Source organism: Tamaricihabitans halophyticus (genome assembly GCF_004340875.1).
Classification (GTDB): Bacteria; Actinomycetota; Actinomycetes; order Mycobacteriales; family Pseudonocardiaceae; genus Tamaricihabitans; species Tamaricihabitans halophyticus.
Genome location: NZ_SLXQ01000001.1, coordinates 1,371,622 through 1,539,093 on the forward strand (window position 1 = coordinate 1,371,622; position 167,472 = coordinate 1,539,093).

Here is a 167,472-nt window from a genome sequence, read left to right on the forward strand (position 1 = left end):
AAATGCCCAGTACCACAGTGAATTCGAGGTCACATCGGCTTCGCGGGCAAACTGGAACACGAACGACGCCCGCCAGCCGGCAAATCCGGCCAGCGCGAACGGCAGGTTCACCAGCACCACGGTGCCGACCGCGGCACCGACTACGCGCAGCGCGGGCCGCAGCCGGTTCCCGCGCGCCAGCTCGGCGCCGGCCCGCCCCCCGGTGAGCACGTACAGCGCCAGCGGTAACACGCCGAGCAGCGGGTACACCTTCACCGCGAACCCGAGCCCGAGCAATACCGCCGCCCAGCTGGCACGTTGCTCGAGTGGCCGCGGCAACCGGTAAAGCAGAAAGACCGCACCGACGACACAGGCGACCGCGGGCAGATCCCAGTTGTGGAAGGCGTAGAGCACCAGCGGCGGACCGAGCGCCCACACCAGCGCTCGCCAGCGGGACAGCTTGCCGAGTAGCCAGGCAACCAGCAGACCGAACGGAGCGAGCAGCAACGTGGAGCCGAGTAGGAAGCCCGCATCGGTTTGCGCGAAGGTGGCGCCGAGCCAGATCAGCATGCCGGTGAGCACCGGGTACTCCACGGCACCGCCGGTCAGCTCACCGTCGGCGGTGATATCGCCATGCACGTAAGGGAAGACGTGCTCGTTCACTTCCCTGCCAAGCCATAGGTACTGGATGTCCGAATAACAGACCTGCGCCCAGCTGCGCAGCTGATAGTCCGGCTGGGAGCGCCCCTGATCGTCGAACCACGGGCCGGTGCACCGGTTCTTGTTCAGGAAACCGGCGGCCAGTGTGAGGCCGCAGAGCAGCACGACTACCGCAAGAACCCAGCGGCCAAGGCGTGCCCGACCGGGGCTCGCGGCGGTACCGACCGGGCCTGCGGTCAACCCGCCACTGCCTCGCGAAGAAAGGCGATATCGGCTGCCTGGCCATCCGGCGGAGTTTCCACCACGGCCGGCGCGTTTGCCTTGCGGAGTACCTCGGCCAACAGCTGCGGATCGATCGTCGCGGCCGAACTGCCAACCACGTTCGCATGCCGGTCGCGCCCTGAGCCGAACTCATCGCGGGAGTTGTTCAGATGCACCAGGTCGATCCGTCCGGTGATCGCCCGAACCCGGTCGACCACATCGATCAGCTGCTCGCCCGCGGCGAAAGCGTGGCAGGTGTCCAGGCAGAATCCGGCGCCGAACTCGCCGACCGCGTCCCATAACCTGTCCAGCTGATCGACGAACCTGGCCATCGCGAAATCCCCGCCAGCGGTGTTTTCGATCAGAATGGGCACCGCGAATCCGCCCTCGGCATGCTGGCGCTCGAAAAGTTTCCGCCAGTTCGTCACGCCGGCTTCGGGGTCCTCGCCCTGGCGCACATGCCCGCCGTGCACCACCAGACCACGCGCGCCAACCGTCGCCGCGCCTTCCGCGTGCTGAATCACCAGCTTTCGGCTGGGAATGCGAATCCGATTGTTCAGCGAGGCAACGTTGATCATGTACGGCGAATGGATGAACACCGCGAGATCACCCGCAAGCAGCTCCTCGGCCTGCGGATGCGGTTTCGGTGCCTGCCAGCTCTGCGGATCGGCGAGAAAGAACTGCACCGCATCCGCCGCTCGTTCGCGCGCGGCGCCGACCGGATCACCATCTTTGACATGCGCACCGATCTGCATAACAGCTAAGCGTAATAGGTATCTAACCCGAATCGGATGCGCTCGGTATTCTGCGTCACTACACTTCAGTAGGCTCGTTATACCTGTCAGTCACGGGTAGCTGGATCTGCCATGGATAACTGGACTGGCTGACCGCAGGTCGAGGGGAATTAGGTATGCGCAGAGCACGTAGGGCCATCGCCGCGGGCGCGGTCGGGTTCCTTGCCGCAGGCATCCCGGTGCTGGTGACCTCGGGCGGAACAGCCATGGCCGCGCCGGCGCCGATCATCGTCGGCGAATGCGGTGCCACGGTGCAGGGCAAGCCCGGTCAGCCGATTGCGCTGGACGTCGGCGCCGCGATGGGCAAGGAGCCCGGTTCGCTCGGCACCGTCGCGCTCGGCACCGTCCAGGACGGCAACCGCACCATTGGCCTGCCGGTGGCCGAGATCGTTGACGGGCTCGGCGGCCTGACCTCGCCGATTCCGATCGTCGGCGATCTGGTCAACGGGCTGCGCGGCCTGGTTGGCGGCGTCTGCAACGTCACCACGGACGTGGTGAACACCGCGGCCAAGCCGGTGCAGAGCGCCGCAAGTCCAGTAACCAAGCCCCTCGGCGATGTGGCCGAGCAGGGGCTGAACGCGATCGACCCACCGCAGGAAAGTGGACCCGGCCCGAACCAGCCGGCGCCGGAGAACCCGGGGCCAAACCAGCCTGGCCCGAACCAGCCACCCGGCCAGGACTCGCTGCGGCCGGTGCTGCCCACGCCGGACGGCGGGCTCAGCGAGGGCCTGGACGCGCAGGGCCTGCAGGACTTCACCGCGAGCTTCGGTTACTCACCGATGACCGACTACAGCTCGCTGCCGTTCGACAGCGCCGGTCTGTACGCGCCCTCGCCTGGCGTCCGCTACGGCGGGCAGGTGCCCGGTTTCGCGCCCGAGTTCGGCATCCTCGGCGAGGAGGGCAACGGCAACGGGCAGGACAAGGAAAGCGTGCGTAACGCGGGACAGGCGCAGGCGGTCCAGGCACCGACCGAGAACAACGTGACGCTTCCAGTGCTACTCGGCGCACTGCTGCTGACCGGCGTACTCGCCGGCCTGGTCCGAACCTGGGTACTGCGCCGCACCGCCGGCTGAACAACACAATCCGGGGCGGCGCGCTGAGACGCCAGCCACGGTTGGTAGCCTTGACCGGTTGACCCTCCTGTCGCGGATGGACCGCGGCCGTACAGCCCATAGGAGGTGAGTGGTCTTCATGCGTCATTACGAGGTAATGGTCATCCTCGAGCCCAGCCTGGACGAGCGCAACGTCGCACCGTCGCTGGAGAAGCACCTGAACGTGATCCGCCAGGAAGGCGGCGACGTGGAAAAGGTGGACGTCTGGGGCAGGCGCCGGCTTTCCTACGAGATCAACAAGCACGCCGAAGGCATCTACGCCGTCGTCGACTTGAACTCGGAGCCGGCCACGGTCAAGGAGCTTGACCGGCAGCTTTCGCTGAACGAGACCGTGCTGCGCACCAAGGTGGTACGGCGTGACCCGAAGCGCGCGGGCGCGCGTCGCTGAGGCCTAACTGATGGCAGGCGAAACGATCATCACCGTGGTCGGCAACCTCACCGCCGACCCCGAGCTGCGATTCACTCCGTCTGGTGCGGCGGTCGCGAACTTCACGGTCGCGTCCACGCCGCGCACCTTCGACCGCCAGTCCGGCGAGTGGAAGGACGGCGAGGCACTGTTCCTGCGCTGCAATATCTGGCGGCAGGCGGCCGAGAACGTCGCCGAATCCCTGACCAGGGGAACCCGCGTCGTCGTACAGGGCAGGCTGCGCCAGCGCTCCTTCGAAACCAAGGAAGGCGAGAAGCGCACCGTTGTCGAACTCGAGGTTGACGAGATCGGCCCGAGCTTGCGCTACGCCACAGCCAAGGTGAACAAGGTCAGCCGTGGCGGCGGTAGCGGCGGCTTCGGCGGTGGAGGTGGCGGTGGCGCCGCCCCTGCCGACGACCCGTGGAGCTCGGCCCCGCCAGCCGGCGGTGGCGGGGGCTTCAACGACGAGCCGCCGTTCTGATCGCGCCCTAACCCCAGACCACAACACACGTTCCACAGGAGTTAAACAGTGGCCAAGCCACCGATTCGCAAGCCGAAGAAGAAGGTTTGCGCATTCTGCAAGGACATCAGCGCGGATATCGACTACAAGGACACCACGCTGCTGCGCAAGTACATCTCGGACCGCGGCAAGATCCGCGCTCGCCGGGTGACCGGTAACTGCAGCCAGCACCAGCGGGATGTCGCGGTCGCGGTGAAGAACGCGCGCGAGATGGCGCTCCTTCCGTACACCTCCACCGCTCGCTGAGCCGACGTTTCGGGCTGATCGGAGAACACGATATGAAGCTCATCCTCACTACCGATGTGAGCGGCCTCGGCGGTCCCGGAGACATTGTCGAGGTCAAGGACGGCTACGGCCGTAACTACCTACTGCCCCGTGGGTTCGCCATCGTGGCGACCAAGGGGGCAGAGCGTCAGGTCGCCACGATCCGCAGGGCGCAGGAAACGCGGCGGATCCGCGATCTCGACCACGCCAGGGAAGTCAAGGCCCAGCTGGAAGGCCTCGGCGGTGTTCCGCTGAGCAAGAAGGCGGCCAGCAACAGCGGCAAGCTGTTCGGCTCGGTGACCACCAACGACGTGGCGAGCGCGATCAAGGCCGCGGGCGGTCCGCTGCTGGACAAGCGCAGCATTGACATCCCGGGGCACATCAAAACGGTGGGCAAGCACAAGTTCGCCGCACGGCTACACCCAGAGGTGACCGTGAACCTGGAACTTCAGGTCACCGCACTGCCGCAGTAGTAGCAGCACCCTTCAGGGCGCCGTTCGCCAAGCTTGGCGGGCGGCGCCCTGTTGTGTTCCACCGTTATGTGCCACTTGCTCGGCGACTCGACGCATAGTCGAGCCACCGGTCCATTCGGTCGATGCACATGTGGTCGACGAAACTCCGCATATCGCCCCGGTCGGCTTACTTCGAACGATGCCTTGACTACTCGATCGGGCAGCGTTGATCGCTTGGGGACAACTCTGGGTAGACACACTTTCGACACGCCCAGCCGGTCGAGTTTGGCCGACACGCCGGCGCGGCCAGAAGTATTTTCTTCCACAGCCTATACACAGAGCCTGAACTGCGATTTTACTGTCGGCATATCGCTCCATCCCCAAGTTGTCCCCAGCTTCAGAAGCGCTTGTGGTTAGTTGCCCCAAGCCATCAACAAGTTATCCACAAGACCGTCCCCAGTCCCATTTGCGCTGCTCCGGACGAGCGATCTAACGTCCCGTCGGCGAGACCGGCACGGGCCGATCGGCATGTGACGAAATTGCTCGCCGACACCTTGGAAACACCCGCCGGAAATGCCCGCGGGAGCCAGCGACAACTGATAAGATCGAACAGGCGTTCGAACATGGGGAGGAGGTCCGGCGCGGTGGCGGTGACGGACGATCGGAGTTTCGCTCGACCCGCGGAGGCGAACGGCGATCGGCAGGGCGGCGGTTTCGACCGGCAGCCACCTCAGGACCTCACCGCCGAGCAGTCCGTGCTCGGCGGGATGATGCTCTCCAAGGACGCGATCGCCGACGTCGTGGAAGTCCTCCGGCCAGGTGACTTCTACCGCCCAGCACACCAGGCCGTCTACGACGTCGTGCTCGACCTTTATGGTCGCGGTGAACCTGCCGACCCGGTTACCGTTTCCGCTGAGCTAGAGCGGCGCGGCGAACTTGGCCGGGTCGGCGGTGCACCGTATCTGCATACCCTGATCGCCACCGTGCCCACGGCCGCGAATGCCGGCTACTACGCGGAGATCGTCGCGGAGAAGGCGGTGCTGCGGCGGTTGGTCGAGGCCGGCACGAAGATCGTGCAGTCCGGCTACGCCGCGGGTGACGGCAGCGATATCAACGAGGTAGTGGACCGGGCGCAGGCGGCCATCTACGAGGTTACCGAGCGGCGCACCAGCGAGGACTACCTCGCGCTCGAAGAGCTGCTGCAGCCCACGATGGACGAGATCGACGCGATTGCCTCGCGGGGCGGGCAGTCGCAGGGCGTGCCGACCGGGTTCATGGATCTGGATGGCGTCACCAACGGCCTGCACGCCGGCCAGATGATCATCATCGCCGCCCGGCCGGGTATCGGTAAGTCGACCCTTGGGCTGGACTTCGCTCGGTCGTGTTCGATCACGCACGGCATGAGCAGCGTGATCTTCTCGCTGGAGATGAGTCGCACGGAGATCGTGATGCGCATGCTCTCCGCGGAGGCGAAGATCCGCTTGCAGGACATGCGCGGTGGCCGGATGTCCGATGATGACTGGACCAGGTTGGCCAGGCGGATGAGCGAGATCAGCGAGGCACCGCTGTTCGTCGATGACTCACCGAATATGACGATGATGGAGATCCGCGCCAAGGCCCGGCGGCTCAAGCAGCGGCACGATCTACAGCTGATCGTGGTGGACTATATGCAGCTGATGACCTCGGGTAAGCGGGTGGAGTCAAGGCAGCAGGAAGTTTCCGAGTTCTCCAGGCAGCTGAAGCTACTCGCCAAGGAACTCGAAGTCCCGGTGATCGCGATCAGCCAGCTGAACCGAGGGCCGGAACAGCGCACCGACAAACGACCGATGCTCGCCGACCTGCGTGAATCGGGTTCGCTTGAGCAGGACGCCGATATCGTGCTGCTGGTACACCGGCCGGACGCCTTCGAACTGGACGATCCACGCTCCGGCGAGGCCGATCTGATCCTTGCCAAGCATCGTGCCGGGCCGACCAGCACGGTGACCGTCGCCCATCAGCTGCACTACAGCCGCTTCGCCGACCTCGCGCAGGGGTAGCGGATCCCACGGGCTGGCCGTCGAAGATCGACATGCCGCTGCCGGTCCGGGTCCGTCCAGGCGCTAGGCTCGTACTGCGCTGTTCGGGCGGTTTGCGCCCGCCGCATTCCGTTTCGTCGGGTTACCGTCGAAGATCAGCTCATGTCCCGAAGGTCTGCCGATGCCTGAATCCCGCAGCCGGTTGGCCAGTTTTTCGCTCACCAAGAGCGGGCTGATCGCCGTTGCGGTACTGCTGGTTTTCGTGGCCGGTTTCGCCGGTGCCGGCCAGCACGACGCGGACCGCGCGGGTACGTCGGCGAGTAATTCGGTGATGGGCACCGCGTACACCACCTTGAGCCCGCAGCTGCGCGGCCGGGTGACCAAGAGCCAGGACGCCGCGCAGGACGGCCGGCAATACCAGGCCTGGCAACAGATCGGGATGCGGCTGATCAGTTCGCGCACCGAACGCGCTGGTTCCTGCACGGCGAACTCCTACGGGCGGCTGCAACGGTTCTTTCAGCGGACTCCCTGCCAGGATCTGGACCGGATGGTGCTGCGGCTGCGCGATCCGCGCGGTAGCCAACTCAACGTTGCGGTCTCCTGGATCCGCATGCCGAATCCAGCGCTGGCGCGCGAACTGCGGGCGCTCGCCGATGCCGAGGACGCCGGCAATGTGGCACCGATCGGCAGCACCGGGCCGTATATCAGCGGCGCGCAGGCGATCGGCGTGCACCACCAGTCGTTGCGCAATGGCACCCACGTGGTGCTCGCCGAAGCGGCACCGGGGGATGCGCTTGGCGACGCCGAACGGATGCGCGCGGCCACCAAGGTGGCGGTAACCCTGCCCGAACCGTAACCGGGCGTTACGGGACTACTGCGCCATTCGCGGGTTACCCGGGCAAAACGGCCCGCCGGCCGGCTAGGGCTCGGACGATGGGCGGATGCCCGAGTTTCGCAGCCGCCCTGATGGTTCGAAGTACCCGATTACCCCTCGCAAAGGCGGCACGATCGTCGCGGCGGCGGCACTTGGCGGAGTTGTCGCGGTCAGCAGTGGGGTCGGCGGCTTTGGTACCGGAGCGGCCGGCGGCAATGCGACCGGCGCAGCCGAGTCGGTACTCAGTCCCGCGCTTCGCGCGAAAACCACGAAGGCAAGCGATTTCACCAAGCGCAACCAGCCGAAGCGCGCCTGGCGACAGCTTGGCCTGCGTACCTTGCGCGACCAGCTGCACGAGGCCGCGTCCTGCGTTGCGTATTCCTATGGCCAGGTCCAGAACTTCTTGCAACGGACGCCATGCCGAGAACTCGACCGCATGCTGCTGCCATTGGTCGACGCGGATGGCAACCGGCTGAACGTTGCCGTCGCCTGGGTACGGATGCCGACAAGGGGGAGTGCTCGCGAGCTTCGCGCACTGACCGATACCGACGGCACCGGCAACATCGCCCCGATCGGCAGTACCGGACCATCGCTTGCCGGCACCGAACTGACCGGCGAGCATTACGCGTCCCGCCGGTCCGGATCGCGCACCGTGATAGCCGAGGCAGCAAGTAGCGACCCAGCGGTCAGCTCCGCGATCCTGCAGGCCACTACCGAAGTCGCGGTGTACCTGCCGCCGCCATGACAACCGCCACGGAATATTTCCCGCTCGCCGAGCGTCAACCATACTAGTTGAATCTTCAACATATGGAGCTGCTATGCCCGACCAGCTGGATCGCATGCCGGTGCTTTACCTCAGCCACGGCGCTCCACCGCTTGCCGACGACCCCACCTGGACCCGCCAGCTGGCCGACTGGTCAGCTGCACTGCCCCGGCCGAAAGCCATCCTGATGGTCTCCGCGCATTGGGAAGCCGCGCCGCTCGCCATCGGTGCGACCAGCACGGTGCCGTTGGTCTATGACTTCTGGGGATTCCCGGAGCGCTATTTCCAGGTGCGCTATCCGGCCCCCGGCGCACCCGAACTCGCCGCCCAGGTACGCGGACTGCTTGCGGATTACCAACCGAGCGAGCACCCGGACCGCGGACTCGACCACGGCGCCTATGTGCCACTGGTCGAAATGTATCCAACGGCCGATATACCGGTACTACAAATTTCCATGCCCACCCTTGATCCCGCGCAGCTCATGGACGTCGGCCGGAAACTCGCCCCACTGCGCGGCGCCGGCGTGCTCATCGTGGGCAGCGGGTTTTTCACCCATAACCTGAGCGCGATCGATATGACCGGCACGGCGGAAACCACGCCGCCGAGCTGGTCCGCCGAATTCGATGACTGGGGAGAGCAGGCACTACGTGCGGCGGATATCGACACGTTGCTCGACTTCCGGCATACCGCGCCCGCGGGGCGGCTTGCCCACCCGCGCACCGAGCATTTCGCGCCATTGTTCGTATCGCTCGGCGCCAGCCTGGACCGACCGCAACCGCAGGCGGTGATCGACGGGTTCTGGTACGGCCTGGCGAAACGCTCAGTGCAATTCAACTAGCGCAAACAAAAGAGAACGGCACGTTTGCGCAACAGGAGCGCGCAAACGTGCCGTTCATACCCACCCCCGCCGGATTACTCGGGAAGGGAGAGTTTCCTGGGGTGGGCGATCAGCTGGGCCGAACTCACTGGATGTGGAACGGCTTGCCCTGCAGTTCGGCGAACCGGTGCTGGAGGTCGAACAGCCCACCGCTACCGACCTGGCTCATCGCCGGGCCGCTCGCCGGCAGCGCGGACCGCTCAGCCGGACGGTGCGCGGGCAGCGTCACCGGACGCTGTGCCGGCAGCGTCTGCGGCGCGCCGGCCGCCGGCAGGGTCACCGCGTCCTGCGCGGGCAGGGTCTGCGGCGCCTCGGCGGGCAGGGTCACCGGCTGCTCGGCTGGCAGTGCGGGCAGTGCGTCCACCGGCAGCTCCGACCGGTCGAAGGCCATCTCCAGCTGTGGCGCGGAGTTGCCAACCGAGGTCTCGCTGTCGTTCGTCGAGGCGGCAAGCGCCTGCGCCAGAATCGACACCGGGACCTGGTGAATCTGGCCAACCACGCCAACCGGCAGCTGTCCGGCGAATCCACCCTCGCTGACGGCCTCGCCGCCCACCGTGTTCACCGCGGTGTTGTCGCCAACGCCAAGCGCATCCCCGCCGAGCGCGGCGATCGCGTCCCCGAAGACGTCCACTACCGCGGCAGCCGGCACGTCCAGGATGTTGCCGGAAAGCGAACCAGCTTCACCCGAGGTCGTCACGTCGCCGCCGGTCGTGTTCACCACGTCGTTGGTGGCGACCGCGTTGCTCAGCCCGGCAACGTCCACCGCGTCACCGAACACCTGCGCCGCCGGCAGCACCTGCGGGGTAACCGCGTTGCCGGCGACGAAGCCGTCGTCGCCCGCGGTCTCTACCGCGCCACCGGTGGTGACATCGCTGAGGTTGTCCGCGGTGGCGTTACCCACGCCCAGCGCGGACACCTGGTCACCGAACACGTGCGCGAGGGCACCAACCGGCGCGGAGACCACGTTGCCGGAGATGTTGCCCTCGGTGCCATCGGTGCCGGCGTCGCCACCGGAGGTCATGATGGTGTCGTTCACCGCGCCGGCGTTGGTCAGGCTGAGCGCCGAAGCACCAATGCCGAACACCTGCGCGGGCACCGAAGCCGGCGCCTGCACGATGTTGCCCGAGCCGGTGCCGCCTACGCCGTTGGCCGCGCTGTTGCCACCCGCGCTGATCTCGTTCGTCGCGTCACCGAAGGCGTTGGTCTCGGCCAGACCGCCAACCGTGGCACCGAACAGCTGTGCCGCGCCGGCAACCGGAACCTGTACGGCGTTCGCGGAAAGCACCGCGTCGTCGTCCACCGTGCTGGTGTCGCCACCGGCCTCGGAGACCTTGTGCTCGGTTACCGCCGCGTCCGAGGTGCCAAGCACACCGACCGAGTCGGCGAAACCCTCCACCGGCAGTGCGACCGGCACGGTGGCGGCGTTACCCGAACCGAGCGCGTCGTTGGCGATCGTGCCGGTGTAACCACCGGCGATGGCCTCGGCCTCGTTGTTCATCCCGGCGCCGTCCTCGCGGTCGGCAGCACCCGTGGTGTCGGCCGCGCCGAGCACCGCAACCGAGTTGCCGAGCAGATCGGCGGGGCCGGCGATCGGGGTCGCCAGGCTGGTGCCGGAAAGCGCGGACTCGTTGCCGTTGGTGAACGAGCCGTCGCCGGCAACGGCGCTGACCTCGTTGTCGTGCAGCGCCTCGGCCGCACCGCCGACCGCGACCGCGTGCGTGATGGCCTCCACGGGCACGGCAACCGGGGCGTTCGCGATGGTGCCCGAGCCGAGCCCGCCCACGCCGGAGCTGGAGTCGAACCCACCGGCGAGCACGTCGTTGCTGGTGCTGCCGGTCGCCTCGCCCTCGCCAAGCACACCGGCCGCGGTGCCGGCGACGACCACCGGGGTGGCCAGCGGCGCCTGCGCGACGGTGCCCGCGAGCAGGCCGTCGTCGCCGGTCGTCTGGATGTAGCTGGGCACGTCGTTCACACCGGGCTTGGTGCCGCCCGCGGTGGCGTTCGCCGAGCTGTCCGAGTGTGCCTCGGCCTCGCCGAGCACGCCGAGCGCGCTGCCGTTCAGCTCAACTGGGGCGGCAACCGGAAGCGCCCCGACCGTGCCGGAAAGGGCGCCACCCTCCCCACTGCCCACGATCGAGCCACCGGCGTTGGCCTCGGAGGTCGCCGTGGAGTTGGTCTCCGCGTCCCCGCCACCGGCGATCGCGTTGCCGGTCAGCTGCACCGGCGTGGCCAGCTGGCCAGCCACGGTGTTGCCGGCGAGCAGGCCACCCTCGCCATTGGTGTCGATATCGCCAGCCGCTTGCGCGCTCTGCGTGGAGTTGTTCGTGGACTCCGCATCGCCGAGCACGCTGACCGCGTTCCCGGTGATCGCGACCGGCGCGGCCCAGTCCAGGTCCACCGCGTTGCCACCGAGGGTGGTGTTCGAACCGTCGGTCCGCACCGGCGCTTCGGTCGCGGCCTCCTGCTTGGACTCGTTGTCCACCGCCACGTCGCCGCCAAGCGCGAGCGCGTTGCCGGAAACGTCGACGGGTGCCACGACATCGCCGGTGACCTGGTTGCTCGCCGGAGCGGGCGTCGTGGCCTCGCTCGTCGGGGCGGCCTGCTCGGCGGCCGTGTTGACCTGCTCGGCGGCCTGGCCCGCGGCATCCTGAACCGGGGCGGGCAGCTTGTCAGTGACCGGGCTGACGTCGAGGTTGATCTCGGTCTTCACCTCGGGCAGGTCGACCTGACCGCCCGGTGTACCGATTGCGTTGTTCTCGACGTTGATCGGCACGCTCACCTTGCCGTCGAGCGGCGAGGCGGGACGATCGGGGTTGACCTGTTCATCGGCAGATGCGATGCCGGTGCCCAGCATCAGCAGACCACCCGTGACCAGCGCGGTCTGAATCCCGCGCTTTGCCCAGGTTTGCATTGGTGGATCTCCTTCTAATTGATTCCCACTTGGGGTCCCACTTGGGGAGTTCATTGCCGGACGCCGCGTGAAAACGCGTGGAATGCTCCGTTGCCGGCGAATTTGGGGGGCTGGCGAGCACGACCTACTCACCACGAATTAGCGGCGCGCCGGCATTCCTCGGGTCGAATCGAGGGAATATCCAGCTTGAGCTGAGTCAGTACGGAAGCTGCTGACTAGCCGGATACCCACCGCGCCGCGGGCAACCTCAGTCAGGAGTGGTGCCCGGCTGCGAACCCGCGTTGTGCAGGTCGCAGTGCGAACCGGTGTACGGCGCGAGAGCAATCAGCGTGCCCTGCCTTGCCGTACCCGGCTGCAGACTTCCCGGCTTCATATCGCCGTGCTGCCCGGAGCTGACGCTTGCCGGGCCGTTCAGTGCGATCGGGCTGGAGTTGGGGTCATAGGGCTTGCCCGGCTTCTTGTCGCCATTGGACTGCCCGTGCTCGGCATCCTGCCCGGTAACGGTGTGCAGGGCGGCGAATGCCGCATCGGTACGCGAGTGCTCGTCGAGCGCGCTGGCCGCATCGTTTGCGGCGCGCTGCTTCTTGACCTTATCCGCGTGTTCGGTTGACTTCGCGGTGTCGGGGAGGGCGGGGTGCGCGATCGGGTTCAGCGCATCGGATTCGGCAGGGACGGTCTCGTCGATCCAGTCCACCGCGTCCGGATCCGGCATGGTTGCTTGCTGGCCGAACCAGTCCTGCATGGCTTCTTTGAGCTCGCCGCCGTAGTCCACCGGTTCGGGGTTTGGTTGCGCGCTTTCCCTGATGATCTCCGGCGCCTTGTCCGGCTGGTACAGGAAGCGCTCCACTGTGGACACCGTGCGGCCGAGCGGCTGCTGTACAACGTCAGCGGTGCCGGTGACGGCATCGCGCACCTGGCCGCCAGGCGCGGTTGTCGGCTCGCTCGGGGTTCCTTCGGCCGCCGGTTCCCCCGTTGACTCCTCGGGTGAGGCTGCTTCGGCGGGCTGTCCGGGGGCCAGCTTGCCAAGCTGCCGGTGCGCCTCGCGGGCGGTGTGGCCAGCGATCTCGCCAACCGCATCGGTGGCGATATCCACCGAACCCACGGTGAGCGTGGTGATCGGGGTTGGGGTACGGCCGCTTGTCGCGCTATCCGCGTTGGCCGTCAACTCATTCGCTGAGCTGGTGACTTCGGCACTGGCTACTTGCGGTACGGCGTCCGGCACCTGGGGCTGTTCCTCGGCGGCGGCGGAACCGGCAGAAATGGCCCATGCGGCGAAAGTGCCAGCGATGGCACCGCCGAGGACCGCGCAGGTGCGCGCACAAAACCTGCGCACACGACGCGTTCCCGCCATGTCTCGATCCTGCCGATGCACTGCCTAGGTTCGCCCCTCGCCAATCAACACTGCTCAACACCGCGCGGGTTCGCGCCGTACTAAACAACTCGTGAGTAGCTTTTCGTACGAAAGTCCGCACGTTCTGTGGCTACAACGGCGAGAGTGCCAAAGCCGGATGCGAAAAAGCATCTTGCAACGCACTACTGACCCTGATCGAGTGACGAACACAGGGTGTTTCCACAGGTTACCGATCGGAATCGGCGCAGTCTGCAAGTTGCGCGAATCCAGTTGTCCACAGACGTGCTGCCGAACAACTAATTCGCGGAATAGCGAGCTGCGTCACGCGCTTCTCGTGGGGACAAAACGGCGATTCCGTTAGACCAAACGGATCAACGACGGCCGCGGTCCGTCCCTAACCAGTCGCCCACGAGAAGCGCGGCGCAAGAACTACGCAAACGATCAATTCACGTAGTTGTGTCACCTGACGTCGATCGAGGAGACACCAAATCGGGGATTACCCAAGCCGCACCGGGTTCACTGAACTGGGTTCACTGAACTGGGGCGACATCCGCGGTCGCGCCGACGGCCTCGTGGCCGAGCCAGATCGCGCTCAGCGGCACACCCAGCCAGGCCGAGCTCACCATCTGTGCGGCCCCGCCGCCGACCATGGCGCCACCCTGGTCCCAGCTGTTCTTCAGCTCACCGATGGACGGGTTGTCCGAAACCGGCTCGGCGCTAGCGGTGCCCGCGCCGAATCCGATGATGCCGGCGGTGATGGCGATGGCGGCAACCGCACGAGAGGCAAACTTACGCATGATGAAAACAACTCCTCTTGATAGACAATTGGTTCGCGATTCACGCTTGCCGAAACACCCGGGCATTCCGGCTTACGTGCCCACCCCTCACCGGAGTCCGATCAATGGTGTTGATCAGTCGGTGTTGGCGACAGTGCTCGACGAGAACGCGTGCCTGGCCTCAGCCAGCTGCCGGGCCTGCGCAGTAATACCCGGCCACACGCTGTGCGTCAGTTGCCGCACGCCAGCTTCCAGCTGGCTGCTGCCCTGCTCGTCCACTACCGCGGGGTACTGGACGGGGCCCACTGCCGCGGCCGTTGCAGGAGTGCCGATTGCACCCAGCGCAAGCCCCCCTGCTGCGATGAGCGCGGCACTGGCCGCGGCTCGCGCGATCTTGTTGACCACGGAAAGGTCCTCCTCGGCTCCCTACGCGTGTTATTCGCCTGCCGATTACGCGAATAAACGCTCCGATTCGACAATTCGAGACACAGCACGGAATTCAGGTCCGCACTGGCAGTGGACTCCCGTCCAGACAAGTTAAACTCTAAACGATCAAAACCCGATCGCCAAGCCTCGTAATGCTATCGAGTGATCGACTTTTATTGCATTCTATAAATTCCCAGCTCAACCCGTATGCGCAGGTCAACGATCTGAGTAAACGATTACTAAAATAGCCGAGAAAAACGGTTGAACTCTCCTGGTTAACCGGAAATGAATTTGGAACACCCCTTGGGTGGATGCCGCCACGGGCACCCACCCAAGGGATTTAACAATTCACCAAGCGCTACGGACAGCGTCCGCCGATTACTTGTTGATCGAGCCGAAGAACCAGTCGCTCAGGGCCAGGTGCTCCTGGGTGTCCTCCACGGCCGGCAGGTCAGCCTGCACCGGCGCGGACAGGCCATCCACCTTCGGCAGCAGACCGGTGAACGAACCGGTCGGCAGGTCAGCCGAACGCTGCTGAGCCAGCTCACCAACCGGCAGCTCCCCGGTGGCGCTCTCGAAGGTCGAGCTCACCTGGTCGGTCGGCAGGTCAGCGGAACGCTGCTGCGGCAGGGCGGTGTTCGGCACCACGGCCGTGTTGCCCGGCGCGGTGGGCAGCTGCGCTTCGTCCAGCAGTTCCACGTCGGCGATCTCCGAGCCGGGCAGCTCCGCGCTGCGCTCCATCGGCATCGCCGGCTTCGGCAGGTCGAACGCGTTGCCCAGCTCGGGCAGCTCGGTCGCACCGAGTGCGCCACCCAGGTCGCGGTCGATCTGCGGCGCCTGCTCGCCAACGGTCACATCGCTGTTGTCGCTGGACGCCGCGATGGCGTTGGCCAGCACCTCGATCGGGATGCCGTGCACCGGCACGACCGCGCCGACCGGCAGCTGCCCGTCGATCCCGGTCAGGCTGCCAGGCGCGCCAGCCGTCTCGGTGGCACCACCGGCGGAGCCGGTCGTGACGTTGTCGCCAATCGCGGTAGCCACGCCACCGACGCTCGCCGCGTCGCCGAAGACCTGCGGCACGGCGCCAGCCGGAACGTCCAGGATGTTGCCGGAGATGGCACCTTCCACCCCGGAGGTCTCGACATCGCCACCCGAAGTGGCATCGGTGGTGTTGCTCCCGACACCGTGCGTCACGCCGACGAGGCTAGCGGCATCCCCGAACGCCTGAGCGACCGGGAGTGCGTGCGCGCTCACCACGTTGCCAGCCGCGGCACCCGCGTCACCGGCGGTCTGCGCGTCGCCACCCGCGGTGGAGACCACGTCGTTGATCCCGTTACCACCGGTGACTCCCGCACCCGCGGCGCCGAGGCCGAACACCGAGCCAGCACCGCCGACCGGCGCCTGCACGATGTTGCCCGCGATCGAACCGGAGGTGCCGTCCGCGGTGGAGGTGCCACCTGCCGTGGAGTCGGTCAGGTTGTCGCTGGTGCCGGTCGCGTTCCCGACCGCACCGGCGCCCAGGCCGTGCACCTGCGCTGGCAGCGAACCGGGCACCTGCACGATGTTGCCCGCGGCGGTGCCGAGCACGCCGGTGGCCGTGTAGTCGCCACCCGCGGTCGAGGTGGTGTCCGTGCTGGCGATCCCGTGACCCTGGCCGACGGCGGTGCCACCGATGCCGAACACCTGTGCCGGCACGGAAAGCGGTGTCGCGACGGCGTTCGAGCTACCGAAGCCGAAGTCGTCGTCGGTGTTCCCGTCGCCGCCCGCGCTGACCACCTTGGTCTCGTGCGCTTCACCGACGGCCTGACCGGCTGCGCCGGCACCCGCGCCGAACACCTCGGCCGGCACCGCGGCCGGCACCTGCACGACGTTGCCGCCGACGGTGGACTCGTCGCCGATCGTGCCGTTGTAGCCGCCGGACTCGACGTTCTTGTCCTCGCTCGCGGTACCGGAAACGTTGCCCACCAGGGAACCGGCAACGCCGAACACCTCAGCGGTGCCCGCGGCCGGCACGTGTGCACTGTTCCCGCCGGCGAAGGAGCCCTGCCCGTTGGTGAAGGTGCCATCCCCGGCGACCGCGTCCGTCGCGCTGTCGTGCGCGGCGTGCGCGTTGCCGATCCAGGCGGCGCCGACCCCGAAGACCTCGGCGGGCAGGGCCACCGGCACATCGGCAAGGTTGCCGGATACGGCGGAGTCCTTACCGCTGGTGCTGGAGAAGCCGCCGGCCTCGGTGTTGCTCGTCGAGCTGCCGGTGGCGCTGGCGTCGCGGTCCGCACCGCCGAGCGCGTTGCCCGTGGTGGAGTTGCCCACCCAGGCGACCGCGTCGCCGGTCACCGAGGCGATCCCGGCGGCCTGCGGCTGCGCGATGTTCCCGGAGAGGAACGACTCGTCGCCGGTCGTCTGGATGAAGCTGTCGATGTCGTTCAGACCGGTCTTCTTGCCGCCGGCGGTGGCGTTGGCCTCCGTGTTGCTGGTGGAGTGCGCGTTGCCACCCCAGGACACGGCGTTGCCCGCGACCCGCACCGGCAGACCGACGGGCGCCCCGGCGACGTTGCCCGAGCCCGCGCTCTGCGCACCGCTGGTCTCGATCGGGCCACCGGAAGTGGCCTCACTGGTCGAGTCGAAGTCGCTGTTCGCGTTGCCCGCGATCCAGCCGATTGCGTTGCCCGAAGCCTGCACCGGGGTGGCGAACTGCGGGCTGACCACGTTGCCGCCGAGCGCCGAGTTGTCCCCACCGGTGGTGATCTCGCCGGTGGTGGTGCCGCTCTGGGTGGCGTCGCCGGTGGTCTTGCCGCTGCCGGCTACACCACCCGCGTTGCCGGCCACCTGCACCGGCAGCGCCCAGTCCGCGACGACCGCGTTGCCTGCCGCGCCGGAGTCCGAGCCGTCCGTCGAGACATCGGTGGTGTGCTCGTAGGACTGGGTGTTGCTGGAATCCACTTCGGCGTCGCCGAGCGCACCGACCGCGTTGCCGGTGGCCTGCACGGGAACGGCGACATTGCCGACGACCTTGTTGGCCTTCAACGGGCCCTGCTCGGTTCCGGAGAGCGGGGTTTCCTTCGGGGCAGCTTCGCCCGCCGCTTCGGTAACCGGGGCAGCGGCCTGGTTGGCGGCGTCGGTGACCGCCTTGGTGCTGATCTCGCCTTCGCCCTCGGGCAGGTCGACCTGCCCGCCGGGAGCGCCGATGGCGTTGTCCTTGACCTGGTAAGGAACGGAAACGGTCAGGTCAATCGGTCCGGCCGGGGTGTCCGGATTTACGTTCTCGTCCGCTGAGGCGATACCGGTGCCCAGCAGCAGAAGGCCACCCGTGACCAGCGCGGTCTGAATACCACGCTTTGTCCAGGTTTGCATTGGAGAGTTCTCCTTGTCGTTGATTCCTAGCATTTCTAGCTTTTCTTGATGGTCCACAGTGGACCTGGGATGACGCCTGCGTTACCGAGCTGGCCGACCGGAACGTCGTGGCGTCGGATTAGCGGGGAGCGCGGGATCGCCAATGGGCTGATCCGGCGCATACATCGCGCGGGTGCTAGGCAGTAACGTGCCGAACTGGGGGCCGCGAAAGGGGCGAGTTCGGCGGTCAGCAGCCGCGCGAAACTCGAGTGTCAGTCAGGCGAGTTGCCTGGCCGCATGGCCGGCATTACCGGCGCGGTGGTGAAACGCTGGGCGGCATTGGCCACGCAGCTGTCGAAAAGATGTGCGGCACCGATCGGCAGCAGGCCGAACTGGGCGTCCTGGTGCGAACCGGTGATGCTGGCGTGCCCGTTCGAGGCGCCGCCGGGGAGGGAGAATGGGTGCTCCGGCGCGGCATGCGGTGCGCCGTCCTCGGCACCGAGTGCCTGCGGCAGCTTGGCATCGTCGGCCGAGCGATCAGCGTGCTTCGCTCCGAACGCGGCGCCCGGAACCTTGCCGGGCTCGCCGCGCGCTGCGGAGCTTTCCGCCCGCGGTGCCGTCGCGCAGTTCGTCGTGGCGTTGTCCGGCGACGGCGCGCGGGTCGCGGGGAACAGCGAACCATCCAGCGTTTGGCCCGCGGTGCTCAGCGCCTGAAACGCATCGGGCACGCCACCGGCGAGCCGCAACACCTGGTCCACCGGGCCCTGCAGGGCACCGTGTACCAGGCCAACGGTCGAGTCCAGCTTGACCTCGCGCAGCATCCCGGTCGCGCGATCCGCGGTGTCGACGAGATCGGCCGCACCGGCCGCACTCGGCGCAGCCGGACGCTCGACGGGGGCTTTCGACGCACCAAGCAGCGTCCGAGTCCGCTCGGCCACCTGCCGCGTACCATCCGAAATGGACTTTTCGGTACGCGAGACCGCCTGGTGCGCGGCACCGGCGACCTTGGTTACCTTCTCGCTGACCTTGCCCTCGACGCCGTCAACGTGGTCCGCGAACTCGCCGGGGATGGATTCGCCGACCTCGACGGTGGACTGATCGCCACCGGCGGCAACGGCGGTGGCTCCGCCAGCAAGCAACCATGCGAAAACACTGCCAAGCAAAGCACCGCCGGCCACGACGAGCAGCCGTAGACACCACAACCTGGTGCTACGCGCATTCGTTCGTGATCCGAGCACTACTCGCCTTACTTGAGTCTGTTCGAGGGCAGCTGTTCGAGGGCTTCGAGGGCGGGCACAACACTTTTCCGGACCGCCGCCGTGGCGGCATGCATACTTTGTGTTGCGTGGGTTAGCCCGACTTTCGCAGATCTACCTACCCGAATGCACCAGCGAACCCCAGCTACCGCCCGATCGTGCGACACCGCGCGTGTCGTTCGTTGATCTACGGCTCGGTAGGTGCAATGGAGCTAAGCCCGGGTTGGTATGCGCCACCTACTGGCTTCCCGATAGTTTGACCAGGTGAGCAACAAGAATTCGGCCTCGAGTCGGGACGTCTCAGACATTCAAGGCGCGGTGCCAACCGGACTTCGGGTCAGCGCGGCATGGTCCTGGCGGCTACTTGTCGTGGCGGCCGGGCTGTATCTCCTTGTCTGGATGCTTGGCTATTTCGCCGCCGTGGTTATCCCGCTGGCGATTGCCTTGCTACTTGCCGCACTGCTCGCCCCCGCGGTGAGTCAGCTCACCAGGCTGCGAGTCCCACGTGGACTCGCCACCGGCATCGTGCTTGTCGGCGGATTGGCGTTGCTCGGCGGAGTTCTGACTTTCGTCGTTTCCGAATTCACCCAAGGACTGCCGGAACTGCAACGCCAGGTCACGGTCAGCTTGGTGCAGATCAGGGACTGGCTGGTGGAAGGTCCGCTCGGACTCGGCCAGGAACAGATCCAGGACGCGATCGACAGCGCGCTGCTGACGTTGCAGGAAAGCCAATCCGCTATCGCGACCGGCGCGCTGAGCACGGCAGCCGGGATCGGCGAGGGCATCACCGGTTTCCTGCTGGCCCTGTTCATCCTGATTTTCTTCCTCGCCTCCGGTGACAAGGTCTGGGCCTTCCTGGTGCGCGGGTTTCCCGGCAAGGTCCGCAACAAAGTGGACAAAGCGGGACAGCGTGGCTTTCAGTCCCTTGTGGACTATGTAAGGGCGACGGCACTGGTCGCGGTGGTTGACGCGATCGGGATCGGCGTCGGCCTTGCCATCGTCGGCGTCCCGCTGGTGATTCCGCTTGCCACGCTGACCTTCCTGGCCGCGTTCATCCCGATCGTCGGTGCCATCGTCGCCGGCGCGGTCGCGGTACTCATCGCCTTGGTCAGCCAGGGCTTCGTGGCCGCGCTGATCGTGCTCGGCATCGTGCTCGCGGTGCAGCAGCTCGAGGGCAATGTGCTGCAACCGTTGCTACTCGGCAGGGCGGTGAAACTGCACCCGCTCGCCGTGGTGCTCGCGATCAGCGCTGGCCTGGTTGCGGCCGGCATCGTCGGTGCACTGCTTTCCGTCCCGCTGCTTGCCGTGATCAGCGCCGGGGTGCGCTCGCTGCTCGAGGACAACCGAAAGGAAGCCGCGGCTAAGGCCGAGCTCGAATCGGATACCGAACCGGATACTGGGTCAGACTCGGATACCGAGCCAGACACGACACCAGATACCGACGAGAAGGCACCTGACCCGGAAGCCCGATGACCAGTAAGCAGTCGCGTGACCGCATCCTGCGCGGCGACCCGAACACCCCGCTGTGGGTTGGCATGGTCGCGCTGCGGTTGGTCACCTACTGCTTCGCGGTGGTAGCCACGATCACCCATCAGCCCGACTACCAGCGCCCGTGGCTTTCCTGGGTGATGCTCGGCGGGATCACCGCGTGGACCGCCTATACGGTGCCCGCATACCTGCGCGGGTACGGCCGCAAGCCGGCGATCGTGTACACCGATGTGCTGCTCACCTGCGCGATGCTGCTCACCTCGCTGTGGATTCTCGCGCCGGAGCACTACATCCTCACGCCGCTGATCACCACAGTTTGGGCGAGCTCGGCTCCGGTCGCGCTGGCCGTACTCCGCGGCTGGCCGCACGGGTTCGCCGCCGGTTTGCTCGTCGCGATCTGCACCGCGGTTGCCCGCGGGGTGATCAATCTGGATGTGACAAGGGACGCGGTGCTGCTGTGCGGAGCGGGTTTGGTTATCGGGATGTCCTCGGCGCAAGCCAGGGCCTCGGCCGAGCAGTTGCGCAGGGCGTTGCGCACCGAGGCGGCTACGGCTGAACGGGAACGGCTGGCCCGTTCGATCCACGACAGCGTGTTGCAGGTGCTCGCGCGGGTACGCCGACGCGGGAATGAGCTCGGCGGCGACGCGGTCGAGCTGGCCACCCTTGCCGGCGAGCAGGAGATCGCGCTGCGCAAGCTGGTGTCCTCCGGACCGCAGGAATCCGGCCCTGCTGGCGAAACCGATCTCGGTGGCCGGCTGCAGATGCTGCGCAGCCCGCGGGTGCAGGTCGCGGTCCCCGGCGCCGAGGTGCTGGTTGCCGAGGAGGTGGCCAGCGAACTACTCGCGGCCGTGGGGGAGGCGCTGACGAATGTGGCCAATCACGCGGGGCCGGATGCACACGCCTGGGTGTTGCTGGAGGAACTGCCGAATGAGCTGGTGATCAGCGTGCGGGACGATGGGCCAGGCATCCCGGAGGGCCGGCTGCAAGCGGCGGAAGCCGAAGGCAGGCTCGGTATCGCCCGGTCGATGTGTGGCCGAATGTCCGATCTTGGTGGCAGCGTAGAGCTGGAGACCACGCCGGGGGAGGGCACCGAATGGGAGCTGCGGTTGCCTCGCCCGGCTGGACAACGGCGGGCTGATGGGAAGGGTGCGAAGCGATGACCGAAACGCCGATCTCGGTGATGGTGGTCGATGACCACCCCTTGTGGCGCGACGGCGTTGCTCGCGATCTGAGCGAACGGGGTTTCGAGGTGCGGGCCACCGCGGGCGATGTGGCCTCCGCCGTCCGGATCGCCTCCGCCGCCCGGCCCGATGTGGTGTTGATGGACCTGAACCTGGGCACCGCTTCCGGGGTGGAAGCGATCCTGGCGATCGCCAAGGATCTCCCGGACACCAGGGTGCTGGTGCTTTCCGCGAGTGGCGAGCATGCCGATGTGCTCGAAGCGGTGAAGGCCGGCGCTTCGGGGTATCTGGTGAAATCGGCCTCGGCCGAGGAACTGGTTGACGCGGTGCAGCGGACCGCCGAAGGGGATCCGGTGTTCACCGCGGGCCTCGCCGGTTTGGTGCTCGGCGAGTACCGGCGGATGGCCGCCTCGCCGGAATCCGGCGACGAGGCGCCGCGCCTGACCGAGCGGGAAACCGAGGTCATGCGGTTGGTGGCAAAGGGCCTGACCGCGAAACAAATTGCCACCCGGCTGAAGATCTCGCATCGCACGGTGGAAAACCACGTTCGCTCCACGCTGCGCAAACTCCAGCTGCACAGCCGGATCGATCTGGTGCGCTACGCGATTGAGCACGGCCTCGACGAGTAGCCACTCCCCGTGACCGCGTTCTTTGGCGTTAGCGGGGTCGGACGTAGCCGTGCTCGTAGGCGAAAACCACCGCCTGTACCCGGTCCCGGCAGCCCAGTTTCAGCAGCAGGCTGCCAACATGCGTTTTCACCGTTGCCGGGCTGACCGTGAGCGCGGTGGCGATCTCCTGGTTGGACATGCCCTTCGCGATCAGCAGCAGGGTCTCCCGCTCCCGCTCGGTGAGCTCCGGCAGCGGACCGGTCACCGGTGGTGGCGTGCTCCGCGCGAACTCCGCGATCAGCCGCTTGGTCACCCCCGGCGCCACCAGACCATCGCCGGCGGCCACCACCCGGATGGCAGCCACCAGCTCGGTCGGCTCGATGTCCTTGAGCAGGAACCCGTTCGCCCCACCTCGCAACGCCGCGAATACGTACTCGTCCAGGTCGAACGTGGTAATCATCAGCACCGCGGTGTTGATGCCCGCCGCACGCAGCTGCTCGACCGCGGCGATCCCGTCCATCCGGGGCATCCGCACGTCCAGCAGCAACAGGTCGGGGGACTGCTCGATCGCCAGGTGCACCGCCTGGTGCCCGTCCTCGGCCTCGCCGACCACGCTGATATCCGGCTCGGACTCCAGGATGGTGCGAAAACCCGCCCGGACCACAGCCTGGTCATCGGCGAGTACCACTCGAATGCTCATCAGCTGTCCCGGCCGAACCTAGCGTGCACCGACCAGCCACCATCCCGCGTCGGCCCGACGGTCAGGTTGCCGCCGGCATGCTGCACCCGCTCGCGCATACCGACCAGGCCATACCCAGCGGCATCGGTGGGCTCCTGCGCGGGGACCGCCCCAGGACCATTGCGCACCGCCACGTCGAGTTCGCCTTCCGCGTAGTCGAGCCGGATATCCACCTCGGCCTCGGGTGCATGCCGCCGCGCGTTGGTCAACGCCTCCTGCACCAACCGGTACACCGCCAGCTCGACCGAGGCGGCTGGTTGCGCCGCCGCGACCTGCTCGCCGATGACCAGCCGCACGATCATGCCGGATTCCCGCGCGCCGCGCACCAAGCCGTCCAGTTCACCCAGCCCCGGTGTCGGCGCCCGCGCCGCGTCCTCGGTGTCCCCAGCCCGCATGATGCCGACCAGTTCGCGCAGTGCGCCAAGGGTGCGCCGCCCCTGCGCGCGGATCTCCCGCAGCGTGTTCCTGGTGCCTTCCGGATCTCCGTCCAGCTGCCGTTCCGCCGCGCCGGCCTGCACCACGATCGCGGAGAGGTCGTGCGCGGCCACATCATGCAGCTCACGGGCGATCCGGCCGCGCTCCGCGCGCACCGCGGCGGCCGCGCGTTCCGCCCGATCCGCGTGCAGCAGCGCGATTCGCGCAGTGAGTTCGGCGAGATACGCCCGCCTCGTTCGGATGTAGCCGCCGAGCAACCCGGCGAGCGCGTGGCTGGCCAGCCCGGCGAGCACCAGGTTCCACGTGCTGCTGCCGTCGTTACCCCAGAAAACCGGTAGCCCGGCCACTGAGCCACCGAGGGCAACGGCGAGCACGCCACCGCCGATCGTGACGAGCGCGCTGGCCCCGATCGCGGGCATCGCCGAACGCGCGGGCAGCAGCACGGCAACCGTATAGCCGCAGACCAGCACGCCGATGCCAGCGCCGGCGTAGCTGTGCGGGAGCGTGGTGGCGACCAGCAGCATGCCAACCGCGGCGGCCAGCGCCAGCCTTGGCGCTTTCCTGCGCAGCGCGATCGTGCCCAGATCAGCGGTGACCACCAGGTTCAGCCAGACAAAAACCGGCAGCGATACCGGTAGCTGGCCATCGTGTACCGCCAGGGTCACCGAGATGTGCGCCAGCAACAGCAGCACGGCCAGTGCGAGCGCCACCGCGGTATCCCGACCGGTCGGGGTACGCGCCCCGAACTTGGCGAGCACGCTGCGCCAATGCAGCCAGAACTCCCGCACTCAGCTCCTTTCTGCCCGGACGTGCGGCGCCTGAGCCAGCGGTTTGTCGCTGGCCGGCCGGATAGGCAGCAGCCGCCAGTAGGTGACACATCGCCACGCCCATTCGACCGGACCGTAGCCGAACCCACGCAACCAGGCGTGGCTCCACACCAGTTGGACCAGCAGAATCCCGGTCGCCAGCAGCGCCGCCGTCCCCCAGCGGGCCGAACCGACCAGCCCCAGCGCATGCCCAAGCGGCACGAAAAGCAGCGTCGCGGTGAGGTAGTTGGTCAGCGCCAGCCGACCGAGCGGCGCGAGCAGCTTGCCCAGCACGTCACCGACCAGCGGCAGCCGCAGCAACAACAGGAACGCGGCGACGTAGCCCATCGCCATCGCCAGCGAGAACAGCAGGCCAGCGGCGCGGTCGAGCATCCCGGTGAACATCCCCGCGGTGACGGCGAGGTAGGCGAGCGCCGCGACGCCCGCACTACCGAACAGTCCGATGAGCAGCGCGCGCCTGGCCGCCACCAGCCAACCGGGTACGCCAAGCTGGGCGAGCGCGAACCCGACCAGGAAGATCCCCGGCAACAGCGCCAAACCAAGGCCAGTGGCCAGCCCCGCCACCGTGCACACGCAACCGACCAGTGCGTTCACCTTCCCGGTGGCATAGCTGAACGGCAGCAACACCAGTAGCCCGGTGAGCCCGTACCAGAGCAGCACTTCGCCCGGCTGCAGCAGATGATGCAGGCCGCCGAGCGCGGTGAGCATGAGCAACCGCCGCACCAACAAGGCGCGCGGGTTCGCGGTGCGCCGCATCGCCGAGGCGAGAAAGATCCCGAAGCCGATCCCGAAGAGCAGGCAGAAGATGGGGTAGAAGCGTCCGCTGACGAACAGCCGCAGGCCATCCGGCGCATTCGCGGCAACCGCGAGCATATCCATGGTCTGCGGGATGTTGATGAAGATGATGCCGCACAGCGCGAAGCCCCGGAGTGCGTCCAGCGCGATGATCCGGTTGGCCGGGCGCGCGGCAGTCGATAGTGGAGTCGGCTCGGACATGGGGCCTATCGTCACGCGCGCCGCACCCGGACCGCTTCGGCCACGCGACCGGACTCCGCCTAGTTCTCAGGTATGACTCCACTGAGTGAAGCCAGTGAGCTGGACTCTCCAGTAGGTGGAGACTTTACCGTCCGAGTATGCCGACAACCGCACGCTACGCCGAGCCCTGCACGATCATCAATGCCCGGCTGTTCGACGGCGCGCAAACGCTTGCGGCCGGCTGTCTGCGGATCGCCGGCGACCGGATCACCGCACTCGGCGCGGCATCGATTCGCGAACCGGGGGACACGGTGCTGGACGCCCAGGGCGGCACGCTGCTGCCCGGCCTTATCGACGCACATGTACACCTACTGCCCGGCTGCACGCAGCTTGCCGCGAACTTCGGTGTCACCACGCTGGTTGACCAGTTCAGCAAGCCCGAGGTGATCGAGCCGGAGCTAGCCGCCGCGCGAAGAGCAGCCGAAGGGCACGGTCCGGCAAGGGCGGACCTGCGCACCTCGAGCATCGGCGCGACCGCGCCGAATGGCCATCCCACCCTTGCCTACGCGCCGTTCCCGTACGTGACCAGGCCAGCCGACGCGGAGCCCTTCGTACACGCCCGGATCGCCGAAGGCGCCACCCATCTGAAGGTGATCTACGACGACGGTTCCGGGTTGGCGCTGGACATCCCCGCGCTCGAGGTAGCCACCATCGAAGCGCTGGTGTCCGCCGCGCACCGGGCGGAGCTGCCGGTGGTGGCGCATGTGTCCACCGCGGCGGGGGCGGTACTCGTCGCCAGGTGTGGCGTGGACGTGCTCGCCCATGTGCCGTTCGATCCGATGTCCGATGCGCAGGTACACGAGGTGGCGCAAGCCGGGCTCGCGCTGATCGCGACGCTGTCCGTCACCGACGGGTTTCCCTCGCCCGGCGGCGAGCTACCGCTGGCCACCGAACCGGCACTGGCTCCGCTACTGCCGCCAGCCTGGCGTCAACTGCTCGCCGAGCAGGCACAACGCTGGATGCCGCCGACACCACCGGATGCGGCGAGCGCGCTGGCCAACACACGAGCACTGGCTGAGGCCGGCGTGCGAGTACTGGCCGGCACCGATGCACCCAACCCCGGCCTGGTGCCCGGCGCGAGCCTGCATCGCGAGTTGGCCAAGCTGGTGCGGGCCGGGCTAGCGCCAGCCGAGGCACTCGCCGCCGCGACATCCCGGCCAGCCGAGGTGTTCGGTCTCGCCGATCGCGGCCGGCTGCAGGTCGGTGCGCGCGCTGATCTGCTGCTCGTCGACGGCGACCCCAGCACGAATATCGCGGACAGCCAGCGACTGCGTTCGATGTGGGTGGCTGGTCGCGCCGCGCAACCGGAGGCCTACCCGGGCAGCGCCGCCGAGGAAGCCGGTCTTGCCTGGTTACGCGCCTGCAACGCGCAGATCCTGCGCGGCATCCGGGAGCTGTGGCCGGAGCTGCCAGAACCCGAGTAGCCGAAGCTCTTTACCGTCAGTAGCGCGGTGTCCATCAACCGCGCTACTGAGGTGCTACCGGCGTTACCTACTTTAGTATTGCGGGGCGCAAGACCGACTCTCTCCGTAATATGCGCCCCCACCACGCCAACGCGGGAGGGTCGGGAATGGGGTAACGATGATCGAGAACACCACCGAGGCCCAGCCGGAACGCGAGCTACCACCGCGCAAGAGCTGGTCCTGGATGTAGCTGGGGGATCCGGATCACCGCACATCACGCGCGGCTATCTCGGGACGAGCGGCATCGAGATGCCAGCTGACCACCCGCGTCGGGTGTATCCGGATCACTTCACGGCTAAAGAAGTCAGGCGCCATCGGAGGTTCGTGGTCGTCGAGCAACTCGACCCGGCCACGGATCTCCACTCCGCGCCCCCAACCCGGCGCCACCTCGCCAGGCTCATCCGGGGTCATATCGTCCACGATGAACGAGACGAGCGGGTTGTGCTGGAGATTCCGCCACCGCTTGGTGGAACTGAGGCCAGGTCCACCGGTGTCGATCGTCCCGGTTTCCGGGTCGAACGTGAAACCGATGGCCTTGACTTCCGGCGCGCCATCCCGGCTCACCGTCGCCATCCGGCCCAGCTGCTGGGTTTTCAGGTAATTGCGTTCCGCTTCACTGAAGATCATGCATACGACGTTAGAACCTCAACCAACCTAGAGGTCAAGGCGCGGACTTGTGCAGCGCCTCGATGCCGAGCGCCGCGCGCACCGCGGCCACACTCGCCTGCAGTGCCTCGCTGTCCTCGCCGATGTTCGCGAGTAGCGGCTGCACCTCGGCCAGCCCGGCCCTGTCGATCAGCCGTTTCTCGCCGAGCACCCACTCCCGCTGCGCGGCCAGCCGGGCATGCCCGACACACAACACCGCCTGCGCCAGGGCTCCCGCGCAGCAGGTGACATCGCCGATCCCGGCATAGCCGTCCGCGAACATCAGGCCCACGCTGGCCTGGCCAAACCACCGTGCCGGCGCCGATTCGGCAAGCGCTGCGGGGAACTCCGGCCGGTCGATCGTGCCGTGGATCGGCAGGCAACTGGCCAGCTCGCCAATCGGCAGGTACGTCGGTGCGCCAACCAGGTGACCCGCCTGGGTCAGTACCTCGAATTCGCCGCGCTCGGCGTCCTGCCGCCAGGCGTCCAGCTGGTCCAGATCCCGGAACAGCACGTCGACCTGGATGCCGTCGACCTTGAGCCAGGCTCCGCCGTGCACGATCGGCCCCCATTCGCCGAGCGCCGACACGTAGCCGGGATAGCCGAGCGCGCGGACGTCGGCCGGATCAATCACCCGCTGCCCCGCGCGGTAGTAAACGCCGAGATCCCAGTCGCTGTCCTCTTTCGCGACACCGGTCGCCCGTGACCCGCCGAGGACGACGGCGAGCACCCCGGGGATTTCGGCGAGTTGGCTGGCCACCCGCGCTACCGGCGTGGGCAAGACTGCTGTGGCGGACATGCCGGCACTGTATGACCCGGTGTGCCCGGACCCGGGGACGGGTTCGGGGTTTTCCCTGATTCGCCCGGCCCGGATTGCTCTTAGGCTGGTCACATGATCGAGGTGAACCCCCGCGAGTTTCGGGTATCCGATGCCGAACGCGAGCATGTGGTCGAACTGCTGCAGAAGGCGATCGGGCGCGGGTTGATCGACCTGGACGAGTTCACCACCCGCACGGATACCGCACTGGCCGCGACGACCCGGCAAGAGCTGAACGTGGTGCTGATCGATCTTTCCGGCATCGTGCACCGGGACTCGGCGCCACCGCAGCCGGCCGCGCCGATCGGGCCGAGCACCGTACCGCTCGGGGATGGCACCGAACGGCAGGTGCTGACCGCGAAGTACTCCTCGCTACGCCGGGGTGGGCAGTGGACCGCGCCGCGCGAGCTGATCATCCGGAACAAGTACGGCGCCACCAAGCTTGACTTCTCCGAAGCGCGGTTGACCAGCAACGTCGTGCACGTGGTGCTGGAGTCGAAGTGGTCGTCCACCGAGATCGTGGTGCCGACCTCGGCCACCGTGTCCACCGATTCGATCGGCGAGATCAAATACGGTTCGGTGGACAACAAGACGGACGCCTCCGGCCGCGCGGGCAATCCACACATAGTGGTCACCGGCAATGTGCACGGGGGAGCGCTGAAGATTCGCTACCGCAAGCGCGGCCTGTTCAGTAGCTGAGCGCCTGCTCGACGAACTTGGTCAGCGGGCAGGGCCAGCTGGCCAAGCCCTGCCGATCGCGCATGAGCAGGGCCGCCGCGTATAGCTGCACATCCCGCTCCGTTTCCCGCACCGCGCGAGCTGCCGCAACGACCGGCTGCACTTCCTCGGTCCACCAGGCACGCGCCAGATCCGCCCGTTCCGGGAATCGCCTGCCCGCCATCAGCTGGGCATAACCCCAGGACTCGGCCGCATCGCCGAGCCGTGCCCAGCCGTCCGGTCGCACCAGCCAGAGCCGCTTGCGCACCTCGTCGGGCAATGGGACGCGCTCGAGAAAGACCCGCTCGGCGGCTTTGCTTGGCAGATGGGCAAGCCGCAGGCAGGCCTCGCCGAACGCGATCGTGCAGCTGCGCCGCACCCAGGCGGTGATACTGGGCCAGCCGAGTGATCTGGCCACCGAAACACGGTGATGACCGTCGCGCACGAAGTACATCTCGCCCAACTGCACCAGCTCGACCGGCGGCAGCTGCTTACCGGCAAGCACCGCCGCGGCAAGCTGCTGTTGCCGGTCTCGCACCGCGCGGTGTAGCGGGCGGAACTCGATATCGAAATCGGCGGAGCGGGCCGCGGTGCCGACGATCCCGCGCAACGGCACTTCGCGGTAGCCGGATTCGACGTATCCGTCGTCGCCCAGTGCCGCTAACGCATCGTCCAGCGCGATGATCGATCGATCCTCGCTACGCCCGACCGCTCGCACCCGCGCCAACACGCCCATAGCGGTCGAAACAGCGCGCTAGGTACCGGCATTCCCCAACTCGCTGGCCAGGGGATAGGACGGTTGGGCACCAGGTTTGGTCACCGAGATCGCCGCGACCCTGCTCGCCTGCCGCGCTGCCTCGGCCAATCCGGCACCCCCGGCGAGCGCGGCGGCCAGTGCGCCGGCAAACGCGTCACCAGCGCCGGTGGTGTCCACGGCCCGCACGCTCGGTGCGGGTACCTCGATCGTGCCCTGGTCGTCGGCGACCACCGCCCCGCGCGCGCCGAGGGTGATCAGCACCGAACGCGGGCCAAGCGTGCGCAGCTCCGTGGCCAGCTCGGTGGCCGCGCCGGTTCGCCCGCCGAGTAACCAGCTGGCCTCGTGTTCGTTCACTACCAGCGGATCGAGTACCGCGAGTGTGGCTGCGGAGACCTCGGTGGCTGGGGACAGGTTCAGCACCGGCCGCGCGCCATGCGCAGCCGCGGCCGCCATGGCGTGTTCCACCACCGGTAGCGGGATCTCCAGCGAGCCGACCACCACCGCGGCCGTATCCAGCATGGTCGGCTCGATGTCCGCGACCGCGGAGTTCGCGCCGGGGGAGACGATGATCGAGTTCTCCCCGTCCGGGGTGACGGTGATGTAGGCGATGCCGGTCGGCCGATCCACCGTGCGCACCAGCGCTGTGTCCACGCCCGCGTTGCGCAGCGAATCCAGCAGCAGCTGGCCATGCGCGTCGGTGCCCACCGCACCGAACAACGCCACCCGAGCGCCCAGTTTGCCGGCGGCCACCGCCGTGTTCGCGCCTTTCCCGCCAGGTAGCACGACCGTATCCGCACCAAGGACCGTTTCACCCGCGCCGGGGCGGCGGTCCACGGCGACCACCAGGTCCGCGTTGGCCGATCCCACGACGATCACCCGATTACGCACGAGCTCACTTTGCCACGATCCTTCGGGAACCGATTGGTGCCGTGCTACGTCTAAGGGGAGATTCATTCGTGTTTTCGCATGAGCACATGGATCGTCACTCTGTGCGGTGTCACAATAGGAAGTAACTCTTAACGGGTACCGCCAGCCGAGGGACGGCCGACTCGTGCGGTCACGGATCTCCGCGGCCACCCGCTGCGGAGCGAGGTGTCCGGCCAACTTCCAGGCCGGGCTGTTGCCGGCGTCGATCGCCTAGCCCCCCGAGCGATCGACGCTGGCAACGCAAAACCTCGCTTAGCCGTCACACCTGCCGGCCGCCGGATCTGGTGAGCCGCTCGTAGCTGTAGATCCCTGGGCGGAATGCGTCCGTGGCCGCCTGGATCTGCTGAACGTCCGCGTCGGTGATCTTCATGAGGACCCGGTAGAAGTCATAGCCGTAGAAGACCTGGTGCCGCGCGGCAAGGGGCGGATGCTGCTCGGCGAACTGCGGGTTTGCCGGGAACAGATCCAGCGTATGCACGGTTCGTCTGCCGCCATTCTGATTGCGCTCGACGGTCGCGCCGATGCGCAACCGGGTGAGCTCGTCCCAGCGCACCGCCCAGGCCTTATCAGTCGGTTCCTCCCAGCGCAGCCCTTGTGGTTCCACGTGGAACAACTGCCACGCGGGACGACGCTTCTCCCCCAAGTAAATGGACAGGGCTATCAGGAAAAACACGGCCGCGAACACAGCGCCGCCAAATCGCCCAGCTGTGGACAGAGTGGGCCAACCGATGGCGGCCAGGGAAAGAACTCCAAGCACCAGGACGAAAGTGATACTTCCCTTGTAGTGCTTACCAGCTCGCGCGCCCACGTCGATGGTGAACCCGTTCGGCTGCGCCGGTTGGCCGTACATCGCCGCACCTACCCCGACTTCTCGCTGGCCTGCTGTTCTTCGTCCGGGTTGTACGTGTCATCGATCCCTTGCGCGGTCTGCTTCTGCGCCTCACCAACCGCGGTGTTCCCGGCAAGTGCCCTGGGGTCAACACTGCCTTGCCACTTACCAGTATCCGACATGCCGGGCCGCTTGATCGTAATGTCGTCCCCGAACGGCTTAGTAACCTTCTGTATTCCCTGAGCGAAGTCGTCCAGTTTTGTCTTCACCTTTTCGACGCCTTCGAGAAGCCTGGCCATCAAGCCGTCGGCTTGCTTGAACGCCTTGGTAATCCTTTCAACCCACTCAGAAATGTCGTCTGCCCATTTCAGGGCGATCCTTACCAGATCACCGATCATCCCCGGTGTGGCTAGCCCGAGGGTCAGTCCCATGGCGGCGGCCCATCTGAGCGCGGCCTCGATCAGCTCCGCGACGGCCTGGCCAATCAGGTCGATCACAATCTGCCGCACCACACCGAGCACGACGCCGCACATGCTGACCATCTGCGCGGCACCGTCCGCCGCGGTGGATACGCCGCCAATATGGTTTGCCTGGTCCTCCGCGAACGGCCGGTAAGCCTCCGCAGCCTGGCCCACGAATCGCGCGGTATCCGTGGACACCGCGGTACGCAGGTCTTCGGCCGCCCCCTGCACCTCGGTGCTGACATTGGTCCAGGTCTCGCTCATCGCGGCGATCGCTTCCTGATCCCCGACCAGCGCATCCATCGGTTCCTTCAGGAACTCGACGTGCTCGATCAACCAGCCAACACCCGCCTTGGCTAGCTCACCAAGGGGATCGGCCATCATGCCGGCCGCGCCGACCACAGCACCCGCCCCGCCGAGCAGTCCTTCGGCCCAGTTACCGTTCGAGATCGAGTCGACCGTGCTGGCCACGCTGTCCACCACACCGGCGCCCTTGGTGGCACTAGGCGCCTTCTCCTCCGCGATCAGTGGGTTCTCGGACATCAGTACCCCTTCTCGAACGGTTTGGCGTTGGACTCCTCGGTCTGGTCATAGTCCTCGGCCGCGCCTTTGACCGATTCGGCCAGGTTCTCCGCCGAAGTCTTCGCCGCACCGATCGCCAGGGTCGCCGCACCGCTGACCGCGAGCACACCCGGCACCAGGAACTGCCCAATCAGCCCGAACGCCTCGGTGTTCAGCGTGGTTTGCTTCGCAGCGGATGCCGCGGTGCCCAATCGCTCACCGACACCCGTGACCTTGCCCGCATGGGTGCGCATTTCCTCGGTGGAAACATCGAAGTTTCCACCGCCAGCCGCACTCGACATCTCTTCGTCCCCTCGTCTTTCGGCACCAACGCTCAGCGCAGGATCGACCCGCCGCCAAAGTCGTCGTCCTCGTCGTCGGTTGGACGAGACGGCCGCTGCGGCGGTTGCTGCGCCGGTCCGGAAGATTGCGGAGGCGAATCCTGGCCACCCTCGTCGTTTTCCCAGGTAGTGCGTAGGAAGGAAGCGGCATCGGGGGCACCACCCCCGCCAGGGGTGAACCCTTGCGGTTCCGGCGGAGCCTGCGCGGCACTCAGATGATCGACCACGTAGTCCATCGCCGCGGTGCCACCGAGATACGGCTCCATGCCCTGCCGCACCGCGTCCGCCACCTTGGCCTGCGCCGCGCTCACCAGACGCAGCACCTCGCCGGCGACCTCGCTGCCTTCCCGCTGCCGTAACGCATTGCCCAGCTGCAGGTCGGCGAGCGCACCCTGGTTGTTCACCGTCACGCTGATCTGGCCGTCCTTGCTTCGCTCGGTGGCCTGAACCTGTTCCAGTTCCTCGATCATCCGCTCGTTGCGTTCGGCGATATTCGCCAGCTTGGCTTCGTAATTACGCTGCCAAGCATCTGGATCATTGGGTTCTGTCATTACCGTTTCCCGCAGTGTGCTGTCCCGAACTCTGCGCAGTCTCGCAGTTACCCGGACGCCGCGCAGGCGTTGTCCGAAAAGTCCACCCAGCCAGCGCATACCGGCTGACCAGGCGACCAGCCGGCACGTTGCGTTACGGTCGACCGACAACGCCCTCGGCCAATGTCGAAGACCGAACGAGCACCACGCCGGAGACCCGCAATGCCGCAGCCCGCCCGCAGGCCACGCAGCCGCGTGGATACCGAACGCGATATCCGGCAACATGCCCGCGAACTCCTCGTCGAGCAGGGCCATGAAGCCGTGACGCTGCGCGCCATCGCGCGTGGCCTCGGCATCACCGCCCCGGCGCTGTACCGCTATTACTCGTCGCGCGCCGCACTGCTCGATCAGCTACGCGTGGACATCTGCGTGGATCTGGCCGAGCAGATGGTCACGGAACTCGCCAAGGCGCCCGAGGACGACGCGGTGGAACAGGTGCGCGCCGCCTGCCGGGGTTTCCGTGGCTGGTCGGTCGCGCATCCACGGGAGTTCGTGCTGTCTTTCGCTTCGCTGATGCAGGAGGAAGAAACGCCGCCGAAGCTGGCACCCGCTCAGTGGCCACAGGATGGCTTCGGCAAGGTGTTCCTCTCCGTGGCCGGACAGGTGCTCGCCACCCACGAGCTCGCCCCGCAGCCAGTGGAGGCGATCCCAGACGAGCTGGTCGCCGACCTGGCCACGTTCCGGGACAACCTGCTCGGCACGATCGCCGAACGCGGCGTGGTACTCACCGAAGCGCGGTTGAGTATTGGTGCCACCTACCAGATCCTGCAGTTCTGGGTACGGCTCTACGGGCATGTAGCGCTCGAGGTGTTCGGCAGGTTCCCCGGCCCGTTGAGCAACCCGGACGCACTGTTCGAGGCGAACCTGACCAGCCTGATCCGCGATATCGGCCTGACCCCGTAACGGCCCGGATCAGCCGTCGGTTCGCGCGGCGCGCGCGGCCTTGGCGGTACCGAACTCGCTGAAATCGGCCTCACCTGGCGCGCCCCAGACAACCACCATTTTCAGTGGTTCGCTGCCGGTATTGCGCACATCGTGGTCCACGCCGACCGGGGCAAGCACCGAATCGCCCGGCCCCAGCTCGTAGGTCTGCTCGGCCACGCGCATCGTGGCCTCGCCGGCGACTACCAGGTACAGCTCCTCGAGCGGCTCATCCTCGTCGTGCGCGTGCATGCCTTCGGCGCCACCCGGCGGGATCTCCCAGCTCTGCACCGCAACCGGCAACCGGTTGCGCTCGAAGAAATGCCACTGGATGCGCGTGTTCGACCCCTCGTGCAGTTCAAAATCGAAGGCACCCGCCCCCGAGCGCTCCAACATCGAACCCACTCCTAAGCCACGACGTTCACCAGCCGACCGGGAACCACGATAACCTTGCGCGGCTGCTCGCCAGCCAGGATTTCCACGATCTTCTCGTCAGCCAACGCCGCCGCGCGCACCTCGTCCTGCCCGGCCTCGCTCGGCACGGTCACCCGCGCGCGCACCTTGCCGTTCACCTGGATCGGATACTCCACGGTTTCGTCCACCAGGTACCGCTCATCGGCCTCCGGGAACGGCCCGTGCACCAGCGATTCGGTGTGCCCCAACCGCTGCCACAGTTCCTCGGCGATATGCGGGCACTGCGGTGCCAGCATCAACACCAGGGGTTCCACCAGGGCCCTCGGCGTCGCGTCGGCGCCGGCGTAGACCTTCGTCAGATGGTTGTTGAACTCGATCAGCTTCGCCCCGCCGGTGTTGAACCGTAGCTCGCTGAACTCCTCGCGCACCCCGGCGATCGCCTTGTGCAGCGCGCGCAGGTCGTTCTCGGTCGGGTCTACATCGGATACTCGCGGCTCGCCGGTCTGCTCATCGACCACGTTGCGCCACAGTCGTTGCAGGAACCGTTGCGCGCCAACCACATCCTTGGTTGCCCACGGGCGGGAGACTTCCAGCGGCCCCATCGCCATCTCGTAGAACCGGAAGGTGTCCGCCCCGTACTGCTCGCACATCTCGTCCGGGGTGACGACATTGCGCAGGCTCTTGCCCATCTTCCCGTACTCGCGCCGGACCTGCTCGCCCTGGTAGAAGAACTTTCCGTCCTGTTCGGACACATCTTCGGCCGGAACGTAGCTGCCCCTGGCACCGGTGTACGCGTAGGCCTGGATGTAGCCCTGGTTCACCAACCGGCGATACGGCTCCTCGGAGGACACGTGCCCCAGGTCGAACAGCACCTTGTGCCAGAACCGGGCGTACAGCAAGTGCAGCACGGCGTGCTCGACGCCACCGATGTACAGGTCCACCCCGCCGGGGTCGTTCGCGCCGTGCTCGGCCGGCCGCTTGCCGACCCAGTACTGCTCGTTCTGCGCGGCCACGAAGGCTTCGTCGTTGCTTGGATCGATGTAACGCAGCTGGTACCAGCAGGAGCCGGCCCACTGCGGCATCACATTGGTGTCCCTGCGGTACTTCTTCGGCCCGTCACCCAGATCCAGCTCGACCTCGACCCAGTCGGTTGCCTTCGCCAGCGGTGGGTTCGGCTCGGTATCCGCATCGTCCGGGTCATAGCTGGTTGGCGCGTAGTCCGGCACATCAGGCAGCTCCACCGGCAGCTGGTCGGCCGGCAACGGATGCGGCATCCCGTGCTCGTCATAGACGATCGGGAACGGCTCGCCCCAGTACCGCTGCCGCGCGAACAACCAGTCCCGCAGCTTGTACTCGGTGGTGCCCACCCCGAAGCCGCGCTCGGCCAGCCAGTCGACGATCGCCTGCTTCGCCTCCTCGACGTCCATCCCGTCCAGGAAGCCGGAATTGATCGCCGGGCCGGCGCCGGTGAACGCCTTGCCGTCGAACCCTTCCGCCGGCTGCACGGTGCGGACGATCTCCAGGCCGAACTCTTCGGCGAAATCCCAGTCGCGCTGGTCATGGCCAGGCACCGCCATGATCGCGCCGGTGCCGTAGCCCATCAGCACGTAGTCCGCGATGAAAACCGGGATTTCCTTACCGTTCACCGGGTTTGTCGCGTACGCGCCGGTGAACACACCGGTCTTGTCCTTGTTCTCCTGGCGGTCCAGCTCGGACTTCAGTGATACCGCGCGCCGGTAGTCGGCAACCGCGGCCGCCGGGTCCGCCGCACCACCGGTCCACCGAGCGTCCACATTGGCCGGCCAGACCGCGCCGGTGATCTGCTCAACCAGCGGGTGTTCCGGAGCCAGCACCAGGTAGGTCGCCCCGAACAGGGTGTCCGGACGGGTGGTGAACACCTCGATGCGGTGCTCGCCGACCGGGAAGTACACGTTCGCGCCAACGGAGCGACCGATCCAGTTGCGCTGCATCGTTTTGACCTTGTCCGGCCAGTCCAGCCGGTCCAGGTCATCCACCAGCCGATCCGCATACGCGGTGATCCGCATCATCCACTGGCGCAGGTTCTTCCGGAACACCGGGAAGTTGCCTCGATCGCTGCGGCCATCCGGGGTGACCTCCTCGTTGGCCACCACCGTGCCCAGCCCGGGGCACCAGTTGACCGGCGCCTCGGACTGGTAGACCAACCGATGCGAGTCGATGACCTTGCGCTGCTCCACGGTGCTCAGCTCGGCCCAGCCACGCCCGTCCGGGGTCGGCCGGGTGCCCTGCGCGTACTCGGCGATCAGCTCGTCGATCGGGCGCGCCTTCTGCTGCTGGTCGTCGTACCAGGCGTTGTAGATCTGCAGGAAGATCCACTGCGTCCAGCGGTAGTAGGACACATCGGTGGTGGCGAACCGCCTGCGCTCGTCATGCCCGAAGCCCAGCTGGCGGATCTGTGCAAGGAACCGCTCGATATTCGCCTCGGTGGTGCTCCGCGGATGGGTACCGGTCTGCACCGCGTACTGCTCGGCTGGCAGCCCGAAGGCGTCGAAGCCCATGGTGTGCAGCACGTTCCGGCCGTTCATCCGGTTGTACCTGGCGTAAACGTCGGTGGCGATATAGCTCAGCGGATGGCCCACGTGCAGCCCCGACCCGGACGGGTAGGGGAACATGTCCTGCAGGAACAGCTTGTCCTCGGGCACCGAACGCGCGGGGTCGGCAAGCGGGCCAACCGGGTTCGGCGCGTAGAAGCTGCCGTTTTCGGCCCAGTACTTTTGCCAGCGGCGTTCGATGTCGCCAGCCATGACCGCGTCGTAGCGGTAGGCGGGCGTCTGCTCGGTGCTGCCGGTCGCGCCGTCGCTCATTGCCGTGTGTCCTCCTTGCGTCCTGCCCCGAAATACAACAAAACCCCCCAACCCGGCTTTGGGCATGAGGGGCTGCCGCGTCGGCGAGTGTGTCAGCCGGCGCGGCTAACTAAGGAGCAGGCGAGTCATGCTCATACCAGCATGATAGCTGGCGTGTCGACCGGAAAACCTGGGGCACCACCGTGCGCTTAAGCTGGTCTCGTGTTGCTCGCTCTTACTACCGCCCAGCAGGCCGCCGACCCGGCCCCGCTCGGCGTCCGCATTCTGCTTGCGGTCTCGCTGTGCCTCGGCGCGGTCGCACTTGGTTGCGCCGGCTGGCTCGGCATCCGCGAGCGGCTGCCTCGGAACCGCTTCATCGGCGTACGCACCTCGGCGAGCATGCGCGGCGATGAGACGTTTCGGGTGGCCAACCGGATCGCCGGCCCTGCCACGCTGTGCGGCGCACTGGTCGGCTTGGTCACCGCACTGATCCCGCTGACCATGTCCAACGCCGCCATGCAGCTGACCATCTGGATCCTCGGCATGCTCGGCATGGTCGGTCTCGCCCTCGCGGGCGGGATACTCGGCCACCGTGCCGCCCAGCTGGTCGCCGACAACCCGCCGAAGCCGGCCGGCTGCTCGAGCTGCACCGGGTGCGCCGGTGCCGGCTGCGCTGCCCTAACAAACTAGTGCTGGCCTGACAAACTAGTTACGCCGTAGATCGCCCGGATGGGTCGCGAGTAGCGCCACCGGCAGGCCCTGCCTGCGCAGCACCGCGCCCCAGAGGTCGAAGTCCGGGATGGCAAGCACATCGCCTGGCAGTGCGGGCACCACCAGCCAGTCGCCGCGATCCAGTTCCCTGGCGAGCTGCCCGGTGTCCCAGCCGGCGTAGCCAGCGAACACCCGGATCCCGCGCACCCGGCTCGCCAGCAGATCCGGATCGGCGTCCAGATCGATCAGCGCCACCGGCCCGTGCACGCTGATCACGCCCTGCATGCTGCGCGCATCCTCACCGGTACGCAGCGCGGCAAGGCAGAGCGCGGTCTTCTGCTCGACTGGCCCGCCGACGAAAACCGCCTGCGGTTCACTGACATGCCGCGCCCACACCGGAAGCACGTCGTCCACTGGCACCTGGCTCGGGCGGTTCAGTACGACGCCGAGGGTGCCCTCATCCCGGTGATCAATGATGTACACGACCGTGCGGCGAAAATTCGAGTCGCCCATAGTGGGTGCCGCCACCAGGAGTACCCCCGGCTCGACCTCAGCATCCGCTTCCTCCACACGGTCAATCATGTCACTCGACCGGTGTGCGTCGTCGCGCGTGTTCGGTTTGTAACCACCGGGTCCGAAGCACGCTCACTCCGGCGGTGTGACGCCCTGCTCCCGAGCCCAATTCAGCAGCTCCGCGACGGCCTCATCGTGCGGTATCGGACCACGTTCCAGGCGTAGTTCCTTGAGGTACTGCCACGCCTTGCCGACCATCGGGCCCGGCTGGATGCCAAGCAGCCGCATGATCTCGTTGCCGTCCAGATCCGGACGCACCCGCGCGAGATCCTCCTCGGCCTGGATCCGCGCGATGCGCTCCTCGAGATCGTCGTAGGACCGGCGCAACGCCGCCGCCTTGCGCTTGTTGCGGGTCGTGCAGTCCGCGCGCACCAGCTTGTGCAGCCGGGAAAGCAGGTGCCCGGCATCGGTCACGTACCTGCGCACCGCGGAATCGGTCCATTCGCCCTTGCCGTAGCCGTGGAAGCGCAGGTGCAGGAACACCAGCTGGGCGACGTCCTCGATCACGTCCTTCGAGTACCGCAGGGCACGCAATCGCTTGCGCGCCATCTTCGCGCCCACCACTTCGTGGTGATGGAAGCTGACCCCGCCACCGTCTTCGAACCGGCGCGTCGCGGGTTTGCCGATATCGTGCAGCAGCGCGGCCAGCCGCAGCACCAGATCCGGCGCGGCATCCGGGTCGTCCCGCTTCTCCAGGTCGATCGCCTGGTCCAGCACGGTCAGCGAATGCTCGTAGACGTCCTTGTGCTGGTGGTGCTCATCGATCGCGAGCGACATACCCGGCACCTCGGGCAGTACCTGCTCGGCAAGCCCGGTCCGCACCAGCAGCTCGATACCCAGCCGGGGCCGACTGCCGGTGATCAGCTTGGTCAGCTCGGCCTGCACCCGCTCCGGAGTGATCCTGGCCAGCTCGCCCGCCATCTCGGTCATCGCCCGCACCACCCGCGGCGCCGGCCGGAAACCCAGCTGGGCGACGAATCGCGCGGCCCGCAGCATCCGCAATGGATCGTCCGCGAAGGACTCCTCCGGGGTGCTCGGGGTATCCAGGATTCGCTCGCGCACCGCCGCCATCCCATCGAACGGATCGACAAGCTTCTTTGTCGACATATCGATGGCCATCGCGTTCGCGGTGAAATCTCTGCGCTTGAGGTCGTCGGTGAGCGAGTCGCCGAACCGGACCTCCGGATTCCGGCTCACTCGATCGTATGAATCCGCACGGAAGGTGGTGATCTCCACCTGTACCCCGTGCCGGACCGCGCCAACCGTGCCGAACGCGATCCCGGTATCCCATACCGCCTCCGCCCAGCCATCCAGCAGCTCGAGCACCCGTGCGGGGCGGGCATCGGTGGTGAAGTCGAGATCGCCGCCGGGTTGGCCCAACACCGCGTCCCGCACGCTCCCGCCAACCAGATAGAGCGCGTGCCCCGCGGCGCTGAACCGCTCGGCGAGGTCATCCACGAGGGGCGAGATCCGGAGCAACTCCACGACCACATTCTGCTTGGCAACGAGGGTGGACACGGCCGGTCAGCGTATCCGGCACCGCCAACGGCGCGCCGGCCGGAGTCGATCGCACCGATCCAGCGGCAACGTAAAGAGCCGCCGCCTGATCCGCGATCCGCATTACGATCGCGGATGGACCAGCGGCGGGCGAAGGCACAAGGACGGGTGGATGCGGCAAGAACAGGACGGGACCACCCGACAGGGAAGTAGCGACCGCTGATGGCACGGTCCGGCGACAGATCCGAGGGCGGTAAACCCGCCAGAAGGGGCGGCAGGGCGCGCCGGCGCAGACGCGCGCGCGGAATGAAAACCGTCGCCGAAACCTCGGCCGGCGGGCTGATGCTGGACGACGGCGGGCACCACGTGGTGCTGATCGGCCGCTTGGACCGCAAAGGCCGGCTGCTCTGGTCGCTACCGAAGGGACATATCGAACAGGGCGAGACGGCCGAGCAGACCGCGATGCGGGAGGTTGCCGAGGAAACCGGCATTCACGGCGTGGCCATCCAGCCGCTCGGCACGATCGACTACTGGTTCGTGGCCGAGAAACGCAAGGTGCACAAGACGGTGCACCATTTCCTGATGCGCGCCACCTCCGGCGAACTGTCCGACGAAGACACCGAGGTCACCGAGGTCGCCTGGGTACCGCTCGCCGATCTGGAATCCCGGTTGGCCTACGCTGACGAGCGCCGGTTGGCCCGGACCGCGCGGGAACTGCTGAACGGCGCCAGCCACGGACTGCTCGCCAAGCCGGAGCAACCAGCTAGTTCGGATAACCCCAAGTACCCGGAGAACGCAGGGGAATTGTCTTGACGCCGCTCGTACGCCGCGCGTACTCGGCCGTGCTCGTCACCTTGGTAGTGCTCGCCAGCATGACCCTCGCACCACTCGGCACCGCCACCGCACAGCCAATCTCCGGGATCGAATCCAAACTCCAGCTGGACGTCAACGAGCTCACCCCACGGGTGGTCACCGGCTCGGAGCAAACGCTTGCGGTTCGCGGCACGGTCACCAACACCAGCAACAGCACGATCAACAACATCACCGCCCGCGTGCAGCTCGGCGACCCGCAGAGCAGCGAGAGCGCGCTGCGCGGGGTGCTCGGCGAGGCGCCGCCAACGGATACCGCGCGCTCCGAGTTCGAAACCGTGGTCGAAACACTTCCGCCGGGCCAGAGCGCACAGCTCGAACTGGTTGTGCCGCTCGGCCCGGAGGCATTGCAGATCACCCAGCCCGGTGTCTATCCGCTGCTGGTGAACGTGAACGGCACCCCGCAGGACAGTGGGGACGCGCGGTTGGCCGCACTGAACACCCTGTTGCCGGTACTCGCGCCGCCGGGTGGCCAACCAGTGCCGCCGACCTCGGTGCCCACCTCGATGCTCTGGCCGATCATGGACAGCAAACCGAGAGTGGTCAGCGATGCGGTCGACCGCCCGCTGGTGCTCTCGGACGACCGGTTGGCCGACTCGCTCGCCCCCGGCGGCCGGCTGTACGGGTTGGTCGCGGCGGTTCGCGCGGAAGCAACCGATACGCCGATCAGTAGCGCGCTGTGCCTGGCCATCGACCCCGAACTACTCGATACGGTGAGCGCGATGGCCAACGGCTATCGGGTGAACCGGCAGGACGGCGGCAGCGATGCGGGCCGCGGATCGGCCGCGGCCAACCAGTGGCTGGCCGATCTTCGCGAGGTGGCGGACGGCCGCTGCGTCATCGCGCTGCCGTACGCCGACGCCGATCTCGCCGCACTGACCAGCGCGAATCCGAAGCAGGACGGGATGAGCTCGCTGGCCAGGTTGGCGCTGGCCGGTAGCGAGATCATCAACGAGGTGCTTGCCCCTGTTCAACCGATCGGCGGCGTGGCCTGGCCGGCCGGCGGCACGCTGGACGACCACACCATGCGCGAGTTGACCGAATTGGGGATCAACAAGTTCGTGGTGGATCCGGCGAAATTGCGTACCGTCGATCCCAACAGGGAAAGCGCCCCGATGAACCTCAGCGGGATGCGCAGTCCAACGGGCGAGGGGGTGACCGCACTGCCGTACGACTCGCTGGTGGCGAGCGCGCTGTTGCGGCCTTCCGCGCCGGCGGCGGGGACCACGGCGACGGCCAGCCCGCGCTCCGTGTCCACCCAGAACGGTCTTGCCGCGCTCGCCTTCCGGGGTGCCTTCGCCACCGAGGATCAGGGCTCGCCGGTACTGGTGACCCCGCCGCGCCGCTGGGCGGCCACGGAGACCGAACTGCGCACCTTCCTGAGCACGCTGAACTCGTTCGCCGAACGCGGCATGGTGCGGCCGGTCGGCTTCCAGGAAATGCTGGCGACGCCGACGGCCGGAACCACCGAGCTGGACTACACCGCGGAAGACACGGCCAGCCAGGTACCCGCGGCCGCGGTGGAATCAGTGTTCGAGACCAACATTCGCACCGGTGATCTGCAGAGCGCGCTGCGTCGGGACACGGTGGAACAGCTACAGCCGGCCGAGGTGGTCGAACCGGTGCGGCACGCGCTACTGCGCGCCACCTCCAGCGTCTGGCGGGAGCACCCGCAAGGCGCGGATCAGTCGGCGCGAACCGGCGAACGGCATCTGGACGGGCTGACCGACAGGGTGACGGCGGCAACATCCGGACAGATTTCGCTGGCATCTGGTGACAGCCCGTTACCGGTTTCCCTGCAGAACGAACTACCGGTGCCAATCGCGGTACGCGTCACGTTTTCGGAGGTCCCCGGGCTTCGGCCGGACCCTACGGAGCTACAGCGAATACCCGCGAATAGTGGTGTTTCCAGGCTGTTTCCCGCCGAGGTCACCCGTTCTGGCCGGTTCAGCGTGGATGTGTCGCTCACTACGCCAAGTGGCGGAGAACTTGGTCCGGCTGCCCGCTTCGAGTTGGCGTCGAGCCATTACGGCGGGATCATGCTTGTGGTTACCGGAACCGCGGGCGCAGCTTTGGTGTTGCTGGTCGGGTTGCGGATTTACCGCAGGATGAGGAGTGACCGCCCGAACGACGGCCAGCAGGAGCGACCGTAGGTTGAGCAATCCGGACAGACCGGCCACTCGCCGGGCAGAGCCGCCCGAGCTGAGGCCGAGTCCACAGGGACGCCCCGAAGGGCACCCGGGAAGCCGGGAACCACGTTCGGCCGGCCAAGGGGAGTCACCGTCCGTAAACGGTAAGCCACCCAATGGACAGAATCCTGGTCGCGGGCAGAACGGCGTAGCGCCGCCAAACGGTCAGCGGGTCAACGGCCGGCCGGCGAACGGTCGACCCCGGCCACCCGCGGCCGAGCAACGACCGGAGCAACCGCGCCCCGAGCAGCGCCCAGAACAGGGTCGTCCAGAACAGGGTCGCCCGGAACGGCCGCGCCGCGAGTCAGCTGCCGGCCAGCAAGGTCAACTACCGGGAGGTCAGCCACCGCCGCGACGCAGGCAGACCCCGCCGCCACCGAACCGGCGTCCCGCGCCCGGCCAGGAACCGCCGCGCCGCCGTGCCCGTCCAGAACAGGGCCGTCCAGAACAGGGTCGTCCGGAACATGGCAGTCGCGACCAACCGCGCCGCGAGCCACCACCCGAATCGGGCCGGCAGCGACCTCGCCCCGAACAGCAGCCGCCCACCCGGCAGGCAAGGCCGACGCGCCAACCCCCACCGGGCGGCCAGCCGCCTCCTGGACCGCCCGCTAGGGGCGGCACGCCACCGCCCGGTAGGGAGGACCACCCGGCCCGGCGCGTCCAGCAACCGGACCGCCGCGCGCCGGAGCAACGCCCGCCCCACCCAGGACAGGCTCGTCCAGAACAGGGCCATCCAGAACAGGGCCATCCAGAACAGGGCCGGCCAGAACAGGGCCAACGTCGGGCACCGCGCCCACCCGAGCGCACCCGCAGGGGCGAACCACCGCCACGTGGCGACCTACCGCCACGCGAGGGCGAGCCCGGGCGGCCACCTCGACGTCGGCCTGCCGAGCCAACCGGTCGTGCCCGGCCGGCCGAACCACCAACCCGGCGCAGGGCACCCGGCCCGCCCGGCCAGCAGCCCCCCAGAGGGGAACAACTCAGCCCACCAGGACAGGGCCCCCCGGGACAGGGACCGCCGCGGCAACCCCCGCCTGGGCGCGGCCCGGAACGGCCACCGTCCCGGCGCCCGCAGCGACCGGACCAGCCGACCCAACGGCCAAGCGAGCAGCCCACCCAACGGGCAAGGCAACCGGAACCCGAACCCGAGGCAGCGCCACAGCCCAAGCCCGCGGAGCCGGATAACCCGCCTTCGCTGGCGAAGTCGACGGGCACTCTGGCACTCGCGACGCTGACCAGTAGGGCCACCGGCTTCATCTGGAAGGCCATGCTGGCCTGGGTACTCGGGCTGAGCGTGATCAACGACTCGTTCACGGTCGCGAACACCCTGCCCACGATCATTTACGAGCTGCTCCTCGGAGCCGTGCTGACAAGTGTGTTCGTCCCGCTGCTCGTACGGGCGCAGGACGATGAAGACGGCGGTCAGGCGTATACCCAGCGACTGCTGACCGTTGGGTTGACCATACTCGGTATCGGCACGGTGATCGCGGTCGCCTGCGCACCGCTGCTCACCCAGGTCTTCATGGACGGCAGCTCGGAGAACGCGAACCCGGAGCTGGCCACCGCGTTCGCCTATCTGCTTTTGCCGGAGATCCTGTTCTACGGGATGTTCGCGCTGCTTTCCGCGATCCTGAACTCCCGGCACGTGTTCGGCCCTCCGGCGTGGGCGCCGGTGCTGAACAACGTCGTGGTGATCCTGACGATCCTGCTTTACACCATCGTGCCGGGGGAGATCTCCACCAATCCGGTACAGATGGGCGAACCGAAGCTGCTCGTCCTGGGCATCGGCGTCACGCTCGGCATCGTCGTCCAGGCGGTCGTGCTGGTGCCCGCGGTCCGCAAGCTCGGCTTCAAGTTCCGCTGGAACTGGGGCTTCGACTCCCGGATGAAGGAGTTCGGCCGGCTGGCCCTGTGGATCCTCGGTTATGTCGGCATCAGCCAGATCGGCATGGTCTTCCTGACCAGGGTGCTCTCCATCTCGGACGGCGGGCCATCCACGTACTCACTTGCCTGGCTGCTCTTCCAACTGCCCTACGGGGTAATTGGCGTATCGCTGCTCACCGCGATCATGCCGAGGCTGTCCAGGGCGGCCGCCGACCGCAAGCGGCGCCGGCTGATCAACGAGTTCTCCTATGCCAGCCGGTTGACCACGGTCATGCTGGTGCCGATCTCCGCCATGCTCACCGTGGCCGGTTCCTCGGTCGGCATGGCGTTGTTCTCGTTCGGTCAGGCCAGCCCGGAGCAGGCCGGCCGGCTGGGTGCCGCACTGGCGATCTCCGCCTTCGGGCTGTTGCCGTTCGCGCTGACCATGCTGCAACTACGGGTGTTCTACGCGATGAAGGACGCACGGGCACCCACCCTGATCATGGCGGTCATGACAGCGGTGAAGATCCCGCTGTTCTACATGTGCGCCAGCCTTCTCGCCGAAGAGGACATCGTGGTCGGCGTGATGTGGGTGAACTCGCTTGGCTTCCTGATCGGCGCGATCATCGGTCAGGTCTGGCTGTGGGTTCGGCTCGGCCGGCTGCAGGGTCGGCGGATCTCCCGGGTGATCTGGTTGAGCGTGCTGGCCAGCGCGATCGCCGTGGTGGTCGCCCTGCTGGTTTCCTGGCTGGTCAGCCTGGTGCTACCGAGCCTCGGCGATGTCGGCGATGCCTGGCTGTCGCTGATCCTGCTTGGCAGCATCACCTGCGTCGTCGCGCTGTACCTGCTCTCGCTGTTCGGCGTGGAAGAGGTCAAGCCGGCCACTTCGCGGATCACCCGGTTGATCCGGCGGCGCTGATTCGTTCGGGGTTGCGCCTAACGGCACGGCCGAGGTAGCGGCAACTTCACCCAGGCGAGCGGCCCACTGCTCAGCAAAGGTCACGAGTTTGAGTCGATTTCACGTACCCTCGTAGGAAGGCGCCCGTCCGGGTAGGGGTCCGGCGTGCGCGAGGAGAGCGTGGATGAGTGCTGTGGACAGAGAACGGACCGAGTTCTCGGGCGATATCGACCCGGGCCAGGCCTTACCGCCGACGAACGGGTCGGGTGTGCGGGCCAGGGCCGGATCGTTGCTGCCCGGCGGCGTGGTCGGCGACGGTCGGTATCGGCTGCTCGCCCAGTTCGGCGTGGACGCCCGCGGCGGTGCGCAGCTGTGGCGAGCCAGAGACGGACAGTTGCGGCGCGATGTCGCACTGACCGTACTGGTCGGCAACGCGGCCGACTCCGAGGCGGCCAAACAAGCGCGGCGCACGCTGGAACGCGCCGCGCACGCCGCGCGCTTCACGCATCCGGGCACCGCGAAGGTGATCGACGTACTCAGCCTCGGCAATGGCATCAGCGCCAGCGAGGGCGTACTCGGCATCGTGGTCGCCGACTGGACCCAGGGCACCGATCTGGTTGACCTGATCGGGCATCGCGCGCTCGCCCCCGATATGGCGTCCAAACTGCTCCAGCCGCTGGCCAGCGCGGTGGAACAGGCCCACCACAGCGGGATCGTGCTCGGCGTCGACCATCCGCAGCGGCTGCGGGTCACGCCGGACGGCAAACTGCGGCTGGCCTTCCCCGGACCGCTGCCGGACAGCACACTGCGCGCCGACGTCAAGGGACTCGGCGCGGTGCTCTACCTATTACTTACCGGTCGCTGGCCGTTACCCGGCGGACCGCAGGCCCTGCCACCCGCGCCCACCGGACCCAACGGATCGATCGCGGCGCCGAAGACGCTGGAACCAGCGGTACCCGCCGATCTGTCCGCGGTCGCGGTACGCAGCCTGGAAGACGACAGTGTGAACGGCATCCGCACGGGCGCCGCGATCCTGCGCGTCCTCGAGCAGGCAGCCGCCAACGCCGACCGCGATGAGCTGCGCCAGCGGATCGCGGCCAGCGGCGAAAGCGCGGAACCCGAACCGGGCACCCAGGACGAGAACGGCGTGGTCTGGACGACCCGCAAACCGGTGAAGGACCGGGCTCGCCGCCGCAAGCTGGCCGTCGGCGTCACCATCCTCACCGTGCTCACCGTCGGCGTCCTCGCCTGGCTGGGCATGCAGGTGATCAGTTTCTTCTCGGACGGCGGTTCGAGCAGCAGTGCACCGCCGCCGAGCGCGGCAAGCACCGCGCAGAACGAGCAGAACGAGAACACCCAGCAGCCCAAGCCGGCACAAGGTCCGGCCAAGCCAGTGAAGCCGGAAAGCGTCGCGGTATTCAACGTCTCCGGCAGTCCGGACGGCGTGAGCGCCGTGGACCGCACCATCGACGGCGATCCGGGCACCACCTGGAGCACCGACGCGTACTACCAGCCGTTTCCCGCGCTCAAGCCCGGTATCGGGGTGGTCGCGAACTTTTCCTCCGAGGTAAACCTCGCGCAGGTGAATGTGGATTCGCCGAGTGAGGGGACCGAGGTGGAGATCCGTGCCGCGGACAGCCCGGAGGCTCCGCTGGAGAGCACCCAGGTGGTCGGCACGGCCACGCTCAGCGGCGGCCTCACCGAGATCAAGCTGGATAAGCCGACCAAGAGTCGACACTTCATCGTGTGGATCACCAAGCTCGCCGGCACCGACCCGGAAAACCAGTCGGAACTCGGCGAACTCAAGTACCTACCGGCGGGATAACTCCAGTAGCGGCTGCCCGGCGCGATACCCTCTCCCGGTGACCGCTGCCGCCAGTTCGGATGCCGACCTCATCCGCGCACATGCCGCTGGCGATCCGCGCGCATTCAGCGAGCTGGTGCAACGGCACCGGGACCGGATGTGGGCGGTTGCCCTGCGCACGGTGCGCGACCCGGAAGAAGCCGCCGACGCCCTCCAGGAGGCGTTCATCTCGGCGTTTCGCGCGGCGGCCAATTTCCGCGCCGAATCGCAGGTGACCACCTGGTTACATCGGATTGTGGTGAACGCCTGCCTCGATCGGATACGCCGCAAACAGGCCAAACCGACCGTACAGTTACCGGAGACCGGCCCCGGTGAGCCGAGCACTGGCGAGGACACCATGGCCGACCGGGAAACCAAACTGGTCGTGCAACAGGCGCTCGCCGAACTACCCGAAGACCAGCGGGGTCCCATCGTGCTCGTGGACGTCGAAGGCTACTCGGTTTCCGAGACCGCCCAGCTGCTCGGCATTGCTGAAGGCACGGTGAAGAGCAGGTGTGCGCGAGGTCGCGCGAAGTTGGCGAAAGTTCTTGGACACCTCAGGAACCCGAGTGCAGATGCGAACGTCCCACCTAACGCAAGGGATAACCACCCAGACGGACAGCTACAGCGTCCGGGTGCGGCGCAGCGTTACCGGGAGGGGCAATGACAGACACTAGTTGGGGGCATGGCGGCCAGTTGGGCCCGCCGTGGTCTGTCGACGTACTCGCCGACCTACAGGCGGGGGTGCTCGATCCGGAAACCGAGGCGCAGCTGTGGCCACAGGTCAACGCGGACCCCGAGGCCCGCGCGATCCTGGCCGCGCTGGACGAGACCACCGCGGACCTGAACGCACTCGGTGCGGCCCCCGCGCCACCCATGCCAGCGGAGTTCGCCGCCAGGCTGGACGCGGCCATAGCCGATGAGGTGCAGCAGCGCGAGGCGACCGGCGGGCAGCAGTCCGGCGGCGCACAGGTGGTGGACATCGCCACCGCTCGCCGGCGGAAGCAGCGCAAGATCGCCGGTTGGGGGACCGGCATCCTGGGCGCTGCGGCGGCCGCGGCTGCGATTGTGTTCGCCACGAACCCGGCGACGACCAGCACGCCCGGCGAGGGTGTCGCCGCGCCAAGCGCGGACAGCGACACCGCGGAAGGGCCGATGGCGTTGACCGAGGACACCCTGGGCAGCCAGTACGCCGGCGCATTGGGGGCGCGGGACTACGGGCCGCTGGACGATCCCGACAAGCTCAGCCAGTGTCTCGCGGCCAACGAGGTCGATCCGTCGATCGAGCCGGCCGGAGTCAAGGAGATCACCCTGGACGGCCAGCAGGGCGTACTGGTGATCCTGCCGACCCAGGAGGCTGCCGCGCAGTTCCAGCTGCTCGTTGTCGGCTCGAACTGTGGCCCGGACAATCCGGACACGCTTGCTAATACCGTCGTCGGCGGCTGACTCCGGGACATTTCGCAAAGCGGTGTACCTCACCTCACGGTGATGGAACAACCGGCGCATACCATCGCGTTGACACCCAACGAGCGGCGCGATGGGCGCCGGGCCGGTTTCGCCGGCTGGCACTGCGAGCGGAGGTCATGTGGCTGAGCAAGACGTTCGGAACCTGATCATTGTTGGTTCTGGGCCCGCCGGGTACACCGCCGCGGTGTATGCCGCGCGTGCGGAGTTGAACCCGTTGGTCTTCGAAGGTTCCCAGTTCGGCGGTGCGTTGATGACCACCACCGACGTGGAGAACTACCCCGGCTTCAAGGACGGGATCATGGGTCCCGACCTGATGGCGCAGATGCGTTCGCAGGCCGAGCGGTTCGGCGCCGAGCTGCGCGCCGAGGACGTCGAATCGATCGAGCTCAAGGGCGACATCAAGTACGTCGAGGCGAACGGCAAGCGCTACGGGGCGCGGGCCGTGGTCCTGGCCATGGGTGCCGCGGCCAGGTACCTCCACGTACCCGGCGAGCAGGAACTGCTCGGACACGGCGTATCCGCCTGCGCGACCTGCGATGGCTTCTTCTTCCGCGACCAGGACATCGCGGTGGTCGGCGGCGGGGACTCCGCGATGGAGGAAGCCACCTTCCTGACCAAGTTCGCCCGCACCGTCACGATCATCCACCGGCGCGAGGAGTTCCGCGCTTCGAAGATCATGCTCGAGCGGGCAAGGGCGAACGAGAAGATCCGCTGGCAGCTCAACTCCGAGGTCCTCGAGGTTCTCGGGGAGGGCAAGGTCGCTGGCGCTCGGCTGCGGGACACGGTTACCGGCGAGGAGTCCACCTTGGACGTCACCGGGGTGTTCATGGCGATCGGCCACGATCCGCGCAGTGAGCTGGTCCGCGACCAGGTGGTGGTGGACGCCGAAGGCTACGTCCAGGCCAACCAGCCGGGCACGCAGACCAACTTGGACGGCGTGTTTGCCTGCGGCGACCTGGTCGACCACACCTACCGGCAGGCCATCACGGCGGCCGGCTCGGGCTGCTCCGCTGCCATTGACGCCGAGCGGTGGCTCGCCGAGCACGAGGTCAGCGAGTCCGCGCAGCAGGCACCGGAACTCGTTGGCGGCGGGTACACCGCATAACGCGGACACGACAGGATTTCAGTTAACCCAAAAGGAGATGAGATGGCCGGTACACCCGTAACCGTGACCGATGCCTCGTTCAAGGACGATGTCCTGGGCAGCGACAAGCCCGTACTGGTGGACTTCTGGGCCACCTGGTGCGGACCGTGCAAGATGGTCGCCCCGGTACTCGAGGAGATCGCCTCCGAGCACGCGGAGAAGATCACCATCGCCAAGCTCGACATCGACGAGAACCCGTCGATCACCCGGGACTACCAGGTCATGTCGGTGCCGACGCTGATTCTGTTCCAGAACGGCGAGCCGGTGAAGCAGATCGTCGGCGCCAAGTCGAAGCCGGCGCTGATCTCGGATCTCTCCGAGGTCCTGAACTGAGGCTGTATCTGGGCATCGGACACCCGATGCGTTCCACGTGAAACAAATGTCTGCTTCGGCAGCAACCACACCCCTGGGTCAAACGTCTTCTGAACGAGCGTGCTTTTGCGCGACCCAGGGGTGTTGTGTTGCTCTGGGGAGATTGAGGTCGCAGTTTGGCCACCTCGGGTAACACCATGTGGCAACTCGCCCGATGGGCCTAACAAGGGGCCCGATATGCGCAAGGCACAATAGGGCATCACGAACCGCGCCGGGCGTAACCGGCGCCCTACGAAGAGCGAGGAGTGCATGCTGGTGCTCCGCCGCGGCGATACCGGGCCAGCCGTTGCCGAGATTAGGTCAACCCTTGGTGCGCTGGACTTATTGCCGTCGAATAGTGGTGGAGATACCTTCGACGGCACCGTCGAGCATGCCGTTCGTGCCTTCCAGCAGCGCCGTGGCCTGATCATCGACGGCATCGTCGGTCCGGCCACCTACAGCGCGCTGCGCGATGCCACGTATCACTTCGGCAATCGGCCACTCGCTTACCTGGTTTCCGCGCCGGTACGCGGCGATGACGTCTTCGCCCTGCAGGAACGCCTTCTCGAACTCGGCTACGACGCGGGCCGACCGAACGGCGTGTTCGGTGCACAGACCGAGCACGCACTACGCAATTTCCAGCGGGATTACGGCCTACTGGTGGACGGTATCTGCGGCGCGGGCACGGTACGCGCGCTCAAACAGCTGTCCCCGCGCACCAGGGGCGGCCGCCCAGTGTTCCTGCGCGAGCAGGAGCGGGTGCGCAGGGCCGGCCCGTGGCTGCGTGGCAAACGCATCGTGATCGACCCAGGGCATGGCGGCGATGATCCCGGGGTGGCGGCCTTTGGTGTCACCGAGTCGGAGATCGTCTGGGACCTGGCCCGCCGGCTGGAAGGCCGGATGAAGGCCACCGGGATGGAAGCGTTGATTTCCCGCGGCCCCGCCAGTGGGCCCAGCGAGGCCGATCGTGCCGCGTTTGCCAACGAGGCCGGCGCCGATCTACTGCTCTCCCTGCACTGCGACCGCAATCAATCGCCGCATGCGCAGGGCATCGCGACGTTCCACTACGGCACCGGCAACGGCACCTCGTCCACGGTCGGCGAGGCCCTTGCCGGTTTCCTGCAGCGTGAGCTGGTCGCGCGCACCGGGATGCTGGACTGCCGGACCCACCCGAAGACCTGGGAAGTGCTGCTCTACACGCGCTGTCCCGCGGTACGCGCCGAGGTCGGTTACCTGACCAACGCCGAGGACCGCAGGCGGCTGTCTGATCCGGCCTTCCGGGATGTGGTGGCCGAGGGAATCCTGGTGGCCGTCAAGCGGCTGTACCTACTTGGCGAGAACGACCAGCCAACCGGCACGTTTACCTTCAACGATCTGCTACGCACCGAACTCGCCAAAGCCGAGTAGGTCAATTTGTCGACAAAGGCACTTGTCGATGCTAGCTAGCGGACTTTAGACGCGAGCGCGGTCCAGTGTCGCGCTCGCGGTACTCACACTGACCGTGCCGAGCAGCTGCTCGAGCGCTGCTTCCACGTCTTCCTTCCAGGAAAGACCAGACCGCAGTTCCAGCCGCAGCCGCGGCCACCGCGCGTGTGGTCGCACCGTCTTGAAGCCAACGCTACGCAGGAAGTCCGCCGGCACCACGCAGTCCTGCTCGACAGTCGGATCGTCCCCGTCCAGCTCGGTTTTGCCGAACGCCTCGATCGCCTTGACGCCACGCTTGGCGAGGTCCTGCGCGACCGCCTGGACGAGCAGCCGGCCAAGCCCACCGCCGCGGAACTCGGCGAGCACATTGAACCCGGTCAGCAACACCGCGTCCGGGCTGACCGGGGAAGTGGGGAAGGCTGCCGAGCGCGGCACCACATTCGGCGGGGCGAACAGTACGAAGCCCACCGGCAAGGATTCGCTGTACACGATCCGGCCGCAGGAACCCCACTCCAGCAGCACGCTGGACACCCAGGCTTCCTTCTCCAGCTCGGTCTCGCCGTACTCCTCGGCCTCGGTCTTCAGATGCGGCGCGAGTTCCCAGTAAACGCACTGCCGGCAATGCCTCGGCAGCTCCTCCAGGTTGTCCAGGGTGATACCGACGACACGTCGCGACACCTGAACCTCCCGTGACAGTGGACGGGCCACCGGAAAAATCAGGCTCAAGCGGGACCCAACCAGGATGATATGTGCATCGCAGTCGGGCCGGAAGGTCGGGGGAGGCTAGGCAGATCCGGTTACACTCGACGAAGCCGCTAGTCAACCCGTAAGGAAACCTTCCGCTCGTTAGGAAACCGTTCCGCTCATTAAGGAAACAGTGCCTCTATGAACCCCTCCGACAGCTCGAATGACCCGACAGAGATCTCGACCCAGCAGCATCGGCACAGCCTTGACCCGCACGTAGGCCGCTACGCGGCGCGGACCAAGGGGATGACCGCATCCGAGGTACGAGCGCTCTTCGCGGTCGCGAGCCGACCGGAGGTGGTTTCCCTCGCCGGTGGGATGCCCAATCTCGCCGCGCTGCCCATCGATTCGCTCAGCGAGCAGGTTGCCTCACTGGTCAGCAACGATGGCCTGGTGGCGCTGCAGTACGGCTCCGCCCAAGGCGTGCCCGAGCTGCGTGAGCAGATCTGCGATGTGATGGCGTTGGAGGGTATTCAGGCGCATCCGGACGATGTGGTGGTGACCGTCGGCTCGCAGATGGGGCTGGACATGGTGACCCGGGTGTTCTGCGACCCGGGTGATGTGGTGCTCGCCGAGGGTCCCTCCTATGTTGGCGCGCTGAGCTCGTTCTCGGCGTACCAGGCGAACGTGGTGCACGTGGCGATGGACGACGACGGCCTGCAGCCCGCCGCGCTACGGGAGGCGATCGAGACCGCGCACCGGCATGGTCAGCGGGTCAAATTCCTTTACACCATCCCGAATTTCCACAACCCAGCCGGCGTCACGCTTGCCGTGTCCCGGCGCGCCGAGGTGCTGGAGATCTGTGCCGAGCACGGGATCATGGTGCTCGAGGACAACCCGTACGGTCTGCTCGGTTTCAATGGCCAGACCTACCCATCGCTGCGCACCCAGGATCCGAACAACGTGGTGTATCTGGGTTCGTTCTCCAAGACCTTCGCTTCCGGGTTGCGAGTCGGCTGGGTGCTCGCACCACATGCGGTGCGCGAAAAACTGGTACTGGCCGCGGAATCGGCCACGCTCTGCCCGCCCACGTTCAACCAGATGCTGGTGTCTCGCTACCTGGCCACGCACGACTGGCAGGGTCAGATCAAGAAGTTCCGGGAGAACTACCGGGAGCGCAGGGACGCCATGCTGTCCGCGCTTGAGCAGTACATGCCTGCCGGCTGCAGCTGGACCAAACCGGACGGTGGCTTCTACGTCTGGCTCACCGCGCCGGAAGGCGTTGACACCAAAGCGATGTTGCCGCGCGCGGTCACCGCACGCGTGGCCTACGCATCCGGCACCGGGTTCTACGCGGATCAGCTGGGCAGCAGACAGATGCGCTTGTCGTACTGTTACCCGACGCCGGAACGGATCCAGGAGGGCGTGCGCCGGTTGTCCGGGGTGCTCACTGACGAGCTGGAGCTGTACAACACGTTTGGTCCGGCCGCGCAGCGCACCATCTCCGGCCCGCAGGCGCCTTCGCCGGACACCGCTTGAGTTCGTTGCCGCGTAACCATTTTCGCTGAGTCCACTATGGATGTTACATGTGGACGGTCTAAGGAGCTTTTCGTTGTCTGATCGGGTAGTCGCCGTCCTGTCCGGCGGGCTCTCGCACGAACGAGACGTATCGCTGCGGTCCGGCCGGCGGTTGTCCGCCGCGTTGCGCGACCAGGGTTTGACCGTGGAGGAGTGGGATACCGACAGCGAGCTACTCACCAGACTGCGGGACCAGCGCCCGGACGCCGTGGTAGTCGCGCTGCACGGTGGCGAGGGCGAGAACGGCTCGGTGCAAACCGTGTTGGAGATGCTCGGTATCCCGTTCGTCGGCAGCACCTCGCAGTCCTGCCGACGTGCCTTCGACAAGCCCACCGCAAAGGCTGAGCTTGCCCGTGCGGGCCTGAGCACGCCTGATTGGGTCGTACTGCCACACGGCACGTTTCGTGAGCTTGGTGCGCAGTATGTGCTCGATGCGATGACCGACCGACTGGGTTTGCCGATGATGCTCAAACCCGACCAGGGCGGGTCGGCGCTCGGTGCGCAGGTGGTTCGTTCTGCTGGCCAGCTTCCGGCCGCAATGGTCAACTGCCTGGCCTACGGCGAGACCGTGCTGGCCGAGCAGTTCGTGTCTGGTGTCGAGGTCGCGGTCACCGTGGTTGACGGCGCGAACGGACCGGAGGCCCTGCCGGCGGTGGAGATCGTTCCGGAGAGCGGGGTGTACGACTACACCGCCCGCTATACGGCCGGGCTTACTGACTTTTACGCACCAGCTCGGTTGACCGAGGATTCCGCGAAAGCGGTAGGGGAGCTGGCGGTCCAGGCGCACCGGCTACTCGGGCTCCGGGATATCTCGCGGACCGACGCGGTGATCTCTTCGGATGGCACCGTCAACTTCTTGGAAGTCAACCTATCGCCCGGGTTGACGGAAACCTCGTCCCTTCCAATGGCCGTCGAAGCGGCCGGGCGTTCGCTCGGCGAGGTCTTCAGCGAACTGATCGAACGGTCCGTAAATCGCGGCTGACGTTTCACGTGGAACCGCCGGGTGGCCAATGGGTCCACCCGGCGGTTTTTTCTTGACCAACTAGCTCGAACAGTAGTGGTCAGGCAACTGTCACCGTGACGAAATACATCGGTGTGATTACCCGTCCGAATTTGGTGTCTCATTTGTCTGATTTGCCGCCATTAGCTTGGCGATGCGTTCCAGGTCGTCTACCGAGCCGAACTCGACGACAATCCGGCCCTTTCGCTTACCAAGATCGACCCGGACCCGGGTATCGAACATATCCGAGAGCCGGTTCGCCAGATCTTGCAAACCGGGCGCCTGCATCGGCTTGCGAGCGGGCTGCTGCTCCTTCTTCTTCGCGCGTCCCTCGCCCTTGGCAAGAGTGACCGCTTCTTCAGTGGCACGGACCGACAGCCCCTCCGCGATGATCCGCGCGGCGAGCTCTTCCTGTACCTCCGGATCGTCGATCGACAGCAGCGCCCTGGCATGCCCGGCGGAGAGCACATTGGCCGCAACTCGCCGCTGAACCGCAAGGGGGAGACGGAGCAACCGGATCGTATTGGTGATGACCGGACGACTCCGCCCGATCCGATCCGCAAGTTCCTCGTGGGTCACGCCAAACTCGTCCAGCAGCTGCTGATAGGCCGCTGCTTCTTCCAGCGGGTTCAGTTGGACGCGATGGATATTCTCCAGCAACGCATCCCGCAGCAGATCATCATCGGCGGTCTGCCGGACGATCGCCGGGATGTACTCCAGCTCGATCTGCTGCGCCGCACGCCACCGCCGCTCGCCCATAACGAGCTCGTACTCGTCATCCGGCAGTTGCCGCACCACGATGGGCTGCATCAGGCCGAACTCACGGATCGAATGCTGTAGCTCGGCGAGCGCGTCCTCATCGAAGACTTGGCGCGGTTGCTTCGGGTTGGGCTTGATAGCCGAGATCAGTACTTCTTTGTAGACCGCGCCGGCCACCTCGCCGCCCGCGGCGGGCTCCACCTCCGGGGTCGCCGCGGGCTTGTCGCCGCTCTCCGGGAGCGCGATGGTCGTCGCTGCCTCTTCACCGTTGGCCACCGGGCCACTCGGTATCAGCGCGGCCAACCCCCGGCCGAGACCACCCCTGCGCTCGCTCACGACGTCTCCTTTCTCGCACCGTATTCGGCTATCTCGCGTGCCGCGTCGACGTAGCTCATCGCGCCACGTGAACCGGGATCGTAGGCAAGTACGGTCTGGCCGAAGCCGGGCGCCTCGGAGACTTTGACGCTTCGCGGGATGACCGTGCTCAGCACGGTGTCGCCGAAGTGCTGCCGAACCTCGACGCCTACTTGGTCGGCAAGCTTCGTTCGGCCGTCGTACATGGTCAGCAGAATCGTGGAGACCCGTAGGTTCGGGTTCAGGTGCGCCTGCACTAGCTCGATATTGTTCAGCAGCTGACCCAGCCCCTCCAGCGCGTAGTACTCGCACTGGATGGGAATCAGTACTTCCTCAGCGGCGACGAGCGCGTTCACTGTGAGCAGGCCGAGTGACGGGGGGCAGTCTACGAACACATAGTCGGGTTGTAGCTCGTCCAGCGCCTCGGGGGTCAGTGCTTCCTTCAGTCGAGACTCGCGGGCCGCCATCGACACCAGCTCGATCTCCGAACCGGCCAGATCGATCGTCGCCGGGACGCAGTAGAGGTTCGGCGACTGCTCGCTGACGGCGGCCGCATCGGCGACGGAGACTTCGCCGAGCAGCACCTCGTAGATCGACGGCACACCCGACCGATGGTCGACGCCAAGCGCGGTGCTGGCGTTTCCCTGTGGGTCGAGATCCACCACGAGAACCTTGAGTCCTTGCATCGCGAGCGCGGCGGCGAGGTTCACCGCGCTCGTGGTCTTGCCGACCCCGCCTTTCTGATTAGCGATGGTCATGACCCGGCGTCGAACGGGGCGGGGGAGTTGATTCTGTTCTGGGTGCAGCACACGTGCCGCACGTTCGGCTTCCTCTGCGATCGGCGTCCAGCCGACTTGCGTTTCAGAAGAACTCACGGGCTGCTGTACCTCCCCGTTGTCGGCGGCGCCATCCGATCCGATGACCCCTGTTTCACGTGGAACATCCGCCCCTCCGATCTCTCCGTTCGGGTACCCCATCAACGATCCTTCCGTGCCCGGCGCCGGCCGTCATTGCCACCCCTGCGATCCGACCGATCGATAACCACCACGGTCGTCGGGACCTCCAGTACGGCTACGCCGCATTGTTCAACTCGTGCGTCAACGCCGCCAGCCCGTTCAATCTGCCGCGCGTCCCGCTCCAGCTCCTCGGCTGCGCTCTCGCCCTTCATAGCCACCAGCTGACCGTGTGGGCGCAGCAGAGGCAGGCACCATTCGGCCAGCCGCCCGAGTGGAGCCACCGCCCGAGCCGTCACGATCGCGGCACCCGACAAGCCATCACGCATCTCCCTAGTCTCCGCGCGACCACGCATCACGGTGACCGACAGGCCGAGATTGTGGATAACTTCCTCAAGCCAAAGGACCCGGCGGGCCATCGGTTCCACCAGAACCACATCTAGGTCCGGACGAGCGATGGCCAATGCGACACCCGGCAGACCTGCTCCAGAGCCGATGTCCAACACACTCGCGCCATGCGGGATCCGCTCGCCAACAACTGCCGAGTTCAGTAGATGTCGCTCCCACAGGCGATCGGTCTCCCGAGGGCCGATCAATCCACGCTCGACGCCATGCTGAACGAGAAGCCGAGCATACCTGTCCGCCAGCTCCATCCCGGAGCCAAATACATCACTCGCCACCGGGGGAGCGGCTGGCGCTTCCGTGTCCGCCACCAAGTCACCTTTCCATGGGTTTCACGTGAAACCACACTCGCTACCTTCTCGGCCGTTTCACGTGAAACAGGGGGCCCGGTACGGCACCCTGTCATGTTCCACGTGAAACCTGGCAAACAAAAAGGCGCGGCCCACGATCGCTGGGCCGCGCCTCAAGTATTACTGCTCAACTGCCACCGGCGTGCATCACACCGGAATAACCACGACCTTGCGGTTCGGGTCTTCGCCCTCACTCTCGCTCGTCACACCGTCCACCTCAGCAACGGCGTCGTGCACGACCTTCCGCTCGAACGGCGTCATCGGCTTCATGCGAACACGCTCCTGGCTCTCCAGTGCGTCCTTCGCGGCCTTGCGGCCAATCTCCCGCAAATCCTCGCGGCGGTCGGCTCGCCAGCCGGCGACGTCCAACATCAGCCGGCTCCGATTGCCGGTCTCCTGCTGCACCGCCAGTCTGGTCAGTTCCTGCAGCGCCTCGAGTACGTTCCCGCGCGAACCAACGAGCTTCTCCAGATCCTCGCCACCGTCGATACTCACGATCGCGCGGCCAGCTTCTACGTCGAGATCGATGTCGCCATCGAAGTCGAGTAGATCGAGTAGTCGCTCGAGGTAGTCACCCGCAATATCGCCTTCGCGCACCAACGCGTCGTTGTCCGACTCCGAGGATTCCGCACGCTGACCATCCACCGCCTCGACAGCTTCTTCTGCTGCCTCCGGCTCGGCGGTGGCCTCCACCGTTTCTGACACGGTTTCTCCTCCCAAGGCTCGCCTGTCCGTCACGAACGCTTGCGGCCTGTCTTCTTGCTCCCGGATCGACCAGAGTTCTGGCCTGAGTTCTTGTTTCCGTTCTTGGCAGCGGAACTACCGCTGGAGCCCTTCGAACCGTTGGACTTCGCCTTGCTTCCCGAACTGCCGCCACTGTCGCTTGCGGGCTCATCGTTGGCTTTCGAGTCGGCCTTGTCGCCGCTCTTATCCGCCGATTTCGTACCGCTCGACTCGCTGGCCTTCTCCGTGGACTTGCCACCCGAGCCCTTGTTCGTGCTCGCCTGCTGCCCGGACGGGCCCTTCTTCGCCTGACTCGGCTTCTGGCCGGGGCGCGGCTTCTGGCCCGGCTTCGGGGCCATCGAGTTGCGCTTCTCCTGCGCCTCGATCTTCTTGGTCTCTTCTTCGCGGTCGATCCGCTTGTACACGATCGCCTGCTGCATCAGCGTCCAGCTGTTGTTCGCCAACCAGTAGAGCAGCAGGCCGATCGGGAAGAACGCACCAAAGACGAGTACGCCGATCGGGAAGACGTACAGCGTCAGCTTGTTCATCATGGCGGTCTGCTGGGTGGCAGATGCCGGGTTCTGCCGGGCCACCGAGTGCCGGGCGGTGAAGTGGGTGGCGATCGCGGCGATGATCATCAGCGGGATCGCGATGGGCGCGACTTCCCAGTGCCAACCCGATTCCTGGCCGCCGGAGCCGCCGCCACCGACCACGGCCATACCGTGGTTGATGGCATCACCAAGGTTGATACCGAAGATCTTCGCGTCCAAATAGGACCGAACTTCGTCGCCGCTGAAGAAGTAGTTACCGGTCTGGATATGCGATTCGGTGAAGTTCCGCAGCACCCAGTTCAGACCGATGAAGACCGGAATCTGCAGCAGCATCGGCAGACAGCTACCAAGCGGGTTCACCCCATGCTCGCGCTGCAGCTTCTGCATCTCGGCCGCTTGCCGCTGCCGATCGTTGCCGTACTTCTTCTGGATCTTCTTCATCTCCGGCGCGAACTCCTGCATCTTTCGCATGGAGCGCACCTGCTTCACGAACGGCTTGAACATGATGCCGCGGATCGTGAAGGTCAGGAAGAAGATCGCGAGGATCCAGGAGATGATGACGTCATCCCCGAACACGAACCCGAAGACCTTGTGCCAACACCACAAGATGAAGGACACGGGGTAGTAGATGAATTCAAGCACGAAACTACTCCTCGGTCGTTTCGACAGGTCGTTGTGCTCGGAGCGTGAACTTCTCGGGCACCGGGTCAAGTCCGGGATCGGTCCACGGACCGCACCGCAACAGCCGGCGGATCGCCAGGTAGGTGCCCTTGGCCGCGCCGTGTTTGGTCAACGCTTGCGCCGCATACGCGCTGCAACTCGGATAGAACCGGCAGGCGGGCGGCAAGAAGGGGGAGATGCACTTCCGATAGAAGCGGATGGGCAGCAGCAGTACCCAGGCCACGGGTCCTGGCCGGGGCGCGGTGGCTTCCGTCCGCTCTTCGCTCACTAGCGCTCGCCTTCCACGACACAGTCGTGCCGGGGCGAGAGTGCTAATTTCCGCATCGCGCCGTCCAGATCCTTGCCGAGCTCGGGGCTTGAAGCCGTAGCGGCTGGCGGCAGTGCGCGGACCACAAGCAATGTGCCGGGGCCAATGGCGCTCAGTCGCGGCGCCATGAGATGCCGCAGCCGCCGGACCACCCGATGGCGAACCACCGAGCCGCCGACGGCTTTGCTTACTACAAAACCCACTCTCGCCGGACCGTCCCGGCCGACGAGTGCATGTACTACTAATCGTCGCCGCCCCGCACGCTGGCCATTCCGAAGCACTGTTCGGAACTCTTCGCTTCGTCGAACCCGAGCGTGCGCGGGCAGCATCTCGTGCCTCGCCGTTCAGCGGGTCACGCCGACAAACGCGCGCGACCCCTAGCACGGCGGGCCGCGATAATCGCGCGTCCGGCGCGCGTCCGCATGCGCAGCCGGAAACCGTGCTTCCGCGCGCGTCGACGATTGTTCGGCTGGAAGGTGCGCTTGCCCTTGCTCACGGTCGTCAGTCTCCCGGTGTCACTACCCAATCAGGCCTAAGTCCTGCCCCCTGCTGCTGCCGCTGGGTAATTGCATCAACGCCGCGGGCAACGCAGGCAGCGAAACCCTTCGACCATGCCTGACCACATAGGGTGCGGTCTTCGCAACGAAATCCGATCGTGGCGACCGGTAGCAAGGCACACGAACACTCCCGCTGCCAGCAGGAGACTCTATCGAGGGTACGCACCCCACTCAGTGCAGCCAAACCCACCCCCCTCGAGTAACCTGAGCCGTACTCTCCAGCGCCGTGCGACGACACGCCGTAGGGATTAAATGCTTGCCCCAACGGATGACTTGTGGCAAGGCGCTGGCCTTGTTAGCGTGCCTTTTCTCAATGTTTACGTGGTCGGGGTTTCCCCCTCGGTGCTTGAGTCGGTACTTGGGTGCCGCTGCTCGGGCGCCATCCCGACTAAGAGAACATGTGCTGTCGACCGGTTCGACGCCCTGAGGGATGGACAACGCAGGGGAAGGACAGCCCACGGGACGGGCCGGTCAGCTAGGCCAGTTTGCAAGTATTTGCAAGTAGGGCAGGTCTTTGCAAGTAGGGGAGTGCTGCGGGTTCTCGTGCATTCGTGCACAGTTGTGGACAACTCTGTGGATACCTGCTGCTCGGGTATCACTGGAGTAGGCGTCCCGCGCCGTTTGCGGCCGCGGACGCGATCGTCATTCACGCCGTCGGGGGCGGTTTGACGAGGAAACGTAACGCTGGGAGGGGAGCGGAGTAGGTGTCCGACCAGGTCAATCTTGGTCTCGTGTGGGAACAGGTGATCCGCGAGTTGTCGGCGGAAACACTGTCACCCCAACAACGCGCATGGATGCGAGTCACGCGTCCCATCGGTCTTCTGGACGGCACCGCTCTACTGGCCGCACCAAGCGAGTTCGCCAAGGAAGCGATCGAACGGGTCCTCTCTGAGCCCATCACCGAGGCACTCTCCCGCCGACTGGGGCGCGAGGTCTCGCTGGCCGTGAAGGTCGACCCGGGCGCCGATCTCGCCAGCACACCGGCGCTGTTTGTACCCGAGTCCAAGGCGGTGGTCGGCGAATCGGGCCATACCGATATCGATCACCACGGCTTTCCCGTCGAACGCGCCGAGCCACGCTGGCCGACGATCGACGAGTATCCGGCCGGCGACCCCGATATCGAACCGCCAGCCCAGTACTCCCCGACAGACACTTCGCCAGTAGCCAATTCGCCGCAGCAGACCGAGTTGCTACTCGGCCGGCCGACGCGCGAAGTAGACGATCTGGTGGACACCGCGCAGATGGCGCCGGTCGACCTTTCCGCGGAAGGCGATAACGAGGAGATCGACGAGGAAGGCGAGGCGCTCGCCGCCGCCGCCGAGATCTGGCCCACCTTCAACGGCACCCGGCCCGAGCCAGCGGGCCAGCCGTACACCGCGCCGAAACACGGCCCGCCGAGTTCGCAGACGCGCCTGAACGCCAAGTACACCTTCGACACCTTCGTGATCGGGGCGTCGAACCGGTTCGCGCACGCCGCCGCGGTCGCGGTCGCCGAGGCGCCGGCCCGCGCCTACAACCCGCTGTTTATCTGGGGGGAGTCCGGGCTCGGCAAGACGCACTTGTTGCACGCGGTCGGGCACTACGCGCAGCGGCTCTTTCCTGGCATGCGCGTTCGCTACGTGTCGACCGAAGAGTTCACCAACGACTTCATCAACTCGCTGCGCGACGACCGGCAGGTGGCGTTTCAACGCCGGTACCGCGACGTCGACGTGTTGCTTGTGGACGACATCCAGTTCCTGGAAGGCAAGGAAGGAACTCAGGAGGAGTTCTTCCATACCTTCAACACCTTGCATAACTCGAACAAGCAGATCGTGATCTCCTCGGACCGCCCGCCGAAGGGGCTGGCAACCCTGGAAGACCGGTTGCGCACCCGGTTCGAGTGGGGGCTGATCACTGATATTCAGCCGCCCGAGTTGGAGACGCGGATCGCGATTCTGCGCAAGAAGGCGGCACAGGATCGGCTGAACGCGCCGGCCGAAGTGCTCGAGTTCATCGCCGCGCGGATCGAGGCGAACATCCGCGAGTTGGAAGGCGCACTGATCCGGGTGACCGCGTTCGCCTCGTTGAACCAGCAGCCGGTCGATGTCGGCTTGGCCGAGATCGTGCTACGCGATCTGATCCCGGATTCGCAGATGCCGGAGATCGACGCCTCCACGATCATGTCGGCCACCGCTGACTTCTTCGGGGTGTCGCTGGACGATCTGTGCGGGCCGGGTAAGACGAAGGCGATCGCGCAGGCTCGCCAGATCGCCATGTATCTGTGCCGCGAGCTGACCGACCAGTCGCTGCCGAAGATCGGCCAGACGTTCGGCGGCCGGGACCACACCACGGTGATGCACGCGGACAAGAAGATCCGCAAGGAGATGGCCGAGCGCCGTCGCATCTACGACCAGGTGCAGGAACTGACCACCCGGATCAAGCAGCGCGCCCGCAGCGCCGGCTGACGCTTACCCACTCCTCGAGCCGCGCGCACACCCCGCTACGGCGCCGTCCGCGCGTACACCCGCGCTCAGCGCCCGCCTTTGTGCGCGTTTAGCAGGCTAAACGCGATCCCACTGCTGCTCGCTCCGCGCCCGAAATACGCGTCCGAGGGCTACCGGCCGGGCGTGCGCCTCACCACACTGGGGGATATCCACAGCCAATTTTCGGTATCCACAGGCCTGGGGATAGTGCACAACTCTCGCTGCGGCTGTGTGCGGGTTGGGCATAAGGTGGCCTCCAGGTGGGGAGGAAACTGTGGATAACTGTGGACGGCTGTGGATCGAGCGGTGGAGCCGCCGAGTTCTCCACCGAGGCCGCGAACTGTCCACCGACTTCCCCAACAGGCAGTCCACAGCACGCCGCGCCGTGTCACCTGCGATAACGGCTGAAATCCACACTACCCACAGGCCCTACTACTGCTACTAACAAAATCTTCTCTCTAAGTAGTTGAACAACAGAAAGAGGCGAACAGCGAATCTGGGGACAACTCCGGTCGACCGCCGCCAGGTAGACCCCGGCCCCGGATGACGCGACCCGCTCACACGCTCTACCGTGGCGTTTAGCAGCACTTGTCTCCCCGTGGTGCCCGCAGCGTCTGCTGCCGCATCACGAGAAACTTCCGCTGGTAACACCGGAAAGGATTTCTCATGAAGATCCGCGTCGAGCGCGACGGACTCGCGGACGCCGTCGCCTGGGTTGCGCGCAGCCTTCCCTCGCGGCCGCCAGTTCCTGTGCTTGGCGGCGTCCTGCTGGATGCCGGCGGCACCGACGCGGGCGGCGAAACCGCGCTGACGATCTCGGGGTTCGACTACGAGGTCTCGGCAACGGTGAGCGTCCCCGCGACCATCGCCGACGGCGGCCGCGCGCTGGTGTCGGGTCGGCTGCTCGCGGACATCACCAAGGCGCTTCCCGCGCAACCGGTGGAGATCTCCATCGAGAGCTCCCGCGCCTCGATCACCTGTGGCAGCGCGAAGTTCAGCCTGCCGACCATGCCGGTCGAGGATTACCCGGCGCTGCCGGCGATGCCGGACCGTGCGGGCGAGCTCGCCGGCGAGGTGTTCGGCGAGGCCGTCGCCCAGGTCGCCGTCGCCGCGGGTAAGGACGACACGTTGCCGATGCTCACCGGCGTTCGCGTGGAGATCAACGGCGAGAAGGTCACCATGATCGCCACCGACCGGTTCCGCCTCGCCATGCGCGAGTTGACCTGGAAACCGGACGAGTCGATCAACAATGCCGAGGAAACCGCGGTGCTCGTCCCGGCGCGTACCCTCGCCGAAGCCGCGAAGTCGCTCGGCTCCGCGGGCAAGACCGTCGAGCTGTCCCTCGCGAGTGGGGACGGGCTGCTCGGCGTTTCCGGTACCGGTCGGCAGACCACCACCCGCCTGCTGGACGCCGAGTTCCCGCCAGTTCGGCAGCTGCTGCCGAGCGAGCACAGTGCGGCCGCGATCCTGTCGGTGGCCACCCTTTCCGATGCGATCAAGCGCGTCTCGCTGGTCGCCGAGCGCGGTACGCAGGTGCGGATGGAGTTCGCCGAGTCGGTGCTGAAGCTCTCCGCCGGCGGCGACGACGAGGGCAGCGCGGAAGAGGAGCTGGAGTGCTCGTTCACCGGTGAACCACTGACCATCGCGTTCAACCCGCAGTACCTGATCGACGGGCTTGGCGCGCTGCACACCGATCGCGCGGAGCTGTCCTTCACCACGCCGAGCCGGCCCGCGCTGCTCAAACCAGTTGGCGAGGACGGCGAGGTACAGGCCGGCTACCTCTACCTGTTGATGCCGGTTCGCCTGCCTGGCTGAGGCCGACGAGGTAACCATCCGACTCGAACGAGAGGACGCACACCGTGCAGCTGGGACTCGTCGGTCTGGGCAAGATGGGCTTCAACATGCGCGAGCGCCTGCGCGCCGGGCAACACGAAGTTCTTGGCTATGACCGCAATCCAGAAGTGACCGACGCCGAATCGCTTGCCGATTTGGTGTCTAAATTGGACGCCCCGCGAACGGTGTGGGTGATGGTGCCCGCTGGCGAGGCAACCAAGCAGACGATCGGCGAACTTGCCGAGCTGCTCGACAACGGCGATCTGGTCATCGACGGCGGCAACTCGCGGTTCTCCGAGGACAAGCCGAACGCGGATCTGTTGTCCGCCAACGGAATTGGTTACATCGACGCCGGAGTTTCCGGTGGTGTCTGGGGCGCGGAGAACGGCTACGGCCTGATGGTCGGTGGCTCAGCCGACGACGTCGAGCGGGCCATGCCGATCTTCGACACGCTTCGTCCGGAAGGTCCGCGCGACGAGGGTTTCGCGCATGCCGGCGGTGTTGGTGCGGGCCATTTCGCGAAGATGGTGCACAACGGCATCGAGTACGGCCTGATGCAGGCCTACGCCGAGGGTTATGAACTGCTCGCCGCCTCGGACGAGGTCACCGATGTGCCTGCGGTACTCAAGGCATGGTCGCGGGGCACGGTGGTGCGTTCCTGGTTGCTCGATCTGCTGGTGAACGCGCTCGAGGAAGACCCGGAGTTGGCCGAGCTGCGCGGCTACGTGGATGATTCTGGCGAGGGCCGCTGGACGGTGGAAGAAGCGATCAACCATTCGGTACCCGCTCCGGTGATCACCTCCGCGCTGTTCGCCAGGTTCGCCTCCCGGCAACCGGATTCGCCCGCGATGAAGGCGGTTGCCGCGCTGCGCAACCAGTTCGGTGGGCACGCCGTACACCGCGCGGAATAGCGTGTACGTACGGCATCTCCAGCTCACCGACTTCCGCTCGTGGGCACAGGCTGATCTGGCCCTTACGCCGGGACCGACCGTGTTCGTCGGCCAGAACGGTCAGGGCAAGACCAACCTGGTGGAAGCGATCGGCTATATCGCCACGCTCGGCTCGCACCGGGTGTCCAGCGATACTCCGCTGGTGCGCATCGGCGCCGAACGCGCGCTTGTCCGGATCGCCGTGGTCAATGAAGGCCGCGAACTGACCGTCGAGCTGGAGATCACCCCGGGCAAGGCGAACCGGGCACGGATCAACCGCGCCCAGGTGCCGCGCCCGCGCGAAGTGCTCGGCATTCTGCGCACCGTGCTGTTCGCGCCGGAAGACCTGGCGCTGGTGCGCGGTGATCCCAGTGAGCGCCGCCGGTTCATGGACGAACTGCTGGTGCTGCGCGCGCCCCGGTTCGCGGGCGTACGCAGTGACTACGAACGAGTGCTCAAACAGCGTAATGCCCTGCTGAAGACCGCGCGCGGATCCGGTGGACGTGCCGATATCAGCACTTTGGAAGTGTGGAACGGGCATCTGGCGCGGCACGGTGCCGAGTTGCTTTCCGCGCGGCTGAACCTGATCGCCGATATGGCGCCGCTGGTTTCCGCGGCCTATGCCGGCGTGGCGCCCGAGTCTCGACCGGCACTGATCAACTACCGTTCGAGTCTGGGCGAGCTGCCCGAGCGCGCGGGCGTGGATGACCTCACCGAGCGATTACTCACCGCGATGACTGAGCAGCGCGGCCAGGAGCTCGAACGCGGAGTGAGCCTGGTTGGTCCACATCGCGACGAGTTGGAACTGGTGCTCGGGGACGCTCCGGCGAAGGGTTACGCCAGTCATGGCGAGTCGTGGTCGTTCGCCCTCGCGTTGCGACTCGGTTCCTATGAATTGCTCCGCGCCGACGGGGCGGAGCCGGTGCTGGTGTTGGATGACGTATTCGCGGAGCTGGATCGGCGACGCAGGGCGGCGCTGGCGGAAGTAGCCAGTCAGGCGGAGCAAGTGCTGGTCACGGCGGCCGTACAGGAAGATGTGCCGGCCGAGTTGTTGGGCGACCGGTACCTGGTCGGGGACGGAGAGGTACGCAGTGACTAATGGCCAAACTGGGCGTGCCGGGCAGTCAATAACACCCCGGGTAAACGACATGGATGTTTTTTCTCCCACACCTGGGGATAAGTCTGTGGATAGTGTGGATAAACGGGTTACTGACACGTCGCCCGGGGTTACTGATGTCCCGAGATCAGGGGAAACGCCTGCACACGGCCGTGGCAACAGCTCTACTGAAAGTGTCACGGCAGACAACTCTGGGGACTACTTCGAGCAGAGCGAGCTACGCGGACCGGATCTGGCGCGCGCCGCATTGCAGGCCGCGCGGGAACGTTCGGAGGGCAATCGGGCGAGTAGGGCACGTAAGGCGGTGCGCCCTGCTGGTAGCGCTGGTGGTGCCTCGCGTTCGCGCCGTCGACGCTGGTCAGGGCCGGGTAACGACGACCGCGACCCGCAGCCGCTCGGTCGGCTGGCCTCCCGGATCGCGAACGATCGTGGCTGGCAGGGCCGGCTGGCGAACGGTCAGGTGTTCGGGAACTGGGCGGGTCTGGTGGGTGACGAGGTCGCCGAGCACTCCCAGCCGCAGGCGCTGAACAACGGAGAGTTGACCGTGCGCGCCAGCTCCACCGCCTGGGCCACCCAGCTGCGTTTGCTGCAAGGGCAGCTGCTCGGCAAGATCGCCGCCGGCGTCGGCCACGGGGTGGTGAAGCGGCTCAAGGTGCAGGGACCGGTGGCACCGAGTTGGCGACGCGGCTCGCTACACGTCTCCGGCAGGGGACCGAGGGACACGTACGGTTAAGCCGCCCGGGTCCAGTTGCGCCCCCGCAACTAGCCCGCTATCTGGGTGGACTCGACGTTTTCCTGCACACATCCGATTCGTCCCGCCCTAGGGTCGGCGGGCATGGAAGATCCAGTACCCACCCTCCGTAGCCGCCAGCTCGGGGATGCGCTGCGCAAGATCATTCGGGGCTCCGGGCTGTCGCAGAAGGAGGTCGCGCTCCGGCTGCAGTGGGACCAGGCGTGGCTGTCCAGGGTGCTCAGCGGTAAGCGAATGTGCTCGGATGTGGACCTGGCGGCCCTGCTGGCGACCTGCAATGTCGTAGGTCCGGAGCGGGACCGGTTGCTCGGGTTGAACTACGAGGCGCGCAAACCGGGTTTGCTACAGCAGTTCGGTGCGCGGCTACCGGAGCAACTGCATGTGCTCGCTGACCTGGAAGACCATGCCACCGAGATCGCCGACTTCCAGCCGGCGATGGTCCCTGGCCTGCTGCAGACCTCCGAATACGCCCGGGCGCTGAGTCGTGGGTCTGGCCACCCGGAAGACGAGATCGACGATCGAGTCGCCGCTCGGATGGCTCGGCAGGCCCTGCTCGACCGGGTACCGGAAGTGAAGTTCACCTTCTTCATCCACGAGCTGGTGCTCCGGCTACCGGTTGGCGGCGACGAGGTGATGTCCGAACAGCTGCATCACCTGCTGCGGCTGGCCGTACGGCCCAAGATCCACCTGCGGGTGGTGCCGATCGCCGCCGGCGCTCACGCCGGAATCGTCGGCCAGTTCAAACTGCTGGACTTCGCCGGGCTACGGCCGGTGGTCTACCTGGACGGCGAGACGACACAGCTGTTTCTCGAGGAAACCGCGGAGATTGCAGCCTATCGGCGGATCCTCAAAGACTTGGCCGCAACCGCCCTGGATAGGGGACAATCGAAGGAACTGATTGCCGACCTGGCAATTGATCTCTACCCGGAGCAAGGTGACCACAATGCGCAGCGCCGATACGAGCGGGATCTCCTGGCGGAAGAGCAGCTACAGCAGCCACAACGGTGATTGCGTCGAGGTCGGCTGGCGGAAGAGCAGCTACAGCAGTACCAACGGCGACTGTGTTGAGGTTGCCGTCCAGCCGGCGTTCGTTCACCTGCGTGACTCCAAGGCCCCGGAAGCCGGCTCGCTCACCCTGCACACCGACGGTTGGCACGCCTTCCTCGGTGCCCTTCATTCGACCGATTGATTCACGTGAAACAACGCGCGCAACGCCAGCCACAGGATCGGATGCACCCGGCGTAGAATTCGGCGGTCTGTGACGAAGCTAGGGGTGTCCTTGCCCTACTTCCGTAAGAGTGGGCAAGTAGAATATTGGTGCGGGTAGTTATTGCCCGCCCAGACGTCCCCCGAGACGAGGAGACACCAGGCCGGTGGCAACAGAAACCAACGATTACAGCGCGTCCTCGATCACTGTGCTCGAAGGCCTGGAGGCTGTCCGCAAGCGTCCCGGTATGTACATCGGGTCCACCGGCGAACGTGGTCTGCACCACCTCGTTCAAGAGGTTGTCGACAACTCGGTCGACGAGGCGATGGCCGGCTACGCCTCGCGCGTGGAGGTCACCCTCCTCGCCGACGGCGGCGTGCGGGTCAGCGACGACGGTCGCGGTATCCCCGTGGACATCATGCCCAAGGAAAACCGCCCCGCGGTCGAGGTCATCCTCACCACGCTGCACGCGGGCGGCAAGTTCGACAGCGACTCCTACGCGGTCTCCGGTGGTCTGCACGGCGTCGGCGTCTCCGTGGTGAACGCGCTGTCCACCGCGATGGACGTGGAAATCCACCTCGGCGGCAAGGTCTGGCGGCAGCGTTACGAGGACACCAAACCGGTGCACCCGCTCAAGGAGTGCGAGGAAACCAGCCGGACCGGCACGACGATCACCTACTGGGCCGACGACCGGATCTTCGAGACCACCACCTACAACGCGGAAACCATCGCGCGCCGCCTGCAGGAAATGGCCTTCCTGAACAAGGGCCTCACCATCGTGCTGCGCGATGAGCGGGTCTCCGACGAGGACACCGCCCAGGACGCCGAGGGCCAGGCAGCTGCGGTCCGCGAGCGCACCTACCACTACCCGGGCGGCCTGGAAGACTTCGTCCGGCACATCAACAAATCCCGCGACGTGATCCACAAGAACGTCATCGGTTTCACGGCCAGCGGCGACGGCCTCGAAGTCGAGGTCGCCATGCAGTGGAACTCGGGCTTCACTCCGTCCGTGTTCACCTTCGCGAACACGATCAACACCGCCGAGGGTGGCACCCACGAGGAAGGGTTCCGCTCCGCGCTGACCCGCGTGATCAACGCTTACGCGCGGGACAAGAAGATGCTCAAGGAGAAGGACTCCAACCTCACCGGCGATGACGTCCGCGAGGGCCTCGCCGCGATCATCTCGGTGAAGCTCGCCGAACCGCAGTTCGAAGGCCAGACCAAGCAGAAACTGGGTAACTCCGAGGCGAAGTCCTTCGTGCAGACCACCTGCAACGAGTGGATCGCCGACTGGTTCGAGCGCAACCCGAGCGAAGCGCGCACCATCGTCACCAAGGCGGTGTCCTCGGCGCAGGCCCGGCTTGCCGCGCGCAAGGCCAAGGAACTGGTCCGCCGCAAGGGCGCGCTGGACATCGGTGGCCTGCCGGGCAAGCTGAAGGACTGCCGCTCCACCAACCCCGACGAGTGCGAACTGTACATTGTGGAGGGTGACTCGGCAGGTGGTTCCGCGAAGGAAGGCAGGGAATCTCGCTTCCAGGCGATCCTGCCGATTCGCGGAAAGATCATCAACGTGGAGAAGGCCCGCATCGACAAGGTGCTGAAGAACACCGAGGTGCAGTCGCTGATCACCGCGCTGGGCACCGGTATCCACGACGAGTTCGATATCTCCAAGCTGCGGTACCACAAGATCATTCTGATGGCCGACGCCGACGTGGACGGTCAGCACATCCGCACGTTGCTGCTCACCCTGCTGTTCCGGTTCATGCGCCCGCTGGTCGAGCACGGTTACGTCTATCTCGCCTGCCCACCGCTGTACAAGATCAAGTGGCAGCGCAGCGAGCCGGAGTTCGCCTACTCGGACCGCGAGCGGGACGGCTTGCTCGAACGCGGACTCGCGGCCGGCAAGAAGGTCAACAAGGACGACGGTATCCAGCGGTACAAGGGTCTCGGCGAGATGAACGCCGAAGAGCTGTGGGAAACCACCATGGACCCGGCGAACCGCCTGCTGCTGCAGGTCACCCTGGACGACGCGGCCACCGCCGACGAACTGTTCAGCGTGCTGATGGGCGAGGACGTGAGCGCCCGCCGCTCGTTCATTACCCGCAACGCCCGCGACGTCCGCTTCCTCGACGTCTAACCGCTAACCTTAAGAACGCGATCACGCAACGTGCTCGCTGGTGTCAGGTTTGGCGCCGGCGAGCACGGTACGCGCGCATCTTGTGTCGCGCCCCGCAGATCTCCATGCTGCACCAGGTGCCGGTGTTGCTCGGCGAACGGTCGTAGAACACGAACCGGCAATCCGGCGCGCGGCACACCTTCAATCTCTCGGCCTGCCCGAGGATGCCCGCGATCGTGAGGATGCGCAGCTGTGCGCCGATCAACTCGCGCACCGCGCTACCCCTGGCCACCGGAATATCCGGGCCATCCTCGGTCCATCGCGGGCTACCAAGTAACTCCGCGGCCAGCCCGGTCAACTTGTCCCGCGCGGCGCGCTGGCCGCGCAGGTAGCCGCGCATCAGTTCGCGAGCATCCACAATTGACATGCGTTTCGCGTTCGTCAGCGTACGCGCGGCCCGCGCGTAGCCATGCTCACTGAGCCAGGCCCTCGCATCCGGCAAACGCTCGAAGGCGTCCTCGGCGCGCAGGAACCACGCCGAGTTCAAGAACTCCGCCAACTCCGCTAAGGCACCTGGTGCGGCGGGGCGATCGAACGGCATCCAAAGAAGTTACCAGCTATTAGAATAAGCCGGTAACGTCGATGCGTTACCATCAACAGTCAATAGTCGGTAACGAGGAGCCGAGTAATGAGCTGGACGCTGCGCGAGACGTACTCGAGTACCAACGGCCTCATCCGGTGGGATCGCTGGGGAAGCGGTGATCCCGTGGTCTTCTTGCACGGCACACCGTTCTCGTCCTATGTCTGGCGCGATATCGCGTCGAGCTTCGCGCGCACGAACACCGTCTATGTATGGGATATGCCCGGCTACGGGCAGTCCGAGATGCGCGACGATCAGGATGTTTCGCTTGCCGGACAGGGCAGCGTGTTTGCCGAACTACTCGAGCACTGGGGCCTGCGGGAACCGACGGTTGTCGCGCATGACTTCGGCGGCGCGGTCGCGCTCCGGGCGCACCTGTTGCACAGCAAGGCGTTCCGCAAGCTTGCGCTGGTTGACGTGGTCGCCGTCGATCCGTGGGGGAGTGAGTTCTTCCGCTTGGTGCGCGAGTACCCGCATGTCTTCGAGCAGCTACCGGACTTCCTGCATCGCGCGCTGGTGCGGGATTACATCAACGCGGTGAGCAGTCGCGGCGTGCATCCTGCCGTGCTGGATGAGCTCATCCGGCCGTGGGCGACCGAGCAGGGACAGCGCGCGTTCTACCGGCAGATCGCGCAGGCGGACCAGCGGCACACCGATGAGGTACAGATCCGCTATGGCGAGATCAGCATCCCTGTGCAGGTCTGCTGGGGTGTGGACGACACGTGGATTCCGTTGTCACAGGGCGAAAAGCTCGCCTCGCTGATCCCGGGATCAGGCTTCACGCCGATCGAGAACGCTGGTCATCTGGTGCATGAGGACGCGCCGGCGCAGTTGTCCACAGCACTCCACAGCTTTATCCACAGGAAGTCCTAAATAGACCGCCTGAGTTGTCCACAGCTGTGGAGTGCTATGTGGACTGTGGATAGTCGGGGTTGACGGGGATGCTCAGTTCAGCGTGACGAGTGTCTGCACCGGCAGGTGGTCCGAGGGGTACTGGCCCTCGTGCTCGAACGGGTTGATGCCGACCTGCTCCACGGCTACCTGATCGTCGGTGAGCAACCAGTCGATGCGGTCACCTTCGGCTGGCTCCTCGTAGCCGCCAAAGGTGGCGTACTCCGGCGTGAGTTGCTCACCAGCGGTGTTCCAGCTGTCCAGCAGCGCGTCCTCGGCGGTGAGGATGCTGTATGGCTCGGAGCTCGTGTTTGCGTTGAAGTCACCGGTGAGCACCACGGGCAGGTTTGCGTCGAGTTCAGCGACCCGATCGCGGATCAGTTCCGCGCTGCGCAGCCGCGCGTTCTCCGATTTGTGGTCGAAATGCGTGTTCATCGCGACGAACTCGGTACCGGTCACGGTGTCCTTGAACTTGCCCCAGGTGACCATCCGGGGCAGCTCGTTGCCCCAGGAGGTGGAGCCCGGCACGTCTGGCGTGTCCGAGAGCCAGAAGTTCTCCTCGGACAACATCTCCAGCCGCGTGGTGTCATAGAAGATCGCGCTGTACTCGCCGTCCTCGCCACCTTCCCTGCCGACGCCGATCCACTCGTAGCTGTCGGGAAGGTCCGCCTGCACGTCGGTGAGCTGGTCGTGCAGCCCTTCCTGGGTACCGATCAGCGAAGGTCGCTCGTCGTTGAGTAGCTGTGCCATGGCTGGGCGGCGCTCGTCCCACGAGTTCGGGGACTGGTCCGAGGCATAGCGCAGGTTGTACGACATGACGTGCAGCTTCTCGCCGTCCGGCGGGCCGATCAGCGGTCCTTGCGCGGTCGCACCCGCCAAACCCGGAGCCCCGGTCAGCGCCACCGATGCTGTCAACGTAGCGCCAAGCGCGAACTTGCCAATCCTGGACACGAGTTCCTCCCGAGACGATCGACGATATAGCGGACATTTTCGTCGTGTCCCGGATGGATGTGAACGGTTGACCACTGGAATACGTAACCCGGTCATCCCACCGTTGCTCGCGCTTGGCAGAAAGTTAGTTCACCGCACTGCGTGTGACCGCGTTCTTCAAGGTCAGCGAGGTTACCGGAGGAAGGTCATCCCGCTGAAGTCATCGTCATCGTCGTCCCGCGGGGGGCGAGCGCTACGGGCTGGCGGGGCAGGCTCAGCTGGTGTTGCCGGCGGTTCGGGCTGCTCCAGCGGTCGACCGTCCGGGCCGAGTCGTCCGGCCGCCTCATCCGCCAGGTACTGCTCGGTGTCGCGCTCCAACTGCACTAGCCCGTAGTCCCGCAGATCGCGCACTTCGGGTAGATCCAAGCCACCGCCGGAGGCGACTTCGGTCCAGGTGGTGCGGCCCTCGGCCACCGCGCGAGCCACCATCTTGAGCTGATGTGGCGCGTCCGGCGATTGTGCGTGCTCCGCAACGATCTTCGGGTCCACCGGTTCAAGCTCCGGAACCGGTAGTTCCTTCGCTCTGGCCAGCCGAGTGTCCATTTCCGCCGCGATCGTTTCGATCTGGTTGACCTTGTTCCGCATATGCGGCGGGACGTCCTCGCGCACCCGGCCTCCTCGACTCTCGTTGTTCGTGCCCAGGTCAGGCGCCAGCCCGTTCCGGATCGGCCCCGTCTGGCTCGGTCGAATAGGTGCTGTCCGGAGTGTCTTCCCATGCCTCGGTATCGCTGACATCCGCGATATCCTTCGCGACCTCAGCGCCGCGCTGGTACTGGTCGATCTTCTCCTCGATTGGCTTGATCTTTTCTTCGATCTTGCCCTGGATCGCACCAACAGGGTCCTGCGCCATCTCCAACAGGCCCTTCACCTGATCCACCATCGCATTGACTTCATCCACGAGGGCCTTGGCCTCAATGAAAATGTCCACGACGTTCTTGATGAACTGAATCAGCTTGTACTGCCCGTAACCGGGGATCCAGCTGGTCGCGACCCGCTGGCCGATCTGGTCCACAACCGACTTGAGCGTGCTGACCACGTACTGCGCGGCCTTCTCGATCTGCTGCGCGACCAAGCCGTAAACCCCACCGACCAGCCGGTTCAGCGGACCCTCCTGGCCTGCGCCGTTCACCATCGTGGTGATGTAGGTGTTGAACTCCTGTGCCGCGCCGCCGTTCCAGTGCGAGTCCAAGCCGGACAGCGCCTTGGTCAGGTTGTCGAGCGATTCCTCGAGCGCGGTGCCCGCGCTCTTCAACGCATCGCCCGCGCCGGTCAGCGCGTTCCAGTTACCGGAAATCGGCTCGGTGATCGCCTCGACAGGGGACCAGCCGGTAACCGTGCTGACCACCCAGTCGATCGCCTTGAGCGAACCGCCCACTTCGTCCACCATGGACTTGATGTCTGCTTCCGCGATATCCGGTGGTTTCAGGTCGGCGGCCGGATCACTTGCTGGCGGATACGGTGCCGGACCAGGAAAGTCCTTGTAGCCCTCAACTCTCGGCGGCACATTCGGGTTGCTCATCCCGTCATCGGCGAAGATCTGGTAATTCGACTTGTCCGCGCCGCTGTAGTCCCAGGCGGCCCTGGTCAGCTCTTCACTCGTATCATGCAGATTGTTGCCATGCCCGAGGATCCGCTTCGCCGTTTCCGAAGCGTAGGTGTCCACAAGCGGTTTCAGCGCGGACATGATCAGTCCGTCGAAACCGGACTTCGCACTGGCATGCTCGCCGACATAGGTCTGAATCGTGCTCAACTGCCCGCTGACATCGCCGACCAACACTCCGTAACCGGCGATGTGTTCTGGCTCTGCGTGGAAGTTCTCCCCCATAGCCCGACTCCTCGTAGTCACCCTGCGCCGCTATGCGGCATGCTGGATGGTCAGACGGTACAGGTGTTTCACAGGTTCCACGCAATGGAGTTCCGCTTGAAGCGAAAATTGTCATACGTGAGCGGGGTTTTTGTCGCCGTAGTGCTTGTTGGTGCGTGTGGTGACGCCGATTCAGGCGAGAGCTCGGCCGGTGAGCAGTCCCCGCAGCCGACGCCAACCGCACAGTGGCAGCAAACCGACGTCTGTGGTCTGCTCAGCGATCAGGAGGCACGCGACTACCTGCGTGGCCAGGAAGCCACTGGGCGTAAGCAGAACAAGAGCGATGCGACCGGCGGGCAACGTCCCGGTTGCGGTTGGCAGGCTGGCAGTCAGTACAAGCTCGACCTCGCACTGTGGCAGCCACCAGCTCCGGGTGTGCAGTCTGAGAACGCCGAGCGAACACTGGATGTCAACGGTAAGAAGGGCTATGTCACCTCGCAGACCGAAGTCAGCTGCACCGTGGACGTTGAAGCCGAACCGGCCTGGCTGCAGGTCATCACTTTTTCGCCGCGTCCGGAGGACGAGACTTCGCTAACCGAGCGTACCGAATGCGACCGGGCGGGCGAGCTCGCCGGCACCGTACTTGATCGGCTAACGAAGTAACCTTCGAGATCAAGTTATGCACAGCTGTGGAAAAATGTGTGGATATCCACTGTTATGTCTGGGTCAGCGCCGCAGATAGGTGTGCGTACTGAAGTCGTCCTCCTCGTCCTCGCCGGATGGACGGCTAATTGCCCGCGGTTCCGGCGTCGATTGCTCCTCGAGCTGTCTGGCTAGCTCCTCGTCGAGCTTGCGGAAGCTGGCGGCCTGTAGCTCCCGTACCTCCGGGAGGTCCTGCGCGTCACCGTTCAGTACTTCCGGCCAGTTGGTGCGTCCTTGCGCCACCGCCGTTGCCACCGCGCGCATCTCCGGCGGTGCGTCCCTGCTCACCGCGAACCTGGCCACCCCGTCGTGATCGATCTGTCCGAACTCGGGTTCCGGTAACTCGGTGGCCCTGATCAGCTTGGTGTCGATGGCGGCGGCGACTTCCTGCAAGCGCCCAAGCGCGGACTGTAGTGCCGCTGGTACTGGTTCGTTAATCATCCGTCCCGCTCCGCATCCTCGCCGACCGAGTATTCGTCCTCCGGCAGGCGGACGAAATCCGAGTCGTGCATGTCGTCAAAATCCTTCGAAAATTCGTGGGCTTCCTCGAGATCCTTAAGTATCTTTTCGCGATCCTCGGCAGACTGCTCACCACTTTTCTCCGCGCCGGTGACTTCGGCATACTTCTCGATGAATTTGTCGGCCGCCACAGCGATATCTTTGGCGGCTTCACCCAGTTGCTCGACGCCCTCGATCTGGCCCTTCTTGAACGGATCGATAGCCGCTTCGATGAGCTCTTTCAACGCCTCGGCCAATTCTAAGAGATTTTCGACCATCTCTTTGGCCGCCGCGAAGGTATCCCAGCACTCCCAGATGAATTCGATCACCCGCGCCCAGCCGACCCCAGGGATCCAGCCGGTCGCGACTTTGGACGCGATCTGGTCCACCTTTTCCTTCAGCTTGGTGACGATAAACTCGGCGACTTTTTCGATCTGGTCCGAGAAAGTCTCGTAGGCGGATCCGATTATCCGGTTCAGTGGCCCTTCCGAACTCACTCCGGCGGCCAGATCGGCGATGTAGATGTCGAATTCTTGCGCTGCGCCGCCGTCCCAGTGTTCATCAAGCTTCTTGAGTGAGTCACCAGTGAGGTTCGCCAGCGACTCCTCGGTGGCATCACCGGATTCGCCGAGCACCTCTCCAGATGCCTTGAGCGCGTTCCAGTTCCCGGCGATGGGGTCGGTGATCGCCTCGACCGGGGAGAAGTCGAAAACCTGCCGAAGTACCCAGTCGATTCCGTAGAGTATTCCGCCAACTTCTTCGACCTTCGACTTGATATCCGGATCTTTGATTTTCGGCGCTTTGAGGTCGGTGGACGGGTCGGTCTCCGCCGGATATGACTCGGCGTCCTCGAAATCCTCGTAGCCGTCGAGCTGCTGCGGCCGGCCAGGGTTACTCGAGCCGTCGTCCTTGAACCGCTTGTACTCGTTCTCCTCGGCGCCGCTGTAATCCCATGCCGCCCTGGTCAGTTCCTGACTGCAGGATTCGAGTAGGTGGCAGTAGCTGCTGTATCGGTTGCTTGCCGCCTCGGCGTAGTCGTCTACGGCGGGTTTGATGAGTTCCATCACGGCGCCCTCGTAGCCGTTCTGCGCGCTGCCGTGCTCGGCGATGTGCTCTTTGATGGTGTCGACCTGGTCCCGGACGTCCAGGACGAGTACGCCATAGCCCGCGACATGCTCAGGTTTGACCGCAAAACCTTCACCCATAGTGTTTCCCTGGTTGCTTCTAGTTGTCGGCGTATGTCCTGATTGTGTGTTGTGCTGCTTTCACGTCGCTTTCATCGCGGGAACACCCCGCGCGACCGGGCAGCGTGGCTGGAAACCGCAGGACAGATAGGATGGGCAGGAGAATTGCCCGCTCGCGAACGCGTGCGCGGACCAGGCCTTCGGGTCACCGCGACGCAGGGCATTTGACGTAGAAGGGCCCACAGGTGACTGATACAACCCTGCCGCCGGACGGAGGCCGGACCGAACCGGTCGACATCCAGCAGGAGATGCAGCGCTCGTACATCGACTACGCGATGAGCGTGATCGTGTCCCGCGCGTTGCCGGACGTTCGCGACGGCCTGAAGCCGGTGCATCGCCGAGTGCTCTACTCGATGCACGACAACGGACTGCGTCCGGACCGCAGCTACACGAAGTGCTCGCGCATCGTCGGTGACGTGATGGGTAACTACCACCCACACGGTGACTCGGCGATCTACGATTCGCTGGTTCGCCTGGCGCAGCCGTGGTCGATGCGCTACAAGCTGGTCGACGGGCAGGGCAACTTCGGCTCACCGGGTAACGACCCGCCGGCCGCGATGCGGTACACCGAGGCGCGGATGGCGCCACTCGCGCTCGCGATGCTGCAGGACATCGGCGAGGACACCGTCGATGTCCAGGACAACTACGACGGCAAAACGCAGGAACCCGTCGTCCTGCCGAGCCGGATCCCGAACCTGCTGGTCAATGGCAGTGGCGGGATCGCGGTCGGGATGGCCACGAACATCCCGCCGCATAACCTGCGCGAAGTCGCCGAGGGCGTGTTCTGGGCGCTGGACAACTGGGATGCGGACGAGGACGAAACGCTCGCCGCGATGATGCAGCGCATCAAGGGACCGGACTTCCCGACCGACGGTCTGATCCTCGGTACTCAGGGCATCGAGGACGCCTACCGGACGGGCCGCGGCTCGATCCGGATGCGCGCGGTGGTCGAGGTTGAGGAAGACAGCAAGGGCCGCACCATCCTGGTCGTCACCGAGCTGCCCTTCCAGGTCAACCCGGACAACCTGATCGAGAACATCGCGAACCTGGTGCGGGACGGCAAGCTCACCGGTATCTCGGAGATCGCCGATGAGTCGAACAAGCGCAGCGGGCAGCGCCTGGTGATCACGCTCAAGCGGGATGCGGTCGCCAAGGTCGTGCTGAACAACCTGTACAAGCACACCCAGCTACAGACCAACTTCGGCGTCAACATGCTGTCGCTGGTCGACGGGGTGCCGCGCACGCTGCGGCTCGACCAGATGATCCGCTACTACGTGAAGCACCAGGTCGAGGTCATCGTCCGGCGGACCAGGTACCGGTTGCGCAAGGCCGAGGAGCGGGCACACATCCTGCGTGGTCTGGTCAAGGCGCTGGACGCGCTGGACGAGGTCATCGCGCTGATCCGGCGCTCGGAGACGGTGGATGTCGCGCGCAGCGGTCTGATCGAGCTGCTGGACGTGGACGAGGTGCAGGCCCAGGCGATCCTGGACATGCAGCTGCGCCGGCTGGCCGCACTGGAACGGCAGAAGATCGTCGACGAGCTGGCCGAGATCGAAGAGATCATCGCGGATCTGCAGGACATCCTGGATCGCCCGGAGCGGCAGCGGCAGATTATCAAGGACGAGCTCACCGAGATCGTCGAGAAGCACGGCGATGACCGGCGCACCAAGATCATTCCGTACGACGGCGAGGTCAATGTCGAGGACCTGATCGCGGTCGAGGACGTGGTGGTCACGATCACGCGTACCGGTTACGCCAAGCGCACCAAGACCGAGCTGTATCGCTCGCAGAAGCGTGGCGGCAAGGGTGTGCAGGGTGCGCAGCTGAAGCAGGACGACATCGTCTCGCACTTCTTCGTGTGTTCGACACACGATTGGATCCTGTTCTTCACCAACAAGGGGCGGGTGTACCGGGCGAAGGCCTATGACCTGCCCGAGGCGAACCGCACCGCGCGCGGTCAGCACGTGGCCAACCTGCTTGCCTTCCAGCCGGATGAGCAGATCGCGCAGGTTATCCAGATCACCAACTACGAGGCCGCGCCGTATCTGGTGCTGGCCACGAAGAAGGGTCTGGTGAAGAAGTCCAAGCTGAGCGACTTCGACTCGAACCGGTCCGGCGGGTTGATCGGCGTGAACCTGCGCGAGGATGACGAGCTGGTCGGCGCCGTGTTGTGCTCGGCGCAGGATGACCTGCTGCTGGTGTCCTCGGACGGGCAGTCGATCCGGTTCCACGCCTCGGATGAGGCGCTGCGGCCGATGGGTCGGGCGACCTCCGGTGTGCTCGGGATGCGCTTCAACGAGGGCGATGAGCTGTTGACCATGGGCGTGGTGCAGGAGGATCAGTTCGTCCTGGTGGCCACCGATGGTGGGTATGCCAAGCGCACGCCGATCGAGGACTACCCGGTGCAGGGGCGCGGCGGCAAGGGTGTGCTGACCGTGCAGCATGACGAGAAACGCGGCACGCTGGTTGGTGCGTTGATCGTGGCCGAAGATGATCAGCTGTACGCGATTACTTCGACTGGCGGGATCATTCGCACCGATGCTAGGCAGGTACGTAAGGCCGGGCGACAGACCAAGGGCGTGCGGCTGATGAACCTCGGGGACGGCACCAAGGTGGTCGCCGTGGCCCGAAACGCCGATGAGCCGAACGGCGACAGTGCGAACGGCACTGCCGTAACCGAAACCGACGAACCGGAAGAGTAAGGAACCCGCTGGTGACACCACCCGAGAACGCCGATCGCCGGGAGACTCCCGCCGAAGGTGCTGCGGAGCGGACCACGGTGTTCTCTGCGCAGGACGTGACTGGTCCGGAGACGAATGGTTCCGGCGCGCACGAGCAGGGCACGCTGTCCCCGCCGCCGTGGGAGCGGGTGGCCGCCGATCAGCATGCCGAATGGGGCGCTGGGTACAGCGCGCCTGGTGCTGCCGCGGCGCAGCAGCCGGCCGAGGAGGTGCTGTACTCCGGGCAGGGCGCGGACGTGAACTGGTCGGCGCAGACGATCAGCGAAGAGCGGCCGGTGGTGAGCGGTAGTGCCGCGGCGGCGGCGTTCGGTCAGGAGAGCACACAGCAGGTCGCCGCGCCGCCGGGGCTGCCCGGTGGGGAGGTTGGCAACCAGCGGACCTCGGTCGATCTGGGTAGTACGGCACGCTCGGGTGGTGGCCAGTCCGGCACGCCGAGCGCGCTACGCCGGCCGGGGCGCGGGCCTCGGCGGGCGAGTCTGCAGGTGAAGCGGATCGACCCGTGGTCCGTGCTGAAGCTGACGTTGGTGCTGGGCACCGCGCTGTTCTTCGTGTGGATGGTCGCCGTCGGTGTGCTGTACATCGTGCTGGACGGCATGGGTGTGTGGGACAACCTCAACGGCACGTACTCCCAGCTGGTGACCGATGATTCGGGGGCGGGCGCGGAATCGCTGATTACCGCGGGCACGGTGTTCGGGGTCGCGGCGATTATCGGCGCGGTGAATATCGTGCTGCTCTCCGCGCTGGCCACGGTGTGTTCGTTCGTGTACAACGTGTCAGCGGATCTTGCCGGCGGGTTGGAAGTAACCCTCTCCGAACGCGAGTAGTTTGCGCGTTCGTGCGGGAGATCAGCGAAGAGCTCGCCGTCACCATCACGCTCGCCAGCGCGGCACATGTCGGCACTTTCCAGGCGCAAGCACACGGCCACGACTACGCCGACCGGGCACGCGTATCGCCGCCCGTCGACCAATTGATTTTTGATCAGCTGCACGAGACTGGCCAGCTCGCCTAGCACCCACTGGAGCAGACCCGCCGAACCTAGCCGATTTGTGCCGCGCTCGGCGATTTGTGCTGGGTACGGCCCTATTTGTGGTCAAACAGCGGCCGATTGGTGACGAGAACTGACGGTAGGTGGCTCTAGCTTTGACTCCACCGCACAGCAGAGCGAGGGGAGTTCGATCATGAGCGACGCGACGACAACACCGAGCAGCGGGGAGCGCGCCGATCTGCTTGCCAGTCTGGCCCATGCCCGGCAGTTTCTCCGGTTCACCGCGCGGGATCTGACGACGGAGCAGTCCGGGGAGCGAACGACGATCAGCGCTCTCACCATTGGTGGGTTGATCAAGCATGTGACCGACGTCGAACGAGGCTGGGCGGACTTCATCGTGTCCGGCGCGCCGGCGATGGGCAAGGAGTTCGCTGACTGGACGGAGGAGGACTTCGCCGAGCGCGAGAAGGAGTTCCAGATGCAGCCCGGCGACACCTTGCCGGGCGTGCTGGCCAGCTACGCGGAGGTGGCGGCGCGCACCGATGAACTGGTCCGCACACTGCCTTCGCTCGAAGTCTCGCACGAGTTGCCGAAGGCACCCTGGAATACGGATGTTGCCTGGTCAGCACGACGCGTGGTGCTGCACATCATCGCCGAGACCACCCAGCATGCCGGGCATGCGGACATCATTCGCGAGTCGCTGGACGGCGCCAAATCGATGGGCTGAGCTGGGCGAAGCCGGCCGCGCGCGGCCGGTAACCCCCGTTGCGGACGGGCTGTGGTCGGTGCGGTAATCTTTTCCTCCGCAAGGGCCTATAGCTCAGACGGTTAGAGCGCTTCGCTGATAACGAAGAGGTCCCTGGTTCAAGTCCAGGTAGGCCCACCCTCACGCCGCTACTCTGACCAGCATAGACAGAGTAGCGGCGTTTTTATGAGAGCAGAGATGGCCGTATTTGGCCGGTACTTGTAGCTAGACTGGTAGTTATAACGGTGTCATTCCCCGGTCGCGTTATGGCGTTCGGCGGGTCATCGCCGAATCCAGGCGGGCCAGTGAAGAGTTCGCTGATCTCTTGAGCGGCTAGTTCGCGGGCATGAGGTGGGGTTGACGGTGATCGAGCAGGGTTTCGACACCGCGACCGCGCGCCCGCGCCACCGAGTCCGCCCTCGGCGATTCGCTGGTGCTGAGCTGGGGCGCATGTAAGCCGCGCACTGGGTTCTTCCTGCGTGCCGAGTCTTACTACAACGTCGCCTCGGAGATCGAACGCCTCGACGCCGAGCCTGGCACGTCGCCGCTACTGCCCGCCTACGGCGGGGTTTCACCGCACGAGCGCTCGCACGGAGAGTCCTTTGTGGACTTGCTGACGCACCGGTTCGGTCCGGGCGGGCTGTACCTGTTGGATGAGCCGGAGGCGGCATTGTCGCCACGCGGGTGCATGGCCGTGTTGGCCCGCTTGGCCGAGCTGGCTGGGCAGGGCTGCCAGATCGTGGTGGCCACGCACTCGCCGATCCTGCTTGCGCTGCCCGGTGCGACGATTTACGAAATCGATGAGGACGGCGCCATCGAGCGGGTGGGTTACGACGAGGCGTTGCCGGTGCGACTGACCCGTGAGTTCCTCGCCGAGTCAGGGCGGTTCCTGCGTTACCTGCTCGCCGACGACGAGTAGCGCGTCTTCAGCCTTGCCCCTGTAATCGTGCGGTTGGTCATGTGTTTAATGATGGGCGTGCCGTGGCCCACTGGACGGTGTGCACGGGAAGGCCCGGCCAGACGAGTCCTGGCCGGGCCTTCCTGCATGTTCGGCGGGTCACCGCTCAGCGCGGCAGCCCGTCCGCCATCCAGCGGGAGAAGCACTCCCACTCGTGGCTGTTGAAGTAGTGGGCGGGCCGGCTGGAGTCCTTGGAGTCCCGCAGCCACACACCGCCGTCGTCGGTGAACGCCAACTCGACGCAACCCTGCTGGTCAGAGCTGTACGGCGACTTGATGAACACCAGGTCGGCCGGAGGTTCCGGGTAGGTCATGGACTGATCTCCTTCAGTGCCTTCTGGATCAACGTGCGCGAGTCCTCCGGCGTCGCGGCCAGCACCTGAAGGTTCGTGAATGCCCTTTCGTACTTGGCCACGCTGTCGGGTTCCTCGTGGTAGTGACCTTCGGGCATCTCATCCAGATAGGCGACACCGGGGTCCCCAACGAACTCGGCCGGGAACTTGATCAGTTGGAACGAGCCTTGTTGGGCCTCATGTGCGCCGGCATCGAGTGGCAGCACTTGCACTGTGATTCGCGGGTACTCGGACATCCTTGTCAGGTGCGCCAACTGCTCGGCCATTACCTCGCGAGTACCGCGCCGACGGTAAAGCACGGACTCATCGAGCACGACCCACAGCCGTGCGGCGTCTTCGTCCTCATCGCCGTCGTCGCGAGCCAGGATCGCTTGCCGCTCGGTGCGCAACTGCACCCGCTGATTGATCTCGCCTTCGGTCAGGCTGCGGTCGGCACGTACGACTGCCCGCGCGTAGTCCTCAGTCTGTAGCAGGCCGGCCATGACATAGGTCTCGAACACCCGCAGTTCAGCGGCGCCGGCCTCGAAGCCGAGGTACTCGTCAAACCAGGGCGGCACCGCGCCGGCCAGATGGTTCCACCAGTTCTTGCCCTTGCGTGCGGCTTCCACCAGCGCGGCAAAGTCGGCAAACCGTTCGGGCACTCCGTAGTAGCCGAGCAGGATTTCCAGTGCCGGCTGCGACGGCAGGTTGCGTGCGGATTCCAGGTGGCCGATCGCGGTACGCGAGACACCAAGGCGCTTTGCGGCCTCGGGTCTGCTGAACCCCGCGTCCTTGCGCAGTTGCCGGAGATTGAGCGCGATCCAGCGCTTGAGCCGGTGCGGTGATGAGGGACGTGCCACGTCGCCAGCCTCCTGATTCGAAGTCCGCCCTTTGTCCACAGAAGTCACCCGATTGGCCGAACAACGACCATTGTGTCGGTTGTCACCAGGTCGTAGTGTCAACACGGTAGCCGAAACGTGACCAGTGGGGTTGAGGTTACACCGGGCCGGGGGCGCTGTTCCGGTGCTCCCCTTGGAGTGCTTGAGTGGCGCTCCCGGCTCCAGCAGCCAATTCGCTCGTGATGCGAAAGGAACTCGGGGAAATGTTCACACATCAAGGAATCGCCGTCGGCGCCTGGATCAGCTTGGACTCGTCGTGCGAGATCAAGCCAAACGTGTACACGGATACATTTGAGATCGAGTTCGGCTCGCACGCCGGATCATTGGGTTTGGCCATGACGGAAGACATGGTTGACAAGCTGGCCGGCGTTTTCGCGGACGCGCAAACGCGGTTCCGTGAACTGGATATCGAAGCTGAACAGGACGAGCTGAAACCGGCCGGGCCGGAGAGCCTGAACGTATGGAACTGAACGGCGTCGCCGCAACGGTCGAGCAGGTCAAAGCGCTCGCGCTCACCAACTATGGGCACTTCACGTCGATGCTCGTCGAGGACGGCGGCGTACGTGGCCTTTCGCTGCATCTGCGGCGTCTCGCGTGCGACTCCCGTGAACTCTTCGGCGCCGACCTCGACACCGAGCGAGTGCGCCAGCACGTGCGGCACGCCCTGGCTGGGGTTGCGCGACCGGTCACGGCTCGGGTCACCGTCTACGACCCGGCGCTCGACCTCGGAACGATCGGTCACGATGCCGAGCCGAAGGTCCTCGTGACGATCAGGGGAGCCGCGCGCGCCGAGCCGGCACCGTGGCGGCTGCGGATCGCTTCGTATCGTCGAGAGCTGCCTGCCGTGAAGCACACCGGCTTGTTCGCCGCGATGCACTATCGGCGGCAAGCCCAGCGGGAGGGCTTCGACGATGTGCTCTTCGTGAATCCGGACGGGACGATCACCGAGATTGCGACGTCGAACATCGGGTTCATTCGCGCCGGTCACGTTGTCTGGCCGCGCGCGGAATGGTTGGCGGGCATCACGATGACACTGATCAACCAGTCGTTCGGGGAGTCGACCTCGACCGAGCCGTTGACGTTGGCGGACCTGCCGAGCATGGACGCGGCTTTCGCCACGAACGCCGCGACCGGTATCCGTGCCCTCGCCTCGGTCGAGGGGGTTTCGTGGCCGACCGAGCACAGGGTACTGCGGCAGCTTCGTGCGGCATACGAAGCGCAACCAGCCGAAGCCGTGTGAACCTCGGCGACTACGGCGTTCGGGCGTTGTCGTTCGACCATGCGGCTACCGTTGCCGCCGCCCAGGCCCGAACCCGTTCGGTGTGCCCCTCGGCGGGAAAGTCGCCGCCTGCTGAGACATCCGCGATCGTCATGGTGAACGGCCGTGCCGGCCCGTTCGCCGGCAGCTGGGGAACATCCGCGAACAGCCCATCGTGCGGGGACCGTCCACTGTGCCGGTGGCTGTTCCGGCGGCGCGCGGTGGCTTGCCTCGCATGCACGGCGGCCAGTCCGTCTCGCAGATATACCTGCAGAAACCCCCATTGCGTCGACGCATCCGCCTCAGCTGCCGGGTGCTGCAGGAAGTAGCAGGCCACCACGATGCTGTGCAGCGGCCCCCACGGCTCCTCGCGCGCATGGTCGAGCGCGAGCAGCCTGTCGAACAGCTCCGCGCAGTTGGCCGCCGCACCGCAGTCCGAACAGCTCGTCATGACAGGGATGGTACGGCGCGAGCCGATGAAAGCCAGATGTAAGCCCGCCCTGTGATGCTGGTCAGCAAAACCGAAAACAGCTCAGTGACTTTGGGGGAACAATGTCACCAAATCCGCGATTCGCGGCGAACACCGAAACCATTCGCAGCGCGTCGGCGCGGTTCGTCCGTGGGGGAGAACGGATCAACCAGGCGCGCGACCGGTTCCTGCGCGAGCAGGTACCGACCCAGGCCTTCGGGCGGTCGGCGGCTGCGCAACGGATCGCCGGCCGGGTAACCGAGGCCGCGCAGCGCCGGGCGAGCGCGCTGGCCGCGACGTTGGGCCAGTTGGACGATTTTGCGGGCCGGCTGGTCACCATGGCCGATGACTACGATCGGGTCGAGGCCGACGCCACCGAGGGGATCAAGGCGGAGCACCCCGACAGCGGGAAGTCGAGTCCGATCAGCAGCGCGCTCGCACCGGGCGGGCGGTGATCGGGATGAATATCAAGCACCCGGCGCTGGCCAAGGCAGCGAAGGAATGCACACGCTTCGACGAAGCGGCGAGCGAACTCGGCTACAGGTCCTCGGCCCCAGGTCCGGATGGCGGCGATCGGGACGACCAAGGGGAACAACCGCGATACGGGCCGATCGAGCATATCGAGATGATCGACGTCGATCCCGTGGAAATCGACCAGTATCAGAACAAGTTGTCCGACAATATTCCGGATCTGACCGAGGCGATTGAGGATGCCAAGTCGGCGATCAAGGATCTGGAGGACGACGGCGATGGCGAGGCGTCCGCCGAGTCGATCAAGGAAGCCAAGGCCCGGCTGGAGGAGTTGAAGGTGGAGCTCGCGCGCACCGAGCAACCTGGTCGCGCAACTCGACAACACCCGCGATCAGCTCGACGAGGTAGCCGAGAACGCGGCGGAGAAGTTCACTGAGATCGCCGATGAGGTGGACCCGGATGCCGAGATCGTGCTGACCATGAAGGCATCCACCGAGGAGTACGAGACCTCCGCCGAGAAGGTCAGGGAAGCGCTGCGCGAGCTGGAGCAGGCGGCCAACGAGTTCGGTCGCACGCTCGACCAGGTCGAGCGGACTTTCGATCAGCTGGAAGAGACGTCACCGAAACCTCCGTCCTCGGACGATGAGGACGACAAGGATGACCGGCGGGACTGACATCGGAACTGACGTCGAAACGGTTACGCAATGTGTTGAGCGATGGTCGAACTGCGGGCCACCCGCGTCGGAAGGGCAGGCCCGCGTTCGGTACCCTGCGAGGGATAGCACGGGGTTGACCGATGCCTGCGGACCACGCCTGATCAAGTTGGGCTGGCCTCGGGGCAAGGCTGAAGCTTGGTCCTAGTCGGCGTGGCAGCACAGTGCACAACCAGGGGTCTTGGCCAAGGAGGCAAGCCAGTGAAGAAGCTTCTCGTACTCGGAGCGGTCGCCGGCGCGGTGCTGTTCGCAGTGAAGAAGAGCAAGGCGGCGCAGCAGGACGATGACCTGTGGCGCCAGGCAACCACGCCGGGCCAGGGCGGTTCCTCGGCGAACGGTGCCGCGGGCCCAGGCAAGGCCTGAGCACGTAGTATTCACGTCGGGCGACGATCGTCGTCCGACGTTCGGGGCCATAGCTCAATTGGCAGAGCACTGCCTTTGCAAGGCAGGGGTTAGGGGTTCGATTCCCCTTGGCTCCACCAGCGAAAATGCTGTCTGCGTGCTGCTTCCCACCGGCTGAGCGTACGTAAATCGTACGTAGAGCAGTCTGTTTGGGCACCTGGTCCGGTTATTCTCGTGCTCTTCTCGCGGTCGGCCGGATTGTGACGGCAAGGACATACGACACCGCGTGAAGGGGAGAGTGGACTCTATGTGGTTGTGGCAGTCATACCCCAACGCTTCGGGTGCTGACGCGCTATATAGGAGGCGGCAGATTGTCACCGCGGCTGAACACGGGGTCTAGGTAGTAGGCCACCAGCGCCATCTGCTGGTCGAGGTCTGCGTCGCAGACCGGCTCTAGCCGCTCCTTGCGCCGCCATGCCGTCCACTTGGCTTGACCGATCTGTCCGTAGCCGACGACGCGTGGTGCGATGGGTTCGAGGGTGACGCCGCGGTAGCGCGCCACGGCTCGTGCGGAGCGGAGCAGTTCGTCGGAGTCGATCCCTTGTCTGGCGAGTTGGACGATGTCGACATAGTCGCGCCACCGGGTGCTGGTGATGCCTCGCTCCAGGATGGTGACGCCTTTCTCAGCGATCGTCGTCTCGGGCGGGTAGCCGAGCAGCACGATCGGTTCGCCCAGAACGCGGTCGATGCGCACCTGACGGGGAGCGGGCACGATCGGATCTCCGGTGGAGACATCCCACGTAGCTGTGCCCTTCCACGGTCCGATCGAGACGCCTACCCGAACGCGGAATCCGGGGTAGTCGGCGTGCACGCGGATCTCCTGCACGCTGATTGAGTCGAGTTCGAACACCACTCCGTCGGGGGTCTGGATGGCGGCGATGTCGTGAACGACTGCGATGAGGTGGTCGGCGGTGACGTCCGCCCCGACAGCGTTCGCATCGGCGTCCCTCGTTGGCCGCCGCACACCGTAGGCTGCCAGCAGGATCCCGCCCTTCAGTACGAAGTCCTCGGCATAGGCGGTGCGGGTGAGACGATCAAGGAAGGACTCCAGCGTGTGCCGGATCAGATACTCTTGCGTCGGCGCACCTGTCCCAGCCTCCGTCGCCGCGGAGCGCGCCGCGGACTGAATGCGACGGAACACCTCGTCGCCCACGCTCACGCCAGCACCTCCAGTGCCTGGAGGACAGGAGACTTCGCCCGCGGGAGCCGAGAGGCGATCTCCATCAGTTGAGCAGGCTTGCCGCCGCGCCGCAGCCACTCCTTCAACGCCTCGCGCGACAACTCGTACCCCACCTCGCTCCGGAGTCGAAACGTATCCGCGATCGACCGCTCAGGTGAGTAGATCCCGATCGACTGATCCGTGCCCGGAATCGGGATCTCCTCCCGGCCGATGTCGAACGTGGTCCTGTCGAACTGATGCCAGGCGATAGCGCCAGTGCTCGCCGGCGCGCGTGACCCTCGCGGGATCGCGACATCCAGCGCGGCGGGGATCGTATCGGTCAACTCGTGGTAAGCGAGCGCCGACGCCAAGCAGATCGTCGCATCCGGACGACGGGTCGCAGCCTCGATCCAGTCCCAGTCCGCCGCGGGAGCATCCGCGGGCAGGTAGATCCCCCGCGCGATCCGTTCTAGCCGCCCCTCGCGCGCCGCGCGGTACAAGGCGCTGCGCGACAGGCCGGCCCGCTCGGCCGTGCCTGGTCTCAACGTCGACATCGCCGTTGCCTTCCATCTGACACAAATCGTATACACGTAAGTATAGCTGATGGCGAATCGTGCCGTCTGATGTGTTCCCGCTGAGTATGCTCGGGATGGTTAGCTTCTACTTCCTTGTCCGTTAGGGGTTCAGGACGACGTTGGTGTCCACCTCCACGGCCGGAGACAGCAGGTCTCGAGCTACGCGGAACCAAGGCGTTCCAAGCGACGTTGCGAGTTCCGATAAGTCCGCTGGAGGTCACTCGCCTCTGAACACAAGAACGCCCAGGTCAGCGAGCTAACCTCGCAATCTGGGCGCTTCTCGTCAACTGTCCCACTCATCCAGCGTGCCAGTTGTGTGCCATTTCATCGGTGAGCGAGCAGTAGCGCACCGCGCTTGGTCACAGTCAGCGGCACCGGGTATTCGACGGCTGCAGAGACAGCGTTCTGCGGCCACGAACCGCTTGGCGACCAGCGGGTGGATGTCACCGCAGCCGTGCCGATGCACCAGCGTCCTGGTGCGCCGAAAGCGGTCGGGATCGTGGTCGTAGTCGGGAGTGATCTCTGGCATCGCTTGACTGATCGCTAGCGTCTCTCTTTCGTGCAAAGGCGGGTACAGCACTGTCGCCGGGTCAGCGGGTCAGCAGGTTCCCGTCGTCCGGCCGCCATGTCGCGACTACCTCGTCACCGGGTCGCCAGTCGGTACTCGTGGCTGAACTGGCTGAGGTCAGCGAACGACCAGACGGCAGTTCCAGCAGTACCCGGGTGGTTTCGCCAACCCGGATGGCCTCCCGGACGGTCATTGGTACGGCGATCGCATCGTCGTCCACAGTAGACGAAACGGAGCTCCGCAGTAGAATTCGCTCCGGGCGCACCGCGTAGGAGAATTGTTCAGCGGCCGCCGAATCGCCCTGCGGGTGACCATTCGGCACGGTCCTGTCCAACGCATCCACGTAGATCGAGCCATCCGTTTGACGAGCCGCATCGAACACGTTCGATTCGCCAATGAACTCGGCGACGAACCGGCTGGCTGGGTGATCGTAGATCGCCGCTGGAGTGCCGAGCTGTTCGATCTGCCCGTCGCGCAACACCACGACCCGATCGGAAAGCACGGCCGCCTCGTCCTGGTCGTGGGTGACGAACACGAAGGTGGTACCGCTTTGCCGGTGCAGCGCGCGTAGCTCGAGCTGCATCCGCCGCCGCAGTTGCAGATCCAGTGCGGCGAAAGGTTCGTCCAGCAACAACACTTGGGGTTTCTTCACCAGCGCCCTGGCCAGCGCGACCCGCTGCCGTTGTCCGCCGGACAGCTCGGCCGGACGGCGCTCGGCATGGGTATCCAGTGCGACCCCTTCGAGCGCTTCCACGGCCTGCTGCCGCGCCTTTCGCCGGGGAACCCCTTCCATGCGTAACCCGAACGCTACGTTGTCGCATACGCTCATATGCGGAAAGAGCGCGTAGTCCTGGAAAACCGTGTTCACCGGCCTGCGGTGCGGTGCGACGTTCGTCATCGACTCCCCACCAACGAGCAGATCGCCTTCGTCCGGTTGGAGAAAACCGGCTATCAAGGACAGCAGCGTGGTCTTACCGCAACCGCTCGGCCCAAGCAGGGTAAGGAACTCGCCATCCGCGACGCGCAGGTCTACGCCATCGACGGCGAATGACTTCCCGTACTTCTTCCTGATACCGCGCAGTTCCACCGCGGCGACACCCGCGTCGGTGTCGATGCCGTCTTGCTTGCGATCCGCGACTGTCATTTTGCGACCTGCTTGTTCCATCGGTCCGTAAACTCCTGGCGATGAGCGTTGATGACGTTCCAGTCGGGGAAGCGCAAGTCCTTCAGTGATCCGCTCGCGCCCCATGGCATTCGTTCGGCCGCCTTCCCTGTCGGCTGGACACTTTCGTCCGCCGGCGCGAGATACAGGTCGTCGACCAATCCTTGCTGCGCTGCCACACCGGAGGCGAAGTCGATGAACTGCGCGGCCAGGTCGCGTTTGGGCGAACCCGCGGCCAGATGCCACCGGCTGTCGGCCGCGAGCGCACCTTCCTTCGGTGCGACCCAGCCGATCGGCAGCCCCTGGTCAGCCAGTGGCCAGGTGCCCGAGTTGTAATGCGCCGCGACGACCGCCTCGCCGGACTGCAACAGATTGGATGCGGTGCCCGACGAGTCCGCGTATGCCGCGACCTTCAACTGCTCCAGGCGGGTAAAGCCAGCATCCACATCCGACGGTCCACGGCCGAACATCTCGGCACTGGCCAGCAGCAACGGAAGACCGCCGGTAGTGGCCGGTGTCGGCACAGCGACTCGTCCAGCGAACTTCGGATCCCACAGATCGGCCCAGGAACTCGGTGGCTGCGCGACCTTTTCGGTGTTGTAGGCGATACCGAGGGACCAGAATCCCATGGTCACCGCCCATAGGCCGCCTTGATCGCGCAACGCGGCACGGTTGGTGAGCCGGCCGAGGTTCGTCAGTTGCTTCTCCGGCAGGGTGGCGACCAGATCTTCGGCCCGCGCGAGCTCGGAGACGCCCGAATCGAGTAACACGACGTCGTAGATGCCGGGGTCCTGCCGAAGTTGGCCCAAGGCAAGAGTCGAGGTGTTGATCTGTACTCGTACCGTGACACCGGTCTGTTGCTCGAACCGATCGATCACATGCTGCTGGATCGCGTTACCCCAGTCGCCGCCGAACACCGATACCGTCAACACATTGCCGCCGCCATCTTCACCGCTGCGGGCAGCCTGTTCGGCCCTTTCCGCGAGCCCACAACTGGCCGCGAACAGGCTCACGATCATCGTCAGCGCGACAAGCAAGAACGTCGATCTCCGATGTTTAGCGGGCATGGACGATCCCTTCCGTGCGCATCATCTGGTCGCGCCGACGCGTTCGAGGCCGGTAACCCGGTCCAGCACGATCAACGCGGCGAAGGCGATAACGATGGTCAGCGCCGAGACCGCCGAGACGGTCGTGTCGACGGTGTAGGCGACGTAGTTGAGCAGCCGCACCGGCAACGGGGTCAGCTCGGGCGTCGCCAGGAACATGCTGACCTCGACGTTGATATAGCTGATGCCGAAGCCGAACATGCAACCAGCGCCGAGGCCCGGCCGCAGCAGTGGCAATGTGACGTGCCAGAACCGTCGCCACGGCGTCGCGCCGAGATCGCTGGCAGCGCGCTCGAAGGTTTGTGGCATGCCAACAAGTACGGCGAGAACGCTGCGCAGGACGAACGGGAAGGCCAGCACCACATGCGCGAGGACGAAACCGACGAGCGTGCGACCGACACCGAGCGCCAACAACCACTGCAGCAGACCAACGCCGAGGACGATCTGCGGTACCAGCATGGGCAGCGTCAGCGCCGACTCGACGATGCCACGCAGCCGGAGCCGGCCGCGAACCAAGCCGAGCGCGGCTGGCACCACGATTGCCGCCGAGATCACCGTGGCCACCGCGGCGATCTGCGCACTGATCACGATGCCGTCCCGCCATTCCGGGCTGGACAACACCTCGGCGAACCAGCGGAATGTCACGCCCTGCGGCGGAAACATCAGATACTCGGTGGTCGAGACCGAAGTACCGATCAGGACCACGAGGGGGAACACCAGAAACACCGAGACCATGGTCACGGCGATCAGCCCCACCACGCGTGCACCACGACTGATATCCATTACGCGACCCCTTGCAGTCTCGTCGAACGTTGCAGTCGCAGGTACGCGGCGATGGCGATGGTGCTCAGTAGCAGCATCACAAGGGCAAGCGCCGCCGCGGTCGCCCAGTCGAAGGTGACCAGCACCTGGTCATAGATCAGCATCGACAGCACGGTCACCCGGCCGCCGGACAACACCGCCGGAGTCACGTAGCTGGTGAACGCGAGCGCGAAAACCATCAACCCGCCGGCATAAACCCCGGGCAGGGTCAGCGGAAGAGTGACCCGGGCAAAACGGCGTAGCGGTGCGGCGCCCAGGTCGGCCGCCGCGCGCTCCAACTGTCCACTGGCGGCGTCGAACACCGGCAGAATGGTCAGCGCGGCATAAGGAACCAGAATGTAGACCAGCCCGATAACTACGCTGGTTTCGTTGTACAGCAGGGAGAATCCGTCGTCAGTCAGACCGAGCGCTCGGGCGAGGTCATTGACCATGCCCTCCCGGCCGAGCAGAGCCAGCCAACCAAACGACCGGACGACCGCCGAGATGAACATCGGCGCGACGAGCAACAGCAACACCAGCCGGCGTGCCCAGCTCGAACGCAGCACGCGCACGATGCAGTACGCCGTCAGGTAACCGATCGCGACGGTGATCACGGTCGCGGTACCAGCGACGCGCAGTGTCGTGATGGTCGTGTCGAGGTAGTAGGAATCGCCGAACACCCGCCGGTACCCGCCAGCATCTCCACGCAGGCTTCCTGCGAAGAGCAACACCAGCGGCCCCACGAACAGCACCAGTGAAGCGGCCAACGCGGGGGTGACCTGCAACCAGCCAGCTCTGGACGCAGACGCGCGAGTGCGGAGGCGGCCACCTCGCGCGGTTACGTCCGCACTCGCGCGCACCGTCATGATTCCTTCGCTAGCAGGTCAATCAGCCCGGTCGCGGACTTCACCGCTACCTCGACGCGACCGAAATCGGCCTTGTCGAAGGTGTCGTTCGACCGGTGATACTCCGCCTGACGCCACCACATCAACAGGCAGGCGGGGATGCCGCGTTCGTGAAACGCCCAGTGATCCGCGCCCGGCTTGTTGTCATCGACGTGGACCGGCGCCAGCTCCTCGACACCCGCCGACTGGATAGCCCGCAGACCCAACTCACGCAGTGTTGGATCAGTGCACCAGAGCCAGAAGAAGTCCCCACCAGAGATCTGGTCCAGGCAAATACAGTGCGACACCTCGTCGAGCAGACCGCGCTCGGCGAGATCGTTGACGAAGTAGTGCGAGCCGAACATGCCGACTTCTTCGCCGGCGATGCCGATGAAGGTGACGTTCACTGGCAGCTGCTCGCGCTGCACGTGCTCGAGCACGCCGAACATCCCGGCGGTACCCGAAGCGTTGTCGTAAGCGCCCGGGCTTCCGATCTGGGTGTCGTAGTGTGCGCAGACGACGATGTGTTCGGCACTGTCCGGACGTCCCCGGTATCGCGCGATGACGTTGTAGGAGTATGCGTCCGGGTCGATCTCGCTGGTGAAGTTCAACCGGGCGCGAACCTCGACGCCGGCGTCGATCGACTCGAGCAGCCGATCGGCATCGTCCTTACCGATCACGAACTGCGGTACTCGATACAGCGGGCGCGGATTGATCAACGGGATCGCACCGGACTCGTTGATCACCAGGAACGCCTGCGGCTGAGCGTCGGCACCGAGAACGGCGAGCGTGGGCATCTCGTAGAGCCCCTCGATCAACGTCTTGGTTCCGTGCCGAGCGACTACGCCTTCGAGGTCCGTAGCCGGCGCCGAGTAGACGACCGGAGCCGCCGCAATGGATTCCGCCGTGGGCTTGAGGATCTCCACCGTCGGCGTGCTGGTCGCCGACCACCCAACGAAACCCAACCGCTGGAGCTCGACCTCGACGCCGCTCTTGGCGAACTCATCGCGGAGCAACTGTGCCGCCCGGTGCTCGCCATCGCTGGCCGAGAAGCGTGGTCCGATCGTTTCGGACAACTCGCGCATGACTCTGGCAACGGTCTCCATGAGGCTCCTATTCGGTATATCGAGCGATCCTTCGGTATACTGCTCATGTTGTTGATAGCATGTCAAGGGTCAGAACTTTGGGGATTGAAGTGGTGGTGGACTCTTTGGACGATCGCTCGGACTCCGCGCGGGTAACCCTCGCAACGAATATCCGGCGACTGCGCCGACTCCGCGGACTGTCCAGCGCCGAACTGGCCAGGCAGTCCAAGGTAGGTTCGGCGACACTGTCGGGCTTGGAAAGCGGCACCGGAAATCCCCGGCTCGAAACGCTCATCGCGCTGTCCGCGACACTCGGGGTGCCGCTCACCGAATTGCTGGACGGTGCCTCCCGCCCGCCGGTGACGGTGGTCCGAGCCAGCCAGGGCGCGCACGTCAGCCGGTCCAATCTCGATCTACGGTTCGTCCATCGGTTCACCGCCGGCGGGTTGGACGTCGTCGAGTTCTACGAGATGACGGTCACGCCAGGGGATCCACACCTTTCCCAGGGCCACGCTGGCATCGAGAACATCCTGGTGGTCGACGGGCGGCTGCGCGTTGGCCCGACCGACGACGCCGCGGTTTTGGATGCCGGCGATTTCGTCTCGTTCAGTGCAGACGGGCCGCACGTCTACGCGGCCGAAAACGGCCGGCCGGTACACGCGGTACTCGCGCTGCGCCACTCGGCGGAGCCGCGAACCGCGGTCACTGACGATTCGGCAATCCTTGCCTTTACCGAGGAGTGAGCGCTCTAGCGTGGGTCTTCGGCTTCGATGTCGAGCCATGAGGGCTCGTCGCTGACTTCGATGATGGTGAGGCTGTCCGAAGCGGCTATGGTTCCGGTCGCTTGTCGGATGTGTTCCTGACTGACGTCGCGGACGCGGACCATCTCGCCATCGATCAGCAGTGGTGACCGGCTCAGGTGTTGGTTGCGCGCTTGGCCGAGCAGGTCTGGGCGGGCTACGTAGGCCAGCACCCATTCCAGGGTTTCGCCGTTGTCGAGGCTTACTGGTGCGTGTACCCACGCCAACCGGTATCGCTGGCCGCGTCCCTCTACTTTGTCCAGTACGGCTCGCTGTGCTGGGGTGGCCAGCCAGATGGCGTGTCGTTCCGTGGTTCCGGGCCGCGCGGCGGCGAGCACCGCTGGGCGTTGGCCATCGCGTTCGCGCTTTCCCGCACTCCATACGGCTGAGGCGCCGGTGATCTCGCCCATCAGTACGATGACCGGGCCGGTGAGCTCAAGATTGTCGCGTATCCAGGTGATCTTGCTGGGGCAGGCGTTGCTTCCATAGGCCAGCACGGGAAGTCGGTCCCGAGTCGTTGCGGCGCCCTGTGCGGCCAGCCATGAATCAAGGTCCACGGGCATGCGTCGGCCGGTGTGCACGGCCCATCGGTTCCCGGTGGCTCGTTCTGGTGTCAGCGCCCAGCAAGCTCCGTCGATTTCGACGTAGCCAACACCTGGACGTGCGCCCGGATACGGGTCGGCGGGAAAGTCGCGACTGAGAAACGGCGACGAAAGCCCGGCGCGATGTGCCTGCATGCCTTGTCTTTCCACGAATAGCTGTACCGGTCAGAACCTCAGTTCGGAGATCGTGTTGAGGTCGATGCCGTAGCGGGCGTAGATCTTGATGGTGTTCTCGCCCGTCCTTGCTGACTGACTACCCTCTCGTTCGAGCCCAGCTCAGCAAGGCACTAGAGAACGTGCCGTCATACGATACGATGGGCTCCCAGGTAGGAGAAGAGGTAGCTGGGCTTTCCTACGCAGTAATCGTTAGGAAGATCAGTGACTGACCACGCTGCGGGAATTGCCGCGTTTGGCTACGAGCTCGGTGTCCTCAAGCGTATTCGCCGTTCCGGTTGGTGGCTGGTGGGAGTACGTGACCCTGAATCGGTAGCGGAACACAGCATGCGTGTCGCACAGCTTGCCGCGCTACTGGCGGCAGAGGAGAGTTGCAGCCCGGAACGCGCGGCGTACCTTGCGCTTTGGCATGACAGTCAGGAAACGCGCACGGGCGACTTGCCACATACCGCTAAGCACTACCTGGCCAAACCAGACCCACGTCTGATCACTCGCGACCAGACTGCGAACTTGCCGGGCGCGGCCGGTGAATCCGTGCGCGCGGCCGTTGCCGAGTACGAAGATGTCGAGACTGCCGAAGCGCGCTGTGCCAAGGACGCCGACAAGTTAGAGATGTTGCTGCAAGCGGTCGAGTACCGCGAGATCGGGGTACATCGGGTAGAAGGCTGGATCGAAAACGCGCGTAAAGCTCTGGTCACCGAGACAGCTCGGCGGGTGGCCGACGCAGCGGTCACGCTCTCCCCATTGACCTGGCGCGACCGCTAATGCAGTGGCAGACCAGGCGGCTCCGCGTGGTGGGTCGCCGCTGGTGATGGCTAGTCTGAACCTATGAAGTACTTCCTGCTTGCCTACGATCGCCGCGCGGGCTCGCTGCTGGTTGACGACGTTTACCAGGACAGGTCGTCCGCTATGCAGGCTCGTTTCGAGGCGGAGCAGAAGTTCGCCGATGCGCCGGCGGACATTGAGGTGGTCGTCCTTGGCGCGCAGTCGCGTAGCCAGCTGCTGCAAACGCATGCTCGCTATTTCCGGTCGTTCGCCGAGTTGATCGAACGCGGTGAGCTCGCGAACGTTTGAGCTCGCTGGTGCGGGAGTCGGCCCGCGTCCTCGACCGCAAGATCCATAAAGATTGCGATCCCGGGACGCTGGCGACCACGACAGACGCGTTGCTTCTCGTCAGATTGCGGTTCGATAGCGGTGTGGTTCGAGGCCGCCGCCCCTGCCAGCGACCTCGAACCATGGACCCCCGCGCAGTGAGATCAGGCAGCGACCCAGCCTTGCGCCGGCTCGCTGGTGAGGAAGTCGAGCCGGTACCGGGTTCCCGGCAACACGTCATTCGCGATTACCGACCACTCGGCAACCCGCGCGGACGAGTAGCTCGACTGGCAGTACGACGAGCCCGAACGCGGATTGAAACACACGCGCACGGCGCGGTTGGTTTCGTTGCCACCCCGGATATTGATGTCGTTGCACCGCTCGGTGGCCGTGTACCAACCCGAGCTTGGCGCGTAGTTGTTCGAGCCGCCGTCCGTCCAGTAAACCTCCTCGTTGCTGAGACAAGACTGCGCCACTACATCCCCAGCTGACGATGCGGTCTTCGCTGCTTGACTCGATGCGGGCTCGGCCGCCTGGGCCATTGGCGCGAACAAGCCAGTGACGATAAGTGCACTCGCCGCGACCGCGCCACGGAGCATCGATTTGCGCATCCGAAATCCTCCCCAAAATTCGTTTCCTGATCGACAGAACCGCCCGTACGGCCAGCTCGGAGCGCCGACCTGCGAGCGAGCGACACCTTAGCGATAAGTCCTTTTCATCCCGGTTTCTTCGCGGTTTCAGGTGTGAGCCTCCTCGCTTGCGTACGGCTGATCACCTGGCCAGACTGCGAACCGAGGTCCGTTTTGTCCGGGGATGGTGATACGTGCGGTTCGATGTCCTGGGGCCAGTACGGCTACGCCGTGCGGATGAGGTCGTACCGCTGCCCGGATCACTCCGTCGGCGCATGCTCGCGATACTGCTCGCACACCCGAACCAGCCCGTTTCGGTGGATGTACTCGTCGACGCCCTGTGGGGTGCACAGCTCGACCCGCGCGCGAGACAGAAGGTAAAGCTGCACGCGCACCGGCTGCGCAAAGTGCTCGACGACTCGACGCGGCTCACCTTCGGGCCAGGCGGTTACCGCCTGCGGGTGCTACCCGGCGAGCTCGATGCCGAGATCTTCGAGCAGCTGATGGACCGCGCCACCGCGAACCCTCAGCAACGCGTGGAGCTCCTTCGTGGCGCACTCGACTTATGGCGCGGCAGGCCCTACGACGACCTGGACATCCCGATCCTCGCCGGCGAAGCCGAACGCCTCGCCGACCGCAGATTGCACGCGCTCGAGGAGCTCTACACCGCGGAACTGGACCGCGGCCGGCATACCGCGGTCGTTGCCGAACTGGCCGAACTGGCTCGCCAGTTTCCGCTGCGCGAGCGGCTATCCGAGCTGTTGATGAACGCGCTGTATCGAGCCGGCCGACGCGTCGACGCCCTGGCTGCCTACCAGGAGGCTCGGCGCACGCTCGTCGCCGAGATCGGTGTCGAGCCAGGTGCCGCCCTGCGCGCGATCCAGCAGCAGATCCTGACCGACGAGCCAGTGCACGCGGCGGAGCAGTGGCCGCCGCAGTCGCGACCAGCCCAACTTCCGCGCGCGATCACGGGTTTCGTTGGGCGAGCACCCGAACTGGCCGCGCTGACCGACCGACCAACCGAGGATGGCCTGGTGGTGCTTGCCGGAACAGCCGGCGTAGGCAAAACCGCATTGGCCGTGCACTGGGCACACCAGGTCAAGGAGCAGTTCCCGGACGGCCAGCTCTACGTCGACCTGCACGGCTATGGCCCCGAACAACCTGTGTCGCCGGCGGAAGCGCTGGAGGGATTTCTGCGCGCCCTCGGCGTCGCGGGCACCGCGATCCCCTGTGGCCAGGCCGAGCGCTCCGCCCGGCTGCGTTCCATACTGGACGGACGGCGAATGCTGATTGTGCTAGATAACGCCCGCAGTGTCGAGCAAGTGCGTCCGTTGCTGCCTGGGGTGTCGTCCTGCTTTGTGTTGATCACCAGCAGGGACGCGTTGGCGGGTTTGGCGGCACGGGAAGGTGCGCATCGACTCATTCTCGACCGACTCACACCAAATGAGGCCGAGCGGTTACTGCGCCAGCTGCTTGGCGAGGAACTTGCCGGGGGAGCGCAACCAACGGCGCGCGTAATCCAGCAGTGCGCCAGGTTGCCGTTGGCGTTGCGGATCGCCGCGGAACAGTTGCGGTCGCGCCCCGGCATCCGGGTCACGGAGCCAGCCTGCGAGCGGGAACGCCTTGATCTGCTGGATATCGACGGGGACAGCTACACCTCGGTGCGCGCGGTGTTTTCCTGGTCCTATCGCCAGCTGCCGAGCGAGGCTGCCCGATTGTTCCAGCTGTTCGGTGTGTATCCCGGCCACGACATCGACGAGTACGCGCTGACCGCCCTGGTTGGCAAGGATCCTGTCGTGACCCAGCGTGCGCTCGACACACTCGTGCGGGCGCATCTGGTGGAGGAGACGTCTCCTGGTCGTTACCAGCCACACGATCTGCTTCGCGCCTACGCGGCGGAACTCGCCACGACCGACGGCGACCGTGCCGGGCAGCATGCGGCGCTCGGGCGGCTGAGCGACTACTACCGGCACACCGCCGCAACGGCGATGAACATCCTTACCCCGCACGAGATCGAATTCGCCCCGGAACACCCTCCGGCTATGGCGGGGCCGGTGCTGGGCTCGTACGAGTCCGCGCTCGGTTGGCTCGATAGGGAGCGAACGAACCTGGTGTTGGTCGCGGAGCGGACCGCCGCTTGTGGACAGACGGCCTACCTGACGGATCTTGCCGTGATCCTGTGGCGATACCTCGATATGGGCCTCTACACCGACGACGCACAACGCCTGCATACCTCGGCCCTCGCCATCGCGCGTGAACGGGAGGATCGTGTCACCGAGAGCGTCGCACTGAGTGCCCTCGGGTTGCTCCATTACCGCATGGGCCGATACGCGGAAGCTGCCGAGGGCCTGGCCCGATCCCTTGCCCTGCACAGCCAATTCGGTGACCACACGTGGCAGGGGCCAGCGCTCTACTACCTCGCCTGTGCCCAGCGCGCGACCGGGGGAGCCGGAGACGCACGGGAGCATCGGCGCCAGTCTTTCGTGCTTTATCGGGCGGTCGGGTCGCAACCACAGCGGATCAGCCCGCTGATCAACCTTGGCTTCGCGCACCAGCGACTGGGGCAGTACCGGCAAGCTTTCCGGTGTTTCCGCCGCGCACATGCCGTCGCCGAGGAGAGCGGAAACCGCCTCCGGCAGGCCTACGCGCTGCTGCATCTGGCTGAGGTATGCCGCGAGTCGGGCCGTGTCGACGAAGCGCTCCAGTACTCTTACCGGACGCTCGCGCTGGCCAGGAAAAGCGGCATCCATAGCGTGGAAGGTCAGATCCTGCGGCAGATCGGGTCCTCGGCACCCGCTTAGTTCAAAGTCCTTTGAGTAGTTCTTCGGTGACCGTGGCGAGGCGATCAGCCGCCGCGGGGTCCAGGGTGCGCAGGGATGGATCGACGTGCTTTCCCCGGTCGATCGCGGTGAGCGGCTGTTCGGGCGGGTTGTCGATGAAACCGTGGATCGGTTCGACCGCGCTGGCGACGCTGCGTGCAGCGACCTTGCCGAGGACGGTCAGTGCCAAGCGGATCACTGGATTGAACATGCCCGTATCGCCGCTGCGGGTGAAGCCGGGGTGATACATCACGAATCTGGCCTTGCAGTGTTTGGCAACGGCCACACCGAGGAGATCGTTCGCCCGCCCTGCTTGTAGCTGCGCCCTGATAGTGCTGTAGCGACGGGTGAGTTGCAGGTCGTCCCAATGGATCTCACCTGCTTTGTTACCGACACCGGCGACACTGATGATGACCGGGTTGCTGCTCGCGTCCAGCAACGGAGTCAGTTCGCGCGTCAGCAGGTAACGGCTCAGGTAGTAGAGCGCGAAGGTGTGTTCCAGGCCATCAGGGGTTTCCCGCCGCTTCGGGCTCTGCCGGTTGGCGAACAACACCAGTGCGTCCACGCCACCGCTGTGCTGCTTGATCTCGCCGATCGTTCGGTCGATCTCGGCGAGCGAACTCAGATCAGCTTGGATGAATCGCAACCGGTCACCGGCGCCGGCCTCGGCGACAAGCGAACGGCCTTTGGCTCCGTTACTGCCGATCGCGATGACCGTGTCGCCGCGCCGCAGTCGTTCCAGCGCGGTTGCCCGCCCCATACCGTCGGTCGCCCCGCTGATCACCACGGTCCTGGTTGGACTCTCCGGCATCGAACCTCCCGTAAACTCTGACACGGGTTCCAGCGTCCGCTAGTTCCAGAAAGAGCGGAAGGAGGCAGTTTTATGTCAGGTACGCACACGGATGTGCCTTCCGTGGTCGCGGCCGACTTGCCGCGCCCAGTTCCGGCGAGCGAACACGACGCGTGCCCGGTCTCCGAGGTGTTGCGCCGGATCGGCGACAAGTGGACGGTGCTGGTCATCGTGTTGCTCGGCAAGCGCAAACATCGGTTCAACGAACTGCACCGGTCCATCGAAGGACTAAGTCAGCGAATGTTGACCAGGACGCTACGTAGCCTGGAACGCGACGGCCTGGTTGCGCGCGAGGTGTATCCCACCATCCCGCCGAGCGTCGAATATGGCCTGACGCCACTCGGCGAGTCACTGCTCACGCCGCTGTCCGCGCTTGCCGACTGGGCGGTGGCACACGCCGACGAGATGTCGGCCGCGCGTGGCCGAGCCGGCTAGGGCTCAGCGCGGTCCAGGCATCACCGCATCAAGTCAGCATCCGAACGTCCGCGACCTCATATTCCGCGACCTCGGCGGTACGGATCGTGGCTTGCAGCTTGCTGCCCGGCTCTTCGCCACGGAACGCCTCAACCGCGGCTTGCGATTCCCAGCGTTCCAGGACGAGCACGCGACCAGGGTCCACCAGATCCGCGGAGATGGCGAAGTCAAGACACCCCGCCGCGCGCCGCGCCCTGCTGACGATGCCCGCGCAGTCCGCGAGGTAAGCCTCGCGCAGCTCTGGGTCGACGATGAGATAGCCAGCGACGATCACCATGGAAACTCCTCGGTGCCAGGAAATTGTTCGGACTGTCCCCATGGGGACGCCCGAGGAAGGCTGAACTCATCGGTGTCCGGCACCGTCAGTTTGGTGACTTGCGCAACCGCAGGCTGTTCGCGACGACCAGCATCGAGGACAGGGACATGGCCGCGCCCGCGATCAACGGGTTCAACAACCCGAACACCGCAAGCGGAATCGCCGCCACGTTATAACCGAACGCCCACGCCAGATTCCCGCGAATCGTCCGCCATGTGCGGTTGGCCAGCATGATCGCGTCCGGAACCGCGTGTAGTTCCTCGCGCACGATCACCACATCGGCAGCCTGAACCGCGATATCGCTGCCCAACGCCATTGCCATGCTCAGGTCCGCGCCGGCCAGCGCTGGCGCATCGTTGATGCCGTCGCCGACCATGGCCACGCGACGACCTTCCGCGCGCAACCGTTCCACCGTCTGCGCCTTGTCCACGGGCTGTACTTCGGCAAGTACCTCGTCGATGCCCAGCTGCTCGGCGACCGCATGCGCGGTCACCATGTTGTCCCCGGAAAGCAGCACGGTGCGCAGGCCAAGCCGGTGCAACCGGGCAACCGCCTCGACCGCGGCCTGCCGCAAGGTATCGCGCACCGCGAGCCCGCCGATCACCACGCCGTCCCTGGCTACCAGCACGCCGGTCGCGCCGGTCCGTGCGGTTTCCGCTAGCCAGTCCAGCGCGCGCTCCGGCACGGCCACGCCCTCGTTCGCCATCAGTTCGGGGTTGCCGACCAGCACGGTCCGCTCCTCGACCACCCCGGTTGCGCCCGCACCGACCAGCGCCCGGAACTGGTGCACGCTTGGCAATTCCGCCCCGGCCGCCTTGGCGATCGCCGCCGCGATCGGATGTTCCGATGCGGTCTCCACCGCGCCAGCCCAGCGGAGCACATCTGCCGAGGCAACCGCGTCGAAACCGGTGCTGTCCACCAACTCCATCCGGCCAGTGGTCAAGGTGCCCGTCTTGTCCAGCACTACGGTGTCCACCGTGCGGGCGGCCTCCAGCGCCTCCGGCCCCTTGATCAGAATGCCCTGCTGGGCGCCCCGGCCTACGCCGACCATCAGCGCGGTCGGAGTCGCCAGACCGAGCGCGCACGGGCAGGCGATGATCAGCACCGCGATCGCCGCCGTGAAGCCATCCCGCAGCTCGTGCCCGGTAACCAACCAACCGGCCAGGGTGAGCGTCGCGAGCACCAGGATCGCCGGTACGAACACCGCGCAGATCCGGTCGGCGATCCGCTGCACATTGGCTTTGCGCTGCGTCGCGCGCTCCGCCATGGCGCTCATCTGCGCAAGCTGGGTATGCGCGCCGACACGGGTAGCCCGCACCACGATCCGGCCAAGGCAGTTCACCGAAGCACCGATCACCTGGTCCCCAGGCCCTACATCAACCGGGACGCCTTCGCCCGTTACCGCGCTGACGTCGATTGTGGACTCACCGGTCACCACCTCGCCGTCCACCGGAATCCGACCGCCCGGCCGGACTACGACCAGATCGCCGACCCGTACCTCGGCGCTCGGCACGGTGTGCTCGCCCGCATCGCCGAGGAGCGTGACGTCCTTTGTGCTCAACCCAGCGAGCGCGGAAAGCAAACCCGCCGCACTGCGCCGGGACCGGTACTCAAAGTAGCGGCCGGCAAGCAGGAACGTGGTCACTCCGGCTGCCACATCCAGATAGATCGCGTCCGCGCCAGCCGGCGTCGCGCCGATCCCCAGCCAGTAGCCAGGTTCAGCTGACCCGGCGAATACCGCCCATACCGCCCAGCCAAACGAGGCGAGCACGCCGATGGACACCAGCGTGTCCATACTGGACGCGCCGTGCCGTAGGTTGCGCAGCGCGGCCCGGTGAAACGGCAGCGCCGAGTAGGCCACGATCGGCGTGGCGAGCAGCACGCAGAGCAGCTCCCAGCCGGGAAACCGCAGATTGGGCACCAGCGCCAAGGTGATCGACAGGTTGCCGAGCGGGAAGGCGAGCAGTGCGGCAACCACCAGCCTACGGCGCAGATCCCGCGCCGTGGCCGCATGCTCGGTCGCATCGTCGGCCGCGGCTTGGTGTACCCGCGCGTCGTAGCCGGCTGCCCGCACCGTCGCCACGGCGTCTTCTGCCGTGAGCGTTGCCGGCAGCTGCACGCTGGCCCGTTCGGTGGCGTAGTTGACCGTGGCGTGCACGCCGTCCAGCCGGTTGAGTTTGCGCTCGACCCTGGCCGCGCAGGCGGCGCAGGTCATCCCGGATACCTCGAGTTCGACCGGGGCAGCTACCCCGGAGTCCACTGTGGTCATCGTTCCTTCTCAGCGCTGTCGATCCGCCAGTTCAGCGAGCATCGCGTTATAGGCCGCGAGCCGTTCGTCCTCGTCCCGGTCCGCCTGGCGCTCGGCTCTGCTCGCTTCGCGTTTGTCCGCGGAGGCCCATTGGGCTAGTAGTGCGATCAGCACGATCAACATCGGTGCTTCGCCGGCAGCCCAGGCGATGCCCCCGGCAAGTCGCTGATCGGCAAGGAGATCCGGCACCCAGTCCAGCGAGAGGTAGCCGTAGTACGTCTCCGCGATCACCGAGTTCGAGTTCATCACGATCACGCCGAAGAACGCGTGGAAGGGCATTACCGCGAACAACATCCCCAGCTTCGCCAGATGCACCATCGGGCGTGGTGGCCGGTCCACCCCGGACACCAGCCAGAAGAACAGGTAGCCGGAGACCAGGAAGTGGACGTTCATCAGCTGGTGCGACCAGTGCTCGAGCATCGCCGTCTCAAACAGGTCGGAAAGGTACAGCAGGTAGTACGAGCCGACGTAGACCACGGTCACCAGCACCGGATTCGTGGCGATCCGCGCCGCCCTGGAGTGCATCAGCGACACCAGCCAGCCGCGCGGCTCCGGCGGCAGCGTGCGCAGCGCCAGCGTGACCGGCCCGCCCTGCACCAGCAGTACCGGTGCCAGCATGCCAAGCAACATGTGCACGACCATGTGCATGCTGAAGCTGCCAGGGGAGAAGAAGCCGATACCGGACGAGGTGGCCAGCAGCACGACAAGGCAGCCGAGCAGCCAGGCGACGGTGCGCCAGCGTGACCAGTGATCCCCTCGGCGCCGCAACCGGGTCACCGCGCGCAGGTACCAGAACGCCGCGAGTACCGCCGCCAGGCCAAGGATCAGGTCGAATCGCCACTGTCCAAACAGGGCACCGATATCTGGTCCGAACGGCAGCTCGTAACCGACGATCGTTTCCGCGATGGACGCCCGGTCCAGCACGAACGCAGGGGGCACCAGGTAGGTCAGCCCAACGGTGGCACCCATCGCGACACCGAGGGCGAGCAGTTCGACCGCAAGGGTATGCCGGGCTCCCCAGCGCAGCCGTGCGAGCGGGACCAGCGCGCAGATGGCGAGCTTGCACAGCAGAAGCAGGCCGTAGCCGGTGGTCAGCCCTTCCGGGCGGGCGAGCGGCATGCCGGCAATCGCGCCGCTGAGGATCAGCACGATGACGCAGCCGAGCGTCACCCGGTGGTAGCGGGCGAGTACCCGTTCACGGTCCCGCGCGGTGGGCCGGAGCCAGAACAGCCACAGTGCGACCAGCGAGCCCACCCAGAGCCCGGCGGCAAGCACGTGCCACACCAGCGCGTTGGTGGTGACGTCGTGCCAAGCGCCCACCGAGCCGTTGCCCGCAACCATCGGCGCGAGCAGGCCGACCACCGCGACGGCGAACCAGAGCACGACCGGTCCCCAGGACAGTGTGGACCTGCTACCGATCGCCACAGCGGCCGCGATGGCGAAAACGAACAACCAGGCTTTGGGTTCCACGGTGGCGTCGATCAGGTCCGGCAGGATCGGCAGCGCCTCGCCGAGTGATTTGCCCGAAGAATCCGCTGCCGCCAGCGGGATCATCGCCGCCGCGCATACCGTCCAGATCGTCGCGGCGCCGTGCGCGAGGCGCACCGCCGCGTAGGAATCGGCAACCAGTTTGCTCGACCGCCCGGTTGGCACCAGGAACGCCGCGAAGGCGAGCGCGCCCATGGCTACGACGGCGGAGGCGTTGGCACCGAAGCGCACGGCGCCAACGGACATTCCGGTCAGCCGGCCCGGATCGGAGTCCCCGAGGATGCCGTGCACATCGCCGGCCAGCCAGACGATGACGAGCACATAGGCCAGGCCGATGGCCGCGGAGATGGCCAGGGTCCGGTCGAATCGCACGTGGTTAGCTGTCGCGCCGACCGAAGGCAAAGTTCCCGGCCGTGCGCGATACCACAGTTGCGGGTGATTCTTAGCCTGCTTGGCGGCGGGCACCCCGGCGGGCGCGGTGCCGCCCGGCCCGCCGGCGATGGCGTCCCTGTGCCCTTCGGTGGCGAGCGCCTCGGTCGAGTTCGGAAGCTGACCCGGCCAGCCAGTGTTCTCTGGTCAGCTCGTACTCGACCTCGCCATGTCCGGCGGGGGAGCGGTCCGGGCGGGGTTGAAAGGTGCGCAGGTAACGCAGGCCGACTTTCTCCAGTACCCGGCGGGAGGCGAGGTTGAGCTCCGAGGTGTAGGCGAACACCCGCCATACGCCCAGCTCGGCAAACGCTTTGTGCAGCAACGCCGCGGAGACCTCGGTGGCGTAGCCCTGGCCCCAGCTGATCGCCCGTAACCGGTAACTGAGCTCGAGGCCGTCTGCTTCGTCCTCGCCTGAGGGTTGGAGCGCGAACCAACCGACGAACTCACCGGTGGACCGTTCGTGCGCGGCCCATCGACCGAGTGGGCCACGGGTGTAGTCGCGCAGGATCTTGGGCAGCGTGACGTACTGGATCATGCTCGGCGGCGTTGGGGTGCCGCCGGTCAGATAGCGCATGACCGCCGGATCGCTGTCCAGTTCGACCAGATTCGTGACATCGGCCCCGGTGAATCGGCGCAAGGTCAGCCGATCCGTTTCCAGGAAGACCTGGTTCGGGGTCATCGTCAGCACGGCCACGGCGAGCGATCCTCTCGGCTGACCGCCAACTTGTCCAGTCGGCGTACCCCATCCGTCACCCCGCTAACCCTAAAGAACGCGGTTAAGACACCGGGGCGGGCGCGACATATACCCGATAACCTAACGGCGGTTAGGTTATCGGGTATATTCGACGTCAATGGTGGGTAAGCGACTCAGTAGAACGGCGCGGCGGGAGCTGATCCTGGACGCGGCAGCCGAGGCCTTCGGCGGTGCCGGCTATGCGGGAACGGGCATGCGCGACGTTGCCGCGCGCGCCGGGGTGAGTGCTCCAGTGCTCTACGACCACTTTCCTACCAAGGCTGAGCTGTACGCGGTGTTGCTGGATCGGCAGGTCAACGCACTGATCGAGGATTGGGCACCGCCGCCGCGGCAGCTGGACACGTTCGAACTGTTTCGCGGCACGGTTGACGCGATTTTCTCCTGGATCGAGCGCAACGAGGCGGCCTGGCGAATGATCTTCGGCGAGGCACCCAGCGAGCAGGTCGTAGCCGAGGCGCACCGGCGCGGGCAGGAACGAGCTACGCGGCAGCTCGCTGGCCTGTTCCGCCAGGTGCCGCACCTCGCGCTTTCCGTCGACCTGGACCGCGACCGTGCGGACGAGGTGCTCGCCGAAGCCGCGAAGAGCGCGCTGAACGCGATCGCCACCTGGTGGTGGCGAAACCGGGATATCCCGCGAGTGCACGTCGTGGCGATCACCGCCGATCTGCTGTGGCGTGGCTTACGGGAACTGACCGACAGCGAGTTGACTGACAGTAAAGGGAAACCGGGATGAGCACACTGGCTGCAGCCGAAGCGACGACTGAGCGGTACCGGCGGGCGGGCGAAAGCGGTGATGTCGACTTGGCGATGAGCTCCTTCGCGGCGGAGGCAGTGCTGCGCTCACCGCTGACCGATCGGGTTACCTTCACTGGGCACACCGAGATCCGCGCCTTGCTCGAGGTCGCCTACGCGAAGCTGCGGAAGATCAGCTTCCATACCGATATCGGAGACGAACGCACCAGGACATTGGTACACACCGCGCGGATCGGCCGTAACGCGGTCGAGGAAGTGACGCTGGTCCGCCTTGACGAGCAGGGCAAGATCGCCGAGGCGACCCTGTTCGTCCGGACGCTACCCGGGCTGGTTGGCGTGCTGGACGGGCTGGGGCCGGAGATCGCGCGCCGCAACGGCCGGGGCGCGGTCGCCAAGTTGCTGTCCGTGGCAAGTAAACCGCTGCTTGGCATGGTGCGCGGCGGCGACCGGTTTGGCGTGCCACTGGTGCTCCCGAAGCGCTGAGTCACCCAACCGCAAGATCCCTAAAGATTGCGGTCAGGCGGCCCGGTCAGTCCGGCCTGCTCGCTAACGGCGAAGAACGCGAACCATCATTCTGCGGCTGAGCTGAGTGCGGCTATCAGCTCTTCTACCTGCTGCCTGGTGAGCACCGCTGTCGTGTCCAGCACGGCATGAAAGAGCAGCTGCACGTCTCCGCCTACTCGGCGAACCAACACCGTGCACGCTCCGCCGCCTGCCTGAAACGGGAGTTGTGCCACCAGCGCATGCCGAAAGGTCTCATCACTGGCCACCGAACGACCCCCGTGCGAGGGAATCGCCCTGGTCGATAAACCGCGCCAGCTCGTCGGCACCATCGCGAATCTCCCGCATCAACCGTACGAACTCCGGCCACCGAGCCGGATCAGCCGGCGGCGCAATCGCCAGGCTGTCCGGATGCAGATAGATCACCAACCCAGCTGAATTCGAAGCCATTCCCAGCACCCGCATACCTGCCACCGCATCTGGCCCCGGGCGCCACGTAGCGTTGAAGCTCATCGAGATTTCCTTGTCTGCTAACGATGGTCCCGGATTACATTCCGGAGGTTCACCTGCGGACCGGACTTGCCAGGAGCTTATGCGGGCAGAGTCACGCTTGGCGAGGAATGTTCTCGAATATTCGGCAACTCGTCGCGAAATTCTTGAGGCGAGAATTTATTCGCCTTCGGCTGAAATTTCGGCGGCAAGTTCGTCGGCTACCTGTGTGATTATTGACCGCGCGGCCCTGTCGTAGCTCGCCATAGTCGCGAACTGCTCGAAAACTCTGCCATATAGCGCTACCTCCGGAGCTTGGACAAGATTCAGCTCAGCGGAAAAGGTCTCGACCAGCACTTGCTCGTTGTCGCGTAGCCAGAACCCATGCCAGGGACCAATCGTGTAGCTGGTACCTGCGTTGATGATTCCGATTCGAACGTTGGGAAGCGTCGATAGCGACATGAGGCGGTCGAGTTGAGGAAGCATGGCATTCGGGCTGCACAGTCGCAATCGGAGCGCCGATTCAGTGATTACAAAATGGAACCGCTTGCTTTCTCGATAAAGCAATTCTTGTCGGCTCAGGCGAGCGCGTACCGCCTCGTCGATGTCGTTGCTTGCGCCGTGGAGGATGACGCCTTGTGCAAGGCGTGCCTTCGCGTACTCAGCCGTTTGCAGTAAGCCGGGAATGACGGTCGACTCAAACACGCGGAAGAGTCGTGTCTTTGCATCGAGCTCGGACAGTTTTCGCTGGTGGGGCTGTAGTCCCACGGTGAGAACGCGTTGCCACTCCGCATGCTGAGCCTCGAGGGTTTCGAGTGCGGTCAGGAGCTCGTCGGTTTGTGAATCACGCCCCGTAGTCCGAGTCCATGCCCGTATGTCATCCGCGCTTGGTGTCTGGCGGGCCGTTTCCAGTTTGGACACCTTGGACTGAGGCCAGGACAGTGACTCCGCTAGCTGCGTACCGGTCAACCCAGCTTGTAGGCGTAGCTCACGGAGTCGCCTGCCCAGGGTGGTGCGCGCCTCATGGACGTTAGCCGCGCCCGTGGTGTTCCTCGGTGGCAAAGTCATCCCGTCTTACGGCGTGATGCCACGCGGCGTCCCGCCAATAGTTGTGTCGCACAACCTCGGTATTGCTCTCCACGATTTCACCACCCAGAAAACGGTCGTCATCGTCAAAGCGCATCCGCAGCAACCTGTGCGAATCAAACAACCAATAGTCGTGATTAGGTAGTCCCGTTGACTGTGCTTGTTCTTGGGTTAAGTAGCGAATATCCTCACCTGCCGCGATGTTGTGCTGGGCTATAACATAGCTCCATCTGTTGTAATCGCTGAGCGGTGTACTTACTATCCGTACCCGTGCAAACTGGCGCCCTTCACTAGCTGCCTTTCGTACCATCGACAGCCAGTCCTGCATCCATCCTAGCTCGTACGGCTCGCCAGCTAGAAACCTCTCATACGACTCACGCTCGTATGGTGGCGCGTAGGTTGTCCTGACTTCCAATCGAAAAGCCGTGTGCTCGAAGGTTCGGAAAAGCTGTCCAAACTCCGGGCCGGGTTCGATGAACTGGTTCAGTGTTCGCCCTCCTGGTACCTGCGTACGTAGAACATTAGAACTTCTTCCGGAACTTCGACGATGGCCTCTCCCTCGGGGATAGGTCCTACGTCGGCGAGTACTTCCGGGTCCGTAACGATCCATCCTTGCGTTATGTAGGTCTTCCGCTCCATGCGATCTGTCGCGAAGAGCGTCGGCGAGTCACCCACGTTGGACTCCGGGTCTTTGCCCAGGAACCGAGCACGCATCGTATCTCCTGAATATTCGAGGCTATTCTCGAATATTGGCGGACGACGTCCAGCGAGTCAACAGGCACGTCTGGGTGAGGGGGTACGCGAAGCGACCGGTTACGCCGTGTCACTCAACCGCAAGATCCTTAAAGATTGCGGTCAGGCGGCCCGGTGTAGCAACTCGCGGAGCTCGGCGATGACGGTCTTCGGGTGCTCCAGTGGCAGTTGATGAGTGGCCTGCTCCGCGATAACCACGCGTCCCTGCGGAGACAAGTCAGCCAGCCACTGGTGGCTCGCGTCGAGGTGTGCCCGGTACTTCTCCGGCATCCGCGCCGGCCGCGATCCAGCGGTGAGCACGGTGGTTGGCACATCGGGCAGCCGAACCTCCGGGTCGGCGAAAGCCTCGTGTACTTCGGTGATCTGCTGGTCGAGCCGGGTGATGGTGCCGGCGAGCTGCCGGATCTTGGCCGGACTGTTCACGAACTCGAGCGCCTGCCGTAGCCCTTCCTCGGTCGCTTGCGCACCGGCAAACCTGCGGGCGATCGCCCTGCCCAGCCGGGAGCGGAACATGCCGGTGGCCGCACCGGCCGCGAGCAAATGCAACGGCGTAGCGCTGAGCTGCTGAAGTGCACGAACGACCGCGGTCGGCGCCGGCGACGGCTTGGCCGGCGTTGGATCGATGAACAGCAGCCCAGCCACGTCCTGTGGATAGCGCGCCGCGTAAAGCTGCACCACCAAGGCGCCGTGCGACCAGCCGACGAATACCGCGGGTAGCTCGAGCTCGGCGGCGCGCACCATCCGATGTAGGTCCTCAGCCATCTCACCAACGGTGCGCGCGCGTGGCCCATCGGAGCGGCCGATGCCGGCACGGTCGTAGGCCACCGCGGTGGCGAACTCGCCAATCCCGGCCTCGAGGTGTTCACCCCAACCACCGATGCCCTCGCCGGTCCCGCCGCAGTCCAGGACCACGCTCGGCCCGCTACCAGTGATCTTGGTGCACAGCCGCCGCTCGCCGAGCGCGACCCAGGTGTGTTCGACGTTCCGCATATCGTCAACTTAGGTTGACGCTACGAGATTGTCAATCTTGGTTGACGGCTACGAGGCTGCTTCTAGTGCGGCGCTGTCTCGCCACGCGGCGGCCAGCTCGACGAGTGGCAGGTCGAGCGCATCGCTGAGGCCGACGATGGTGCCGAACGCGGGCGTGCTCAACCGGCCAGTTTCGATCTTGCGCAGCGTCTCTGGCGAGATTTCCGCGCTCCGTGCGACCTCGCCGAGTTCACGATCCCCGCGTGCCCGCCTGAGCAGTGCGCCGAGGCGCTTGCCTGCATCGATCTGTTCCGGGGTAAGCGGGAGGCGCACCATGCGACTAGGGTACGTCTGGTATTTCAATACCGCCACCTGTTAGTGTTGGTATTATTATACCGTCGCCGATAGGAGCACTGGATTGATCGAGTTGAAGACCCCGGCCGAGATCGACAAGATGGCCGTGACCGGCGAATTCGTCGCCGAGGTGCTGACCGAACTACGTGGGATCGCCGACATCGGCGTGAACCTGCTCGATCTGGAACACCAGGCGCGCCGCCGGATTCGCGAGCGCGGCGCGCAGTCCTGCTACTGGGACTACGCCCCATCCTTCGGCAATGGCCCGTTTCGCAACGTCATCTGCCTTTCCGTGAACGACGCGGTACTGCACGGCCTGCCACATGACTACGTGCTCCGCGACGGCGACGTGCTCAGCATGGATTTTGCCGTCAGCATCGACGGCTGGGTCGCTGACTCGGCAACCACTGTCATCGTTGGCACACCCGACCCGGAGGACACCCGCATCGTGCGGGCCACCGAGGAAGCCCTCGAAGCGGCGATCTCCACCGCGCTCGCCGGCAACCGGCTCGGTGATATCTCCGCCGCGATCGAAGCGGTGGCCACCGCGCACGGCTACCCGGTGAACACCGAATTCGGCGGGCACGGCCTCGGTCGCACAATGCACGAAGATCCGCACGTGTCCAACAGGGGCCGCGCGGGGCGAGGCCAGAAACTACGACCGGGGCTGACCCTCGCGCTGGAACCCTGGTTCGCCCGCACCACCAACCGCGTGATCACCGACGAGGACGGCTGGACCATTCGTTCCGCGGATGGGTGTCAAACGGCTCATTCGGAGCACACGGTGGCCATCACCGAGCAGGGAGTACGGGTGCTCACCAGGCGCGCGGGCGAAGGCTAGGCAGGCGCCGCGATGGTGAATCCAACCTGGCGCAGCAGCCGACCGAGATAGTCGCTGATCTCCGCCGCGGACCTCGGCTCCGGATTCATCAACAGGTTGTGGATAACTGCCCCTGCGAGCATGTCCAGCAGCACGTCGATATCGGCGTCCGGATCAAGTACGCCATGCGCCTGCGCACTCAGCATCGTCTCCCGCGCGCGTTGCCTGCGCGGCAGCACGTGGTGCTCCCAGTACGCGGCGAGTAGCGCCGGATGGCTAGGCCCCGCGCCGATCAACCGCGCGGAAAGCAGCCGGAACCGGGAGTCGGCAAGCACCTCGCCCCAGTAGGGCAGCAGCTCCGCGATCGTCAGCGGCAGCTCGCTCGCCGGCCGCCCGGTCGAGGTGGCATCCGGGATCTCCGCCCGCGCCGCCTCGATCGCCTCGGCGAGCAGCTCCTCCTTCGTCGACCACCGGCGGTACACGGTCATCTTCGCCACGCCCGCGCGCCGGGCGATGTTTTCCATACTGGCGCGTTCGATGCCCTGCTCGATCAGTTGCTCCATCGCGGCCAGCAGGATCTTGGCGTCCGCGGCCGGGTTTCGCGGTCGACCCGGCCCGGTACGGCTACTGGCCATGGGACTCCTCGCGCGCGGGCTTGGCGGCGCCTGCCGGCAGTTTCTCTGCCAGCCAGCCACGCAGCTCGGTCGGTTGCTGACCCCGCCAGGCCAGATGACCGTCCGGCCGGATCAGCCAGGCGGTCGCTGCCGGCACGCTGTTGTGCACAAGCGCGACAACCGGCCCGGCAAGGTGTTCGCTCGCCAGCTGGGCGAGTTCTTCCGCCACCTCGCCCTTGCTGGCCAGCACCGCCCACTCTGGACCCAGCTCGTCGGACAACCGGGTGTGTGCCCCATCGGTACGGCGGCAGGCCCGATCCGGCACCCGGTCGCCCAGCCTGAGCCGTCCGCGCCCGCCGCCGAGTGGCCCGTTGCGGTAGCTGACCCACAGTTGCGAAGCGACCCGCGTCGCCTTGCGCTGTAGGGCGGGGAGGTTGAGCAGCGGCACGAACATCCGGTCCCGCGCGACGCGGGCCAGCGCGTTCTCGCCGAGCAGCATCCGGGTGTTCCTGGTCGTATTGCGCAGCACCTCGGTCGCCAGCGGTCGCCGCTCCGCGGTGTAGGTGTCCAAAAGCGACTCTGGCGCACTGCCCCGGACAACGAGGGCCAGCTTCCACGCGAGGTTTTCCGCGTCCCCGATCCCGGTGTTCATGCCCTGCCCGCCAATCGGGCTGTGGATATGCGCGGCGTCCCCAGCGAGCAGGATTCGCCCCCTGCGGTAGTCATCGACCAGCCGGCGCTGGATCCGGAACACCGAGGTCCACACAACGTCGCTGATCCGTGGCCCCTCCCGGCCGGATCGTTGCGGGATCAGCTTGTCGAACCGCGCGATAATGTCTTCGCTGCTCAGTCGCCGGTCGCTCATCGGCACGTCGGCCATCAACCGCCACAGGTCGTCGGCCTGCCCGTCCTGGGTGCGCATTGGCATTGCCAGCAGCATGCCGTCCCGGTGAAACCAACCGGAGGACATGGACCGATCGCGGGCCCACTCGCCGTGCACGTCGGCGAGCAGGAACTGCTCCACTACGGACACACCGGGAAACGGAATCCCGGACAGTCCGCGTACCTCGCTGTGCGCACCGTCGCAGCCGGCGAGCCAGTTCGCCCTGATGGTGTCGCCGTTCTCCAGTTCCACTGTCACGCCGGTCGCGTCCTGGTGTCCGGCACGTACCGCGTTGTCCCATTCCACCCGGACGCCAAGGTCGTGTAGCCGAGTACGCAGTTCCGCCTCGACGGCGGCTTGCGAGATGAACAGCGCCTGCACCGATTCGCGCGCGTCCGGCGCGAAACGCATCGTGCTGATGGGTTTGTCCCCAACGTGCATCCGGATCCCGACCGGGGCAAGGGAGCGCTCGGGCAGCTCGCCAAGGGCACCGATCCTGCGGAGCACTTCCACGCCGCGAGCGTGCAGGATGTTCGCCCGCGATGTCTGTGCCGGCCCTTCCGCGCGATCAAGCACCCGCACGTCAACCCCGTGTGCGGCCAGCCCGCAGGCCAGCGTCAATCCGGTTGGCCCCGCGCCAACTACGAGTACCTCGGTCATCGCTATTCCAATACGTAGACGATTACGTATCGAAATATATAGCAGCTCATCGACTTCCGCCACCGGTGACCGCTACCACCAGCCGAACACGCCCCAGGCCAGCGCCGGTGCCACCACGATCGAGCTGCAGCCGAACAGCAGGAGCTGGCGGAACAACTTCGTGCGGGATTCCTCGGGCGCGGCCGCGAGGAACAGTCCACCGGTGATCCCCAGCGGGTTCACGTCCACCAGCAGACAGGAAAGCGCCACGGCGATCAGCGCGCCGACCGGATCAAGCCCGGCGGCGATCAGCGGCGGCAGCAACGGAACGGCGGTCGCCAGCACCGCGATCGACGAGGCGAAGAACGACGTGATCCCCGCGATGTAGCAGAGCAGCAGCAGCCCGACCAGCGGGCTGCCCCCGGTCAGCAACGCATCGCTGATCAGCTCGAAGGAGCCGGTCGACTCCATCACCCCGATATAGGTCAGGATCCCGGCGATCAACACGATCACGCCCCACGGGATCCGGTTGATGATCTGCTGGGGTTCCAGCCGGAAGGTCAGTTGCAGGACCACTGCGAGCACGATAGCGACAAACCCCAGGTCGAGGTCGAACGCGGCGCTGCCGAGCACCATCAACCCCATCGCGAACAGCGTGGCGACGCGTTGCCGCACGGGCGCGGCCGTGCCTGCCACGGTCAGCGTCGCGGTCGCGCCGCCTCCCTGGTCGGGCTGGCTACCGCCAGTGGAACCAGTCGGGGGCATGTCCGCCGGTCGGTCGCTCGGCCGCGCCGATCGCCGAGCGAACAGGGTGTAGGTCGTAGTCAGTAGCAGCCCGAGGCTCAGCGAGGCGAGCAGCAGGTACAGGTTGGCTGCCGAGGGCAGTTCGATATTGGCCTGCGCGTACAGATTGAGTGCGGTCAGCCCGTACACCGCGATCGGCGAGAAGCAGCCGGCAAGTATTCCGGTGACCCCGGCCAGCACCATCAGCAGTATCGGGAACCCGTAACGGATCGCGAAACCGATGGCGATCGGCGCCATGATCGCGGTCGCGGCTGCCGGCAAGGTGCCAAGACCGGTGAGCAGGCCGCCCACCAGGAAGGTCAGCCAGGGGATCAGCCACAGCCGACCGCCGACCAGCCGGAGCGCGCCATTCAGTATCCAGCTCAGCGTGCCGTTGCTCTGCGCGATGGCGAACAACGAGAGCACCCCGAGCACAAGTATGAAGAAGTCAGCCGGGAAAAACGAGGTCAACTCGTCGGCGGAGATGCCGGCGTAGAGCGCGACCAGGTATGCGGCTGGAAAGCAGAGGAGTCCAAGATGGACGCGGTTCCACATGGCCGCGCCGAAGAGCAGGAACAGCACCACGATCGACACGATGGCGGCGTCTGGCATGGCAGTATCCTTCCGCAACAGTCAGCTTTGACTGTCCTTCCACGACATTGGGGAATGGGTGCGTCTCAGATGGCGCCGCTGGCGCGAAGCCGGGCGAGTTCGGTGGCCGTGCAGCCGGCAAGCTCGCCGAGCACCGCATCGGTGTCCGCGCCGAGGCGCGGGCCTGGGGTTATGGATCGTGGCGCGAACCCGGAGAACCTGCCCGCTGGTGCCTGCATGAGATGTGTTCGACCACGTTCCGGGTCGACTACTTCGCGTATTGAGCCCCTTGCCTGGATATGTTCGTCGGCGCAGATATCCGCGGCATCGTTCACCGGTCCACATGCGACGCCGGCGGTGGTCAGCTTGTCGACGAGTTCGGCAAGATCGTGCCTGCTGGTGAACGCCGCGACCCTGGCATCGACGAGTGCCCGCTGCGTGATGCGCTGCTCGAAGGTGACCAGCTCGGCCAGGTCCGGATCGTCCAGCAGCGGGACCAGGCGTTCCCACATTCGTTGGGTGGACGCGGGCAGTACCAGGTACTTCCCGTCCTTTGTGGGGTAGAGGCCATTCGGGCTGATCTTCGGGTTCTCGTTGCCGGCGCGGGCGGCGATCTCGCCGGTGCTGCCATAGTCGGCGATGAAGTCCTCCATCATCCGCAGCACTGGTTCGTACAGGGCAAGATCCACGAGTTGCGCGGTGCCGGTCTGGTCTCGTTGGCGTAGCGCGAGCATGGCCGCGTAGGCGCCGTAGATTCCGGCGAGGCCGTCGGCGATGGCATAGCCGGAGAACATCGGCGGGCCGTCCGGGTTGCCGGTGCGTCCAGTCAGTCCGGCGAACGCCTCGGCGACCCTGGCAAACCCTGGCCGATCGGCGTAGGGGCCGGTTCGGCCGTACGCGCTGATGTGCACCAACACCAGCTCCGGGTTGACCTTGCAGAGCTCGTCGAAGTCGATCCCGAAGCCGCGCAGGGTAGGCGGCCGGAAGTTCGTCACGACCAGGTCGGTCTCCGCCACCAGCCGGCGGAAGACCGCGACACCGTCCGAATTGTGCAGATCGATGGTGACGCTCTTCTTGTTCTTGCCGAGGTATGGCCATTGCGCGGACTCGCCGTCCACAAAAGGTGGGTAGCCGCGGATCGGGTCACCGTGCTTCGGGTCCTCGACTTTGATCACCTCCGCGCCGAACTCGCCGAGCAGTGCGGCGGTGAGCGGTGCGGCGAGCACGGTCGCGGCGTCCAGTACCCGGATCCCGTCGAGTGGCAGTGACATATGACGCCTTTCAGTCGACCGGCGAGGTGGATTGCGAAAAGACGATATGTGCAGGAAACAGGGTTCGGAAGATGTGATCACGGCGCACGGGTGATAGAAAAAACCTTTCATGACAAGGGTGGTCTGCGATGCGGGTGGAACGTGCGCGGTATGCCGAGGCCGCACTACGGCTCGGGTCGTTGCGTGCCGCTGCCGAGGAAGTCGGGGTCAGCCAGCCGACGTTGCGCCAGCAGCTCGAACTGTTCGAGGAGGAGCTGGATACGGTGCTGCTGACCCGCAGCCGGCGCGGCGTTGTCGGCACGCCAGCGGGTGAGGAGCTGTTGCCGTGGATCCGGCAGCTGATCGCCGCCGAGGACGCGCTCCGGGACGGCGCGCTCGGGTTGACCGGCGCCTATCAGGGCACCGTGCGGGTCGGCTGCGTGCCGTCGCTGGCGAGCGTGCTGCTCGCACCGGTGATCGGGCGGCTGCTCAGCGAACATCCTCGACTGCGGTTCACCGTGGCGGAATCGACCTCGGGTGCCGTCGAGGATTTGGTCGCCGATGGTGGGCTCGACTTCGGGGTGGTGACCGAACCGAGCACCCCGCCCATGCAGCGCTTGGAGCGTCGCCGGCTGTTCAGTTTCCCGCTGTACGCCTGCGCGCCGAGCGACCATCCGCTGGCGCGGCGGCGGTCGTTGACCTGGTCGGAGCTGGCATCGTGGCCACTGGTCAGTATGCGGCGGGGTACGCGGTTGTGGGAGATGCTGCATACGCACCTCGCCGAACCACGCGTGGTGTTCGAAGCCTCGACCGCGCAGACCCTGCGCATGATGGTCGCGCACGGCGCGGGGATCGGGGTGGACACGCTGATCGCCAGTGGGATCGATGATGCACGGCTGGTGCATGTGCCGCTGACCGGTCCGGAGCCCGAGGTCGAAGTCTGCCTGACCCAGCGCACCAACTCGCAACCGTCCAGCGCCGCGCTCACCGTCCGCGCCCTACTGCTGGAACAGGCCGAGCTGGTGTACCCACCTCGCCTTAAAGAACGCGGTCACGGGGTGTAGCGCTCAACCGTCGCGTTTGGCCCTGGCCCTGCGCTTGCCTTCGTGCATGCCCTGCACCCGGGGAATCGGGATCGCGTGCCCCTCGGCCAGCAGGTCCGCGTCCAACACCTGCGGCGCGGGTAGCTCGGTTTGCCACGGGTCAGCCAGCTTGCCGGCCGTGCGCACGGTGAAATCGCTGGGATGTACCCGATCCAGCTCTGCCCAGGACACCGGCCAGGACACCGGTGTGCCGGCGCGGACCCGTGGGCTGTAGGTGGCGACCACCGTGCCGTTACCGGCCCGGGTGGCGTCCAGAAAGACCCGGTCTCCGCGATCGGCGCGCAGATATGCGGTGGTGACCAGGCTCGGGTCAAGGCGTTCCGCGCGGGCGGCGAGCGCCCTGGTTGCCGCGGCCGCATCGTCGACGGTGGTCTGCTCGTGCACTGGTACGTAGATATGCACGCCTTTGGCGCCACTGGTTTTCACCGCGCCGGCCAGTCCCGCCTCGGTGAGTGCCTGCCGGACGAGCTGTGCCGCCCGGACCGCGCGGTCGAAGGCATCGGCAGGCGGGTCGATATCCAGCACCAGATGTGTCGCATGTGTCCAGTCCGCGGCGCGGACCAGCGCGGGGTGGTACTCGACCGCACGCTGGTTGGCGAACCACAGCAGCGTGCGCCGGTCGTCGCAGAGCGCGTAGCGCACAGTGCGCTGCGAGGTCGCTGCCCACTGCCGTACCGAGTTGACCCAGGACGGCGTGTACTTCGGCAGGTTCTTCTGCATGAAGGGTTCCTGGTCGCGCAGCGCGCGCACGACGGAAAGCGGCCGGCCGCGCAGTTCGCGGATGATCCGCTCGTGCACCGAGTCCAGGTAGTCCACCAGATCGCGTTTGGTCGCTTCCGCGCCTTCGAACAACGACTGGTCCAGATTGGTCAGCTTGACGCCGTCCCGGGTTTCTTCGGTACCCATGTGTTCACTGTTGTCGTGCGTGCGGGCAAGGTCAACGTCAGGGGTGATCAGCCCGGGTGGGTTGCCATGAAGGCAAGCAGGCGCCGCGCGGTTTCCGCACTGAACTCGCTGGGCAGCGCGTGGCTGGCAGTCGGGAAGCCCACGGTTGACACGTTCGGGATATGCAAGCGCGCCCTGGCGTTCGCGCGCTTGCTGTTGTGCAATCGGCTGCGCCCGCCAAGCATCACCAGGGTTGGTACCCGGATCGCGGCGAGCTGGGCGTCGCTGAGCTTCTGCGGCATGGGGGTGGCTCGTTTGCGGTAGTCGCGGAGCCCGGCGATCTGTAGTTCGCGCAGTGGTGTGGCGGGTTCCGTGCCGCAGCCAGACCATCGCAGAAACCGACGGCGTAGCTCGTCAGAATCTCGCAGCGATACGTACACCATGCGGATCAGTGCGGTCGGGGCAAGGCCGGCGAGCGCGCGTGCGGGTTCGATCGCGCTCACCGTGGCCAGCGCGTCCGGGCGATGGATGGCCTGGTTGAGCGCCAGCCAGCCGCCGTAGGACAGTCCGACCAGATGGACAAGGGGTAGGTCGAGCGTGTCGAGTACCTCGGCCAGCCAGGACGCGTACTCCGCGCCATTGCGCACTGGTCTGGTTTGGACGCTGAGCCCGGCATCGCCGATCGTGTCCAGTGCTATGACTGGGCGATGATCCCCGAGTAGTCGCACGATCGAGGCCCAGCTCGGAGCTGCCGAGTTCGCGCCGGGTAGCAGGACAACGGGCATGCCGTCGGGTCGCCCGCTGCGGTAGTACTGGGTCGTGCCGAAACTGGTTGGCACCGTGTGGGACGTGTAGTCCGGCCACTCCCGCAGCGCTGCCTGGTATGCCGTGCGGTACCGCTGTTCGGCCGCGGCATCGCGAAAACCACCGAGCTCGGCCATCGCACCACCCCGTCGATGAATCTCTCCCGCCGCTGGCGCGAAAGTACCCCATCGCGGAGATTACGTCAGCGCAGCACCGGCAGCGCGGTCAATCGCCAGGAGCCACCATCGGTGTCCCTGGCCGCGTCCGGCGGCGAGGTCGCTGGCGCCAACTTCGGGAACCGGTCCAGCAACGCGCCGAGCGCCACTTCGGTCTGCACCCTGGCGATGCTGGCGCCAAGACAGAAATGTGGCCCATGTCCGAACGCGAGATGCGCGCGAGCAGGCCCGGTGCGCCGGATATCGAAGCGATCCGGGTCGTCGAATACCCGAGGATCCCGGTTCACGCCCGCGATCGCGGTGCTGACCGGTTGTCCCTTGTCGATGGTGATCCCATCGATATCCACGTCCTCGGTGGTGAACCTGGGTACGGTCAGCAGGTTCGGCCCGCACCAGCGCAGCATCTCCTCGACAGCCGAGGGCAACAGGTTCGGATCCTGCCGCAGAGCGTCGAGTTGTTCCGGATGCGCGAACAGTGCGGCAAGTCCATTGAGGATCAGCTGGGTAGGCGTCTGCCCGGCAAGCACCAGATGCCAGACAAGCGAGACGATCTCGGTATCGCTGAGCCGATCACCGTCGGCCTCCTGCACCCGCACCAGGTCGCCGACCAGATTGTCCGCCGGCTCGGCACGGCTGGCCGCCACCGCGTCCTTGGCGCCGGCGATGATCCCGGGGATCGCGGCGGCGAACTCCTTGCCCGCACCCGACGCGATATGCGCGCCGTACTCCCGCCAGCGCGGCCAGTCCGCTTCCGGGATACCGACCAGCGCGCAGATCACGTCCATCGGTAGCGGTCGGGCGAAACCGGGGAACAGGTCCACCGGTTCACTCGCCTCCTGCTTGGCCACCTCGTCCAGCAGCCGGTGCACCAGCATCGCGATGCGCTCGCGAAACTCGCCCGTCCTGCGTGGCGTGAACGCGGGCGCGACCAGCCGGCGCAGCCGTAAATGGTTCGGTCCGTCCTGTTCGGACATGGTGCGCAGGTAAGGCAGGCAGTCCTCCGGCACGTCCGGACTTAGGTAGCTGGCCGAGTTGATCTCGAACCGTGGATCGCCGAGTAGTTCCTTCGCCGGCGCGTAGCGGGTGACCACCCAGAGCGACATCGGGCCGGGCATCCGCAGCTGGGCAACTGGCGCGGCCTCACGTGCCTGTGCATAAGCCGTGAACGGATCGCGCAGCACCTCGGGATCGGCCAGATCCAGCTCGGGAACGGTCATCGAACCTCCTAGATGGTTATTTCATATGTTCTCAACATCTGAATGTTGACAGTATCCTGATCTCGGACGGGTTGGCAATCTTCGGGACGGAGCAGGATGGCGCGGCTCAGCAGGGTGGAGCAGCAGGAGCGAAACAAGGCCAAGGTGCTTGCCGCCGCCCGCGCGGAGTTCGCCGAGCGCGGCTACCGGGAGGCGAAGGTCGACGCCATCGCCGAGCGGGCCGAGCTGACCAGGGGTGCGGTGTACTCCAACTTCCCCGGTAAGCGCGCTTTGTACTTCGCGGTGCTGGCCGAGCTGGCGGCGGAGGTGCCGATCGCCGCGCACGTTCGGCCCGGCGAAAACCCGGTAGACGCGCTGGGCGCGTTCGCCGGCGCCTGGATGGCCCGGCTGCCGGCATCCGGTTTCGGGGTGGACATGCTCTCCGAGGTGCGCGCCGAGGAACTGACCAGGCGGCCGTTCACCCAACTGCTGAAGCTGAACGCGCTGGTGTTGAGCCTGGCGCTGGAACATCTCGCGCCGCCCGTATCAATCGCTGACGCTCCGCCGCGCCGGTTCGGCCGGCTTGCCGAGACGGTGCTGACCACCTTGTACGGCGCCGGCGAGCTCGCCACCGCGGCGCCCGGTTTCGGTGAGCCGTTCGACGTGATCAGCGCCTGCGAACGGCTGGCCGGCATGGAGTTGAACGACTGGTGGGCGCCGCCGGAGCAGGTCACCGTGCCGGTGCCGGATGACCTGCCCTGGTCGGCGCCCGAGATGGTTGATCGGGTCCGTGCCGAGCCGGTTGAACTGGCCGAGGATGGCCTGCTCGCGGTGGTTGGGCTACACCGGCTGGCCGTGCTCGAGGAGGCGGTACGCGCCGGTGGGCCAGTGACCGCGGTGCTGGTCACCAGTGCGCCAGCGGAGCTGTTGCCGCTGGCCCAGTTGGTTCTCGCGCAGCTCAGTGGTTGCCTGCGCCAGGCGTTCCCGCGCTCGGCCTGGCCGGCACTGCGGATCGTCTGCGACCAGACCGGCGCGGTGGCCAAGGCGGCTGGGCTCTCCGCGGTCAGCGATGCCACCGAAGCGGCCGTGCGGATCAGCGGCGGCCGGATCACCGCGCGCGCCGAAGGCCCCGGCGCCTGCCACGCCATCGGCGCCCGCACCCCCCAACGCCGCTAACCTTAAAGAACGCGATTACGGAACGTGATCATCCTCGGCGCGGTCGGCCAGCGCGGCGGCGGTGCCACGGATAAACGCTTGCAGGCCGTGTTCGAAGGCCTCGTCACCGGTGGTCCGGGCACCTTCCCGGATCGCGGCCAGGATGGGCGCCGACGAGTCCCCGTCGAAAAGCTCGGTCAGGGCTGTCAGCCGGTCGGCCGTGTCGGCGCTTGGTTCGCGCGGCTTGGCCTGTTCGAGCAGGACAAAGCCATTGATGTACTGGGAAAGCGTGGAGATCGTGCGCAACCCGAGGCTTGGCGGGAATCCCTGCTTCACCAGTCCGGCGAGCTCCGCGTTGAACATCCGGATCGTCGCCGGGCTGAGCCAGGCCGCTCCGGCGACAATGCGCGCTCCATCGCGGTGCGCCAGTAGCGATTGGCGGTAGGCGCGCGAGCGGCGAGCAAGCCAGTCCTGCCACGGTTCGCCGTCCGCGGGTGGGCCCATCCCGGCGGCCGTGACGATCGCGTCGGCCATCCCGTCGAGCAGTTCCTGCTTACCGCGAATATGCCAGTACAGCGCGGGCGACTGAACGCCGAGCTCGGTGGCAAGCCGGCGCACGCTCAACCCGTCCAGCCCGACCTCGTCCAGCAGTCGCAGGGCCGCGTCGATCATCGACTGGCGGGTCACCCCCGGCCGGTTACTAGCAGGCATCGCCAACTACCTTAGCACTGCTAAGCTGCTCCTTAGCAGTGCTAAGGCGACTGAACGGGAGGCGTCATGGGGATGATCAGTTCGGCGGATGGGACAGATATCCGCTGGTACGACGAAGGGCGCGGGCCAGCCGTGTTGATCGTTGGGCCCGGAATGGACGACGGCAGCCGGACCAAGAAACTCGCCGGCATCCTCGCAAGGCGTTTCCGGGTGCTGCGGTTGCGCCGCCGCCAGTACCGGATGGACCTGAAATCCCGTGGACCGAGCACGATCGCCGATGAAGTGGCCGATGTGTGCGCGGTCGCCGGGGAGGTAGCGGAGCCGTTGGTCATCTACGGCCATTCGTCCGGTGGTGTGGTCGCACTCGAAGCGCTCGCGGCGTCCCCGACATCGTTCGCGGGTGCGGTGATCTACGAACCGGCCGCGGTGACCGAACTGCCGATCGCGGGCGAGCAAGGCTGGGTTGTCAGCCGTGCCCGCGCCGCACTCCGGGCGGGTAAGGTCGGTGCGGCACTGAGGGTGTTTATGCGGGAAAGTGCCGGGACACCAGCGTGGCAAGCGTGGGTTGGTGGCTGCCTGGTCCCGCTGACACCGCGCTACCGCAGGCTCATCCCCGCGCAGATCGATGACCTCGAAGCACTGCACCAGCTCGGCAATCGCCTGGACGTCTACGCCAAGATCACTACGCCCACATTGCTACTCGAAGGCGATCGCAGTCCGAGGCACCTCATCGACCGGCAGACCGCCATCGAGCAGGCAATGCCACGTACCGAGCGCGTTGTCATGCCCGGTCGCGACCATGGCGCGGACCTCAAGGACACCAGCCGGGTCGCCAGCATCATCGAGACCTTCGCCAACAAGTGTTTCCCGGCAGCCAGTTAGCCCCGTCGCTAGCTCGGCACCCGGTCCAGGAACCCGAGCACCTGGTTCAGCCGGCCATCCGCGTCCACGGTCGCGACATCGAACCCAACGACTGGCGCCGGGCCTTCCTCGGGACCAAGCTCCCAGGTGAACCGGAACTGCTCGTGGTGCCCATCCACCGCGCCGACCAACCGGAAGCTCATCCCGGGGAACTGCTCCTGCGCGCCGGCGATCGTCGCATCGATCGCCGCACGTCCCCGCGCGGTCCCCAGCGGATCGCAGTACACCGCGTCGGCCGACCACAACGCGTCGATTGCCTTGCGCCGCAGCTGTGGATCGGTCTCGTTCCACACCGCGACGTACTGCTTGGCGAGGTCATCAAACGTGGCACTCATGGGAAACTCCTCAGCTCTTGGTGGTGACAGCAGCCATGGTTGACGCCAACGCGCAGCTGGTCGATGACCTCGGAGGTGATGGTCGGCCGGCACGGTCAGCGCCGCTTCCGGAAATTTCCCAAAAAAGTTTCGCGGGATTGTCGAATCGCGGGCCGTATCCGCGACGGGTAGGTAACGGCTCCTCGGAAAACGGAGGGGCGGCCCACTGACAAGGAGTATCCAATGCGGTTCATGGTGATGATCAAGTCCGACGAGACCACTGAAGCCGGCACGATGCCGACCGAAGCGGAACTGGCCGAGATGGGCGCATACAACGAGGAGCTGGTCAAGGCCGGTGTGATGCTCGCCGGCGAGGGACTGCACCCGTCGAGCAAGGGCGCCAAGGTCAAGTTCAGCGGCGGCAAGCCGAGCGTGCTCGACGGGCCGTTCACCGAAGCGAAAGAGCTGGTCGCCGGCTTCTGGCTGATCCAGGTCAGCTCGCACGAAGAGGCGATCGAATGGGTCAAGCGCTGCCCGGTCCGCGAGGGGGAGATCGAGATCCGCCGGGTTTTCGAGGAGGACGACTTCGGCGCCGAGTTCACCCCCGAACTGCGGGCGAAAGAGGCCGAGCTGCGCGAGGAGATCGGCAAGCAGCAGTAGAACCGTCTACCGCTGGAGCGGGGTGAACTCAGAGCGGGCGGAGTTCTGGGCGCTTCGCCGCCCGACCATCCCCCGAGGAACGGCCGCGGATTCGCCGGCCCAGCCACGGGCCGGCGAACGCGCCAACCCAGCGCAGCTCCGCGCGCGCCGCCTGCCAGCGGTTCGGCGGTGGTAGCGGTGGCAACGGTTCGGTCCACGACGCGTCGCTGTCCGGCAGCTCGAGGGCGTGTGCCATGGCCGCCGCGATCCGGGCATGCCCGAGCGGGTTCGCGTGCAACCGATCGGCGCTCCAGATCCGCGCGTCGGTGGTGATCGGATGGCTGAACGTGTCCACCACGGCCACCCCGTACGACTGAGCGGCCGCGGCGATCCGCGCGTTCAGCTCGATCACCCTGGGCAGCAGCGGACGGGCGATCGGCACGATCTTGCCGATATCCGGGTAGGTCAGCGTCACCACCCTGGCGCCGATCCCGGTCAGCGCGGCGAACATCGCGGACAGTTCGGCGACCACCTGCTCCGCGTCGAACCGCCTGCGCAGCAGGTCATTCATCCCGCCGACCACGGTCGCCAGATCGGGCCGCAGCGCGACCGCGCGGTCCAGCTGGCCCTGGCGAATCTGACCGGCCAGCTTGCCGCGCACCGCCAGGTTGGCGTACTGGAAATCCGGATTGTGCTGGCTCAGCTGCTCGGCCAACCGGTCCGCCCAGCCCCGGTATCCAATCGAGTCGTCCCCGTCGTTGAGCCCCTCGGTCTGGCTGTCGCCGAGCGCGACGTACCGGCTGAACCGCTGCTGCACCATCACGCCCTTTCCTGGCGAACGCTGATCAAATCCAGCCTACGCAACAGCGCGTGATGTTAGGTTCCTCCCGGTTCGTCGTAGGCGCTTGTGGAGGCCATCGCTCATGCTGAAGTCGCCACCCTGGTGGTGCATCGGGCTGCTGGTAGCCGGATTCTTCGCCATCATCGGCGGGCGTGGCTTCGCGTTCCCGGTGCCCGCGTGGTCCGCGATCGGTGGGTTTGCCCTGCTCGCGCTCGGAGTGGTGGCGATCTACCGGCGCATGCTCACCGGCAAGCTCGAGGGTGGCAAGACCGGCACCTGGAACGCGCGCAATCTCGGATTAACCGTCGGGTGGATTGCCGCGGTGTATGCGGCGATGTGGGTGACCGAAACGCTGCTTCGCGACTCGCTTGGTGACGGGATGGCGGGGCTGGTCGCCGCCGTGCCGGCCACCGCGCTGTTCGCCGGCTACCTTGGCTGGGCGCTGCGTATCCAGTACGGCCGGCGCTGACAAACGAACTGGCCGCGAGACCCGTCGGCCTCGCGACCAGTTCGGCTGACCAACTACTCGGCCGCGGCTGCCTCTGCCTCCGCGATCAGTTCCTTGGCCTTGGCTTCCGACTCGTCGTAGCGATCGGGGTAGGCCGAGCGCTGCACGCTCTGCGCCACCTCGCCAGCGGTCCAGTCGGGGTTGTTCTCGGCGTTCGGGATCGCCTGGTCGAGGTAGGCGTTCGTGGCGTACACCGGATCCATGATCTCCTCCGGGGTGCCCCAGCCCTGGCTGGGCCGCTGCTGGAATACCCCGAGCGAGTCACTGTGCCCGCAGTCCAGGTTGTTCATATGCGACTCGACCCAGCCGGCTTCGAACGCGGAAAGCATCACCCGGTCGTCCGCGCCGCGTTCGGTGGCGACGTCGTAAACGATCTTGATGATTTCCGGATCGTGCTCGGATGGAATGGTGTCGCATTCCAGGACCATGCTGTCGGTCGCCATACTCATCGGAATATGCGTACCCGGCGCGAGCGGGCTGCCGCTTTCCGTGGACTCGGCACTTGCCAGTGAGCTGGAAAGACCGATCGCCATTAAGGCACCGGCCGAGACGGCCAGCGCGCGCATGCTTGCCCTCTTAGCGTGCACGTTTTGTTCCTTTCGGGTCGCCGCCCCTATGCAGGGAGCGCCGAATGGGCGCAGGAGCGGGTGCCCGAGATCGTAGAAAGTAGTTCTTCAAAGGATCTGCAATTCCACTCGGAAGTGCTCACCCGTTTGGGCTAAAGCCGCCGCAGTTGACCAGCGGTTAGCCCGCTAAACGTGCCGTTCTTGCCGGGGCGTGTTGCGTCGTGATCAGCCCGCGACCAGCGATAACCGCGGTCACCACCTGCGCGGCCGCGGCGAGGCACAACGCGGTCAGTGGCACGATCCAACCGCCGGAAAGCGAATGCAACGTGCCGAGCAGCACCGGGCCCACGGCCGCGATCAGGTAGCCGATCGACTGGGCCATTCCGGACAATGCGGTCGCCGAGGCCGCGTCGGGAGCGCGCAGGCTGAGGAAGGACAGCGCGAGCACGATGCTGGAGCCTGTGGACAGTCCGGCGACGACTGTCCACAACGAAGCCCAGCCGGGGAGCAGGAGCAGGCCGAGGCAGGCGATCAGGCCGATCGTCGAGGTCAGGCCCGCGATCAGGCGCTGGTCCGGCAGCCGGCGCATGACCAGCGGTACGGCCAGGTTCATCACCAGCGCCACGGTCTGCATGAAGAACAGGTGCCAGCCAGCCATCGTCGGGCTCATCCCGTTGTCCTGCAGCACGCTGGGCAGCCAGGCAACCAGTACGTAGAAGGTCAACGACTGCAGCCCCATGTACAGCGTCACGACCCAGGCCAGCGGCGACCGCCAGGGCAGCCGGACCACGGGCGCGGGTTCGGCGCTTGCTTCGCCGCGCGCCTGGCCGCGCACCTGGGGCAGCCATACCGCGATGGCCAGCAGGGTGAGCAGCACCCAGCAGCCGAGCGCGGTACGCCAACCGCCGGGCAGGTGTGTCGCGATCGGCACCACGGTGCCGGAGGAAAGGGCCGCGAATGCGCCCATGATCAGGGTGTAGGCGCCGGTCAGCATGCTGATCGAGTTGGGGAAGTCGCGTTTGATCAACGTGGGCAGTAGTACGTTGCCCACCGCGATGGCGGCCCCGATGATCGCCGTGCCCAGGAACAGCGCGACCGTGGACAGTGTCGGTACCGAACGCAATACGGTGCCGAGCGCCAGGGTGAGCAGTGCCGCGAGCAGGGCGCGCTCCACGCCGAGTCGGCGACTGAGTGCCGGCGCCAGCGGGGAGACGACGGCGAAGCCGAGCAGCGGCAGGGTGGTCACCGCGCCGGCCACGCCCGGGCTGAGCCCCAACTCGGTGGAGATGAAACTGAGGACCGAGCCGACGCCGGTGAAGCTGGCGCGCAGGTTCGTGGCGACCAGCAGAATGCCGATGATCAGTAGCGTCAGCGCACCCCGGGACCTCGTTTGCCGCACCGCGCACCTCCGGCAGACCAATGTATGCCAGCCCCGTCCACGGCAATCTTTAGGGATCTTGCGGTGACTGTGCGTGACCGCAATCTTTAAGGTTAGCGTGGTTGGCGGGCTAGCCTTGCAGCTCGCGGTCTTGCTCGTTGATCTGGATCAGTAGCCCCTCCGGGTCACGCACGGTGAACGAGCGGCCGAAGGACTCGTCCACGATCGCGCTTTCGGCGGCATAGCCGGCCGCCCGCAACCGCTCGACCACCCGCTCGAGCGGCTCGTCCGCCTCGAAACAGAGCTCTACCGCGGCCTGCTTGGGATCATCCGCCGGCAACCCGTGCAGCGCCAGGCCGCTGCCCGTACCCGCCAACTCGACCCAGGCTGGATGGCCGGACCGGTTCGGCCGGCTGGCGAAATCCAGGTCGAGGCCGAGTGCCGCGTAGAAGTCCCGCGCCGTAGCCATATCCCGCACATAGCGGATCGCCACCGGTTTCATCCCTGCTCCCGCCCTTCCGCGCGCCTCGCGAGCACGTCGAGATGGCCGCGCAACGCCTGTTCGACCAATTTGGACAGCGAGATGCCCTCGTCCACCGCCGCGTGCTTGACCTCGCGTACCAGCTCGCGCGGCAGGTACACGTTGAACTGCTGCTGTTCGGATGCCACGGCTAGAATGCTAGCAACGGTAGCCTGATCGCGCGGAGGTGGCCATGCAGCGTATTGAGGCGGATCTGCTCATCCCCGGTAGCGGTGAACCCATCCCCAACGGCGTCGTGGTTCTGGACGGCGCGGTGATCAGCTATGCCGGCCCAGCTGCTGGTGCCCCGGGCACCCCGGACACCCGACCAACCCGATGCGCGGCAGTACTTCCCGGGCTGTGGGACTGCCACACCCACCTGGTGGGCCTGCCGACACTGGACTTCGAGCGGATGGCGCTGACCTCCGACGTGCTGCGCGCCGCGCGTTCGGTGACCGATCTCGGCGCGGCCCTCGATGTGGGCGTCACGTCGATCCGCGAGGTGGGTGGCCTGGGGCTGAAACTGGCGCAAGCCGTTGCCGAGGGCAGTATTGCCGGTCCGACGATCTACGCGGCTGGCGCGGTGTTGAGTACCACCGGTGGACACGGCGATGTGCATTCGTTGCCACTCGACTGGATGCACGACCTGACCGAGCGCTCCGGCGATTTTCGACTCTGTGACGGAGTTTCGGACTGTATGCGCGCGGTGCGCGAGCAGCTGCGGGGCAACGCGAAGGTTATCAAGGTCTGCGCATCCGGTGGCGTTCTCTCCGAAGTGGACGATCCGATCCACCAGCAGTTCACCGCGGCCGAGCTACGGGCGATCGTCGAGGTCGCTGGCCTTGCCGAGCGAGCGGTCGCCGCGCACTGCCACGGCAAACCGGGCATCATGGCCGCATTGGCGGCCGGGGTCCAGACAATCGAGCACGGCACCTATCTGGACGAGGAAGCCTGCGACGCGATGCGCGAACAGGGCGCGATCCTGGTGGCTACCCGCACCATCATCGATGACCTACTACACGGCGCCCAGTTGCCGGACTACGCGCTGCGCAAACTACGCGGGGTTGCCGACCGGCACGCCGAAGCGCTCACCATGGCTTACGAACGTGGCGTGACCATCGCCGCCGGATCGGACATCGCGCTCGCCGCTAGCGGGAGGCTGGCTTCCTGGGGGCGGCACGGCCGGGAGATCTCGCTGCTCGCCCAGGCGGGTATGTCGCCGTTGCAGGCAATCGAGGCGGCCACCGCGACGGCACCCAAGACGCTTGGCGCGCAGGCGCCGCGCAGCGGGCAGCTCCTCGCCGGCTACGACGCCGATGTGCTTGCGCTGGATGCGAACCCGCTGGCTGACTTGAATGTGCTTACCGGCTCCGCGCATGTGCTCGGGGTATGGCAATCCGGGGTGCGCAAACGCGAGCGCACCCCGGAATACCCGTACCGGCCAACCGGCATAGCGGTCAGCTAGCCGATCGTGCGCCAGAACCCGCAGTTGTGTTCGGCGGCGAAGTCGATCGGCTCGGTCGCGCCGGGCGCGAGTCGCATCGCCGTCGGGTTGGCCTCGTTCAGCTCCGGCCAGTACGGCGCTTCGTCATTGTTATTGGGGTCATTATTGGGATTACCGGTGTGCGCGAACGATGCCCAGTAGTCGACCATCGTGCGCCCCAACTCACGCTGCGGTTCTTCCTTGAGCAGGTCCACCCCGCCGAGGTCGAACAGGTACGGCAGATCGGTGCCATGCGCCGCTTCCTGTGGAACCTCGGGGACGAACAGCTGGTTCACGTTCGGCGCGTTCGGATCGGCGAACTGGTACGGATACACCGTGGTGTACTTCGCGAGTTCCCGGTTTCCTTCAGCTGTCTGGCAAGCCCAGGACTGGTCGGTCACCACCGTCGACCACGCAAGCCCCGCCGAAGGGTAGTCGGAAAGCGGGTAGCGGGCCTCGACCGCAGCCGCGTCCGCACCGAATGCCTCGCGCAGCAGCTTCGGGTAGGTCTCGCTGGTGACGGCGTCCGGTTTCACCAGCATCGCGCCGGCGACGAAACTCCGCGCTTCGTCCCTTGTGGACCCGGAGAGTACCGGGACTCGCGCGAACTTGCCGATATCCAGCGCGGTAGACGGGTTCAGCGGCAGCAGGCTGGTGCCATAAGCCAAACTGTCCGCGAAATCCTGCATCCGCGGAATCAGCTCGCCGGTCGACTTCTCCCGCATGCAGGAGAGTTCCTTGCCTGGCGCGCAGCCGAGTTCGCGCGCCACATCGCGCCCCTTGGCCTGTCCTTCCTGGACAGGGAGGTACGGCGCATGCGCCCGGTCGCCAGGGAACAGCGCGCCGGTCGGCCAATCCAGCTTGCAGGAGCCGGAAGACAGTGCGGCTTTGTCCACGAGTCCGGGCGCCTTCGGCGAGGTCAGCAACGCGCAGGCGGACATCGAACCCGCCGACTGGCCGAACACCGTGACGTTGTTCGAATCGCCGCCGAAGGATTCCGCGTTGCGGTTCGCCCATTCCAGCGCGGCGATCTGGTCGGCAAACCCGAAATTGCCCGATCCGGCAAGCCCTGGCAGGCCGAAATAGCCGAAGATACCGAGCCGGTAGTTCACCGTGACCACCACGGCGTTGGCCTGATCAGCCAGCCGTTCCGCGTTGTAGTCGTTCTTGCTGTCCCTGGTGAAACCGCCGCCATGCCACCAGACCATGACCGGCAGCTTCGCGTTCGGCGCCTGCTTGCGCGGCGTGGTCACATCCAGGTAGAGGCAGTCCTCCGAACCGGCGACTTCGCCGCCAGGAGGCTGCTGCGCGCAGCGTTCCCCCTGCTTGGTCGCGTCCCGGACGCCCTGCCACGGGTTCACCGGCTGCGGTGGTTTCCAGCGCAGTTCACCGACAGGTGGTTGGGCATACGGCACGTTCTGGAACGTGCGCGCCTTGTCCGTACTCGCACCGCGTAGCGCGCCGGTATCGGTCCGCACGGTCAGCGGCGCATCCGGTGTTTCTGGTGCTACCGGCGCGGCATTCGCGGTGCCGGTAGCGATGCTCAGCCCGGCGAGCACCGCCGTGCCGGCCGCCGCGTACCACCGCTGGCGTTTTCCATTACGAGCCATGGGTTCCCTCGGATCGTGTTGCGGCGTCGAAGATCGTTACCAGCTCGGCCGCGTATGGTTCGGCCGCTCCGCCGCCGGAGACGTGTTTCAGCGCGCCGTCCAGCGCCCTGCGGATCGTTTCGCACATCACGGCTACGTCGAACTGCCGGAACTGACCCTGGTCCTGGCCGGCGCGCAGGATCTCGGCAAGGTCGGATTCCTCCTGACGGTGCCGTTGTGCGTTATCGCGGCCGCGCTCGCCGGCAAAGATCTCGGTCAGCGCGGCCAGATGTTGTGGATAGGCCGCGTACAACGAGACGCTGCCGCTCAGGAACACGCGTAGTGCGTCCCTTGGCGATTCGGTCTCGGCCATCAGCGGCTGGATGAACTCGACACCAAGGTCGTACACCCTGGTGATGACCTGATCAAGCAGCTCGGCCCGGTCGTGGAAGTGATAGGTGAGTACGCCCCGGCTGACCTTGGCCCGCCGGGCGATCCGGACGGTGGAAGCCTGCGCGAGACCGTCTTCGGCGATCACCTCGATCGCGCACTCCACCAGCTGGTTGCGGCGCGCGATGTGGATGAACGAATCGGTAGCGTCACTTGGCATGTCGGCCAAAAATTTAGCAGAGCTGTTTAAGATCCGCCACAGCTGTCATCTGACCAGGTGGGCAAGGGTGCTCGAATATCCGGTGGCGGCTTTCCTGTGCGTAGTTGATCATGGTTATCTTGGTCCATGATCAACTACGCGCCAGGTGAGGCGTGACCGGCAGAGATGACGCCGGGGAGTGGCCCGGTCTGTTCACGCACAGCAAACTGCACCGCGTTTTGCTGAGTAACCAGCGGCGCGTGCCGTTTCAGGGCAGACTGCTCGGGCTGGCCGACTGCGGCGCGGTATGCCTGCCGCCACTACAGGCGCCGCCCGCCCGGCGGACCCGCTGCCCGCGCTGCTTTCCGCGGGCTAGCGCCGATCCACCGACAGGGCGGCAAAGCTCTGCGCGACCGGCATCAGTTCGACCACGTTCACGTTGACGTGTGCTGGTTGGTTGGCGACCCAGTGCACCGACTCCGCGACATCTTCCGGTAGCAGTGCCTGCACACCCTCGTACACGCCAGCCGCGCGCTGGCTGTCCCCGTCGAACCGCACCGTGGAGAACTCCGTACCCCCGGCAAGACCGGGTTCCACCGAGGTGACGCGCACGCCCGTGCCGTGCAGGTCCGAGCGCAGGTTGAGGCTGAACTGATGGGTGAAGGCCTTGGTCGCGCCGTAGACATTCCCGCCGGGGTAGGGGTAACTACCGGCCACCGAGCCGATGTTGATCACATGCCCGCGGCCCCGGCGCACCATGCCCGGCAGCAGTGCGCGGGTGCAGTACATAACGCCCCGACAGTTGGTGTCCAGCATCTGGTCCCAGTCGTCCAGATCAGCCTCGGCGGCCGGCTCCAACCCCTTCGCCAGCCCGGCGTTGTTCACCAGCACATCGATCTCGGCGAAGTCCTCGGGCAGCGTCGCGATCGCCTGCTGCACCGCCTCGCGGTCACGTACGTCCAGTTCGAGTGGATGCACCCGCTCGCCCAGCTCGGTGAGCTTGTCGGTGCGTCGCGCCGCGGCGACCACCTGGGCGCCCTCGGCGGCGAACCGGCTGGCGATCGCGGCGCCAAAGCCGGCACTTGCACCGGTCACGAACACCTTCACGCAAAACCCTCCAAGAACTCGCTCAGCGCGGCGTTGAACTCCGTTGGCCGCTCCATATTGGGCAGATGCCCGGTTTCGGGCACGATCACCAGTCTGGCTTCGGGGATCTCCCGATGCAGCACCTCGGCCTCGGAAACGGGTGTGAATTCATCCGCACTACCGACCACCACCAAGGTGGGTACGGCAATCGTCGGCAGCAGCGACAGGTAGTCCGGTCGCTGCGCCCGGCCGCGCAAAGCCGCGGCCGCGCCCTCCGCCGGGGCGGCGCGCATCATGTCCAACACCCGGTTTGCCACCTCCGGTCGATCGGTGATCGTTGCCGGACAGACCATTTTCGGCAGTACCTCGGTGGCATAGTCGCCGATCCCGCTACGCGTCAGCCGCTCGGCCAGCGCGATTCGCGCGGCCTTGCCCTCGGCGGTATCGGCGCGGGCCGAGGTGTCCGCGAGCAGTAGCCCGCGCAGCCGTTCGGGGAACTGGCGGTAGCAGGCGAGCACGATCTGCCCGCCCATCGACAGTCCGCCGAGTACGACCTGGTCGAGCCGCAACTCGTCCAGCAACCGCAGGATATCCGCGGCGAAGGTCTCCAGTGGGGTTTCGCCGGGAATCACCTCGCTGCCGCCGTAGCCGCGTAGGTCCGGCACGATTACCCGCCATCCCCGTGCGCTGAAGTAATCGATCTGGGGTTGCCACATCGAACCGTCGAACGGGTGGCCGTGTACCAGGACCAGAGGCGGCCCGGTGCCGGTATCCCGATAGCTGATCTCGTTTTCCGGAAATTGAACTCGGTGCATTTGTACTCCATTTATCCACTTGACTATCCGAAATTAACCGGAGCAATATTGGAGTGCAATAAAAACAATGACCTCGGAGCAATTTCGTGTTTGACTACTTGGCTGTCGCTGACGCGCTGGCCGCGGATATCGCGGCCGGTCGGTTGCGGGCTGGCGATCGGTTGCCGCCGCAACGCCGGTTCGCGCGGCAGCGGGGTATCGCGGTGTCCACGGCAAGTCGGGTGTACGGCGAACTGATCCGGCGCGGGCTCGCGGTCGGTGAAGTCGGGCGCGGCACCTTCATCCGGGCCGGCAAACCTGCCGTGTCGACCGCGCTTGCCGAGCCGGCGGCCGCACAGGTCGACCTCGAGCTGAACTTCCCGGTCTTGCCGGAGCAGCCGGCGATGCTCGCGGAAAGCCTTGGCGGATTGCTCCGACCGGACGCACTGGCCGAAGCGGTGCGGCCGATCGGCGCAGCGGGGAACCCGCGGGCCACCGAGGCCGCGCGCGACCTGCTCAGCGCTCCGGAATGGACACCTGAATGCGTACTGTTCGCCGGTAACGGCCGGCAGGCCATCGCCGCGAGTATCGCGGGCCTCGTTGGTACCGGTGAACGACTCGGCGTGGAGGCAATGACCTATCCGGTGGTGCGCGGGATCGCCGACCGGCTCGGGGTTCAGCTGGTGCCGGTCGAGTTGGACGAGCAGGGGGTTTGCCCCGCGGCGCTGAGGGCGGCTGGGCCACTGCGTGCGGTCTATCTGCAGCCGACGCTGCACAACCCGTTGGGCTACACGATGCCGGCCGAGCGGAGGGCGGAACTGGTCGCGGTGCTCCGGGAGACGGACAGCTATCTGATCGAGGACGCGATCTACGGGTTCCTGCGCGAGTCGCCGGTGCCGCTTGCCGCGCTGGCGCCGGAACGGACCGTTCGGGTGGACAGTCTTTCCAAGCGCGTCGCGCCCGGTCTGACGGTTGGGTTCCTCGGGGTACCCGCCTCGGTTGAAACGCGGATCGCGGCCGCGTTGCGTTCCGGTGGCTGGGGTGTCGGCGGTTTCGCCTTGCATGCGGCGACTCGCTGGCTGACCGATGGCACTGTCGCGAAGCTGTCCGCGGCGAAGCGGGCGGATGCGGCGGCGCGACAGCAACTGGTGGCCGACCGGCTCGGCGAGTTCACCGTTCGCGCCGATCCTGCCGGTTATCACTGCTGGTGGGAGCTGCCCGAGCAGTGGCGGGCCGAGATGTTCGTGGCGGCGGCAGCCCGGCGGGGGATCGCGGTGACGCCGGCCGCTGCCTTCACGGTCGGGTCCGGGCATGCGCCGAACGCGGTACGGCTGGCACTTTCGGCGCCGCCAATGGACGTGTTGGACCACGCCCTCGGGCTACTCGCCGCGATCGCCCGCGACGATCCCGACGCCGCCCTCCTTTAGCCCACGCTCCATCACCGCAAGATCCCGAAGAATTGCGGTTGGGGTGGCCAGCGCGTCGTAGAATGATTGGCTGCCCGCCGCACCGGCGTGGGTACTCGACTGCAGGTCCGAGGAAAGGACTTGGCGTGCCTGGGCTGCCTGATTCGCTGACCAGCCGGCCCACCGCCGGGGAACTCGACCAAGCCCGCATCCTGCTCCGCGAACACGGTTGGCTCGGCGAGCAGACCAGGATCAGCTACCTCGGGCTACCCGAACCGAGCAGCCAACCGGTGTATGGTCCCGCTTCCCGCACGGTGCAAGCCATCCTGCTGGATACCCGAACCGGGATGGCCCGGGATATCCACGTCTGCCTCGCCGACCGCACGGTGGTGAGCGTCCGCGAGATCGACATGCTCACCGAGGGCCCGCCGGCGATCTGAGCGTCGGTAAGGCCTTGGTAAGAGTTTCCGCGAAACCGGCCGCCCTCGGCTCCCAGTCAGATCGTCATGGCTATCGCAACAGGCCCTTTCCACGTTGCCCCGGAAGCCGTCGACGGTCTTTCCGGACAGGTGGAACGTCAGGGCGAATACGCAAGCACATACCGGTCGCTGCTTGATGAGCCGAACACTCCGACAGGGTATTGGGATCGGACTCCTTCATCTTACCGCTGTGAGGCGCGGATTTCCCGGCTGAGCGGGCGATTCGGACAGTGCGGAGGTAGTCGTGATCGTGGTCGTGGGGCCGGCGACCGGGTGGGTGTGGCCTGATGGCGGCGCATCTGCTTGGAGCCGAGGGGCTCGGTTTGGAGTACCCGACGCGGGTGGTGTTCGAGTCGGTGACGCTCGGGCTGGAGGAAGGCGATCGGATCGGGATCGTCGGTCGCAACGGCGATGGCAAGTCGAGCCTGCTGGGGATGTTGTCGGGACAGATCGAGCCGAACGCGGGCCGGGTGACGCGTCGAAGTGGCGTGCGGTTCGGGGTGCTGGATCAGCGCGACGACCTCGACGCCGATGAGACGGTCGGCCGCTCGATCGTCGGCGATGGGCCCGAACACGAGTGGGCGCGCGATGCGCGCATCCGCGACGTGATCGGCGGCCTGGCCTCCGATATCCCGTGGGAGGCGAAGATCGGCGAGCTGAGCGGTGGGCAGCGGCGCCGGGTCGCCCTGGCCGCGCTGCTGGTGAGCGACTGGGACCTGATCGCGCTGGACGAGCCGACGAACCATCTCGATGTCGAGGGCGTCGCCTGGCTGGCCGAGCACCTGAAGCGCCGGTGGGCGAAGAACGCCGGCGGCCTGCTGGTGATCACCCACGACCGGTGGTTCCTGGACGAGGTGTGCACCGAGACGTGGGAGGTCCACGACGGGATCGTGGAGCCGTTCGAGGGCGGGTACGCCTCCTATGTGCTCCAGCGGGTCGAACGCGACCGGATGGCCGCGGCGACCGAGGCGAAGCGGCAGAACCTCATGCGCAAGGAACTGGCGTGGCTGCGCCGCGGCGCGCCCGCTCGCACGTCCAAGCCGAAGTTCCGCATCGATGCGGCGAACCAGCTCATCGAGGACGTTCCCCCGGTACGCAACCCGATCGAGCTGCAACGCCTTGCCGTGGCCCGGCTGGGCAAGGACGTGGTGGACATCGAGGACGTCTCGGTGAGCTTCGGTGACCATGAGGTGCTGCGGGACATCACCTGGCGGCTCGCGCCCGGTGAGCGCACCGGCATCCTGGGGGCGAACGGGGCGGGCAAGTCGACCCTGCTGGGATTGATCTGCGGCACACTCCAACCGGCGACCGGGCGGGTCAAGGTCGGCAAGACGGTTCGTGTCGGTGTGCTGGACCAGCAGTTCTCCCAGCTCGACGAGATCAAGGGCGACCGAGTACGTGAGGTGCTGGCCCGGACCAAGACCACGTTCACGATCGACGGCAAGGACCACACCCCGGCGCAGTTGCTCGAACGTCTTGGTTTCGCTCGTGAACATCTCTCCGCGCGCGTCGACGATCTTTCCGGAGGCCAGAAGCGGCGGTTGCAACTACTGCTGTTGCTGCTGAGCGAACCTAATCTCATCGCTCTAGATGAGCCTACGAACGACGTTGATTCTCAGATGCTCACCGCGATGGAGGACCTGCTGGATTCCTGGCCGGGAACGTTGATCGTGGTGTCCCATGACCGGTACCTCTTGGAGCGGGTCACCGATCAGCAGTATGCGATCTTGGACGGTCGGCTGCGGCATGTGCCGGGCGGGGTCGATGAGTACCTGCGGCTGCGGCAGGAGCAGGCGAGCACGCCGACCGACCGGCCCGACCTCGCGACGACGTCGACTGAGCCTGAGGACGCGTCGGGGTTGTCCGGTGCGGAGCGTCGAGCGGCCCAGAAGGAGATCAGCGCGATCGAGCGCCGGCTGGAGAAGGTGTCGGACAGTATCGAGGCGGTACACCGGCGCCTGGCCGAGCACGATCAGAGCGACTATGAAGGCCTACAGCATCACACTGACGAACTGCGTGAGATGGAGGCCGAAGTGGCGCAGTTGGAGGAGCGGTGGCTACAGCTGTCCGAGTCCGTCGACTGACCGGCAGGGTCACTGTGCGGACAGTCTTAGCCTTGATCCGTGGACCGGGTGGTTGACCGTTCGGCGTGGTGAATAGAGAAAGTGCCTTCTGTGCAGGGACAATGTGGATTGTCTAGGCCCAAGTCGTCTCTGCTGCGGAAGGCACTTTCGGTGCAACTATCTCATGTCTGGTCCCGGGCGATGCCGTTGTTCGATGACGAGAATCTTGTGTCGTGTGCTGGGCTGGTTCCGGTGATGGCGCTCGCTGAGCAGGCGGGCTTGTCCGAGCTGATCTCATCAAAGGTGACCCTCGCCTCGACGCGGGTCGCTTCGGCGGGGGTGAACCCGGCGGGCAAGCTCACCTCGATCATCGCGGGGATGGCCGCCGGTGCGGACAGCATCGACGATCTGGATCTGACCCGATCCGGTGGGATGGGCCGGTTGTTCACCCAGGTGTATGCCCCGGCCACCCTGGGTCAGTTCCTGCGGGAGTTCACCCACGGGCACACCCTGCAACTGGCGTCGGTGGCGCGGGCGCACCTGGTCAACCTGGTTCAGCGCAGCGGGCTGCTGCCCGGCATCGCACAGCGGGCGTATGTGGATATCGACTCGCTGCTGCGCCCGGTTTACGGGCGCGCCAAACAGGGTGCCAGCTTCGGACACGCCAAGATCGCGGGGAAACAGATCCTGCGCCGTGGCCTGTCGCCACTGGCCACCACGATCAGCACAGATCAGGGTGCTCCGGTGGTGGCCGGCATCCGGCTACGCGCCGGACGGGCGGGCTCCGGCAAGGGCGCAGCGACGATGCTGCGCGAAGCGATCACCACCGCCCAAGTGGCCGGAGCCAGCGGGGAGATCCTGGTCCGCGGCGACTCCGCCTACGGCAACAGCGCGGTCGTGAACGCCTGCGTGCGGGCCGGGGTCGGGTTCTCCGTTTCGATCAGCAAGAACCCCGCGGTGAGCCGGGCCATCGCGACCATCGCTGACGAGGGGTGGACACCGGTGCACTACCCGGGCGCGGTCGTTGATCCGGACACCGGTGAGCTGATCTCCGACGCGCAGGTCGCCGAAGTCGAGTTCACCGCATTCGCGAGAAAGCACCCAGTCACCGCGAGGCTGATCGTGCGCCGGGTCCGCGACAAGGCACGAGGCGACGAGTTGTTTCCTGTCTGGCGGTATCACCCGTTCTTCACCAACAGTGCCGAACCGACCGCCGAGGCGGACATCACCCACCGCCGCCACGCCATCATCGAGACCGTGTTCGCCGACCTCATCGACGGACCCCTCGCGCATCTGCCCTCAGGCCGGTTCGCCGCCAACGGCGCCTGGGCGATCTGCGCGGCTATGGCGCACAACCTGCTGCGCGCCGCCGGGACCCTGGCCAGCCCACAACATTCCATGGCTCGCGGCGCGACGCTACGCCGACACATCGTCACCGTTCCCGCCCGCCTCGCCCGGCCACAACGCCGCCCGGTGCTGCACCTGCCCGCGCACTGGCCATGGGCCGCACCATGGCGCACCCTCTACAACGCGACATTCGCCACCGGGCCACCAACACTGGCCTGAACCCGACCACCGCCCACGAGGGCACCACCGGAGACCCCGAAATGGAAAGGCTGGCAGGACCAGCAGCATCCTCCTGCCCTTCACCACACCAGCACCCATCAACCAAGATCACGATCAAGAAGTCCCTGGTTCCACGGATCGAGGCTTAGGCCTCGACGAGACCATGAGAGGTCGCACAGCGCCGACGACCGTCATACCTCGACATACGAATAGGTCACCTCCGCAACATGCATGAGAGGCTCTCCATGGTACAACGTCTGTTGTCTACTGCTGGGCGGCGGTGTCGTGATACCGCGAGGTCACTGCGGCGGCCGGGAGAGCTGGAGCCTGGTTCGAGCTGCGATGAGAGGAAGGTCCATGAGTCGCCGTGTGGTGATCATCGGGGCCGGTTATGCCGGGCTGGGCGCCGCGGTGAGGCTTGCCCGCAAGACGAGAGGCCAGGATGTCCGGCTCACGTTGGTCAACAGGGATCAGGGCTTCGTCGAGCGAGTGCGGCTGCACCAGCTCGCCGCGGACCAGCGGCTCCGGGCATGGCCGTTGGCCACGATGCTGCACGGCACCGGCATCGAGTTGCTGATCGCGACGGTGACATCGATCGACGTCACCCGACGACGTGTGCACCTCGAGAGGGCGCCCGGCGCGGTGGAGTACGACACCTTGATCTACGCCCTGGGCAGCGGCCTTCCGGCCTATAACGTGCCAGGTGTCTCAGGCCATGCCCACTTCGTGGTGAGCGCCGAGAAGGCCGCCCGGCTGCGCGATCGGATCGGCGGCCTCTCCGGTGGGAGGATTGCGGTCGTCGGTGGTGGCCTCACCGGCCTGGAGGTCGCCACTGAGATCGCCGAGGCTCGTCCTGATCTGGACCTCCACCTGTGCGCTGACACCGAACCCGGACACTGGCTCGCCCCGGCCGGGCAGCGGCATCTCCGGCAAGCCCTGGATCGCCTGGGAATCACCACCCACCTCGGTCGAGTCAGCACGGTGAGAGCGACCTCGGTCGACCTGGACCACGACGGGCGCGTCGACGCCGATGTCACCGTGTGGACAGCCGGGTTCGCCGTGCCGACCCTGGCCCGGGATTCGGGGATCAGTGCCGACGAGCGCAACCGGATCGTCGTCGACGATCGGCTGCGTTCGGTGTCCCATCCGGAGATCTACGCCGTGGGCGACGCCGCCGCGGCGACCACGGCCGGCGGGGAGAGCCGGATGTCCTGCCAGACGGCGATCCCGATGGGACGATACGTCGCGGGAGCCATCGCCCGAGAGCTGTCCGGAGACAAGCCGAGGCCGTACCGCATGCGCTACGTCTGGCAGAACATCAGTCTCGGCCGGCGAGATGGGATCACCCAGTTCACCCGCGGCGACGACAGCCCGCTGCCCGCTGTCATGACCGGGTGGAAGGCGGCACGATTCAAGGAGGCCGTCACCCGGAGCGTCGTCCGCTACATAGCCGGATGAGCAGAGCCATCGCCGCGCGTCAGCTGCTTTCCGTTCTGGTCGATGTCGAGGAGGTCGAGGAAGGCGGTGGTGGCCGGTGTGGGGTTGAAGTCGCTCCAGGCGAGGTACTCGATCCGGGTGGGCCCCTCAGCGAGGGGGATCGTCACCAGCTCGGGGTCTTCGATGGCCATGGCCGAGGGCAGGAGCGTGATCGCCAGGCGGTTGCGGACGAGGTCGAGGAGCAGGTCGGCGTCCATGACTTCGAAGGTCACCTCGCGTGACAGGCCCGAGCGGGTGAAGGCCAGGTCGCTCTGCGCCCGGCCGGGGGTGCCGGCCGGAAAGTCCGCGAAGGTCTCGTGCGCCAGGTCCTGCAATGTCACCGCCTCAGAGCCCGCCAGGCGATGGTCGGCATCAACGATCGCGGCGTGCCGGTCGCGCCTCAACTCCCGGCAGCGGACGGCCCGTGGCGGGTCGGACTCGGGAAGGCCGAGGACGGCGAGATCGATCTCGCCCGAACGGATGGCGGCGACCATCTCGTCGCTACGTCCGACCCGCAGCGCGATCCGGACCTGCGGGTACTGCTGATGGAACTCGCGCAGCAGTGCTGGGACGTCGAGGGCGGTCACTGTGGGGATCATTCCCACTCTCAGGTGGCCCCGGACGTGGCCGGCGGCGGCCGCCGCCTCTGTGACGGACCGGTCAGCCGCCTCCAAGCATGCGCGCGCGGCGGGGAGGAAGGCCTGTCCCGCTGCGGTGAGCTCGACCCGCCGGCTGGTGCGGGCGAAGAGCTTGGTACCCAGTTCACGCTCCAGCGCGGCGATCTGATGGCTCAAGGCCGACTGGACGACGTAGCAGCGCTCGGCCGCCCGGGTGAAGTTCCCGGTCTCTGCAACGGCGATCACATAGCGGATCTGCTGAAGCTCCACGCATCTATCTTGCTACGCGATCGGTGCTATGAGAACCATGTGTTGGACTCATTGATGATTCTCCCCGGAGGCTGGGGGCATGACGGTGACAGCCCCGCTCCCTGCTCCTGCGACTCGCGCCGGCAGCCGCCTGGCGCTCATCCTGATCACCGCCTGCGCACCGGCGGTGTGGGGAAGCACCTACCTGGTGACCACCGAGCTCCTCCCACCGGGGCACCCGTTGTTCGCCGGGCTCATGCGCGCCCTCCCCGCGGGGCTGCTCGCGATCGCGCTGACTCGGCGGCTGCCTACGGGGCAGTGGTGGTGGAAGGCCGCCGTGCTCGGTGCCCTCAACATCGGGGCGTTCTTCCCGTTGCTGTTCCTGGCCGCCGAACGTCTCCCGGGCGGCGTGGCCGCCACGCTCGGCGCGGCTCAGCCTCTCGTGGTCGCGCTGCTCGCGGTCGCGGTGCTCTCCGAGCGGCTCTCCTCATGGCGCCTGGTCTGGGGCGTGGTCGGAGTGGTCGGGGTCGGACTCGTCGTCCTTGGCCCCACGGCCTCACTCGACGCCGTGGGGATCGCGGCCGGCCTCGCCGGTGCGGCCTCGATGGGTCTGGGCGTCACGCTCACCAAGCGCTGGGGTCGCCCGGAGGGCATCGGGGCGCTGAGCTTTGCCGGATGGCAGCTCGCCGCAGGTGGCCTGGTCCTCACCGTGCCGGTCGCACTGCTCGAAGGTGCCCCCGCGCACGTCGATCTGTCCGCCCTCGCGGGGTATCTCTGGCTGGGCCTGGTCGGCGGCCTGCTCGCCTACACCCTGTGGTTCCGGGGCCTGAAGACGCTGCCGGTGACCTCCACCGCGCTGCTGGGGCTGCTCTCCCCGCTGGTCGCCGCCACGCTCGGCGCGCTGATCCTGGGCGAAGGGTTCACTCTCGCCCAGCTCGCCGGCTTCGCCCTGGCCTTGGCAGCACTGGCAGCCGGCCAGCTCACCCCCGCACGACCTCGCCACGACATCCACCATCACGAAGGAGCCCAGCTGTGAATCTCACGATCATCGGAGCCACCGGCATGGTCGGCACCCGACTCCTGAGCGAAGCACTCCGCCGTGGCCACCACGTCACCGCCGCCGCACGCCGGCCCACTCAGCACAAGGCACCGCAGGTGCGGGCACTGACCGTGGACGTGACCAGCGGCGAGAACCTCGACGCCGCATTCTCCGGAACAGAGGCCGCCATCTTGAGCATCCGTCCCGCTCCCGGCCAGGAGGAGACCCTGGCGCCACTGACCAGCCGCGTCCTCGATGCCGCCGCCCGGGCCGACACTCCGGTCCTGGTCATCGGCGGAGCAGGACCGCTGCGGTCACCAAGCCGCCCCGATCTTCTCGTTGCCGAGGACCCCGCCTACGTTCCGGCGGCCTGGCGCCCCGTCGCCGGCGCGAGCACGGCGCAGCTCCACGCCTGCGAGGCACATGACCACGCCTCGTGGACCTACCTCAGCCCGCCGGCGATCCTCGAGCCCGGCGTCCGCACCGGGCGCTACCGGCGCGGCACCACGACGCTACTGACCCATCCCGAGGGCTCCTCACGGATCAGCGCCGAGGATCTGGCTGTGGCCGCGCTCGACGAGATCGAGTCACCCGGACCAGACCGCCACTTCACCGTCGTCGCCGAGGCGGGACCAGACTCGTCTGTGACGGCCGCGCCGCTCTCCCGAGCCGCTCGCCAGCACAAGGAGGCACTGTGACCTCGACACAGGTCATCGAGATCATCAGATACGACCTTCCGGCAGGACGAGTCGAGGAGTTCCTCGATGCCTATGCGCAGTCGCTGCCTCACCTCAGCGCGGATCCGCACTGCCTGTCGGTCGAGGTCCTCCGTTCCATTGGCGCGAAGACGCACCGGGTGTTGGTTCGCATCGGGTGGGACTCGATCGAGGGGCATGAGGTCGCCTTCACCGAAGGGCCGCACTTCGAGCGGTTCATCACGCCCCTGCGCCCGTGGCTGGGGTACGTCGTCGAGATGACCCACTACGAGCAGGTCGGTTTGTAGGGGGCCCAGCTGTACCGGCCGGCCCGGAGCGCCAGGCACGACAAAGGCGCGGCAGGCCGGCCGCGCAGGCGCGCCTCAGTCCTGGCCGCGTTCGGTGATCGTGGCCAGACGCTTGAGAGAGTCGCGCATCGCGGGGGCCATGCGGCGTGGGAACCCCGGCAACCAGATGGTGAGCAGGGGCAGGCTCGCCCGGCCCCAGAGGTAGGAGTGGCGCACCAGGGTGCGCTGTCCCTGTGGAGTCAGGCGGTAGCGCCACCACTGTCCGCCGATGACCTTTCGTCCTCGCCATCGGCCGACGGTCTCCCAGGTCAGCAGCCGATCCTGCTCGTACTCCACGACGGTGCTCACGCTGCGATAGTCGCGGCGCTGGCGCATGTTCATCTCGAACTCCGCCCCCAGGCCCAGGTGCTCCGGGACGCGGGCGGCTCCTTGGACCATGCCTGAGCCGTCGAGCTCCGCGTGGCGGCGCGGGTCGGCCAGCACCGCGAAGATCTGCTCGGCCGGAGCCGCGATGAGACGTTCGACGTGGACGCTTCGGGACTCGGTCACGGAACATTCTCCTGTCTTGTTGGTGAGATGCCGTCCGCTCGTGACGATCGCTGAGAGGCTTGAGTCAAGTCGCACACAGACATGTCAGCCGATCGTGTGTCCGCCGGTGACCCGGAGACGTTCGCCTGCGATGAAGGCAGCGGCTTCTGAGCAGAGGAAGGCGACGGCGGCGCCGATGTCGGAGGCGGTGCCGAGCCGGCCGGCGGGCACCTGGGCGGTGTAGTCCTCGATGGCCGCCTGCGGGGTGTCGCGGTGGCGGTCGCCTGGGATGAAGCCGGGGCTGACGGTGTTGACGGTGATGCCATGGGGAGCGAGTTCCCTGGCCCAGACGCGGGCCATGGCCGCTTGGGCGCTCTTGGCGGCGGTGTAGGCCGCTGTGTGGGCGGGAGCGAGGTCGACGACCTCGGAGCCGATGAAGACGATGCGGCCCGCTCGGCGTTCCCTCATCGCCGGGACGACGGCTTGGACGAGCGCAAGTGGACCGAGGACGAAGTGGTCGAGTTGGTCCTGGAGGTCTTTCCGGTCCAGGTCGTCGAGGGGGACGTCAGGCTGCGGGCCCGTCGCGTTGAGCACCAGTGCGTGGACCTCACCCAGCTCTCGGCGGACGTCCTCATGCAATGCCTGTGCCGCACTCGTGCTGGTGACGTCGGCCTGGAAGGCCCGGGCCACGCCTCCGCCTGCGCGGATCCGTTCGACGACGGCCGCCGCGGCGCGGTGGTCGCAGAGGTAGTTCACCGCCACGCCGTACCCCGTGCGGGCCAGCGCTTCGGCGATGCCGGCTCCGATGCCGCGGGACGCCCCGGTGACCAGGGCGACGGGCGCGCCGTTCATGAGCGTGCGCCTCGGCGCTGGAGGGTGGCCACCGAGCGCTGGAGCGCTTCGATCATGTGGATGATCTGGGCGTCGGTGAGGTGGGTGTAGATGGGGAGCTGGACCTGGTGGTCGAAGTAGGTCCGCTCGGCCGCGGGGCACTCTCCGTACTGGTGGCCCAGGGCGCGGAACTCCGGGAGCAGGTGCAGGGGGAAGTAGCGCAGGACGATCTCGATGCCCTCGGTCTCCTGCATGAGCTCGATGAAGGCGTCCTTCGGTGCTCCGACCTCGGCTGGGTCGTAGAAGAGGGTGTAGAGGTGGTGGATGTGGGGTGACTCCGGCCGGTGCCGCTGCACGGAGATCCCGGGGATGTCCTGCAGCCCGCCGTCGAGGGTCTGGGCGATCTCCTGCCGGCGGGCGTTGAGCTGGTCGAGCTTGCTGAGCTGGACGACACCGAGCGCCGCCGCGATCTCGCTCATGCGGTAGTTGTTGCCGATCTCGTATCCGCCGGTGAAGTCGTACTCGAAGGCCGAGCGCGTGTGCGCGTCGCGGTAGTAGGCCGGGCGCGGGTGGGGGCCGATGCGGGACGAGGACCGTGGCGCCATCGGGCCCCAGGTGTGGATCGTGCCCAGGGCGCGGGCCTTCTCGGCCAGGTCCGCGTGCCGGGTGACGAAGGCGCCGCCCTCGCCGGTGGTCATGTTCTTCAGGGAGTGGAAGCTGAAGCAGCCGATGTCGCCGATGGTGCCGACCTTCCGGCCCTTGTAGGTCGCTCCGGGTGCGTGCGCGCAGTCCTCGAGCACCGTCAGGCCGTGGCGGCGGGCGATGTCCATGACCGGGTCCATGTCCACCGCCTGACCGCCGTGATGGACGACCCAGATCGACCGGGTCCGTTCGGTGATCAGCGCTTCGATGGCACCAGGATCGATGTTCAGGCTGTCGGGATCGATGTCCGCGAACCTGATCCTCACCCCGCGAGCCTGCAAAGGCCAGGGAGTGACCCAGAAGGTCTGCGGGGTGGTGATGACCTCGTCGCCTTCGTTGAGGTCAAGGACCTGGGCAGCGAGGAAGAGCGCAGTGGTACAGGAGTTCGTCGCCTGCACATGCCCCGCCCCCAGATAGTCGGCGAAGGCCTCCTCGAAACGGCGGGACACCGGCCCCATGGCAAGGGTGTCCTGGTTCAGCACCTCGGTCAGGGCACGGGCCTCGGCCTCACCGAGCCGGTTGGAGATCCCGGAGTAGGGAACGGTGAACGTCGTCACGGGTGGTTCTGCTTCCTGTCGATGCTGCCGCTTTGCCGGTCCGGAGGTCACCAGCCCCAAGTGCGCGTGTGGGTGATGACCAGGCGTGTGGAGAGCGCGGTGTCGAAGCTCGTCCGGTCGTAACCAAGGCCGGCGTAGAGGTGCTCGTACTTCTCCAGGAAGCCCGGCGTCGACGACGCCGGCGGACCGGTCTGGTCGACCTCGGCGAGGCCGTCAATGACCCGGACCTCCTGGGCCGCGGGGTCGGTGTGGAAGGTCAGCACCACCTGCGGGTTCCGTGCCACATGCCGGACCTTCGCAGCCCCCGGCGCGCTGAAGATCACCAGGCGTCCGCCGTCGACGACGAACCACACCGGACGGATCGTCGGGCGCCCGGAGGCGGTGACCGTTCCCAGCCACACCACCAGATCGCTGTCGTGATCGTTGATCGCTTTGCTCAGCGCCGCATCGGTCATATCCGGGCCCCCTCCTTCCGAACCGCCACGAATACTACATCTGTTGTCTACTCGAGGCCTCCGGCTCCCTTGAGGGGGCGAACAGGATCAGCAGGAGGCCGGCTGCGACCCACGCGCTGAGCACGATCCAGGGTTGTACGGACCCCGCGCCGTCGAAGAAGGCGACGGAGCGCAGCGCCGAGACCAGCGCCCCGGGTGGCAGGAGCTGACCGAACGCGCCCCACCCGGCCGGCAGCATCTCCGGGGCGCTCATCGCGCCGGAGAGAGGGTTGCCGAGCAGCACCATCGCGACGACCATGCCGATCGACCCCTTCAGGCCCCAGAGGCGATAGAGCCCCGCGACGGTGACGCCGACGGCGGCGATGCCGAGCGCGAGCACGCCACTGTTGGCCCAGTAGTTGCCCCCCAGGGATTCGAACCAACCTTGCATGATCCCCGCGAAGCTCAGGCCACTGATGGCCGCCACACCAGCTATCGCCGCCAACTGCACGGCGACCCGGCCGCGTAGGTGCAGGGCGGCGACGACACCGCTCGCGTATCCCGCGAGGAGGAGCGGCAAGACGGCGCTCGGGAGCCCCACCCCTCGAGCGTCCCTTTCGGGCAAGGCGACGAGGTCTCTGACGGCCAGGGGGCCTCCCATCTCCGGCGGCACCGCCGCGGCGATCTGCTGGAGCCCCTGTGCGACCACAGGGCTGGCCGCCGAGGCGATAACCATCTCGCCACCCTCGGGCCCCAGCACCAGGGCGCCATACGCCTCACGCTCCAAGACGGCAGCCTCGGCCTCGCGAAGGTCGGCGACCTCCGTGAGGTCGACGGCATCCTCACCCAGAGCCTCCTCCATGCGCGCTTCGAGCGTCTCGGTCACTTCTGCTGGCCCAGAGACGACGACAGGGATCTGGCGCGGCTCGCTGGCCACGTTGGGCCAGGCGAAGGCCACGAGAACGACGCTGAGTGCCGCGCTCAGGCCGAGGATGACGAGCACGATGCGCGAGGGGGACGGACCAGCCCCATCGGGCTCGTCGGAGGTCGTGCGTTCTCGTGTGGTTGGTGAGGTGCTCACCGAGGCTCCCTTCAAAAACGAATGTTCGTTCTGAACGTTAGCCGGGGCTCCCCGTCTCTTGTCAAGAACGATCATTCGGCATAGCGTGGCGGCCGTGCCACGGATCAGCGAGGAAGAGCGCGCCACGCGCCGCGAGCAGATCCTCGACGCCGCGATGCGGTGTGTCGCCCGCGAGGGCTTCCACAAGACCTCCATGGCTCACGTGATCCGCGAGTCCGGTCTCTCCGCTGGCGCCGTCTACGGCTACTTCCGCAGCAAGGAAGAGATCATCGGCGCCGTCGCGGACCGAGCCATGGACATCGTCGGCCCGGCGATCGGGAAGGCCATCTCACAGTCCCCCGCCCCGAGGCCGACCGAGATCATCCATCTCGTCACCCACGCGATCGTGCGCCAGACCGAGGAAGCCGAGGTGGACATCACCCGGGTCGCGGTCTCAGCGTGGGCCGAGGCGGCGCGAGATGAGGCGGTCCGCGCTACGGCGGCCGAGAAGATCGGCGGCTTCCGCTCCCTCTATGCCGACGTGCTCAGGCGCGGGCAGGAGGCCGGCGATGTCGACCCGGCCGTCGATGCGGAGCATGCGGCCCAAGCGCTCTTCGCGTTCATGCCCGGCTTCATGCTCCAACGCCTCATCTTTGACGACATCACCCCAGAGACCTACGTCGAGGGCATCAAGGCCCTAGGGGTTCGCTAGCCGGCACGAGGGCCCCACCAGCCACCGCGGGTGCCTTCTGATCACCAGATGCGGTCCGCGAGGCCTGCGATGACCTTCGCGACCTCGGCCGGGGCCCGGCGGTTGGCGCTGTGGGCCTGCTTCGGGATCGCGACGCGCTCGGCGTGGGGCATGACCTGGGCCAGCGCGGCAAGACGGGCGTGGAGCTCGCCCTGCTCACGTTCGCCGGTCAGCAAGATGGTGGGGACCTTGATGCCCGCGTAGGCATCGAGACGGTTGCCCAGCTGCTCGATCGCCGCGCCGTCCTCGATCTGTGAGGGCATCAGTGGCCTCACCCGGGGCATGACCGAGGCGAGGACGGCGGAGAGCCACACTACGGGCAGGGGGAGCATCAGGACTCCTCGGGCGAAGATGGCGAAGGCCTTGCCGGGCTTGCCGGCCGCGGCTGCCGCGCGAGCGCGCTCGATCGCGCTGGGGTCGCGAGCGAAGGGCAGGCCGTCGGCGACCAGGGGCGGGTCGTACAAGACGGTGCCGGCGAAGGCCGAGGGCATGTCGACCAGGGCCTCGAGAGAGACCACCGCACCGGAGGAGTGGCCCACGAGCAGGGCCGGCTCGCCGATCTCTTCGACCAGGGCACGGATGTGGTCCAGCTCGCCGGTCATACCTGCGCCAGGAAGGTCGGTCTGGTAGGTGCGTCGGTGCGGGATGACCACCCGGAAACGTTCGGCCAGGATCTCGCCGACCGCATGCCAGCTCGACCCGTCGTCCATGCCGGGGTGGACGATGAGGATCGGCCTTCCCCGCCCCTTCTCCCAGGCCCGCACGTCCGTGCCGTCTCGCGCCGTCACTGTCAGCATCATCAGTCTCCTTATCACTGATAAGTTCACAGTGACTCTATCCTTAACGGTGTTAAGGTTCAAGGGTGAGTGGAGGCCGCAACGCAGAGCTGAGCCGGGAGAAGATCGCCGCGAAGGCTCTTGAGGTGCTCGATGAGGTGGGCCTCGACGGGCTGTCCATGCGGCGCCTGGCCACCGAGCTGGGCGTCCAGTCCCCCGCCCTGTACTGGCACTTCCGCGACAAGCGGCAGCTGTTGGATCACATGGCCGATGTCATCGTCCTCTCAGCGGGCATGGGCCCGCCCCGCCAGGGCGAGAGCTGGCAGGACTGGCTGGCTCGCCGCGGACGCGGCTACCGGATGGCTCTGCTGGGGCATCGGGACGGAGCCCGGATCGTCTCGACGGCGCACTCACTGAGCCGCGAGACCATCGCCCGCTTCGATCAGGAGCTGGCCGCGATGGTCGCCCTGGGGTTCACTCCGGCACTGGCGCTGCGGACCATCACCGTCGTCAACCAGTACGTCACCGGGTATGTGCTCCAGGAGCAGGCCGCACGTCCTGCCGGCAGCGCCGCCAAAGCCCTGACCCCTCAGTCCGACGAGCGCGCGCCGGCGACCGTGATCGCCGCTATCGGCGAGAGCGGCGGTGTGCTCGGGCAGGACGCCTTCGAGCACGGCCTCCACGTCATCGTCCACGGCACGGAGATACTCCTTCCATGACCTCCCCCGCTCACGTCCTGCGTCCGTATGACCGCGCCGCGACACAAGGCCCGTTCGGCGGCAGCGGGGCCGTGACCAGCGCAGGACTGACGGTCGGCGATGTCGCCGACCGTGCCGGTATCGCCCCGTCTGCGGTGCGCTTCTACGAAGAGCGCGGTGTCATCGAGGCTCATCGCACGTCGAGCAATCAACGCCGATTCGACGATTCCGCTGTGCCGCGCATCCAGATCGCCAAGCTCGCCCAGCGAGTCGGGCTGACGGTGCGTGAGATCGCTGAGTTGTTCGCGGACATGCCCGCTGCTCCGAGGTGTGCGGACTGGAGCCGGGTAGCCGACCATCTCGTGGCAGAGGCACAGGCCCGCATGACGGACTTGACGTCCCATGTGGGGCTGCTGACCTCGGATGCGACCTTCGAGGAGATCGGGACCAGGCTCGGGCCCGCGCACTGAGCCGGACCGGGGCATCGGCGCTGGGCTCACGTGGTGATGTCGCGGTCGCTGGTCAGGGGGTGGGCGATCTCATCGGCGGGCAAGCGTGCAGCGAGGATGGCGATGATCGCCACCAGCAATGGCACGGTTCCGGCGATCAGAAAGGTCGCACGCAGCCCGATCAGCTGTGACGCGGGCCCGGCCAGAGCCATCGAGACGGGCATGAAGCTGTTGGTGACGAAGAAGTCCAGCGAGGAGACCCGGCCCAGCAGGTGCGGTGGGACACGGCGTTGGAGCACGGTGCCCCAGATGACCATCGGGCTGGCGAACAGCACACCAAGGATGAAGGCGGCGATCATCGTCTGCCATACGGCGGTGGTGAAAACCATCGCCGCTAGCGGGATCATCGCGGTGCCCCACAGGACGTTCACCACGGTCAGGTACCGCCGCGGGGTGCGTAGTGAAGCCATCAGGAGGGAGCCGGCGGCCGAGCCGACGCCGAAGGCGCTCAGCACCATGGCGTGGTCACCGGGCCCGCCGTCGAGTTGGTCCTTGATCAAGAAGGGCAGCAGTACCTCCAGCGGCCCCATCAGCATCAGTGCCATCACCGAGGCGAACAGCAACGTCGCCAGTAGCCACGGGGTGCGGACCATGTAGGCGAAGCCCTCTTTGACATCGCGCGCGGCAGTGCCGATCGCGCTGGCAGCAGAGCCGTCGGTCTTGTCCGAGAGGTCGCGGCGCACCGGGGTGCGTGGCACGCGCGTCAAGGCGAGCAGGCCGACCAGCGAGGTGAGCGCGGCCAGGGCGATCGCCGCGGCCGGGTTCACCATGGCGATGACCGCCCCGGCGGCCGCTGGTCCGGCGGCCTGGCCGATGGCTTGGCGCGTCATGCCCTCGAAGCCGTTGACCGCCTGGAGATCCTCGGCAGGCACCAAAGCGGGCAGCCATGCCGAGTAGGCCGGGAAGTAGAACGCCATGCTCGCCCCCATCCCCAGCGAGACGACCGCCAGCACCACGATCGCGTTGACGTCGAGCGCCGCGAGAACGCTCACGAGGGTCAACCCGGACGCCTGCACCGCGGCGACGCAGAGCAGGATCGTCTTCTGCGAAATCCGGTCAGCCACCACGCCCCCGGGCACGGCGAGCAGGATCAGCCCCACCGCATTGGCGGTCGCGACCACCGAGACCTGCGACGGACCGCCACCGAGACGGATCACCTCCCACACGACAGCAACGATCCACAGGCCGGACGTGAAACTGGTGAACACCAACGCCACCGCGAGCCGGCGATAGCTCGAATGCCGAAACGGCGCTAACGCCCGCGGCGAGGGGCGGTCACGAGCCGGTTCCGATGCGGAGGGGAGGCGGTCCTTTCGGGGCATGCCCACGACGCTGCCGGTTCAACATTGCTTGAGGTCAAGCGCCCGCTGGCTGTCGTGACGTTCAGCCTGTCGCCGGTCCGCGCCGCGGGCTGGAGGTGGTCGAGGTCAGGGCTGGCCAGAGGGTGTCGAGGAGGCGTTCGGCCCAGCCGTCGTTGAAGTCGCCGTGGACGACGAAGCGGGCGACGGTTCCGCCCAGGAGAAGCTCGGCGACGGCCTCAACGTCGAGCCCCTTACGCAGCTCCCCATCTCGGATTGCCTGGCGGAGGCGTTCGCAGACCATCTCCCGGCGCGGACGGACGTATTTGGCGCGGATGAGCTCGGCGCGGTCCGGGTCGTCATCGAGGACTACTCCGGCGATGACGCCGACGCCGAGACCTTCGTCGACGGTGCTGGCCATGCCGTGCATGATCGCGATCAGGTCCTCGCGCAGGCTCGCGCCGGGGGTGAGCACCCGTCCGATCACCATGTCGTTCAAGGCGGCGCCCAGGAGCTCGTCGCGATCCTTGTGACGGCGGTAGATCGTGGTGCGGGCAACGCCGGAGCGGGCGGCGACGGACTCGATCGTGACCGCCGCGGCACCGTGCTCACGCAGGATCGCCAGGGCCGCGTCGTAGATCCGCCGGTCCACGGCGACACCACGGCGCTGCCGACCGTCCTGTGAGGACTGAGCCTCCTCCACAGACACCACCTTCCTCTCGGTCCTCGCACTCCGCTGGTAAGGAAACAGTGAGTGTAGCGTTCATCTCCCCCAACAGTGAACGTTCCGCTACATTAGGTGTAGCGCTAACGAGACGCGCCCTGTAGCGTTAGCATCATGGCCTTCGACATCGACCACTTCACCCAGACCTCCGAGCGTGTCGGGTGGGAGGATCTCGACCTCGATGTCTTCCGTGACGATCCCTTGCCGCCCGCGACTCTGCGGACGCTGCGGTACATGGCGGACGTGGAGTACCACACGGTCTGCTATCTGCGGGACATGCTCGTCACGCCCTCGCACGCCGAGGGGGACGTGACGGCCTTCATGACCTTCTGGAACCGCGAGGAGTTCTGGCACGGCGAGGCCCTTTCCGAGGTGCTGCGCCGTCACGAGATCAGCCTCGACTTCGATCAGCTCAAGGCCAAGCGGCTCAAGCTGGGCTGGAAGGACCGCCTGGCGCCGATCAAACAATCGGTGGCGGCGAACCTGGCCGGCACGGACTTCATCGCGGTGCACATGGCCTGGGGCGCGGCCAACGAGTGGTCGGCCGGGACCGCCTACCGGCGCCTGGCCGTCCTGGAGGACCACCCGGTGCTGGCCACGCTGCTGCATCGCATCGCCAAGCAGGAGTCCCGCCATGTGGCCTTCTATGCCACCCAGGCCCGCACCCGGCTCGAGGACCATCCACGAGCACAGAGACTCACCCGCTTGGCCCTGCGGCGCTTCTGGGGACCGGTCGGCACCGGCGTCATGCCCGAGTCCGAGGTCACCCACGTCATGACCCACCTCTTCTCCGGCCCCGCCGGGCGCGTCCAGGCCGCCCATATCGACGCCAACATCGCCCGGCTGCCCGGCATGGAGGGTCTGCGGATCGTCCAGGACGCCCTCGACCGGCGCGGGGTGCCCACATGAACGAGGCGGCCGCAGTGCGAGAAGCGCCGGTGAGCGAGAGCGCGGCTCCGGCCCAGACAGCCGCGCCGGGCATTGGTGCGCAGGCGGACCGGCGGGCCGCGGCGGCCTTCGCCCGCCCCGGCCTGCCCGAGATCGACCAGAGCGCCGAGTTCGACGTCCGCGCCTATGCCCAGACCGCAGAAGGCCTACGCCCAGAGCAGGCCGATCTCGCCGCCTTCACCGAGGAGCCGCTGACCAGGCCGGGGCTCGACGCCGTCGCCATGCTGGCCGGCCTCTGCGCCGGGTGCGTCGCCCAGCTGCGCGAGGTCCTGGTCACCCCCAGCCACCGCGAGACACGCGTCACCGCCTTCTTGACCACCCGCGCCTACGAACTGCACTGGAGCAGGCAGACACTCCGCGCCATCCTCGCCGCCTCCGGCGCCGCGGCGCCGTCACACTCGGCCGGGCGCCGCGAGCTCGCCCCCTGGCGGCCAGCCCGCCGCGCGCTGACCTCCAACCTCCTGGGCCACGACCACGTCGCCCTGACCATGACCACCGGGCTGCTGGAGACCCTGCTGACCGACCTTCTCCACACCCGCCTGCCCGACCTCGACCCCCGCCTCGCCCCCATCGCCCTACGACTCCACCACATGGCCGAGACCCACGCGGCCTTCTACGAGGAACAGGCCCACCTCCGCCTCGCCCGCTCCCGCCGCGCACGCCTGATCACCCGAGCCGGGCTACGGCGCTGGCGCTGGCCCGGCGACCAGATACGGCCCCGGCTGCCCCTTCGCGCCTTCGGCACCAGTGCCGATCTGGTGAAGCTCCACGCACGCCTCGCCTCTCTGCCCGGATTAACCCGGCATCATCTCGTGACGGCATGACCGCTGCGAGCCTTCGGGGATGCGTCGGCCTTCCTGCTCAGATGCCATTGCGTGAGACCTGCGGCGGCATCGAGGACCGCGGTGCCAGCGACCACGACGCGTCCTACCGCGCCACGCTGACGGGGCAGCGCCCAAAGCCAGACGCCGACCCAGCCCGCATTGAGCACGGCGGCGAACCGGAGGGTCCGCCGCGGCGCGACGATGGCGCCGGTGAGGAACGCTCCACCGGTGACCAGCAATGACGCGCGGACGACGCCTTGCGTCTTCAGCGTGGGATCGAGAAGCCGGTACACAGCCGGCATCGAGACCAGGACAGACGCGGCAACGCACCCGACCCCGTCGACGACAAGCACCGTCCACGCGCCTCTCGGACCGCCATTGACAAGCCGATGCGCCTCCGCGGGGGCACGGCGGACCTTGGCGTGGTCGCTCCTCGAGCGATCCGGTGCCGGAACGATCCTCATGCGCAGTCCTCAGAAACGAGACTTCACGCGGCGGCAGGACCGCCCAGGGAGAGGCCGCCGCGTGCGGAAAGCCACCACAGCGCGACGGCGAGCAGGCCGAGCACGGCGCTGAAGGCGAACGGGGCATGCAGTCCTTGCCAGGAGGCGACCGCTCCGCCGCACAGGGCTCCGAGCGCGCCGGCGCCGAGGACGATGGTGCGCCAGGCGGCGGTGACGCGTCCGAGCAGCCCGGCCGGGGTCAGTCGCTGCCGTACCGAGACGGCGGCGACGTTGAGCACCCCGAAGCCGGCGCTGGTGGCCACGACGACGACCACAGCGGCGGCCACGGTCGGGGCGAGGAGCAGCAGGGCGGGCGTCACCGCGGTGACCGCCATGCTGCCCAGCAGCACACCCCGGTGACGGCGGGCGGCGATCAATCGCTCAGCCATAAGCGCGCCGAGAAGCCCGCCGGCGGCCCCGACGGCGAGGTAGGCACCGAAGCCGAGCGGCCCGGCATAGAGATGGTCCTGGACGTAGAGCACGAAGATCGCGAACCAGGCGGCATCGGCCAGCGCCACCAGGGCGGCGGCGACGATGAGCCCGCGCAGCACGCGGTGCCGCGCTACCCATCCCAGACCGGCACGCAACCCCTGACGCACCGGGGCCTCCCCGGACTCGCCGGGGCGGATGTCGATCAGCGACGCCGGCAGGCTCAGCACCAGCAGCACCGCGACGGCCAAGGAGGCGCTGTTGGCCGCGAAGGGCAGCGCGGCCCCGGCAGCGAACAGCGCCGAGCCGACCAGCGGTCCGACGAACTCGTTGCCCACCACCTCACCGGAGACCATCCGGCCGTTGGCCCGCTCCAGCAGCCGCTGCGGGACCAGGCGCGGCACGACGACCTGCGCGGTGGTGTCCCGAACTGTCTCAGCGACGCCGAGCGCGAAGGCCACCGCCGCGGTCAACGCGATCGTCGAACTGTCCGTCACCAGGGCGATGACGAGGGCGGCCAGCACCGCCACCCGCGCCGTGTCCGCACCCAGGAGCAGATACCGCGCGCTGCGGCGATCGGCCAGCGAGCCGGCCAGGAGCCCGGTGAGCAGCCAAGGCAGCGCCGCCGCGGCACCGACCAGCGCGACCAGCGCCGGGTCATTGGTCAGCGAGGCAGCCAGCAGCGGGAAAGCAGCCACCCGGATCCCATCACCGAGGTTGGCCAGCACGCACGCACCCCAGAACCGCCAGAACGGCACCCCCAATCGCTCGTGAACCATCACCCGCTCCCCTGCAAGGGGGTCTCTCCCCTGGATTGTTGAGCGAGCGAGAACTCCATGCGAGGCAGGACGCGACCGGGGATCGAACCGCTCGGGACCTGCCCGATCGTGCGCGCCCCATACCGCGCGTAGAACGGTTCGGCGTCGGGGTCGGCATCAAGGTAGAGCCGGGTCATGCCGCGGCCACTGGCGAGAGCCAGCGCGTGGAGGAGCAACTCTCTCCCGATGCCACGGCCCATCCACGGCGGGTCGACGAAGAGCGCCGCGAGCTCACCCTCCGGGGCCGTCCCGGCGACCCGGCAGAAACCGGCGACAACGCCGCCGGCGCGCGCGACGAACATCTCGCCACTACGGCAGTCCTGTGAGGTGTAGGTCAGCTCCGCTCGGCAGGCCTCGATGAAGGCCGCGTCATAGCCCCAGTGCGCTTTCGACCGCAGAGCCAGCGCGGAGATCGCCTCGGCCTCGTATGGCCGCGAAGCTTCGATATGCACGTCGGCGGGCATCACGACGTCGCCTCGCTGCCCGTGTCTGAGCGGAGTGTCCCCGCCTGTGGCGGTCCAGTCCATGACGGCGCGTGAGGCGCGGGTCATGGCGCTGGTCGGGGTCAGGCGCAGGGCTCTGTTGCGCAGACCCTGGCGCCAGCCGGGACCGAGGTGGGAACCGATGCGGGCCATGGTCCTGGCGCCGCGTTCGAGCTGGCGGCAGCGGGGGCGGCGGACGGCGTCGAAGCCGGCCAAGGCGGCCGAGAGGTCGACACCAACGGCGACGGGGGCGCCGATGAGAAGTCCGACGCACAGCCCGTCCTCTAAGGCGCTGGCCGCTCCCTGACCCATCGTGGGCAGGAAGCCGTGTGCGGCGTCGCCGATCATGATCACGCGTCCGCGGGCGTAGCGCGGCAGGCCACCGGGAAGGTGGTGCACGTCGTGACGCATCACCGCCTCTGGCGGGGTGCGGTCCAGGATACGGCGCACCGGACCGGTCCACTCGGCGAAGCGCCAACGCGCCCAGGCCAGCTCGTCCGTCAGCCTCATGCGCTCGGGCATGGCGACGTAGCCGTACCAGTAGGTCTCGGTCTGCGAGACCGGCATCGCGCCGAACTCCGCGTGCGGGCCCCAGTACTGGCGCAGGGTCTCCTCGCCGTCGCGGGGCAGGATCGCCCGCCAACTCGAGTATCCGCTGTACTGCGCGTCCCGCCCGGGAAAGAGCGCCGCCCGCAGAGCGCTTCGCATGCCGTCGGCACCGACCACGAGGTCGGCCTCGCGCCCGGCGATGAGCGCCGGCGCACCGGCCGCAGAGCCCGGGTCCAGCCCTGCGACGGGCGTCCCCGTGACGATCTCGACGTCCAGGTCCTGGGCCTTCGCGTGCAGTGCTGTGTGAAGGCGACGCCGGTGCACCCCCAGGAGCGCGACGGACTCGCGGATCTCCGGGGTGTCCGGGACGGCGAGGATGCGCCGTCCGCGCAGGTCCCACGTCCCCTCAGCCCAGGTCGGGTACCCCAGCGCGGCGACGGCGTCGTCATCGAAAGCCAGCCCTCGGAAGGCGGCCACCGCGTTACGGGACATGGCGAAGCCCGCTCCGACCTCGCCGAGCTCCGCCGTCCGCTCCAGGACCGTGACGGACCAGCCGGCGCGGGCCAGCGAGATGGCGGCCGCCAGCCCGGCGATCCCGGCACCGACCACGACCGCGGTACAGCGCGAGCCCGCTGCCCTCATCACCACAGCGCGTCTTCGGCGTCGTAATCGAACAGCGGGAATCCATAGCCCGCCAGGACAGGGAAGGCCTGCTCCCACCGGGACGGGTCGTGCCCAGCGAGCCAGTCACAGGACGCGGCGACCGCGCCCGCGTAGTCGGCGGCGGGACGGTACCCGAGCGACTGCGCCGCAGTGGTGTCGAGGATGAGGGGGTGGGGGACCGACCAGGGAGTCAGGCCCACCACCCCGTGGTCGCCTTCGAGGGGGACGAGCTCGCCCTCCCATCCGAGGTAGTCGGCGATGATTTCGCCGATGTCCATGACCGAGGGCGCGGTGGGGTCGGCGGCGTTGAGGATCGCCGGCGGGCGCTCGGCGTCGAGCACAGCCGCGGCCAGCGCCGCGAGGTTGACCGCCGCGCTGGGGTGGAACTGGCTCACCCCGCCGGCGGCCAACGGGATACGAACGCGTCCGTCGAGGATGCGCTTGACGAACCACCACTCGCGCGGATGCGTCGAATACGGGCCATGGATCGCCGCGGGCCGCAGGATCGTCAGCGGCCGCTCCACACGCTCTAACAGCCGGCGCTCCACGGAGACCTTCTTCGTCGAGTACGTCTGCGGACCGGGCTCGACGGTCGGCTGGTTCTCGGTGATCGGCACCGGAAAGTCGGGATAGCCAAGGGTCGGCCCCTCGTCCAACGACCGCCCCTCCTCGTCCCGGTAGACGCTCGCGGTCGAGATGACGACGAAGGCCCCGACGTCGCCCTGGACCTCCGCGAGCTGGTCCGCGTGCTTCTCCTCAAAGGCCACGACGTCGATCAGCGCATCGACCCCGCCACCCAGCGCCTTGACCAGTTCGCCCGGCTCCTCCCGGTCGATCCACACCGGCTCCACGCCCGAACCGACCAACTCCGCGACAGAGGAGCGGTGACCCCGACTGGCCACGCGCACCCGCCAACCATCCGCCAGCAACCGGGCAGCCACCGCCCGGCCGACCTGACCGGTCCCACCCAAGATCAGTGCCGTCCGCACCATGATCACGCCTTCCCGTCGGCATCGACGCGCATGATGCGCAGCAGAGCCTCGACCATGGTGGCCTGGTTCGGCAGCGATCCTGGTCCGACGGTCACAGCCCGCAACGCCAGGCCGTCGACAGTGGAGAGCAGGATCTCGACCTGCGCGGGATCACCGCCCACGGCCGCGACGCGCTCAGCGATCTCATCGGTCACCCCACGGTTATCGGCCGCGATCGCCTCCGGTGACTCCAGGTGCAGGTAGAGGCGGGCACGCACCGTCTCCATCTCCGACGCGCCTGTCCCGGCTTGGATGAGCCCCACCAGCGAGGTCGCCAGCTCCCGGGCCGTCTTGGGCTCCTGCTCGGGCAGAAGCCGCGCCCAACGCTCGCGCTCGACCTGACGCATGCGCTCGACGATCCCCTCGAGCAACTCGCTCCGGCGCCCGAAGAGGTTCGCAGCACTGCCCTCGGGCAGCCCAGCCTCCCGATCGGTGGCCCGATGAGTCAGCCCCCGCGGCCCCTCCCGGCCCAGGACCGCGATGGCCGCGTCGAGGACCGCCCGGCGGCGTGCACTCACAGCACTCGCTCCGCACTAGGGACATGCATGATCATCACCGAGCCAGATTACTACATCTGTTGTCTCTGGCTCATCCAACTCGACGGCCCGGCAGAGCTTTCCGTCGAGCCGAGGAGGCGGCTCGCCACGAGCGCCACCTGAGCCCGCGCCCCGGCAGCCGACAACGCCCGCACGCGCCCTCAGCCGGCCATCACGGCCTGCGACATCGCCGACCGATCCGCAGCCTTCGCCTGCGGATCGAAAAGTGCCCGACCGGAAGATCAGGAGAGTTCTTGCTACATGCTCACCTGGTGGACGGTGCGGGATCAGGAAGGACCTCGGCCGACCTGAGATGCTCGTAGACGATCGACGTGCGCACGTCGGCGATCTCAGATTTCGCAGTCAGTCGGTCGATGACGAAGGCGTACAAATGGTCGTTGTCGGGGACTGCGACGTGCAGCAGGAAGTCCTCCGCCCCAGTGGTCACGAAGACTCCAAGCACCTCCGGAAGGTCTGCTGCCCACTCCCGGAATCCCTCGATGTTCGCGCGGGTGGGGGGACGGACACGGATCGCCACCAGCGCCTGGACGGGCCTGCCGACCTTGGCGAGGTCGACCTCCAGCCTGGCTCCGGTGATCACGCCACGCTCGCGGAGCGAGCGGGTGCGGTCCAGTGCCGTCGTCGGCGCGACGCCGACAGCAGCGGCCACATCTCGGTTGGTGCGCCGTGCATCGCGCTGCAATTCCCGCAGGATCGCCGTATCAAGTTCGTCCAGCACAACCATACCTAGAGCGTAGTCGTATTAAATACGGGCCTCAACACAGATGCCGTATTGGCGGATACCCTTTCCGATGAACGATGAACTAGATACGGCATAGCGAGGTGCTGCAAGGATGAACGATCAGCAAGTCGGGTTCGCTCCGGACGAGGTTCGGACCGATGAGCCCACACGGGCGGCTCGCCTGAAGTGGGTCATCGTCGTCGACGCCGCTCTGCCCGCAGGGCGAATCGCGAACGCAGCCAGCTGTGTCGCGGCAGCAACGGCGCCCGCAGTCTCTGACCTCCTTGCCCCGGGCGGACGTGACGCAAGCGAGACGAGCCATGCGGGACTGCCCTGGGCTGGCTGCACCATCCTCGCAGCCGACGCAACCAAGCTGCTTCGCGTGCACAGCAAGGCTGTACGCCGTACTGATCTCTTCGTTGCCGATATGCCTCGGATCGCCCAGGAGACCCGCGTCTACGACGAGTACCTCATCCGCCTGAGCACCTTGCCAGCGGAGGACATCGAGTACGCCGCTGTCAGCCTGATCGGTCCCCGCAAGACGGTCGACCGCATCGTCGGTGGTCTGGCGCTGCTGTCATGAGGACGACGCGACCGCCCGCCGCTACAGACACCCGACCTCCAGCGGGCATCGGCGCGGTCGCCGTGCTGTGTGCGGCAGCCTTGTGGGGCACCGTTGGGCCGGCGCAGGTCCTGGCGTCTTCGGCGGCGAACCCAGGCGCGCTCGGTGTAGCCCGTCTCCTGGTCGGCGGCCTCGCGCTGGCTGCGTTCCGCCCGAGTATCGACGCCTGGCGACGATGCCTTCGACACGATGTCATCGGGTGGGTTCTTCTCGCAGCCGCAGGCACCGGCGTCTATCAGGTCACGTTCATGCACGCTGTCGACCAGCTCGGCGCCGCCCTGGGCACCACCATCGCGCTCGGCGTTGCCCCGGTCGCCACCGGGCTTTGCGCACTCTGGTGGACCCGCGAACGACTCACCAGGGGCTGGGTCATCGGCACCATCGGTGCGATCGGTGGATGTGCCGTGCTGCTCAACCCGTGGACAGCGGCATCCATCAGCGTCGCCGGCATCACCGTGGCATTGATTTCAGGAACCTGCTACGGCGTCTACACGGTTGCCGCGAAGCGCTTCCTGCAGGCTGGCGCCCCGGCACTCCCCGCGACCGCCATCACGCTCATCATCGCGGGCATCGTGCTTTCACCACTCCTGGCCCTCTCCCCCGAGCACCTTGCCGAGTTCGACTCGCTTCTGCTGATCGGCTGGATCGGCGTTCTGGGCACGAGCCTCGCCTACGCAGCATTCGTATACGGGCTGCATCGCACCACGGCGCCGACCGCCGGAACTCTCAGCCTCGCTGAACCTGTTCTCGCCGCGATCCTCGGTGTGCTCGTGCTGCGCGAAAACCTCACAGCCTCTGCGCTACTCGGGTGCGGCATCCTGATCGTCGGCCTGGTGTTCGTCAGCGTTGTCGATACCCGAACGCAAACACGCCTCGCAACGCAGCGAGTTCCAGCCTGATCCTGCCCGCCCCCAGCGAAGCCCTGCCGGCCGAGAAGACCACGCGCGACCACCAGGCGCGCTACGAGGTCATTCCCGGGGCCGGCCACTAGGCACACCAAGACCAGCCTGAACTGTTCAACCAGCTCCTGCTCCACCTCCTGGGACGGATAGCCAAAGGGGAGTCGTGACGCATGACGACGAAGACCGACAGCGTCCAGGGCGTGCTCAAAGCTGTGGAGCTGCATCGGGCTGAAGCAGGGCGGCTCGGCGGCCAAGTCCGAACGCAGTCAGATTGCAGACCTCGACCGGAGCGTTCACAACGACAGGCCAGAGCCGGAGGGCGATGGTCCTGTTCGTGTGGCCGCGGGCGGCGCCAGCTCGCGGTCTGGCCCGGGCGTCTTTCCGGTGTCCAGGAGCCGGGTGATTTCCTCGCCACCGGTGATCACCTTCGCAGCACCTTCGGCGAGGAGCCGGTGGGGTCCGGCGCTGGTGATGCTGGTGACCGGTCCGGGGACTGCGCCGACCTGGCGGCCAAGGCTTCGTGCGCTCTGGGCGGTGGCTATGGCGCCGGAGCGGGCGGCGGCTTCGACGACCACGGTCGCGCCGGACAGTGCGGCGAGCAGGCGGCCACGGGCCACCATGCGTTGCCTGGTGGGCTGCGCGCGGGGCGGGAGTTCGCTGATGAGCAGGCCGCGGTCCTTGACCCCCTCGAGGAGTTCCCGATTGCCGTGAGGGTAGGGACGGTCCAGGCCGGAGGGCTGGACTGCGATGGTGTGTCCGCCCGCGCTCAGAGCACCGCGCAGCGCCGCGGCTTCGATGCCGTGGGCGCCGCCGGTGACGACGACCCGCTCGCGCTCGGCCAGGTCTCGGGCGAGGTCGGCTGCGACGTGAGTGCCGTACTGGCTGGCGGCGCGCGCCCCGGTCAACGCCGCCCGATCAGACAGCGACGTTGTCGCCGAGATCGACTGCGCCCCGCGCGTCCACAACACATAGGGTGCCTGTTCGCCCAGGTCATCCAGGCCGGAGGGCCAGGCCGCATCGCCGGGGATCAGGATCACGTAGCTGCCGTCCTCTCCAGCGCGCAGCCTCTTGGGTAAGGAGTCAGTGGCGCGTGCTGTCAGGTGTGCGCGCCAGACGCCTGCTTCGGCCTCGCTGAGTCTAGTGCGCTCCGAGGGGAGCGTCGGCAAAGTTCAGGCTCTCATCTGTCGATGAGGTGGGTGTCCACGACGCGCGGCGCTCGCTTAGCTCTCGAAGACGTGCGCGCACCAAGAGGACAAGGCTGATCGGGCCGATCCAGATCATCTTCAAAGCGTTCCAGATAGCGAGGATCACCAGCAGGTTGAGCCATCCGGGTCCGCCGTCCCGGATGACCACGGTGAGGATGCCGGCGACGTAGAGATACGGGATCGCCAGAAGCATGACGGGCATGCCCCACTTGAGGCCGCGACGGGTGCGGATGACATCAAGCAAGATGTTGGTGGGCATATACCGGCGCAGGAAGTACCGGGTGTGAACGCTGGCGGCCCAGATGAGTCGGAACATGACGGCAGTCCTCTCCACAGTCCTGGCGACAAAGAACCTTGAAGGACTACCCGAGGTGGTTCCGGGCGGTCGTGCCGTCGCGCTGGGGCGACGGCGACACATTGATGAAAGTCGCCTCTACTTGCTTCCACTTTACTCCCGACAGCGGACATGCGGAACCCCGTCGCTACGCGCGTAACTCCTCGGTGACGTCTCACCGAGAGGACCCCGATCATGACCTCGTTCAGCGATCTTGCGAAGGATGACCGCACGGCGCGGATGATGTTGACAATGCCGGCTGAGCCCGACGATGCGGTGACGGGGCGGTTGTTGTCCCGCCTGGGTGGGGTGGAGACACTGGGGCTCCTGGAGAGCGAGGGCACGGTGCCGGGCTTGGACCGAGTGGATGCGCAGGTCTGGCGCGACCGGCTGAGCACGGCGTCACGGCCCGATGAGCTGGCCGAGCGCCTCCGTCGCGTCGACTGGGATGGGATCGGCGTTTTGGTCCCTGGTGACAGGTACTGGCCGGCGGCGGTGAACGACCTGGGTGATCGGGCACCGTTTGCGTTGTGGACTCGTGGGGCGGACTCGTTCATGGCCCGCCCGCTGTCGGACCTGGTGACGATCACCGGGGCCAGGGCCGCAACCTCCTACGGGGAGCATGTCGCCATCGACTTCGCCACTGAGTTCGCTCGGGACGAGCGTGTAGTCGTAGCAGGTGGCGCGCACGGGATCGAGGGTGCCGCACACCGTGCGGCACTGGGCGCCGGTGGGGACACGATCGCGGTCTTGGCTGGTGGCGTGGATCGACCATATCCGGCCGGGCATCAAGAACTGCTGGACCGGATCGCTGACGTGGGCCTGTTAGTCAGCGAGACTGCGCCGGGCACTGCACCGACCCGGCACAGGTTCTTGGCTCGCGGCAGGCTGCTGGCCGCACTGTCGAGCACGACAGTCGTGGTCGAGGCCGGCGCGCGCTCAGGTGCTCTGCGTACGGCGCAGCGGGCGCATGAGCTGGGCCGTCATGTTGGTGCGGTCCCTGGCCCGGTGACCAGCGCCGCCAGCGTCGGACCCCACGAGTTGATCGGTAATGGGCGAGCACGCATCGTCACCGACGCAGGCCAGATCACCAACATGCTCCACATGCAAGAAGACCTCCCCGACAACCCACAGCGATCGCCGCTGAGAACACCGTTCACCCGCGACCAGGCGCCCCGGACCACTCGGCGCGATGGCCCTTCCCTCTGAACGTCCCCTCGAACAGCACCCCGGATGCTTCGAGACGGCAACCTTGTGATGCGTTCCTGCCAGCTCGGATGCCCCGCCGCATTTGTAATGCCTCATAGGCTCGGTCCGCGGCGTACCGGCGCGGTCGGACGACGCTGCTGGTCGGGTTCACGCTCGGGAGTGAGCTGGCGCAGCGCAGCCTCTGCTCTGGCTCTGTCGATCTTCTGCGCCGTGCTTTCCGGCGCCGTGCCCAGGGGACTGTTGTCGGTAATGCTGTACCGATCCCGGTAGGCAGCAATGGTGCGAGCGTGCCGACGCCAGACCCGTTGCTTCACCTGGTCGCGAGGCGGTGTCCCGAGTGCCTTCGTCCAGGCGGCGTCCTCCTCCTGGGCATTGTCGAGTACGGCATCGGCCCGCCGCTCGATCAACTCGCGTCGTTCATCGAGCGCCTGGCGCATGTCCTCGGTCATCGATCCTCCAGCGTGTGGGATGAGCCCGGCGACCAGTCGCGGTGCCTTGCGGGCGCGGGACTGTCTGGTTAACGGTGGATCTGGTCTTGGTCTGACACGCCGAGCAGCAAGCTTGGTGGGAAGGATCTGTGATGACCGAGACAGTGGAGCC

177 protein-coding genes and 2 tRNA genes (1 of these 179 only partly in view) are annotated in these 167,472 nt (G+C 66.5%); 80 read left to right on the forward strand and 99 right to left on the reverse strand.

Going from position 1 to position 167,472, the window contains the following annotated elements; genetic code table 11:
• Both EV191_RS06630 and EV191_RS06635 read right to left on the reverse strand, forming a co-directional pair.
• Window positions 1-879, reverse strand: partial view of a glycosyltransferase family 87 protein gene (locus EV191_RS06630; protein ID WP_243658776.1) — the 5' portion only. 525 nt of this gene lie to the left of the window's left edge; only the first 879 of its 1,404 coding nucleotides appear in the window; it begins with the start codon at window positions 877-879; the stop codon falls past the left edge of the window.
• Window positions 876-1,655, reverse strand: coding sequence for a deoxyribonuclease IV (locus EV191_RS06635; RefSeq protein WP_132875864.1), 780 nt, complete (start codon window positions 1,653-1,655; stop codon window positions 876-878). The genes EV191_RS06630 and EV191_RS06635 overlap by 4 nt, the downstream gene beginning before the upstream one ends.
• Before the next feature lie 155 nt (window positions 1,656-1,810).
• Between EV191_RS06635 and EV191_RS06640 the strand changes: the two genes are divergently transcribed.
• The 9 genes from EV191_RS06640 to EV191_RS06680 all read left to right on the forward strand — a co-directional run bounded on the left by EV191_RS06640 (window position 1,811) and on the right by EV191_RS06680 (window position 8,938).
• Window positions 1,811-2,767 (forward strand): hypothetical protein, encoded by a 957-nt coding sequence (locus EV191_RS06640; protein WP_132875865.1) that lies wholly within the window; start codon window positions 1,811-1,813, stop codon window positions 2,765-2,767.
• 118 nt (window positions 2,768-2,885) lie between these two features.
• On the forward strand, window positions 2,886-3,194 hold the full coding sequence (gene rpsF, locus EV191_RS06645; RefSeq protein ID WP_132875866.1) for a 30S ribosomal protein S6: 309 nt from the start codon (window positions 2,886-2,888) through the stop codon (window positions 3,192-3,194).
• A 10-nt stretch (window positions 3,195-3,204) separates the two neighbouring features.
• On the forward strand, window positions 3,205-3,693 hold the full coding sequence (locus tag EV191_RS06650) for a single-stranded DNA-binding protein (protein ID WP_132875867.1): 489 nt from the start codon (window positions 3,205-3,207) through the stop codon (window positions 3,691-3,693).
• A gap of 48 nt (window positions 3,694-3,741) precedes the next feature.
• A complete protein-coding gene (gene rpsR / locus EV191_RS06655; protein WP_132875868.1) occupies window positions 3,742-3,978 on the forward strand; it encodes a 30S ribosomal protein S18 in 237 nt (78 codons plus the stop codon).
• A 32-nt stretch (window positions 3,979-4,010) separates the two neighbouring features.
• Complete coding sequence (gene rplI, locus EV191_RS06660) at window positions 4,011-4,469, forward strand: 50S ribosomal protein L9 (RefSeq protein ID WP_132875869.1); 459 nt, start codon at window positions 4,011-4,013, stop codon at window positions 4,467-4,469.
• Between the two features lie 623 nt (window positions 4,470-5,092).
• Window positions 5,093-6,484, forward strand: coding sequence for a replicative DNA helicase (dnaB, locus tag EV191_RS06665; RefSeq protein WP_132875870.1), 1,392 nt, complete (start codon window positions 5,093-5,095; stop codon window positions 6,482-6,484).
• A gap of 160 nt (window positions 6,485-6,644) precedes the next feature.
• Window positions 6,645-7,319, forward strand: coding sequence for a hypothetical protein (locus tag EV191_RS06670; RefSeq protein WP_132875871.1), 675 nt, complete (start codon window positions 6,645-6,647; stop codon window positions 7,317-7,319).
• A gap of 85 nt (window positions 7,320-7,404) precedes the next feature.
• Window positions 7,405-8,082: a hypothetical protein gene (locus tag EV191_RS06675; RefSeq protein ID WP_132875872.1), complete on the forward strand. Its 678-nt coding sequence runs from the start codon at window positions 7,405-7,407 to the stop codon at window positions 8,080-8,082.
• 73 nt (window positions 8,083-8,155) lie between these two features.
• Window positions 8,156-8,938: a dioxygenase family protein gene (locus EV191_RS06680; protein ID WP_165912843.1), complete on the forward strand. Its 783-nt coding sequence runs from the start codon at window positions 8,156-8,158 to the stop codon at window positions 8,936-8,938.
• A gap of 124 nt (window positions 8,939-9,062) precedes the next feature.
• On the opposite strand, the gene EV191_RS06685 is transcribed toward EV191_RS06680, so the two are convergent.
• The 6 genes from EV191_RS06685 to EV191_RS06710 all read right to left on the reverse strand — a co-directional run bounded on the left by EV191_RS06685 (window position 9,063) and on the right by EV191_RS06710 (window position 19,009).
• Entirely contained in the window at window positions 9,063-11,888 is a 2,826-nt protein-coding gene (locus EV191_RS06685; RefSeq protein ID WP_132875873.1) for a beta strand repeat-containing protein, read from the reverse strand.
• 247 nt (window positions 11,889-12,135) lie between these two features.
• Window positions 12,136-13,221, reverse strand: coding sequence for a hypothetical protein (locus EV191_RS06690; RefSeq protein WP_132875874.1), 1,086 nt, complete (start codon window positions 13,219-13,221; stop codon window positions 12,136-12,138).
• 548 nt (window positions 13,222-13,769) lie between these two features.
• Window positions 13,770-14,036 carry a hypothetical protein gene (locus EV191_RS06695; RefSeq protein WP_132875875.1) on the reverse strand — a complete coding sequence of 89 codons (267 nt, stop codon included), beginning with the start codon at window positions 14,034-14,036 and terminating at the stop codon, window positions 13,770-13,772.
• Between the two features lie 114 nt (window positions 14,037-14,150).
• On the reverse strand, window positions 14,151-14,420 hold the full coding sequence (locus tag EV191_RS06700; protein ID WP_132875876.1) for a hypothetical protein: 270 nt from the start codon (window positions 14,418-14,420) through the stop codon (window positions 14,151-14,153).
• A 399-nt stretch (window positions 14,421-14,819) separates the two neighbouring features.
• Window positions 14,820-17,792, reverse strand: a complete 2,973-nt coding sequence (locus EV191_RS06705; RefSeq protein WP_132875878.1) for a beta strand repeat-containing protein — start codon at window positions 17,790-17,792, stop codon at window positions 14,820-14,822.
• A 251-nt stretch (window positions 17,793-18,043) separates the two neighbouring features.
• The gene (locus EV191_RS06710; protein ID WP_132875880.1) at window positions 18,044-19,009 is read right to left on the reverse strand and encodes a hypothetical protein; all 966 of its coding nucleotides are present in this window, start codon (window positions 19,007-19,009) and stop codon (window positions 18,044-18,046) included.
• A gap of 282 nt (window positions 19,010-19,291) precedes the next feature.
• Between EV191_RS06710 and EV191_RS06715 the strand changes: the two genes are divergently transcribed.
• Genes EV191_RS06715 through EV191_RS06725 form a run of 3 tightly spaced genes read left to right on the forward strand, consistent with a single transcriptional unit; the run spans window position 19,292 to window position 22,325 of the window.
• Window positions 19,292-20,500, forward strand: a complete 1,209-nt coding sequence (locus EV191_RS06715) for an AI-2E family transporter (RefSeq protein WP_132875882.1) — start codon at window positions 19,292-19,294, stop codon at window positions 20,498-20,500.
• Window positions 20,497-21,675 carry a MacS family sensor histidine kinase gene (macS, locus tag EV191_RS06720; protein WP_132875883.1) on the forward strand — a complete coding sequence of 393 codons (1,179 nt, stop codon included), beginning with the start codon at window positions 20,497-20,499 and terminating at the stop codon, window positions 21,673-21,675. The genes EV191_RS06715 and macS overlap by 4 nt, the downstream gene beginning before the upstream one ends.
• Window positions 21,672-22,325: a response regulator gene (locus EV191_RS06725; RefSeq protein WP_132875884.1), complete on the forward strand. Its 654-nt coding sequence runs from the start codon at window positions 21,672-21,674 to the stop codon at window positions 22,323-22,325. Before macS ends, EV191_RS06725 begins: the two co-directional genes overlap by 4 nt.
• A gap of 28 nt (window positions 22,326-22,353) precedes the next feature.
• Here EV191_RS06725 and EV191_RS06730 read toward each other — a convergent pair whose 3' ends face one another.
• Genes EV191_RS06730 through EV191_RS06740 form a run of 3 tightly spaced genes read right to left on the reverse strand, consistent with a single transcriptional unit; the run spans window position 22,354 to window position 25,301 of the window.
• On the reverse strand, window positions 22,354-23,004 hold the full coding sequence (locus tag EV191_RS06730; protein ID WP_132875885.1) for a response regulator: 651 nt from the start codon (window positions 23,002-23,004) through the stop codon (window positions 22,354-22,356).
• Window positions 23,004-24,266, reverse strand: a complete 1,263-nt coding sequence (locus EV191_RS06735) for a sensor histidine kinase (protein WP_132875886.1) — start codon at window positions 24,264-24,266, stop codon at window positions 23,004-23,006. The genes EV191_RS06730 and EV191_RS06735 overlap by 1 nt, the downstream gene beginning before the upstream one ends.
• The gene (locus tag EV191_RS06740) at window positions 24,267-25,301 is read right to left on the reverse strand and encodes a DUF418 domain-containing protein (protein WP_165912844.1); all 1,035 of its coding nucleotides are present in this window, start codon (window positions 25,299-25,301) and stop codon (window positions 24,267-24,269) included. It lies immediately after the preceding gene.
• Between the two features lie 137 nt (window positions 25,302-25,438).
• On the opposite strand from EV191_RS06740, the gene EV191_RS06745 reads away from it, so the two are divergent.
• Entirely contained in the window at window positions 25,439-26,764 is a 1,326-nt protein-coding gene (locus EV191_RS06745; RefSeq protein WP_132875887.1) for an amidohydrolase family protein, read from the forward strand.
• A gap of 243 nt (window positions 26,765-27,007) precedes the next feature.
• On the opposite strand, the gene EV191_RS06750 is transcribed toward EV191_RS06745, so the two are convergent.
• Together EV191_RS06750 and EV191_RS06755 are read right to left on the reverse strand one after the other, a co-directional pair.
• Window positions 27,008-27,430 carry a PPOX class F420-dependent oxidoreductase gene (locus tag EV191_RS06750; protein ID WP_132875888.1) on the reverse strand — a complete coding sequence of 141 codons (423 nt, stop codon included), beginning with the start codon at window positions 27,428-27,430 and terminating at the stop codon, window positions 27,008-27,010.
• 34 nt (window positions 27,431-27,464) lie between these two features.
• Window positions 27,465-28,247: a nucleotidyltransferase domain-containing protein gene (locus EV191_RS06755; RefSeq protein ID WP_132875889.1), complete on the reverse strand. Its 783-nt coding sequence runs from the start codon at window positions 28,245-28,247 to the stop codon at window positions 27,465-27,467.
• Window positions 28,248-28,340: 93 nt separating this feature from the next.
• Here EV191_RS06755 and EV191_RS06760 point away from each other — a divergent pair, with 93 nt between their 5' ends.
• Complete coding sequence (locus EV191_RS06760) at window positions 28,341-28,964, forward strand: DUF1707 SHOCT-like domain-containing protein (RefSeq protein WP_132875890.1); 624 nt, start codon at window positions 28,341-28,343, stop codon at window positions 28,962-28,964.
• On the opposite strand, the gene EV191_RS06765 is transcribed toward EV191_RS06760, so the two are convergent.
• From EV191_RS06765 to EV191_RS06790, 6 genes are all read right to left on the reverse strand, one after another.
• Window positions 28,954-29,700, reverse strand: a complete 747-nt coding sequence (locus EV191_RS06765; RefSeq protein ID WP_165912845.1) for a ParB N-terminal domain-containing protein — start codon at window positions 29,698-29,700, stop codon at window positions 28,954-28,956. The two genes, EV191_RS06760 and EV191_RS06765, sit on opposite strands and share 11 nt — an antisense overlap.
• 36 nt (window positions 29,701-29,736) lie before the next feature.
• On the reverse strand, window positions 29,737-30,627 hold the full coding sequence (locus EV191_RS06770) for a ribokinase (protein WP_165912846.1): 891 nt from the start codon (window positions 30,625-30,627) through the stop codon (window positions 29,737-29,739).
• Window positions 30,628-30,925: 298 nt separating this feature from the next.
• Window positions 30,926-31,516 (reverse strand): hypothetical protein, encoded by a 591-nt coding sequence (locus tag EV191_RS06775; protein WP_132875893.1) that lies wholly within the window; start codon window positions 31,514-31,516, stop codon window positions 30,926-30,928.
• An 8-nt stretch (window positions 31,517-31,524) separates the two neighbouring features.
• Window positions 31,525-32,499, reverse strand: a complete 975-nt coding sequence (locus EV191_RS06780) for a hypothetical protein (RefSeq protein ID WP_132875894.1) — start codon at window positions 32,497-32,499, stop codon at window positions 31,525-31,527.
• Window positions 32,499-32,819 carry a type VII secretion target gene (locus EV191_RS06785; protein WP_132875895.1) on the reverse strand — a complete coding sequence of 107 codons (321 nt, stop codon included), beginning with the start codon at window positions 32,817-32,819 and terminating at the stop codon, window positions 32,499-32,501. Before EV191_RS06785 ends, EV191_RS06780 begins: the two co-directional genes overlap by 1 nt.
• Window positions 32,820-32,851: 32 nt before the next feature.
• On the reverse strand, window positions 32,852-33,409 hold the full coding sequence (locus EV191_RS06790) for a YbaB/EbfC family nucleoid-associated protein (protein WP_165912847.1): 558 nt from the start codon (window positions 33,407-33,409) through the stop codon (window positions 32,852-32,854).
• 201 nt (window positions 33,410-33,610) lie between these two features.
• On the opposite strand from EV191_RS06790, the gene EV191_RS06795 reads away from it, so the two are divergent.
• A complete protein-coding gene (locus EV191_RS06795) occupies window positions 33,611-34,351 on the forward strand; it encodes a TetR/AcrR family transcriptional regulator (protein WP_132875897.1) in 741 nt (246 codons plus the stop codon).
• A 9-nt stretch (window positions 34,352-34,360) separates the two neighbouring features.
• Here the strand turns inward: EV191_RS06795 and EV191_RS06800 are convergent, their stop codons facing one another.
• Window positions 34,361-34,765: a cupin domain-containing protein gene (locus EV191_RS06800; RefSeq protein WP_132875898.1), complete on the reverse strand. Its 405-nt coding sequence runs from the start codon at window positions 34,763-34,765 to the stop codon at window positions 34,361-34,363.
• 11 nt (window positions 34,766-34,776) lie between these two features.
• Window positions 34,777-37,626, reverse strand: coding sequence for a leucine--tRNA ligase (gene leuS, locus EV191_RS06805; RefSeq protein ID WP_132875899.1), 2,850 nt, complete (start codon window positions 37,624-37,626; stop codon window positions 34,777-34,779).
• A 201-nt stretch (window positions 37,627-37,827) separates the two neighbouring features.
• Between leuS and EV191_RS06810 the strand changes: the two genes are divergently transcribed.
• Window positions 37,828-38,295, forward strand: a complete 468-nt coding sequence (locus tag EV191_RS06810) for an SdpI family protein (protein ID WP_132875900.1) — start codon at window positions 37,828-37,830, stop codon at window positions 38,293-38,295.
• Between the two features lie 15 nt (window positions 38,296-38,310).
• On the opposite strand, the gene EV191_RS06815 is transcribed toward EV191_RS06810, so the two are convergent.
• Window positions 38,311-38,898 carry a YqgE/AlgH family protein gene (locus EV191_RS06815; protein WP_132875901.1) on the reverse strand — a complete coding sequence of 196 codons (588 nt, stop codon included), beginning with the start codon at window positions 38,896-38,898 and terminating at the stop codon, window positions 38,311-38,313.
• Between the two features lie 63 nt (window positions 38,899-38,961).
• The gene (locus tag EV191_RS06820) at window positions 38,962-40,407 is read right to left on the reverse strand and encodes a CCA tRNA nucleotidyltransferase (RefSeq protein WP_132875902.1); all 1,446 of its coding nucleotides are present in this window, start codon (window positions 40,405-40,407) and stop codon (window positions 38,962-38,964) included.
• A 201-nt stretch (window positions 40,408-40,608) separates the two neighbouring features.
• On the opposite strand from EV191_RS06820, the gene EV191_RS06825 reads away from it, so the two are divergent.
• Complete coding sequence (locus EV191_RS06825; RefSeq protein WP_132875903.1) at window positions 40,609-41,199, forward strand: NUDIX hydrolase; 591 nt, start codon at window positions 40,609-40,611, stop codon at window positions 41,197-41,199.
• On the forward strand, window positions 41,196-43,409 hold the full coding sequence (locus EV191_RS06830; RefSeq protein ID WP_132875904.1) for a DUF6049 family protein: 2,214 nt from the start codon (window positions 41,196-41,198) through the stop codon (window positions 43,407-43,409). The genes EV191_RS06825 and EV191_RS06830 overlap by 4 nt, the downstream gene beginning before the upstream one ends.
• A gap of 209 nt (window positions 43,410-43,618) precedes the next feature.
• On the opposite strand, the gene EV191_RS30500 is transcribed toward EV191_RS06830, so the two are convergent.
• Entirely contained in the window at window positions 43,619-44,023 is a 405-nt protein-coding gene (locus EV191_RS30500; RefSeq protein WP_243658816.1) for a hypothetical protein, read from the reverse strand.
• Between the two features lie 653 nt (window positions 44,024-44,676).
• Here EV191_RS30500 and murJ point away from each other — a divergent pair.
• The 7 genes from murJ to EV191_RS06865 all read left to right on the forward strand — a co-directional run bounded on the left by murJ (window position 44,677) and on the right by EV191_RS06865 (window position 52,418).
• On the forward strand, window positions 44,677-46,227 hold the full coding sequence (murJ, locus tag EV191_RS30505) for a murein biosynthesis integral membrane protein MurJ (RefSeq protein WP_424565435.1): 1,551 nt from the start codon (window positions 44,677-44,679) through the stop codon (window positions 46,225-46,227).
• Between the two features lie 163 nt (window positions 46,228-46,390).
• The gene (locus EV191_RS06840; protein WP_243658777.1) at window positions 46,391-48,031 is read left to right on the forward strand and encodes a protein kinase family protein; all 1,641 of its coding nucleotides are present in this window, start codon (window positions 46,391-46,393) and stop codon (window positions 48,029-48,031) included.
• Window positions 48,032-48,068: 37 nt separating this feature from the next.
• Window positions 48,069-48,716: an RNA polymerase sigma factor SigM gene (gene sigM, locus EV191_RS06845; RefSeq protein ID WP_132875905.1), complete on the forward strand. Its 648-nt coding sequence runs from the start codon at window positions 48,069-48,071 to the stop codon at window positions 48,714-48,716.
• Window positions 48,713-49,495: a hypothetical protein gene (locus EV191_RS06850; RefSeq protein ID WP_132875906.1), complete on the forward strand. Its 783-nt coding sequence runs from the start codon at window positions 48,713-48,715 to the stop codon at window positions 49,493-49,495. Before sigM ends, EV191_RS06850 begins: the two co-directional genes overlap by 4 nt.
• A gap of 139 nt (window positions 49,496-49,634) precedes the next feature.
• A complete protein-coding gene (gene trxB, locus EV191_RS06855) occupies window positions 49,635-50,621 on the forward strand; it encodes a thioredoxin-disulfide reductase (protein ID WP_132875907.1) in 987 nt (328 codons plus the stop codon).
• Between the two features lie 42 nt (window positions 50,622-50,663).
• Entirely contained in the window at window positions 50,664-50,993 is a 330-nt protein-coding gene (gene trxA, locus EV191_RS06860) for a thioredoxin (RefSeq protein ID WP_132875908.1), read from the forward strand.
• A gap of 288 nt (window positions 50,994-51,281) precedes the next feature.
• On the forward strand, window positions 51,282-52,418 hold the full coding sequence (locus EV191_RS06865; protein ID WP_132875909.1) for an N-acetylmuramoyl-L-alanine amidase: 1,137 nt from the start codon (window positions 51,282-51,284) through the stop codon (window positions 52,416-52,418).
• Between the two features lie 45 nt (window positions 52,419-52,463).
• On the opposite strand, the gene EV191_RS06870 is transcribed toward EV191_RS06865, so the two are convergent.
• Complete coding sequence (locus EV191_RS06870; protein ID WP_132875910.1) at window positions 52,464-53,114, reverse strand: GNAT family N-acetyltransferase; 651 nt, start codon at window positions 53,112-53,114, stop codon at window positions 52,464-52,466.
• Between the two features lie 207 nt (window positions 53,115-53,321).
• On the opposite strand from EV191_RS06870, the gene EV191_RS06875 reads away from it, so the two are divergent.
• On the forward strand, window positions 53,322-54,659 hold the full coding sequence (locus tag EV191_RS06875) for an aminotransferase-like domain-containing protein (protein ID WP_132875911.1): 1,338 nt from the start codon (window positions 53,322-53,324) through the stop codon (window positions 54,657-54,659).
• A gap of 73 nt (window positions 54,660-54,732) precedes the next feature.
• Window positions 54,733-55,680, forward strand: a complete 948-nt coding sequence (locus tag EV191_RS06880; RefSeq protein WP_132875912.1) for a D-alanine--D-alanine ligase family protein — start codon at window positions 54,733-54,735, stop codon at window positions 55,678-55,680.
• 117 nt (window positions 55,681-55,797) lie between these two features.
• On the opposite strand, the gene EV191_RS06885 is transcribed toward EV191_RS06880, so the two are convergent.
• The 8 genes from EV191_RS06885 to rpmH form a co-directional block, all read right to left on the reverse strand.
• On the reverse strand, window positions 55,798-56,793 hold the full coding sequence (locus EV191_RS06885) for a ParB/RepB/Spo0J family partition protein (protein WP_132875913.1): 996 nt from the start codon (window positions 56,791-56,793) through the stop codon (window positions 55,798-55,800).
• Entirely contained in the window at window positions 56,790-57,686 is an 897-nt protein-coding gene (locus EV191_RS06890) for a ParA family protein (RefSeq protein ID WP_424565427.1), read from the reverse strand. The genes EV191_RS06885 and EV191_RS06890 overlap by 4 nt, the downstream gene beginning before the upstream one ends.
• 101 nt (window positions 57,687-57,787) lie before the next feature.
• Entirely contained in the window at window positions 57,788-58,480 is a 693-nt protein-coding gene (gene rsmG, locus EV191_RS06895; protein ID WP_424565428.1) for a 16S rRNA (guanine(527)-N(7))-methyltransferase RsmG, read from the reverse strand.
• Between the two features lie 183 nt (window positions 58,481-58,663).
• Window positions 58,664-59,161 (reverse strand): Jag family protein, encoded by a 498-nt coding sequence (locus EV191_RS06900; protein ID WP_243658814.1) that lies wholly within the window; start codon window positions 59,159-59,161, stop codon window positions 58,664-58,666.
• Window positions 59,162-59,250: 89 nt separating this feature from the next.
• Complete coding sequence (gene yidC / locus EV191_RS06905; RefSeq protein ID WP_132875915.1) at window positions 59,251-60,432, reverse strand: membrane protein insertase YidC; 1,182 nt, start codon at window positions 60,430-60,432, stop codon at window positions 59,251-59,253.
• A 4-nt stretch (window positions 60,433-60,436) separates the two neighbouring features.
• Window positions 60,437-60,739, reverse strand: a complete 303-nt coding sequence (yidD, locus tag EV191_RS06910) for a membrane protein insertion efficiency factor YidD (RefSeq protein ID WP_207894402.1) — start codon at window positions 60,737-60,739, stop codon at window positions 60,437-60,439.
• Complete coding sequence (gene rnpA / locus EV191_RS06915; RefSeq protein WP_132875916.1) at window positions 60,739-61,107, reverse strand: ribonuclease P protein component; 369 nt, start codon at window positions 61,105-61,107, stop codon at window positions 60,739-60,741. Before rnpA ends, yidD begins: the two co-directional genes overlap by 1 nt.
• 23 nt (window positions 61,108-61,130) lie before the next feature.
• Window positions 61,131-61,274: a 50S ribosomal protein L34 gene (gene rpmH, locus EV191_RS06920; RefSeq protein ID WP_132875917.1), complete on the reverse strand. Its 144-nt coding sequence runs from the start codon at window positions 61,272-61,274 to the stop codon at window positions 61,131-61,133.
• Window positions 61,275-62,039: 765 nt separating this feature from the next.
• Here rpmH and dnaA point away from each other — a divergent pair.
• From dnaA to gyrB, 8 genes are all read left to right on the forward strand, one after another.
• A complete protein-coding gene (gene dnaA, locus EV191_RS06925; protein WP_132875918.1) occupies window positions 62,040-63,779 on the forward strand; it encodes a chromosomal replication initiator protein DnaA in 1,740 nt (579 codons plus the stop codon).
• A 684-nt stretch (window positions 63,780-64,463) separates the two neighbouring features.
• Window positions 64,464-65,612: a DNA polymerase III subunit beta gene (gene dnaN, locus EV191_RS06930; RefSeq protein WP_132875919.1), complete on the forward strand. Its 1,149-nt coding sequence runs from the start codon at window positions 64,464-64,466 to the stop codon at window positions 65,610-65,612.
• A 44-nt stretch (window positions 65,613-65,656) separates the two neighbouring features.
• Window positions 65,657-66,541 (forward strand): phosphogluconate dehydrogenase (NAD(+)-dependent, decarboxylating), encoded by an 885-nt coding sequence (gene gnd / locus EV191_RS06935; RefSeq protein ID WP_132875920.1) that lies wholly within the window; start codon window positions 65,657-65,659, stop codon window positions 66,539-66,541.
• 1 nt (window position 66,542) lies between these two features.
• A complete protein-coding gene (recF, locus tag EV191_RS06940) occupies window positions 66,543-67,658 on the forward strand; it encodes a DNA replication/repair protein RecF (RefSeq protein WP_132875921.1) in 1,116 nt (371 codons plus the stop codon).
• A gap of 94 nt (window positions 67,659-67,752) precedes the next feature.
• Complete coding sequence (locus EV191_RS06945; RefSeq protein ID WP_424565436.1) at window positions 67,753-68,409, forward strand: DciA family protein; 657 nt, start codon at window positions 67,753-67,755, stop codon at window positions 68,407-68,409.
• 102 nt (window positions 68,410-68,511) lie between these two features.
• On the forward strand, window positions 68,512-69,435 hold the full coding sequence (locus tag EV191_RS06950) for a helix-turn-helix domain-containing protein (protein ID WP_132875923.1): 924 nt from the start codon (window positions 68,512-68,514) through the stop codon (window positions 69,433-69,435).
• The gene (locus EV191_RS06955; protein ID WP_132875924.1) at window positions 69,371-69,616 is read left to right on the forward strand and encodes a DUF397 domain-containing protein; all 246 of its coding nucleotides are present in this window, start codon (window positions 69,371-69,373) and stop codon (window positions 69,614-69,616) included. Before EV191_RS06950 ends, EV191_RS06955 begins: the two co-directional genes overlap by 65 nt.
• 184 nt (window positions 69,617-69,800) lie before the next feature.
• Window positions 69,801-71,771 (forward strand): DNA topoisomerase (ATP-hydrolyzing) subunit B, encoded by a 1,971-nt coding sequence (gene gyrB, locus EV191_RS06960; protein ID WP_132875925.1) that lies wholly within the window; start codon window positions 69,801-69,803, stop codon window positions 71,769-71,771.
• 43 nt (window positions 71,772-71,814) lie between these two features.
• Here gyrB and EV191_RS06965 read toward each other — a convergent pair whose 3' ends face one another.
• Window positions 71,815-72,351: a CGNR zinc finger domain-containing protein gene (locus tag EV191_RS06965; RefSeq protein ID WP_132875926.1), complete on the reverse strand. Its 537-nt coding sequence runs from the start codon at window positions 72,349-72,351 to the stop codon at window positions 71,815-71,817.
• 87 nt (window positions 72,352-72,438) lie between these two features.
• Between EV191_RS06965 and EV191_RS06970 the strand changes: the two genes are divergently transcribed.
• The gene (locus EV191_RS06970; protein WP_132875927.1) at window positions 72,439-73,263 is read left to right on the forward strand and encodes an alpha/beta fold hydrolase; all 825 of its coding nucleotides are present in this window, start codon (window positions 72,439-72,441) and stop codon (window positions 73,261-73,263) included.
• 72 nt (window positions 73,264-73,335) lie between these two features.
• Here EV191_RS06970 and EV191_RS06975 read toward each other — a convergent pair whose 3' ends face one another.
• The 3 genes from EV191_RS06975 to EV191_RS06985 form a co-directional block, all read right to left on the reverse strand.
• Window positions 73,336-74,232: an endonuclease/exonuclease/phosphatase family protein gene (locus EV191_RS06975; protein WP_243658779.1), complete on the reverse strand. Its 897-nt coding sequence runs from the start codon at window positions 74,230-74,232 to the stop codon at window positions 73,336-73,338.
• A gap of 171 nt (window positions 74,233-74,403) precedes the next feature.
• Entirely contained in the window at window positions 74,404-74,880 is a 477-nt protein-coding gene (locus EV191_RS06980; RefSeq protein WP_132875929.1) for a hypothetical protein, read from the reverse strand.
• A 34-nt stretch (window positions 74,881-74,914) separates the two neighbouring features.
• Complete coding sequence (locus EV191_RS06985) at window positions 74,915-76,096, reverse strand: WXG100-like domain-containing protein (RefSeq protein WP_165912849.1); 1,182 nt, start codon at window positions 76,094-76,096, stop codon at window positions 74,915-74,917.
• A 117-nt stretch (window positions 76,097-76,213) separates the two neighbouring features.
• Here EV191_RS06985 and EV191_RS30025 point away from each other — a divergent pair, with 117 nt between their 5' ends.
• Entirely contained in the window at window positions 76,214-76,738 is a 525-nt protein-coding gene (locus EV191_RS30025) for a DUF3558 family protein (protein ID WP_165912850.1), read from the forward strand.
• Window positions 76,739-76,801: 63 nt separating this feature from the next.
• Here EV191_RS30025 and EV191_RS06995 read toward each other — a convergent pair whose 3' ends face one another.
• The gene (locus EV191_RS06995; RefSeq protein WP_132875932.1) at window positions 76,802-77,218 is read right to left on the reverse strand and encodes a hypothetical protein; all 417 of its coding nucleotides are present in this window, start codon (window positions 77,216-77,218) and stop codon (window positions 76,802-76,804) included.
• Entirely contained in the window at window positions 77,215-78,480 is a 1,266-nt protein-coding gene (locus tag EV191_RS07000) for a hypothetical protein (protein ID WP_132875933.1), read from the reverse strand. Before EV191_RS07000 ends, EV191_RS06995 begins: the two co-directional genes overlap by 4 nt.
• Window positions 78,481-78,704: 224 nt before the next feature.
• Between EV191_RS07000 and gyrA the strand changes: the two genes are divergently transcribed.
• From gyrA to EV191_RS07030, 6 genes are all read left to right on the forward strand, one after another.
• A complete protein-coding gene (gene gyrA / locus EV191_RS07005) occupies window positions 78,705-81,221 on the forward strand; it encodes a DNA gyrase subunit A (RefSeq protein ID WP_132875934.1) in 2,517 nt (838 codons plus the stop codon).
• A gap of 11 nt (window positions 81,222-81,232) precedes the next feature.
• The gene (locus tag EV191_RS07010) at window positions 81,233-82,084 is read left to right on the forward strand and encodes a DUF3566 domain-containing protein (RefSeq protein WP_243658780.1); all 852 of its coding nucleotides are present in this window, start codon (window positions 81,233-81,235) and stop codon (window positions 82,082-82,084) included.
• 11 nt (window positions 82,085-82,095) lie between these two features.
• On the forward strand, window positions 82,096-82,269 hold the full coding sequence (locus EV191_RS07015; protein ID WP_207894403.1) for an NUDIX hydrolase: 174 nt from the start codon (window positions 82,096-82,098) through the stop codon (window positions 82,267-82,269).
• Window positions 82,270-82,438: 169 nt separating this feature from the next.
• A complete protein-coding gene (locus tag EV191_RS07020; RefSeq protein WP_132875935.1) occupies window positions 82,439-82,972 on the forward strand; it encodes a DinB family protein in 534 nt (177 codons plus the stop codon).
• An 82-nt stretch (window positions 82,973-83,054) separates the two neighbouring features.
• Window positions 83,055-83,128: transfer RNA gene (locus tag EV191_RS07025), tRNA-Ile, on the forward strand.
• A gap of 295 nt (window positions 83,129-83,423) precedes the next feature.
• Window positions 83,424-83,909 carry an AAA family ATPase gene (locus EV191_RS07030; RefSeq protein WP_243658781.1) on the forward strand — a complete coding sequence of 162 codons (486 nt, stop codon included), beginning with the start codon at window positions 83,424-83,426 and terminating at the stop codon, window positions 83,907-83,909.
• Window positions 83,910-84,054: 145 nt separating this feature from the next.
• Here EV191_RS07030 and EV191_RS07035 read toward each other — a convergent pair whose 3' ends face one another.
• Together EV191_RS07035 and EV191_RS07040 are read right to left on the reverse strand one after the other, a co-directional pair.
• The gene (locus EV191_RS07035; protein WP_132875936.1) at window positions 84,055-84,261 is read right to left on the reverse strand and encodes a DUF397 domain-containing protein; all 207 of its coding nucleotides are present in this window, start codon (window positions 84,259-84,261) and stop codon (window positions 84,055-84,057) included.
• Window positions 84,258-85,139 carry a helix-turn-helix domain-containing protein gene (locus EV191_RS07040; RefSeq protein WP_165912851.1) on the reverse strand — a complete coding sequence of 294 codons (882 nt, stop codon included), beginning with the start codon at window positions 85,137-85,139 and terminating at the stop codon, window positions 84,258-84,260. The genes EV191_RS07035 and EV191_RS07040 overlap by 4 nt, the downstream gene beginning before the upstream one ends.
• Before the next feature lie 185 nt (window positions 85,140-85,324).
• On the opposite strand from EV191_RS07040, the gene EV191_RS07045 reads away from it, so the two are divergent.
• Complete coding sequence (locus tag EV191_RS07045; protein WP_132875938.1) at window positions 85,325-85,648, forward strand: hypothetical protein; 324 nt, start codon at window positions 85,325-85,327, stop codon at window positions 85,646-85,648.
• Window positions 85,639-86,418 (forward strand): aminotransferase class IV family protein, encoded by a 780-nt coding sequence (locus EV191_RS07050; protein ID WP_132875939.1) that lies wholly within the window; start codon window positions 85,639-85,641, stop codon window positions 86,416-86,418. The genes EV191_RS07045 and EV191_RS07050 overlap by 10 nt, the downstream gene beginning before the upstream one ends.
• A 10-nt stretch (window positions 86,419-86,428) precedes the next feature.
• On the opposite strand, the gene EV191_RS07055 is transcribed toward EV191_RS07050, so the two are convergent.
• The gene (locus tag EV191_RS07055) at window positions 86,429-86,887 is read right to left on the reverse strand and encodes a DUF5946 family protein (RefSeq protein WP_132875940.1); all 459 of its coding nucleotides are present in this window, start codon (window positions 86,885-86,887) and stop codon (window positions 86,429-86,431) included.
• Between the two features lie 101 nt (window positions 86,888-86,988).
• On the opposite strand from EV191_RS07055, the gene EV191_RS07060 reads away from it, so the two are divergent.
• The 5 genes from EV191_RS07060 (at window position 86,989) to EV191_RS07075 (ending at window position 88,571) form a co-directional block, all read left to right on the forward strand.
• On the forward strand, window positions 86,989-87,360 hold the full coding sequence (locus EV191_RS07060) for a hypothetical protein (RefSeq protein WP_132875941.1): 372 nt from the start codon (window positions 86,989-86,991) through the stop codon (window positions 87,358-87,360).
• A 5-nt stretch (window positions 87,361-87,365) separates the two neighbouring features.
• Entirely contained in the window at window positions 87,366-87,812 is a 447-nt protein-coding gene (locus tag EV191_RS07065; RefSeq protein WP_132875942.1) for a hypothetical protein, read from the forward strand.
• A gap of 13 nt (window positions 87,813-87,825) precedes the next feature.
• Window positions 87,826-88,050, forward strand: a complete 225-nt coding sequence (locus EV191_RS07070) for a hypothetical protein (RefSeq protein ID WP_132875943.1) — start codon at window positions 87,826-87,828, stop codon at window positions 88,048-88,050.
• Window positions 88,051-88,290: 240 nt separating this feature from the next.
• Entirely contained in the window at window positions 88,291-88,452 is a 162-nt protein-coding gene (locus EV191_RS30030) for a DLW-39 family protein (RefSeq protein ID WP_165912852.1), read from the forward strand.
• A 43-nt stretch (window positions 88,453-88,495) separates the two neighbouring features.
• Window positions 88,496-88,571: transfer RNA gene (locus EV191_RS07075), tRNA-Ala, on the forward strand.
• 212 nt (window positions 88,572-88,783) lie between these two features.
• On the opposite strand, the gene EV191_RS07080 is transcribed toward EV191_RS07075, so the two are convergent.
• The 7 genes from EV191_RS07080 to EV191_RS07110 form a co-directional block, all read right to left on the reverse strand.
• On the reverse strand, window positions 88,784-89,650 hold the full coding sequence (locus EV191_RS07080) for a nucleotidyl transferase AbiEii/AbiGii toxin family protein (protein ID WP_132875944.1): 867 nt from the start codon (window positions 89,648-89,650) through the stop codon (window positions 88,784-88,786).
• Complete coding sequence (locus tag EV191_RS07085) at window positions 89,647-90,204, reverse strand: type IV toxin-antitoxin system AbiEi family antitoxin domain-containing protein (RefSeq protein WP_132875945.1); 558 nt, start codon at window positions 90,202-90,204, stop codon at window positions 89,647-89,649. Before EV191_RS07085 ends, EV191_RS07080 begins: the two co-directional genes overlap by 4 nt.
• 611 nt (window positions 90,205-90,815) lie before the next feature.
• Window positions 90,816-91,937, reverse strand: a complete 1,122-nt coding sequence (locus tag EV191_RS07090) for an ABC transporter ATP-binding protein (protein WP_132875946.1) — start codon at window positions 91,935-91,937, stop codon at window positions 90,816-90,818.
• A complete protein-coding gene (locus EV191_RS07095) occupies window positions 91,934-93,022 on the reverse strand; it encodes an ABC transporter substrate-binding protein (protein WP_132875947.1) in 1,089 nt (362 codons plus the stop codon). The genes EV191_RS07090 and EV191_RS07095 overlap by 4 nt, the downstream gene beginning before the upstream one ends.
• Window positions 93,023-93,043: 21 nt before the next feature.
• On the reverse strand, window positions 93,044-93,844 hold the full coding sequence (locus tag EV191_RS07100) for an ABC transporter permease (protein ID WP_132875948.1): 801 nt from the start codon (window positions 93,842-93,844) through the stop codon (window positions 93,044-93,046).
• Window positions 93,844-94,728 carry an ABC transporter permease gene (locus EV191_RS07105; protein WP_132875949.1) on the reverse strand — a complete coding sequence of 295 codons (885 nt, stop codon included), beginning with the start codon at window positions 94,726-94,728 and terminating at the stop codon, window positions 93,844-93,846. Before EV191_RS07105 ends, EV191_RS07100 begins: the two co-directional genes overlap by 1 nt.
• A complete protein-coding gene (locus EV191_RS07110) occupies window positions 94,725-95,852 on the reverse strand; it encodes a M28 family metallopeptidase (RefSeq protein ID WP_132875950.1) in 1,128 nt (375 codons plus the stop codon). The genes EV191_RS07105 and EV191_RS07110 overlap by 4 nt, the downstream gene beginning before the upstream one ends.
• Window positions 95,853-95,944: 92 nt before the next feature.
• Here EV191_RS07110 and EV191_RS07115 point away from each other — a divergent pair, with 92 nt between their 5' ends.
• Window positions 95,945-96,574 carry a helix-turn-helix domain-containing protein gene (locus EV191_RS07115; RefSeq protein ID WP_165912853.1) on the forward strand — a complete coding sequence of 210 codons (630 nt, stop codon included), beginning with the start codon at window positions 95,945-95,947 and terminating at the stop codon, window positions 96,572-96,574.
• A gap of 5 nt (window positions 96,575-96,579) precedes the next feature.
• On the opposite strand, the gene EV191_RS07120 is transcribed toward EV191_RS07115, so the two are convergent.
• The gene (locus EV191_RS07120) at window positions 96,580-97,368 is read right to left on the reverse strand and encodes a gamma-glutamylcyclotransferase (protein ID WP_132875952.1); all 789 of its coding nucleotides are present in this window, start codon (window positions 97,366-97,368) and stop codon (window positions 96,580-96,582) included.
• A gap of 243 nt (window positions 97,369-97,611) precedes the next feature.
• On the opposite strand from EV191_RS07120, the gene EV191_RS07130 reads away from it, so the two are divergent.
• Together EV191_RS07130 and EV191_RS07135 are read left to right on the forward strand one after the other, a co-directional pair.
• Window positions 97,612-98,172 (forward strand): HD domain-containing protein, encoded by a 561-nt coding sequence (locus EV191_RS07130; protein WP_132875953.1) that lies wholly within the window; start codon window positions 97,612-97,614, stop codon window positions 98,170-98,172.
• A 63-nt stretch (window positions 98,173-98,235) separates the two neighbouring features.
• Window positions 98,236-98,481, forward strand: a complete 246-nt coding sequence (locus tag EV191_RS07135) for a hypothetical protein (protein ID WP_132875954.1) — start codon at window positions 98,236-98,238, stop codon at window positions 98,479-98,481.
• Between the two features lie 182 nt (window positions 98,482-98,663).
• On the opposite strand, the gene EV191_RS07140 is transcribed toward EV191_RS07135, so the two are convergent.
• A complete protein-coding gene (locus EV191_RS07140) occupies window positions 98,664-99,110 on the reverse strand; it encodes a hypothetical protein (RefSeq protein WP_132875955.1) in 447 nt (148 codons plus the stop codon).
• Window positions 99,111-99,322: 212 nt separating this feature from the next.
• Here EV191_RS07140 and EV191_RS07145 point away from each other — a divergent pair, with 212 nt between their 5' ends.
• Window positions 99,323-101,929 carry an AfsR/SARP family transcriptional regulator gene (locus tag EV191_RS07145; RefSeq protein WP_132875956.1) on the forward strand — a complete coding sequence of 869 codons (2,607 nt, stop codon included), beginning with the start codon at window positions 99,323-99,325 and terminating at the stop codon, window positions 101,927-101,929.
• 1 nt (window position 101,930) lies between these two features.
• On the opposite strand, the gene EV191_RS07150 is transcribed toward EV191_RS07145, so the two are convergent.
• Window positions 101,931-102,758, reverse strand: a complete 828-nt coding sequence (locus tag EV191_RS07150) for an SDR family NAD(P)-dependent oxidoreductase (RefSeq protein ID WP_132875957.1) — start codon at window positions 102,756-102,758, stop codon at window positions 101,931-101,933.
• Between the two features lie 72 nt (window positions 102,759-102,830).
• Between EV191_RS07150 and EV191_RS07155 the strand changes: the two genes are divergently transcribed.
• A complete protein-coding gene (locus EV191_RS07155; RefSeq protein WP_132875958.1) occupies window positions 102,831-103,232 on the forward strand; it encodes a winged helix-turn-helix transcriptional regulator in 402 nt (133 codons plus the stop codon).
• A gap of 28 nt (window positions 103,233-103,260) precedes the next feature.
• Here the strand turns inward: EV191_RS07155 and EV191_RS07160 are convergent, their stop codons facing one another.
• The 4 genes from EV191_RS07160 to EV191_RS07175 form a co-directional block, all read right to left on the reverse strand.
• Window positions 103,261-103,548, reverse strand: a complete 288-nt coding sequence (locus EV191_RS07160; RefSeq protein WP_132875959.1) for a putative quinol monooxygenase — start codon at window positions 103,546-103,548, stop codon at window positions 103,261-103,263.
• 85 nt (window positions 103,549-103,633) lie between these two features.
• A complete protein-coding gene (locus EV191_RS07165) occupies window positions 103,634-105,856 on the reverse strand; it encodes a heavy metal translocating P-type ATPase (protein WP_132875960.1) in 2,223 nt (740 codons plus the stop codon).
• Between the two features lie 9 nt (window positions 105,857-105,865).
• Entirely contained in the window at window positions 105,866-107,755 is a 1,890-nt protein-coding gene (locus EV191_RS07170) for a bifunctional copper resistance protein CopD/cytochrome c oxidase assembly protein (protein WP_243658782.1), read from the reverse strand.
• Window positions 107,756-107,825: 70 nt separating this feature from the next.
• Window positions 107,826-108,506: a GNAT family N-acetyltransferase gene (locus EV191_RS07175; protein WP_341539594.1), complete on the reverse strand. Its 681-nt coding sequence runs from the start codon at window positions 108,504-108,506 to the stop codon at window positions 107,826-107,828.
• A 157-nt stretch (window positions 108,507-108,663) separates the two neighbouring features.
• On the opposite strand from EV191_RS07175, the gene EV191_RS07180 reads away from it, so the two are divergent.
• Both EV191_RS07180 and EV191_RS07185 read left to right on the forward strand, forming a co-directional pair.
• Window positions 108,664-109,299, forward strand: a complete 636-nt coding sequence (locus EV191_RS07180; RefSeq protein ID WP_132875961.1) for a TetR/AcrR family transcriptional regulator — start codon at window positions 108,664-108,666, stop codon at window positions 109,297-109,299.
• Entirely contained in the window at window positions 109,296-109,802 is a 507-nt protein-coding gene (locus EV191_RS07185; protein WP_132875962.1) for a Cif family virulence factor, read from the forward strand. Before EV191_RS07180 ends, EV191_RS07185 begins: the two co-directional genes overlap by 4 nt.
• An 86-nt stretch (window positions 109,803-109,888) precedes the next feature.
• Here the strand turns inward: EV191_RS07185 and EV191_RS07190 are convergent, their stop codons facing one another.
• The 7 genes from EV191_RS07190 to EV191_RS07220 all read right to left on the reverse strand — a co-directional run bounded on the left by EV191_RS07190 (window position 109,889) and on the right by EV191_RS07220 (window position 113,453).
• Window positions 109,889-110,089 carry a hypothetical protein gene (locus tag EV191_RS07190; protein WP_132875963.1) on the reverse strand — a complete coding sequence of 67 codons (201 nt, stop codon included), beginning with the start codon at window positions 110,087-110,089 and terminating at the stop codon, window positions 109,889-109,891.
• Window positions 110,079-110,333, reverse strand: coding sequence for a hypothetical protein (locus tag EV191_RS07195; protein WP_132875964.1), 255 nt, complete (start codon window positions 110,331-110,333; stop codon window positions 110,079-110,081). Before EV191_RS07195 ends, EV191_RS07190 begins: the two co-directional genes overlap by 11 nt.
• Window positions 110,334-110,489: 156 nt before the next feature.
• Entirely contained in the window at window positions 110,490-111,377 is an 888-nt protein-coding gene (locus EV191_RS07200) for a helix-turn-helix domain-containing protein (RefSeq protein ID WP_132875965.1), read from the reverse strand.
• On the reverse strand, window positions 111,340-111,882 hold the full coding sequence (locus tag EV191_RS07205; RefSeq protein ID WP_132876202.1) for a DUF6879 family protein: 543 nt from the start codon (window positions 111,880-111,882) through the stop codon (window positions 111,340-111,342). Before EV191_RS07205 ends, EV191_RS07200 begins: the two co-directional genes overlap by 38 nt.
• Window positions 111,879-112,109: a hypothetical protein gene (locus tag EV191_RS07210; RefSeq protein WP_132875966.1), complete on the reverse strand. Its 231-nt coding sequence runs from the start codon at window positions 112,107-112,109 to the stop codon at window positions 111,879-111,881. Before EV191_RS07210 ends, EV191_RS07205 begins: the two co-directional genes overlap by 4 nt.
• A 141-nt stretch (window positions 112,110-112,250) precedes the next feature.
• Window positions 112,251-113,138: an alpha/beta fold hydrolase gene (locus EV191_RS07215; protein ID WP_132875967.1), complete on the reverse strand. Its 888-nt coding sequence runs from the start codon at window positions 113,136-113,138 to the stop codon at window positions 112,251-112,253.
• 48 nt (window positions 113,139-113,186) lie between these two features.
• On the reverse strand, window positions 113,187-113,453 hold the full coding sequence (locus EV191_RS07220; RefSeq protein ID WP_132875968.1) for a helix-turn-helix domain-containing protein: 267 nt from the start codon (window positions 113,451-113,453) through the stop codon (window positions 113,187-113,189).
• Window positions 113,454-113,535: 82 nt separating this feature from the next.
• On the opposite strand from EV191_RS07220, the gene map reads away from it, so the two are divergent.
• On the forward strand, window positions 113,536-114,312 hold the full coding sequence (map, locus tag EV191_RS07225; protein WP_132875969.1) for a type I methionyl aminopeptidase: 777 nt from the start codon (window positions 113,536-113,538) through the stop codon (window positions 114,310-114,312).
• Here the strand turns inward: map and EV191_RS07230 are convergent.
• The 4 genes from EV191_RS07230 to EV191_RS07245 form a co-directional block, all read right to left on the reverse strand.
• Window positions 114,309-114,926, reverse strand: a complete 618-nt coding sequence (locus EV191_RS07230) for a TetR/AcrR family transcriptional regulator (protein ID WP_132875970.1) — start codon at window positions 114,924-114,926, stop codon at window positions 114,309-114,311. The two genes, map and EV191_RS07230, sit on opposite strands and share 4 nt — an antisense overlap.
• Window positions 114,916-116,448, reverse strand: a complete 1,533-nt coding sequence (locus EV191_RS07235) for an FAD-dependent monooxygenase (protein ID WP_132875971.1) — start codon at window positions 116,446-116,448, stop codon at window positions 114,916-114,918. Before EV191_RS07235 ends, EV191_RS07230 begins: the two co-directional genes overlap by 11 nt.
• A 72-nt stretch (window positions 116,449-116,520) precedes the next feature.
• Entirely contained in the window at window positions 116,521-117,822 is a 1,302-nt protein-coding gene (locus EV191_RS07240) for an SLC13 family permease (RefSeq protein ID WP_132875972.1), read from the reverse strand.
• 65 nt (window positions 117,823-117,887) lie between these two features.
• Window positions 117,888-119,072, reverse strand: coding sequence for a CaiB/BaiF CoA transferase family protein (locus EV191_RS07245; RefSeq protein WP_165912854.1), 1,185 nt, complete (start codon window positions 119,070-119,072; stop codon window positions 117,888-117,890).
• A gap of 128 nt (window positions 119,073-119,200) precedes the next feature.
• On the opposite strand from EV191_RS07245, the gene EV191_RS07250 reads away from it, so the two are divergent.
• Window positions 119,201-120,115 (forward strand): LysR family transcriptional regulator, encoded by a 915-nt coding sequence (locus EV191_RS07250; protein ID WP_132875974.1) that lies wholly within the window; start codon window positions 119,201-119,203, stop codon window positions 120,113-120,115.
• A 3-nt stretch (window positions 120,116-120,118) separates the two neighbouring features.
• Here EV191_RS07250 and EV191_RS07255 read toward each other — a convergent pair whose 3' ends face one another.
• From EV191_RS07255 to EV191_RS07265, 3 genes are all read right to left on the reverse strand, one after another.
• Window positions 120,119-121,060 (reverse strand): DNA polymerase domain-containing protein, encoded by a 942-nt coding sequence (locus EV191_RS07255; protein ID WP_132875975.1) that lies wholly within the window; start codon window positions 121,058-121,060, stop codon window positions 120,119-120,121.
• Window positions 121,061-121,107: 47 nt separating this feature from the next.
• Window positions 121,108-121,980, reverse strand: coding sequence for an alpha/beta fold hydrolase (locus EV191_RS07260; RefSeq protein ID WP_132875976.1), 873 nt, complete (start codon window positions 121,978-121,980; stop codon window positions 121,108-121,110).
• A gap of 65 nt (window positions 121,981-122,045) precedes the next feature.
• A complete protein-coding gene (locus EV191_RS07265; protein WP_132875977.1) occupies window positions 122,046-123,236 on the reverse strand; it encodes a cytochrome P450 family protein in 1,191 nt (396 codons plus the stop codon).
• 96 nt (window positions 123,237-123,332) lie between these two features.
• Here EV191_RS07265 and EV191_RS07270 point away from each other — a divergent pair, with 96 nt between their 5' ends.
• A complete protein-coding gene (locus tag EV191_RS07270) occupies window positions 123,333-124,391 on the forward strand; it encodes a TetR/AcrR family transcriptional regulator (protein WP_132875978.1) in 1,059 nt (352 codons plus the stop codon).
• A 15-nt stretch (window positions 124,392-124,406) separates the two neighbouring features.
• On the opposite strand, the gene EV191_RS07275 is transcribed toward EV191_RS07270, so the two are convergent.
• On the reverse strand, window positions 124,407-125,081 hold the full coding sequence (locus tag EV191_RS07275) for a TetR/AcrR family transcriptional regulator C-terminal domain-containing protein (protein WP_132875979.1): 675 nt from the start codon (window positions 125,079-125,081) through the stop codon (window positions 124,407-124,409).
• A gap of 66 nt (window positions 125,082-125,147) precedes the next feature.
• Between EV191_RS07275 and EV191_RS07280 the strand changes: the two genes are divergently transcribed.
• Window positions 125,148-125,963, forward strand: a complete 816-nt coding sequence (locus EV191_RS07280; RefSeq protein ID WP_132875980.1) for an alpha/beta fold hydrolase — start codon at window positions 125,148-125,150, stop codon at window positions 125,961-125,963.
• An 8-nt stretch (window positions 125,964-125,971) separates the two neighbouring features.
• Here EV191_RS07280 and EV191_RS07285 read toward each other — a convergent pair whose 3' ends face one another.
• Entirely contained in the window at window positions 125,972-126,337 is a 366-nt protein-coding gene (locus EV191_RS07285; RefSeq protein ID WP_132875981.1) for a nuclear transport factor 2 family protein, read from the reverse strand.
• A 222-nt stretch (window positions 126,338-126,559) separates the two neighbouring features.
• On the opposite strand from EV191_RS07285, the gene EV191_RS07290 reads away from it, so the two are divergent.
• Window positions 126,560-126,976, forward strand: a complete 417-nt coding sequence (locus EV191_RS07290; protein ID WP_132875982.1) for a YciI family protein — start codon at window positions 126,560-126,562, stop codon at window positions 126,974-126,976.
• A 28-nt stretch (window positions 126,977-127,004) separates the two neighbouring features.
• Here the strand turns inward: EV191_RS07290 and EV191_RS07295 are convergent, their stop codons facing one another.
• Entirely contained in the window at window positions 127,005-127,775 is a 771-nt protein-coding gene (locus EV191_RS07295) for an SGNH/GDSL hydrolase family protein (protein ID WP_132876203.1), read from the reverse strand.
• 103 nt (window positions 127,776-127,878) lie between these two features.
• Here EV191_RS07295 and EV191_RS07300 point away from each other — a divergent pair, with 103 nt between their 5' ends.
• Window positions 127,879-128,265 (forward strand): hypothetical protein, encoded by a 387-nt coding sequence (locus EV191_RS07300; protein WP_132875983.1) that lies wholly within the window; start codon window positions 127,879-127,881, stop codon window positions 128,263-128,265.
• A gap of 53 nt (window positions 128,266-128,318) precedes the next feature.
• Here EV191_RS07300 and EV191_RS07305 read toward each other — a convergent pair whose 3' ends face one another.
• The 4 genes from EV191_RS07305 to EV191_RS07320 all read right to left on the reverse strand — a co-directional run bounded on the left by EV191_RS07305 (window position 128,319) and on the right by EV191_RS07320 (window position 130,917).
• Window positions 128,319-128,891, reverse strand: coding sequence for a hypothetical protein (locus tag EV191_RS07305; RefSeq protein WP_132875984.1), 573 nt, complete (start codon window positions 128,889-128,891; stop codon window positions 128,319-128,321).
• Window positions 128,892-129,048: 157 nt separating this feature from the next.
• Window positions 129,049-130,269, reverse strand: coding sequence for an MFS transporter (locus EV191_RS07310; RefSeq protein ID WP_132875985.1), 1,221 nt, complete (start codon window positions 130,267-130,269; stop codon window positions 129,049-129,051).
• Between the two features lie 109 nt (window positions 130,270-130,378).
• Window positions 130,379-130,750 carry a VOC family protein gene (locus EV191_RS07315; RefSeq protein ID WP_132875986.1) on the reverse strand — a complete coding sequence of 124 codons (372 nt, stop codon included), beginning with the start codon at window positions 130,748-130,750 and terminating at the stop codon, window positions 130,379-130,381.
• Window positions 130,747-130,917 (reverse strand): ribbon-helix-helix protein, CopG family, encoded by a 171-nt coding sequence (locus tag EV191_RS07320; RefSeq protein WP_165912855.1) that lies wholly within the window; start codon window positions 130,915-130,917, stop codon window positions 130,747-130,749. The genes EV191_RS07315 and EV191_RS07320 overlap by 4 nt, the downstream gene beginning before the upstream one ends.
• Before the next feature lie 44 nt (window positions 130,918-130,961).
• Here EV191_RS07320 and EV191_RS07325 point away from each other — a divergent pair, with 44 nt between their 5' ends.
• Entirely contained in the window at window positions 130,962-132,233 is a 1,272-nt protein-coding gene (locus EV191_RS07325) for a metal-dependent hydrolase family protein (RefSeq protein ID WP_207894404.1), read from the forward strand.
• Here the strand turns inward: EV191_RS07325 and EV191_RS07330 are convergent.
• The 4 genes from EV191_RS07330 to EV191_RS07345 form a co-directional block, all read right to left on the reverse strand.
• Window positions 132,230-133,861, reverse strand: coding sequence for a carboxylesterase/lipase family protein (locus tag EV191_RS07330; RefSeq protein WP_132875988.1), 1,632 nt, complete (start codon window positions 133,859-133,861; stop codon window positions 132,230-132,232). The two genes, EV191_RS07325 and EV191_RS07330, sit on opposite strands and share 4 nt — an antisense overlap.
• Window positions 133,851-134,450 carry a TetR/AcrR family transcriptional regulator gene (locus EV191_RS07335; protein ID WP_132875989.1) on the reverse strand — a complete coding sequence of 200 codons (600 nt, stop codon included), beginning with the start codon at window positions 134,448-134,450 and terminating at the stop codon, window positions 133,851-133,853. Before EV191_RS07335 ends, EV191_RS07330 begins: the two co-directional genes overlap by 11 nt.
• Window positions 134,451-134,801: 351 nt before the next feature.
• Complete coding sequence (locus EV191_RS07340; RefSeq protein ID WP_243658815.1) at window positions 134,802-135,530, reverse strand: SDR family NAD(P)-dependent oxidoreductase; 729 nt, start codon at window positions 135,528-135,530, stop codon at window positions 134,802-134,804.
• A gap of 2 nt (window positions 135,531-135,532) precedes the next feature.
• On the reverse strand, window positions 135,533-136,330 hold the full coding sequence (locus tag EV191_RS07345) for an alpha/beta fold hydrolase (protein WP_132875991.1): 798 nt from the start codon (window positions 136,328-136,330) through the stop codon (window positions 135,533-135,535).
• Between the two features lie 86 nt (window positions 136,331-136,416).
• Here EV191_RS07345 and EV191_RS07350 point away from each other — a divergent pair, with 86 nt between their 5' ends.
• The 5 genes from EV191_RS07350 to EV191_RS07370 all read left to right on the forward strand — a co-directional run bounded on the left by EV191_RS07350 (window position 136,417) and on the right by EV191_RS07370 (window position 143,281).
• On the forward strand, window positions 136,417-137,736 hold the full coding sequence (locus EV191_RS07350) for an aminotransferase-like domain-containing protein (protein WP_132875992.1): 1,320 nt from the start codon (window positions 136,417-136,419) through the stop codon (window positions 137,734-137,736).
• A 125-nt stretch (window positions 137,737-137,861) separates the two neighbouring features.
• Window positions 137,862-138,155, forward strand: a complete 294-nt coding sequence (locus EV191_RS07355) for a hypothetical protein (RefSeq protein ID WP_132875993.1) — start codon at window positions 137,862-137,864, stop codon at window positions 138,153-138,155.
• 326 nt (window positions 138,156-138,481) lie between these two features.
• Window positions 138,482-140,278 (forward strand): ABC-F family ATP-binding cassette domain-containing protein, encoded by a 1,797-nt coding sequence (locus EV191_RS07360; protein WP_132875994.1) that lies wholly within the window; start codon window positions 138,482-138,484, stop codon window positions 140,276-140,278.
• Window positions 140,279-140,428: 150 nt separating this feature from the next.
• Window positions 140,429-141,823, forward strand: a complete 1,395-nt coding sequence (locus tag EV191_RS07365) for an IS1380 family transposase (RefSeq protein ID WP_165912856.1) — start codon at window positions 140,429-140,431, stop codon at window positions 141,821-141,823.
• A 357-nt stretch (window positions 141,824-142,180) separates the two neighbouring features.
• Window positions 142,181-143,281: an NAD(P)/FAD-dependent oxidoreductase gene (locus EV191_RS07370; RefSeq protein WP_132875996.1), complete on the forward strand. Its 1,101-nt coding sequence runs from the start codon at window positions 142,181-142,183 to the stop codon at window positions 143,279-143,281.
• Here the strand turns inward: EV191_RS07370 and EV191_RS07375 are convergent.
• Window positions 143,266-144,186 (reverse strand): LysR family transcriptional regulator, encoded by a 921-nt coding sequence (locus EV191_RS07375; RefSeq protein WP_132875997.1) that lies wholly within the window; start codon window positions 144,184-144,186, stop codon window positions 143,266-143,268. The two genes, EV191_RS07370 and EV191_RS07375, sit on opposite strands and share 16 nt — an antisense overlap.
• Window positions 144,187-144,265: 79 nt before the next feature.
• Here EV191_RS07375 and EV191_RS07380 point away from each other — a divergent pair, with 79 nt between their 5' ends.
• The 3 genes from EV191_RS07380 to EV191_RS07390 are packed head-to-tail and all read left to right on the forward strand — an operon-like array spanning window position 144,266 to window position 146,207.
• Entirely contained in the window at window positions 144,266-145,201 is a 936-nt protein-coding gene (locus tag EV191_RS07380) for an EamA family transporter (RefSeq protein WP_132875998.1), read from the forward strand.
• A complete protein-coding gene (locus EV191_RS07385) occupies window positions 145,198-145,902 on the forward strand; it encodes an NAD(P)-dependent oxidoreductase (protein ID WP_132875999.1) in 705 nt (234 codons plus the stop codon). Before EV191_RS07380 ends, EV191_RS07385 begins: the two co-directional genes overlap by 4 nt.
• Window positions 145,899-146,207 (forward strand): antibiotic biosynthesis monooxygenase family protein, encoded by a 309-nt coding sequence (locus EV191_RS07390; RefSeq protein WP_132876000.1) that lies wholly within the window; start codon window positions 145,899-145,901, stop codon window positions 146,205-146,207. The genes EV191_RS07385 and EV191_RS07390 overlap by 4 nt, the downstream gene beginning before the upstream one ends.
• 75 nt (window positions 146,208-146,282) lie before the next feature.
• Here the strand turns inward: EV191_RS07390 and EV191_RS07395 are convergent, their stop codons facing one another.
• From EV191_RS07395 to EV191_RS07415, 5 genes are all read right to left on the reverse strand, one after another.
• Window positions 146,283-146,756, reverse strand: coding sequence for an SRPBCC family protein (locus EV191_RS07395; RefSeq protein WP_132876001.1), 474 nt, complete (start codon window positions 146,754-146,756; stop codon window positions 146,283-146,285).
• A gap of 84 nt (window positions 146,757-146,840) precedes the next feature.
• Window positions 146,841-147,587: an SDR family NAD(P)-dependent oxidoreductase gene (locus tag EV191_RS07400; RefSeq protein WP_132876002.1), complete on the reverse strand. Its 747-nt coding sequence runs from the start codon at window positions 147,585-147,587 to the stop codon at window positions 146,841-146,843.
• Complete coding sequence (locus EV191_RS07405; RefSeq protein WP_165912857.1) at window positions 147,584-148,825, reverse strand: DegT/DnrJ/EryC1/StrS family aminotransferase; 1,242 nt, start codon at window positions 148,823-148,825, stop codon at window positions 147,584-147,586. Before EV191_RS07405 ends, EV191_RS07400 begins: the two co-directional genes overlap by 4 nt.
• A gap of 47 nt (window positions 148,826-148,872) precedes the next feature.
• Window positions 148,873-149,280 (reverse strand): pyridoxamine 5'-phosphate oxidase family protein, encoded by a 408-nt coding sequence (locus tag EV191_RS07410; RefSeq protein WP_132876004.1) that lies wholly within the window; start codon window positions 149,278-149,280, stop codon window positions 148,873-148,875.
• A gap of 34 nt (window positions 149,281-149,314) precedes the next feature.
• Complete coding sequence (locus tag EV191_RS07415) at window positions 149,315-150,340, reverse strand: hypothetical protein (protein WP_132876005.1); 1,026 nt, start codon at window positions 150,338-150,340, stop codon at window positions 149,315-149,317.
• A gap of 94 nt (window positions 150,341-150,434) precedes the next feature.
• On the opposite strand from EV191_RS07415, the gene EV191_RS07420 reads away from it, so the two are divergent.
• Entirely contained in the window at window positions 150,435-151,031 is a 597-nt protein-coding gene (locus tag EV191_RS07420; protein ID WP_132876006.1) for a TetR/AcrR family transcriptional regulator, read from the forward strand.
• Window positions 151,032-151,072: 41 nt separating this feature from the next.
• On the opposite strand, the gene EV191_RS07425 is transcribed toward EV191_RS07420, so the two are convergent.
• The gene (locus EV191_RS07425; RefSeq protein ID WP_207894405.1) at window positions 151,073-151,870 is read right to left on the reverse strand and encodes an alpha/beta fold hydrolase; all 798 of its coding nucleotides are present in this window, start codon (window positions 151,868-151,870) and stop codon (window positions 151,073-151,075) included.
• A 62-nt stretch (window positions 151,871-151,932) separates the two neighbouring features.
• Between EV191_RS07425 and EV191_RS07430 the strand changes: the two genes are divergently transcribed.
• Window positions 151,933-152,565: a TetR/AcrR family transcriptional regulator C-terminal domain-containing protein gene (locus EV191_RS07430; protein WP_207894406.1), complete on the forward strand. Its 633-nt coding sequence runs from the start codon at window positions 151,933-151,935 to the stop codon at window positions 152,563-152,565.
• On the forward strand, window positions 152,562-153,014 hold the full coding sequence (locus tag EV191_RS07435; protein WP_132876007.1) for a MerR family transcriptional regulator: 453 nt from the start codon (window positions 152,562-152,564) through the stop codon (window positions 153,012-153,014). Before EV191_RS07430 ends, EV191_RS07435 begins: the two co-directional genes overlap by 4 nt.
• Window positions 153,015-153,040: 26 nt before the next feature.
• Here the strand turns inward: EV191_RS07435 and EV191_RS07440 are convergent, their stop codons facing one another.
• Window positions 153,041-154,375, reverse strand: a complete 1,335-nt coding sequence (locus EV191_RS07440; protein WP_132876008.1) for an MFS transporter — start codon at window positions 154,373-154,375, stop codon at window positions 153,041-153,043.
• A gap of 61 nt (window positions 154,376-154,436) precedes the next feature.
• Window positions 154,437-155,054: a TetR/AcrR family transcriptional regulator gene (locus EV191_RS07445; protein ID WP_132876009.1), complete on the reverse strand. Its 618-nt coding sequence runs from the start codon at window positions 155,052-155,054 to the stop codon at window positions 154,437-154,439.
• A 135-nt stretch (window positions 155,055-155,189) separates the two neighbouring features.
• Between EV191_RS07445 and EV191_RS07450 the strand changes: the two genes are divergently transcribed.
• Window positions 155,190-155,984, forward strand: a complete 795-nt coding sequence (locus tag EV191_RS07450) for a ferritin family protein (RefSeq protein ID WP_132876010.1) — start codon at window positions 155,190-155,192, stop codon at window positions 155,982-155,984.
• Entirely contained in the window at window positions 155,981-156,847 is an 867-nt protein-coding gene (locus tag EV191_RS07455) for a hypothetical protein (RefSeq protein WP_132876011.1), read from the forward strand. The genes EV191_RS07450 and EV191_RS07455 overlap by 4 nt, the downstream gene beginning before the upstream one ends.
• Here the strand turns inward: EV191_RS07455 and EV191_RS07460 are convergent.
• The 6 genes from EV191_RS07460 to EV191_RS07485 form a co-directional block, all read right to left on the reverse strand.
• On the reverse strand, window positions 156,829-157,200 hold the full coding sequence (locus tag EV191_RS07460; protein WP_165912858.1) for a hypothetical protein: 372 nt from the start codon (window positions 157,198-157,200) through the stop codon (window positions 156,829-156,831). The two genes, EV191_RS07455 and EV191_RS07460, sit on opposite strands and share 19 nt — an antisense overlap.
• A 134-nt stretch (window positions 157,201-157,334) precedes the next feature.
• Window positions 157,335-158,558, reverse strand: coding sequence for an MFS transporter (locus EV191_RS07465; RefSeq protein ID WP_132876013.1), 1,224 nt, complete (start codon window positions 158,556-158,558; stop codon window positions 157,335-157,337).
• Window positions 158,558-160,270: a GNAT family N-acetyltransferase gene (locus EV191_RS07470; protein WP_132876014.1), complete on the reverse strand. Its 1,713-nt coding sequence runs from the start codon at window positions 160,268-160,270 to the stop codon at window positions 158,558-158,560. The genes EV191_RS07465 and EV191_RS07470 overlap by 1 nt, the downstream gene beginning before the upstream one ends.
• Entirely contained in the window at window positions 160,270-161,283 is a 1,014-nt protein-coding gene (locus tag EV191_RS07475; RefSeq protein WP_207894407.1) for an NAD-dependent epimerase/dehydratase family protein, read from the reverse strand. Before EV191_RS07475 ends, EV191_RS07470 begins: the two co-directional genes overlap by 1 nt.
• 2 nt (window positions 161,284-161,285) lie before the next feature.
• Entirely contained in the window at window positions 161,286-161,840 is a 555-nt protein-coding gene (locus tag EV191_RS07480; protein ID WP_132876015.1) for a TetR/AcrR family transcriptional regulator, read from the reverse strand.
• Window positions 161,841-162,123: 283 nt separating this feature from the next.
• Window positions 162,124-162,603, reverse strand: coding sequence for an Lrp/AsnC family transcriptional regulator (locus EV191_RS07485; protein ID WP_207894408.1), 480 nt, complete (start codon window positions 162,601-162,603; stop codon window positions 162,124-162,126).
• Window positions 162,604-162,712: 109 nt separating this feature from the next.
• Between EV191_RS07485 and EV191_RS07490 the strand changes: the two genes are divergently transcribed.
• Both EV191_RS07490 and EV191_RS07495 read left to right on the forward strand, forming a co-directional pair.
• A complete protein-coding gene (locus EV191_RS07490; protein ID WP_132876016.1) occupies window positions 162,713-163,183 on the forward strand; it encodes a DUF2000 domain-containing protein in 471 nt (156 codons plus the stop codon).
• Window positions 163,180-164,121 (forward strand): DMT family transporter, encoded by a 942-nt coding sequence (locus EV191_RS07495; RefSeq protein WP_132876017.1) that lies wholly within the window; start codon window positions 163,180-163,182, stop codon window positions 164,119-164,121. The genes EV191_RS07490 and EV191_RS07495 overlap by 4 nt, the downstream gene beginning before the upstream one ends.
• A 296-nt stretch (window positions 164,122-164,417) precedes the next feature.
• Here the strand turns inward: EV191_RS07495 and EV191_RS07500 are convergent, their stop codons facing one another.
• Window positions 164,418-165,161 carry a DNA-processing protein DprA gene (locus tag EV191_RS07500; RefSeq protein ID WP_207894409.1) on the reverse strand — a complete coding sequence of 248 codons (744 nt, stop codon included), beginning with the start codon at window positions 165,159-165,161 and terminating at the stop codon, window positions 164,418-164,420.
• 100 nt (window positions 165,162-165,261) lie between these two features.
• Window positions 165,262-165,645 (reverse strand): sulfate permease, encoded by a 384-nt coding sequence (locus tag EV191_RS07505; RefSeq protein WP_207894410.1) that lies wholly within the window; start codon window positions 165,643-165,645, stop codon window positions 165,262-165,264.
• Window positions 165,646-165,858: 213 nt separating this feature from the next.
• Here EV191_RS07505 and dprA point away from each other — a divergent pair, with 213 nt between their 5' ends.
• Window positions 165,859-166,872, forward strand: coding sequence for a DNA-processing protein DprA (gene dprA / locus EV191_RS07510; RefSeq protein WP_132876019.1), 1,014 nt, complete (start codon window positions 165,859-165,861; stop codon window positions 166,870-166,872).
• A gap of 92 nt (window positions 166,873-166,964) precedes the next feature.
• On the opposite strand, the gene EV191_RS07515 is transcribed toward dprA, so the two are convergent.
• Complete coding sequence (locus EV191_RS07515; protein WP_132876020.1) at window positions 166,965-167,321, reverse strand: hypothetical protein; 357 nt, start codon at window positions 167,319-167,321, stop codon at window positions 166,965-166,967.
• Window positions 167,322-167,472 lie beyond the last annotated feature (151 nt).

Coding starts and splice junctions, on each gene's coding strand:
- EV191_RS06635 (WP_132875864.1), bottom strand. CDS start 1,655: ATGCAGATCGGTGCGCATGTCAAAGATGGTGATCCGGTCGGCGCCGCG.
- EV191_RS06640 (WP_132875865.1), top strand. CDS start 1,811: ATGCGCAGAGCACGTAGGGCCATCGCCGCGGGCGCGGTCGGGTTCCTT.
- rpsF (WP_132875866.1), top strand. CDS start 2,886: ATGCGTCATTACGAGGTAATGGTCATCCTCGAGCCCAGCCTGGACGAG.
- EV191_RS06650 (WP_132875867.1), top strand. CDS start 3,205: ATGGCAGGCGAAACGATCATCACCGTGGTCGGCAACCTCACCGCCGAC.
- rplI (WP_132875869.1), top strand. CDS start 4,011: ATGAAGCTCATCCTCACTACCGATGTGAGCGGCCTCGGCGGTCCCGGA.
- EV191_RS06670 (WP_132875871.1), top strand. CDS start 6,645: ATGCCTGAATCCCGCAGCCGGTTGGCCAGTTTTTCGCTCACCAAGAGC.
- EV191_RS06675 (WP_132875872.1), top strand. CDS start 7,405: ATGCCCGAGTTTCGCAGCCGCCCTGATGGTTCGAAGTACCCGATTACC.
- EV191_RS06680 (WP_165912843.1), top strand. CDS start 8,156: ATGCCCGACCAGCTGGATCGCATGCCGGTGCTTTACCTCAGCCACGGC.
- EV191_RS06685 (WP_132875873.1), bottom strand. CDS start 11,888: ATGCAAACCTGGGCAAAGCGCGGGATTCAGACCGCGCTGGTCACGGGT.
- EV191_RS06695 (WP_132875875.1), bottom strand. CDS start 14,036: ATGCGTAAGTTTGCCTCTCGTGCGGTTGCCGCCATCGCCATCACCGCC.
- EV191_RS06705 (WP_132875878.1), bottom strand. CDS start 17,792: ATGCAAACCTGGACAAAGCGTGGTATTCAGACCGCGCTGGTCACGGGT.
- macS (WP_132875883.1), top strand. CDS start 20,497: ATGACCAGTAAGCAGTCGCGTGACCGCATCCTGCGCGGCGACCCGAAC.
- EV191_RS06725 (WP_132875884.1), top strand. CDS start 21,672: ATGACCGAAACGCCGATCTCGGTGATGGTGGTCGATGACCACCCCTTG.
- EV191_RS06730 (WP_132875885.1), bottom strand. CDS start 23,004: ATGAGCATTCGAGTGGTACTCGCCGATGACCAGGCTGTGGTCCGGGCG.
- EV191_RS06740 (WP_165912844.1), bottom strand. CDS start 25,301: ATGTCCGAGCCGACTCCACTATCGACTGCCGCGCGCCCGGCCAACCGG.
- EV191_RS06745 (WP_132875887.1), top strand. CDS start 25,439: ATGCCGACAACCGCACGCTACGCCGAGCCCTGCACGATCATCAATGCC.
- EV191_RS06750 (WP_132875888.1), bottom strand. CDS start 27,430: ATGATCTTCAGTGAAGCGGAACGCAATTACCTGAAAACCCAGCAGCTG.
- EV191_RS06755 (WP_132875889.1), bottom strand. CDS start 28,247: ATGTCCGCCACAGCAGTCTTGCCCACGCCGGTAGCGCGGGTGGCCAGC.
- EV191_RS06760 (WP_132875890.1), top strand. CDS start 28,341: ATGATCGAGGTGAACCCCCGCGAGTTTCGGGTATCCGATGCCGAACGC.
- EV191_RS06775 (WP_132875893.1), bottom strand. CDS start 31,516: ATGTACGGCCAACCGGCGCAGCCGAACGGGTTCACCATCGACGTGGGC.
- EV191_RS06780 (WP_132875894.1), bottom strand. CDS start 32,499: ATGTCCGAGAACCCACTGATCGCGGAGGAGAAGGCGCCTAGTGCCACC.
- EV191_RS06785 (WP_132875895.1), bottom strand. CDS start 32,819: ATGTCGAGTGCGGCTGGCGGTGGAAACTTCGATGTTTCCACCGAGGAA.
- EV191_RS06790 (WP_165912847.1), bottom strand. CDS start 33,409: ATGACAGAACCCAATGATCCAGATGCTTGGCAGCGTAATTACGAAGCC.
- EV191_RS06795 (WP_132875897.1), top strand. CDS start 33,611: ATGCCGCAGCCCGCCCGCAGGCCACGCAGCCGCGTGGATACCGAACGC.
- EV191_RS06800 (WP_132875898.1), bottom strand. CDS start 34,765: ATGTTGGAGCGCTCGGGGGCGGGTGCCTTCGATTTTGAACTGCACGAG.
- leuS (WP_132875899.1), bottom strand. CDS start 37,626: ATGAGCGACGGCGCGACCGGCAGCACCGAGCAGACGCCCGCCTACCGC.
- EV191_RS06815 (WP_132875901.1), bottom strand. CDS start 38,898: ATGATTGACCGTGTGGAGGAAGCGGATGCTGAGGTCGAGCCGGGGGTA.
- EV191_RS06825 (WP_132875903.1), top strand. CDS start 40,609: ATGGCACGGTCCGGCGACAGATCCGAGGGCGGTAAACCCGCCAGAAGG.
- EV191_RS06840 (WP_243658777.1), top strand. CDS start 46,391: ATGAGTGCTGTGGACAGAGAACGGACCGAGTTCTCGGGCGATATCGAC.
- EV191_RS06850 (WP_132875906.1), top strand. CDS start 48,713: ATGACAGACACTAGTTGGGGGCATGGCGGCCAGTTGGGCCCGCCGTGG.
- trxA (WP_132875908.1), top strand. CDS start 50,664: ATGGCCGGTACACCCGTAACCGTGACCGATGCCTCGTTCAAGGACGAT.
- EV191_RS06865 (WP_132875909.1), top strand. CDS start 51,282: ATGCTGGTGCTCCGCCGCGGCGATACCGGGCCAGCCGTTGCCGAGATT.
- EV191_RS06875 (WP_132875911.1), top strand. CDS start 53,322: ATGAACCCCTCCGACAGCTCGAATGACCCGACAGAGATCTCGACCCAG.
- rnpA (WP_132875916.1), bottom strand. CDS start 61,107: ATGCTGCCCGCGCACGCTCGGGTTCGACGAAGCGAAGAGTTCCGAACA.
- dnaN (WP_132875919.1), top strand. CDS start 64,464: ATGAAGATCCGCGTCGAGCGCGACGGACTCGCGGACGCCGTCGCCTGG.
- EV191_RS06950 (WP_132875923.1), top strand. CDS start 68,512: ATGGAAGATCCAGTACCCACCCTCCGTAGCCGCCAGCTCGGGGATGCG.
- EV191_RS06955 (WP_132875924.1), top strand. CDS start 69,371: ATGCGCAGCGCCGATACGAGCGGGATCTCCTGGCGGAAGAGCAGCTAC.
- EV191_RS06965 (WP_132875926.1), bottom strand. CDS start 72,351: ATGCCGTTCGATCGCCCCGCCGCACCAGGTGCCTTAGCGGAGTTGGCG.
- EV191_RS06970 (WP_132875927.1), top strand. CDS start 72,439: ATGAGCTGGACGCTGCGCGAGACGTACTCGAGTACCAACGGCCTCATC.
- EV191_RS06985 (WP_165912849.1), bottom strand. CDS start 76,096: ATGGGGGAGAACTTCCACGCAGAGCCAGAACACATCGCCGGTTACGGA.
- EV191_RS06995 (WP_132875932.1), bottom strand. CDS start 77,218: ATGATTAACGAACCAGTACCAGCGGCACTACAGTCCGCGCTTGGGCGC.
- EV191_RS07000 (WP_132875933.1), bottom strand. CDS start 78,480: ATGGGTGAAGGTTTTGCGGTCAAACCTGAGCATGTCGCGGGCTATGGC.
- EV191_RS07020 (WP_132875935.1), top strand. CDS start 82,439: ATGAGCGACGCGACGACAACACCGAGCAGCGGGGAGCGCGCCGATCTG.
- EV191_RS07035 (WP_132875936.1), bottom strand. CDS start 84,261: ATGACCTACCCGGAACCTCCGGCCGACCTGGTGTTCATCAAGTCGCCG.
- EV191_RS07050 (WP_132875939.1), top strand. CDS start 85,639: ATGGAACTGAACGGCGTCGCCGCAACGGTCGAGCAGGTCAAAGCGCTC.
- EV191_RS07055 (WP_132875940.1), bottom strand. CDS start 86,887: ATGACGAGCTGTTCGGACTGCGGTGCGGCGGCCAACTGCGCGGAGCTG.
- EV191_RS07060 (WP_132875941.1), top strand. CDS start 86,989: ATGTCACCAAATCCGCGATTCGCGGCGAACACCGAAACCATTCGCAGC.
- EV191_RS07065 (WP_132875942.1), top strand. CDS start 87,366: ATGAATATCAAGCACCCGGCGCTGGCCAAGGCAGCGAAGGAATGCACA.
- EV191_RS07085 (WP_132875945.1), bottom strand. CDS start 90,204: ATGTCGACGTTGAGACCAGGCACGGCCGAGCGGGCCGGCCTGTCGCGC.
- EV191_RS07090 (WP_132875946.1), bottom strand. CDS start 91,937: ATGACAGTCGCGGATCGCAAGCAAGACGGCATCGACACCGACGCGGGT.
- EV191_RS07095 (WP_132875947.1), bottom strand. CDS start 93,022: ATGCCCGCTAAACATCGGAGATCGACGTTCTTGCTTGTCGCGCTGACG.
- EV191_RS07100 (WP_132875948.1), bottom strand. CDS start 93,844: ATGGATATCAGTCGTGGTGCACGCGTGGTGGGGCTGATCGCCGTGACC.
- EV191_RS07105 (WP_132875949.1), bottom strand. CDS start 94,728: ATGACGGTGCGCGCGAGTGCGGACGTAACCGCGCGAGGTGGCCGCCTC.
- EV191_RS07110 (WP_132875950.1), bottom strand. CDS start 95,852: ATGGAGACCGTTGCCAGAGTCATGCGCGAGTTGTCCGAAACGATCGGA.
- EV191_RS07120 (WP_132875952.1), bottom strand. CDS start 97,368: ATGCAGGCACATCGCGCCGGGCTTTCGTCGCCGTTTCTCAGTCGCGAC.
- EV191_RS07135 (WP_132875954.1), top strand. CDS start 98,236: ATGAAGTACTTCCTGCTTGCCTACGATCGCCGCGCGGGCTCGCTGCTG.
- EV191_RS07140 (WP_132875955.1), bottom strand. CDS start 99,110: ATGCGCAAATCGATGCTCCGTGGCGCGGTCGCGGCGAGTGCACTTATC.
- EV191_RS07150 (WP_132875957.1), bottom strand. CDS start 102,758: ATGCCGGAGAGTCCAACCAGGACCGTGGTGATCAGCGGGGCGACCGAC.
- EV191_RS07155 (WP_132875958.1), top strand. CDS start 102,831: ATGTCAGGTACGCACACGGATGTGCCTTCCGTGGTCGCGGCCGACTTG.
- EV191_RS07160 (WP_132875959.1), bottom strand. CDS start 103,548: ATGGTGATCGTCGCTGGCTATCTCATCGTCGACCCAGAGCTGCGCGAG.
- EV191_RS07165 (WP_132875960.1), bottom strand. CDS start 105,856: ATGACCACAGTGGACTCCGGGGTAGCTGCCCCGGTCGAACTCGAGGTA.
- EV191_RS07180 (WP_132875961.1), top strand. CDS start 108,664: ATGGTGGGTAAGCGACTCAGTAGAACGGCGCGGCGGGAGCTGATCCTG.
- EV191_RS07185 (WP_132875962.1), top strand. CDS start 109,296: ATGAGCACACTGGCTGCAGCCGAAGCGACGACTGAGCGGTACCGGCGG.
- EV191_RS07195 (WP_132875964.1), bottom strand. CDS start 110,333: ATGAGCTTCAACGCTACGTGGCGCCCGGGGCCAGATGCGGTGGCAGGT.
- EV191_RS07200 (WP_132875965.1), bottom strand. CDS start 111,377: ATGACTTTGCCACCGAGGAACACCACGGGCGCGGCTAACGTCCATGAG.
- EV191_RS07210 (WP_132875966.1), bottom strand. CDS start 112,109: ATGCGTGCTCGGTTCCTGGGCAAAGACCCGGAGTCCAACGTGGGTGAC.
- EV191_RS07215 (WP_132875967.1), bottom strand. CDS start 113,138: ATGCGGAACGTCGAACACACCTGGGTCGCGCTCGGCGAGCGGCGGCTG.
- EV191_RS07220 (WP_132875968.1), bottom strand. CDS start 113,453: ATGGTGCGCCTCCCGCTTACCCCGGAACAGATCGATGCAGGCAAGCGC.
- EV191_RS07230 (WP_132875970.1), bottom strand. CDS start 114,926: ATGGCCAGTAGCCGTACCGGGCCGGGTCGACCGCGAAACCCGGCCGCG.
- EV191_RS07235 (WP_132875971.1), bottom strand. CDS start 116,448: ATGACCGAGGTACTCGTAGTTGGCGCGGGGCCAACCGGATTGACGCTG.
- EV191_RS07240 (WP_132875972.1), bottom strand. CDS start 117,822: ATGCCAGACGCCGCCATCGTGTCGATCGTGGTGCTGTTCCTGCTCTTC.
- EV191_RS07245 (WP_165912854.1), bottom strand. CDS start 119,072: ATGTCACTGCCACTCGACGGGATCCGGGTACTGGACGCCGCGACCGTG.
- EV191_RS07250 (WP_132875974.1), top strand. CDS start 119,201: ATGCGGGTGGAACGTGCGCGGTATGCCGAGGCCGCACTACGGCTCGGG.
- EV191_RS07255 (WP_132875975.1), bottom strand. CDS start 121,060: ATGGGTACCGAAGAAACCCGGGACGGCGTCAAGCTGACCAATCTGGAC.
- EV191_RS07260 (WP_132875976.1), bottom strand. CDS start 121,980: ATGGCCGAGCTCGGTGGTTTTCGCGATGCCGCGGCCGAACAGCGGTAC.
- EV191_RS07265 (WP_132875977.1), bottom strand. CDS start 123,236: ATGACCGTTCCCGAGCTGGATCTGGCCGATCCCGAGGTGCTGCGCGAT.
- EV191_RS07270 (WP_132875978.1), top strand. CDS start 123,333: ATGGCGCGGCTCAGCAGGGTGGAGCAGCAGGAGCGAAACAAGGCCAAG.
- EV191_RS07275 (WP_132875979.1), bottom strand. CDS start 125,081: ATGCCTGCTAGTAACCGGCCGGGGGTGACCCGCCAGTCGATGATCGAC.
- EV191_RS07280 (WP_132875980.1), top strand. CDS start 125,148: ATGGGGATGATCAGTTCGGCGGATGGGACAGATATCCGCTGGTACGAC.
- EV191_RS07285 (WP_132875981.1), bottom strand. CDS start 126,337: ATGAGTGCCACGTTTGATGACCTCGCCAAGCAGTACGTCGCGGTGTGG.
- EV191_RS07290 (WP_132875982.1), top strand. CDS start 126,560: ATGCGGTTCATGGTGATGATCAAGTCCGACGAGACCACTGAAGCCGGC.
- EV191_RS07295 (WP_132876203.1), bottom strand. CDS start 127,775: ATGGTGCAGCAGCGGTTCAGCCGGTACGTCGCGCTCGGCGACAGCCAG.
- EV191_RS07300 (WP_132875983.1), top strand. CDS start 127,879: ATGCTGAAGTCGCCACCCTGGTGGTGCATCGGGCTGCTGGTAGCCGGA.
- EV191_RS07315 (WP_132875986.1), bottom strand. CDS start 130,750: ATGAAACCGGTGGCGATCCGCTATGTGCGGGATATGGCTACGGCGCGG.
- EV191_RS07325 (WP_207894404.1), top strand. CDS start 130,962: ATGCAGCGTATTGAGGCGGATCTGCTCATCCCCGGTAGCGGTGAACCC.
- EV191_RS07330 (WP_132875988.1), bottom strand. CDS start 133,861: ATGGCTCGTAATGGAAAACGCCAGCGGTGGTACGCGGCGGCCGGCACG.
- EV191_RS07335 (WP_132875989.1), bottom strand. CDS start 134,450: ATGCCAAGTGACGCTACCGATTCGTTCATCCACATCGCGCGCCGCAAC.
- EV191_RS07345 (WP_132875991.1), bottom strand. CDS start 136,330: ATGCACCGAGTTCAATTTCCGGAAAACGAGATCAGCTATCGGGATACC.
- EV191_RS07360 (WP_132875994.1), top strand. CDS start 138,482: ATGGCGGCGCATCTGCTTGGAGCCGAGGGGCTCGGTTTGGAGTACCCG.
- EV191_RS07370 (WP_132875996.1), top strand. CDS start 142,181: ATGAGTCGCCGTGTGGTGATCATCGGGGCCGGTTATGCCGGGCTGGGC.
- EV191_RS07380 (WP_132875998.1), top strand. CDS start 144,266: ATGACGGTGACAGCCCCGCTCCCTGCTCCTGCGACTCGCGCCGGCAGC.
- EV191_RS07400 (WP_132876002.1), bottom strand. CDS start 147,587: ATGAACGGCGCGCCCGTCGCCCTGGTCACCGGGGCGTCCCGCGGCATC.
- EV191_RS07410 (WP_132876004.1), bottom strand. CDS start 149,280: ATGACCGATGCGGCGCTGAGCAAAGCGATCAACGATCACGACAGCGAT.
- EV191_RS07425 (WP_207894405.1), bottom strand. CDS start 151,870: ATGATGCTGACAGTGACGGCGCGAGACGGCACGGACGTGCGGGCCTGG.
- EV191_RS07435 (WP_132876007.1), top strand. CDS start 152,562: ATGACCTCCCCCGCTCACGTCCTGCGTCCGTATGACCGCGCCGCGACA.
- EV191_RS07440 (WP_132876008.1), bottom strand. CDS start 154,375: ATGCCCCGAAAGGACCGCCTCCCCTCCGCATCGGAACCGGCTCGTGAC.
- EV191_RS07450 (WP_132876010.1), top strand. CDS start 155,190: ATGGCCTTCGACATCGACCACTTCACCCAGACCTCCGAGCGTGTCGGG.
- EV191_RS07455 (WP_132876011.1), top strand. CDS start 155,981: ATGAACGAGGCGGCCGCAGTGCGAGAAGCGCCGGTGAGCGAGAGCGCG.
- EV191_RS07465 (WP_132876013.1), bottom strand. CDS start 158,558: ATGGTTCACGAGCGATTGGGGGTGCCGTTCTGGCGGTTCTGGGGTGCG.
- EV191_RS07470 (WP_132876014.1), bottom strand. CDS start 160,270: ATGAGGGCAGCGGGCTCGCGCTGTACCGCGGTCGTGGTCGGTGCCGGG.
- EV191_RS07475 (WP_207894407.1), bottom strand. CDS start 161,283: ATGGTGCGGACGGCACTGATCTTGGGTGGGACCGGTCAGGTCGGCCGG.
- EV191_RS07485 (WP_207894408.1), bottom strand. CDS start 162,603: ATGGTTGTGCTGGACGAACTTGATACGGCGATCCTGCGGGAATTGCAG.
- EV191_RS07490 (WP_132876016.1), top strand. CDS start 162,713: ATGAACGATCAGCAAGTCGGGTTCGCTCCGGACGAGGTTCGGACCGAT.
- EV191_RS07495 (WP_132876017.1), top strand. CDS start 163,180: ATGAGGACGACGCGACCGCCCGCCGCTACAGACACCCGACCTCCAGCG.
- EV191_RS07505 (WP_207894410.1), bottom strand. CDS start 165,645: ATGTTCCGACTCATCTGGGCCGCCAGCGTTCACACCCGGTACTTCCTG.
- dprA (WP_132876019.1), top strand. CDS start 165,859: ATGACCTCGTTCAGCGATCTTGCGAAGGATGACCGCACGGCGCGGATG.
- EV191_RS07515 (WP_132876020.1), bottom strand. CDS start 167,321: ATGACCGAGGACATGCGCCAGGCGCTCGATGAACGACGCGAGTTGATC.